The sequence below is a fragment of the Tautonia marina genome (genome assembly GCF_009177065.1).
GTDB lineage: Bacteria > Planctomycetota > Planctomycetia > Isosphaerales > Isosphaeraceae > Tautonia > Tautonia marina.
In genome coordinates this window covers 1-182,063 of record NZ_WEZF01000016.1, presented here as the reverse complement: position 1 = coordinate 182,063, position 182,063 = coordinate 1, and the positions used below count along the sequence as shown (strand labels likewise).

The 182,063-nt window shown below is 64.6% G+C and carries 132 protein-coding genes and 1 pseudogene; 63 read left to right on the top strand and 70 right to left on the bottom strand.

All coding sequences use genetic code 11. From position 1 onward, the window contains the following. Both GA615_RS19170 and GA615_RS19165 read right to left on the bottom strand, forming a co-directional pair. Window positions 1-2,914: protein kinase domain-containing protein (locus GA615_RS19170; protein WP_152052927.1), on the bottom strand; the 2,914-nt coding region annotated here is incomplete at its 3' end. A gap of 62 nt (window positions 2,915-2,976) precedes the next feature. Then, complete coding sequence (locus GA615_RS19165) at window positions 2,977-3,567, bottom strand: ECF-type sigma factor (protein WP_152052926.1); 591 nt, start codon at window positions 3,565-3,567, stop codon at window positions 2,977-2,979. Between the two features lie 809 nt (window positions 3,568-4,376). On the opposite strand from GA615_RS19165, the gene GA615_RS19160 reads away from it, so the two are divergent. From GA615_RS19160 to GA615_RS19135, 6 genes are all read left to right on the top strand, one after another. After that, complete coding sequence (locus tag GA615_RS19160; RefSeq protein ID WP_152052925.1) at window positions 4,377-4,955, top strand: ECF-type sigma factor; 579 nt, start codon at window positions 4,377-4,379, stop codon at window positions 4,953-4,955. Window positions 4,956-5,121: 166 nt separating this feature from the next. Beyond that, a complete protein-coding gene (locus GA615_RS19155; RefSeq protein ID WP_152052924.1) occupies window positions 5,122-9,330 on the top strand; it encodes a WD40 domain-containing protein in 4,209 nt (1,402 codons plus the stop codon). Window positions 9,331-10,561: 1,231 nt separating this feature from the next. After that, window positions 10,562-12,073, top strand: coding sequence for an amidase family protein (locus GA615_RS19150; protein WP_201750242.1), 1,512 nt, complete (start codon window positions 10,562-10,564; stop codon window positions 12,071-12,073). Window positions 12,074-12,323: 250 nt separating this feature from the next. Beyond that, window positions 12,324-13,319 carry a WD40 repeat domain-containing protein gene (locus GA615_RS19145; RefSeq protein ID WP_161602425.1) on the top strand — a complete coding sequence of 332 codons (996 nt, stop codon included), beginning with the start codon at window positions 12,324-12,326 and terminating at the stop codon, window positions 13,317-13,319. Between the two features lie 481 nt (window positions 13,320-13,800). Beyond that, window positions 13,801-14,034, top strand: coding sequence for a hypothetical protein (locus GA615_RS19140; protein WP_161602424.1), 234 nt, complete (start codon window positions 13,801-13,803; stop codon window positions 14,032-14,034). 937 nt (window positions 14,035-14,971) lie between these two features. Continuing rightward, a complete protein-coding gene (locus tag GA615_RS19135; protein ID WP_152052921.1) occupies window positions 14,972-16,225 on the top strand; it encodes a glycosyltransferase in 1,254 nt (417 codons plus the stop codon). 365 nt (window positions 16,226-16,590) lie between these two features. Here the strand turns inward: GA615_RS19135 and GA615_RS19130 are convergent, their stop codons facing one another. Beyond that, on the bottom strand, window positions 16,591-17,688 hold the full coding sequence (locus tag GA615_RS19130; protein WP_152052920.1) for a PA0069 family radical SAM protein: 1,098 nt from the start codon (window positions 17,686-17,688) through the stop codon (window positions 16,591-16,593). Window positions 17,689-17,939: 251 nt separating this feature from the next. Between GA615_RS19130 and GA615_RS19125 the strand changes: the two genes are divergently transcribed. The 4 genes from GA615_RS19125 to GA615_RS19110 all read left to right on the top strand — a co-directional run bounded on the left by GA615_RS19125 (window position 17,940) and on the right by GA615_RS19110 (window position 20,893). After that, the gene (locus tag GA615_RS19125; RefSeq protein ID WP_152052919.1) at window positions 17,940-18,170 is read left to right on the top strand and encodes a hypothetical protein; all 231 of its coding nucleotides are present in this window, start codon (window positions 17,940-17,942) and stop codon (window positions 18,168-18,170) included. 100 nt (window positions 18,171-18,270) lie between these two features. Beyond that, window positions 18,271-19,290 carry a transglutaminase-like domain-containing protein gene (locus tag GA615_RS19120; RefSeq protein WP_152052918.1) on the top strand — a complete coding sequence of 340 codons (1,020 nt, stop codon included), beginning with the start codon at window positions 18,271-18,273 and terminating at the stop codon, window positions 19,288-19,290. After that, window positions 19,287-19,856 carry a nicotinamide riboside transporter PnuC gene (pnuC, locus tag GA615_RS19115; protein ID WP_152052917.1) on the top strand — a complete coding sequence of 190 codons (570 nt, stop codon included), beginning with the start codon at window positions 19,287-19,289 and terminating at the stop codon, window positions 19,854-19,856. The genes GA615_RS19120 and pnuC overlap by 4 nt, the downstream gene beginning before the upstream one ends. An 8-nt stretch (window positions 19,857-19,864) precedes the next feature. Further along, a complete protein-coding gene (locus GA615_RS19110) occupies window positions 19,865-20,893 on the top strand; it encodes an AAA family ATPase (protein WP_152052916.1) in 1,029 nt (342 codons plus the stop codon). Between the two features lie 66 nt (window positions 20,894-20,959). On the opposite strand, the gene GA615_RS19105 is transcribed toward GA615_RS19110, so the two are convergent. From GA615_RS19105 to GA615_RS19085, 5 genes are all read right to left on the bottom strand, one after another. Continuing rightward, complete coding sequence (locus GA615_RS19105) at window positions 20,960-21,397, bottom strand: nuclear transport factor 2 family protein (RefSeq protein WP_161602423.1); 438 nt, start codon at window positions 21,395-21,397, stop codon at window positions 20,960-20,962. Between the two features lie 102 nt (window positions 21,398-21,499). Continuing rightward, window positions 21,500-21,961: a hypothetical protein gene (locus GA615_RS19100; RefSeq protein ID WP_152052914.1), complete on the bottom strand. Its 462-nt coding sequence runs from the start codon at window positions 21,959-21,961 to the stop codon at window positions 21,500-21,502. Window positions 21,962-22,012: 51 nt separating this feature from the next. Beyond that, window positions 22,013-24,319, bottom strand: coding sequence for an exo-alpha-sialidase (locus tag GA615_RS19095; RefSeq protein ID WP_201750241.1), 2,307 nt, complete (start codon window positions 24,317-24,319; stop codon window positions 22,013-22,015). Window positions 24,320-24,369: 50 nt separating this feature from the next. Next, window positions 24,370-25,587 (bottom strand): exo-alpha-sialidase, encoded by a 1,218-nt coding sequence (locus tag GA615_RS19090; RefSeq protein WP_152052913.1) that lies wholly within the window; start codon window positions 25,585-25,587, stop codon window positions 24,370-24,372. Between the two features lie 217 nt (window positions 25,588-25,804). Beyond that, entirely contained in the window at window positions 25,805-26,758 is a 954-nt protein-coding gene (locus GA615_RS19085; RefSeq protein ID WP_235905557.1) for an alpha/beta hydrolase, read from the bottom strand. A 469-nt stretch (window positions 26,759-27,227) separates the two neighbouring features. Between GA615_RS19085 and GA615_RS19080 the strand changes: the two genes are divergently transcribed. Further along, the gene (locus tag GA615_RS19080; RefSeq protein ID WP_152052911.1) at window positions 27,228-27,986 is read left to right on the top strand and encodes a hypothetical protein; all 759 of its coding nucleotides are present in this window, start codon (window positions 27,228-27,230) and stop codon (window positions 27,984-27,986) included. 30 nt (window positions 27,987-28,016) lie between these two features. Here GA615_RS19080 and GA615_RS19075 read toward each other — a convergent pair whose 3' ends face one another. Continuing rightward, a complete protein-coding gene (locus GA615_RS19075) occupies window positions 28,017-28,487 on the bottom strand; it encodes a hypothetical protein (RefSeq protein WP_152052910.1) in 471 nt (156 codons plus the stop codon). A gap of 185 nt (window positions 28,488-28,672) precedes the next feature. Next, the gene (locus GA615_RS19070; protein WP_152052909.1) at window positions 28,673-29,773 is read right to left on the bottom strand and encodes a DUF1559 family PulG-like putative transporter; all 1,101 of its coding nucleotides are present in this window, start codon (window positions 29,771-29,773) and stop codon (window positions 28,673-28,675) included. Window positions 29,774-30,394: 621 nt separating this feature from the next. Between GA615_RS19070 and GA615_RS19065 the strand changes: the two genes are divergently transcribed. After that, window positions 30,395-30,754, top strand: coding sequence for a hypothetical protein (locus GA615_RS19065; protein WP_152052908.1), 360 nt, complete (start codon window positions 30,395-30,397; stop codon window positions 30,752-30,754). Between the two features lie 91 nt (window positions 30,755-30,845). Here GA615_RS19065 and msrA read toward each other — a convergent pair whose 3' ends face one another. Then, window positions 30,846-31,580 (bottom strand): peptide-methionine (S)-S-oxide reductase MsrA, encoded by a 735-nt coding sequence (gene msrA, locus GA615_RS19060; RefSeq protein ID WP_152052907.1) that lies wholly within the window; start codon window positions 31,578-31,580, stop codon window positions 30,846-30,848. A 282-nt stretch (window positions 31,581-31,862) separates the two neighbouring features. Between msrA and GA615_RS19055 the strand changes: the two genes are divergently transcribed. Then, window positions 31,863-33,446, top strand: coding sequence for an ArnT family glycosyltransferase (locus GA615_RS19055; RefSeq protein WP_152052906.1), 1,584 nt, complete (start codon window positions 31,863-31,865; stop codon window positions 33,444-33,446). Here the strand turns inward: GA615_RS19055 and GA615_RS19050 are convergent. Then, the gene (locus GA615_RS19050; RefSeq protein ID WP_235905556.1) at window positions 33,343-37,095 is read right to left on the bottom strand and encodes a HEAT repeat domain-containing protein; all 3,753 of its coding nucleotides are present in this window, start codon (window positions 37,093-37,095) and stop codon (window positions 33,343-33,345) included. The two genes, GA615_RS19055 and GA615_RS19050, sit on opposite strands and share 104 nt — an antisense overlap. Before the next feature lie 232 nt (window positions 37,096-37,327). Between GA615_RS19050 and GA615_RS19045 the strand changes: the two genes are divergently transcribed. Together GA615_RS19045 and GA615_RS19040 are read left to right on the top strand one after the other, a co-directional pair. Beyond that, window positions 37,328-37,678, top strand: a complete 351-nt coding sequence (locus tag GA615_RS19045) for a hypothetical protein (RefSeq protein ID WP_235905555.1) — start codon at window positions 37,328-37,330, stop codon at window positions 37,676-37,678. A 327-nt stretch (window positions 37,679-38,005) separates the two neighbouring features. Beyond that, a complete protein-coding gene (locus tag GA615_RS19040; protein ID WP_152052904.1) occupies window positions 38,006-38,674 on the top strand; it encodes a hypothetical protein in 669 nt (222 codons plus the stop codon). Here the strand turns inward: GA615_RS19040 and GA615_RS19035 are convergent. The 5 genes from GA615_RS19035 to GA615_RS19015 all read right to left on the bottom strand — a co-directional run bounded on the left by GA615_RS19035 (window position 38,667) and on the right by GA615_RS19015 (window position 43,023). After that, entirely contained in the window at window positions 38,667-39,482 is an 816-nt protein-coding gene (locus tag GA615_RS19035) for an MIP/aquaporin family protein (RefSeq protein WP_235905554.1), read from the bottom strand. The two genes, GA615_RS19040 and GA615_RS19035, sit on opposite strands and share 8 nt — an antisense overlap. 79 nt (window positions 39,483-39,561) lie before the next feature. Continuing rightward, a complete protein-coding gene (locus GA615_RS19030) occupies window positions 39,562-40,236 on the bottom strand; it encodes a 3-keto-disaccharide hydrolase (RefSeq protein ID WP_152052902.1) in 675 nt (224 codons plus the stop codon). Window positions 40,237-40,317: 81 nt separating this feature from the next. Next, entirely contained in the window at window positions 40,318-40,641 is a 324-nt protein-coding gene (locus tag GA615_RS19025) for a hypothetical protein (protein ID WP_152052901.1), read from the bottom strand. A gap of 69 nt (window positions 40,642-40,710) precedes the next feature. Then, the gene (locus GA615_RS19020; protein ID WP_152052900.1) at window positions 40,711-41,937 is read right to left on the bottom strand and encodes a hypothetical protein; all 1,227 of its coding nucleotides are present in this window, start codon (window positions 41,935-41,937) and stop codon (window positions 40,711-40,713) included. A gap of 153 nt (window positions 41,938-42,090) precedes the next feature. Next, complete coding sequence (locus GA615_RS19015) at window positions 42,091-43,023, bottom strand: LOG family protein (RefSeq protein ID WP_152052899.1); 933 nt, start codon at window positions 43,021-43,023, stop codon at window positions 42,091-42,093. 433 nt (window positions 43,024-43,456) lie between these two features. On the opposite strand from GA615_RS19015, the gene GA615_RS19010 reads away from it, so the two are divergent. The 4 genes from GA615_RS19010 (at window position 43,457) to GA615_RS18995 (ending at window position 48,554) form a co-directional block, all read left to right on the top strand. Beyond that, window positions 43,457-44,200 carry a 3-keto-disaccharide hydrolase gene (locus GA615_RS19010; RefSeq protein ID WP_201750240.1) on the top strand — a complete coding sequence of 248 codons (744 nt, stop codon included), beginning with the start codon at window positions 43,457-43,459 and terminating at the stop codon, window positions 44,198-44,200. A gap of 376 nt (window positions 44,201-44,576) precedes the next feature. After that, window positions 44,577-45,869, top strand: coding sequence for a Gfo/Idh/MocA family protein (locus GA615_RS19005; protein ID WP_152052898.1), 1,293 nt, complete (start codon window positions 44,577-44,579; stop codon window positions 45,867-45,869). A 525-nt stretch (window positions 45,870-46,394) separates the two neighbouring features. Continuing rightward, entirely contained in the window at window positions 46,395-47,576 is a 1,182-nt protein-coding gene (locus GA615_RS19000; RefSeq protein WP_152052897.1) for an ADP-ribosylglycohydrolase family protein, read from the top strand. A gap of 453 nt (window positions 47,577-48,029) precedes the next feature. Next, on the top strand, window positions 48,030-48,554 hold the full coding sequence (locus GA615_RS18995; protein WP_152052896.1) for a TPR end-of-group domain-containing protein: 525 nt from the start codon (window positions 48,030-48,032) through the stop codon (window positions 48,552-48,554). Between the two features lie 54 nt (window positions 48,555-48,608). On the opposite strand, the gene GA615_RS18990 is transcribed toward GA615_RS18995, so the two are convergent. From GA615_RS18990 to GA615_RS18975, 4 genes are all read right to left on the bottom strand, one after another. Next, window positions 48,609-49,247, bottom strand: a complete 639-nt coding sequence (locus tag GA615_RS18990; protein WP_152052895.1) for a hypothetical protein — start codon at window positions 49,245-49,247, stop codon at window positions 48,609-48,611. Window positions 49,248-49,521: 274 nt separating this feature from the next. Then, the gene (locus GA615_RS27580) at window positions 49,522-50,790 is read right to left on the bottom strand and encodes a hypothetical protein (protein ID WP_161602422.1); all 1,269 of its coding nucleotides are present in this window, start codon (window positions 50,788-50,790) and stop codon (window positions 49,522-49,524) included. Window positions 50,791-50,971: 181 nt separating this feature from the next. Beyond that, complete coding sequence (locus GA615_RS18980; RefSeq protein ID WP_152052894.1) at window positions 50,972-51,796, bottom strand: Ig domain-containing protein; 825 nt, start codon at window positions 51,794-51,796, stop codon at window positions 50,972-50,974. Window positions 51,797-52,191: 395 nt separating this feature from the next. Continuing rightward, entirely contained in the window at window positions 52,192-53,484 is a 1,293-nt protein-coding gene (locus GA615_RS18975) for a MotA/TolQ/ExbB proton channel family protein (protein WP_152052893.1), read from the bottom strand. A gap of 386 nt (window positions 53,485-53,870) precedes the next feature. On the opposite strand from GA615_RS18975, the gene GA615_RS18970 reads away from it, so the two are divergent. After that, window positions 53,871-54,098, top strand: a complete 228-nt coding sequence (locus tag GA615_RS18970; protein ID WP_152052892.1) for a hypothetical protein — start codon at window positions 53,871-53,873, stop codon at window positions 54,096-54,098. Continuing rightward, window positions 54,095-54,505, top strand: a complete 411-nt coding sequence (locus GA615_RS18965) for a type II toxin-antitoxin system VapC family toxin (protein ID WP_152052891.1) — start codon at window positions 54,095-54,097, stop codon at window positions 54,503-54,505. Before GA615_RS18970 ends, GA615_RS18965 begins: the two co-directional genes overlap by 4 nt. A 57-nt stretch (window positions 54,506-54,562) precedes the next feature. On the opposite strand, the gene GA615_RS18960 is transcribed toward GA615_RS18965, so the two are convergent. The 3 genes from GA615_RS18960 to GA615_RS18950 form a co-directional block, all read right to left on the bottom strand. After that, the gene (locus GA615_RS18960; RefSeq protein ID WP_152052890.1) at window positions 54,563-54,988 is read right to left on the bottom strand and encodes a thiol-disulfide oxidoreductase DCC family protein; all 426 of its coding nucleotides are present in this window, start codon (window positions 54,986-54,988) and stop codon (window positions 54,563-54,565) included. Window positions 54,989-55,112: 124 nt separating this feature from the next. Then, the gene (locus GA615_RS18955) at window positions 55,113-58,619 is read right to left on the bottom strand and encodes a serine/threonine-protein kinase (RefSeq protein WP_152052889.1); all 3,507 of its coding nucleotides are present in this window, start codon (window positions 58,617-58,619) and stop codon (window positions 55,113-55,115) included. Between the two features lie 749 nt (window positions 58,620-59,368). Then, window positions 59,369-59,938: a sulfotransferase family protein gene (locus tag GA615_RS18950; protein WP_152052888.1), complete on the bottom strand. Its 570-nt coding sequence runs from the start codon at window positions 59,936-59,938 to the stop codon at window positions 59,369-59,371. 228 nt (window positions 59,939-60,166) lie between these two features. Here GA615_RS18950 and GA615_RS18945 point away from each other — a divergent pair, with 228 nt between their 5' ends. Next, window positions 60,167-61,618 (top strand): neutral/alkaline non-lysosomal ceramidase N-terminal domain-containing protein, encoded by a 1,452-nt coding sequence (locus GA615_RS18945; protein WP_152052887.1) that lies wholly within the window; start codon window positions 60,167-60,169, stop codon window positions 61,616-61,618. A gap of 45 nt (window positions 61,619-61,663) precedes the next feature. Here the strand turns inward: GA615_RS18945 and GA615_RS18940 are convergent, their stop codons facing one another. The 4 genes from GA615_RS18940 to GA615_RS18925 form a co-directional block, all read right to left on the bottom strand. Further along, entirely contained in the window at window positions 61,664-62,860 is a 1,197-nt protein-coding gene (locus tag GA615_RS18940) for an aminotransferase class I/II-fold pyridoxal phosphate-dependent enzyme (RefSeq protein WP_235905553.1), read from the bottom strand. 99 nt (window positions 62,861-62,959) lie between these two features. Continuing rightward, window positions 62,960-63,202 (bottom strand): DUF4926 domain-containing protein, encoded by a 243-nt coding sequence (locus tag GA615_RS18935; protein ID WP_201750239.1) that lies wholly within the window; start codon window positions 63,200-63,202, stop codon window positions 62,960-62,962. Between the two features lie 158 nt (window positions 63,203-63,360). Next, the gene (locus GA615_RS18930) at window positions 63,361-64,080 is read right to left on the bottom strand and encodes a manganese catalase family protein (RefSeq protein ID WP_152052885.1); all 720 of its coding nucleotides are present in this window, start codon (window positions 64,078-64,080) and stop codon (window positions 63,361-63,363) included. Window positions 64,081-64,172: 92 nt separating this feature from the next. Then, window positions 64,173-65,240, bottom strand: coding sequence for an NAD-dependent epimerase/dehydratase family protein (locus GA615_RS18925; RefSeq protein WP_152052884.1), 1,068 nt, complete (start codon window positions 65,238-65,240; stop codon window positions 64,173-64,175). 295 nt (window positions 65,241-65,535) lie between these two features. On the opposite strand from GA615_RS18925, the gene GA615_RS18920 reads away from it, so the two are divergent. Continuing rightward, entirely contained in the window at window positions 65,536-66,711 is a 1,176-nt protein-coding gene (locus GA615_RS18920; RefSeq protein WP_152052883.1) for a glycosyltransferase family 4 protein, read from the top strand. Window positions 66,712-67,066: 355 nt separating this feature from the next. Here GA615_RS18920 and GA615_RS18915 read toward each other — a convergent pair whose 3' ends face one another. After that, window positions 67,067-68,803, bottom strand: coding sequence for a hypothetical protein (locus tag GA615_RS18915; RefSeq protein WP_152052882.1), 1,737 nt, complete (start codon window positions 68,801-68,803; stop codon window positions 67,067-67,069). 168 nt (window positions 68,804-68,971) lie between these two features. After that, complete coding sequence (locus GA615_RS18910; RefSeq protein ID WP_152052881.1) at window positions 68,972-69,505, bottom strand: cyclic nucleotide-binding domain-containing protein; 534 nt, start codon at window positions 69,503-69,505, stop codon at window positions 68,972-68,974. 411 nt (window positions 69,506-69,916) lie between these two features. On the opposite strand from GA615_RS18910, the gene GA615_RS18905 reads away from it, so the two are divergent. Continuing rightward, a complete protein-coding gene (locus GA615_RS18905; protein ID WP_152052880.1) occupies window positions 69,917-71,092 on the top strand; it encodes a hypothetical protein in 1,176 nt (391 codons plus the stop codon). 103 nt (window positions 71,093-71,195) lie between these two features. On the opposite strand, the gene GA615_RS18900 is transcribed toward GA615_RS18905, so the two are convergent. Beyond that, window positions 71,196-72,377: a DegT/DnrJ/EryC1/StrS family aminotransferase gene (locus GA615_RS18900; protein WP_152052879.1), complete on the bottom strand. Its 1,182-nt coding sequence runs from the start codon at window positions 72,375-72,377 to the stop codon at window positions 71,196-71,198. A 235-nt stretch (window positions 72,378-72,612) separates the two neighbouring features. Here GA615_RS18900 and GA615_RS18895 point away from each other — a divergent pair, with 235 nt between their 5' ends. Together GA615_RS18895 and GA615_RS18890 are read left to right on the top strand one after the other, a co-directional pair. Next, window positions 72,613-73,704, top strand: coding sequence for a baeRF10 domain-containing protein (locus GA615_RS18895; RefSeq protein ID WP_152052878.1), 1,092 nt, complete (start codon window positions 72,613-72,615; stop codon window positions 73,702-73,704). Window positions 73,705-73,825: 121 nt separating this feature from the next. Further along, window positions 73,826-75,217, top strand: coding sequence for a Gfo/Idh/MocA family protein (locus GA615_RS18890; protein WP_152052877.1), 1,392 nt, complete (start codon window positions 73,826-73,828; stop codon window positions 75,215-75,217). Between the two features lie 68 nt (window positions 75,218-75,285). Here GA615_RS18890 and glpK read toward each other — a convergent pair whose 3' ends face one another. After that, the gene (gene glpK, locus GA615_RS18885) at window positions 75,286-76,788 is read right to left on the bottom strand and encodes a glycerol kinase GlpK (protein ID WP_152052876.1); all 1,503 of its coding nucleotides are present in this window, start codon (window positions 76,786-76,788) and stop codon (window positions 75,286-75,288) included. A 223-nt stretch (window positions 76,789-77,011) separates the two neighbouring features. On the opposite strand from glpK, the gene GA615_RS18880 reads away from it, so the two are divergent. Further along, window positions 77,012-77,527: a hypothetical protein gene (locus GA615_RS18880; protein ID WP_152052875.1), complete on the top strand. Its 516-nt coding sequence runs from the start codon at window positions 77,012-77,014 to the stop codon at window positions 77,525-77,527. A gap of 116 nt (window positions 77,528-77,643) precedes the next feature. After that, entirely contained in the window at window positions 77,644-78,093 is a 450-nt protein-coding gene (locus GA615_RS18875) for a hypothetical protein (protein ID WP_152052874.1), read from the top strand. A 15-nt stretch (window positions 78,094-78,108) separates the two neighbouring features. Here GA615_RS18875 and GA615_RS18870 read toward each other — a convergent pair whose 3' ends face one another. The 6 genes from GA615_RS18870 to GA615_RS18845 form a co-directional block, all read right to left on the bottom strand. Next, window positions 78,109-78,405, bottom strand: a complete 297-nt coding sequence (locus tag GA615_RS18870; protein WP_152052873.1) for a hypothetical protein — start codon at window positions 78,403-78,405, stop codon at window positions 78,109-78,111. Further along, window positions 78,402-80,894 carry a glycosyltransferase gene (locus tag GA615_RS18865; RefSeq protein ID WP_152052872.1) on the bottom strand — a complete coding sequence of 831 codons (2,493 nt, stop codon included), beginning with the start codon at window positions 80,892-80,894 and terminating at the stop codon, window positions 78,402-78,404. Before GA615_RS18865 ends, GA615_RS18870 begins: the two co-directional genes overlap by 4 nt. Beyond that, entirely contained in the window at window positions 80,894-83,371 is a 2,478-nt protein-coding gene (locus GA615_RS18860; protein WP_152052871.1) for a glycosyltransferase, read from the bottom strand. The genes GA615_RS18865 and GA615_RS18860 overlap by 1 nt, the downstream gene beginning before the upstream one ends. Window positions 83,372-83,438: 67 nt before the next feature. Beyond that, entirely contained in the window at window positions 83,439-84,245 is an 807-nt protein-coding gene (locus GA615_RS18855; protein WP_235905552.1) for an ABC transporter ATP-binding protein, read from the bottom strand. A 31-nt stretch (window positions 84,246-84,276) separates the two neighbouring features. Next, window positions 84,277-85,152 carry an ABC transporter permease gene (locus GA615_RS18850; RefSeq protein WP_152052869.1) on the bottom strand — a complete coding sequence of 292 codons (876 nt, stop codon included), beginning with the start codon at window positions 85,150-85,152 and terminating at the stop codon, window positions 84,277-84,279. A 38-nt stretch (window positions 85,153-85,190) separates the two neighbouring features. Further along, entirely contained in the window at window positions 85,191-86,642 is a 1,452-nt protein-coding gene (locus GA615_RS18845) for an ArnT family glycosyltransferase (RefSeq protein WP_152052868.1), read from the bottom strand. Between the two features lie 188 nt (window positions 86,643-86,830). On the opposite strand from GA615_RS18845, the gene GA615_RS18840 reads away from it, so the two are divergent. Further along, window positions 86,831-87,847 (top strand): SDR family NAD(P)-dependent oxidoreductase, encoded by a 1,017-nt coding sequence (locus GA615_RS18840; RefSeq protein WP_161602421.1) that lies wholly within the window; start codon window positions 86,831-86,833, stop codon window positions 87,845-87,847. Between the two features lie 97 nt (window positions 87,848-87,944). On the opposite strand, the gene GA615_RS18835 is transcribed toward GA615_RS18840, so the two are convergent. From GA615_RS18835 to GA615_RS18820, 4 genes are all read right to left on the bottom strand, one after another. After that, entirely contained in the window at window positions 87,945-89,399 is a 1,455-nt protein-coding gene (locus GA615_RS18835) for a DUF1501 domain-containing protein (protein WP_152052866.1), read from the bottom strand. A 32-nt stretch (window positions 89,400-89,431) separates the two neighbouring features. Then, entirely contained in the window at window positions 89,432-92,533 is a 3,102-nt protein-coding gene (locus GA615_RS18830) for a DUF1553 domain-containing protein (RefSeq protein WP_152052865.1), read from the bottom strand. A gap of 36 nt (window positions 92,534-92,569) precedes the next feature. Next, complete coding sequence (locus GA615_RS18825; protein WP_235905551.1) at window positions 92,570-93,301, bottom strand: GntR family transcriptional regulator; 732 nt, start codon at window positions 93,299-93,301, stop codon at window positions 92,570-92,572. Between the two features lie 273 nt (window positions 93,302-93,574). Beyond that, entirely contained in the window at window positions 93,575-95,074 is a 1,500-nt protein-coding gene (locus tag GA615_RS18820) for a glycosyltransferase (protein WP_161602420.1), read from the bottom strand. Between the two features lie 216 nt (window positions 95,075-95,290). Between GA615_RS18820 and GA615_RS18815 the strand changes: the two genes are divergently transcribed. Both GA615_RS18815 and GA615_RS18810 read left to right on the top strand, forming a co-directional pair. Next, on the top strand, window positions 95,291-97,756 hold the full coding sequence (locus tag GA615_RS18815) for a hypothetical protein (protein WP_152052863.1): 2,466 nt from the start codon (window positions 95,291-95,293) through the stop codon (window positions 97,754-97,756). Next, entirely contained in the window at window positions 97,737-98,051 is a 315-nt protein-coding gene (locus GA615_RS18810) for a hypothetical protein (RefSeq protein WP_152052862.1), read from the top strand. Before GA615_RS18815 ends, GA615_RS18810 begins: the two co-directional genes overlap by 20 nt. A gap of 82 nt (window positions 98,052-98,133) precedes the next feature. On the opposite strand, the gene GA615_RS18805 is transcribed toward GA615_RS18810, so the two are convergent. After that, window positions 98,134-99,582, bottom strand: coding sequence for a serine/threonine-protein kinase (locus tag GA615_RS18805; protein ID WP_152052861.1), 1,449 nt, complete (start codon window positions 99,580-99,582; stop codon window positions 98,134-98,136). Between the two features lie 367 nt (window positions 99,583-99,949). Between GA615_RS18805 and GA615_RS18800 the strand changes: the two genes are divergently transcribed. Then, window positions 99,950-101,065: a 3-isopropylmalate dehydrogenase gene (locus GA615_RS18800; protein ID WP_152052860.1), complete on the top strand. Its 1,116-nt coding sequence runs from the start codon at window positions 99,950-99,952 to the stop codon at window positions 101,063-101,065. Window positions 101,066-101,154: 89 nt separating this feature from the next. Here the strand turns inward: GA615_RS18800 and GA615_RS18795 are convergent, their stop codons facing one another. The 6 genes from GA615_RS18795 to hpf form a co-directional block, all read right to left on the bottom strand. Continuing rightward, entirely contained in the window at window positions 101,155-104,553 is a 3,399-nt protein-coding gene (locus GA615_RS18795) for an Rne/Rng family ribonuclease (protein WP_201750238.1), read from the bottom strand. Window positions 104,554-104,713: 160 nt separating this feature from the next. After that, complete coding sequence (locus tag GA615_RS18785) at window positions 104,714-105,469, bottom strand: TIGR03936 family radical SAM-associated protein (RefSeq protein WP_152052859.1); 756 nt, start codon at window positions 105,467-105,469, stop codon at window positions 104,714-104,716. A 168-nt stretch (window positions 105,470-105,637) separates the two neighbouring features. After that, window positions 105,638-107,560: a phosphoenolpyruvate--protein phosphotransferase gene (gene ptsP, locus GA615_RS18780; protein ID WP_235905550.1), complete on the bottom strand. Its 1,923-nt coding sequence runs from the start codon at window positions 107,558-107,560 to the stop codon at window positions 105,638-105,640. Further along, window positions 107,557-108,084 (bottom strand): HPr family phosphocarrier protein, encoded by a 528-nt coding sequence (locus GA615_RS18775; RefSeq protein ID WP_235905549.1) that lies wholly within the window; start codon window positions 108,082-108,084, stop codon window positions 107,557-107,559. Before GA615_RS18775 ends, ptsP begins: the two co-directional genes overlap by 4 nt. Further along, window positions 108,059-108,529 (bottom strand): PTS sugar transporter subunit IIA, encoded by a 471-nt coding sequence (locus tag GA615_RS18770; protein WP_152052857.1) that lies wholly within the window; start codon window positions 108,527-108,529, stop codon window positions 108,059-108,061. Before GA615_RS18770 ends, GA615_RS18775 begins: the two co-directional genes overlap by 26 nt. Window positions 108,530-108,631: 102 nt before the next feature. Next, the gene (hpf, locus tag GA615_RS18765) at window positions 108,632-109,012 is read right to left on the bottom strand and encodes a ribosome hibernation-promoting factor, HPF/YfiA family (RefSeq protein WP_152052856.1); all 381 of its coding nucleotides are present in this window, start codon (window positions 109,010-109,012) and stop codon (window positions 108,632-108,634) included. A 237-nt stretch (window positions 109,013-109,249) separates the two neighbouring features. On the opposite strand from hpf, the gene GA615_RS18760 reads away from it, so the two are divergent. The 3 genes from GA615_RS18760 to GA615_RS18750 all read left to right on the top strand — a co-directional run bounded on the left by GA615_RS18760 (window position 109,250) and on the right by GA615_RS18750 (window position 113,832). Next, window positions 109,250-111,046, top strand: a complete 1,797-nt coding sequence (locus tag GA615_RS18760) for an L-lactate permease (RefSeq protein WP_152052855.1) — start codon at window positions 109,250-109,252, stop codon at window positions 111,044-111,046. A 618-nt stretch (window positions 111,047-111,664) separates the two neighbouring features. Beyond that, complete coding sequence (locus tag GA615_RS18755) at window positions 111,665-113,041, top strand: TolC family protein (protein ID WP_161602419.1); 1,377 nt, start codon at window positions 111,665-111,667, stop codon at window positions 113,039-113,041. After that, on the top strand, window positions 113,041-113,832 hold the full coding sequence (locus tag GA615_RS18750) for a hypothetical protein (protein ID WP_152052853.1): 792 nt from the start codon (window positions 113,041-113,043) through the stop codon (window positions 113,830-113,832). Before GA615_RS18755 ends, GA615_RS18750 begins: the two co-directional genes overlap by 1 nt. A gap of 75 nt (window positions 113,833-113,907) precedes the next feature. Here the strand turns inward: GA615_RS18750 and GA615_RS18745 are convergent, their stop codons facing one another. After that, window positions 113,908-114,135: a hypothetical protein gene (locus tag GA615_RS18745; protein WP_161602418.1), complete on the bottom strand. Its 228-nt coding sequence runs from the start codon at window positions 114,133-114,135 to the stop codon at window positions 113,908-113,910. 315 nt (window positions 114,136-114,450) lie between these two features. On the opposite strand from GA615_RS18745, the gene GA615_RS18740 reads away from it, so the two are divergent. The 5 genes from GA615_RS18740 to GA615_RS18720 all read left to right on the top strand — a co-directional run bounded on the left by GA615_RS18740 (window position 114,451) and on the right by GA615_RS18720 (window position 118,995). Next, window positions 114,451-114,939, top strand: coding sequence for a YfcE family phosphodiesterase (locus GA615_RS18740; protein ID WP_152052851.1), 489 nt, complete (start codon window positions 114,451-114,453; stop codon window positions 114,937-114,939). A 279-nt stretch (window positions 114,940-115,218) separates the two neighbouring features. Next, complete coding sequence (locus GA615_RS18735) at window positions 115,219-116,535, top strand: putative sugar nucleotidyl transferase (protein WP_152052850.1); 1,317 nt, start codon at window positions 115,219-115,221, stop codon at window positions 116,533-116,535. 107 nt (window positions 116,536-116,642) lie between these two features. After that, entirely contained in the window at window positions 116,643-116,963 is a 321-nt protein-coding gene (locus tag GA615_RS18730) for a DMT family transporter (RefSeq protein ID WP_152052849.1), read from the top strand. Between the two features lie 163 nt (window positions 116,964-117,126). Then, a complete protein-coding gene (locus GA615_RS18725; RefSeq protein ID WP_152052848.1) occupies window positions 117,127-118,173 on the top strand; it encodes a DMT family transporter in 1,047 nt (348 codons plus the stop codon). 165 nt (window positions 118,174-118,338) lie between these two features. Then, window positions 118,339-118,995, top strand: coding sequence for a 3-keto-disaccharide hydrolase (locus tag GA615_RS18720; protein WP_152052847.1), 657 nt, complete (start codon window positions 118,339-118,341; stop codon window positions 118,993-118,995). Window positions 118,996-119,021: 26 nt separating this feature from the next. Here the strand turns inward: GA615_RS18720 and GA615_RS18715 are convergent, their stop codons facing one another. Continuing rightward, complete coding sequence (locus GA615_RS18715) at window positions 119,022-121,214, bottom strand: heavy metal translocating P-type ATPase (protein ID WP_152052846.1); 2,193 nt, start codon at window positions 121,212-121,214, stop codon at window positions 119,022-119,024. A gap of 338 nt (window positions 121,215-121,552) precedes the next feature. Here GA615_RS18715 and GA615_RS18710 point away from each other — a divergent pair, with 338 nt between their 5' ends. Further along, window positions 121,553-121,771: a hypothetical protein gene (locus GA615_RS18710; protein ID WP_152052845.1), complete on the top strand. Its 219-nt coding sequence runs from the start codon at window positions 121,553-121,555 to the stop codon at window positions 121,769-121,771. Between the two features lie 188 nt (window positions 121,772-121,959). Here GA615_RS18710 and GA615_RS18705 read toward each other — a convergent pair whose 3' ends face one another. Further along, window positions 121,960-125,133: a protein kinase domain-containing protein gene (locus tag GA615_RS18705; protein WP_152052844.1), complete on the bottom strand. Its 3,174-nt coding sequence runs from the start codon at window positions 125,131-125,133 to the stop codon at window positions 121,960-121,962. Continuing rightward, entirely contained in the window at window positions 125,124-125,714 is a 591-nt protein-coding gene (locus GA615_RS18700) for an RNA polymerase sigma factor (protein ID WP_152052843.1), read from the bottom strand. Before GA615_RS18700 ends, GA615_RS18705 begins: the two co-directional genes overlap by 10 nt. 540 nt (window positions 125,715-126,254) lie before the next feature. Between GA615_RS18700 and GA615_RS18695 the strand changes: the two genes are divergently transcribed. Then, entirely contained in the window at window positions 126,255-127,205 is a 951-nt protein-coding gene (locus GA615_RS18695; protein ID WP_161602417.1) for a sigma-70 family RNA polymerase sigma factor, read from the top strand. 444 nt (window positions 127,206-127,649) lie between these two features. Then, window positions 127,650-128,924 (top strand): hypothetical protein, encoded by a 1,275-nt coding sequence (locus GA615_RS18690; RefSeq protein ID WP_152052841.1) that lies wholly within the window; start codon window positions 127,650-127,652, stop codon window positions 128,922-128,924. 79 nt (window positions 128,925-129,003) lie between these two features. On the opposite strand, the gene GA615_RS18685 is transcribed toward GA615_RS18690, so the two are convergent. Beyond that, complete coding sequence (locus tag GA615_RS18685; protein WP_152052931.1) at window positions 129,004-129,810, bottom strand: inositol monophosphatase family protein; 807 nt, start codon at window positions 129,808-129,810, stop codon at window positions 129,004-129,006. A gap of 487 nt (window positions 129,811-130,297) precedes the next feature. Between GA615_RS18685 and GA615_RS18680 the strand changes: the two genes are divergently transcribed. Further along, complete coding sequence (locus GA615_RS18680) at window positions 130,298-132,949, top strand: S8 family serine peptidase (RefSeq protein ID WP_152052840.1); 2,652 nt, start codon at window positions 130,298-130,300, stop codon at window positions 132,947-132,949. Between the two features lie 257 nt (window positions 132,950-133,206). Here GA615_RS18680 and GA615_RS18675 read toward each other — a convergent pair whose 3' ends face one another. After that, entirely contained in the window at window positions 133,207-134,658 is a 1,452-nt protein-coding gene (locus GA615_RS18675) for a CAP domain-containing protein (protein WP_161602416.1), read from the bottom strand. A gap of 564 nt (window positions 134,659-135,222) precedes the next feature. Between GA615_RS18675 and GA615_RS18670 the strand changes: the two genes are divergently transcribed. The 9 genes and pseudogenes from GA615_RS18670 to aroA all read left to right on the top strand — a co-directional run bounded on the left by GA615_RS18670 (window position 135,223) and on the right by aroA (window position 145,810). Further along, a complete protein-coding gene (locus GA615_RS18670) occupies window positions 135,223-137,076 on the top strand; it encodes a phospho-sugar mutase (RefSeq protein WP_152052838.1) in 1,854 nt (617 codons plus the stop codon). A 200-nt stretch (window positions 137,077-137,276) separates the two neighbouring features. Further along, the gene (locus GA615_RS18665) at window positions 137,277-138,656 is read left to right on the top strand and encodes an excinuclease ABC subunit UvrC (RefSeq protein WP_152052837.1); all 1,380 of its coding nucleotides are present in this window, start codon (window positions 137,277-137,279) and stop codon (window positions 138,654-138,656) included. Window positions 138,657-138,729: 73 nt separating this feature from the next. Beyond that, a pseudogene (locus tag GA615_RS18660) lies at window positions 138,730-138,921 on the top strand (DUF4058 family protein); the annotation flags it as partial. Next, window positions 138,918-140,855, top strand: a complete 1,938-nt coding sequence (locus GA615_RS18655) for an ABC-F family ATP-binding cassette domain-containing protein (RefSeq protein ID WP_152052835.1) — start codon at window positions 138,918-138,920, stop codon at window positions 140,853-140,855. The pseudogene GA615_RS18660 and the gene GA615_RS18655, both read left to right, overlap by 4 nt. A gap of 326 nt (window positions 140,856-141,181) precedes the next feature. Next, the gene (locus tag GA615_RS18650; protein ID WP_152052834.1) at window positions 141,182-142,051 is read left to right on the top strand and encodes a metallophosphoesterase; all 870 of its coding nucleotides are present in this window, start codon (window positions 141,182-141,184) and stop codon (window positions 142,049-142,051) included. Window positions 142,052-142,732: 681 nt separating this feature from the next. Then, the gene (locus GA615_RS18645; RefSeq protein WP_152052833.1) at window positions 142,733-143,419 is read left to right on the top strand and encodes a YggS family pyridoxal phosphate-dependent enzyme; all 687 of its coding nucleotides are present in this window, start codon (window positions 142,733-142,735) and stop codon (window positions 143,417-143,419) included. Continuing rightward, window positions 143,416-143,733, top strand: coding sequence for a DUF167 domain-containing protein (locus GA615_RS18640; RefSeq protein WP_152052832.1), 318 nt, complete (start codon window positions 143,416-143,418; stop codon window positions 143,731-143,733). Before GA615_RS18645 ends, GA615_RS18640 begins: the two co-directional genes overlap by 4 nt. A gap of 105 nt (window positions 143,734-143,838) precedes the next feature. Next, entirely contained in the window at window positions 143,839-144,297 is a 459-nt protein-coding gene (locus GA615_RS18635; RefSeq protein ID WP_152052831.1) for a DUF2262 domain-containing protein, read from the top strand. A gap of 226 nt (window positions 144,298-144,523) precedes the next feature. Then, window positions 144,524-145,810, top strand: coding sequence for a 3-phosphoshikimate 1-carboxyvinyltransferase (gene aroA / locus GA615_RS18630; RefSeq protein WP_152052830.1), 1,287 nt, complete (start codon window positions 144,524-144,526; stop codon window positions 145,808-145,810). An 11-nt stretch (window positions 145,811-145,821) separates the two neighbouring features. Here the strand turns inward: aroA and GA615_RS18625 are convergent, their stop codons facing one another. Next, window positions 145,822-146,850 carry an SPL family radical SAM protein gene (locus GA615_RS18625; protein ID WP_152052829.1) on the bottom strand — a complete coding sequence of 343 codons (1,029 nt, stop codon included), beginning with the start codon at window positions 146,848-146,850 and terminating at the stop codon, window positions 145,822-145,824. 422 nt (window positions 146,851-147,272) lie between these two features. Here GA615_RS18625 and GA615_RS18620 point away from each other — a divergent pair, with 422 nt between their 5' ends. Genes GA615_RS18620 through GA615_RS18610 form a run of 3 tightly spaced genes read left to right on the top strand, consistent with a single transcriptional unit; the run spans window position 147,273 to window position 151,246 of the window. Continuing rightward, window positions 147,273-148,292 carry a DUF1559 domain-containing protein gene (locus GA615_RS18620; RefSeq protein WP_152052828.1) on the top strand — a complete coding sequence of 340 codons (1,020 nt, stop codon included), beginning with the start codon at window positions 147,273-147,275 and terminating at the stop codon, window positions 148,290-148,292. 42 nt (window positions 148,293-148,334) lie between these two features. Then, complete coding sequence (locus GA615_RS18615; protein ID WP_152052827.1) at window positions 148,335-149,933, top strand: DUF1800 domain-containing protein; 1,599 nt, start codon at window positions 148,335-148,337, stop codon at window positions 149,931-149,933. A gap of 47 nt (window positions 149,934-149,980) precedes the next feature. Continuing rightward, window positions 149,981-151,246 carry a DUF1501 domain-containing protein gene (locus GA615_RS18610; protein ID WP_152052826.1) on the top strand — a complete coding sequence of 422 codons (1,266 nt, stop codon included), beginning with the start codon at window positions 149,981-149,983 and terminating at the stop codon, window positions 151,244-151,246. Between the two features lie 127 nt (window positions 151,247-151,373). Here GA615_RS18610 and GA615_RS18605 read toward each other — a convergent pair whose 3' ends face one another. Further along, window positions 151,374-151,838 (bottom strand): PEGA domain-containing protein, encoded by a 465-nt coding sequence (locus GA615_RS18605; protein ID WP_152052825.1) that lies wholly within the window; start codon window positions 151,836-151,838, stop codon window positions 151,374-151,376. A 322-nt stretch (window positions 151,839-152,160) separates the two neighbouring features. Between GA615_RS18605 and GA615_RS18600 the strand changes: the two genes are divergently transcribed. Continuing rightward, window positions 152,161-153,684, top strand: a complete 1,524-nt coding sequence (locus GA615_RS18600) for a leucyl aminopeptidase (RefSeq protein WP_235905547.1) — start codon at window positions 152,161-152,163, stop codon at window positions 153,682-153,684. Between the two features lie 168 nt (window positions 153,685-153,852). Here GA615_RS18600 and GA615_RS18595 read toward each other — a convergent pair whose 3' ends face one another. From GA615_RS18595 to GA615_RS18560, 8 genes are all read right to left on the bottom strand, one after another. Then, window positions 153,853-154,209, bottom strand: a complete 357-nt coding sequence (locus tag GA615_RS18595; RefSeq protein WP_235905546.1) for a hypothetical protein — start codon at window positions 154,207-154,209, stop codon at window positions 153,853-153,855. A gap of 383 nt (window positions 154,210-154,592) precedes the next feature. Continuing rightward, window positions 154,593-156,626: a hypothetical protein gene (locus tag GA615_RS18590; RefSeq protein ID WP_152052822.1), complete on the bottom strand. Its 2,034-nt coding sequence runs from the start codon at window positions 156,624-156,626 to the stop codon at window positions 154,593-154,595. 60 nt (window positions 156,627-156,686) lie between these two features. Further along, the gene (locus GA615_RS18585) at window positions 156,687-158,402 is read right to left on the bottom strand and encodes a S41 family peptidase (protein WP_152052821.1); all 1,716 of its coding nucleotides are present in this window, start codon (window positions 158,400-158,402) and stop codon (window positions 156,687-156,689) included. A gap of 630 nt (window positions 158,403-159,032) precedes the next feature. Further along, window positions 159,033-159,836, bottom strand: coding sequence for an RNA polymerase sigma factor (locus GA615_RS18580; protein ID WP_235905545.1), 804 nt, complete (start codon window positions 159,834-159,836; stop codon window positions 159,033-159,035). A 599-nt stretch (window positions 159,837-160,435) separates the two neighbouring features. Further along, window positions 160,436-163,063 carry a peptidylprolyl isomerase gene (locus GA615_RS18575; RefSeq protein ID WP_152052820.1) on the bottom strand — a complete coding sequence of 876 codons (2,628 nt, stop codon included), beginning with the start codon at window positions 163,061-163,063 and terminating at the stop codon, window positions 160,436-160,438. A gap of 268 nt (window positions 163,064-163,331) precedes the next feature. After that, window positions 163,332-165,092: a hypothetical protein gene (locus GA615_RS18570; RefSeq protein WP_152052819.1), complete on the bottom strand. Its 1,761-nt coding sequence runs from the start codon at window positions 165,090-165,092 to the stop codon at window positions 163,332-163,334. Window positions 165,093-165,334: 242 nt separating this feature from the next. Then, window positions 165,335-166,369, bottom strand: coding sequence for a S1C family serine protease (locus tag GA615_RS18565; RefSeq protein ID WP_235905544.1), 1,035 nt, complete (start codon window positions 166,367-166,369; stop codon window positions 165,335-165,337). 86 nt (window positions 166,370-166,455) lie between these two features. Next, window positions 166,456-167,523 (bottom strand): FAD:protein FMN transferase, encoded by a 1,068-nt coding sequence (locus GA615_RS18560; protein WP_201750237.1) that lies wholly within the window; start codon window positions 167,521-167,523, stop codon window positions 166,456-166,458. A gap of 128 nt (window positions 167,524-167,651) precedes the next feature. Between GA615_RS18560 and GA615_RS18555 the strand changes: the two genes are divergently transcribed. Beyond that, entirely contained in the window at window positions 167,652-168,713 is a 1,062-nt protein-coding gene (locus tag GA615_RS18555) for a formylglycine-generating enzyme family protein (RefSeq protein ID WP_152052817.1), read from the top strand. A 210-nt stretch (window positions 168,714-168,923) separates the two neighbouring features. Continuing rightward, window positions 168,924-170,207 carry a Gfo/Idh/MocA family protein gene (locus GA615_RS18550; RefSeq protein WP_152052816.1) on the top strand — a complete coding sequence of 428 codons (1,284 nt, stop codon included), beginning with the start codon at window positions 168,924-168,926 and terminating at the stop codon, window positions 170,205-170,207. A gap of 56 nt (window positions 170,208-170,263) precedes the next feature. Here GA615_RS18550 and GA615_RS18545 read toward each other — a convergent pair whose 3' ends face one another. Continuing rightward, window positions 170,264-171,112, bottom strand: a complete 849-nt coding sequence (locus tag GA615_RS18545) for a carbon-nitrogen hydrolase family protein (protein ID WP_152052815.1) — start codon at window positions 171,110-171,112, stop codon at window positions 170,264-170,266. A gap of 502 nt (window positions 171,113-171,614) precedes the next feature. Between GA615_RS18545 and hpnC the strand changes: the two genes are divergently transcribed. The 4 genes from hpnC to GA615_RS18525 all read left to right on the top strand — a co-directional run bounded on the left by hpnC (window position 171,615) and on the right by GA615_RS18525 (window position 175,890). Then, window positions 171,615-172,631, top strand: coding sequence for a squalene synthase HpnC (gene hpnC / locus GA615_RS18540; protein ID WP_152052814.1), 1,017 nt, complete (start codon window positions 171,615-171,617; stop codon window positions 172,629-172,631). Next, window positions 172,628-173,524, top strand: coding sequence for a phytoene/squalene synthase family protein (locus tag GA615_RS18535; RefSeq protein WP_152052813.1), 897 nt, complete (start codon window positions 172,628-172,630; stop codon window positions 173,522-173,524). The genes hpnC and GA615_RS18535 overlap by 4 nt, the downstream gene beginning before the upstream one ends. After that, complete coding sequence (gene hpnE / locus GA615_RS18530; protein WP_235905543.1) at window positions 173,521-175,059, top strand: hydroxysqualene dehydroxylase HpnE; 1,539 nt, start codon at window positions 173,521-173,523, stop codon at window positions 175,057-175,059. The genes GA615_RS18535 and hpnE overlap by 4 nt, the downstream gene beginning before the upstream one ends. A gap of 159 nt (window positions 175,060-175,218) precedes the next feature. Further along, window positions 175,219-175,890: an adenylate kinase family protein gene (locus GA615_RS18525; RefSeq protein ID WP_152052812.1), complete on the top strand. Its 672-nt coding sequence runs from the start codon at window positions 175,219-175,221 to the stop codon at window positions 175,888-175,890. A gap of 210 nt (window positions 175,891-176,100) precedes the next feature. On the opposite strand, the gene GA615_RS18520 is transcribed toward GA615_RS18525, so the two are convergent. The 4 genes from GA615_RS18520 to GA615_RS18505 all read right to left on the bottom strand — a co-directional run bounded on the left by GA615_RS18520 (window position 176,101) and on the right by GA615_RS18505 (window position 181,407). Continuing rightward, on the bottom strand, window positions 176,101-176,778 hold the full coding sequence (locus tag GA615_RS18520) for an NAD(P)-dependent oxidoreductase (RefSeq protein ID WP_152052811.1): 678 nt from the start codon (window positions 176,776-176,778) through the stop codon (window positions 176,101-176,103). 174 nt (window positions 176,779-176,952) lie between these two features. Further along, window positions 176,953-178,383 (bottom strand): sigma-54-dependent transcriptional regulator, encoded by a 1,431-nt coding sequence (locus tag GA615_RS18515; RefSeq protein ID WP_152052810.1) that lies wholly within the window; start codon window positions 178,381-178,383, stop codon window positions 176,953-176,955. Beyond that, window positions 178,380-179,762 (bottom strand): sensor histidine kinase, encoded by a 1,383-nt coding sequence (locus GA615_RS18510; protein WP_161602415.1) that lies wholly within the window; start codon window positions 179,760-179,762, stop codon window positions 178,380-178,382. The genes GA615_RS18515 and GA615_RS18510 overlap by 4 nt, the downstream gene beginning before the upstream one ends. 958 nt (window positions 179,763-180,720) lie before the next feature. Then, window positions 180,721-181,407: a hypothetical protein gene (locus GA615_RS18505; RefSeq protein ID WP_152052808.1), complete on the bottom strand. Its 687-nt coding sequence runs from the start codon at window positions 181,405-181,407 to the stop codon at window positions 180,721-180,723. Window positions 181,408-182,063: the final 656 nt, after the last annotated feature.

The following is a 182,063-nucleotide window of genomic DNA, read 5'->3' as shown; positions in this document are numbered from 1 at the left end:
TGTGAGCGGAAGCGAGGGAAAAACTCAGGTCGGCGGGCTGCTTGGTGGTCCCAGCCCAGATCTCGGGATCGTTTTGGACCTTCTGCATGAGCCGGCCGGGATTCTCCGTGGTGGTGAAGTCCACCTCGATCGCCGGGCCGTATTCGCCTTCTGCGAGGCGGCCGTCTGCCACGGGAGGGACGGCCTTGAGGGGTGCATCGAGGACGAGCGGGACCGTCGGCTCCCCCGAGGGGGATTCCGAGCGGCCGGGGCCAAAGTGATTGCGCCGAATCATCTCGGCGAGTTCGAGCTGGTTCGTGTCCTCGGCGTGCTCGATGACGTCATCGAGCAGGGGGCCGGCCTCATCGGGTCGGCCCTGGTTGAGGAGGACTCCGGCCAGCCGGAGTTTTGCTAGCATGAGGGCGTTGAGATTTGGTTCAGCGATGCGATCATGTCTCGCAACGAGGTCTCGGAGCTGATGTTCCGCCTCGTCCCAGACACCTGCCCGGATCGATTCGACCGCCAGCATCGATATCCATCGCAACATTATGTTGTGCTCAGGCCCCAGCTCCTCTTCAGCACAGGCGATTAGCTCCTTGGCAATGGCAATGACCTGCTCGAACCCTTCTTCCTCGTCCGGAAAGTTGCCCTCTCTCCTTGCGGTCATCAAGTCATGGACAGCGTCGTTCACCCATTGGTGCTCAATGCCAAAAATGCGCAAATTATCATAGAAGTCATCCCGAAACATTCTGGCGACCTCGGCGAGCGGCCGATCACCGAGTTTGACGTAGGTATCTATCAAATTGTCTTTCGCCATGAGGGTAATACCGTCGTCGACCGGCTCATTTGAACCCAGATCGATTAGCTCCTCGAACAAGCCACGGGCCTCGAGAACCCGCCCAGATCTCATGTATCTGATTGCCAAATAATTAGTATATGTTCTTTGGCGTTCATTGTTCTGGCCCGCGATGCGCCGGGCCTCTTCGAGGAGTGCGATGGACTCGTCGCTGTCCGGCAGCACGTAGCCTAGCTTGGCCATGATGTCGACGGTCAACGCGTCCTCCGGGCCTAGGAGGCGGCGGGCGTGTTCGTATTCCGCTTCAAGGACTTCCCGAGCTTCGCCCAGCTTGCGGAGCCGTAGGAGGGCAAATGCGTAGCGCTTGCGTGCCCGGATCGTGTCGGTCTGGTCGTCTCCGAGGTGTTCGGCGTAGAGCGCGACGGCCCGTTCCGCGTGCTCAAGGGCTTTCCCGTACCGACTGAGGTTGTCGTAGGTGCTGCTCAAGGCCAGGCGGATGCTCGCCTCGACCAGCGGCTGATCGGCGAACTTCTCCGCGATCCCCGAGTCAGCCCGCTCTAGCACCTGGTCGACCGTGACCGTCCCTCCGAGGGTCTTGTACGGCGAGGCCGAGCCGATCAGGTCATTGATGAGGAACTCGACCACTGCTTCGGCATGAGTCGCGCGGAGATCAGCCTCACCGCGTGCCTCCTCGGCCTCGGTCCGTGCCCGGGCCGCCTCATCTGCCCTCCGGTCCGCCATAACGCGGGCAACTTGTGCCGCCTCCGCCTCGCCATCAGCCCGCTCGCGCTCAATGGCCTCCGAGCGAGCCAGCCGGAGGTAGTACCGCGCGGCGATCGAGGAGCCGACCGCCAGCACCAGCACGAACGTCGCCACCAGGCCGCCGACCGCCATCGCCACTCGATTCCGACTGACGAACTTCCGCAGCCGATACCCCGTCGACGGCGGGCAGGCCGACACCGGCTCATTGTCCAGGTGATGCCGCAGGTCCGTCGCCAGCCCGTTGGCCGTCTCGTAACGCCGGTTGCGGTCCTTCTCCAGGCACTTCATCACGATCCAGTCCAGCTCTCCGTGCACCGCCTGCGTCAAGCGGCGGGGCTCGGAACTGCGACGGACCGAAACGTCCTCGGACGACTGCTCCTGCGTAGTCAGGCGCGAGCTGGGGGTCGGCGGGTCCTGCTCGCGGATGATCCGCCGGATCTCGTCCAGCGCCGCGGTCCGGAACGTCTGTGCGTCGAACGGGGTCGTGCCGGTGAGCAGCTCATAGAGCAGCACCCCGAGGCTGTAGACGTCGCTGCGGGTGTCCACGTCCAGCCCCGACAGATCGGCCTGCTCCGGGCTCATGTAGAGCGGCGTGCCCAGCATCTGCAGGAAGCCAGTGTAGAGGGTCTTGTCCGTCAGTCGCTGGCCCGTCGCCTTGGCGACGCCGAAGTCGATCACCTTCGGGACGGGCGTCCCGTCGTGCTGGGTGACCAGGACGTTGGTCGGCTTCAAATCGCGGTGGATGACCCCCTTCTGGTGGGCGTGCTGTACCGCCCGGCAGACCAGGATGAACAGCTCAAGCCGCTCGGGGATCGAGAGCCGGGTCCGGTCGCAGTATTCGGTGATCGGGATGCCCTTGACCAACTCCATGACGAAGAAGGGCCGGCCCGCGTCGGTGGTACCGGCGTCGAGCACGCGGGCGATGTTCGGGTGGTCCATCAGGGCCAGCGCCTGCTGCTCGGCCTCGAAGCGGGCAATCACTTGGCGGGAGTCCATCCCCGGCTTGATGACCTTCAGGGCCACGCGGCGGCGGACCGGCTCGACCTGCTCGGCCATGTAGACGGTGCCCATGCCCCCCTCGCCGATCGCCTCGAGCAGCCTGTAGGGACCGATGACCGTTCCGGGCCGGGCCACCTCGTCGTCTGGGCACGTGGCCGCCTCGCCCGATCGATGCCTTTCCGTCTCCACCGAGCCCGGCATCGGCTCCTCCAGGAAGCTGCCCGCCCGGAAGTGGGCGTCGACCAGCTTCGCCACCCGACGATGCAGGTCGGCATCCTCGCCGCAGGCGTCGGCGAGGTAGTCCGCCCGATGCTCGGGCGAAGCGATCTCGATGGCGACACAGAAGATGGTATCGAGGCTCTGGGCCTTGGCGGGCATGCTCGGACCTCCCGTCGATGGACCTGCTCAACCTTCAGTGCGACATCCGCGGCGACTGGGGCTCATGACTCGCCCGATTTATTCCCCGAAGGGCCCTCGTCGCGATCGGTGAGGGCGTCGAAGAGCGAGGCGCGGGCCACAGCCCAGTCGCGCTTGGCTGTGGCCTCGGAGATGCCCAGGCAGGCGGCGGCCTGCTCCAGGGAGAGCCCGGCGAAGGTCCGGAGCTTGACTAACTCGGCCTTGCGCGGCTCTTCTCTGGCGAGTCGGCTCAGGGCCTCATCCAGGTCGAGCAGGTCCAACCGATCGGCCGGCTCAACGGCGAGGTCCACCTGGTCGATACGCCGCTGGTCGCCCCCGTACTTGAGCCGTCGCCTGCGGCGTGCGTTCTCGACGAGGATGCGGCGCATGGCCTCGGCCGCGGCGGCAAAGAAGTGGCCACGGCCGTTCCAGCAGCGATCACCGGCACCGTCGACCAGCCGGAGGTACGCCTCGTGCACCAACGCCGTGGCCTGGAGCGTCTGTCCCGACTTCTCCTGCTCCAGTCGGTTGGCGGCGAGCTTGCGCAGCTCTTCGTAGACCAGCGGCAACAACTGCTCCGCTGACCGGAGGTCACCGTCCTCGATCGCCGAGAGGAGGCGCGTCACGTCGTTCATGGGGAGGGGCCTCGGGGATGGGGCCGACGGTCGCGGCGGCTCCATCGAGACCGCGATCACCTGCTCCCCTGCCGATCGCCGGACGGCCGGATGACGTGTCGCCCCCAATCTATCCCGGCCATCAAGTTGTGTAGAGGATGCGATGGCCTCCGATTGGGGCGATGACCTGTTGACCCGAGGAGATCAGTCACGATCGAAGCCAGACGGCCGCTGCCACCGGCGACTGCGGCCCCGGCGTCCCCTTCCATCGGGTGTTTCGTTGAAAGCCCCGGATCGCCCGTGAGCGGCTTCCAGCCCGCCGCACGGCCTTGGTACGGGCCACTGAGGTGTCCTCGCGGGCCTCCGGGCAATCCTCTGGCCTCCGGCCCCACGCCATCCTACGCCCAGGTCGAAGCAGGGACTGGCGAGGTCCCGGGCCTGGGCCGGGTCCAGTTCCGGGTCGAACTCAACCGCGAGCGCCACGCCGCCCAGAGCAACCCAGGCTGCGACGGCGACCGGATCGGCGGCGTAGACGGCTTGTCGGAGGGCAGCATCCTCGAAAGGAGTCCGTGCCCAAGCCCTTCCGGGGCCCGAGGTCCTCGGCAGCGTAAGAGTCCAGGCCGTAGCCCTCGAAGGCATCGAGTCGAACGTCACCGTTGGCCTTCCGGTGAGAGCCAGTCACTACCACCTGACTACCACCTTGGGGGGCTCTACCACGCGAAAACGCTGGGAATCTTCCTCACCTGACAGACGCTTTTCAGGCTCGGTCGATGCCGGTAGAGTGGCCAGATGGCCCGCGGCGTGGCCTCGGACCGAGGGAGGCCCTCACTATGGCCGACGTTCCCGAACTTCTCTCGTCGATCGATCGCGGCGACCCGTACGCCGCCGACCGCCTGCTGCCCCTGGTCTACGACGAGCTCCGGAGGCTCGCCGCCGCCCGGCTATCGTGCGAGCCGCACGGCCAGTCGCTCCAGGCCACCGAGCTCGTCCACGAAGCGTACCTCCGCCTCGTCGGCCACGACCGCGACCGCCCCTTCAACGGCCGCGGTCACTTCTTCGCCGCCGCGGCGGAGGCGATGCGCCGCATCCTCGTCGACCGCGCCCGCAGGCGGCACCGCCTGAAGCGTGGTGGCGGTCGCAGCCGGATGCGCGTCGACCTCGAGGCCCTGCTCGTCGACCCGCCAGGCGACGAACTGCTCGCCCTCGACGAGGCCCTCGACGCCCTTGCCCGAGAGGATCCCAGGGCCGCCGCCTTGGTCAACCTCCGCGCCTTCGCCGGCCTGGGCCTCGCCGAAGCGGCCGAGGCGATGGGCCTCTCTCGACGCTCCGCCGATCGTGAGTGGGCCTACGCCCGCGCCTGGCTCGCCCACGCGCTCTCCGGGACCGACGTGGATCGCTCAACCGAATAACAAAATACGGCCCACTGGCGCATCTGGGCTTCAGACGGCGCATTGAGAGGCAAGTCCGGATGCGGGTGTGACATGACGGCCCCGTCCCTGAGGCACGCGGGCGGCCCGGGCCGTCGGCGCCGGAGTCGAGCATCCATGTCATGTTCGAGCGAAAGGTAGGTGTCCGATGGGTGGCCGGCCCGACGTCAAGGCCATCTTCAGCGCGGCCCTGGAACAGCCCGCCGGGCACGACCGAGCGGCCTACCTGACCAACGCCTGCGCCGGCGACGATGCGACGCGACGCCGGGTCGAGGAGCTGCTGGAGGCCCTGGAGCGGGCCAGCGAAGTGCTCGGCCCCTCCGAACGCCCCTCGTCCGACACCCCGGCCGGGTTCGACATCCCTACGAGTTCCTTCGAGCCGGCCTGGGCGGCCGGGCCGAAGGTCACTGCGGATGAGACGTCGTCCGCCTCCGCGGCCGACGCCCTGCCGCCCGGGACCGCGGTCCGCTACTTCGGCGACTACGAGATCCTCCGCGAACTGGGCCATGGTGGCATGGGGGTGGTCTATGAGGCCCGCCAGGTCTCCCTCAACCGCCCGGTGGCCCTGAAGATGATCCGCGCCGGCCTGCTGGCCGGCGACCACGAACTGCTCCGCTTCCGGAACGAGGCCGAGGCGGTGGCGTTGCTCGACCACCCGGGGATCGTGCCTGTCTACGAGGTCGGCGAGCACGAGGGGCAGCACTTCTTCAGCATGAAGCTCGTCCCCGGCGGTAGCCTCGTGCCCCTTCTGCCACGTTATCGGGACGACCCGAGGGGGGCGGCGCGCCTGGTGGTCCAGGCGGCCAAGGCGGTGGCGCACGCGCACATGCGCGGCATCCTGCACCGGGACCTCAAGCCGGCCAACCTGCTGGTTGATGCCGAGGGTTACCCGCATGTGACCGACTTCGGCCTGGCCCGTCGGATCGAGGCCGACACCGAGCTGACGGCCTCTGGGATGGTCCTGGGCACGCCGGCCTACATGGCCCCGGAGCAGGCGGCCGGGCGGCGAGGGTCGATTACGACCGCCACCGACGTCTACGGCCTGGGCACGGTGCTCTACGCCCTGCTGACGGGCCAGGCCCCGTTTGGCGGCGCCTCGGTCGTGGAGACGCTGGAGGCGGTGCGCAACGCCTCCCCGGAGTCGCCGCGTCAGCTCAATGCGGTCGTGCCACGCGACCTGGAGGTGATCTGCCTGAAGTGCCTCGAGAAGGATCCGAGGCGGCGGTACCCGACGGCCGCCGCGCTGGCCGAGGACCTGGGTCGGTACCTGGAGGGCCGACCGATCACGGCTCGACCGGTGGGGGCGGCGACTCGGATGTGGATGTGGTCACGCCGCAACCCGCGGCTTGCGGGCCTGGCGGCCTCGCTGGTGCTGGCACTGTTGGCCGGGACGATCACCTCGACCGCCTTCGCGCTTCGGGCACGCGCCGAGGCAAGGCGGGCGAACATTGAGGCGGCGCGGGCGAACGGCGAAAAGACACGGGCCCAGCAGCAGCGAGACAACGCCGAGCGACTCTTCTATGCCGCCGAGATCCAGTTGGCCAGCCGCGACTACGCGGCGTACGACCTCGCTCAGATGCGTTATCACCTCTCGAGCCTGGTGCCGAGCGGCCCCGATGCGGTCGATCACCGCGGCTTCGAGTGGTCTTACCTCCAGGCCGCCTGCCAGCAGGAGATCCGCGTCTTCCGCGGGCACGAGGGTCCGCTCAAGTCCCTGACATTCGCGCCTGACGGCCGCCGCCTTGCCACGTCCGGATATGACGGCACGGTACGGCTCCGGGACACCGCCACCGGTCGTGACCTGGCGGTCCTCCGTGGGCATGAGAGGTTGGTCAGCTCCCTGGCCTTCGCACCCGATGGACGCCGTCTGGCGACGTCGGGAAATGACGGTACGGTACGGTTATGGGATGCCGAGACCGGTGAGGAACTGACAGTCCTCCTCGGGCACGAGGGCATAGTTAACTCCCTGGCCTTCGCGGCCGACGGCCGCCGCCTTGCCACGTCCGGATATGACGGCACAGTACGGCTTTGGAATGCCGAGACCGGCCGTGAGCAGGCGATTCTCCTCGGGCACGAGGGCCCGGTCGGGAATATTGCCTTCGTACTCGACGGCCGCCGTCTGGCGACGTCGGGAAACGACGGTACGGTACGGTTATGGGATGCCGAGACCGGTGAGGAACTGGCAGTCCTCCTCGGGCACCAGGGCCTGGTCACGTGCCTGGCCGTCGCACCCGACGGTCGTCGGCTGGCGTCGGCGAGCAACGACGGAACGATACGCTTATGGGATGCCGAAAGCGGTGTGGAGTTTCCCTCCCTTCGCTATAACGGGAACCTGGTTACGTCCCTGTCCTTCGCACCCGACGGCCTCCGCCTGGCCACGGTGAGTCGAGACGGCAAGGACTGGACGATGGTTCCAGCCTGCACGGTGCGGATCTGGGACTCATGGTCTGGCCGAGAGCTGCTCAACCTCCGCGTCCACGAGGGCATAGTTTACTCCCTGGCCTTCGCGCCCGACGGGCGCCGCCTGGCTACGTCTGGATATGACGGCACGGTACGGCTCTGGGACGCCGAGACTGGCCGTGAGCAGGCCGTCCTCCGCGGGCACGAGGGCGGGGTTACATCCGTGGTATTCTCACCCGACGGCCGCCGCCTGGCGTCGGCAGGCGGCGACGGCACGGCGCGACTCTGGGACGCGGTCGCACCGGATGCATTGACCGTCCTCCGAGGACCAGGCGACCGCCTCCACTCCGTGGCGATTGCACCAGATGGTCAGCGGCTCGCGATGGCTGTCAATGACAACACAACCCGCCTCTGGGACCTCGAGACTGGCGTCGAGTTGGCCGTCCTCCGACATGAGGATACCGCCTGGCCGGTGGCGTTTTCACCTGACGGCAGACGCGTGGCGACGGCGAGCTTCGACGGCACGGCACGGCTCTGGGACGCCGAATCCGGCCGTGAATTGCGAGTCCTCCGTGGGCACGAAGGGAAGGTCGGGGCCGTTGCGTTCGCACCCGATGGCGACCGTCTGGTAACCGGTGGGGATGACGGGACGCTGCGGTTGTGGGAGATCAGTACGGGGCGTCAACTGGCCATTTTCGACGCACCCAAAGCGTTGATCTATTGCATCGCCTTCAGACGCGACGGGCGCCGGCTGGCCACAGCCGCTTCAGACGGGACGGCGCGGCTCTGGGACGCGAACACAGGTCGGCAACTCGCCGTGTTCCGAGGCCATGGGGGGCGTTCGGTCGACTCCGTGGACTTCGCACCGGACAATCGTCGGGTGGCATCCTCGGGCGCTGACGGCACAGTGCGAATCTGGGATGCGGAGACCGGACATGAGCTGGTCGTCCTTCGGGGACACAGGAGGACCTTCGTCAACTGGGTGGCGTTTTCACCTGACGGCAGACGCGTGGCGACGGCGAGCTTCGACGGCACGGCGCGGCTCTGGGACGCCGAGACCGGCCGCGAACTCTTCGTCTTCCATGGCCACGAAGGCGGGGTCGTGCACGTGCGCTTCTCGGCAGACGGGACACGGTTGGCGACGGCGGGCCACGACGGCACGGTGCGGATCTGGGATGCATCCCTAGTGACGGAGGAGGTCCGAGAACGGCGGGACGCTCTGAGCGTGGTCCGCTTCCTGATCGATCAGGCCGCGTCCGAGGACGAACTCCGCGACCTCATCAGCCGCGAGTCGACAATCTCCGAGTCGGTCCGCGCCCGGGCACTCGGCGAAGCAGGACGATTCTGGGAGACTCGGGTGCGGTCGCGGTCCGAAGCCGTGGTCGGTGCGTTGTTCGAAGCGGGATGCCTCCGGGCTGAGGTCCGCGAATCCCTCGGCAACGACCCGTCGCTCGCCCCCGAAGTGAAGGCTGAGGCCCTCTCCCGAGCGGAGGTCTGGAACTATTCCCCCAAGGTCCTCATCACGTCGAGCAGGCAAGTGGCCTGCCATCCTGATCGGGACCGGTCCGCCTACCTCGGTGCCTTTCGCCGGGCCGAGATTGCCTGCCGGCTCGAACCCGGTGACGGGAAGACGCTTAACACATTGGGCATCGCGCAGTTTCGTTGTGGCCTCGATCACGAGGCCCTGGAAACGCTCCAGCGGTCGAACGTGCTCAACGGCGGCGACAAGCCCATGGACCTCGCTTTCCTGGCAATGGCCAACTACCGACTCGGCCACCGCGATCGAGCTCGAGCCCTGCTGACGCAACTGCGCGATGTGATCAGGGATCAGAGCGAGCCTGCGACGAACGAGAACCTGAATTTCCTCCGCGAGGCCGAGTCCCTGATCCTCGGCGACCCCCGCCTGCCCGGGCTTCACGACCTCTTCGCGCCGGGACCACCGGCTCGCACGCCCTGACGATCGACAGGGCTCTCCTCCAACAGGCATCCGGTTGCGCGAATCCAGACGGGTCCGATGAAACAAGTACTTAAAGAAAATATCAATACTTCTGGCGCACCGACCGCGCAGACGGCGCATTGGGGGTGAGCACGGCTCTCGGCACGGGCAAGCGGTGACCCGAGGAGGGTCGTCGTGACGTCCCCCGGGAGACGATGGCTCGCAACGCGTGAGGATGGGTTACACCCTCCCATGCGTTCTCCGTCCCGTGCTCTAGGTGCCTCCGTGAACCCATTGTGTCGAGTCCTGTCACCGAGGAGGATGATTCATGTTCCCTGTCCCTCGCTCTCTGCGAGTCTGTATCGCTCTCGCGACCTTCTGGGCCGCGTCCCTCGTCACGATCTCGACTGCATCCGCCCGCTCGGATGCGAACTCACAGGTCGTCCCGTTCCATGCCCAGTTCCGCGGCCACAGCTACGCGGAGTGGCTCACTCAACAATGGTAGTGGGCGTTCTCGCTTCCGGTGGATCAGCATCCCCTGTTCGGCAACGCGGACTGCAGCGAAGGCCAGTCAGGGAAGGTCTGGTTCCTGAGCGGGACCCTCGAGACGGTCGTCATCGCGCCGGGCGTGATCCTCGGCGAGGTCGATCGCGACTGCGTGATCCCGTCCGACACGGCACTTTTCCGAACCCGCGGACGGGATCGTTCGATTGGCCAGTCTGTTCTCGATCGAGCATTTTTTCGCAGCAATCTGGACGGTAGCCTCTTTTCGGCAAATCTGTGGATTTTTGTGCGATTCCGACGGGGCCCAATAACATCCGTCCTTGGCAGTTCCGCTCGTCAGGACCTCTCGGCGGTGGCCCCTCGAGGACGCGACGTCCAGTCGCCTCGGCTTCGGCTCGCTCGGGTCGCCCGACTCCTATGCTCGCACCGCAGCAGATCCGGCCGCCCGCGGTGCCTCCCGGCATCATCACATCGGCACTCGGTGGGTCGTTGAGCTTTCGCGTCAGGCGGCTCACATTCCTGCGTGAGATATCAGCTGCTCACCATCACACCAATCACACACATCCACATTTGGCCTTGAAAAGATCGGAGGGCTCAAGTGAATCAACGCGTTATTACCCGTCGTGCGTTCCACTGCTTGACGGGCCTATCGGGCGCCGGATTGGTATCCGGCAGGCTGCTTGCCGTAACGGGATCGGACGAGAACCCACCTTGGTTCGAAGCCACAATTCCCCAGTTGCAGACATTGATGTCTTCCGGCCGCCTCTCCAGCCGGGAGCTGACTCGGGCGTATCTGCAAAGGATCGATCGGCTCAACCCACTCCTGGGAGCGGTCATTGAAACCAATCCCAACGCCATCGCCATCGCGGCACAACGCGATGCCGAACGCCGGGCCGGGATAGTCCGCGGCCCGATGCACGGGATTCCGGTCCTGTTGAAGGACAACATCGCCACCGACGACAGCATGCAGACGACGGCAGGATCCGTGGTGTTGCTCAACAGCCGGGTCCCCGCTGACTCGCCGATGGTCGCCCGGCTGCGTGAGGCCGGCGCCGTCATCCTTGGCAAGGCGAATCTGTCGGAATGGGCGAACTTCCGGGGGTTCGGGTCGATCAGCGGATGGAGCGCACGCGGAGGCTTCAGCCGCAACCCCTACCTCCTGAATTATTTTCCGGCAGGATCCAGTTCCGGCTCGGCGATCTCCGCGGCGGCCAATCTTTGCTCGTGCGCGGTCGGGACCGAGACCAGCGGCTCCATCACCACCCCTGCCTCTTACAATCACACCGTCGGCATCAAACCCACAGTCGGCCTGATCTCCCAGTCCGGCATCATCCCCATCTCGAACACTCAGGACACCGCGGGCCCGATGACCAGGACGGTCACCGATGCGGCGATCCTCCTCGGGGCCATGCAATCCCCGTGGGGTTCGGTGGACCCGGATTCCGTTCCGAATGACTACACGGCCTTCCTCGATCCCGACGCCCTCCAGGGAGCTCGCATCGGGATTGATCGGAAGTACTTCAGCCCGGGTTTCGGCGATCCGGCGATTGCCGATGCAGTGGAGACTGCCATCACTGTGATGGGAAGTCTCGGCGCCACGTTCGAAGACACGGACTCCGGCGACATCGATGCGCTGTTCTCAGCGGATGACTTCTTGATCGTTCTTCTCTACGAATTCCGGGTCCAGATGGCCAACTACCTCGGAAGGTTGAAGCATACGGCCGCGAGGAACCTGGCCGACCTGATCCGCCTGAACCAGATTCGCTGCCCGCAGGAGATGAAGTACTTCGGGCAGGAACTGTTCGAATTAGCGATCACCTTCCCGCCCGCCCTGGACAAAGCGGTGTATCAGGCGTCGCGCCAGTTCACCTGGTCTGTCACTCGTACCAACGGCATCGACAAAGCGCTCCAGGAGCAAAATCTCGATGCCATCATTGCCCCCGGCACCGGTCCCGCCGTCATTATGCCTGCCGTAGCCGGCTACCCCAGTCTCGCGCTCCCGCTCAGCATCCTGCCCGACGGCCGGCCCGCCGGCATGTACTTCTATTCGGGATTCCTGCAGGAGCCCAAGCTAATCTCCCTGGCCTACGCCCTGGAGCAGGCTCTCCCGCCCCGTGCAACACCCATGTTCCTCAATTCCATCCCGCCCGAACCGCCGGACGCAGGAATCTGCGCCGGGTTCCCGAAGAACACTCCCGGCCAGGGCTCTGGCATAGGCATGCGCCGCGGCCAAATCCTCAAACAGATGTCCCAACTCTAAGCTCGACAGCTGCCGAATCCGAGGGTCCGCCCTGGCGGTAACCTGAGAGGTTGCTGACGCTCCCCTGGTCACCGCCGAGGACGGGCCCACCATGATCCTTCCACCCGAGGCCCTAACGCCTGGCTCTGGGGAGATGACGATTCTGTTCCCTCAATGAGGTCTATTGCTAATGTTTGAACGCATTCGTGATCTTTGGGAACGCCGCGAATCGGGGTCGCGTGGCCGATCGCGGGCGGGCCGATGCGTCCGCGTGAGCATCCTGACCCCGGGATGGTGTGTGGCCATCCTGGTCGTCATTTTGGCCGTCATCGGGATCGAGGATGGCCTCGATCGGCCGGGCTCGGGACGCCAGGACCGCCAGATCCTCGGGCAGAGTGAACGGCCGATCCGCAAGGTCGCCTTCACGCCGGACGAGACGGAGGTGGCAGCGCTGGAGGTGAACGGCCGGCTGACGTTCTGGGAGGCCGAGGGCGGGGGCTCCTGGACCTCGATCGGTGACGACGGACTGCACATCTGGAGCTTCGCCTTCGACCCTGAGGGAGATACGGTCGCCCTGGGGGCCCTCGACGGCTCGATCCGGTTCAAGGACCTGCGAACTGGCCAGGACTGCGGCCGCATCACGCTGGATCGGGAGATCGTTCAGGTCCTGGCCTTCTCGCCCGACGGCCGCCACATTGCCTCAGGCCACGAGAACGGTCGCCTCACGGTCTGGGAGGTGGGAACTGGTGTGCTGTTGCTGGACCTCGACGCCCACCGAAGTTCGGTCACAGCCCTGGCCTTCTCCCCCAACCGCCGATGGCTCGCCTCGGCCGGGGCCGACGGCAGGGTGAATCTCTGGGACGCAGAGACGGGCGTTCTGGTGGCCTCAACCTCTTGCAAGCCTGGCCGCCTCACGCCATTGGTCTTCTCGGCCGATAGCATGAGCCTCAGTTGGGCGAGCCTGTACGGGAGGGCCGTCCAGAGGTGGGACCTCGGCCCTGGCGGAGGCGTGCGGACCGCGCGTTGCCCGGTCGAGGAGATGGTCCCGACGGCCAATGGCCGATCACTTCTGGTCCGGGTCGATCAGGAACGTGTCTGGCAGCTTGATGCCGAGACGCTCCGCATCGAGCGCCGGCACCGGTTCCCCGGACGCATCCTCTCTGCGATGGCCGTCTCGAACGACGGGACCCACCTCGCCCTGGGAGGATTGCGCACCGTGGAGATGCACCATCTTGAGTCTCTCTCGGGCAGAGCCACCACCGAATGAACCCGCTGAAGCGATGGAGCAACTGGACCGCTGGCCCGCGGAGGACCACCCCTCTTCATCGGGAGTACTGGTCGGTCCGGGGGCTCATAGGGACCGCCCCAACGGCCTGTACCACCGGGTCCGGACGGGCCCTGCACCTCGGGGGGATGAGGCGTGATCTCGCGGAGCCTGCCCGCCAAGGAATCGTACGGCAAGGAAACTCAAGCCACCTGATCGGTACGGAGCCCGGCCAGCAGCTGCTCTCGTCGAGCCCAACTCCAATCGGGTGCGTCTGCCGACTGCAAAGGCGCAGTCCAGCCGACGGAAGTCTCCTCGGGGTGGCGGTTGACGCACCGAATCTCCCGGCAGGCAGGCTGCCGTCCAGCGACGCTGGACGCATCAGGGTTAGCGAGAAAGCGCAAGTAAAGCGCTTTCGGAGTCCAAAGGCACGGGGACACGCGATAGACCGAGGAGGAACGGACACAGCCGAACGTTGGTTTTTATGTTTGCTTTCCCAAGGTCCTCCTCCGCCCCGACCATGCCTGTAATCCCCTGGCCGACCTACAAGGAGGATGGCCCGTCGCATCTCCCCGCCGACGCTTTCAATATCCTCTACGCCTTCACGGCTCAGGACCTGCCTGCCCGGGTCGCTGCCCTCTCTCCCCCGTACCCTGTCCTCGCTGGTCGCCGCGACCCGGCGGACGACTGCATAGACTGGCGGGAGCCGGTTGGCTGATCGTCGGCCCGGACCGTTCCGCGAGCTTCGAGCCGAGCGAGTGAACGGCCCCGATCGCCCTATCCCGACCCGGCCCTCGGCCTCCCGATCCATCGGGAGTCGGGGGCAGTTTCGTTGATGGGCGAGCACTACCACTTCCTACCACTCTGTCCGTTGCATACTGCGGAATAACGGGGAAAAACGCGCTCCGATGATGCGCCTTGCGAAGCAGGGTCGTCCTCGGTAAGGTGTTGCAGGGCCGGGGTTTACCAGCGTCCACCCTGGCCAATCCGGACGGCCTCCGGAGCTAAAGGTTGCAGGTTCAAATCCTGCCGGGCATACTTTTCGTAAGTGTTTTCTGAAAAACAAGTGGTTCTCCTGTTTGCAACGGACGGCATGGTTTCGAGTCTCCCGGAATGCCGGCAATCGACCGGACGGGAGCGAAAGAGCGGCTGTCCGGTTGTTGGGGTTCAATCGCAAGCGGTCGTCAGGTGGGGTGACTGACAACCCGCGATTCCCGCAGTGAAGCTCGGCTCGATGCCGTGGTGGGGGAGGGGTTCAAGAACCGAACCATCGCGTTCGAGGATGCAGAGCGTCGTTCAACGGGACGCGAGGTGTTCGCGACGGTCTGCGTCCGTGCCCAGTCGAAGAAAACCGGCAACTCGGTGGGCCTGTCAAGTTGGGGGATCGGCTCCAACGGCAGCGCTTCCGCGAGTTGGTGGCCGATCGCAACAGAACGACCTCAAGGGAAGGGGCGTTCGCCCACCGTCGCTTGCCGGAGCCTTCGGAGGCTTCCCAAACGGGGCGTGTCGCGGGAACGGCTCGGGGTGCTGATGAGCGGGCGCTTGGGGAAGCACTGCCGTACCATGTGAACCGAATCTTCGCTCGGGCGACTGAGTGTTCCGGGGCGCGATGTTCGCCCGAGGACAATTCACACTCGTCCAGGTGGTTCATGGCCATGACGATCACGATTCTGACGGTCGGCACGATGGGGGATGTGCGGCCGTTTGTGGCGCTGGGGCTTGGCCTGAAGCGGGCCGGCCACACGGTGATCCTGGCCACGGGAACCAATTTTGAAGGGTTCGTCACCAGCCACGGGCTGTCCTTCGCCCCCATGAGGGCCGACTTCCTCGCGCTTGTGCAGTCGGACGAGGGGAAGGAATTGCTCCGGGGGAGCCCCATTGCCGCCTTCCGGGCGCTCCGGACGACCATGCCGCCGCTCGTTCGGCAGATTCTCGACGACTCCTGGGCGGCCGCTCAGGGAGCCGACTGCCTGATCTTTCACCCGAAGGTCCTGGGCGGCTGGGATATCGCCGCCGCGCTCGGCATTCCCGCGTTCGAATCACTGTATTTGCCGATGATCTCGCCTACCCGGCGCTTTCCGTTTCCGATACTGCCGGTCAGGAACCTTGGCGGCGGACTGAACCGACTGAGCTATGATCTGTACGACCTGATGACCCTTCCACTGCGGGGCACGGTCGATCGCTGGCGCGTTGAAGCGCTCGGACAGCCCGCTCGATCCCGATCCGACCCGACTCGTGAGTCACCCAGGCCGGTACTGTATTGCTTCAGCCCAAGTGTGATCGAGCCACCGGATGACTGGCCCGCATCGGTCTCCACCACCGGGTTCTGGTTCCTGGACGAGCCCGAATCCACCCCGTCTCCCGATCTCGTCGCGTTCCTCGAATCCGGTCCCCCGCCCGTTTATGTGGGGTTCGGGAGCATGGCGAGCCATGACCCCGAGGAGGTTTCGCGCGTGGTCGTCGAGGCGATCCGAAGCTCGGGGCATCGAGGACTCCTGGCGACCGGATGGGGAGGGGTTGGTCCCGTCGATGCCTCCGACGACCTTTTCTGCGTGGACGCAGTGCCGCACGACTGGCTCTTTCCCCGGATGGCAGCCGTCGTGCATCACGGAGGGGCCGGAACGACCGCGGCCGGTCTCCGGTCCGGCCGGCCGACGGTCATCTGCCCGTTCACCGCCGATCAGCCTTACTGGGGCCGCGTTGTCGCCGACCTCGGGGTCGGCCCCCGAGCGATTCCTCAACGTCGGCTGACGTCTAAACGTCTTGCTCGGGCGATCGAACAGGCAACCAACGACGATACCATGCGCCGTCGAGCCGAACACCTGGGGGAACGCATCCGGACGGAAGATGGTGTCGCCCGAGCGGTCGAGGTCATCGAATCGACCGTCAGCCGTTCCCGAGCGGGCTGATGGTCCGCTCGAGGGATCGGAATACCCCAAGGCTGTCGGGATCGTCGGTTTCGAATCGTCCGTTCGTTTAAAGAATCAGAATACGCGTGAACGATCATGGTCAGGCTCGACCGCTTCGGCCAGGGATGCCGCTCGGGCTTCGAGACACTTCGGACAGGACCAGGGAGCGGGGGTTTTGACGGGCTTCGGGCTTCGTTTGTGGCACGAGGCGCAGCGATACCGCTTCCCTTTCACCGTCGTTTTCGGACGGTTTCGCTTGCCGGATTGGGGGATGCACTTGGACATCGGAATGCCTCCGCTGACCTGCGATGGGACCACTCCTTATCAGACGTCGTCACCGAGCCGAAGGTTCAGTTGATGATCGATCAGAACAACCATAACTGATCGGACTCCGCGGTCGGACTTCGAAAGCGGGAGGAGTCGTGCGGGGGCAAGCCGCCATCGAGACCATACTTGCGAGCGAAGAGGCGAAAGACGTCGCCGATCCGCCTGGCCATCTCCCCTTCGCCCCGCATGCGCTTGCCGAATTCGACTGAATTGAGTCGCCCATCGCGCATCGTTCGGATCCGCTGCTCGACTTTTGCTTGCCTTCCCGGCTGTTCACGACCAAGCCACTCCTGGAAAATGGGGGCCACCGCCAGGGGCAACCGAAGAATCTGGAATCCTGCATCCGTCGCTCCCGATTCGCGAGCGGATTGGAGGATTGCTGGGATTTCCGAGTCGTTCAGGCCGGGGATCACCGGGGCGATCAGCACCCTCACGGGCACTCCCAACTCCGACAACGCTCGGATCGCCCGGAGCCGGGCCGAGGGGATGCTCGTCCTTGGTTCCATGGACCGACTGAGATCAGCCTGAAGTGTTGTCATGCTTACGTTGACATGAACCAGATTTTCCGAGGCCATCACCTCCAGCAACTCACGATCGCGGAGGATCAGGGCGTTCTTGGTGATGATCGAAACCGGTTGCCTGAACTCGGCCATGACTTCCAGGCAGCGCCGGGTGATCCGAAACCGACGTTCGCCCGGCTGGTAGGGGTCGGTGACCCCGGACATCACAATCGGCTCGGGCACCCAGCCCGGCCTCGACAGAAACGCTCGCAGGAGGTCCGGAGCGTCCTCCTTGACGAGAATCTTCGCTTCGAAATCGAGCCCGGCATCCCATCCCAGGTACTCGTGCGTCGGTCGGGCATAGCAATAAGAGCAACCGTGCTGGCATCCCCGGTAGGGGTTGAGGCTGTACGTAAACGGAATGTCTGGGCTGTCGTTTCTGGAAACCACGCTGCGCGAGTGGTCGGGAAGGTATTCGGTCGGCAGGTTGCGGAGCGCGACAAGGTGTTCGTCCAGCCCCTCGGGATCGGATTCGAGCTGCTCAAAATCATCCTCGTACGACGGGCCTCCAAACCGGTTCGCCGGCCGGATCTGGGAACCTCGCCCTCGGGCCGTCCGATCCGCCTTCCTCGACATGGCAAAGCCTCCGCGGGACGAAATGTGTTCGCCTGTATCGTACCATGGTTCGAGATGGTACGAGAGCATTGCGCCGGAAATCAGGGCTCCTCAGTCCGTCTCGGAGGATCAGCACCAACCCGGTGGGCTCTGGATACCCTCTCGTCCACAGGAGAGACTCATCAGCATGGCAGGAACGCCGAAGAACCGGTCCCGGCTCCCGGACTCATCCGGTGCTCCGGGGCCGATCCCAACGGTTTGACGAGGCAGCCATGGCAACAGACGACGAACGCAAGCGAGCCCTGAAGGCGTTCAAAAAGCGCCTGAAACTGACCCGGCTCGACGACGAATCAGGCCTGAGCCGAGGCGGCGGCAAGCGATCGGGGATCACCGGAATCACACCCCCGCCTGGATATCCAGCCGAGGTCTGGGAAGAGCTTGTCGCCCTGGGTAAGTTGAAGCGAGACATGGGGGGAACCTACGCCCTGAACGAAGGAGCCTGATCGAAACGGCGTCGCTCCTCGATCCACCAGGCATTCGTCGCTCCAGAGAGTTCTTGTCCATTCTGAATCACTTCTGGATTGAATCACCTGAGAGTCCTCGATGACCCCACCACACCAACGTTCTCTGTTCCCGGTGTTGATCCTCCTGTGCTGGGCGTTGCCGTCGTCGGCCTGTGTGGTCGACGATCCCCCTCGATCCCGAACCGTGGTTTTGACCTACCAGGCCACAGTCCGAGGCATTCCTGAAGCAGCCGAGGTTCTGGACCTCTGGCTTCCCGTGCCGCAGGACGACGCGAACCAGACCATCCATCGGTTGACCATCGATGCTCCGGGCGCCGTGAGCCTCTCACGAGAGCGGACGTTCGGCAACCGAATGCTCCACCTGCGACGCGAGCGACCGGAAACCGAAGTCGCCGTGACCCCGACGATCGTCGCGACCCGCCAGGAAGCCCGAGGCAGACCCACCCCTCCAGGCCGAGCGGAACGATCGCGTCTCCTGGCCCCCGAACCCCTGGTGCCCGTCGACGGTCTGATTCGACAACGTGCCATCGCGGCAACCAGGGGGCTTAAGGATGACACCACCAAAGCCCGAGCGATCTATGACTCGGTCCTCAGCTCCATGACCTATGACAAATCCGGCTCGGGCTGGGGGCGGGGCGATGCACGCTTCGCGTGCGAGGTGGGGAAGGGGAATTGCACCGATTTTCATGCACTGCTCATTGGAATGGCTCGTTCCTCGGGCATCCCGGCGCAATTTGCCATCGGTCTCTCGATCCCCGAAGCGACCACAGAAGGCTCGATCTCCGGTTACCATTGCTGGGCGGAGCTCTATGTCGAAAGTTCGGGTTGGGTGCCGGTCGATGCCAGTGAGGCTGAGAAGAATCCCTCAAAACGCGACTATTTCTTTGGACATCACGACCAGCACCGACTGGAATTCAGTCGAGGCCGAAACCTGACGCTCGCTCCTTCTCAGCAAGGACCACCCTTGAACTTCTTCATCCATCCATACGCTGAGCTTGACAGCACGCCGTATCCGAAGGTCGACCTGAACGTGACGTTTCAGAACGTAGAAGAGGGCGAACATCCCTCGGTCATCCCTTCCGAGACGGGACGACCATGACCACGATCGAAGCCGTTGCGGTCGTGTTTGGGCTGCTGAGCGTCGGGTTCACGATCCGTCAGAGCATCTGGTGTTGGCCCACGGGATTAATTCAAGTCTTTCTGTACCTTTTGATTTTCTATGAGGTTAAACTCTACTCGGATCTGATTCTTCACGTCATTTACGTGATGCTTCAGGGGTATGGCTGGTATCATTGGCTTCATGGTGGCACCGATTCCGGGAGGTTGGCGGTCTCTCGATTGAGCCATTACGGGTTGGTTGGCTGGATCGTGGTTGTGATCGCAGGGACGGGCGTGTGGGGCTTTGTCATGGCCTCGTATACCGATGCCAGCCTTCCATTCTGGGACGCCTTCACCACCGTGGCGAGCCTCGTCGCTCAATGGTTGATGACAAGAAAACGGCTTGAGTCCTGGCTCGTTTGGATCGCTGTGGATGTCGTTGCAATCGGTGTTTACCTCAGCAAGGCGCTTGTCCTCACCTCGGTGCTCTACGCGGTCTTTTTGGTCATGGCGGTGATGGGGTTGCTCGCCTGGAAGAACTCGATGGCCGTCCGATCAAAGGGATGAGAGCCCTGATGAAGACCGGATTAACCCTGGGAAAATTTGCTCCCCTTCACCTGGGACATCAACGGGTGATTGATCGGGCGCTCGCTCAAACCGATCACCTGATCGTGATTGTCTACGACGCTCCCGAGACGACAACCGTTCCCCTCCCCGTGCGCGCCGGATGGATTCGAACCCTCTATCCTACCGTCGAAGTGCTTGAGGCGTGGGATGGGCCAACGATCGTCGGCAGCACGCCCGAGATCATGGAGAGGCACGACGACTACCTCCGCAAGATTCTCGACGGACGGACGATTACCCATTTCTTTTCAAGTGAATTCTACGGAGAGCATGTCAGCAAGGCGCTGGGCGCCGTGGACTGTCGCGTGGACGAAACCCGAACCGGAGTGCCAATCTCCGGAACGGCCATCCGAACGAATCCGTTCACGCACCGGCAGTTCCTCTCCCCCGAGGTCTACCGTGACCTCGTGACCAGGGTGGCCTTCCTCGGCGCACCGTCCACGGGGAAGACTACGATCGCCAAGGCGCTTGCGCATACGTTCAAAACCTGTTGGATGCCCGAGTACGGGCGATCGTACTGGGAAACCCATCAGCAGGATCGGCGGCTCTCTCCTGAGCAACTGGTAGAGATTGCCGAGGGACACCTTCTGCGTGAGGAGACACTCATCCTTGACGCCAACCGATTCCTCTTCGTCGACACCAACGTGACGACTACGTTCATGTTCGCTCGCTGGTATCACGGAAGGGTTCACCCCCGATTGGCCCAAATGGCCGACGAAAGCACAAGGCGATACGACCTCGTATTCCTCTGTGACGATGACATCCCTTATGACGACACCTGGGATCGGTCTGGGTTTGCGAACAGGACGATCTTCCAGAAACAAACCCGAGCAGACCTCCTGAGCCGGCACATTCCCTTCCTCACCCTGAGTGGCACGCTCGACGCTCGGATCGAGAAGGTCTCTCGAATCCTGGAAGGGTTCGACAAATACGCATCCCTCGGAGATCTCCTCAGAGGCCCAGAGGCACCGAGGACGTGAGGAAAGGGCGTTTCTGCCCCGTCCTTCCCGTCGGGGTCACGAGTCCATCCCACAAGGAAGAACTCTTTATCGCACAAACCAGACGTGTTGAATCTTCCCGCCCTTGACCTCATAAATCGCCACGGCGCTGAATTCACGTCCCTGAGCCGTACCCTGTTCGTGATCAATGACGTAATCACCCTGCACGATCCGTTGTGTGATCTCCGCGTGCAGATCAGGCGTTCGGTCAAATAACGCTCCGTACCGAGTCCGCATCGCATCAATGCCGGTTGAGAGTAGTTCATCAGGAAAATTTGAGAGAATGACCGTCTCGGCATAGGTTGCGAGAAAGTCGTTGAGGTCGCGTCGATTGTAGGCCTCAAGCTGTTGCTGAACGATCCGCTCCGCATCGTTTGGCGCATGAGACGGTTCATCCCGTGCCGCCCAGCCATTGACCGAAACCAAGGCGATCGCCGTGATGATCACTCCACAGCACAGAAGTACTTCCCGATAACGGCGACGCATCACCACCTCCTCTCCGAAATGGATCGCTCGAAACTCCACCACGGTTTTCTCACCAGCCCCGACGGCTTGCCGGAGCCGACCTCGCCGACACTTTGTGCCAGGTCAAGGGCCCAGGACCGCTTTTGATGACGTGGCCGCGAGAAGACCCCCTGAGATGATCAGGAGACTCGCGAGAAGGAGACGCCCCCAATGCACCTCACGCCACTCTGCCAGGACAATCAGTCCGATGAACACCGCAATGAGCGTGTTCATATTATAGAGAGGGACCAGTTGGCTGATCTGCCCTCCAAACCGCTGCAAGGCAATGGCAATGCACCCAACCCCCGCCGCCCAAAACACACCAAAGACGGCAGTATAGGCCGCACTTCTTCGACTAATGGCGATCTCCTGATCAACGAGTGTCAGGAATCCTCCAATCGTCAGTACCGCCAGGCCCGTGATGACGAGATACGGCCCGGTGCCGATGCCGGTCCGGGCGCACGCCTTCTGCATCACCCCAGAGACACCGAACAGTACGGCGGGCAGAAGACCACCGATCAGCAACGCCAGCGTCGAGTGTTTCAACAACCTTGTCCTTGATCAGTGAAAGATAATCTGTCAGGGTCGAGGAGACCGTCATTCGTTTGAATTGTTCGAAGATGCCTTGTTCACGAGAATTCGCAGATCGAATTGCTGAGAAATCTCCTCTCCTTCTCGAACATCATCCTCAGTGAATCGGGCCATCAGAATTTCTCGTTCCTTTTGGCGCGAGAAATCATAAATAAGATAAACCGTTCCGTCCTCTCCCTCGACGCCATCGGGATACGAAACTCCGGTCCGCTCGTCGAGCAGCAGCCCTGCCGACCAGGTCTTGCCTTCGTCCTCGGAAAGAAAGGCGGTCAGGTGGGATCGCCTGGTTGGCTCGTCGATTGGGCCGTGCTTGACCAGCAACAGATTCCCTGAGTCAAGCCGTCGAACAAAGAACCGAGCGGAGGGATGAGCAATACCCGACGGCTCAAGATCGGTCCAGGTCCGCCCCCGATCGGTCGAGACACTCTCACCGATTCCGTAGTTGGTGCGGGCGAGCATCCAGAGCGAACCGTCCGCACGTTCCACAATCATGTGCTCATCAAATGACCTCACCTTCTGGGGAACATTGCAACCGCCTCGGACAGACCAGGTCTTCCCCCGATCGGTGGAAACAACCATTCGGGCGCTGTGATCCGTCTCCCTCCAGGTCGACGCAGGAAGGCACCATTCGCCAGTCGAGAGGACGGTCGGCTTCCCCATCATCACGCCGTCGGTCAAACGTTGGGGAACGGACCAGTGGGCATCTTCGTCGTCTGGATTCTCACTGACCATCGCCCAGACTCCCCCAAGGCTCGCCGCGTGCCCTATGGCCTGGGCCCAGAAGACCCACATCCGGCCCTCGGGATCACGCCACATCTGAGGGTCGAATGCCCGAACAGGACCATCGCCATCGGGATCAACAATCATCTGCTCTTGAGACCACGTGATTCCATCATCATCACTGGTGACTAGAATGACATAGTTATTCTGATCCTCCCCAGGAGTTGGTCCCCCGTACCAGGTTGCCCAGAGCCTTCCGCCCCGGCTTCGGGCGAGACTCGGAATTCCTTGAAACTGTCGCGTCGCGCCCGAGTATTCCGGTCCCGGATCAGTGATGACCTTTGGTGGTTGAAGGAATGCCTGGGCATCCTCGTCGTCGAGCCAGGCAGGCAACTCGCCATCTCCCGTACGTTCTCCTTCGAGAATCCATGAGAGGTTAAACCGCGCAAGCGTTCCTCCCACATATTGAGCGGTCTCGGTTCCGTGCTCGTAGAGCAGGTATAACCAGCCTTCACTCGGTGTTCCAGGGCGACCGGCGGCGAGCGACGAGTAGGCACTCTGAGCGTCATGAACACGCCGCTTGACGGGCCAGGTCGTCCCGCCATCGAAACTGGCCCACACCGTCAGACGGACCCGTTCATGCCCGTCGTGATCGGCGTTACTATAAATGAGGATATCCCGATCATGAACCGGAAGCCGTGTGAATCCGGACATCATGCCGAAATGGGCGTTGTAGTTGGCCCCTCGACGCTCTTCGCCTCGGTATCGAGGGCCATCAGGGACGACGGGGGAGGAGAACGGCTCGGACCAGGTTTGCCCACCGTCATCGCTTCGTGCAAAGACCCGATCGGCCTGGAACGGTTCATCGCTTGGAAAAAAACTCCGGCGAGCGCTATAGATTAACTGACCGTCAGAGCGTTCCAGTAAGGCTCCCTCGCCTGTCCCTCTCAGGGGAAACGACTCGCTGGCATGCCAGGTCCGACCGCCATCATCGCTGTAGATCGCTGTGGCGTAACGCTCGGGGGAAGGCTGATAGACCCTGGCCGGCCGGATCAATCGGCCCGCGTTAGGACCATGGACGAGAGTTATTCCATGTTCGCACATGTGAAGTGAAGGCACATAGCCCTGGCTGTCCTTCAGGAAGGTTGCCTCGCTCGCGATCCACGACACTCCCTGGTCATCGCTTCGGTAAACGGTGCGAGGGGCGGTGGAGCCATCTCTCGCAGGGTGTTCTGGATGAACGAACAGCAGCATGTCTCCGGTCCGCTCATCGACCAGGGCTCCCCCACCGTGGATCCCTTCCGCCACGTCTATTTCCGGCCCCCACGAAAGTCCCCCATCCTCACTCCGACGCACTCGGATCTGCCGACTCCCCCAGGTTGCCACAACGGTTCCATCACGACCCACAATCAGATTCGGGAAGCGCTCGTTGTCGAATAGGATCTGTCGATCGAATCGAGACGCACCAAGCAATGGCTCTAGTGCCCCGTCGTACCCCAGATCCTCGGCCCCCTCCATCTGACCAGAAAATCCAAGCATCAACACAAAACAAACCCAAAGGGCTTGGCGGTTTCGAGGCAAATAGCTCGGCATCGGAGCGCTCCTGAGACGAGTCTGAATCCTGGGAGGGATCTGCATTGGGTTCACTGATCGGATTTGTGCAAAGGCTCATGAATGTTGGAAACACGATCCAGGTCTTCGAGGCGAACCTCCAACAGTTCGACGCTCTGTTTTCCACCCGAGAATGCGATCAGAAGCCGGCCATCATGCTCAAGCACGTACGGATAATCCACCTGCCGACCGCCGATCAGCCGGCCGAGCTTTGTGAACACCATGCCATCCTCGCTGATGGCCAGAGTCAGCGGATCTCGTTGCTTCGGGTTTGCGTTGGAGACGAGCACATAGCGGCCGTCGCTCAATCGAATTCCATGAAGTTTGGAGGTCGCGTCGGGAAAATTGGTCCGAACCGGACGGCTCCAGGTCGTTCCGTTGTCGGTCGAGAAGGCGCGGTAAAGGAAACCACCCCGGCGATTGTCGCGGAACAACGCCATCACGTTCTGATCCGGCAAGACCCACCAAAGCGGTTCCTCGGCGGCAAGTTCGCTGCTTGATCCGAGGACCGGAAACGTCTCCCAGTCGTTCAGTCCAACGACGCCGCCTCTCAGGAAAAAGACTCCCGTCTCACGGTAGTTGTGCGGACGTCGCGACATCAACCATTCCCCCGTCGGTAATTGCTTGGGTGGAAAGTTGTTGATCGTATCGTCGGCAATGATCCCGACATGCTCCCAGCGATCATCCTCCGGGACCAGTCGAAAGGCATGAAGTGCGAGGCTCGGTCCGAAGAATCCGGCCGCTTCATCCAGCGAGGCAAGCGCGTACAACTCGTCGCCTCGTGGCCAGAACCCTCGCGCGATCCATCGATAACCCTCAGCGCTTCGGGTTCCATAATGGGGCGACGAGGGACCAGACTCCGGCGGCTCCGGCGTGAGATCTCGCGGCGCACTCCAGGACCGACCGTCACAACTCGTGGCAAATTTCACCCGCTGACCCACGCGATCCTCGACCCCTGGGCCATCACTCCACATCAGCCAGAACTGGCCCTGATGGAGTGCTAGATAATTATGTTGATTCACCCCATTATTGGCGCGAACGTCGCTCACAACCACGTAATTGCTCGGAATCAGAGGCAACCCGTTAAAATCAATCGTGTGAGGATCGTCCGGAACCCAGTCGCCGGCGAGCATCACCGGAGATGTCGGGTTCGAGGCCGGGTGAGGGGGAGGCAATTGCCGTTCGTCCCCCCCGATGACCAACCACACCCATCCGGCAGCGATCCCAAGACTCAATAAACCGTGCGACATGACTCGTTCGATCCACGTTTGATTCCAGAAGGAGATGGCCCTGCGTCGATGGAACCCGAAGCCCCGGGTTGACCGAGTTCCCGATCCGATCACGACCGCTGCCACCCTCTCGGAAAATCACTTTCCAATCCAGGTTCCGGCTGATCGGCGAACTCATCCCGTGCGTCCATCACGGCTCTCTGGCCGCGATTGGGAAATTCCTGGCATCATCCGGTCGTCAATCCGACCCTGAGGAATCGGAGGAGGAGGCTCCCAGAAGATGCTGATCGAACCAATCGACCAGGCTGGTCAAATCTTTGGGAAGATCGGGCCACCCGTGGCCGGCATCGGCCTTCACCACAAGTTCCGTCTCGACCCCCTGCTCGCCGAGCGCTTCAAGAAACCGTTGGGCCTGCTGAATGGGCACCAGCGTATCGGCGTCGCCGTGAAGAATCAGGGTCGGCGGGTCGTCCGGGCTCACATGAGAAATGGGGGAGATGTCGCGTCCGATCTCAAAGATCCGCTCCTCATCGCTGATCGGTACGTATACGTTGCGTGTCGTGTCCAGTTCGTGAAAGTTGAACGGAGCCTTGAAGTTTTCCAGAATGCCCCGACCCAGCGCATTCTCTCCCGGTTTGCCGTAGTTCAGGAAGTCGGTCGGTGGGAACAGGCAGGCCACGGCCTGCACCCGGCTCGACGTCTGCTCGACCGGGTCCTTTGCCTCAGGGTTTCCCGGGGTTCCGGCGGTCCCTTGCATCAGCGAAAGGTGTCCTCCGGCCGATCCTCCGTAAATCCCGATCCGATCGGGGTCGATGCCGTAGTCTTCGGCATGGTAGCGAATGAACCGCACCGCGCGGTGCAAGTCGCTGAGGATCTCGGGGATCGTGAACTTCGGCTGGCTCCCATGCACCACCGCGAACACGGTGTATCCCCGATCGAGAAACGGCTCGATCAATGGCAGCGAGATCGCCTCGTGCGCGGAAAACCAACCGCCACTCACCACCAGAATCAACCCCACCCCCGAACCGGGTCCGTCTTGGGTGGGCTGGAAGACGTCGAAGGTCAGGGCCGTGCCATGCTTTCGGCCGTAGATCACGTCCGACGTTCGTTCGAACGTGACCTCCGTGATCGCCCGAGCCGGTTCCACCAGCATGCCGATCATGACGACCAGTCCGAGAACAATCGAGACCACGGAATGACTCGCCTTCGCGCGCATGTTCGATCCCTTTCGATCAAGAGAACTCGGTGACCCGCTGCAATTGCTCGATCACTCGGCGGGTGCAATGCCGCGCCTGGGGATGATCGATGGCCGCCATCAGACGCCCTGGACCGGGTCCGAGTCAACCGCCTCGTGGTCGATTGTGTTCGAGTGTCGAGCGTCTCGGGCGGCTGACCGCTCGACACGGATCGAATCACCGCGACACCACGAGCCGGTCGTGCCATCGAGGATCGTCGCGGTGGCAATCCGTGAACCGCACCCTCACCAATCACCCGACCCGAGTGTCTGGTCCTGGAAGCTCGACCGCCCGTTGCCGGCTGTGCTAAGATGATGATACGATCGGTTGTTGCGTCCGATTCGCCTGGCCGGTCCGGGCCGATCGTCACCGCCCGATCCCGAACACATGCCAGCCGGTTCGCCCGCACCAGTTCGAGGATGCGCCATGCCATTCGGCGACCCCGACCCCTTGATGCCCGACCCCTTCGGCCCGAGCAACGGTCGAGCCCTCGCCGACCCCGAGATTCCCGATCCGTCCGTCTCGGGTCAGGTGATTGAAACGACCGTCAGCCCGTTTCACTGCCTCTATCAAGACGCCCTCTGGCTGCACACGCAAAGCCATCTCCGGTTGCCTCGATCGGAGAGCGAGGCAAGCCGGCTCGCCCGCGCCTCGTTCCTCCTCTATCTTCAGGCGGCCGAGGCGCTCGTTCATCAGGCCGCTGCCGAGCTGGCCCGACCCGAGTTGGTCCACCTCCTGACCGACCCGTCTCGCCCCATCCCGTTGGCCGAAGCCTGGGCCCTGCTTCCGGCCCTCGCCGCCGAGGAACGTCCCCCGGCCCTTGAGGCCGACCGCCCTCCCTGGCCTCAGTTCGCCGAACTCCTGGCCTTGCGCGATGCCTGGACCTACCCCGGTCCTCCTGCCTCCCGGCGGGCCTATTACACGGCGTCGGCCGATGGTTCCGGCTTCGAGCCGATCGACCCCCGCCACCTTCCCGCCGACCTCCCGCTTGCACCCGATCAGCTTCGATCCCCTCGTATCGGCCTGCCGAGAGATCCGTACGCCCTGCGTCCTCACCATCTCGACACCGCTCGGGCCGTGCTCGATCAGGCCATTACCGCGCTCGATCGGCGACTCGACGGTGCCCTGACCCAGGACGGCCGTCACCGCAAGGAACCCTGCCGGGTCCTCCCCCCTCGGTCGTGAGCAGAGGACCGGGCGGTGTTCGATTGAGCCTCAATCCGTCAATTCGAAGTCGAACGTGTTCGATCCTTCCTCGACCGTGGCGGTCAAGCCCGAGGTCGTTTCGAGTTCGTACTTGGCCGGGATGAGTTTCTGGGCGGCCTGAGTGGCGGCAATCACATCGTCCTGACGCCCCGAACCCCCTTGCATGTTCGCCTCCACCTGAGAGTTATCCACCTCAAGCGCCATGATCCGAATCTTGTAAGAGCCGGGGAAAGCGCCGTCGTTGGTTCCTGCGGTCGAGAGACGGTACCGCCCTTCGCTGATGCTTCCCGATGCGGCTCTCCCCGTGTTCGGATCGTCGGGCACGAAGAAGATGTTCCCATGAGGAACCGGCTCGCCCTTGTACGTGATGGTTCCGGACACCGGGTAGCGTTTCCCCAGCCCGTCGCCACCACACCCCGAGGCGGTCAGAAGTAAGATCAATCCTCCCAGCAACGCAAGCGATCGAGTCAAGCCATTCATCTGCGAGATTCCTTGGATTCGTCTCTGGTCTTCCCTGGTGGTCGCCTCTGGCCTCCGGTTGAGCAACGGGGTAGGGCAGAGGTCACACCGAAATCCGCCCGGCCCGGTGGCGAGAGTATCTCTGTTGGCGGATCATCTCCCCGCCGGGCCGGAGCGCCGAAGTCACACCGGAATGGATTGGTCCATCAGTACTGATCTGCCGAAATGACTTCTCCACCGTTCCTGCTTCCCAGGGCGCAGTAGGTGACGATGTTGATGCTATCCTTGAGGAACTTCACCGAGCCGTCGGCAAAGAGGAAATTGGCTCCGCCGGGATGTTCGCTTGCGAATCCCTTGGCGGCGGCTCCGAATCGACAGCCCAGCGGAGCACTTGCCGACTGCCACCGATTCAGGCACGACGGATCGTTCCCCGGCACCGTGTTCGAATTCCAGTTCAAGGGAACGGTTGTGCCGGCACTCGATCCGTTGAAGTGCCAGAAGTTGCTGTCGGCCGCGCGGTATGGCAAGGTTTCACCCACCATGATGGTGTTGCTCGTGCCATCGCGCACGCCGGCCATGTTGGTCGTTTGCAGTTCGCGATAGTCCGAGAACCCGCGCATCTGTCCCCCGCTATTTCGAGTTCCCCAGAACCCGTGATAGCCGATCCGAGGCTGACCCGGCGGCAGCGTGGTGACACTCGGGGGCGTTTCCCAGGGGAGCCCGCCGTTGAGGATGCCTCCGGCGTAGTTGTCCCCAAAGCTCAACGCATAGTTCGAAACGGGAACACGATCGACCGGGGTGGTTGTTCCCGGGCGGAACGGCGGGTTCCCCGCGGGGTACTGGCCGAGGCCATTGCCCTGCCACGTCCGCAGGCCCCCCTCAAGTTCCCCGTCGGAAGGGCAGAGGAACGTATTGTTCACGGTCATCCAGGCGGTGAACATCGCCCCCGGATCCGGACCAGCGCCAAGGGTATTGATATTCAGATTGATGGCGTCGTACGTATTTCGTCCTTCAATCTGCGGAAGGATCAGCGCCCGCCAGCACAGTAGATTCGCGTTCCCCGCCCAAACATTCCCCTGCGCAAACCCGGTAATCCCTCCCGTTGGGAACGCACCGAACTGGTCGTGGTAATTGTGCATCGCGATGCCGATTTGCTTCAAATTGTTCGTGCACTGCGCCCGTCGCGCCGCTTCCCGAGCGCTCTGCACCGCCGGCAGCAACAGGGCAATCAGGACGCCAATGATCGCGATGACCACGAGCAATTCGATCAGCGTAAACCCAACCCGTGAACGAGCCTTGACATGCATAAGGGTGCTCCCGCGCGCCAGGCGCAGTTGAAGAACGTGACGACGCCCCAGAACAAGCCATCGTCACGTGATCTCGGAAGTGAGAGTCCGAACGGGAACCGCACGCCGCGCACGCGGGCACGGCAACAGACGTCATCAGTCTCGGGTGAGAGGCCATCCTTGTGAGAATTGGAACCCCTGATGTCCGAACCTTCGGTGGCGTTGCCTTCGCCGAAGTCGTTGTGACATCGAGGGTCAATTCTGGAATATCAGGCCGATCGATTCTGGTCAAGAAACAAATCGGGATTTTCTGAATATCCACATCTTCCTAAAATCTTAGGGTCACCAGTGCGTTTGAGTTTGGACGCCAAATCGCTTCGACAATGGTCCCCCCGACCCAACACCAGCGAACGCGGCTTCGGGTGTTCTTGCCCATCGGTCAACCCGCGGTGTGGCCGCCCTCCCTTGCCCGGGCTTTGAGGTCTTTCGAAGTGTGAACGCCGCTCCTACAGGCTGGCGGTCTGCCTCTTGCTCCGCGACGATGGAAGCGAGTCGGCACACGTCCCTGCGGAGCTCCGGAGCGGGTCCGGGGCAGGCGTCGCTCGGGTGCCGATTCCTTCAAATCGTTCTGAGGATTCACCCATGAAGCTTCATCTTGCCGCGTTTGTGGTCGCCGCCGTGGCGACCCTGGCCGCTCCAGGCTCGAACCGTGCCGACGCCCAGGGCCTCACCGCCTTCGGCGCTCCGGTCGTCGTGTCGTCTCCGGTCATGCCGATCTCCACCTTCGGCAGTGCGATCACCGTCGATCAGGGAGTGACATATCCCTACAGCTATTACGCGGCCTTTCCCAACCGGGCCCGGCAGTATGTGCCTTACGGGCCGAACGATGTCTTTCCCTTCTATGGAAGTCCTTACGGTCAGCCCTACGATCGCTGGACCTGGGATTCGATGAGCGGCCCGCCCAATGCCTTGCAGCGCTACTACTATCCGCCGGTGCGCTGAGCGACCTGTCTCATGAACAACCCCGAGGAGGCCGGCGAACCGTCTTCGCCAACCTCCTCGGGGTTTCGGTGTCGAACGGAACGTTCAACGATCATCGCATCTTGTCGCGAAACGTCTGAGAGAATTTCTTGAGCTTCGGAATGATCATCATCTGGCAGTAGCCGGCGTTCGGATGCTTGCGGAAATAATCCTGATGGTACGGCTCGGCCGGGTAGAAGACCTGGTACGGAACCACCTGGGTGACGACCGGCCGCTTGAACACCTTGTTCTCGTTCAGCTTGGCCTTCAACCCCTCGGCGATTTCCCGTTGCTCGTCGTCGTGCCAGAGAATGATCGATCGGTATTGCGTGCCGATGTCCGGACCCTGGCGGTTCATGGTGGTCGGGTCGTGGGTCCGCCAGAAGATCTCCAGCAGCTCAGGATAGCTGATGACCGACGGATCGTAGGTCACCTGCACCACTTCGGCGTGCCCGGTCCTGCCGGTGCAAACCGCGTCGTACGAGGGGAAGGGGATCTGTCCCCCCGAATATCCCGAAACCACGTCCTGAACCCCCTTGACCAGTTCGAAGACCGCTTCGGTGCACCAGAAGCAGCCATTGCCGAAGGTCGCCAGCTTCGGTTCCGACGAGACGGGAGGGGCAGTCTCAGGGTCGGGTTCTTGCGGCGTCTCCACGGCCGGTTTCTCCTGAGATCGATCTGCTGCGGGGCGGTCGCTCTGCGATCGCTGGGCCTGGGCCGCGATACCGCGAGGGGTGGGTTCCTGCACCGGAGCGGAACTCTCCCCTCCCACCACCAGAAGCGTGGCGGAGACAAGTGCGAGGATCATCGTCAACGGGCTCCCGGGGTCCTGGCCACCCTTATGTGATGTCTCGAGCCGCACAGCCCGAGCCGGGTGGGCCTTTGATTGCCGGCATTCGCCCTTATTGTATGCACTGGCAAGACGATTCCCAGCCAATCCCGGCCACTTCCCGAGGAATCGCCGCTTCGATCCGTCGGATCGGCCGCAAAATTCTGGCATAATCGTCCAGCACTGACCGGATCGAAACATTGACAGCGGGCAGAGGGACGAAGCCCTCGGACTCGGGCGTTCCCCCGAAGGACCTTGGCAATGGCGAACGCCAGGACGACGCGGTTTCGAGCCCCACGCCGATGGGGGACCGCCTTGCTGATCGCCCTTGTCGCGGCGGTGGGGGTGATCACCAGCACGAGCCTCAACGAACCCCCTCGATTCGACGGCGCGGGCTATGCCATGCTTGGCCGGTCGATTCTCGGGGGCCACGGCTACCGCGACATCGACCACCCCGACACCCCTCCTCACGGGCACTTCCCCCCCGGTTACCCCGTCTTGCTCTCCGCGACCTGGGCCGTGACCGGACGCTCGATCGCCGTGGCTCACCTGGTTTCGATCGCCTGTACGGTTGGAGCCGTGGTTGTCTCCTGGGCCTGGTTCCGCCGAATCTATCCGGCTCGGGTCGCCTTGCTTCTTGGTTTTGCCCTGGCGATGAACTGGACCTGGCACCGCGCCGGCGGTTCGATTCGATCGGAACCCCCGTATCTCCTGCTTCAGCAGCTTGTCTTCCTGGCGACCCTGGCAGCCTCCCGAGGCGGGGCAGGGGGGGGGCTCCGCCTCGGCCTCCTCCTGGGAGGGCTGAGTCTGACCCGCCACGTCGGCGCCGCCGTGAACGCGGCCGTCGCACTCGAACTGGCGATCCGACGCCGATGGACCGCGCTGGCGTCGGCCCTCGCCGTGGCGGCCCTGATCGTTCTTCCCTGGGCCTGGTGGCTTGTCCGCACCCCGAGGCCGACCCAGCTCGACCTCTTGCCGGGACGCTCGATGCCCGAGGTCATCGCCGGGAACGCCTGGTTCTACGTCCTTCGCATCCCCGACTCCCTCAGCGCTCCCGTGATCGAGGTCGGCACGGTCTTCGTCCCCCGAGCGGCACCGATCGCCTCGGCCGTCGCCATCGTAGCGGCATTCGTCTTGCTGATGGGCCTGGCTCAGACCCTTCGGGCGGATCGGCGACGGCTCGCCGGGCTGGTTGTCGTCTGCAATCTCGGTCTGTTACTCGTCTGGCCGTTCACCGAAGCCGGGCGATTCCTCATCCCACTCGTGCCGCCGATGCTCGTGGTCGCCACCGAAGGCATCGCGGCAATCGTCCGCCGGATCGGTCTGAAACGTCCGATTCCTTCCTCTCGAGTACTCGCCGCCTGGCTTCTTCTGGCGGCGGCGACTCCCTACAGCCTTTACGCAGCGCTTTCCGGGCGAGCCGAGGCCGAACGGCGGGCTCAAGGCGTGGTTGATCCCGCCTTCCACTGGATTGCCCGGTTCGGTGATCGCCCCGGCCCCCTCATGACCGCCTACCCGGCCGAGGCCTTCTGGTTCACCGACCGCCCCGGCCTGGTCCCCCCGGCCGATCCCGCCGCGATCGCCGACCAGATCGACCAAGATCGGGTCGCCTACCTCATCGTCACCGAGGCGCGCTTTGCCCGGGCGACCGATGACCCGCTCTCCCGGTTCGTCGCCGACCATCCCGATCGGGTGATCCTGCGATGGAGCAGCGACGAGGGGACCATCCGGGTCTTCGAGGTCATTCCACCCGCGCCGGTGTCGGAGCCTTCAGACTCATCAGGTACGCGACCAGATCCGCAAACTCCTGCGGGGAGAGGGAATCGACCAGCCCCTCGGGCATGATCGACACCTGCCCAAGCCGTCGCTCCTCGATCTGATCCTTCACCACTCGAACGATCTGGGCCTCGGCATCGGCCAGCACCAGCTCGCTCGCCGACTCCTCCCGGACCAGCCCCGCCAGCACCCTGCCGTCGTCGGTGGCCACCAGCACCGGCTGATACCCCGTGGCGATCCGGTTCGACGGCTCCAGAATCGACCGGATAACCTCCGCCCGATCATATTTCGCCGCCAGGCCCGTCAGGTCCGGCCCGAGGTCCGAGTCTCCTTTCCCGCCGGCGGCGTGGCATTTCACACAGCCGATGCCGTCGCCGGCGAAGAACAAGGCTTCCCCCCGCTCGGCGTCGCCGTCGTGCTCCATCGCGAACGCTCGCAGGGCCTCGACACCCGATCCAGCCTCTGACTGCGCCAGCAACGCCTGACCGGGGTCGGACACCTGAACGCCAAAGGCCCAGGTGCCGATCCCCTGCCGAACCCGCATGACCAGGCGGTTCGACCCCTTCTTGAGCCTCACCCGCACCCGGTCGCTGTCGGGCTCATAGGGACGGCCTGCGTACTCGCTGACCTCCAGAATCGGCTCCCCGTTCAGCTCGACGATCATCGAGCCGCTGGAGCCGAACAACAGAAGCGCCTCGCGTTCCTCGTCAGATCGGATCTCGGCCGTGGCAAAGGCGGCCAGGTCGGGGGATCCCGTCGCGTCGTAGCCGAAGCCGCCGACATCCCCTTGCCCCCCCTTCAGGTCGTCGATCACCACCCGGCCGGTCTGCGCGTCCCCCTGTCTCGGGTGCCAGGCGATCGTCCGCCCCTCGACCCCGGAATGCGTTTCCGAGAAGTCGATCTCGGTCGATCCCAGGAACACCCGAGCCGTCGTTCGGGCAAATGGCCCGATCACCTGCCAGTCAACCACCGGCTGGAAGGTCGTCAACACCCGTTCCAGGGCCGCCGCGGCCGGGCTGGTCCGGTCCACCGAGCGAGCATGCTCCTCCAGTCGCGGGCGGACCCGATCCCGGATCACCAGCAAGGCCGCCTCGGCCGATCGCCTCAGGTCGGGGTCGCGGTCACCGATCGCATCGAGAAAGACCGGCAACGCCTCGGGCTCGGGCATGACCGAAAGGGCTCGGACAAGCGTCGATCGGAGCGTCGGATCGATCTGCTGCGCATCAAACATTGCCACCAGCTTCGGCACCGCCGGGCGAGCTCCGAGCGCCGCCACCGCGGCCACCGCCGCCACGGTGGCCGTCGGGTCCGGATCGTCGAGGCGACCGACAACGCGATCGGTCAGATGATCCGGCAACCCTTCGACCGCCGCCAGGGCCCCGATCGCCGCGATCCGAACCGACGCGTCCTCATGGTCGAGGAAGCTCGCCAGGTCGTTCGGCGGCAAGGCTCCCGAGCGGCTCAGTTTCGGCAGAGCTCTGGCGACGAGATCGGCCGGGGCCTTCGGATCAAAGGTCACCGTGAACAGCGCCCGCAACGCCTCCGGACCCTGCAAATGCCCCAGTGCATCGACCGCCGCCTCACGTGCCGGCGACGGAGCGAGGGGATCGACCACGATCCTCGCCAGCATCGGCACCGATTCCCGATCGGCCAGGTCTCCCAGAATCAACGCCAACGCTCGCAGGTTCTCCCCGTCCGATTCCCTGCCGAGCCTCGCCCTCAGATACGGCACGGCCGACGGGCCAACCTTACGCAAACCGACGATCGCCCGTCCTCGAACCGTTGCGTCCGGATCGTCCAGCGCCCGGATCAGGCCCATCGCCGCCAGCCGCATCCCGTCTCGATCCCACGCCGCTGTCTTTTGCGGGATCGTTCCGGCGAGCGGATTGGTCCCGAACCAAGCGCCATCCCATTCGGGAACTTTGAGGAGGATCTCCGAGAGATTGGTCACGATCGCCGCTCTGGCCGGCGCATCGGTCACTTCCGTCAGCGCCTTCCCCAGCGCTTCGGCCACGGGAACCGCGTAGGCCTCGTCCGTCAGCCGGATCGCCGCCTCCCGACGTTCCGGATCGCGCAGAGCCGTCAAAATCGCCTCAACGTCCCAGGCCCCAAGCTCCCGAATCGCCCGGCGAATGGCCCACGAGACGAACGGATCGTCCTCGCCGAGCCTCGCCATCAAGGCCGGGCCGGCCGACGGATCGCCCAGCTTACCCAGGGCGATCGCCGCCTCGCGCCGAACGACCGCGTCCGGATCGTCGAGCAATCCTTCGAGCATGGGCTTCGCGTCTCGATCCTTGCGAATCCCGGCCCGCCTGGCCGCCTGAGAGCGCACCACCGGGTTCTCGGCTCCCATCGCCTCGCAGATCGCCGCCGCCGCGTCGGGTGATCCGATCGCATCGAGCGCCCAGATCGCATGCAATCGCCCCTGCGTTCCTTGCCCTTCGATTCCCAGGCGATTGGCCAGCGAGGCGACCGCTTCCGCTCCTTGGCTTGCCAGGGTGCGCTGAGCCCGGAGGCGGACGGCGTGATTCGGATGATCGAGCGCGTCGAGGTCCAGCGTTTCCGGTGCCGCGACTGTCTCGGCAGAAGGCTCGGCCGGAGTCACGCGGTACAAACGCCCCGTCTCGGCATCCGGCAGCAGCCAGTTGCCGATCCCCCAGTCGACCACGTAGAGCGAGCGGCCATCGGCCGCTTCTCGGATCGAGAAGGGCCGAAAATCGGACACCGGTCCCGCCGTGATGAACGGTTCTCGGCGCGTCAGGCGAAAGGTTCCGCCGCTCGGAACCACCTCGATCCGGAAGACGCTTTGCAACCCCCAGTCGCAGACCAGCAGGTTCCCTTGAATCTCCTCCGGTAACCCGCCCCCCTTGACCACGATGCCCTGCGTTCCCGATCCGCCCAGTTGCCCCCCGACAATCGGCAGGGCACGCTCGGGCCTGAGCAAGAACTCGTACGGATACCCGTAATGACCGCCGACGATGTGATGCGTCAGGCTGTTCGGCCACTTCTTGCTGTCGTCGTCGTTGCCGTAGGTGAAGATCTCGTCATGCGTCGTCAACATTGCCGAGAGCGGGTTTCGCTCGCCGGTCGAAACGACTTCGAGATCGCTCCCGTCGGGACGGACCCGCACCACGCCCCCCCCTTTGAGCTGGATCGTCGAGCCGTCCGATCCGACCGCCTTCGGAATCCCCTTGTCTCCCACGGCAACATAGAGAAAGCCGTCCATCCCCAGCTCCATCCCGCCGGGAACGTGGTCGTTCAGGCCGCTGAAGCCGGGACGATCGGGGCCGAGGCCGGTGACGAGATCCACCCGTTCGTCCGCCTTGCCGTCGCCATTCGTATCCTTGAAGGCCGACAGAAAGGGGGCATGGACGACGTAAAGCGTGTCGTCGATCCATTCCAGGCCCATCACCGCCCACAAGCCGTCGGCAAAGGTGCTGATCGAGCCGTCGGGACGGATGGCGACGACCGAGTCGATCGGCTCGGTTGGCGGGCCGGGCATGTCCATCGGGTCTTGCCCAAGGTAAACCGTGCCGTCCGGAGCGGTCACGATCGCCGTCGGGTACAGAATCGCCGGCGCCTCGGCGATCAGCTCGATCGACCAGCCCTCCGGCACTTCCGGCAAGGCTTGGGCAGGTTCCTGGGCGAGCGATCGCCCGATCGGCAGGATCATTCCCAGCAACGCAACCGCAAGCGAAACACAGACCGATCGGCGCATGGCAAAAACCCCCGGGCCGGAAGGAGTTCGGAAGCATGGGCAAAGCTCGGGCGGGAGACGGGTCGGGATTCTATCCGCAACCGTGCCGACCGACAACGCGATCCGATCCGCGCACCGAGGCGTGAGCGGATCTTCGCGCCCCGCCCTTCCGGACATACAATCAGAGCCTTCCTGGCGTTGTGCCCTTCCCGTTTCAAAGGGTTCGATGGCGAACCGAGTTCTGGAGCCTCCCGTGTCCAGTCGTTACGACATCCTACCGGCTCAACCGCCCCGCCCGGTGGTCCCGAAGAATCCGTCCTACCCCCAGCGGGTTCACCTCAAGGAACGCGCCAAGCTGGAAGAAATCCTCCAGCAATGGGATCAGCGCATCGCCGAGGCCCGCCGCAAGCTCGACGTGCTCGGCCAGTCACCCGATCGTGCCTCGTACGACCGGATGTACGCCCAGATGCTCGGCTCGCGCGATCAGATCGCGCACTGCGTCTCCCGAATGCCCATGGAAACCGGCGACCTCTACGCCGAGGACGAGCACCGCCTGCACGAAGCCGTTGCTGCCCTGGAGCGCCTCTTTCAGCGCTGGAAGTAAGGCGTCGGATCGAGCCTTGACCCTTCGACGAGGTCGTCGGCCCGTGATTTCTCGGGCCGACGCTCCGGCGGGGATCGTGTGGTACGCTTAACCTGGCCATCGGCGGATCGGCACCCATCGAGGAGCCTCGGCTCGGCAAACCGCCGATCCGAAGGCTTTGCCGATCGCCGTCTGTCGGGCCTTGCGGAACGACCCCGTCCGAGGAAGGTCAAGGCACCCGATCTCATGCATCACTTCCGATCAGGCCGCTCGCGACGGCGAGCGACCCCAACACCGACCGTCGAATCGCTCGAAGGACGCGTGTTGCTGAGCCGAAGCGCCCGCCCGATGCTCCGACTGCCTGCGGCCCTGGTTCACGAGCCTCGATCCATCCCGCAAATCTCGCCGGTCAGGCCCTTCGCCGAGGCCCTCGCCCAGCGCCAGCAAGCCTTGCTCGCCGCGAGGCAAACGCAAGAGGCGGCGCCCCGGACGCACCAACCGCCGATCGGCTCGCGCTGGTCCTGGCTGGCCGACACCTACTGGTACGTGCCACCGGTCAACCTGCCTGCCGTCGTCTACGACCCGACGAGCGAGGTCATCCTTCCCGTCTCCGACCAGACCGTCTTCCACATTACCGGCTTTCGGGGCGGCTACTTCTGGGGAGTAACCGTCTCTCAGCTCCAGAACGCCGAACCAACCTGTTCCACGATGGTCGGATCGGTGACGCCGGAAGGCCGTGTCCTGATCAATTTCACACTCTCCGCCGACTCGACCAGCCCAACCATCACCCAGGGAATCGGCCAGATGCGGCCCAGGTTCGGCCAGTGGACGATGGAGAACCAGATGTTCTCCAACCCGAGCGGCCAGCCGCAGGTCGGCCACTGGGCCTACATGGTCCAGACCCGGCCCGGCTTGCCAAGCTGGGAATCGTTGCCCGGCGTGGGAGTCTCGGTCCCCGAGTTCCTGAGCCACTGCCCAGACCCCGGACCCCAGCCGATCGGCCCGCCGATCAACTGACGATCGTGCCCGGTGGGGTCGGTTCGTCTCGGCTCGGCAGGTTCGGATGAATCAGCAGATCGTACACGAACACGCCGATGATCCCCCCGACGAACGGGCCGACAATCGGCACCCAGAAGTACCAGTCGTGGGTCTGGAAGGCCGCCGGTCCCCATCCCAGAAGCGCGGCGGCGAGCCTCGGGCCGAGGTCGCGGGCCGGGTTGATCGCGTATCCGGTCAACCCGCCCAGCGACAGCCCGATTGCAAAGACGAGCAAGCCAACCAGCATCGGCTCGAAGTACTCGCGGAAGTGGGTATTGCGACGATCCGACAGCGCTCGAACCCCCACCAGCAGCACGGCCGTTCCCAGCACCTCGCTGAACAGCGATCGCCAGGTCACGTCAAAGGCCGGCGCGGTGAAGAATACTCCCGCTCCTCCGGCAGCCGGATCGGGCAAGCGGCCTTCGACCAGCTGTCCTCTCGTGAGGCCGTTGGCCGCCTCAAACGCCCGAAACGCTTCGGCGTAATCGACATAGACGAGCATCGCCCCGGCAAACGCCCCCGCCACCTGCGCGGCCCAGTAGACCGGCACGCGAGGCCAGGGCAATTGCCCTCGAACCGCCAGCGCCAGCGTGACCGCCGGGTTGATGTGCCCACCGCTGAGCCGACCGCTGAGGTAGATCCCCAGCATCACCGCCAGGCCCCAGCCGGTCGTGATGACGATCCAGTCCGCCTGCTTGTCCAGCAGGACGACTGACGCCACCACCCCGTTGCCGAGCAAAATCAGCAACGCTGTGCCCAGAAACTCGCCAACGATCGCCGATTTCAACGGTGGTTCGTTCATGATCGGAGCAAGCGTAGACGGCGCGTCGGTCTCTCGCAAGAGGGCAGGGGCCTTTCCGTTCGAATCACTCGCTCGACAGGTCCTCGACCCGAATGTCACGGAACTCGACCCGCCCGTTGTGGCACTGAAGGCCAATCCGCCCAGCCTCGCGCTTCAATCCCGGATGCTCCTCGTCCAGGTCCGGATGCTGGTCGATCTGATCATCCACGATCGTCTCGCCGTTCAACCGAATCACCACATGAGGGCCTTCGGCCCGAACTTCCATCGTGTTCCATTCCCCGGTCGGCTTCAGGTGGCCCGGTTCGGCCGCCGCCACGTGGTAAATCGACCCGGTCCGCTGCCACGGCTGGATCGTCGCGTAGCGCGGGTGGTCGTCGTCGAGGATCTGAATCTCCATCCCCGTCCGGGAAATGTGCGACGTGTCGGCCGGTGCCCGCAAATACACTCCCGAGTTGCTCCCCGGCGTGGCGATCCGAAACTCCAGCCGCAACACGAAATCGGCGTAATCGCGGGGCGTCCCGATCCAACCGCCGCGCTCGCCATCGACGACGATGCACCCGTCTTCGACCTTCCAGGCCCCTTCGTTCTGGCCGCCGAACCGCTCCCAGCCGTCGAGCGACTGCCCGTCAAACAGTTCCCGGCCGGGTTCGGCCTGGGGCCGTGATGCCTTGTCTTCGGCTCCCAGCAGGGCCAGGGTGATCAGCCAGGCGAATCCCATCGAGGGGGCAATGGAGGTCATCGGGGAAAGTCTCTCAAGAAAAAAATAAGGAGTCGAGGTGATTCCAGGGAACAGCAACGCATCGTGCCCAGACCGTGCCGATCAGGTCGATCCCCACGGTCGGACGATGGCCGCGGCTTCAAGGCTCGGGTCGTCCAGGTCCGTGATGCGGAAGCGAAGGCCGGGCTCGACCGGCACCGGAAGATCCAGCAGGAGCCGCACGCAGGTGCAATCTCGCTCGCTGATCGACGCCAGCGGATGACGGCGAATCACCTTCGCCTCCACGTCGGCCGTTCGAATGTGGGCCATCCAGCGCGAGCCTTCCACGCAACGCTCCAGAAACTCGTCGATTCGTGCCGAATCGGCACTCGTCAGCAGCGCATCGACCCGGTCGACTTCGCGGGCATCGGGATCTTTCCCGGACATCAAAGCCCTTCCTCCCTTGCTGGGGGTGTGGTTCCAGGACGTTCCGTTCCGGGAATGGTCTTCTTTCCGTTACCGAGACGATGCCGAGGAATCGGCCGGGGGGCTCGATGCCGAAACCCTGGCCGCGAGGTACGAGACGAGATCGCCGCCCGACCTCGCATGCTCGGCCAGCAGGTCCGGCCGTCCGCTCGCCTGGCAAAGCTGAAGCAGGCCGGGGCACAGGAGCAGGCCCTCGGGAACCCCGTGAAGGTACTCCGCCGCCAGCGGGATCGCCTCCTCCTGCCGACCGAGACGGTCGAGCAGGCGAATGAGAATTTGCGCCGGCAGGGTCGAGGCCAGGTCGTCGCCGTCGGGATCGGGCGGTTCCAGCTTCGCTCGGAAGTGGGCGATCGCCTCATCGACCCCTTCGCCCAGCAAGGCGCGAAGGTAAATCCCGTGGTCCTCGTAAAGCTGTTCGAAGGGCGGATCTCCCTCGTAGCGGTGCCGGTCGCTGAGCCGACGGCCGTACTCGGTCAGGCCAACCGCTTGCCGGATCGCCTCGGGGTCCTGGAGCAACGGACTCATGCGGACGACGGCCGCCAGGTGCGAGGTGTCGATGTGGTAGGCGTCCTCCTCGAACAGCCAAGGGTTCGCCTCCACCAGCTCGGCGATCGACGCATCCTCGGCCGGCTTCGGCCGTCCCGATCGCTCGATCTCGGCCTTGAGCGTGGCGCGCAACTGCTCGTGCAGGTACCGCACGAGCCGATCGGCGCACGGTTGCCGGGTCGCCTCGTCGGGCGGCAAATGCTCGAAGGCCGTGATCGCCGAGCAGGGGCCGTAGGTTTCCAGCACCAGCTCGAACCCCCGTCTCGGGTGAACGCCGTGCTGAAGGGCCAGCTCCATGATCTGCCCGAGCACCTGGCCGTCGGTCGAGGCCGGATCGACCGCCTCGATTGCCTCGGCCACCGGCTCCTTCTCGCCGATCGTGCGGAAGTAAGGCCAGGCTCCGATCAGGTCGCCGGCCTCCAACCGTTTCCGACCGACCGTGCGCAGGGCCTCGATGTAGCGGTCCTCGTACTGGGTCCGGGTCGGCTCGGGCAAGCTCGACAGCATTCCGGAATAGACCGCGGGCAATCCCAGATCGAGCCGAGCCTTCAGGAGCAGGGCGTCGAGCAGGGCGCGGGGCTCCTCACCGTGATCGAGCCGCGTGATCAGCCGGTCGATCGCCGCGGTCGCTCCTTCGTCGGTCAGGGCGTGGTCGAGTTCCTCAAACGCCGAGTCATCGACGGCGCGATCCGAACCGTTCGCGTCGATCATCGTTCCTCAAGGGGCTTGATGGCGGGGCTTTCGGGATCGAACCCGGCTCGGGCGGCGCGGCCGATCCCGAGCCCTGGGCGACATTCTGCGTATTCTCTCCCCTGGTCCGGGGTCATGGCAAGCGGCGATTGTCCTTGGCCGACACGATCCACCTTACTGGCCATCCGCCTTGCTCGACGCCTGAGCCGTCGTCGGGGATTCCGAGGACTCGGCGTCGAGCCTGGCCCCCTCCGCTCGCTTTTTGCTTTCCCCGCAGCGTTTGCTGTAGCAATCGACCAGCGTGGCGCAGACCTCGTCGAGCGAGTCGGTCACGATCAAGAGCTTCAGGTCTTCGGGAGAGATCATTCCCGCCGGAAGCATCGTTTGCTCAACCCAGTCGAGCATCCCTCGCCAGTAGTTCGAATCGTACAGAATGATCGGGAATCGGTTGATTTTCGTCGTCTGCACCAGCGTCAGGGCTTCAAACAGCTCGTCGAGCGTGCCGAATCCGCCGGGGAAGATCACAAACCCCTCGGTGTACTTCACGAACATCGTCTTGCGGACGAAGAAGTACCGGAAGTTGATCGAGAGGTTGGAATAGGGGTTGCCCATCTGTTCGAATGGCAACTCGATGTTGCATCCGATCGACAGGCCCTCGGCCTCCGACGCCCCCCGGTTGGCCGCTTCCATCAGGCCGGGGCCGCCGCCGGTGATCACGGCAAAGCCGGTCTCGGCCAGCTTCCGGCCCAGCGATCGGGCCGCATCGTACCAGGGGTGCCCCTCCTTGATCCGCGCCGATCCGAAGACCGCGACCGCCGCCCCCACCTCGGCCAGGGCGTTGAATCCCATGACGAACTCCCCCTGAATCCGCAGCACGCGCCAGGGGTCGGTATGCGTGAATTGCCCTTGCTCGGGGGCCAGCGGGACGGGAGCCTCTGGCCTGGGATGATTCAGCAGCTCCTCGTCCTCGGTCGGCTGCCGATAGGCCCGCGATCCTTGCCGAGCGTGTCGGCGGCGCAGGGTGTCCAGGTCTTGCAGGCGAGCCCCCTTGCCGAGTCCCGAATCCTGAGACTCGGGGGTCGCTCCGTTCGGGTCGCGTCGATTCATGATGGCTGCTCTCGTGCTGGGCCGTTTGCGTCGCAACAGTCGGGAAGCAAACGATTTCTTGCGGGATCGGTTTCCTCGGGCGAACGAGCCGCCGTGGCCTCACCCATCGCCTTTCCTCTCATCATACCGACACCGCCGATGCCGCGTCCCTGCCACGCAGAGTCCATACCAGAATTGAAATCGCCAGGTAAAAAAATCTTGAATCGTTGTGATTATTCCGGTTCGGTCGATTTCGAGGGCCAGGCCGGAAAATCCATTCCGAGCCCGAAACGGCGTTCGTGGAACAAGTTGAGGAACTTGCTCGGTCTTCCGGACGACCAGCCGCTTGACGCCGCCGACCTGCGCCGACACCATGATCCCGAACGCTGGCCATCATGCCTCCGGGGTGTGATCGGCCAGAACCTTTTCCGACGACTCCGTGGAGCCCCAGACCATGCGGTCGACGATCGGGATGGGAGCCCTGGCCGTCTCTCTGGCCTGCGCCGCGCCAGGATTCGCCCAGTACGCTGACCTCGGCGATCTTAAGATCGCCCGCCCCGAAGACCTTCAGCACGTCGAGTCGACTCCCCCTCCCGAGGGGGCAATCATCCTCTTCGACGGCTCAAACCTCGATCAGTGGGTCCAGATTGACGGGCAGCCGCCTGCCTGGCTTCTGGTCGAAGGCGGCGCCATGCAGGCCCCGGCCCGCGGCGGCGACTTCGGCCTCAAGACCCGCCGGACCTTCGATGGCCACTACCGCCTGCACGTCGAGTTCCGCGTTCCCTACCAGCCCGAGCTGGCCGGCCAGGCCCGCGGCAACAGCGGCGTTTACAACCAGGGACGCTACGAGGTGCAGGTGCTCGACAGCTACGGCATTGCCGAGCCCCGCTCGAACGACTGCGGCGCCATCTACGAGGTTGCCCCTCCCCTGGTCAACGTTTGCAAGGCACCAACCATCTGGCAGTCGTACGACATTGACTTCCGTGCCCCGGTGTTTCGAGACGGCCAGAAGGTCGAACCCGCTCGGATGACCGTTTACCAGAACGGCGTCTTGATTCACGACAATGTCCCGATTCCCGTGGACAACACCCGGTCCGGACTCGGTGGCGACCCCAGTACCCCGGGGCCTCTTCACCTCCAGGACCATTCCGATCCCGTCCAGTTCCGCAACATTTGGCTCGTTCCCCTCGACGATTGATCTGACCGAACGGAACGATCGGGGACCCGTACGCTGAACATGAGTCTGGACCCACTCGTCCCGACTCGTGTCGGTCCCTTCGGACATTCCCGGAGAACTCCGGTTCAACCGCTCGGTTTCTCATTGGTTTCGCAGGCTGCCTCGAAGTTCGCTGACTGAGTTCCCTTCGCCGTGTTCTTGATTCGTGCTCAAATGTCCTGACCAGCCCCGTTGACACCCTTGAGCCAACCTCTGGTGACGCCTGACGAAAGGCACCGGGCTCGCCCGGTGTGCCTGGGATTGATCGGTGGATCGCGCTCCGGATCCCATCGCCCGCAGCATTCTTTGTGCGCCGCGTTCTGTTGCGAGCCTTCCGCTTTGTTGGAGACGACTTGAGATGAGAAACCGGGAACACTTTGCTCCGAATCGTCGCCAATTTCTGGGAGGTCTTGCCGGCCTCGGCCTCGCGTCCGCCTTTCCGAGTGTTGTCCCGGCGCGGGCCTTCGGCGCCGCCGACCGGGTTCGGGTCGGCTTCATCGGCGTCCGCAATCAAGGGTCGAATAATCTGAAAGCCTTGCTCGGCCGCGCCGACGCCGAGGTCGCCGCCCTCTGCGATGTCGATTCCGAGGTCCTTGCCAGAGCGTCGGCCCTGGTGGCTGAGCGGGCCGGTTCGACCGTCCCCACCTTCTCCGACTATCGAGAACTGCTCGATCGACCCGACATCGACGCCGTCCTGATCACCACCCCCGACCACTGGCACGCCCTGCCGACCATCGACGCCTGCAAGGCCGGCAAGGATGTCTACTGCGAAAAGCCCCTCTCGCTCACCGTCGCCGAGGGTCGAGCCATGACCTCGGCCGCCCGGTCGCACGATCGCGTTGTTCAGACCGGCAGCCAGCAACGCTCCAGCTCCGAGTTCCGCCGCGCGGCCGAAGCCGTTCGCAACGGTCGAATCGGCACCATCCGCCAGATCGTCGTCGGGCTTCCCGGGGTCAATTTCGAAGGCCCCCCCGTGCCCGACACCAAACCCCCGGCCGAACTGGATTACGACTTCTGGCTCGGCCCCGCGCCGTTCCGTCCGTTCAATCCGAAGCAGGTCCATTACAACTTCCGCTTCTTCTGGCCCTATTCCGGCGGTCAGATGACCAACTGGGGAGCCCACCACCTCGACATCGTCCAGTGGGCCCTCGGACGAGACGAGTCCGGCCCGGTCCGGGTCGATCCCGTCTCGGTGTCGTATCATCCCGAGGCCTGGTACGAGGTGCCGACCACCAGCGAGGTCGTCTACACCTACGATGACGGTGTTCAGGTTCGCTGCCGGCAAGGGCTCGGCGACCCGAACGGCATCCGGTTCGAAGGCTCCGACGGGTCGATTTTCGTGGCCCGAGGCAAACTGGAAGCCGATCCCCAGGAAATCCTCGACGAGCCTGCCGGCTCCGACGCGATCCGCCTGGAAGTCAGCCGCAACCACTTCGAAAACTGGATCACCTGCATCAAGGACCGCAATCGGCCGATCTGCGATGTCGAGATCGGCCACCGCTCGGCGACCGTCTGCCACCTGGGCAACATCGCCGCTCGACTCGGCCGACCGATCCCCTGGGACCCGGTCCGCGAGACGATCGACGACGACGACGAGGCCGCCGCCATGCTCTCCCGCCCCTATCGAGCCCCCTGGGCCTTGACGGGGTAGCGGACGCAACGCCACTTTTGCCAAAACCAGTCGCGGGCCGCTCTCGATCCGGCCCGCGTCCTGGCTCGATTCGGGGATCGAAACGTTCAGGACCCGCAAACGGCCGCCATCGGCCCGACCGGGTCCGGAGGGAAGGGAGATCGTCCGTGGTGTGGTTCGTTCGACAAGGGTCCGGAACGCTCGGATTGCCCGGACCAGTCGGATCTAATCGGTCGCGACAACCCGGTTGGACCTCGTTCCGCTTCCTCGGAACCCGGGCTCACCGTCGCCGTTGGCGCAGGCCGATGGAAAGTTACACGCCACGAGGCGAGGGCCGCGATCGCGAGGCATATCATGTCTGAACCGCGAGGCCGTCACGGCTCGGATCCGGGCCGTTCATCGAGCCGAAAGAACCATCACGGGGCGGCGCCGACCGACGCTCAGGACGACCAGCCTCCCCCGGTTCCTTCGGGCCAACCCGTTGACCCTCATGCCGATTCGAACCCCGAGCGCTCGTCGTCGGGGGATCGCAAGGAGCCGATTCGTATGCCGCTGTCGACCTTTCTGGACCGGGCCCGAGGAACCTTGCTCGGCCTGGCCGTCGGCGACGCCCTGGGGGCACCGCTTGAGGGGCTCAGCCCCCAGCAGATCCGCGCCCACTACGGCACGGTCGTCGATTACGTCGATGGCGCCCAGGCCTGGAAACGCAAGCCCTTCCGTTGGCGCCTTCCGGGCCTCTACACCGACGACACCCAGCAGGCCCTCGCCCTGACCGAAACCCTGCTCGCCCGACGCGCGGTCGATCCTGACATGCTCGCGGCCCTCTACCTCGACCTGGCCAACCCCCGCAACGGCTACGCCGGGGCCCACCGAGGCGTCGGCCGCAGCTTCCGCTTCGTCCTCGAACAGCTCGATCAGGGACGCCCCCCGCTCGAATGCGGCCAGGACTCCGCCGGCATCGGCGCGGCCATGCGGATCGCTCCTGCCGCCATCGCCTTCCCCGACGATCCCGACGGCCTCTTTGACGCCGTCATGACCGCCAGCCTCATCACCCACCGCGACATCCGAAGCCTCTCCGGCGCCATCGCCGTCGCTTCGGCCGTTCGCCGCCTGCTCACCCTCGAACCCCGATCCGCCAGCCTCCTGTTCCGCGTTGCCGGCGACGTGGCCGCCGCCGAAACCCGAATCGCCCAGCAATTCGGTCACGTCGTCGCCTCGATCAACGACCACGGCCGCAGCCTCTCCCGGGCCATCGCCAACGTCGAGTCCTTGCTCGACTTGCCCCGCCCCGAGGCCCTTGCCGCGCTGGTCGAGGAGGCCAATGCCCACGGCGCCCGCCCCGTCTGCAAACGGCCGACGATGGGCTTTCCCCCGGCCTGCATCCCCACCTGCTTCTACCTCCTGCTCACCACCGAGTCTCTGGAAGAAGCCCTGATCGACGTGGTGAACCTCGGTGGCGATGCCGACTCGGCCGGAGCCATCCTCGGCGCTCTGGCCGGCGCCTCCTATGGCCTCGACGCCATTCCCGACCGTTGGCTTCACGGTCTCCGCAATCGCAACGGGATCGACCTCCGCGCCCAGGCCCTTGCACTCGGCTCGACCGAAGGTCTCGACATCCCCGACCTCGTCTCCACCGAACGGCACCTCAGCGACGAGGAAAGCCTCAGCCGCGATAAGCTCATGCCGCCCAACCAGCACGGAGGCATGAACATTCGCCCCCCTCGCTGAGTCGTTCGTCGGGAACTTCCATTGGCAGTTGTCGTTCTCCCTCTCCCCCGAGTCGGGGGAGAGGCCCGGGGAGATGGGAGGCTCGGCCAGGGCGCTGCGCCTGGCCTCAAACGTTCGGCCTCCTCAACTCCAACCCTCTCCCTCGGCACCGACGAGAGGGTTGCCGCAGGTCGAGCGAGGGGAGCAATCCACCCTCCCCAACGTCGGCGGATCGGGTGGCCCCATCACCCGTCCCAGGGTGCTGCCTCCCCTGGCCTCGACCCCACCCCCCAAGGGCGGCAGGCCGACGGACGCTCACCGAGACCCGTTCGAGCCCGTCCGACAGACTGGGCCGGTGGGTGGTTTGCCTCGCCCGGGTCCGACCGGATCGGACGATTGCTTTCCTGGGCGGATCACGTGAGATAGAATACTCACGGAAATCCTTGCGGATCAGGCGAAAGAGGGCGGCGTGTGATGTCTGGCGTGAAACTCGACCCGACCATCCGTCGGCTCCGTGAGGCCGAGGGCTTCCTCGAACTCGGCATGCCTTCCCATGCGCTTGAGATCCTCCAGTCGAGGCCCGACTGGGCGACCATGCAGTTTGAGGCCAGCTATCTGACCGGCGAGGCCCTCCGAGAGCTGGGACGCTACCGAGACGCCCTCGATCCCCTCGAAACCGCTGCCCGCCTTCGGCCCGGCAACCTGATGGTGGCCGTTGCCCTTGGCTGGTGCTACAAACGCACCCACCGCCTGGCCCAGGCGATCGACGCCCTGACCCTCGCTCGTCGATCGAATCCCGACGAGCCGTTGCTCCCCTATAACCTCGCCTGCTACTGGAGCCTTGCCGGCAACCTGGAGCGTTGTCTCCAGGAACTGGAGGCCGCCCTGAAACTCCAGCCTGCGCTCCGGTCCCTGATCGCCGACGAATCCGACTTCGACTCGGTCCGAGACAACCCGGCCTTCCGTTGCCTGGCCGAGGGCCTCTCAACCAATCGGTGAACCAACTTGCCCCGGCAAGAACGCAGGGCAGGGCGGCCCTGCCGACTCATCCTCTCATCGCGTCACGCGACCCTCTGACGCTGCGCGTTGCTCGACCACATCGAAGGGGGAGCCGATCATCGCCAGCCACCGCAACCGCTGATCCTCGCTCAGCACGCTCACGGCATCGCGGTGCATCCGATGGTGAGCCTGCAACGGATCTTCACCGGCCGCTCGGCCTTGCGTCAGGGTCTGGACAATCCGGCGCTGCTGGTCTTCGGTCAATTCCAGGCTCGCGGCAATCGTCGGCCGCGAAACCAGGGCCGAGGCTCCTTGCCATTGCAGGTCGATCTGGGCCAGCCGTGCTTGTTGATCCGCCGACAGGTTTCCTTCGATCCACTGCTGCGCCGCCTCGTCCACGGCTCGGCGAGCCGCCACGGCATCCGGGCCGGAGCGTCCCCGCAGACTGCTCGCCTGGGCCAGCAACTCGGCGATCGCCCGTTCCACGGCCGCCGCCTGTTCGGCGGTGATGGTCAGCTCCGCCTGAACATCCTGCCGACTCAGAAGCAAGACCGGCGAGAGCCGGGCACCGATCGCCTCGTCCGGAAGCTGCCAGAACGCTGAAGCCGAACCAGGGTCTTCCCCCGTGCCGGTGGCCGAGAGTGCCATGCCCATCGCCACCGCCGCCGCGATTGAGAGCGCTCCGAACCGCATGGGGCCGACTCCTTCGAGAGTTCCCGTCCATCGGCAGAAGGGTTCCGTCCCTTCGCCCCCCGTTGTGTCTCCGATTGCCCCTCGATCCCATCGCATGCGGTCGTTCGAACCGGTCAACAGGGCGGACTCGTTATACGAGGGATCGCCCTGCCAGAGAACCCCAGCCTTGCCGAGGCTCCCCAACGAGCAAACGCCGAGAAGGCGGGAACCCTTGTCCCGCCTCCTCGGCGTTGGAAGGCATCGACCCAAATTCAGCCGTTCGGAACCGAAGCGATCAGCGGCCTCCCCGGCCTCCTCGACCACCCCGATCACCGCCGAAGCCGCCGAAGCCGCCCCGACCGGCCGAACGCATGTCGAGCGTCGAGAAGTCGAACTTCGAACCGAGCAAGCGGTTGTACTGCTTGATCTGCGAGGCACTCAGCACCTTGCCGATCTTCTGCAGCGCTTCCTTTTCGTACGATTCGCTCTGGGTCTCCAGGGCGTCGAGCTTCGCCTGGGTCTCGGGGTCAATCTGCGGACGACCGCGTCTCCGGTTGTTGTCCTCATCATCGTCATCGTTATTGGTGTCTTGCCCGGCGCCGGGACGCCCTCCGGCCGCTCCAGGCTGCCCCTGCTGACCACCTCGGCCCGGCTGGCCCGGTTGACCCGGCTGGCCGGGTTGCCCCTCCCGATTGGGCTGGAAGACCCCCATGAATAACTGCCGACGAGCGTTGCCCGCCTGCTGCTGCTTCATCTCCATTTCCTGCTTGATCATGGCGATCTGCTCGCGCTGGTACGGCAGCAGTTGCAGGGCGTTCTGAACCTCGTTCTCGGTCACGGCCATCGGCCCCTTGGCCTGGAGAATGATCTCCTGCAGACGCTTCTGCTGTCCCTTGCTCAGGGCCGCCGCGACGGCCTGTTCGGTCTGTTGCTGCATCTGCGTCATCATGGTTCGGAAGGCGTCACCCCCTGGGAATCCGCCACCCGGCCCGCCGAAACCACCGGGGCCACCGAATCCCCCCGGCCCGCCGAAGCCGCCAGGACCGGCAAAACCGCCCGGCCCTCCCGGACGACCACCACCCGGAACGTTGCCGCCTTGCTGCGGACGGCCTCCTTGCTGGCGGCCTCCCTGGTTGCGCATCTGCTCGCGCATCTGGGTGAAGGCTTCCCGTCGCGTTTCCTGCATCTGGGTATCAACCGACTTGAGCCGTTCGAGCTGCGCGTCGGAGATTTTCAGCTCCTTGCGAACCGGCTCCTGTTCCAGCAGCCACATCGGACCGCGCATCTGGACGATTCGGGCGACCATCTCCGGGTCGACCGGCCGTTGCTGGCCTTCCCCCTCTTCGCCTTCCGCCGGAGGCCGGACCACACCGGGGATATTCGGCGTTTCCGGCTCGGCCGGGGTCTCCTGAGTCGGTTCGGCCGAGGGTGTTCCCGTCGGCGTTACGCCGGTGTTGCCTCCCAGATTGCGCCGGACCTGGGCCGAGGCCGAAGGGGCCAGGGCAAGAAATCCCGCCGCCAGAAGCGCCGCGGTCAAGGGATACCGTCGGTCGATCACTCTCATCCCCGATGTCCTCCGTCTCGTGAGGGAATCGCAAAGGCGGGTCCGGCGGCGTGCCGGGTCCGAATCGCTTGGATTGCCTTGGCTCCCGACGTTCCGGGATCAAGGCATCCAACTCATTCTCATTCTAAGCGTTGCGCAGTCACGATTGGACCCGGAAAACTTCAATTTGAACGGATCGAACTTATCGGGACACCTGGGGTCGATCATCCGGGGCCGTCGCCACGGCCATCGTCGCCTGCGGATTGGGGCGATCCTCCGCCATTCCTCGGTGCATCCAGAGCCAACCGGCCAGTGCCACAACCGCCGAGACGGTCGCCAGCCGAATGATGCCTCGATACCACGCGAACCGCCCCGATCCCGACCCTTCCGGAGCCCTTGCCAGGGCCTGCCGCTGCATCGCGGCCACACCGTTCATCGCCACCAGATGCACCAGGGCCAGCACCAGGAAGCCAAACCCCAGCTCTCCCCAGGCCCGCCACGGCAATCGAGGAAGCCCCAGCGTCGCCTCCAGCGGGGTCGGCAAGCTCAACGGGCCGTCGGGCTGATAGACCACCATCGAAAGCGCTCGCCCATCTGAGCGCCGACCGTCAGTGACCCGAACACGCACCGAAACTGGCCCGGGCGTTCCCGATTCCGGCGTCCCCCGAATCAGGCCCTGTTCCGGATCGAACGTCAAGCCCTCGGGAATCGGGCCATCGATCATCCATCGCAAGGTCCCGCTGCCCCCGGTCGCCGCAAGGGCCAGCTCGTAAGGCCGGCCTACGATCGCCTCGGGAAGCCGCTCGGGTGTCACGATCGCCAGCGGTTCCGGCTCCTTTCCGCTCGATCCCGCTGTCGCCCCGGTCGAATCCACAGCCCTGGGGATCAAGGCCATGATGACCATTGACAGGAGTAGAATAAACAGGAGTGCGCCGGTCAATTTCGTGACCACTACGGCCACGAACGAATCTTCGCCCGAGCCGCCGAACTCCAGAACCCCGTGACCGCCTCGACGTCCGCGACGCATGGTCGTGCGATCTCCTTCTCGATCCTTGGTCCGAGGCTCGTTCGACCCATCGAACGACGCACTCGGCCACAAAGTCGGGCTCGGCCACTCCGACCGAGGCCCGTCGGGTTCTCGTCACGCAAAGGGGCGGGGTAGGGGGGGACTGCGCCTGCGGGTCTGACGCTCGATCAAAGCTACCACCCCTGGATCGATTGCCCCCCCCACCCTGACCCTTTGCGTGACCGTTGATCCCTTCCGGTCGAGGGAACCCTGCCGACCGCCTCGGCCCGCTTCGGTTCGGTTCCCTCGACGATCGTCACTCTGGGTTTCGGCCGATGGTACCGAAAACTCCAGTTCCTCCGGCCGCGGCCGGCCGATGCGTTGCCCCCGGCCGCGGTGTCATGCCACCCAGGAAATCAGGCCGCCTTCGAGGCATCCTGGCCGCCACCGATCCCCCCCGCACGTTCCTCGAACATCTTGCGGACGATGTTCCGGTACAGGGCGTTCCCCTGTTCCATGCTCACGTGCAGGAGATCGAGCGCTTCCTTCAGGCTTGCCAGGGTCCGGGCCAGTTGCTCCTGCGTCGATCGACTCGACCGCTCGAACGCCGCCGTCCACTGGTCCGAGAGCGATTCGACGGCTACCGTTGCCCGGTCCACCCCGCGCCGGATCGGTTCGAGCTGACTTTCGACCGACGGTTGATCGCTGAGTGCCGCCTCGATCCGAGCCATCGCCGCCAGGACCCTGCGGATCGACTCGTTCGCCTCACCGACGGCCCCCAGATCATCCCCAAGCCGACCGATTGCCTCGGCTCCTCGCCTCAGCTCACCGAGCGCGGCCGGGAGCGTGTTGACCGATTCGGCGAACCGATCGACCGACGGCCCGAACCCCTCGCCGAGCCGATCGGTCAGCGCGGCGATCAACTCCTCCCGCATCCGGTCCAGATGCGGCGCAAGGGCTTCATCCGGCCCTTCCGCTCGGCCCAGGCTCGGCAAGGCATGCTCGACGACCCAGGCATCGACCCTCGCCAGATGATCCTCGGCCAGGCGATAAATCACCGTTTGCACGAACATCAACGCCGCGCTCAGGAACAAGGCGAGTAACGTACTGTCAAACGCCACCTGCAAGGCCGACGTCACCCCCGTCAGGTTCCCGAGGAAGCCGTCCAGCTCCTTGACCATCGGCAAGACGATGCTGATATTCCCGAGCGCCTGGCTGATCCCCTCGACTGTACCGATAAAACCGATGACCGGCAGCAAGTACAGGATGTACCGCGTCAAGGTGAACCGCGCGGCGGTCCGCTCCTGGTCCAGCCCCGAGACTTCTCGGTTCAGCTCCATCAACTGGCCAACGGTGGGTGCCGACTGCCCTCGAGCGTGGCCGTCGAGCTGCCGCAATCGGCTCGGGAGCAAGCGAGCATCGGTTGCGGCAATCGCCTCGCCACCGCGGACACGATCGAGCAACGCTGGAGCGTCGGCAAAGGCCCGTTCGTCGCTGCGCAAGCGGTTCCATTCCCGGACGAGCATCAGGACGGCCCAGGCATAGATCGCCGTCCCGGCATATTGATGCCAGCCCCGCTCGAACATCAAGGTTGGGTTGAACACCATCAACCCCACCGGGAACGCCAGGGCCACCGCCAGCAGGGCCAGGGCGCCTCCGTACGACGCCGACGATCCCCCTTGGGCCAGGTCGTTCGTTTTGCGGGACATGCAGCATCCCTCCTCTTGGTCCGCACGCAGTCCAACCCACCGCCGCCGACCCTCCGGGCCAGCCTCACAACCCGTTCCATCGGCCCGAACGGCCCCGCGACTTCAACGACGGCCCCCGACATTTCTCGTCCGAGCCTTGCTATCGGGGTTTCGATGGATGCCCCTCGGCCGGAGTCCCTCGCTGGCTGATTGAAGATCAGGACCAATCGCATGGGAGGCCCTCAGGTCGGACCTGTTGGCCCTTCTGCAACCTCGTGCTCCCGACAAGGAGGCTACGCCCCCGAAGGCCCGGACCGGGATGCGGCCGAGAAGGCCTCTCTGACCCGATGAGATCGCCGGCCGCCTCCGCTCCCGGTATACTTCTTTGTCAAAGGAGGGATGAATTCATGGCCCAGACGTATACCGGCGAAGTCCGAGGCGGGGTGGTTGTTCTCGATGAAGGGGTGCCGCCCCCTCCCGAGGGGACGAAGGTGCACATCCAGCCGATCGAGATGGACGAGGCGCTCCGCGACCTGTCGCAGGCTTTGATGGAGTTCGCCGGGAAAGCCCAGGGACTCCCGCCCGACATGGCCGAGCAGCACGACCATTACCTCCACGGCACCCCGAAGCGATGACGACTCGCTTTGCCGACACGTTCTTCTTCCTGGCGATCGGGAACCCCAGGGATGCGGCCCATGAGCGCTCCCTGGCAATCCTCGCGAACGAACCCGGACCACTCCTCACGACCGCGTGGGTTCTGACCGAACTTGCCGACGCACTGGCCGCGCCGGGAAACCGACAGGCGTTTCTCCGCTTGATGGAACGTATCCGGAAGAATCCGTCTGTCGAAATCGTCCCACCCAGCCCCGAACTCTTCGACCGCGGCCTCGACCTCTACGCCCGTCGCCCCGACAAATCCTGGAGCCTGACTGACTGCATTTCCTTCGTCGTCATGGCCGATCGCGGCCTGACCGAGGCCCTCACCGGCGACCACCACTTCGAGCAGGCCGGCTTCCGGGCGATCTTCCGATCCCCGACCTGATCCCACCGCACGGGCCATCCTCGCGGATCGCGCTGGCGACCAGCCCCCCCAGGCCGTTTAGGGCAAGAGCCGCGCCCGCTCGGCCGGCGAGGGCAATCGGCACGCCTCGGCCGCGCCGAACCAGCGATAGCGCCGGGCCGCGACCCGATCGTACCCCCAATCCCGCACCGGACGGGGGATGAGCAAACCCAGTCTCCCCAGCCACGGCCACGGCCATCGGAGCCGACGCAGCACGCGCAAGGCCGCTCCCGATCGGTCGTACAGCCGACCCCCTTCCAGCAGCAAGACCGTCGAGAGGTCCGGCCTCCCCTGATCCGGGCAGCGCTCGCGGAACGTCTCCCCTTGCAAGGGCGCAAGGCAGACGCGTCCCCGAGTGTCCTGATCGAGCACGAACTGCACGAACCGATTGCAGAGGCCGCATTCCCCGTCGTAAAAGACGATCGGCTCCTGAACCTCGGCCCGCGATTCCGAGCAAGCGGCCATTTGCCCCTCGATCTCGACGCCTCCTCCCCACGCGACCGGTGCGCGATCCCCCGATCGGATCGGACCTCGTCGTAATTCTTGCACGTCCGTCAACGGAATGCGGGACGAAGCACGCGGAATCGGATCATTCCGGCCCGGCCGCCTTCCCTTCCGCCTCCTCCCGCAACCGCGTCACGTCTTGCCAGAGCCGCTCGAACGCCTGCCGCTCCGGCTCCGGAACCTGCTGCAAAGCATTTGCGTCTCGAATCGACTCCAGATCCGGGTCGATCTGCCAGTACTCCAGCGTCTCGACGATTTCCCTCGCCTGAATGTCATCGGCCTGCTCGACCAGGGCCGACCACCTCTCCAACTCGTCCTGAAGCCAGCCGAGGGCCTTCGACCGCAGCTTGGCCCGAGTGTCCGCGACTTCCGGAGCATCGACACCCTGGCCGTCGGCCGCCAGCGCAGCGGCACAGGAGGCATTGTAGGCATGCTGGTCCTCTCGGGAATCGGCCAGCGAGGGGTCCAATTCCAGCCCTTCTCCCCAGAGGCGAGCCGCCGCGGCGAATCGTTCGGTCTCGTACGCATGATCGGCCAGGGCGAGGCGGACGTCGTTGTCCTCGGGCTCCTCTCCCTCCAGCACCGTGAGAAGCAGGGCTTCCAGCAGCGGGAACATCGGGTCGTTGACCTCAAGTTCCTCCAGAAGCCGCTCGGCCTGGGCAACCAAAGCCTCGTCGCCGAGTTCCTCCGCCACGTCCAGCAAGCTCACGCACGAAAAGACCTGAAGCTCTCGCAGATCCGCGTCCTCCGGGGCCAATTCCAACGCCTTCCCTTGCCATTCGATCGCCCGGAGAAGCCGGTCTCGGGCGTCGGCAAACCGCCCCTCGTCCACATCGAGCAGCGCCAGGTCGTCCAGCACGCTGCCAAGCCTCCGCTGAAACAAGGGGATCTCCGGCTCCTCCCGCAGGAGTCGCTCTCCAACCTCAATCGACCGCTCATACGACCGCCGCGCCTCGGACGGATCGCCAAGGTCTTTCAGCAACCGGCCCAGCGTCGTAAGACTCTCCGCGAGAAGAACCTTGAAATCGACGATCGTCGGGAATTCACTCACCAGCGCGGTCCGCACCGCCACGGCCGCCTCGTGCTCCCGACGCGCTCCCTCCAGGTCTCCCATCTCGGCCCGGAGCAAGCCGAGGTTGGTGTGATTCCTCGCCAGCCCGATCCCGAACTGGGTCACGGTCGGATTGGCGTCGACCAGCTTCTGTTGAATCTCCTGCGACGCCTCGAACGCCTCGAGTGCCCCGGCCAGGTCGTTCTGCGATCGTCGCACGATTCCCAGATTGTTCAAACTGGCCGCCAGCGCGTTCCGCACCTCGATGCCCGTCGGGTCCGAGGCGATCAGGCTGTTCTGGATCGCCACGGCGGCTTCCAGCTCCCGGCTCGCTCCCTCCAGATCCCCCAGCATCTGAAGCAGGTTCCCGAAGTTACTATGGGTTCTGGCCAGGCCATTTTGAAACGCCACGGCGGTCGGGTCAGCCGCTACCAGCCCCTTCTGAATGGCGACCGCAGTCTCAAATGCGCCCCGCGCCGCCTCCAGGTCCCCTTGCTGACTGAGCAAGATCCCCCGATTATTCTCACTGTCGGCCAGGCCGTTCTGGTACTTGGCGACCGAAGGATTTTCCAACACCAGTGCGTTCTGGAGGGCCACCGCCTCCTCATGCTCCCGAAGGGCCCCGTTCAGGTCCCCAACCGCTCTCAGCAGCAGCGCGAGGTTGTTGTGGCTGGTCGCAAGATCGTTTTGGTAATCGTTCACCTCTGGATGATCGGCCGCAAGCTGCTTCCAGAGGGCCAGGGCGTCTCTCATGACCACGATCGCGTCGCGCGGGTCGCCGATCTGATTGGTGATCTCGCTCAGTTCATACGCCGCGTTCGCCAACCGTTCCAGCGCCTCGGGCCGGGTGTCGCCGTCGGCCTGGAGCTGGTCGCGCAGCGTCTTGAAAAACGCCATCGGCTCCTGCAGCAAGGTCTTGCGCAGCTCGTCCAGCTCGGGAGCATTCTTCAGGATCGGGTTCTCGGCCACGGCGTCTCGAAAGCGCTTCACGGCGTCGATGGCCTGTTGCTCGCGGTCCTCGGCTCGGGAGCGTTGCTGATCGAGGGCTAGGTTCGCCTCAACCAGTTCCAGATTCGTCTCCGCCAGGGCGGCTCGTGCTCGCGTCTGGACCACCGCGACGGCAGCCAGACCGATCAGGCCCACCAGCACCGCCGCCGCCGCGCCGGTCACGGCCGATCGGTGCCGAGACAGCCAGCGGGCCAGGCTCCTCGTCCACGGTTCCGGGTACGCCTCCACCCGTTCGTCGGCCAGCCAGCGGTCGAGGTCATCCGCCAAGGCTCGGGCCGACTCGTAGCGATCGCTCGGGTCGAGCGCCATCGCCTTCAGACAAATCGCCTCCAGCGCCGGATCAATCGCCTGGTCGATCGTCCTCGGATGCGGGAACAAACCTTGCCGGACCCTTTGCAGGACCTCGGCCAGGTCGCCCCCTTCGATCGGCGCCCGAGCCGTCAACAGGGCATACAGCGTGGCCCCGAGGCTATACACGTCCGACGCCGGGCCGAGCGCCTCCAAATCGCCCCTCGCTTGCTCCGGGCTCATGAACGCCGGCGTCCCAACCGCCGATCCCGGCAAGGTTTCGGCCGAGCCACTGGCCGAGCTGGGGATGAGCGGGCGTTCCTCGAACGATTCGATCCCCTCGGTCCTCCCTTGCGCCTTGGCCAGGCCCCAGTCGACCACCAACGTCTCGCCGTGCTTCCCCACGATCACGTTGCCCGGCTTGATGTCCCGGTGCAAAACACCTCGTGCATGAGCATATTCGATCGCGTTGCAGATGTCGGTGAACCGTCTCAAGAGCTTCCGCAATTCCAGGGATCGACGACTGGGGTCGGTCCTCAACGATCGATCGTCATGGAATCGCGTGATCGCGTCCTTCAGCGAGTCTCCCCGAATGAACCGCATCGCGTAGTACGGCCGTCCATCCTCGAAGACGCCCAGTCCGTAGACCGGCACGATGCCGGGATGCTCCAGCCCTCCCGTGATCTCGGCCTCGATCAAAAACCGCTGTCGGCTGGCCGGGTCATCGGCGTGATGGTCGAGGATCTGCTTCAACGCGACTTCGCGGTTCAGTTCCCCATCCACCGCCACGAAGACCGCTCCCAGCCCCCCCCTCGCATGCGGCCGAAGCACCCGGAACCGGAGCCCCTCCGCCGTGCTCGACCCGATGGCAAAGCCCCCCCCGCTCACATGGCTCGCCGTCGCCTCCGGATCGCTCGATTCCGAGGGCACATGGTCGATCGTGGCGTTCAGGTCCGGATCGTTCAGCTCCCGGAGCCGGTCGCGCGTCGAGCCCCCCACGCGCATCGCCGCCAGGCTCGCGGTCGCATCCCCGTCGTGCTGCTTCAGAATCAGCTCGGCGAGCGCATCGACTGCCGCCCGGCCCTCGGCGTCGAGATGTCGTTGCTCAATCAGGTGCTCGGCCAGGCTTCTCGTCGCGTCTCGGCACCATGCCCGAAACGCGCCCACCAGTTGATCCTGGTTGATCAGACCATTCTGCAAGGCGAGCAAACCAAACAACAGATTCCGGTCAGCATCACCGGTCATCGCGGCATCTCCCGGTCGTTGACATGCCCGAGCCTCTCCGGCTGCTCCGTCGCAACCGAACTGGACCCTGGAGGGTGCTTGCGTGATGTTCCCGGATTCTCGGCGCAGAACCGGGCGGAAACAACCCCCTCAGGGGGCCGCTGCGGGATACGTTCGGGGGACGGGGTTCGTGTCTCAGATCGACCCCAGGCAGCATCACCAGGCAATCGGTCTCGACCGTTGCGATTCGGTGACTAAGACCGCGTCATTTCCCGATAGTTTCAGTGTCCCTCGACCCCACGCGCCTCACCTTCCGATCGGTCCTCCCTCGGGTCTCGTCTTCCGTGAATCACCTTCGACCGCACCACGCTTCGATGTTCGGCACGTTCCGCGAGCGGCCTTGGTGCGCGCCTCGATGCGCAGCGCCCCTCGGCCCGAGTCCTCGATCCCCCCAGGCCGAAGCGGACGTGCCCCATTGCCGAAACAAACCGAGGCCGATCCGAGCAACCTGCGTTTCATTCAGCGGTTACGTCGATCGCCTTCACTCCGCAAGAGCGCACCCGAGGCGCACCGGGCGGCGCACCCGAGCGTTCCTCCCCCGTTGCGTCACACAAAACCAAACAAAGCCACTTGCCAGAATGGCAGCGCGACGGGGCCAGACACTCGGAACCGAACAAAGCCACTCGCCAGAATGGCGGTCACACGAGGGGACGCTCGCCGAACCAAACAAAGCCACTTGCCATTCTGGCAGCCGCCGGAACGGGTTCCGATCAGCCTCGGTTGCGGTAGAGGTCCGGCTCGACGACCGCCGCCATCTTCGCTTCGTCGAGGATGCCGCCGAGGAACTGGTTAATCTGGCTCGCCAGGGGAACGGGGTCGGAGACCATCTGGTTGTAGTCGACTTCCAGAATCGCCAGGTGCGGTTGCTGGGCCGCCCAGGCTTCGAACTTGGCAAGCTGCGATTGGAACAGGGCGGCCATCTTCTCGTCGGAGATGCCGCCGTCGTCTCGACCGAGGCGGGCGAGCATCTTCTTCTGCGAGGCCAGCACCTCGGGCATGCTCCGCCTCATGAACAGAACCCGGTAGTGCCGGTCGCCCGGCAGGTCGTAGAGCAACTGGTAGACCATCTTGACCGCCTTGCCGTGGGCGGCGTCGAGCCACGAGGGGTCGTCCTTGGTCTTCTTCGCCGGCTCGAACTCGTAGTACCCGCGCGGGTTATCAACGTCGGCCTCTCGGATGGCATCGGTGACGACCGGCATGCCGCCGGCTTCGAGCATCCGCATCATCATCGACGTGCCGGAGCGGGGCAATCCCGAGACGATCGTCACAAACGGGTTCATCGCGTGCCATCCTCCTTGGCTTCAATCTCGACCTCGGCCCGTCGACCCCGGGGCCGTCACCGGACAATAGCTTCAAGTGTGGCCTCCCGTGACGGTTCTGGGAAGGGCAACCGCCGGGGAGCCCTCGCCACAGCTCATCGACCGCTGGCGTCTCGACGACCGCTCAGGCATGATCGTCTGGATGGATTGGCTCGGGTCCGATCGGCATCATTCCGGGAAACGACGCCCATGACGCTTGCTTGCATTCGCTGGAGGGGCCTGGCCCCGATCGCCCCACTGATCGTCCTGCTGGCGGTTGATCCCACAACCCCCGGCGCCGTCGCTCGGGCTAATGGGCTTCAGGTCGGTTTCGGCAAGGCCGACATCACCCCCGAGGTCGGCGACGACGCCCGGCCCGTCTTCATCGCCGGCTACGGTCAGGATCGCCGGGCGACCGGCGTCCACGACCCGATCTGGTCCCGCGCTGTCGTCCTCCGCCACGGCGATCAGACCATCGCCCTGGTCTCGGTCGACCTGATCGGCGTGCAGATGGAACTGACCGAAGCGGCCCGAACCCGCCTTGAAGACATGACGTATGTCCTCGTCAGCTCCACCCACAACCACGAAGGCCCCGACGTGATCGGCCTCTGGGGTCCCTCGCCGGTCGAGTCGGGCGTGGACCGCGCGTACCTGAAGCAGGTCGAGGACGGCATCGTCGCCTCGGTTCGAGCAGCGGAAGCGGCCCTCGTGCCCGCCGTCGCCTCGTACGGGACGGCCAAGGACGAGTCGCTCCTGGCCGATAGCCGAGAGCCGGTCGTCAAGGACGGCGTCCTCCGCGTCCTCCGCTTCGATCCTCCCGAAGGTGGCCGGCCGATCGGCCTGCTTGTGCAGTGGAACTGCCACCCGGAGAACCTCGGCAGCCAAAACACCCTGATCACGGCCGACTTTCCCGAGGCGACCGTCCGGACCCTGGAACAGCGGCACCAGGCCCCGGTCGCCTACTTCACCGGGGCGATCGGCGGCCTGATGAGTGCCGCCGAGGATGTTCTGACCCGGCCCGACGGCACCTTCTACGAGGAGGGGGAGTTCGCCTTCGCCGATGCCTACGGCGTGGCCGTCGCCGACCTGACCGACCAGGCACTCGCGGGGGCCTCGCCGATCCGCGTGACTCCCTTCGCCGTCTCATCCGTCCCGGTCTGGCTCCCCCTGGAAAACCCCCTCTACCGCCTGGCGAGGGTCGCCGGGGTCCTCGACCGCCTCGGCGACCGCTGGACGGGCGCCCCGTACTCGCCCGGCGCATCGCTCGGACGCCGCAACATCTTCGGCCCCCTGGCAGTTCAGACCGAGGTGGCTGCCGTGCGCCTCGGCGCCTTGCACGTGGCCGCGATTCCAGGGGAACTTTACCCCGAACTGGTCGCCGGTCAGGTCGAGGATCCCGCCGATCCGAACGCCGACTTTCCCGACGCCCCGATCGAGCCGAGCGTCCTGGACACCTTGCCCGACGGCCCAATCCTCATCTTCGGCCTGGCCAACGATGAGGTCGGCTACATCATCCCCCGCCGCCAGTGGGACCGCGAACCCCCGTTCGCCTACGACCGAGAGAAGGCCCAGTACGGCGAGATCAACAGCATCGGCCCCCAGGCCGCCCCGATCCTCATGCACGCCCTGCAACGCGCCGTCGAGCACCTGGACCAGGACTGACGGCGCTGGCGGGAGTCGCTCTTTGACAATTCAATCGCTCGGAACTCAAGCGTCTTTCGATTCGTTCCGCAGGCATCGGGTGATTTGCCGGACGGCCTGGCGAAGGCGCTGGTCGTTCTCGACCAGGGCGAGCCGGAGGAAGCCTTCCCCGGCATCGCCGAAGCCTCGGCCGGGACTGACGGCAACGTCGGCCTCCTCGATGAGCTTCATGGCGAAGTCGATCGAGCCCATCCGCGACCGCCACGGCTCAGGAATGGGAGCCCAGACGAACATCCCCGCCTTCGGCCGGGGGACGTTCCACCCCTGGCGGTTCAACCCTTCGACCAGCACGTCGCGCCGCTTCTGGTATTCGAGCACCTGAGCCCTGCGGGCCTCCTCGCCGTGCCGCAGGGCCACGATGGCGGCGATCTGCACGGCCTGGAACAGCCCGTAATCATAATAGCCTTTGATGGATTTGAGCGCGTTGATCATCGCCCGGTTCCCCGCGGCGAATCCCACACGCCAGCCGGCCATGTTGTACCCCTTGGACATCGTCGTGAACTCGCAGCCGACATCCTTGGCCCCCTTCGCCGCCAGGAAGCTGGGCGGCTCGTAGCCGTCGAAGCCGATGTCGCCGTAGGCGAAGTCGTGGATCACCGCGAAGTGGAAGCGGCGGGCCAGCGAGACGATCTCCTCGAAGAAGGCAGGCTCGACGACCGTGGCCGTCGGGTTGTGCGGATAGTTCAGGATCAGGACCTTCGGCCTCGGGTACAGATGCGTGCACATCTCGGCCACGTTGGCCAGGAACCGCTGCGGGTCGGTAATGTCCAGCGCAATCACATTCGCATTGGCCAGCGCGACGGCGTGGGCGTGAATCGGAAAGGTCGGGGCCGGGGCCAGGGCCGTGTCGCCGGGGCCGAGCAGGGCCAGGCACATGTGGCTGAACCCTTCCTTCGAGCCGATCGTGGTGACGATCTCCTCGTCCGGGTCGAGGGACACGCCGAAGCGCGACTCGTACCGCTTGGCCACCTCGCGCCGGAGGTTGTCGATCCCCTGGGCGACGCTGTAGCGGTGGTTCCGCGCGTCTCGGGCGGCCTCGCAGAGCTTGTCGACGACCCACGATTCGGGAGGGTCGGTCGGATTACCCATCCCCAGGTCGATCACGTCGTCTCCGGCCCTTCGCTTCTGGGCCTTCAAGGCGTTGATCTTCCCGAACAGGTACGGCGGCAGGTTCTTCACCCGCGCCGACACCTCGATCGGCATCGGCCCAAGGGCCTCGGACGTCTGGGACGGGTCGGGGGTATCGTTGAGCATGGGGGTCGGGACCGGGGTCGGGAGACGAACTGCAGGGCAGATCGAAGGTCAGGAAACGATCGCCGGACGGTACTTCAGGACCAGCAACTGATCGGCTCGTAGCGGGAGCATGACGAAGGGCTGCCCGCCATTGTCGCTGAATTCGACTTCAACGACATCAGGAGCCAGGAATTCGACCACCGTGCCGACCTCTCCCCGTTCCAGTCCCTGTTCGGGCAGGTCATCGACCAGGGCGACGACGTCAAGGAGTTTGATCTGGTGGCTCATGGTGACCCAATGGGTTGGCAGCAAGCTCTAGTATATCCTTGCCCGTTCTCGGCGCATGCGCCCGGTTTCGCTTCTTTGAGGTCGAGTATCGCTCTGGAAACGAACCAAGGGCGGCGAACCATGACAGGTCCGCCGCCCTCGGCGTGGCGTATCGGCAGCAATGAAGGAATGCCGGAACGGGCTCAGCCCTTCGGGCCTTCGACCTTGGAGTGGAGCGCCTCGTCGGGGTTGTCGAGGTACTGCCACTCGCCTTCGTTCCAGGGGCCGCGTTCGTCGGTGCCGAGGCCGACATCCCCCTGGCCGTCGTTGGAAAGGTTGTAGTAGGTGTTCAGCTCGGTCTCAGGTTCAAGTTCCCCCTCAAACTCCTTGCCGAGGCTCGCAAGGGCCGTCTGAAACATCTTCTGGTGCGAAATCTCGCGGGCCATCAGGTACGAGAGGGTTTCCTTGCAGCCGGGGTCGTCGGTCAGGTTGATGAGCCGTTCGTAGGCCATCTTCGCGCCGGCCTCGGCCGAGATGTTGTGCTTCAGGTCGGCCACGGGATCGCCCGAGGCGCGGATCCAGTCGCTCGTCCAGGCGTTGCCCATCGAGTCGAGGAAGTGGGGACTCTTGCCCATGACCGAGAACAAGGTGTCCTCGTAGGCTTCCTCACGCTCGGCCCCTCGGGTGAGCTGCTCGATCATCAGGCCGACCATCTCCAGGTGGCCGATTTCCTCGGTCGCGACATCCATCAGCATGTCGCGGATTCCCTTGTGATCGCAGCCGAAGCTCTGGACGAAGTACTCGGTCATGGCCGTGAACTCGCCCGATCGGCCGCCGAACTGCTCCAGCAGTTTCTGGGCGAACTTCGGGTTGACCTCTCCGACCTTGACCGGGAACAGCGGGCGCTTGCGGTGCAGAAACATGCGGATCTCCTCGGCGTTGCAGGATCAAGAACCGGTTACTCTCGGGAGAACCAAGAGCAACCGGCGTGCCGAGAACACACCCCCGATCCGCCTTACCCCGCCTTGGCGGCAACCGGGCGGAGCCGGTGCAAGGTCTGAAAGACGTCGTCGACGATGTCGTCGAGGCTGAAGGTCAGCTCCCAGTCGGGGTAGTGAGCGCGGAACTTGCGGAGGTCGGTCATGTAGCAGATGTGGTCGCCGACCCGGTTCGTTTCCTCGTAGGTCTGCGGGATGGTCCGCCCGGCGAGCTGGCCGAAGCGGTCGAGCAGCTCCAACAGGCTCGCCGCGTTGCCCCGACCGCCGCCGAGGTTGTAGACCTCGCCGGGCCTTGGGTCACGGTAAAAGGCCTCGAAGGCTCGGGCGACGTCCTCGCTGTGGATCTGGTCGCGGACCTGCTTCCCCTTGTAGCCAATGACGTTGTAGGTCCCGCCGCTGAGGGCCACGCGGGCCATGTAGGCGAGGAAGCCGTGCAACGGGACGGCGCTATGGAAGGGGCCGGTCAGGCAGCCGCCGCGGAAGACGCCGGTCTTCAGGCCGAAGTAGCGGCCGTATTCCTGCGTCATGATGTCGCCGGCCAGCTTGCTGCAGCCGAACAAGCTGTGGGTGCTGCGGTCGGTCCGGCAGTCCTCGGCCACCCCTTCGTAGTCCTCGGGCCGGGCGTAGTCGTATCGGGTCGGCAGCTCGACCAGGGGAAGCTCGTTCGGGGCGTCGCCGTAGACCTTGTTCGTGCTCATGAGGATGAACACGGCCTCGGGGGCATGCAGGCGAGTGGCTTCGAGCAGGTTCAGGGTGCCAACGGCGTTGACGTCGAAGTCGTCGAACGGCCGGAACTTGGCCAGGTCGTGCGAGGGTTGGGCGGCGCAGTGGAGGATGAGGTCGGGCTGGGTGTCCTCGATCACCTTGAGCATCGCGCCTCGGTCTCGGATGTCGAGGTTCCGATGCTCGAAGTTGTCGCAGGTGTCTCGAAGGTTTCGGAGGGTCCAGGAGGTATCGCCGTCGGGCCCGAAGAAGTCGGCCCGCATGTTGTTGTCGATGCCGTAGACGGCGTCGGCCTTGGCGTCGAAGTAACGAACGGCCTCCGAGCCGATCAAGCCGCTGCTGCCGGTCACGAGTACTTTCATGATGTCTTTTGCCCTCGTGGCAACGTGCCGCCGGCGCTGCGGGTGAGGGCCGGCGTCGATCCTTCGTGGTCGTCCCTAGGTGTCGGGCCGGGCGATTCGATGTGATGTCGAGGCGCCCGGTTGCGTCGAGGATGGTAGCCCGATCGGCCGGGGCTGGCAAGGGCATTCGGTTCGGAGCCGTCTTCGATTGGCCTTCCCCCCCGGGCGGGCGGTTCCTATCATCAACGGCACGTCCCGGCGTTGGCCGGGGCGACTCACGGACGAATCGACACCCGGGCAAGGAGGTTCCCGAACGATGCGCATCTTGATGGTCACCTCGTTCCCGATCGTCGGGCAGACCGACGGCACGGCCATGCTGGCAATTCAGGTCTTCCGGGCCTTGAAGCGCCGGGGGCTGGATGTGGCCCACGCATATTTGAAGCTCCGAAGACCCTGGGACGTGCCGTTCGAGGGGGAGTTCGAAGGCTCGCCCTCGTTCACCCTGACCCCGTCGCGCTGGATCAGCGGGATGGCCGAGATCCGCAAGCGGTTCCCGTTCGACCTCGTCCACGCCGAGCATTACGGCGGCGCAACGCGGGCGCTAGCGGCCTGCGAGCTGAACAAGTGGCCGATGATCTACTCGATTCACTCGCTACTGGGCGAGGAGGTCGAGCGCGATCGCCTGGGCCGGGGCCTGGTCTTCCGGACCTACCGGACCCTGGAGCGTCGGGTCTGCCGGTATGCGAGCGGGGTGGTCGTGCTCGGCCACGGCGTCAAGAAGATCGTGGTCGAGGAGAAGGGGGTCCCGAGCGATCGGGTGGCGGTGATCCATCCGGGTGTGAACCTGGCCGATTACACTCCCGGCCCGGCGGCGGAGATTCCCGGGATCGCCCCTGAGCACAAGGTGGTGATGTACGTCGGCAACATCCGCGACCCGAACCAGGGGGTGCCGATTCTCATCGACAGCTTCCCCCGAGTGGCCGAGGCCGTGCCCGAGGCCCGTTGTGTGCTCGTCGGCGGGCCGAGCGAGGTGGGCGAGGCGTATCGGCAGCAGCTCGGCCGCTTTGGCGATCGCCTGATCGTGTTGACGGGCAAGACACCCGACGAGATCACCGCCCTGACCCGCCGGGCCGATGTCCTGGTGCATTCCCGGCTCGCCTGCCGCGAGAATGACTCGGTCCAGACGAAGATGGCCGTTTACCTCGCTTCCGGTCGGCCGATCGTGGCGACGAACTACGGTGACTATCAGCATATCCTGGGTGATACCGGCGCGGGCCTGCTGACGCCGGTTGATTCGGAGGCATTGGCCGATGGGATCATCGAGGTCATCACCGACGCGAACCTCGCCTCCCGCCTCGCCGCCGCGACCCGACCGGCCGCGGAGGAATACATCTGCATGGATCGGAACGTCGATCGTTATCTGGCCCTCTATGAGACGGCCCTGCGGCTTGGGCCGCGACGGCGGACGAGCAAGGCCGAGGCAATGGCCTGACGGTCCCTCGGAAAATCGCCGGAAGCGGCTGTCCTTTGTCGAAGGGTCGTTTGACAGGGGGTGGTACCGCTTCCACTTTCACATGATGCGTCGCCCTTGCCCTGGGTGGCCCCGGTTGCTCGCCAACCGGGGCGGCGCAGCCGCAAGAGGTTACCGCAGGGGACACCGAAACCGCGTGTCGCTCCGCGACCCCGGTTGGCGAGCAACCGGGGCCACCCAGGAAAACCCCACCATGATTGAGTGGAAGGTCGAGTACGGTGGTGTCGAGCGCAGCGAAGACCCTCCTTCCGGCCGTGATCCGGTGGGTCTTCGCTGCGTTCGACACCACCCTACGGCATCCCTCTCGTACACTCGATCAAAACTCCGGCCGGGAACCGGAGCGGCCTTGCTCGGTCAGGAGACGGTCGGCCATCCGGGCGATGAGCCGTTCGCGGCCGAGGGAGAGTTCGAAGGTTTCGGCAGGCCGCGTCGATCGTTCGATGAGGCGATCGGGGATCGGCGCGGGGAGCCCCTTCGGCCCGTCGGCGGAGCGGCGGAGCGGGGGGGGATCGGTCGTGCCGAGGTGATCGAAGCGGTCGAGCGTTTCGGGGCGAATCTGATCCCATCCTGGCCGAACCGCCAGGCGGCCGAGCGGTAAGAGGGGGTAGAGGTTTCGCCAGGGGCCTCGACCGGCCGGAACGATCCCTCGGGCGATCATCCGGTAGTGCCCTCGGGGAAGCTCGTCGGTGGTGATGGACCAGGAACCGTCTTCGGCCACGGTCGTCTCACCGAGCGCATGAAAGTCGCCGCCGGGGACCATCTGGGTCAACAGGCGGATGGTGCCTCCGGGAGCGGCCGTGCCGGAGTAGGTGGGGGTGGCGAGGCTCGATCGGGTCAGGTCTCCGTGGGTGCGATCGGTCGGGGTCGCCAGGAGTCGGCCGGTCAGGGCGGTTGGATTGACGAAGGTGCCCCCCTCGGCGAGCGTGGGGACGACGTTCAGGTAGTACCAGGTCTGGACGCCGGTAACTCCGGTGTGCGCCATGCCGGGGCCGGTCAGGTCGCTGTACTGTGCGTTCCCGACAACCGGAGCCTGCCCCCAGAGGTTGCTGCTCCAGGACTGGCCGTCGAACTCGACGGGGGTGTGCTGGTAGTAGACCTCGGCCTCGGCGACGTACTCGGGGATGGTGACGAAGGGGTCGCCCGCCAGCCATTGATAGGCCGAGGTGCCGTGCTTGGTGAGCCAGCCTTCGAGGTCCCGGGTGTAGCTTCCCTGGCCCGGGGCACCGTTGCTGGCGGCGTGGGGGTCGAGCATCGTCGCCCGGGTAAACCCGGCCGAGAGCTGCGGCGTGATGATCTTCTCCAGGGTCAGCAAGGCCGCGCTGTTGACCACGGTCCCCTGGCTATGGCCGATCAGGTGCAGATCGACTGGCTCGTCCGAGGGGAAGAGGGTCGAGGCGTGCAGGACGATGTTGGCAAGCCTGGCCCCTTGCTTCGGGGCCGCTCCGGGGGTGCGGCTCTCGCCGGCCCAGGTGAAGGTGACGACCGCATCGTAGCCGGTCTCTCGGAGGGCATCGCTGAGCTGAGCCGCCCAGGCAGGTGGATAAGAGGACGTCTGCACGCCCCCATGCGTCACGACGCCGAGCACCCGCTTGCGGAACCCGGTGACGTTGTTGGAGGTGTCGGCCTCGACGCGCCACCCGGAAGGATCGGCCACCGCCAAGACGAAGGGCCGGGCCGGGGTCGGTCGCAGTCCTCCGGGGATGGTGACGCGCTCGGTTGCGGAGACAATCTCCGAGCCGTCGCCCTCGACCGTGACCCGGGTCGAGCCGACCCGGGGATCTCGGGTGGAATCGAAGCGTTCATCGGCCGATCGGAAGATGCCGACGTCGATGGTCTGCCGCTCACCGTCGGCCAGTCCTCGGACCTCGAACTGGAGATCGACGGTCTGAGAATCGGTGGTCGAAACCGACAGCACCGCCACATCGAACGGTTTGGCGGTGAGAAGCTCCCGAGGTTCCAGCCGGTCGAGGGCGGGGGAACTGACCATTCGGGGGCGAGCGGCGTGGCCTCGAAGCGGGGCGCCCCAGCTTCCGATCCATCGAGCGAGGCTCATGTCTGACTCCTTCGGCACCCGAAGACCGACCCGAAGGTGGGACGAGTCCGATGATTCCGTCCGTAAGGAATCGAGCGGTTCGCCGGGTGACAACGAGTCCAATTGCCTCGATCTGCCGGGAGCCTTCCGGGCAATCGCTTTGACCGGCAAAGTCGGGCGCCGCGAGCTTCAGAGCGTCGACTCGCCAAAGAGGCGGGCCCGGAAGCTTTCCCACTCGGTCGCCTCGCGCTGGGGGTCGGGCTGGCGGGCGACCAATTCGGCGATCCGCTGGTCGATCAGGTCGAAGTGCCCTGCCAGAACCCGGATGGCGGCGGCGGCCAGTTGCTCGGAGGTCCGGGGGTCGTCTCGGCGGAGGCGTTCGTGGGCCTGGCGCTCGAGTACCAGATAGTGTACGTCGGTCGCGGCGACGACCGTCACAAGCTGTGGCTTTCGCTGAAAGTACGAGATCTCGCCGAACGAGGTCGGGGCGTGCAGGTCGATCAGGCGTTCCTGATGCCCGTTGGACATGACCCGCGAGACAGCCACCGATCCTTCGATGAGGAAGTGGATGCAGTCGTTCGGCTCGCCCTGTTTGAGCAGGACCGTGCCCGAGGCGGCGTGGTGCTCCTCCAGAACCTGGAGCAAGCTTCGGCGCGCCATCGGATCAAGATCCGAGAGAAACGAGGCGTGGAGGAATCGTTCGGCGGCGTCCTGAGAGACCATCCGACTTGCTCTCCTCAATGCCTGCGTGGGGGAGTGGGAATCCTGACCAATCGAGACACGTCCCCTCGGGGCCGTCCTCGGTTCGATCACGACGCACGATCAAACGTCATCGTAACCGGAGTGTGCCGGAAAGGGGAACGCGAGGTTTGCCAGGACCGACCACCTGGCCCGACTCAAGCGAGGGGAAGCACCGACTCAGGTCGTCGGCGGAGCGGGGAACCCAAGGAGGGACACGGGGTCCGGTCCTGACGACGGTGGCGGTCGTAGTCGATCGGGGCGGGATCGCCCTCCTGGTTCGGGCAACCGGAGGGTCCGCCGAGGCCGATGATGGAGGGTGTTCCGAATCGGGCGAGAAGGAGTCCGTCCGGGTCTGTCTTGACTTGAAGTGCGGCAACGGCGGAGGGAGTCGCCATGCGTCTCGGCCCATCGTATGCCTGGTGGGGGGTCTGCTTGATTCTGATGGCGTCCGGCTGTGCCGGCCCGGCGCGTCGGGAAGGGCTGGCCACCCCCGGGGCAGGGAGTTTTCCGGCCCGGCTCTTGCGGCCGGCCGATCCGATTGCCCGCCTGAGCCCGGCCCCGCTCTCGGTGGGTCCGGTGGGTGATCCGGGATCATACACCGCGGCAGGAGTGTCGGAGATGGCACGCCCGGGACCGGCCGGTGGTGGGCCGTTGACGGTCGGGGGCGGTCAGCTCGCGAGTCGAGGCAATTCCCCTGCTGCCACCCCGCGCGACCGAACCGTGAGTGATCGTTCCTCGCCGCGACTGGCCCGGACGAGCCCGCCTCAAGAGGCTCCCACTGCGCGACCTTCTCCCGCCGGGAATGAGGAATCTTCGGCGTCGGGCGAGGGCTTGCTCGCCCGGTTGAGTGGTCGGGCCGAGCGTTCCTTGATCCGATCGGAGCGGTTTGAGGAACGTCCCAGGAAGGAGGCGACGGGGCCCCTGACTGCCGGTTCGGAACCGGCGGTTGAGGTGAAACCGTCGCCGTTGATCACCACAGAACCGGTGGAGGCGTCGCCGATTCTGGAAGCGGGGATTGATCTGGAAACCTATGCGGCTCCTCCGTCGGTGGCGGCCGATCCGGATGCCCAGCTTGCCTCGACCCGTCGGCCGGTGCCGGCCCTCAGTCATGCTCGGGAGTCGATCCGTTCCAATTCGATCGCGGAGACGCAGGAGGAGGACGCACCAACCGCGCCTTCGGCGAAGCCGATCGAGGCCGGAATTCCAAGCCTCCCCGACGTTTTCCCGGAAGACCCGTTTGCGACGGAATCGCCCGACCCGTTCCAGGGGCTCGAATCGTCGAAATCGGCTCGGAATGACGACGATGTTCGTCCGACCTCGGTCCTGCCGGAGGAGCGGGCGACCGACCGATCGCCGGATCGGGTCGAGTCGAGCCAGGCCGGCGAGGCTCTCTCGCCGTTCGGACCGAGCCGCTTGACGGATCGACTCGGCATGCGAATGCAGCGGCTCCGCGATCGTTTGACACCGAAGCGGCTTCGTGAGGATCGGTCGACCGAAATGGAAGCCTCTGAGGCGACGAAAGGGTTCCCTCGTCTCTTTCGGCGTTCACGGAACGACGAGGGGCATTGATTCGGTGATTCGAGAGCGTTGATCCCTTGCAGGTACTGAATCCTGGGTCGAGCGTCCGGCGTCCCGACGCACGGGGCCGGACGCTCGATCGAGGAAGGATGGCTCAGGCGGCGTGTTCCCGACGGGTCGGGAGCAGCCGGGCATCCCGGTAGACGTCGGTGATGACCCCGACGACATGGCGGAGGGCCTCGCGAGACAACTCGGGGTAAATGGGCAGGGCGATCGTTTCGTGGGCGGCGGCTTCGGAGATGGGGAAGTCTCCCGGACGACCACCGAGCGAGGCGAAGCACTCCTGCAAGTGCAAGGGGATCGGGTAGTAGATCTCGGTCCCGACCCGAGCCTCGGCCAGGGTGGCGCGGATGCGGTCGCGGAGCGAGGCATCGACCCGAATGACGAACTGATTGTAAACGTGAATTCGCCTGGATTGCTCGACCGGAAGGGTGATGAGCCCGCTCAAGCCGGCCTCGTCGAACAGGTCGCGGTAGGTTTCGGCCACGGCCCGACGGCCGGCGGTCCAGGCGTCGAGGTGACGGAGCTTGACGCGAATGACGGCGGCCTGAAAGGCATCAAGCCGGGAGTTGAGGCCGACCTCGGCGTGGTAGTACTTTGGCTCCATGCCGTGGACCCGGAGCCTGGCCATCCGCGAGGCAAGGTCGGGGTCATCCGTGGTGATCATACCGCCGTCGCCGAAGCCGCCGAGGTTCTTCGACGGGTAGAAGCTGAAGGCCGAGGCATGGCCGAGCACGCCGGCCCGCTTCCCCTTGTAGCCGGCGCCGATGGCCTGGGCGGCGTCTTCGAGAACCATCAACCCATGCTCGGCGGCGATGGCGTTGATCGGGTCCATGTCGGCCGCCTGACCGTAAAGGTGGACCGGGATGATGGCCCTGGTCTTCGGCGTGATCGCCGCGGCGAGGCGATCGGGATCGAGGTTGTAGGTGACCGGGTCGATGTCCACGAAGACCGGCTTCGCCCCCAGCCGCCAGATAACCCCAGCGGTGGCGAAGAAGGTGAACGGGGTGGTAATCACCTCGTCTCCCGGCCCGATGCCCCAGGCCATCAGGGGCAAGAGCAGGGCATCGGTTCCCGAGGCGCAGCCGACCGCGTGGGACGCCCCGCAGTAGGCAGCCAGCTCGGCTTCGAGGGCTGCGACGTTCGGCCCGAGGACGAACATCTGACTTTCCAGGAGTTCCTGGACGATGGGTTCGACCTCGTCTCGGATGGTCCGGTACTGGGCCTTGAGGTCGAGGGCCGGCACGCTTAAGGGCTCGGCGGCGGGACGGTTCATCGGCGTTCCACTCCTTCGGCGTTCCCGGGCGCTCCGGCCCGGGACCCCCTTCCTTTGGGGAATCGCTCGCCTGGGGAAAGTAGTCGGGACCGTCATGCTCGTCAAGGCAACTCGTCGGCAGGTTCGGCCGATTGAGGGCTCGGACACCGTGAGGCAGTCGGCACCGGGATTGCGGAGAGTCGATCGCTGATCTCGTGGCTTCTCCCGCTCCCCATCCCCAACAGGAACGTGCAACGTGTTTCAGCAGATCGACCTCCGCGAGCTGGCCCAGCGTCGAGGGGCTGAACGTGCCTATGTGTCCCTCTATTGCTCGGGGCAAGGGGGGCTTGGCTTCCTCGACCGCCGCGAGCGGCAGCTTCGATCACTCCTGGAGGACGAACCGGCCGAGCTGGAGCACTTCGACGAGACGATGGCGATGGTCCGATCGGCGCTCGCCGACCAGCCGCCGAAGTCGGAGGGAACCTGTCTGTTTGCCTGCTGGGCCGACGACTTCCTCCGCCGGTACGACCTGCCGGTGGCCGTTCCGGAATTGCTCCGGGTCGATGCGGCTCCGTACATCCGGCCGTTGGCCGAGCTGCAGGACGAGCACGAGGACTTCCTCGTCGTGCTGGCCGACAACACCGCAACGCGGGTACTTCAGGTCAGTTCCGCCGAGGTGGACGACGCCGACCGCATCAAGGGGAAGGTCAAGAACCGTGTGAAGGTGGGCGGCTGGTCGCAGCAGCGCTATGCAAGACGCCGGGATAAGCAGCTCCATCACTACGCGCACGAGGTGGCCGTATCGCTGGACGAAATCGTCCGCAACGGCTCGTTCACTCGGGTCGTCCTGCTCGGTTCCGAGGAGACGATGCGGGCAATCGAGGAGGCCCTGACCCCTCCGGTCGCCGAGAAGGTTGTCGGGGCGCAGGCGATCGACCTGCACGACGATGACCGCGAGCTCATCAACGCGGCCTATGCCTTGCACGACGATGCCGAGCGGGCGTCGGAGGTCCGGCTCTGGGAACAGATCCGCGCCGAGCTGTTCTCGGGCGGCTTGGCGGTTGCCGGTCCAGAGGAGGTGCTGGCAGCGGCCCTGGTCGGCCGGGTCGATTCGGTCATCGTCACCCGAGATGCCCGATTGACCGGTGTCCGATGCCGCGACTGCACGAACCTCTCGGCCGGGGAGCCCGCAACCTGCCCGGTTTGCGGCTCCGCGTCGGTCTTCGCGGTCGACCTGATCGACGCTCTGACTCGTCAGCTCGAACTGACCAGCGCGACGATGGAGTTCACCGACTCGATCCCCGGCCTTGCGAAACTCGGGGACCTGGCGGCGTTGCTCCGGTACTGAGGCCGACCGCTGGCCCAAGGGAGCGAGGACTTGCGAACGCCCTCCGATTCGGCAAGATTCGAGGACCGCGGAGCCTGTGAGGCTTTGGTCTGATCGTCCCCTGGTCGAGTGAGCGTCCCCGATGAACCGAACCGATTCCGCATCGTCTTCCTCATCCCGCCGGGGGTTTCTTCGCACGATCGGCCGCGCCGCGGCGGCGGGAGTGGCCGCGCCGATGATTGTTCCGGCCTCGGCCCTGGGCAGGGGAGGGGCGGTCGCGCCGAGCGATCGGATCACCCTGGCCATGATCGGCACCGGGAACCAGGGGTTCAACGACCTCCGCAGCTTCCTCCGCGACGATCGCGTGCAGATCGTCGCCGTCTGTGACGTGAACCGCGAGAGCCTCGGCTACTGGAACGGCAAGCTCGGCGGTCGGGAACCGGCGAAGCGGCTGGTGGAGGAGCATTACGCCGAGCGGGCGGGCTCCGGGGCGTACCACGGCTGCGACGCGATCGTGGATTACCGGGAGATCCTCGGCCGAGACGACATCGATGCCGTCGAGATCTGCACCCCGGACCACTGGCACGCGATTCCGGTGATCGAGGCATGCAAGGCAGGCAAGGACATCTACTGCCAGAAGCCTCTCTCGCTGACCATTGCCGAGGGGCGTGCGATGAGCGACGCGGTGGCGAAGACCGGCGTCGTCTTCCAGACCGGCAGCCAGCAGCGCTCCGATCCGAAGTTTCGAAGGGCGTGCGAGCTGGTTCGTAACGGTCGGATTGGCGACTTGAAGCGCGTGCTCGTGGGACTTCCCGGCGGTCGGCCGAACCTGGCGGGCGAGCACGGCGAGGACAAGGAGGTTTGCCCCGTCCCCGAGGGGTTCGACTACGATTTCTGGCTCGGCCCGGCCCCCGAGGCACCCTATGCCCCGGCCCGCTGCCACGTCAATTATCGGTGGATTCTCGACTATTCCGGCGGCCAGATCACCGACTGGGGCGGCCATCATCCCGACTGTGCCCAGTGGGGCATGGGGACCGACGACACCGGTCCGATCGAGCTCCGCAACGTCCGAGGGTCGTTCGACCCGCCCGACCCGCTCTGGGACACCGCGACCGCCTTCGGCTTCGAGGCGGTTTACGAGAACGGCGTCGTCATGTCCATCTCCAACGAGCACCGAATGGGCGTAACCTTTCAAGGGAGCGAAGGATCGATCTACGCCAACCGAGGGCAGATCGACGCCGACCCGAAAGGCGTGCTCGACTCGGAACTCGGACCCGACGCGATCCGCCTCTACGCCAGCGACGACCACTTTCGCAACTTCATCGACTGCGTGATGAGCCGGGGGGAAACGGCCGCGCCGGTCGAGGTCGCGCACCGATCAATCACGATCTGCCACCTGGGCAACATCGCGCTGCGGCTCGGCCGCGACCGGCTGCGATGGGACCCGAAGGCCGAGCAGATTCTCGGCGACGACGAGGCGGCGGCCATGCTCTCGCGGCCGTACCGCGATCCGTGGGTCTTGCCGACCGTCTGACAAGGCGTCTCGACCCGACGACTCCGGATCATCGAACCGGGGGCGTCGGGTCGATCGCCTTCGGAAGGTTACCGGGTCCGATAATGTCGGACAACCGTTTCGACGGCGTGCCGCCAGCGTTTCATGGCCTTGCGACGCCAGAAGACGTCATGCTCGGGCTGGAAGTCGTCGCCGCCGGATTCGAGCAGGTCGGCGATGGCGTCGAGGTCGGTCAGGAGCCCAACCCCCAGCGCGGCCAATGCAGCGGCGCCGAGGGCGGTGGCCTCGGTCTGCGGGCTGCGGTGGATCGGCAGGCCCATCAGGTCGGCCTGGAATTTGAGGAAGGGGTCGGATCGGGCCATACCGCCATCGGCCCGGAGCGAGGCGAGCGGAGTCGGGAGATCGGCGTTCATCGCCTCGACAAGGTCGGCGATCTGATAGGCAACCCCCTCAATGACGGCTCGGGCCAGATCGGGGACGGTCGTGCCTCGGGTGATCCCGAAGATGGTGCCGCGCGCCTCCGGTTGCCAGTGAGGGGCACCAAGGCCGGTCAGAGCAGGGACGAACAGCAGCTCGCTCTCCGGGTCGGCCCCTTCGGAGATCGGGTTGATTTCCGGGGCCGCGCCGATCGCTTTCAAGCCGTCCCGGAACCACTGCACGGCGGCCCCGGCGATGAAGACGCTGCCTTCGAGCGCGTATTGCTGGGCCTGGCCAGGAGGCGTGGCGGCGGGAGTCGTCACGAGTCCGGCCGTCGATCGCACCACCTCAGCACCGGTGTTGACCAGCAGGAAGGCCCCGGTGCCGTAGGTGCACTTGGCCTCACCGACGTGGAAACAGCCGTTGCCAAAGAGGGAGGCTTGCTGGTCTCCGGCGATTCCGGTGATCGGCAAGCCGTCGGGCAAATAGCCCAGACCGCGTGTTTGACCGATTTCTCCGGAACTGGGGACGATCTCGGGCAATATTGCGGTGGGAATTCCGAAGTACTCGCAAAGCTCGTCGGCCCAGCGCGCTTCGCGGAGGTCCATCAAGAGAGTCCGTGAGGCGTTGGTCACGTCGGTCGCGTGCAACCGGCCGCCGGTCAGATGGCGGAGGACGAGGCTATCGACGGTGCCGAACGCCAGGTCGCCGGCCTCGGCCCGGGCTCGGGCGTTCGGCAGGTGATCGAGCATCCAGGAGAGCTTCGTGGCCGAGAAGTACGAGTCGATCAACAGCCCGGTGCGCTCGGCGATCCAGTCGGCGCGGCTGGAAAGCTGCCGGCAGAGGTCGGCCGTGCGGCGATCCTGCCAGACGATGGCCGGGCCGATTGCCTCGCCCGTCGATCGGTCCCAGAGGAGGGTTGTCTCGCGCTGGTTGGTCAGACCGATGGCGGCGATCCGGTCGGGACCGATCGAGGCATCGGCAAGGGCCTGGGTGACGGTGGCGCCGATCGAATCGATGATGGCTTTCGGGTCGTGCTCGACCCATCCCTGTTTGGGATACGTGGGCGGAACCTCCCGTTGTCCCTGGCCAACCGGTTGCAGCCTGGTATCGTAAACGACGGCCCGGGTGCTCGTGGTTCCCTGGTCGATTACCAAGATGCGGTCGCGGGCCATGACGTGAATCTCCGATCAGAACAGGCCTGGAACGGGCAAGAGGAGGAATGACCGAAGCAACGATCCCGAATGGAGCCTCCTGAGTGGGGAGGACATCCCGGGTCGAACCGAGCGTTTCGAACTGAAGATCATTCCGCTGACCCCGCAAAACGGTCAGCATCGGCCAGCGCGGGCCGCGACGCAAGACGGCCGCGACAAATACCTCTCAATTCGGAGGGATCGCATGACGGGATCATTGCTGGGAACGTGGCCGGTGCTGTTCGGACAGATGGCGGAGGGAGTCAGACTCGAACCGGCGGGGCCAACCCTTCTCATGTGGCTGATCGCACTGGCGGGATGTGTGGCGGTGATTCTCGTGATCGGCGTGCCGATTGTCCTGGGAATCCGCCTGGATGCCCGCCGCAGGGAAATGGAGCACCAGGAGCGAATGCGGGCGATTGAGCTGGGCCGTCCCCTTCCGGACGAGACGGGATGGTGGACTCCCGCTCGATTGGCGGTTGGCATTGGTATAGGGGTGCCGATCGGCGTCTTCGCGATCGGAGTCAAGGCGGCCGAGTTGTCTGGAGCCGCGCCGTTCATCTGGCCGTCGGCTGGGGCGGTCGGCGTGGCGGCGGTCATTTGCGGCACGGTGCTCGCCGCTCGGGCGACCATGAACCCTCCGAACACCTCGGCCAACTCACACGCTAAACCCTACGTCCATCCCGACGTGTACGACGCTGCCGAACATCAGCATTCGTAACGAGTTTCTTCGCGTACGCCCCTGGGCCCTCCTGGCTCTCGAATTCAGCCAGACCCACCTTGCGGTCCTGGCAACACGCCCCGAAGATTGCTCCCCTCGAACACGAAAGGCTCGTCATGAGCGATGATAATCTTGTCATCCTGATTCCCATAGTGGCGATCTTGATGCCGCTGGTTCTGGTGCCCACCGTGATCGTACTCCGTCAGCGGGCTCGGCGACGCGAGTGGGAATACCGGGAACGAATGAAAGCGATGGAGATGGGACTCCCGGTTCCGGGCTCCGAGGTTTGGGCCGCTCGGGTGGCGATTGCGCTCGGCGCGGTTATGCCCGTGGGAGTGTTCACGATTGCCTGGATCGCCAGCCTGACCACGACGGTGGACGAGGTCTGGATTGCGGCAGCCATCGTGGGAGTTGTCGGGGTCATTCAGGGATCGAGACTGGCGAAGCAGGCCATTACGGGAACCCGCCCGAATGGACGGGATCGCGACGGGCTCGACCTAACGCAGAATCATGCAAAACCGAAGTTCGACCCCGACGCTTACGAGGCCATTGTGCGCCACGGCTGAGTTGAGTCGTCGGTCTCAACGGGCCTCGGAGGTTGCCTCGAACAGGCTGGCATCGCGGTCACGAGCCAGTTCCAGCCGCAATTCCTCAACCTGCATTTCCAGCCGAGCGATCTCCCGAATACAACTGTTCAAGGCAATGTTCATTTCGTGTTGAGACACGTTGGACAGGTGCAGGTGATGGGCGATCGGGTCGCGGACACACTCGCCGAGCATTCGTTCCAGCTTCTGATCGAATTTACGTACGATCGGACGACGAACGACCACCGTCCATCCCCAGACCGGTCTGACGAGCGATTTGAGCAGGCGTTTCATCTGTGAAAGACTCCGTTCTCGTGAGGATCGGCATGATCGAGGGGTGAGCATTGGGACGCATCGCCACAGCGGGCCACGAGGTCGGCATAGGCCCGCGCGGCGATCGACCAGTCGTGATGTGTTTTCACATGATTAAGTGCTGCCTCGCCAATGGCTCGGCGCATCGAGGGATTGCGTGCGAGTTCAAGCATCCGATCCGCGAGCCCGTTTTCACCGTCACGGTCAGGATTCCAGGTGACGACCGTCTCAGCCGGATAGTCACGGAAGCTGGCGACCTCGGTGACGATCGAGGCGACGCCTGACCGGCGAAAGTCCAGCAACGAGGCGGACGTTTCGCCATAGGTGGGCGGGCGTCGCAGGCCAAGCCCGACATCAACCGCGCCCACGAGCCGCTCGTAATCCATCTTCAATGCTTGCCCCAGGAACAGGACGCGGTCGTCCAGGCCCTCGTCCTGAACGAGTTGCCGGGCTCGGCCCTGTTCCCAGTCCTTTCCCACGAACAGAAGGATGGCCCGGTCTACCTGGCGACGAATCTTCGCAAAGGCCCGGATGGATTCTTCGTACATCTTCATGGATGTGAGATTGCCGAAACATCCAAAAACAACCGCATCGGTTGGGATGCCGAAGTGTTGACGAGTGGCGTTGACCTGGGCGAGACTCTGAGGGTTGGGTGATGCCCCCATCGGGATGACCACGGTTCGGTCCACGAATTCGGGCATCGTCTGCCGGACAAGTTCTCGGCAGTAGGGGGAATGGACGACCACGAAGCGGGACCGCTCGAAGATCTCGCGGTTCAAGGCAACGCCGCGTCGCATGGCGGCGGCCTGGACACCACCAGGTTCAGAATGCCAGGTGTCCACACGCTCCTCAGGGTCAATCTGACCGGCGGCTCGTTCCTGAGCGATGATTCGCTCGAAATGCCCCGAAGGAACATCGGGTTGATTGGCGTACCAGAAGTGGAAGCCCGCCAAATAATAGTCATGCAGGACCGTGATGCCGGGATGCTGCCGCAAGCACTCGTAAACGGATCTATGATACCATGAGTTACCCATTTGATAAATGATTGCCCGAGGGGGGAGTACCGCGAGCCTTCGGGCAAACGAGGCGCGATCAAAGCAGCGGAATCGGCGATCGGAGAGGCCCAGTTCGGGCACGTAGTCGCCATCGTGAAACAGATCGACGTTCACCTGCTCATGGAGCGCCAGCGCCAAGCGGTGTGCATAATCCGCAATACCGGTTGCCTTGGGAGGGTAGGGGGAAATCATGGCAACGCGTTGTCGATCGGGACGAAGTCGGAAATGGGGCCGGGGGACCTTCGACTCCAGGCATTTCACAATCGACGCTCGGGCCACTGCTCCGAGATTGGATCGGCAAAGCGCATCGGTCCGCTCGATGGCGGCCTGAGCCAGTACCTGGGCGCCGGAACGATCTTCGAGCAGCCGAGCCATGCCCTGGGCGATGGCCTCGGTGTCGGACGGATCCACGAGAATCCCCGCCTCGCCGACGAGGTCGATTTGCGACGAGTTGCGCCCAGCGATGACTGGGGCTCCGCTCCGCATGGCTTCAAGAATTGGGAGCCCAAGCCCTTCGTAGTGCGAGGGAAAGACAAAGGCCGAGCAACTGCGGTAGAGTGCTTCAAGCGTGGAATCATCGACATCACGCGGAACGATCACATGATCGCCGATCGAATGGTTCAAGGCATACGCAAGAATTTTATCTCGATAGATGGCGTCGTAGGCCCCAGCGACGACCAGCTGGGTGCCGGCTCGGAGCACCGGATCAAGCATGGAGAACGCATCAAGCACCCCCCAGGCGTTTTTGCGGTCATCTCGCCCACCAAGGTGAAACAGGAACGGCTTGGATACCCCGAGGCGGCTCAGCCGGTGGGAGTCGGGATCGGAGCCATCGGCATCAGCAGGCCGGAACCGTGGATCGACGGCCAAGGGGAGGGAAACGACCCGATCCGCTCGAATCCCGAGCCGCTGCACGGCATCGCGGCGAGTTGCGTCCGAGATCGCCAGAAAACGATTATAATGACGTAACGTATCGATTCGGTGATGATACCGTCGTCGAACGCCGGGATCACTGAGGTAGGCCTCAGGAAAGAGCAAGGGAATCAGGTCGTACAGAACTGCGATGAGCGGCAATCCCCCCGGGGTCGGCGCGGGAGGCTCGAAGCCCGGCGCAAGCTCAAACGGGTTTAACATGAGCAGCGCATCGAGGCGGTCTGAGTTCTGAGTGGCGATGGTCTGCCAGCGTCCCTGAATGGTCTCGTCGCCTTCATCGAGACCCACGGAAACGGTCTGAACCGTCGGCCCGTGAATCTCTGGAATCCGGTCGATAGGCAACGCTCGATACGAATAAAGCACCCATTCATCCGTCAAACTGGACTCGGCCAGCGAACGGAGTAAGGCCGCGGCGTAGCGACCGACACCTCGGTCTCGGCTTCCTTCGGACTGAAGCGGCAAGAGGTCAATTCCGAGACGCATCAGGCCACCCCTCTCCGAAGCATCGTCGTGTGATCAGCCGGGCGATCGGGGAAGCAGAGCCGGCGGTATACATCGAGAAGTTGTGCCCAGGTGTGTGAACGGCGAACATGATCGTTTGCCGATTGACCGATCTTCTGTCTCAGGTCGGTGTCGAGCACGAGTGACCTGAGAACGGCGCCGAGTTGAGCGACTCCTGAATGCTCGTCCGTCCACGAAATTTTGCGAACGACCGCGTCGGGATATTCGGCGAAGGTACCAACATCGCAAACGACGGTCGGGAGCCCTCGTCGAAGCAGGTCGAGCAGGGCGGCGGACGACTCACCATTGGTCGGTGGTCGCCGCAGACTAAGCCCAACATCGAATGCGTCGATCGCGCGTTCGAAGTCGTCATCCGAGAGATGGCCGAGGAATCGGACCCGATCCCGGACGCCAAGACGAGCGGCCTCGCAGCGAGCCTCTCCGTTGCCCAGATCGCGGCCAACGAACAATAGAACCGCTTGAGGAAGATCGGAAAGCGCGTTGGCAAACGCCCGGATCGTCTCCCGGTTCAGCTTGGTCGGATGAAGAATGCCGACGGCGCCGAGGACAACTGCGTGGTCATCTAATCCGAGCGACCGACGCGCCTTGCGTTTCCGATTGAGGTCGATCGGGTCAGGATCGCAGCCGATTGGCGCAACGTGGACCTTCTTTGAGAGCCAGGGGAACGTCGCGGCAATTTGATCTCGGCTGGTTTGCGAATGCACGAGGATCGCGGTTGCACGCTCCAGGATTCGGCGGTTCATGGTCACACCACGACGGACCATTTCGTCCTGGATGTCCCAGGTTCCGGGCTTCCAACCGGTGACCAGTTCGGCCAAACCGGAATCGTGGGCGTGACCGGAATAGTTGAGCTCGTCGATCAAGTGCGCATTCATGCGACCCGTCATCAGGCCGTAGCTTGCATGAAAACCGGCGAGTGCTTGGTCGTGCAGAACCACGATGCCCGGATGATTGAGAAACGGTTCGTAGAGATACGTATGAAACGACGAATTCCCAAATTGATAAATGGTCGCTTCGTAACGGACCAGATTCCGACGGCGATCGAACATGGAAGCGTCAAACGTTGCATACCGGCTGGAGGAGTCGGTCAACGCGGGGCGATCGCTCGGGGCGTGGTAGAGATCGATCAACGTCTCATCGCGGAGGGACGTGCAAATACGTTCTGTATATCGGGCGATTCCTGATGGAGTCGGAGGCAGAGGAGAGAAGATGGCGATCCGAGGAGGCGAAGGATCGCGTGTAAGAGTTCGTCGGCCTCGCGGGGACGTCTGCTGTGGGCGTGGCGCTTCAAGGACGCGAAGGGTCCGATCGGCCACCTCGGACCAGCGAAACTGTTCGGATCGGTCTTGCCCTTGCCATCCGAGTTGCTGTCGTAGAGAAGGGTTTTCCAGCAATCGCACCATCGCCGTGGCCAGATCAGAGGGTTCCGCGGCATTGGTGAGAAGTCCGGCATTACCCAGAACCTCGGGTTGTGAAGAATTGTTCGCGGCAATGACCGGAGCACCCAGTTGCATGGCTTCAAGAATCGGCAGACCAAACCCTTCGTAGAGCGACGGAAAAACAAAGGCAACGCAGGACCGATAAAGCGTGATCAAGGTCTCCTGATCAACGGCGTTGGTAAGCACAAGTTGATCGGAGATCCCTGCGGCTTCCGCGTGGCGGCGAAGCTGCTGGACCTCAGCTTCGATCAGGGAACAGGTCACCACCAGTTGAGTTCGATCGCGATGATGGGCTGGAAGCAGGGCAAAGGCATCAATTAGCCCTTGAAGATTTTTGCGTGGATCACTGCTGCCGAGGCAGAACAGGAACGGGCGGTCGATCCCGAGACGATCCAGAACGGCGGCGTTTATGCTGGAATCGTAACGATCGTGCGTTGATGGCTCACTGGCCGTGCCGATGGTTTGAACTCGCGAGGGTGGTAGGCCGAGCAATTGAAGCGTGTCCTGCCGGGTCGCCTCGGAGATTGCCAGGAGGCGGTCGTAACGGCAGAGTCGTCTGAGATGCCCATAAAACCAACGGCCGACATTTTCGTTGACCAGATATGTTTCTTGAAAAAGAAACGGAATCAGGTCGTAGACAACCGCCGCGGTTTGGATGCCACTGACCGGTCGGTGCGGAAGCCCGTAGAATTCCCAGGTTTCGAAGGGGCTGAGGAGGAGGAACCAGTCCAGAGCGCCGACATCTTCAACCAGGGAGCGTTCAATGGCATGTTGAAGGGTGTGTTCACCCTGGTGATGGTTGCGGCGAACCTCCCGAATGCGGGTGCGGGAGGATGTCGGGAGGGACTCTCGAGAGAGATCTTCGTAAGTGTAGAGAATGTACTCGTGCTCGTCTTCACGTTCGAGCATGGCTGCGAGGAGACTTCTCGCGTAGCGGCCGATACCTCGCCCGCGGCTGTAGGGGGATTGAATGGCGAGTACGTCGACCCCGATCCGCACGATGACCTCCCTGCCGCTGCGTCACGAAGTTGAGTCGGGGAGCCTTCAGTCGTTTCCCCGCGAATCATCAGGCTGCGTCGGCCGTGGCTCGATCAGGTTCCTGGGTGGTGGCCGCTTCGGATGCGGGTGTGCCGACATGACGAATGTACGAGTCGATCACCTGATCAATGGGGCCGTCGGCCTGAAGGACTCCTCGGTCGAGCCAGAGACCCCTGGTGCAAATCTTGGAGAGCGCGTCCATATCGTGGGAGACGATCACCACCACGTTTGAGCGATCAATCACCTGATGAATGCGCTCTCGAGCCCTGCTCTGAAACGAGGCATCGCCCACGCTGAGGGTTTCATCGAGCAGCAAAATGTCGGGATCGACCTCGGTGGCGACTGCAAACGAGAGCCGGGAGAGCATGCCGGTCGAGTAGTATTTCAAGGGCAGCGATGCGAACTCATGAAGACCGGAGAAATCCCAGATCCGGTTGATCCGAGCCTTCATCTGTTTCCGATCGAACCCGAGCAACGCGCCGTTGAGATAGACATTCTCCTCGCCGGAAAGTTCAAAGTTGAACCCAGCGCCCAGCTCAATCAAGGGGGCGACACGACCATTGACCACGATCCGGCCGGAGGTCGGGGAGTAGATCCCGGCAATAATACGGAGTAACGTGCTTTTGCCCGCGCCGTTGGCTCCAAGAATTCCGATGCGTTCACCACGACGAATGTTCAGATCGATCCCGCTAATTGCCCAGAACGACGACTGATTGCTCTGCTCGCGACGGAGGAATAGATCCATGCAGGCGCGTTTGAGCGAATAGTATTTGTCGCTGTAGGTGGTGAACCGCAGCGAAACGCGCTGCAGGTCGATGACCGTCTCGTGACTCACCTCTGCCTCTCCTTGACCTCGCGGCCTCGATTCAGAGCCGGAAGACCAGTTTGTCCTCATACGACTTGAACGTGACATAGCCGATTCCCAGGGCCACCGCCGCGATGCCGGCAGTCGAGAGGAAGAGCATCCAGGAAGGCCAATGACCTTCATAGATGGTGACGTGAAACATGCGGATAAACGGGTATGCGGGGTTGAGCCAGAATCGCCAGGCAATTTCCTCAGGAAGGGCGTTGATCGGATAGACGATTGGGGTGGCAAAATACCAGGCCTGAAGAAAGACCGTGAGCAGATGACCAAAATCTCGGTAGAACGTGTTCACCGTCGCGGCGATGAGTCCGAGGCCCAGCGTGAAGATCGCGTAGATGAAGATCGCGATCGGGACCATCAGGAGCGACGGAGTAAACCGGGCTCCGAGCGGGACCATCAGGAGAAACAGAGCCGTCATCGAGAGAGTCAACATGGTGGTGTTGAGCACTAGCCTTGAGAGCGGGAAAATCATTTTTGGGATGTAGATTTTCCGAATCAAGCCTTCGTTGGAAATGATGCAGGTGGACGACTCGGTGACTGTTCCGACCAGCAGTCCCCAGGGGACCATGCCTGAGAACAAATAAAGTGCGTAATCGGTTCCCCCTTTGCCGAACTTGAACAGATGCGTGAAAACCAGCGAAAGGGTGACCATCATCAAGATGGGATTCAGGAGCGTCCACAAGAATCCCAGCAACGACCGTTGATACCTCGTTCGAAGGTCCTGGGCCACCAGGTTTTTCAGGACCGCCCGGAAGCGATAGAGTTCCTGGGCGTCACGGACGAGGATGGTCAATCCGTTCAGGCCAGGCAGTGTGTCACGACCAGGTGGGAACACCTGCGGGATTGGCGTCGTCGGAGACGAGACCTGTGTGGCCATAACGGTTCACTTCCGTGTGAATGAAGGCGGGATCGGAATCAGGTCCGATCTCGGTCGGAGAGGCCCGAGAGTGCTTGGCCTGACCATGAGGTCTCGACCAACTGTCGGCCTTCCTCCCTGCGGCTCGACTGTCGTTCGATGCGATTCGGTGCAAATGATACGGTTTCGCGCGCTCTTGTGAAGCCCAAGTCAGCTCGGCCGCCTGATCGAGCGGTGGCGACCACTCCCGAAGCCCAGACCGCCATCAGCGGTTCAATGGGCACGTGAAACCGTGCCGAGACAATGGTCAGGGCGTGGAACACGGCAATCAAGGTCGCCGCCAGTAGCGTGGGTGCGATCCGACGACGGAGGTTGGGGCCGAGCCCAATCAAGCCAACAATTGCAAGTAGTGACAGCCCAAGGTGTCCGGTACGATAGATCAGGCTTCGGGTCTTGGGGTTGGTATCATCCCAGAGAATGAACGAACGAAGCCGTTTCGCGCAGAGACGGGGATAGCGAAGCGGATCGGCCTGCAGATCGTCGAGTGCTCGACGAAGGAGCCATCGCGATCGGCCCGGTTCGTTGAGCGTTGCGAGGGTTTGCCGGTCGTCCGCGGTCAGGGCGATATCGTCGATGTAGCCGGCCTCGTGACGAGCGTCCCACAAGGCTCGGTTCCGATCGGCCAGGCCTGGGCCGCTATTCGCAAGGATCGTCTCGACCGAAGCTCGAACAACCTTATCGGTTCCTTCGCTCAGTGAGCAGTTCCCCTGCCAGAAGGCGTACCCGAAGGTGCTCTTGACCGGTACGAACTCTCCGTGAACACGAGCGTTGCGGACAATCCAGGGGGCGACCGTCAGGGACGAGATGAGTGCAACAACCGTGAGCGGCCCGATCGCGCGACGAAATCCCTGGCCTTGCACCGCGACCCAGGCAATGGCGGGAGCAATCAACCCGAGAATCGGATCGCAGAGCACCAGAAGGCCGAGGATTCCTCCCACGGCCAAGGCATCGAGCCGATGGGCTGAGCGGGCCATCCGATACGCTCCGACAAAGGCAAGTGTCACCAGCGTCGCCGCAAGCCCAGCCACCTGAACATGAGTCGCGACGTAGATAAGTGTCGGATGCACGGCGGTTAACAGCCCGGCAACGATCGCCATGCGAGGTCGATCGGGAACAATCTGATAGACCAGCGCCATCACCGCCAGTGTCATCGCTCCTCCCAGCGCCGCCTGTCCGAGCTGGAGGAGCAGAAGGGCCTCGGGCGTTTCGATGCCTCCCACCGCGAAGGCTGCCGCAACCAGGAGCGGATAGAGCGGGGCCTGCTGTGAGGTGGGACCATCAACACCGAGAAAGCGAATCGAGAACCCCCGGCCTTCGAGCAAGTTCGAGGCAATCTCGCCGTGCTCGTAGGTACTCCGGGGAACGGTGTGGCTTTGGAGTACAACAATCGCCGAAACCCTCACCGTGACGGCGAGGGCGACGATGGCAAGAATCCAGCGAAGTTGAGGCATCCAGGCCGACTCCCCGGGGCCTGTTCGCGACGGAACCTCGTCGCCCCATTCCTGTGGCCCGCAACACTCTGACGCCGATGGGCCGGTCGGTCAAGGCGGGTTCGAGGAGCAAACGGCACGCCGAGTGCAGAAAACATCAGGAAAGCGACCACCACGGAGATCAACCACACCCGGGAGCCGTTCACACCATGAAGACTCGTACGAAACTGGCCCTTGGACTGATGGCCGGAGCCGGTCTCTCCTTCGCGGCCCGATCGTGGCTCAGACGCCAACGTCACATCGAGCTGCGTGGGAGGGTGGTGGTCATTACCGGGGCATCCAGTGGGCTGGGCTTAATCCTGGCTCGCAAGGCTGCTCGACGCGGAGCGATTGTGGTTCTCGTGGCGAGAAATGCCGAGGCGATCGAACAGGCCGCACGAGAACTGATCGCCGAAGGAGCCCTGGCAACACTGGCCATCCCGACCGACATCGCCGATCGAACCGCCGTCGAAGCGATGATGGATCGGGTGATTCAGCAGTTCGGACGCATCGACGTCTTGATCAACAACGCGGCGCTGATGATGGTCGGACCGCTGGAGGCAATGACCCTCGATGACCTCCGTCACCTTCACGAGGTCAATTTCTGGGGAGGCGTCTATTGCTCGTTCGCCGCCTTGCCCCACATGAGGGCGGCCGGAGGCGGCCGGATCGGCAACGTCGTCTCGATCGGCGGCCGCATCGCCGTGCCGCATCTGCTGCCGTACACGGCGAGCAAGTTCGCCTTCTCGGGGTTCACAAGGGGGCTCTATCCAGAACTTGTAAAGGATCGTATCTACGTCACCGGATTTTATCCGGCCATGATTCGCACCGGAGGGCATACCAACGCGCTGATGAAAGGGGATCGCCACGCCGAGTACGCCTGGTTCGCGGCCGGGGATGTGAACCCGATCACGGCGACCTCGGCCCACACCAGCGCCGAACGGTTTCTCGAAGCGATTTGCAACGGCGATCCCGAGGCCCCCGTCACCTGGCCCGCCCGGCTGGGGCCGATCGTCGATGCCATTGCTCCGGCCTGGTTTGCGGAGCTGAATGCTCTGGTCGAACACTCCATGCCCGAACCGTCAGCCGACGAACAGAACGATCCGCCGATCCCTGGGGAACGGCTGCGAGGAACGGTCGCGGCCGTTCTCAGTCGACTTGTCCCGGATCAAGCTCAACCGGGATGAGCATGCGGCAACGATGGGTGCTGGGAGAGCATCGCACCCCGGCGTGGTCAAGGTGTCTGGGAAAGACACCGGCTGCCGGGGGCGATTCGTTCGATGTTCAGGCGAGCAACTCGGGGATCACTCGGGCCGGTTCGACGCCGGTGAGCCGCTGGTCGAGCCCCTGGTAGCGATAGGTAAAGCGCTCGTGATCGAATCCCATGAGCTTCAGGACGGTGGCATGGAAGTCTCGAATGTGGACGGGATTGTCGACGATGTTATAGGAGAAGTCGTCGGTTTCTCCATAAATCGCCCCGCCGCGAGCACCACCACCGGCCATCCACATGGTGAAGCACCGTGGGTGGTGGTCGCGCCCGTAATTCTCACGGGTCAAATTCCCCTGACAGTAAATTGTCCGGCCGAACTCACCTCCCCAGATGACCAGCGTCTCATCGAGCAGGCCACGGGATTTGAGGTCCTGAATCAGGCCCCAACACGGTTGATCGACGTCCTTGCACTGATCAGGGAGGCGGCCGGAGACGTTGGCGTGCGTGTCCCAGTTGTTGTGGTAAATCTGCACGAACCGAACACCCCGCTCGACCATCCGACGAGCAAGCAACGCGGTGTTGGCGAACGTGCCAGGGTTCGAGACGTCGGGACCGTAGAGTTCGAGGGTCGCTTCCGACTCGCTCGCCAGGTCGGTCAACTCGGGAACGCTTGACTGCATGCGGAAGGCCAGCTCGTATTGCTGGATCCGGGTGTTGATTTCCGGGTCGCCAAGCTGGGCGTACGTCCGTTCGTTCAGGGCGTTCAGCCCGTCGAGCGTGGTTCGGCGCACGGCGGCCGGAACGCCCTCAGGGTTGTTGATGTAAAGAATCGGGTCGCCCGCGGTCCGGAACGAGACCCCCGCATGTTCGCCCGGCAGGTAACCGGACGACCAGAGCCGCCCCGAAATGGCCTGGATCTGCTCGGTGTTCGACGGACGAGCCACCAGGACCACGAAGGTCGGCAAATCGTGGTTGTCCGATCCCAGGCCATACGACGCCCACGAACCAAGGCAAGGGCGGCCGGTCACCATGTTCCCGGTTTGCATGTAGCTGATCGCCGGCTCGTGGTTGATCGCCTCGGTATGCATGCTTCGGATGAAGCAGAGGTCATCCACCATCTTGGCCGTCTGCGGCAGGAGTTCCGACACCCACATGCCGCTCTCGCCGTGCTGGGCGAACGCATATTTGGACGGAGCAATGGGAAACCGAGCCTGCCCGCTCGTCATCGTCGTGAGACGCTGACCCATTCGGATCGACTCGGGAAGGTCGGTATCGAACAGGTCTCCCATGGCCGGCTTGTAGTCGAACAGGTCCATCTGCGAAGGACCGCCCACCATGTGCAGATAAATGACGTGCTTAGCCTTGGGCGCGAAGTGCGGCCCGACGGGCAAGCCCTGGGAGTCGGCACTGGCCGACGCCGATCGCTCGCCAAGTAACGAGGCGAGGGCGGCCATGCCGACGGCATTGGCCCCCCGACCGAAGAAGTGGCGGCGCGTCTCGTTCTGGACGAATTGGCGGAGAGGATCCATGATTGCTCCTCAAGGAAGAAAAGGGTGTGAACTCACTTCGTCAGCACTTCGTCCAGATTCATCAACTGATTGGCAAGCATGGTCCAGGCAGCCAGGGTCTCCGGGTCAAGCTCGGTGTTTGCCGGAGAGGTCCCCAGGGCGATCAGAGCCGAGGCATCTTCCGGGTGCCCCTGATAGTGCGCGAGCAACTCACCGAGCGATGCGCGGACAATCTCCAACTCCTCCGAATCCAAGGGGCGGGCGACCAGTCGAAGGGCCATCGCCTGCACACGATCGTCGTCCGATTCGCAGGTCGAGATGAGGGTGCGTTCCGCCAGGTGACGAGCCGCCTCCACGTACTGGACATCGTTCAGGGTTGCCAGAGCCTGCAAGGGCGTGTTGGTCCGCTCGCGACGAACGGTGCAGTATTCCCGGCTCGGAGCGTTGAAGACTTCCATCGAGGCCGGCGGCGCGGCCCGCTTCCAGAAGGTGTAAAGGCTGCGGCGATAGAGGCCGGTCCCTTTGTCTTCTTCATAAAAGCGGGTGTTGCTGCCGGGCATGGCGACGGCTTCCCAGACCCCCTCGGGCTGGTACGGCTTGACACTCGGCCCGCCGATGGTTTCGGCGAGCAACCCGCTGGCCGAGAGGGCGTAATCGCGAATCATCTCGGCATCCATGCGGAAGCGAGGTCCGCGGGAAATCAGGCGATTTTGCGGGTCGCGCTCCAGAGCCCCGGCAGAGACGGCGGCCGACTGCCGGTATGCCGCCGAGGTGACCATCAAGCGATAGAGATGCTTGAGATCCCAGCCCGATTCGCGGAACTCGAGGGCCAGCCAGTCGAGCAACTCGGGATGGCTGGGCAGCTCTCCGCTGATCCCGAAATCGCCGGTCGTCGCAACCAGGCCGGTCCCGAACAGTTCTTGCCAGGCGCGATTCACTGTAACTCGGGCCGTCAATGGATGATCGTCGCTTAAGAGCCATTGAGCGAAGCCGAGCCGGTTTCGGGGGGCTCCCTCGTCCATCGGTGGCAGGATGGCAGGGGTCGCGGCGGAGACCTCCTCCCGGCGCTGATCGTATTCACCTCGATGCAGGACGAAGGCCGTTGCCGGTTGATCGCGTTCAGCGGTCACATGAGCAATCGTCCCTCGGGCCTTGATCTCAGCCTCCTCGGCTTCCAGAGCGGCCAGGGTTGCTTGCAGGTCTCGATTCGTCTCATCAACGTATGCGAGCCACCAGTCGAAGGCCGCGTTGACCTCCTCCTCCGGTCGCGAATCGGCGTTCGTGGCGACGAGCCGGAGCGTGCGATCGCCTCCGGCTAGGGCGGCCATTTCGGTGGTGGAGAGCGATCGGTGGTAGAGCCGAACATCCCGAATCGTCGCGCCGTCGAGTCGGCTCGATCCGTTTCGCTGGCCAACCTTCAAGGGAACTTCGGTTCGAATCGTTCCCTTGAGCTGGTCCGAAACCACATCGACGCCTTGCGGCTGACCGTTCAAAGCGATTGAGACACCAGCCGCCTTGCCCGATCCGTCGTAAGAAACGCTGATATGAGTCCATCGGTTGCGCTCGATCTCAGATTTCGAGACCACCTTGATCGCATCGCCTGGCCAGGTGTGGACGATGTGAGTTCCAACGCGGTTCCCCTCGATCCAGAGGTCCCAGCCGCGGTGCTCACTCGCCTCGTCCATCCGGGCAACCACGGCGCCGGCCATCCCTCGGCGAGGGAGTTTGACCCACGCGGACACCGTGAAGTCGTCACTCGTGTCGAAATCGCCGACCCCGGCCAGTTCGAGGGCCCCGACTGGACCGGGACTGATTCCTTCGCCAAGTTGGGCGAGCAGGGTCTGGCCTTCAGAGGGAATTTCGGACGTCACACGGTCGGCGGTCGCCTCGGCCAACCAACGGTCAAACGCCGATCGGGACTCGATCTTGTGGGCGTCGCTGGCGGCGCGGGCTTCGGCCAGGACCCTGGAAAGTTCCGTCCAACGATCTCGATCCTGGTCGGCCGGAACGTGAATGATCGGCGGGGTGTCGCGGATGTTGCCGTCCATCGCCCCCTGCGTCGTGTTATTGAAGAAGGCGGCCAACTGGTAGAATTCGCGCTGACTCAGCGGATCATATTTGTGATCGTGGCACGTGGCACAGTTTGCGGTCAGTCCGAGGAAGATGGTTGCGACCGTCTCCGTCCGGTCTCGGGTGTAGCCGACGAGGTTCTCCTCGGGAATCGTGCCGCCTTCGTTCGTGGTGATATTGCAGCGGTTGAAGCCCGTGGCGATGAGCTGGTCGAGATCGTGGTCGGGCAAGAGGTCGCCGGCAAGTTGTTCAAGGGTGAACTGGTCGAACGGCATATTTTGATTGAATGCCTTGATCACCCAGTCTCGATACGACCACATGGTTCGCTCGTTGTCGAAATGCAGCCCGTGGGTGTCGGCGTAGCGGGCCGCGTCGAGCCAGGTCCGGGCGCGATGCTCTCCCCAATGAGGAGAGGCAAGCAGGCGATCGACGTAGGATTCATAAGCCTCAGGAGTCGGGTCATTGACGAATGCCTCGACTGCCTCGGGAGCAGGGGGAAGGCCGGTCAGATCGAGACTCGCGCGTCGGGCAATCGTACGGCGGTCGGCCTCGGGCATCGGCGACAGCCCGGCCTGTTCGAGTCGATCGAGAATGAATGCGTCGATCTCGTTGCGGACCCACGACGGCTCGGAAATCTCCGGCAGTTCGGGTCGTTGAGGAGGGATGAACGACCAGTGCGGCTCGTATTCGGCTCCCGCCTCGACCCAGCGACGGAGCGTGGCTTTTTGCTCCGCCGTCAGCGTTTTATGCGACGAGGGAGGTGGCATGATCTCGAACTCATCGTCCGATTCGACGCGGTAGATCAGCTCGCTCAGTTCCGGATCACCCGGAACGATCGACTCGGCCTCGATGGCGGCATCGCGCTGGTCGAGCCTCAAATCCGCTTTTCGGGCGGCACTGTCCGGCCCGTGGCAGGAAAAACAATTCTCCATCAGAATCGGCCGGATGTCCCGGTTGTATCGCGGAACCTCGTTGGTCTCGGCTGCGGACGAGTCGGCGGCCACCATCCCCACGAGCAGGACGGCCATGCCGACTCGACACGCAGAACGTGGGTGGTCACGATGATCGAAGCGGCGATGGCTCATGCAAGTTCTCCCTCAGTCCGAGGCCACTCGGGCCGATCAAGGATGGTTTGATTGCGACGATGCTGATGATTGCGGAAGGGCTCGGCTCCAGTACTTGACGCCCGACCGGATGTGGCGGCTCATAGCCCGCACGGCACCGACCCGGTCGCCCTGGAGCAAGGCATCGACGATCGCCAGGTGTTCGTGAGCTTCCAGTTCCAGGCGACGGTAATCATTCCGAGACTGATCGCGGGCCCACCCGGCATCGCGAAAGGCGCGAAAGAGCAAGGTCAAGCGTCCCAGTTCCTCGGCCAGAAAGGCGTTACCGCTCGACCCGGCGATCAGGTCGTGCAAGCGGCTATCCAGTTCCCGGGCGCGAAGGACGAACCGGGGCCGATCGCCCGACCGCACTCCGACCATCGCTTCCAGCTCGTTCCGCAAGGCGGCTAGTTCATCCGGGTCAATCCGACCACAGGCACTCCGAACCGCCTCGCATTCGAGCGCCCGGCGGACCTGGCAGATCTCCCGGACCTCGGTCGCGGTGAAGCGGCGGACGATCGCCCCTCGGTTCGGCAAAACGTCCAGAACCCCCATGCCGGCGAGCGCAATCAGAGCCTCTCGAACCGGCGTGTGGCTGACGCCGAACCGGTCAGCGAGCGTCTGCGTGACGAGGTGCTGACCCGGCGCGAGACGACCCCGGATGACATCTTCGAGCAACGTCTCCACGATCGTTTGACGACGCAGGCCATGATCACATTTCAACGCGGCAGGTCGGGCGGGGCTCGTCACTGAGGTCGATCCGAAAGCGGCAGGACGCTGCGACGCGCATCGATCCAACAGAACCAATCGACCCCCGCAACGCGATGGCCGATGTTCGTTCCGTGGTTGGGATGAGTTCGCCAGCAGCACTGAAAGGGGAGGGAACGCGTGGCTCGTATCGAGAGCCATTCATGACCCTCCCACCTTACCGATCTCGGAACCCGTCTCGCAAGCAGTTTTTCGACAGAATCACGCAACGATTCTGTAGAATGAGGGGGCTGCAGGGGATTGCAAGGGATTAGCTCAGGCTGGCCAGGCGAGGGTCCGTTGGTGGGCCGACTCAGGGATTTGAGCGATCGCCTCGGCCAGTGCACGGGCGGCGGCCTGTCGAGAGGCGAGCCTGGACATCCGACGGCGGCCGGCATCGGCCATGCGTCGGTAGCGGTCGGGATCGCGGTCGGCAACTCGAGCCGCTTCGAGAAGCTGGTCGTGCAGGTCTTGCCAGTTCAGGCGATGCCAGAAGGTTTCGAACCGGGGTTCGGGATCGTGCGGAATGAAGGTTGGCTCGGGAGCGCTTCGGACGACGAACGCGACCTGATCGTCAATGTAATCCTCCATCGCCGTATGACGAGGGGCCACCGCTGGCCGTCCCGCGGCGAGCGACTCCTGCAAAGGAAGGCACGCCCCCTCGGCTTTACTCGTGTTCAGGTAGAAGGTGGTGGCTCGGTTTAGCGAGGCAAGATCCTCGTCGCTCAGATAGTCGGTGATCACGACCACCCGGCAGGCGTGCGGCAGATTCAGATGATGATATCGAGCACGCAGTTCCTTGAGCTCGAAGTATTCACGGTCGGGGTTTGTGGCGAGCTTGAGCACGAGTGTTGCATCAGGGCGATCCTTGAACGCGACCAGGAACGCGCTGAGCAGGTCGTCGATGTTTTTTCGACGATCGCCCAGGTTGAAGATGCTCGTGAAGACCAGGCCGCTCAGGTGCAGAGGGGCCACCGGGGGCCGAGCAATGCGCAGCGTGGGGGTACGGCCGAGCAATCGGTTCTTCGTCTGAAAGAGCCGTTCGGCCGCTTCCTCACTCAGATAACGCATGATGTGCTGTTTGTAGAACGCCCGGCCCCGGCGATAGGCTCCTGCCGCCGCCCGATGCCAGGCGGGGCGATCCGGGGCCGAATCGGCCGGAGCAGGGGACGGGGGAGGCTCGGATTCGATCGCCGCATCGCTCCAGCCCTCGAACACGATGTGCCGGCATTCCAACTCCACCGACTCGTTCAAGGTCCGATCGGGCACGGCAAAGGCCGACTCGGACAGTGGAACCGGCACGACCGCCACGGGTGGCCGAACTCCCTCGCGCTGAAAGACCGAGGCGGTGAATCGGCAAGCGGTCACGACCAGATCAGCTCGATCAAGAATCCGTTTCCAGTTCTGCCGGGTGTCGAGCCCCATGTCACGGTCGGGGAGCGAGGGAAACTCCCAGAACGGAAAGGCGATGGTCGGCACGTCGGGCGTCAGAAAGGCGTTGTGCGGTGGATGAAGACAGAGGTGAATCGGTGTGAATCCGTCGCGCCGGGCCTGATCGGCCTGATACGAGAGGCTGCTCTCGGGCTGTTCGACCACCTGCCACGACCCCAGTTGATCAAGCACCGGCGCCAGGGCCTTGAGCACAAACGCATACGAGTAATCGGCATTCCCCATGAATCGGCGGACGTCCTTGGCACAGGCGGTGGTGCTGACGAGGATGCGGTAGGGGCCTCGGCGCGTCTGAGGCCGGGGGTGACTACTCATCGCTGCGGTCATCTTCATGCGCTCCTGCATCTTGCAACCGACGACGCCGATCCCTGGGGTCGTGGCGTCAGCATAACGGAGCGATCCCTGGCGTCAATGTCCGATGTCGAGGGCAGGGGGGACGGTGGTCAAAGTCGCCTTGATCGATTGGGAGAAGTGTCCTAGGCTCACATTGACGCGGCTCAAGGGATTGGCACCTTCGACGCTCCGAGCATGGAGGCTCGGTTGATGACGGCCCGGCTCGAATTCGTGGCCTTTGGGGTGGCTCTGGCCGCGGTGATCGCCGTTCCGCTGGGGCCAGCCCTGATAGGCGATCGGGTGCTCAGTCCGTCCGATCTTGCGTTCGTTCAGCGCAGCTTCGACCGCGAAGGGCAACCATCCGGCTTTGCCTTCGAGCCGTCCAACCGGCTTTTGACCGACCCGATGCTTCAGTTTGAGCCCTGGATCACCTTCAACCGGGAGATGATCCGCTCGGGACGGCTGCCGCTCTGGAACGATCGGGCCGGCTGTGGGGTTCCTCATCTGGCGAACGGCCAGAGTGCGGTCTTCGACCCGATTGCCGCCATCGCTTACATCGGCACGATGCCCGACGCCCTGGCCTGGATCGCCGCGGCCCGTCTCTGGATTGCGGGTCTAGGCATGTTTGGACTGGCTCATCTCTGGGGTCTCGGACCCTGGGGACGATGGTTTGCCGGCCTCGTCTACCCGCTTTGCGGATTCATGACGCTCTGGTTGCTCTACCCGCTCGCCAGTGTCGCCGCCTGGCTTCCGTGGCTCATCGCCTCGACCGAGTGGCTCATCCGACGTGGCGGACCGAGGCCGATTGCCGCCGTCGCGGCCTCGGCGGCGCTGGTTCTGCTGGGCGGTCATATTCAGACGGGCGCTCACTGCTTCATGCTCGCGTTCCTTTATCTCATTGTCCGAAGTCTTCCCGGATGGGATTGGAATGCCGCGGCCCCTCGCGCCGGGAAGACCGTGCTTGCCTGGGGGGCGGCCATGCTCCTCGGCATCACGACCGCCGCGGTAACGATCCTCCCCCTGGGGTTCTACCTGGCTCGAAGTCCTGCCTGGGAAGACCGGACGCTGGAGAAGGGCTCTCCCTGGACCGTGGCGGCTCCGAGGCTGCTGGAAGCGGCCAACACCGCCCTGCCAAACCTCTACGGCAGCCAGCGCAGAGGTCAGCCAAACCTGGCCCGGGCCCTCGGTGTGAACAATCAGAACGAAGCCGCGGCCGGATTTGCAGGTCTGGGAACCGTGATCTGGCTCGCTCCGGTCGGGATCGCCTTCGGCAGCGGTCGGGTTCGAACGTTCCTGATCGCCTCGCTGGCACTGGGGGCCTGCGCCAGCTTCCGGCTCCCACCGATCGACAACCTGCTGCGAGCCTTGCCGGTGCTCGACGTGACCGACCACCGACGAATGACCCTCTGGATCGCCTTCGGCCTGGTTGGGCTGGGAGCAATCGGGCTCGATCGGCTCGCCAGTTGGAAAACATCGAAGTCCTGGCGGATCTGGATGTGGCTGTGGGTCTCCGGGGCGCTGGTCCTCGCTGCCGGAGCCGTGGTGCTGCCTCATTGGGAATCTTCGATCCGCGATCGAGTCATCGCTCACTACACTCAGGCCGCGGTGCAATCGGCCGACCTCGACCCGGACGATGCCCAGATTCTGGCCGATCGTCAGGTCCGGAACCTGATGACCGGCTATCGGTTCTCGCTCGGGATGAGTGCCGCGCTGCTGGCCTCGCTGGCGGTGGCGGCCGCCTTACCCGTCGGAACACGCGGCAGACAGGCGGTCGTCCTGGCAATCATTCTGTTCGATCTGATCGTATCGCTGTGGGGGGCAAACCCGACCATCGCCCGGACTGATTACCTCCCCGATAGCCCAGTCATCGCGCATCTGAAACGCGAAGCCGCTCCGCCTGCTCGGGTCTTGAGTGTCGGGATGGAGCTTCCTCCAAACATGCTCATGCGTTATGGACTTGCCGACATTCGGTGCTACGACGCGATCGAACTGGCCTCGATCACCGATTGGCTCGCACCGCTGTACGAGTCGGCAGCGAGCCGGGTCGAAGCACGATCCAGTCGCCGGACGATCACCTGGGAGGGCGTCGCTCGGGCCCGAGACCGTCTGCTTGCGTGCCAGGTGGTCGCGGTCGTCGGCGCCACCCCACCGCCAGAGGGTTTGTTTGACCGGGTCGTTCCGATCGGCCGGGTCTGGGTTGGCCACTGGGATCTGCCGCAATCGTCCTCAGCCATCGTGAGCCAGAACGGCGGGCGGATCATAGTTGACCGTCTCGATCTCGTCAGAACAAATTCTCATATCCAACAAACAGACGATCCAGAAATTCAGATTCCTGTGGTCCATGTTCCCGGCTGGCGAGCCTGGTGTGATCAAGGATCGCTCCCGGTTCGGCGTGGGCGAGGGCCATTTCTTGAGGTCACGGTGCCGCCCGGTGTCGGGCGGATCGAACTGGAGTACGACCCGCCTGAAGTCCGTTGGGCCATCGGAGGATCATTGCTCGGTTTGACGGGGATCGTGCTGCTGGCGGGTCTTGAGTCTGTGAAAAACCGGACAAAGCCACTTGGACCCGCTCCGCGCTTGGCGTTAGAATCGAATCCGTTGGTTACTGGGGACAGGTTGTCCGGCTCGTCCCCTCAGTTCGAAGGATACAACGCTGATGGTCCACTACACGTGTGATCTGTGCGGCAAGGATCTCTGCGCAGGCGAACCACGCTTTGTGATCAGAATCGAGGCCTACCCCGGGCACGATCCTGATCAGATCACCGATGCCGATCTCGACGATGATCACATGGAGGCCGTTGCCGAAGCCCTTCGGAACGAGGAGTATCAGGCCTCGGACACCCATCAGGAACAAGGCTACAAGGGGTTTCGCTACGACCTTTGCCCCTCTTGCCATCAGAAATTCTTGAAAGACCCACTCGGCCGCGACCTCATTCGAGCGCTCGACCTGAGCAATTTCAGCGAGAATTGAACACAAGATCACTCCTGACGAGCGGGTGGACCTGGATTGGTCCGCCCCGCTGCGTCCTGGCCGACTGCTTGGTTCGTCGTGGTCAGCGGGCGATCAACACGATGATGTTCGACACCAGCGACAGACCGAGCAGGATGGCGAGTACCGCGATGATATTGTTCCGGGCGTTGACGATTCCGGCGAGTTCCACCCGCTCCGAATCCGTCATGCCGGGCCCGTGCTCGTCATCGTAGAAGGCTTCGTCCTCGTCGGCGTCCCCTTCGGCCAGCTTGGCGAGGGTGTCGGCCTTTTGCTCGGCGATGACCGGGCGATTGCCTTCGATCAGGGCTTTCAGGTCAATGATCACATCGCCGGGATCGCGGTAGCGGTTCTCCCGGTTGCGGGCCATCATCGTCTCGACCACCTCGCCAAGGCCGCTGGAGAGGCGGGTATTGAGATGGTCGGGCGGGGTCAGGGTGATCGACTTGTCGACGTGTTTCTTCATCACCTCGGTCGGGTCGTCGCCGGGGAACGGCGGGCGGCCGGTGACCATGTGGTAGAGCGTCGCGCCGAGGTTGTAGATATCGCTCCGAATATCGACATCCGTGGCTCCCCGAACCTGTTCGGGGCTGATGTAGTACGGCGTGCCGATGGCCATGCCCGCCTCGGCCACGGCCTGTTTTTCGTCGGCGGTCAGGCGAGCCAGACCCAGGTCGGCCAGTTTGACGTTGCCGTCCTTGGTCAGGATGATGTTCTCGGGCTTGATGTCGCGATGGATCAACCCACGCTCGTGGGCGTGCTTCATGGCTTCGGCCACCGCCAGAACGATCCGAAGCGCCTCGGGTTCGTCGTAGATGTGGCCACCTTCGATCACATCCTTGATCGTCGTTCCTTCGACGAACTCCATCACGAAGAAATGCAGTCCGTTGACCTCACCCGCGTCGATCGCGTTGACAATGTTCGGATGATTCAAGCGGGCGGCGATGGTCGCCTCGCGCTGGAAACGGCGGATGAATTCCTTGTTCCGGGCCAGCACGTCGAGCAGGACCTTCACGGCCACCACCCGATCGACGCTCGTTTGCTTGGCCTTGTAAACGATCCCCATCGACCCTTTGCCGAGCTTTTCGAGAAGCTGGTAGCCGGGGATCTCGTGCTTCTTCTGCGCCTCGCGTCCCAGATCGCGGAGCAACCGCTGGGCCTGGGTCGGAGTCAGGGCCTTGGCGGCAACCATCACCTCCAGCAAGCCCTTCCCTTCGCCCTGGCCCGACTCGGCAAGCCGGGCTCGGTGGGCCTTGCAGGTCTGAAGCTCTTGCTCAGTCACAAGGCCCCGCCGGATGACCGTTTGCTCAAGATTCGCTTCCGACAAGGCCGAAAGCCCTGGTCCCGCTGATTTCGAAGCTGCGGGGGCCTGCTTCGGAAGGCTGGAAGCCCGAGCAGCTGGTGGGGCACCGGCGGTCGGCTTCGATCCACCACTCGGGGCGGGAGCGGCGGTCGGCTTCGGCGCAGCGGCTTCGGGCGGGCCCGGAGTCTTTCCTTCGGCGGAGGTGCCCATAAGCGTCATTCCGTTGGCGTGGTCGATCGGTCGAATGGATGATGAAGCGCGGCGCGATGTGTTCGAACCTGTGAAGCGAACCGAGGAAACCGATCGAAGATCGTCCTGAGCGAGGCGTCGATCGGAGCCCGGTTTTTTCGTAGTATGAAGCGCCGCTTGAGATTGTCAACGGGCCTCCCGATCCTGGAGAGCCTGACGGGACCCCGCGCGATGGTCCATGGACCAAACGGCTCCGGCGGCAGCATCGAATCGAAGGGTGGATCAGTTTCGAGATGCACCCTTCATTCTACGGGTGCCCGGCAAGCCGGGTGACCCTTCGAGTTTCCGAACTTTTCCACGCACATTGAACCAAGAGCGAGGAGACGCAGTGGCCACGATCGGAGTGATCCCCGGTGATGGTGTGGGTCCTGAGGTGATTGGCGAGGCACTCGCCATCCTTCAAGACCTGGGATCGGCCCACAAGCTCGGGCTGTCGTTCCAGTCGTTTGACCTGGGGAGCGACCGCTACCTCCGATCCGGAGAGGTCCTGCCCGACTCGGTGCTTCAGGAACTCGCCGGGTGCGACGCCATTCTGCTGGGAGCGATCGGCGATCCTCGCGTCCCTCCCGGAGTCCTGGAAAAAGGGCTCCTGCTCCGCATCCGATTCGAGTTCCAGCAATACATCAACCTTCGACCCGTGCAGCTCATGCCCGGCGTCGAGACGCCGATCAAGGGTAAGGGGCCTGGCGAGATCGACATGGTCGTCGTTCGAGAGAACAACGAAGACCTGTACGTCGGCGCCGGTGGCTTCACCCGCAAGGGAACACCCGAAGAGGTCGCCATCCAGACCTCCATCAATACCCGGGCTGGCGTCGAGCGTTGCCTCCGTTACGCCTTCGCCCTGGCGGAGAAACGGGCCAAAGACCGCGTCTTCCCCGGCCTCAGCCCGGCCGCCCGAGACGCCGGCAAGCGAGGGCTCGTCTCCCTGGTCGCCAAGACCAACGTCCTGACCTTCGCTCACGACCTCTGGAATCGGGCCTTCGAGGAAGTCGCCCCCGATTATCCCTCGCTCGCGACCGACTACCACCACGTCGACGCCTGCTGCATGCGCATGGTGGTCGCTCCCGAGCGGTACGACGTGATCGTCACCACGAACATGTTCGGCGACATCATCACCGACCTGGGAGCTGTCTTGCAGGGAGGCATGGGGGTCGCCTCCTCGGGCAATTTGAACCCCGAGCGAACCTTCCCGAGCATGTTCGAGCCGGTCCACGGGTCGGCCCCCGACATCGCCGGAACCGGCAAGGCGAACCCGATCGCGGCGATTCTCTCGATCGGAATGTTGCTCGACCACCTCGGCGCGGCCGAGGCCGCCGGATCGGTCCGATCGGCCGTGGCCCAGGTCCTGGCCGATCCGAACGGCCCGAAGACCCCCGATCTGGGCGGTTCCAGCTCGACCTCCGAGGTGGGCCGCGCGATCCGAGAGGCCATCAGCCGCTCCTGAACGACAATACGCCCCGGTGATCGGTCGTCCAAGACGCGTCGATCACCGGGGCGTTGGCTTCAGTTCGAGAATCACTCAGGAGTGAGTGATCAGCGTCGGCGGCGGTTCGGCGGGCCCAACGACGAGGAATTCTGAGGCGACAGGAACGGCACCTCGTTGCCGTGGGCGTCGACAATCTGCACAACGAGGTGTTCCCGAACGGCCCGATCGACCGGGCAGATCTGGATCGAGATCGACGAGCCGGATTCGATGGCCGCCAGTTCCTGACGTTTGCGGTTGTTCAGGAACGTGGCCACGTCTTCACACACGTCCACCCGGATGCTTCGGACCCCTTCGCGGTGAATGGCGAAGGCAATCAGCCGCATGGCATCGATGGCCATGCTCTCGACCGTCTTGACCAGGCCGCCGCCGCCACAGTGCTCGCACTCGTGGTAGACGGAGCGCTTCAGGCTGGGCCGAATGCGCTGGCGGGTCATTTCAATCAGGCCGAACTGGCTCATCCGAAGAATCTTCGTGCGGGCCCGGTCGCGTTTGACCGCGTCTCGGAGGGCTCGCTCGACGCCTCGGCGGTGCCGCTCGTCCCTCATATCGATGAAGTCGTTGACGATCACGCCCCCGAGGTCTCGCAGGCGAAGCTGGCGGGCAATCTCCTTGGCGGCCTTGAGGTTCATCTCATAGGCGGTTCGCTCGGCGTCGTCCTCGACCCGGAAGTTGCCGCTGTTGACGTCGATCGCCACCAGCGCCTCGGTCTGGTCGATGACGATCGAGCCGCCGTCGGGCAGGTGGACCTGCCGGCGCTGGATCTTGTTGATCTCTTCTTCGAGGCCGTACTTCTGGAACAAGGGGACCTTCCCCTCGTACAGTTTCAGGCGATCGACGAACCGAGGCATGACGACTTGCAGGAACTCCCTGGCCCGTTCAAACGCCTGGGGTTCGTCGATCCAGATGGTATCGATCTCGGAATTGAAGATGTCCCGGATTGTCCGGATGATCATGTCCGATTCTTGATAAATCGGAGCCGGGGTCCGGGCCTTCTTGATCCGTCGCAGGATGACCTTCCAGAGGCGAAGCAAGTAGGCCAGGTCGCGGGCCAGGTCGCGCTTCGAACGATCGAGCCCGGCGGTCCGGACGATGAAGCCGAGCCCCTTGGGTGGGTTCAGCTCGTGCATGATCTGCCGAAGCTTGCGGCGCTGGCCTTCGTCGGCGATCTTCCGGGAGACGCCCACGCGGTTCAGGCCGGGCATCAAGACCAGGTAGCGGCCGGGGATGCTGATGTAGGTCGAGAGGGTCGGCCCCTTGGTGCCGATCGACTCCTTGATGACCTGCACCAGGACCTCGTCACCGCGCTTGAAGACCTCCTGGATCGGCGGCTTGACGGTGACGCGACGACCGCCCCGGACGACGGTGGTTTCCCGAGCCTCATCGTCCTCGTCGGCGGAGTCTCGCGAGCGGCCCTCGGCCCCTCGGCCTCGGAAGCCGACCTCGCGTTCCAGGACCCGGATTTCCTCGATCTCCCGGGCGATCTCCTCAAGCAATTCCGGCTCGATGTCCTCGGAAACGACTTCCTGTTCATCGGCGTCGGAGTCGTCTTCGCTCTCGAAGTCCTCCTGATCGTCGTGATCAACGAAGTCGAATTCGTTGGCCAGGGCCGATTCATCGATCAAGGCCGGGGGCTTGCCCAGGGTGGACTGAGCCACGGCCGAGTCGGGCGACTCGTCACGATCCGCCTCAAAACTCGGCTCGCGATCACGATCGCCGCGCCCTCGACGCCGACGGCGTCGGCGACGGCGGCGGTTCTCATCGTCGTCGCCTTCAGCCTCGCCTCGAGAGTCGGCGTCGAGCGTGGGCAGCTCCGGTTCCTCAAGGTCGGACGACCGATCGAGCAGCTTGGCCCGTTCACGACGAGGAATATAGCCAGGCTCTCCGGCACGATCGATGCGACGAGGGCGACCGGGGCCTGACGATTCTCCCGGCTCGGTTTCCCGGGTGTCGGATGCTTCCCCTTCGACGGAAGGTCCGCGAGGCAGCCCTCGACCGGGCCGGTCCCGATCACCCCGACCTCGGATGGAATCACGCCCCGATCGGGGACGCCGCTCCGTGCTTTGGTCGTCGGAATCATCGTCTCGACTGGGCAGCTCCGGAGCCGGTCCGAACAGGTCGTCCGCCTCGGTCGGAGCCGGGGCGTCCCATTCGCCTCGACCTCGGCGGCGAGACGGGCCTCGCCCCGATCGGGGAGGGGGCCCCGATCGGCCGGCCGCGTCCTCGTCGGTGTCTCGCAGAGCGGCCGGTCGATCTTCGGTCGGTTCGGGACGAACCGGGGGCCGAGTACGCTGGGTCTTGCTCGGGGGAAGGTCGGGCTCGTAGTCCTCGGGCTCCGGCTTCCGTTCGACCGACCAGCGATAGGAGAACGAGGTCTCCTCGGCTTCCGGTTCGGACGATCGCCCGCGCCGGGGGGCCGGGGGTTCCTTGGTCGATTCGCTTTCCGGGACGAGTCCTCGGCCGAACTCACGAGGGCCTTCAAAGGAGGACCGGGAAGAGGGGCTGGAGGGCCGCTCGAAGCGAGGACGAGCGGGGGCGGGCCGATCTTCCGGTTCGGTCTCGGGCTCGGGCTCGGGAGGCAAGCCGACCTCGGGAGCATCGAGCGGCTCGTCGGTCAGTCCTTCGCCGAAGCGTCGGGGACGGGAACGGTCTCGCCGACCTTTTTCGGAGAGGTCGGGGCGATCCCGGTCCCGATCGCGCATCCGACGTTCGCGGATCTTGTCTCGTCCTCGACTGCGACCGCGAGGGGCGCGAGGGCCCTGGTCATCGGCCTGGTCGTCGTCGTCGGATTCCGCGTCGGCCGAATCGGGCAGGTTGCGATCGAGGTCGAGATCGTCCTGCTCGTTGAAGTCGTCGTCCAGGCGATCGCGTGACCGGACGTCATCGCGGCCTCGATCCCGGTCGCGGTCCCGGCGCCGATCGGGCAACGGGCGGCGCTCGCTGAGGGGTTCCTCGGCCTCGAAGGGCAGGGGCTCGGCAGCCTCGTCACGGACCGGTTCGACGAGGTCGCGTCCGCGACCTCGGGGGCGATCGGAGGGCAGCTCTCGGCTGCGTTCCGGTCGTGAAGATCGCGATCGAGCGCGGCGATCGTCGTCGGACTCGGCACCGGCACCGGGGCCGCGCGCCGACTCGGGGGGGAGCTTTGGCCTCGGATCGCGTCCGCGATCCCGGGCGCCGAGGACCGCGTCGTCGTCAAGCTGTTCGCGGTAGTAGCGGGGCTCGACGTCGGAGACGTGCAGGAAGCCGTTACGACCAACGGAGAAGTCGACAAAGGCGGCCTGGATGGCCGGCTCGATGTTGACGATCCGGCCCTTGTAGATGTTGCCGGTGTAGTTCTCCAGGCTGGTGCGTTCGACGTAAAGCTCCTCGAGGATGCCATCTTCGACGATGGCAATGCGGCACTCCTCGGGCTGGAGCACGTTGATCAGCATTTCTTTGGATTTGCTCATGCCTCGGTCAATCTCCGGGCGATGGGGTTGTGGCCAGCCGGATGAGCCCGAGAGGCCCGAGCCGGCCGATCGCCCTTCGCCTCGACGCCGTTAAACATCGGCGGAGGCTCGGAGGGAGCGGATGGGGCTGGGCGGCAGACGTCGGGCTGGGCTCGGCTGGTCATGGGCTCTGGCCAGATCGCGACACCGAGGGTTTGGGATCCGTGGTGTCGCGAGGGGCTGGGGGTGAAGGGGGTGATCCCGAATGATCGGGCACGGTAGAGGTCACGGGTGACTCGGTTGTGAGAACCACCTCGGTCCGGGAAAGGACGGTGCCGGCGGCCATCAGGTCTCGAAGGCCGAGGACGTCGAGCACTTCCTCAGGTCGGGCGGACACCCCGGCGTCGATCTTCAGCCGCAGTCGCAGGGCGCCGTCGGCCGGGTCAACTCGCGCATCGAGCACTGAGGACCGCAGGTCGAGGGGCACATCGCGGCCGGGCTTCCGGCGAACGTAGGGGCACGTCTGGCGGTCGAGCAAGGCGGCAACAGCGTCCACCGTCGGTCCTCGACGCTCGTCAGGTAGCGGGAACAGGTACTCCACGAACGCGACACGGCCGGAACGGCCCGGGGCCGGAATCGCTTCCAGGAAATCCAGGCCGGGGGGAGCGACGTCGCAAAGGCGTCGCAGCACCTCGCTGGGTCGAAGGGGTTCGGCCAGTTCCAGCTCCAGAACCTCGCGCCGCCCCTCGATACCGAGGGCTAGGGCCAGCGGGAACGAGAGCTTCGGCCGGGGGTTGAACCCCTGACTGTGGGCGACAGGAAGGGCCGCTCGGCGCAACACTCGTTCCAGACAGCGCATCAGGTCGTGATGGCTGACAAGGCGGAGGTCGCCGCGTTTGGCGAATCGGATTCGAAGCCGCGAAGTGGCGTCGTCCATGAGACCTGGGGTGACAGCGGTCGGTCGCTCGAGGACGGATCGAGGAGATGGGGGTTCCGGTCGGCACGGGCCTGGAGCCGGAGGTTCCGGACCCGGCGACGAGCCGGAACCGGAGAGGATGACGAGGCCGGCCGCTTCGAAGCTCGAAGGGGCGGCGGGGAGGGGCCGTTACTGACGGGCCAGGTCAGGCTCGCTCGGATCATCGGGCAGAGCGTGGTGAAGGGCTCGGGTCAGCAGGGCGAGCACATCGTCCGCGGTGTCGCACTGGAGCGCCTCTCGGGCCACGGCCCGGGCCTCGTCCAGTCGAATGGCGCGGATGACACGCTTGACCTCCGGGAGCTGGTGCGGTGGGGTGCTCAGTTGGCGAATCCCCAGGCCCAGCAGCAGCATCGTATAAAGGGGCTCGCCGGCGATCGACCCACATACGGTCAGTTCGATTCCGGTGGCCTCGGCGGCCCGAGCGACCATGTCGATCAGGCGGAGCACGGCCGGATCGGCCGACGTGTAAAGGTCGGCCACGGTCTCGTTGGTTCGGTCGGCGGCAAGGATATACTGGGTCAGGTCATTGGTGCCGATGGAGAAAAAGTCCACCTCCTTTGCCAGCTGGTCACTCATAATGGCTGCGGCCGGCACCTCGATCATCGCCCCGACGGGCAGGTCGGAGCGGGCCGGGATTCCCTCGGTCGTCAGTTCGGCGGCCACTTCGTGAAGGATCGCACGGGCCTGCCGGAACTCCGTCAGGGTGGTTACCAGAGGGAACATGACGCGCACATCGCCGCCGACGACCGCGGCGGCTCGGAGGATCGCTCGGAGTTGGGTCCGGAACGGTCCCAGATCGCGGAGCGATCGGCGGAGGCTGCGCAGGCCAAGCGCCGGGTTCGGCTCAACATGCTGAGGTCGTCCAGGTTCGACCTTGTCGGAACCCAGGTCAAGGGTCCGGATGGTCACGGGACGACCGGCGGCGGCCTGAATCACCTCGGCATAGGCGGCCGTTTGCTCGTCCTCACCCGGAGGACCGTCGGCGCCGAGGTAGAAGAACTCGGTTCGGAACAGGCCGATCCCCTCGGCTCCCCGCTCTCGGCAGGCCTCGACCTCGGCGGGAAACTCGATATTGCCGAGCAGGTGGATGCCGACCCCGTCGGCCGTTTCGGCCGGAAGGTCGGACAGTTGGGCCAGCTCGGCGAATCGGGTGGCCTGCTCGACGGCCCGAACGCGGTAACGGCCAAGGGTCGGCTCATCGGGGTCGAGCACCACCAGCCCGGCATCACCGTCGATGATGGCCATCTGGCTGTCTCGGACCTGATCGAGAACGCGGCCGAGGCCGACGACGGCCGGGATTTCCAGCGCCGCGGCGATGATGGCCGTATGGCTGGTCCGTCCCCCCGATTCGGTGGCGAAGCCGAGGACCCGAGTGGGGTCGAGGGCGGCCGCCTCACTCGGGGTCAGATCCTCGGCCAGCAGCAAGAGGGGCTCGACGGCCGAATCGGCCGGAGACGGGGCGGGCGGGTGATCGGTCAGTTGGTCGAGAATGCGGTGCTGGATGTCGCGGACGTCGGCGGCCCGGGCCGCGAGATGGGCGGCACCGAGCCGCTCCAGCTGTCGGGCGTAACCGTCGAGGACCTCGAAGATGGCGTGCTCGGCGGTGACCAAGTCGCGGCTGATCCGGGCGGCGGCTTCCTCGCGGAGCGTCGGATCGGCGATCATCCGGACGTGGGCCGAGAGGATGTCGGCATACTGCGGGCCGAGCCGCTGACGGGCGTCGCGTTCGGCGGCTTCGGCGTCGATTCGGGCCGATTCGACGGCCTGCTCCAGACGGAGCAGTTCAAGATCGACCGCCGAGGCGGGGATCGAGCGTCGGGTCAGCCGAGGCCCTCGAGGGGCCAGAACGAGCAAGGGACCGATGGCAACGCCGGGGCTGACGGCGATTCCCCGGAGAACCCTCATCGTCCTGGGTGGGGTGGCGGGGGATGACACGGCGAGATCCCTGAGCGTCGGGGGGACAAATGACGTCGCGTCGGTGGCCGAAACGATCGGATCGAGGGTCGGCGGCGGCACGGCGTCGGCCGGCGCGGGACGCGCGCCGGGAGTCATGGGTGCAGCCCTTCGGGCGGGCTGGCATCGGCCTCGGGGGGCTGGACCGGGGAATCCTCAGAGCTGGTTTTCTCGCCGAAATGCGTGGCGACCAGCTCAACCAGGGCAGAGACAGCCGCTTCGGCGTCGGGCCCCTGGGCTTCGAGTTCGAGCCAGGAACCGCACTCGGCGGCCAGGGTCATCAGGTCGAGGATGCTCTTGCCGTTGCAATCGCGGCCTTCGTAACGTACCCGGACATCGGCGCGGAACTGCCCGGCCAGGCCGACGAATTTCTCGGCGGGTCGGAGGTGCAAGCCGTACGGGTTGGTAATTTCCACCCGACGACGAACTCGGTGAAGGTCCTGACTCATCAGCGATCCGGTCCGGCGAGGGCCGCCATCAGCCGCGGCCATCTGCCTGGGGTCACGAAGATCTGGGGGCATCACAGCGACCGTCCCTTCGACGTCCGCAAGCTTCAAGAAAAAGGCTGATGCTCCGGCCACAAGGGCCGAGGCGGTCTTAAGGGCTTGACTGGTCGGCCTCATCGAGCACATCGAGGATTTGTTCCCGACTCCTCGCCTGACGCAGGAACCGGACAAACTGCTCGTCTTTCAGGTGTCGGGAGATGTTTTCGAGCGCCCGGAGGTGATCTCCCGGCTGATTGGGTGGAGAAACGAGGAGGAACAGGATGTCCACCGGTTCACCATCAAGGGCGGCGAATTCGACCCCCTTGCTCGACAGCGCGACGGTCCCGATGAGGCGATCGACCATGGGGTGTCGGGTGTGGGGGACGGCAACGCCCTGGCCGATGCCCGTCGAGCCCAGTTCCTCTCGATTGAGAATGGCACGGGTGACACTTTCCAGGTCCGACTCGCTCAGCCGGCCGGCATCGCGGAGGCCCGAGACGATTTCACGGATCGCCTCTTCCTTGGTCGTTGCCTGGAGGTCGACAATGACCGCATCGCGAACGACGAAATCCGAAAGTTTCATGCGGTTCTCCATCCATCGAGGCGAAGCCGGCCCCGAGGGATCGTGCGGCTCATCGCCTCAGAGGTACCCCGAAGGTCGCCGGACGGGACAGCCGGTCCCGGTTCAGTCAACCTGGGGGGCCTCAGACGATTCGGGCGGCTCGGGAAGGTCCGGCCGCGTCGGAGAGGTACCACCGTGGGGAACCTCGTCTTTATGGTCCTGAATCCGATCCTTGTAACGGCGAATCTGCTGCTCAATCATGTGGACGACCTGGTCGGTGGCCGTCTCAAGCCCCGGGGCATCGCTCCGGGCCACGAAATCGTGCTTGTGCTCGGCGGAAACGACCATTTCCATCGACCATCCATTCTTGGGATGGTCGATCACGACGTCGATCTCCATGAGGCGGTTAAAGTATTTTAGCAGCTTTTCGGCCTTTTGTTGCACGTACTGCTGCTGCTTTGGTTCGAGAATGAGGCCATGACGGGTTGAAATTTCAATATGCACCCGAAAACTCCTTACCGCACGGTGCCCGTCTCTTGCGTGTTTTGCTGAACCAGTCGGGCGCGCATTGAGATTAACTTTTGGGGACCATCGGGGTCAAGGGTCCTGCGTCGCCTGCCTCGGCGATCGGGAGGAGCGGGTGAGACGGCGGGCGGGGCTATGACCGGCCCGACCGATCTCGTATGCTCCGGAAGCCTTTGCGAACCGCCGCGACCTGCCTTGGAGGAGGGGCCGACGCCGATGGCCGATGTCTGGACACAAGTGTACGATCCGTTCGACGCCTGGCCGCTTTCGACTCTGGCGGCCTCGGTGCCGGTTCTGGTGTTGCTGGGGTTGCTGGGTTCCGGGAGAGCCTCGGCCTGGCAGGCCGCACTGGCAGGGCTGGTCTCGGCGATGGCCATGGCCATCGGGGCGTTCGGGATGCCGATCGACCTGGTGGTCGCTGGCGCCGGGGTGGGAATGGTCTTTGCCTTCTTCCGGATTGTCTGGCTGATCACGGCGGCGGTCTTTCTCTATAACATCGCGGTCGAAACCGGGCAGTTCGAGGTGATGAAGGCGTCGATTGCCCGGCTGTCGGAGGATCGTCGCATTCAGGCGATTCTGGTGGCCTTCAGTTTTGGGGCGTTCATCGAGGGGGCCGCGGGATTCGGGGCGCCGGTGGCCATCTCGGCGGCGTTCCTGGTGGGCCTCGGGTTCCGACCGCTTCAGGCGGCGATTCTCTGCCTGGTGGCCAATACGGCCCCGGTGGCCTGGGGGGCGATCGGCACACCGATTCGGGCGTTGGGAGAGGTGACGAGCCTCGATACGGAGCTGCTCAGCGCGACGGCCGGGCGCATCTTGCCCTTGCTCTCGGTGATCGTCCCGTGGTGGCTGGTCCGGATGATGGTCAGTTGGCGAGAGACGGTGGCGGTCTGGCCGGCCCTGGTGGTCATTGGCGGATCGTTTGCCACGGCGCAGTTCGTCTGGTCGAACTACGTCGGTTACGAGCTGGTGGACATTGTCTCGTCGATTGCCAGTTTGGCGGCGGGAATGCTTCTGTTGCGGTTCTGGAAGCCGAAGCAGGTCTGGCATTTTCCCGAGGAGCGGGCCGAGGCGGCCGAGGGGCCGGTCGAGACGGCGTATGACACCATCGGCGACCTGAACCCGGCTCGGGTGGCCCGCGCCTGGATGCCGTTCGGCCTGCTGACGATCATGGTGATCCTCTGGGGGATTCCGGCGATTAAGGGAACGTTGGAGTCCTCGACTTCCTGGAACCCGCCGATGCCCTGGCTCAGCGTGCCCCTGTCGGACGCAGGTCCGGCGATGGGGTGGCCGAGGCCGGTGCTGGACCAGGCGGCGGAGAAGGGGCAACAGCTCGTCTCTCGGGTGGCCAAGGGAGTGGCGATCACCGGCCGGGCCGAGCCCGCAGCGGCCGACTTCGAGAAGGTGACGCTTGACATCGCTCCCCTTGCCTCGACCGGAACGGCCATTCTGATCGCGGCGATTGCCAGCGGGTTCCTGCTGGGGCTGGGTCCGAAGGGGCTGCTGCGAGTCTTTGGGGTGTCGGTCTATCGCCTGCGGTGGGCGGCGGTGGCGATTCTGTGCATGCTGGGTCTGGGGTTCGTGACAAAACTGGCGGGCATGGATGCGGTGCTGGGCCTGGCCTTCACCCGAACCGGGCCGATGCTGTATCCGATCTTCGGCACCTTGCTCGGCTGGTTGGGGGTAGCCTTGACCGGCTCGGACACGGCCAGCAACGTGCTGTTCGGCAACCTGCAGCGGATCACGGCCGAGAAGCTCGGGCTGGACCCGATCTTGATGGCCTCGGCCAATACGACCGGCGGCGTGATGGGCAAGATGGTCGATGCGCAGTCGATCGTGGTCGCCGCCGCGGCGACGGGCGAAGGGGGACGCGAGGGAACGATTCTTCGGGCGGTCTTGATCCACAGTCTTGCTCTGGCGTTGATCGTGGGAGGGATCGTCTGGCTCTACGCCCATGTCGTCCCGGGGATCGTGCCGAGTGCCGCCGACGTCCCGATGGTGTCGGCAACGGAATGACCGAATTGCCCCAGGTGCGCCCGTCGGTGCGCGGTCGGGTGCGCCCGTCGGTGCGCCAAGAGTTGGCAGTGAACGCATAGCATAACCCCTTGACTGGAAAAGGGGTTGCTTCGAAGGTGGGTCGGTTCGATTCGTCGGGGGGAATGAGCTGAAACAGGGCATGGGAAGGGCTTCGTTACGTCAGGAGGTTGGCGTTGTTTGGTGGTGCGGATGGCTTCGTTTCGTCACGCCAGGAACGTTCGTTCAAAACGAGAACATTTCGTTGGATTCGGAGACGGCTGTTCAACATCGGTGCGGACAGGGTCGAGGGGGAAGCGGGGCACAGATGAGGATCTGCTCGGTGTTATTGTCGAGAAATTGAGGGGCGGCAGTCACTTTTTGATCGGATAGTGACCGGAATGCGTGTGGCGATGGGAACCGCGTTCGGGAATGCGGGGCGGTAGTCGCGACCGGCAGGAGGTTGGACGCGAAGGAGGGGGAGGAGAGCCGGTTTCGTTCAGACTCACGCGACGAGCGACCGATACAACCCGACGAATCGACATCATCGAACGCGTCTCTCGGCCGGGTGCTGAGAGAGCGCGTTCGATGAATCGTGTGAACCCACGGTGGAGCGGACGTGTGACGATCCTCTGGCTCGCGATGGTCGTTGTGCAAGTCGGGCCGCCGATCGATCTGCCGCCGTTGCCCAATGCTCGGCCGATGGAAGTGAGGACCGGCCCCGCGGTGCCGGCCGAGCGGCACGTGTTGACGGTCGCGGACCTGGAACAGATCGCGCTGCAGTCGAATCCGACCCTTGCGCAGGCGGCCGAGCGAATCGGCCAGGCCCAGGGCAACGCCGATCAGGCCGGGAGGTATCCGAACCCGATTGCCGTCTGGAACTCGCAGAGTCTCGGGGCAGGGGGGACGATGGGGACGCAGGGCGGGTTCGTCCAGCAACCGATCGTCACCGGAGGGAAGCTGCGGATCAACCGGTCGCGCTACGAGGTGGACGTGGAGATTGCTCGGTGGGGGCTGGTGGAACAGCAATACCGGGTCCGGAACGGCGTGCGGCTCCGGAGCTGGCAGATCCTGGCGCAGCAGCGATTGCTGGAGGCCCGCGCCGGGTTGATCCGGATGGCGGACGAGGTGGTGGCGTTGACCCGGGCGAAGGTCGACAGCGGTCACGCCTCAAAGGCCGATCTGCTGCTGGCGGAAAACGACGCCACTGCAATGCGGTTGGACCGCGAGCAGTTGGAGGATCGTTACCAAAACTCGTGGAGAGAACTGGCCGCCTATCTCGGAGTTCCAGGAATGGAGCCGGTTCCGCTGGCGGGCGATCTGGAACGGCAGGCGGCGCCGGTGTCGTGGGAGGAGAGTCTGGCGTACCTGCTGGAAGGGAGCCCGGAGGTCAAGATTGCTGAGCTTCGCGTGTTGCGAACCCAGCGGGATCTGAGACGCGAGGAGGTTGAGCCCATTCCCGATCTGATCCTTCGGGGAGGAGCCGCCCACGACCTTTCGAATGACGACACGATCGGGATCGTTCGGGTGTACGTCGATCTGCCCCTCTGGGACCGCAATCAGGGGAACATTGCCAGAGCGCATCATGCCTTGACCGACGCTCGACAGAACCTGGCCCGGGTTCGATTGTCGATCGAGCAACGCCTGGCTCGGCGATACAACCAGTATCTGACCAGCAATGCCAATGTGAAGCGCTATCAGGAGGAGATCCTGCCCCGATCGCTGCAGGCGTTCGAGATTTACGGCGACGAGTTTCGGAACGAGGAGGCAAGCTATTCTCGGGTTCAGTCGGCGCTGGGGGCCTACACCGATGGGCTTCAGAAATTGTTCCTGGAATACGAGGAACTTCGAAACGCCGAGACTGCGATCGAGGGAATGTTGCTGGTCGAGGACATTGTCGAGTCCACGACCCCCCGGCCCCCGAGTGGCGGGCTGCCCCAGGCCCCTTCGGGAGGGGGAGTCCCGGTCGGGGGACGGCCGTCGAGGGACCCGAACTGATGGCCGATCCGCTTGGGAGAACGATGAGGCGAGGGTTGAGGCTTCGGGAGCACGGCTTCATCGTGGGGCTGATGCTGGCGGTGCTGATCGGTGGTTGCGCGCATCAGCAGTTGAGCATCAGCACCGTGCTGACGGCCAATAGCTTTCAGACGATCATCTATCAGATTGTGCTGAACAACATCGCCATGTTCGCCGACGAACCGACGACCTTGCCCTGGCATGTTCGTGTTCGGGATGGAACGGTGCAGATTCAGGACCGGATCGGCATCGGCCAGCAAGGGGGCGGGTTCTCGACGTTTGAAGGGGGAGGGCTGGGGATCGAGACATATGGTCCGCAGGGCTCTCGGCAAGTGGCGTTGCAGTGGGGAACAGACGCGGTGGGGGATCCGATCCAGCTTTACGCGTTGCAAACGGTCTATCGGCGCGTGCTGGGGCTTCCGCCGTTGCCGGAACCGAACTTCATTGCCGAGGCCAGAAGGATCAGGCCCACGGGTGAGGATTCGGACAATGAGAATTCCTTCGGAGACACCGATCGGGAAACGCGATCGTTGTTGAGCTCGGTCGAGGTGAGTCAGTACGGGGAGGTTCCCCAGGGCTGGTTCTTCATCGGGCGGAAGAAGGACGTGCCGAAAGCGGCCCGTTACGTGGGGCGTCACGGAGACTGTTACGTCTGGGTCATGCCCGAGGGGGTGGGCGGCCTGGCGCGGTTTACCTTGCTGGTGCTGTCGATCGTGAAGTTTGACGCGGCCGAGCAGCAAGGGGGCGGGGGCCTGATGTTCACGCCCGATTGATCGGATCGCCGCCGGACCGGTCGAGGCGGGAGAAGGTCCGGCGGCGAACCGAGCGGGTTGTGCATCAGATTCGGATCAGGTCATGCTGCGTCCGTGCGTGTACTCTTGCTCGATCTGGTCGGCCCGGGAGTCGCCGGCGTCGGGGGCCTCGGCATGGCGGATGATGGCGTCTTCGAGCGGTTCGGCGAGGTCTTCGCCGCGGTCGGGAGCCTCGACGGCCGGTTCGGGGGCGCGGACGAGATGGGGATCGACGGTTGTCTCGTGCGGTCGGTCGGTGGTTCGGTCGTTCTGGGTCGTGAACATGGGACACCTCCCCGCTCAAAGCGGGTAGAGCCAGGGACGATCGGCGCAGCATGAGGCGACGGCCGTTCGGGAGTCCGTCGGTCGAGTCACCTGTGAGGCATGGCCCGATCCCCCGCGATTGGCCGTTTCCGGTCGGCCGATCGAGCGACGCCCCGACAAGGGGCGTCGTCGGACACCAGCAAAGATCGGCCCTCGACGGGAAGACGGGAAACGATCGCGAAGCGATTCGGGGCCGACAGGCTGGAAGTCCGCGGGTATTCTACGATCCGTTTGTGATGTCGCCAAGGGAATCCGCCTCGGGTCGAGGGGTCAGCCATGCGAATCGGAATTCTGTCCGACTCTCACGATCAGATCGGGCGGACGGCCGCGGCGGTGGCCTTGCTGGCGGCCGAGGGGGCCGAGGTCTTGATCCACTGCGGCGACCTGACCGAGCCGGCGGTCGTGCACACGGTGGCCGGGGCGGGGATCGCCTGCCATTACGTGCTCGGAAATAACGACTTCGATCTCGAAGGGATCGAGCGGGCGGTGGTGGCAACGGGGGGGACGATGCTCGGCTGGGCGGCGGAGATCGAACTGGCAGGGCGTCGGATCGGGGTGACGCACGGCCATCTTACGAGCGAATTCCGTCGCTTACTCAAGGCCAGGCCCGATTACCTGCTCTTTGGCCACTCGCATCAATGGCTGAACGAGCGGGACGGTCCGATCCGCCAGATCAATCCGGGAGCCTTGCACCGGGCGAGGGAGTGGACCGTGGCAACGCTCGACCTGGACCGGGATGAGGTGCAGTTTCATCGGGTCCGGTAAGGAGGAGGGACCGGTGGCCGCTCCGTGGAGGACCGTCAAAATGCGGAAATCGGGGTAGGCGGGGGGTGCCTGGTCGCTATAATCCGCGCCAGCGACGCCTGGTCGCTCGCGAATCGGACACGGAAGGAATCGCGAGCGCATGAGGGTTCGAGCAGCCTGACCGGCGAGACGTGGGTCGGTCCTCGATCACCGGAGCGAGTCGTCACGCGATCGATCCGCGTTCTCGAAAGTACGCTCCGAGGGCTCAGAATCAACCCGGCATCATGGAAGGAGCCTCCAATGCGTCTCTGCTTCGTCGAAGACCTGGCCGTGGCCGGCCTGGAGCCGTTGACGCTGACTCGTCCGGCGTATGCCTTGCGACTGGGAGCGGTGACCCTGGGGGAGCGGACCGCTCGGGCCTTTGGGGTCGGTCCGGGACCGGCGCGGAGGGCGGCGATCGTGCGGTCGGTGCTGGAACCGATCGCCCGTGAGCGCGACCCTCACACGATGCTCAACGACGCCGACTGGCTCGCCCAGGGGCCGGTGATCGTGGCCAATGCCCGCTGGGTGCCGCCGAAGAACTTCGAGCCCTCGACAACGGCGGCTCCCTGGCTGGGGCTTTGCAACGGTCGGCCGGCCTGCGCGGTGGTGGGTCCGGAGCGGGCCGTAGCGCTGACGAGTCACCGGGTGGACGAGTGGTTCGACGATCTTTTGGCGAAGGTCGATGGCGAGGAGATCGGCGGGCAGTGGATTGATCGCCCCTGGGATCTCGTGTCCCTGAACGAGCAGGCGATTCGGGAGGATTTCGAGGCGCTCGGCGGTGATTCGGTGACGAACCGGCACTTGCAGTCGATGGCGCTGGTCGGGCCTTCGGATCAGTTGCGGATTCATGAAACCGCGCGGATCGATCCGTACACGGTCTTCGACACGACGAACGGGCCGATCATCGTGGAGCGAGATGTTTGGGTGCAGCCGTTCACGAGGATCGAGGGGCCGTGCGTCATCGGCGCGGGGACGCAGTTGTTCCGGGCGAATGTTCGGGGGGCGGTGACGATCGGCCCAGTCTGCCGAGTTGGCGGCGAGGTGGAGGCGTCGATCATCCAGGGGTACTCGAACAAGTATCACGAGGGGTTCCTGGGGCACTCGTACGTGGGAGAATGGGTCAACCTGGGGGCGATCACCTCGAACAGCGACCTGCGGAACGATTACGGTGAGGTTGAAGTGCCGTTGCAAGGGGACCCGGTGCCAACCGGCCAGGCCAAGGTCGGTTGCTTCATCGGCGACCACACGCGGACGGGGCTCGGCAGCATGCTGAACACCGGAACCTCGATCGGCGTGATGTGCAACGTCTTGCCGGCCGGCTGGCTCCTGCCGAAGCACGTGCCGAGCTTTTCGAGTGTCCTCTGGGGCAAGGTGGCCAAGGGTTTCGAGCTGGAGCAGATGTTCGAGACGGCCAGGATCGTCAAGGGGCGGCGCGGCCTGGAATTCACCGAGGCCGAGGAATCCTTCTATCGCTCGCTGTACGATCAAACGCGACTGGAACGGCAGCGGGCGTTTCAGAAGGCGCAAAGCCATCGAACCGAGCCGCTCCGTTCGGCGTCGATCGCGGCCCGATGAGCCGGGGAGGGCGGGGCGAGCAATTGCAATCGCATGGGGGCCGGGCAATCGCGTAGAATGATCATTGATTTTCCCTCCCCAGTGACCCCTCCCTCTCCGAAACATTCATGGCCTGGATCATTTTGGTGATTGCCGGTCTCGCCGAGGTCGGCTTTACCACCTGTTTAAAGCTGAGCGAGAACTTTACCCGGCCGATCCCCTCGGCCGGGTTTTTGGTGTTGAGCATCCTGAGCTTTGTGCTGTTGACGAGGGCGATTCAGACGATTCCGCTCGGCACGGCGTATGCGGTCTGGACGGGGATCGGCGCGTGCGGCACGGCAATCGTCGGCATCGCGCTGTTCAAGGACCCGCTGACGGGGGGCCGGGTGGCGCTCTTGATGATCCTGATCGGCTCGGTGATTGGGCTGAAGGTGATTTCGGGCGATTGACCAGCGGGGCGGCGCGGGGATGGTCGGCCGGCGCCGAGGAATTGGATCGCGAGGCTCGAACCTGTTGGCCTTGTCGAGCCTCTTAGGATAAGTGGAGAGACGCGCAGCCGGGATGGCTCAGGCTGCTTGAAATCCAGGCATTTTCACCATTGGGGTTCTTTCGATGGCAGGTCAGGATGACGGTGGCAGTTCGCATCATGGGACGGGCGGACGGGACTGGGCGGCATACGTCTTCCTGATCTTGATGGTCTTGATCGGATCCACCACGGCCCTCTCGGCCAAGCTGGCGGTGCGGGAGTTGCCCTTGCCGTTGGTGCCGCTGGTGCGGTTCGGAGTGGCGGGGCTGTGCCTCTTGCCGTTTGCGATGAAGGGCGGAGCGCTGCTGCGGCTTCTTCGAGAAGATCGCGGGCGGGTGCTGGCGTCGGGCCTCTTTTGCGTGGGATTGAATCAACTGTTCTTCCTGACGGGTGCTCGGCTGGCACCAACGACGCATGTTGGCCTGATTTACGCGACGAACCCGTTGTTTGTGCTGTTGATCGCCAGCGCGATCGGCCAGGAACGGCTGAGAGGGGACCGGCTGGTGGGGATTGTCGCCAGCGTACTGGGCGTGGCGGTGATTGGCCTGGGGAGCCTGAGGGGAGACACGTCGGTCGAGGCGTCTCGGGCGATCCTGGGCGATATCTTGCTCGTCGGCGCGGTGGTGACCTGGGGAGCGTACATGATTGTCAGCCGGCCTTTGATCCGTCGGCATGGGGCGATTCCGGCGCTGGCGGGAACGTTCGTGGTTGGCTCGTTGATGGATCTGCCGGTGTCGTTGTTCTTCCTGGACTGGGACGGATCGATCTTGCCGCTGGGCCTGGGGGCGATCGGGAACGCTTCGGCGGTGGCCTGGATCGGCCTGGCGCACCTGACGTTGATTGTCACGGTCTTCGCGCTGGCGTTTCAGAATCTGGCGATGACACGGCTCGATGCGAGCGAGGTGGCCACCTTCGGCAACGCGGCGCCGATCTTGACGGTGGTGTGGGGGTATCTGTTCCTGGGCGAGGCAGTCACGCCCTTCTTGATCGTCGGGGGAGCGTTGACGATCGGCGGGATCCTCTGGACGATCCGCCCGAGACGAGCTCGGGCGGTGGTGCCGGAAGCGGTGGTTGAGGCTCCTCGACCTGTTGAGCTGCCAAGGCCGACGGTAGCCGTACCCTGCGCCGATTGAAGACGCGGGAGATACTGCAGGAGCCTCGGGAATCGCGTCGGAAATCCTGGTACGATCGAATCATCGCCCGGCGGGCAGACGCTCGTCGGGCAAGGGTGGATCGCGCCGGGCCGGCCGCAGCGCCGGCGAGTTCGCGATCGTTGATTCGAGACGGATGCCGGGAGAATGGCAATGCTTCTTCAATCGCTGACGGTTTCTTTGGTGATGCTGGCCTCGCCAGCGATGGTCGAGGAGGACGGGTTCCGGGTGATCTTCGACGGCAAGACGCTCGACGGCTGGAAGCAGGTCGGCCCCGGATCGTTCGAGAAGGTGGAAGACGGGGACGGGTTCAAGACCGTCGGCGGCATGGGGCTGCTCTACTATGAGAAGGAGACGTTCGGCGACTGCGTGATTCGGGTCGTGTACAAGGTGGGAGACGACCGGGATAACGCGGGAGTCTACATCCGGATCGCCGAGGAGCCGGATGACCCGTGGTACGCCGTGCACAACGGCTACGAGGTGCAGATCGTCGATCGAGGAAGCCCGCTGAGCCAGACGGGGGCGATCTATTCGTTTGCCGAGGCGAAGAAAATCGAGTCGAGGCCCGGCGAGTGGAACACGATGAAAATCACGCTCGACGGCGAGGTGATTGCCGTTTCGGTCAACGGCGAGCCGGTTTCGCGGTTCGACCCGACGAGCGACCCGATTCCGCCGCCTCGGAACGACATCGACCCCAAACGTCAGCCGAGGAAGACCCGAGGCTACATTGGCCTTCAGAACCACGGCGACGACGATCTGGTGTACTTCAAGGAAGTGAGCGTCAAGCCGCTCAAGGCCGACTGATGGATCACGGTTGAACCTGAGCCGCGTCAGTCTCGATCACCGGGATGGAGGAGCCGCATGGCGTTGGCTACGACGACAAGGGTCGTGCCAACGTCGGCGGCAATGGCCATCCAGAGGTCGGCCAGGCCGACGGCGGCGAGGAAGAGGACGAGCACCTTGATGCCGATGGCCAGGGCGATGTTCTGACGGATGATCGCCAGGGTTCGTCGGCTGTGGCGGACGAGCCAGGGGAGGCCGCGCAGGTCGTCGGCCATCAGGACGATGTCGGCGACTTCCAGGGCCGAAGCACTGGCAATGCCGCCGAGCGAGACGCTGACGCGGGCCTCGGCCAGGGCGGGGGCGTCGTTCACACCATCGCCGACCATTCCGGTCGGGCCGTGCTGGGCGTCGAGATCCTGAACGGCCTGGGCCTTATCGGCGGGAAGCAGATTGGCGCGATGGTCGGTCAGGCCAAGCTCTCGGGCAATGGCGGCGGCGGTCGCTGAGTTATCGCCCGTGAGCATGACGGAATGAATGCCGAGGCGAGAGAGATCGGCGAGCACGGCGGCGGCCTCGGGCCGGGGGCGATCGGCCAGGCGAATCCAGCCGAGCGGGCCGTCGGTCGTGGAGAGGACGACGGCGGTTCCCGGCTCCTGGGCGGCGTTGTCGATCGAGGCGTGAAACGACGCCTCGCAGAGCCCGGCCTGATCGACATAGCGATGGCTGCCGATGTGATACCGAGATGCCTCGACCATGCCGCTGGCACCTAGCCCGGCCTCGGCCCGGTAGTCGGTGGCCGAGGGGACGGTCAGGTGCTGGTCGCGGGCGTGCCTGGCGATGGCCCGGCCGAGGACGTGGCCGCCGTGATCGCCGAGCGCCGCGGCGATGCGGAGCATCCGGTCGGCCCCCTCGGGGGCCTTGGGAACGACCTCAACGACGCTCGGATCACCCAGGGTCAAGGTCCCTGTCTTGTCGAACGCCAGGACCCGGAGCCGCCCGATCGCTTCGAGGAACTGCCCTCCTTTGACCAGCACCCCCTTCCGCGCCGCACTCGCCAGGGCACTGACGACGGCCACCGGCGTGCCGATGACCAGGGCGCACGGGCAGGCGACGACCAGGACAACCAGGCCCCTCATAATCCATTCCCGCCAGTCGGCCGACTGGCCGGTGGCTTGCAGGAGGAGCGGCGGAACGAGCATCAAGGCCACGGCCAGGCCGACCGCAATCGGGGTGTAGACGGCAGAGAAGCGTTCGATGCTCCGTTCGAGGGGCATGCGACGGGACTGAGCCTCTCGGACGAGGGTCATCGTTCGAGAGAGGACCGAATCGCGCAGGGGTTTGGTCGCCTCGACCTCCAGCGCGCCGTCGCCGTTGACGGTGCCGGCGAAGACCTCGTCACCGATTTCCTTGTCGACAGGGACGGATTCCCCGGTGATCGACTTCTGGTCGATGGCCGAGCGACCAGCGAGAACCCGGCCGTCGATCGGCACGCGCTCTCCGGCCCGGACGCGGACCCGGCGGCCTGGCGTAACCTGCTCGGCGGGAATGACTCGGGTCGATCCATCGGGGTCGATCAGCTCGGCGGTATCGGGCGCGACGGCGAGCAACGATCGCACGGCGCGGCGGGCTCGGGAGAGGCTCTGGGCTTCGAGCGCCTCGGCCAGGCCGAACAGAAAGGCAACGGTGGCGGCCTCTCCCCATTCTCCCAGCAAGACCGCGCCGCCGATGGCCAGCGTCATCAACAGGTGGATGCCGAGGTGGAGGCGTCGCAAGGCCCGCCAGGCTTTCGGGAGCAGTTCGACGATGCCTGCCAGGATGGCGACGGCGTAGCCGACCATCGCCACGACGAGAAGCGTGCCGGTTCGATCCGACATCCACCCGAGCCATGCGGCCCAGTCAGCCGAGGCTCCGACAAGAAGCGAGAGGCCGGAAACGGTGGTCCACCCCCAGTGACCGAACCAGGGACGGGCGGCCTCGTCTGGGTCGTCGCTCGACGGGGTGATCGCCAGCGCCTCGTTCAGGGGTTCGGTCGCCATGCCGGCGATCCGGGAGACGCGCCCGGCCAGTTCGCTCGGGTTGGTCACGGCCGGGTCGAAGTCGACGGCGACGGTTCCCTCGGGCGGGTTGATGTCGAGGGAGGAGACGCCTGGGGCTCCATCCAGGGCAGACCGGATCGGTGGCACCTCGCTGGGGCAATCGAGCCCCTTGACCTTCAAGGTGCAGCGAGCCTGCCGCTCCATGCTCGAACGCCTCCGAGTCGAGGTTCGAGGCTCGGGCGCTCCCTCCCGACCGTTCGGGACGATGCGAGCCTTGGGGCCTTCGGACCTCCGAATTATAGACGGAGACGAAAGTTGGGGAAATGCGTCGTTACGACCGGACGGTCACTTCGACATTCTTGCCACGAATCTTGAGGAAAAAGTGACTAAGGCCCCGCATTTTTCCGATGTTATTTCCGTACGACACGCGATCGTTGGAAGAGCCAGCGATCACGGTGACCGGTTCCGATTCCGATCGATCTTGTAGGAGACACCCCCATGTACCAATTTCAAAATTGCACGCATCAAAAGAGTTTACTGACATGTCTCGCATTCGAAATCCCCGCTATGCCCCCGAATTCCTGGAACGACGACTGAGCCCCTCATCCTTCGGCCTGGTTCCGACGGCGGAGGTCTCAACCTTCTCGAACGTGGCCATGGAAGCCAGGATCACGGAGGAACCCCTGCCGCGAGATCAAAACGGCGATCCGATTCCGGATCTCCCGACGGACGATGGACCTGGCCAACCGGCTCCGATTTGACCTCTAATCTCCAGAATTGATTCGATAGATTTACAAGTAACAGCATGGCCCTGCGTCCCTGGCGCGGGGCCATGCTGCTTGATTGCGCTTTAAAGTTCAGACAAGCAAGTTTATCAAAAAAGCGATTTTGCCTTCATTTGAACGATTTTGATATTAGTAAGTCTAATAGCCGATTGAGAGAAAATGCATCAGAATTCGATTCCGCCGATTCGCCCGGCGAGTTCAGCCCGTTTCCCATCGAATGCCGTGTCTGAATAGAAGATTCTCTCGATGAAGCCGGGACTATAAGTTCTGGCCAAGGCAAGTTCGTCGGCTGCTTTACTGAGATAGGTCAGGTCATCGTCGGCTGCGGCAGCGAACGCTCTGGCACGAGCATAATGCCCTTCTCCCCGATAATGGCCGAACTCCCCTGCATAATCTGAAGCGATTGTTGCCAGTCGAATGGCCTCTTCTGAATGACCCTGACGAAATTGCTCGGCCGAGAGAAGAACGTAGGCGATCAACGCTGTCGGCTGTTGCTGAAGGAAGGAATCAAAATTCGGGTCATCAACTGCAATTCGGTAATCTTCAATTGCTTCAGCGGAGCGCCAGGCTCGTTGAAGCCCGATCGCCCGACAAAATCGAGAATAGACGTGAGCGGGTTCAACCGCGAGGATCCGGGAGAACTGGTCGATCGCGTCCTGGGTTCTGCCTTCATTAAGTAGGCTTCGAGCGACGCTTGCTCGGAGGCCGATTTCGGTCAAGTCATCGTCGGCTTCGCGGGCAAGAATGACTGGAAGGGTGTCGGGGTCGATTCCAGTCGTATTTGCAACTGCCCCGTCGGTAATCACCGAAAGGTCGAGTCGGAGGCGTCTCCAGGGCTCTCGTGCCCCGCGCACCGATCCAAGGCGGACCTGTTGAACAGATTCTTCCACGAGGTCCCATCGCTTCAGTCGGGCGCCAAGGGTCGCAAGAGCCTGCCAGCCGGTCTGCCATCGAGGCTCAATTTCAACGGCTTGACGACTGTGTGTGACCGATTCGTCTTCGGAGCCGAGATGGTACTCGCTCGATCCCAGACCCAGCCAGAGCAAGGCGGATTCAGGATGGAGGTCGAGGCAGCGTTGGTACGAATGGCGGGCGGTTGCGAAGTTGCCGATCTGATAGGCCGAGGCGGCGAGTCGGACGCGGGGCCAGTAAAGGTCGTCGCGGTCGAGCAGGGCGTTGGAGTAGTGGGTGATGGCGACAGCGAAGCCGATCTGATCGGTCGAGATTCCCATGGCCGAGGCCTCGTCGGGGCGAAGAGCTTCGGCGCGGACGCCCTGGAGGTAGCTGAGAAGCCAGCGGGGAGGAACGCTCGTGGGCGATGGGCGGGGAGGATTGGTCGGAAGTCCAAGTTGAGAACGAAGGAGTCGGGCCGTCGTCTCCAGGGGTTCGAGTGAATGATGTCGGAGGATTCGGTCAAGGACCTCGACCGCGCGACGGCGATCGTCGGGGAAGGGGGCGTAGCGAGATCGGGAAAGCTCGATTCCGTAGCGAAGCGCCTGTTCAAGAATGAGAGCGCGGGCGTCTGAGCGGTGCGGTTCGTCGAGCCGGAGAATCGGTTCGGAGTTCCAGAAATCGTGGTCGTTGCTAGCGCCCATGAGCCCGTATGCGTCGAGCAACCGTTCCGCGAAATCAATGCGACCTTCCGGAGGAGTCATCCCGGAAGATCGATACGTGTAGATCGAATGGGCACTGGACTCGGGATCGGACACAAATCGGAAATAGGCTTGACGCTCGGCCTCGTTCAGGGCGTTCTGCGTGGTGGTCAGTTGCCGTTTCGACTCGGTCTGGTCTTCCTGAACCTTGGCCGCGGCGACGGAGGCGATCAGGCCGAGACAGATGCAGCAGGCCGCGGCGAGGAAGGGGCGTTGGTGGTAGTGGAGCCAGCGAGAGAGTTCGACCCAGAGTGGAGGGGTGGTGTGGAGCAGGGGGAGGCCCGATCGCCAGCAATCGAGGTCGGCGGCGAGCTGAGAGGCCAGGCGGTATCGGCGCGTCGGGTCGGGTTCGAGGCAGCGGCGGAGGATGGCCCGAAGGCCAGGGGGGATCGAGACAAGCTGGCGGCGGGCGGAGGGGTCGCCGGCGGCGCGATCGGCGGCGAGCAATGCAGCCAGCGCGCGGCCCGATCGAGGAGATTCGTCGGGCAAGGGGACCGACGGAGGGACGCCCGTGAGCGCCTCGCGGAGGATCAGGCCAAGGGCATAAACGTCGGCCTGGTGGCAGGCGGAGGGGCAGGGGGGGGAGGCGGTTTCGGGGCTGGCCAGCGCTCGGAGACGCTCGGGAGCCATGTAGGCGAGGGTCCCGCCCATCTCTCCCGAGGATCGAGAATGAGCGGCCGGTTGCCAGTCGGTCGAGAGGTTGAAGTCAAAGAGCATCGGCTGGCCGTCGCCCCCGATCAGGATGTTCGAGGGCTTCAGGTCACCGTGGATCACGCCGCGCTGGTAAGCGTGGTCGAGCGCCTCAGCCAGGCGAGCGATCACCCAGGCGACGGCTCCAGCATAACTGAGCGAGGCGAGCAATTCTCGGGCGGGTCGGACAGGAGTGGCCGCGGTGTATTCGGGGGCCGAGCAGAGGTCGAGATCGGCCAGGAGGTCGAGGCCACGTTCCGGCCTTCGACTGCGTCGACGGCTTTCCTGGAGAACCTCGCCGAGAGTTGCCCCACCGACAAAGGGCATGAAGATCAGTTGCAAGCCGTCGTCGGTGATCCGTTCCCGGAGAATCGGAACAATGTGAGGGTGCGGGGCTCGGGCGAGGTATCGGTGTTCGGCCGACGGGCGGTCGGTGACCTTCAGGACAAGCAAGCGGTCTTCCAGCTCGGCATCGGCGGCCAGGTAGACGTGAGCAAAGCCGCCGCGGCCCATCTCGCGCAGAAGGCGATACGGGCCGACCTCATCGCCGGGCTTCAAGGGGCTGGTGGCCTGGCCCTGACCGAACGAGATCGTTGGCAGCACATCGTGCAGCGCGATCAGTCGGAGCAACCGATCGCGGTACTCGGGGAATCGGCCGACGAAGTCCTCGACCGATGGTTGGTGCCCGGACGACGCTTGCAGGCAGAACTCGTGGTAGATCAGCTCCAGGCGTGTTTCGGGATCACCAGGAGGAAGGCGGTCGAAGAACTGCTCGGCGCGGGGGTGTTCGCCCTGCTCCCAGCGTCGGGTGAAGTCTTCGAGCAGCGTTTCGAGCGCATGGCTGACGGTCGAGACGGCCCCAGACACGGCGTTGGAGGCCGAAGGAGCGGCCCAGACACGCAGGCGGTCGAGTTCTCGCCTGGCTTCGGAGGAAAGCAGGTCGGAATTCGAGTCGAGCGGTCGGGGAGGGCGGCCGGGGGTCGGCATCATCGCCATTGCCGTTGCTCCATGCGCTGCCGGGCATCGTCAATGAGCCGACGCACCGAGCGTTCATTGACACCGACACGCTGGGCGATTTCGTCGAAGGTCAGCCCCTCGCTGCGCAGGCGGAGGGCTTCGGTTTCCCAGCCCGACCGTCCGGCGGTGAGCTGGTCCATGCACTCCTGTTCCTGAAGGTTCTGGCTGGGGGTCGGGTCGGCCGAGGGAACGTCTCGGGGTTCGTCGCGATTGCCGCGGCGGATGTAGAGCGGCTCTTCGCGTCGAAGGTTGTATTTCTGAGTCCGGGTGCGGCGCCGGTACTCCTCGTGAACCTTGTTCCAGGCCACCCCGCTGAGGTAGGCCCGCAGATGCTGCTGGTTTTCGAACCGGGACGGATCGACCCCGTCTCCCGCGAAGACACTGGCCCAGACCAGTTGCACGAAGTCCATGGAATCGAACTGAGCGCGCAGGAGGCGAGGTAACTGCCGACGGACGGCGAGCCGGACATCGGGCTCGAACTCGTTCAGCAAGGTGTTGAGGGCTTGCTCGTCGCCGGCTTTGGCCTGGGCGATGAGGTCGGCGAAGGTGGTCTCGTTCATCGTGCCACTCGCCCCGAGATTGAAGATCGGACGTCCGAGTCAACTCCTTGGCCCGACAGCGCCGTCGGGCCGATCCGATCGGGGAGCTTCGGGGGTCGAGATTCGATCGGAACCTCTCCGACCCAAGGGCTCGATCACCGAATGACGCTCGGGAGGCGTCATTTCTTAGTTTACGTGCTCCACCGGGCAAAGACACCTCAAAATAGCACAATTTCTTCGAGGCGTGGGCCGAGACCTCCGGCCTGATGTCGAAATTCCTCGATCGGACGCCCCAAGGCGGGCACAACGCAATTTCGCGGAAATCTTCGGACAGGATTTTCCAGAATCGTGTCCGGTTCCGTTCTTTGATTGCAACACGAGAGTTAAGGCCTTGATCACGAGAACGCCCCGATCCGGCACAATTCGCCACCTGAGCATGACTTTGTTAGGCCGAATTGGGGTGTCCGTCGCGACGACAGGCAAGGAATGAACGCTCTCGGCGGATTCGAGGTGACTCCAAGGCCCGGACCACCTCAGGGACGCAGGGAGATGAAGGCCGAGATGATCGGTCGAACTCCTGAGACCACCAGCGAGGAGCAGCCACCGATGGGACGATGCTGCACCAGGGAACAGACCTACGCGACGCCGCTCGGGGATTATCTTCGTGAAATCCGCGATCACGACCTGCTGTCCGCCGACGAGGAAATCGAACTCGCCGAGGCGATTCGAACGGGGGACGAAGCCGCTCGGACGCGCCTGATCGGAGCCAACCTGCGCCTGGTCGTCAAAATCGCCCGCGACTTCGAAGGCCGAGGACTTGCCCTCGAAGACCTGGTTGGTGAAGGGAATCTCGGTTTGATCCGAGCCACCGAAGCCTTTGACCCACGGTTCGGGACACGATTCAGCACCTACGCGAGCCACTGGATCAAGCAGGCGATTCGTCATGCCCTGATCACGACGACGGCCACCATCCGTTTGCCGGCGCACATGGTCGGTCTCTTGACCAAATGGCGCCGAGCCGAGCGTCATCATCTGAGAGAGTTCGGCCAGCCGGCCAGTTTCGAAGAGCTGGTGGTGACGCTTGGGCTTTCGGACGCAAAGTGCCGGATGGTCGAGAAAGCGCTGATCGCCTGCCGCCTGATGCCGGTTGGCGGCGATCGGGATGACGGGGACACCCTGAACGAGACGGCCGACCTTCGGGATGCCCCGGATGCATCGCTCGAATTCGACGACGATCGTCGCGACCTGATGCGACGGTTCAAGCGGCTCGATGACCGGGAGCGAACCATCCTGACGCTTCGCTACGGACTCGGCGATCACGACGCGATGACGCTGAAACAGATCGGCCTCCATCTCGGCGTGACCCGCGAATGGGTCCGAAAGATCGAGGTTCGCGCCGTCCGCAAACTTCATGACGACTGGACTCCCCGGCCCTCGCGCCCCAAGCGGCGAGGCCGGGCCTCGCGATCGCGGAGCAGACGCTCTCCCGCTCCATTGCTCCAGTTGGTCTGAGCCCTCCCGGCAGGACCAGGAGCCCCCCGGCGACGACCGACGCACTCGATGATGAGTCGTCAACTGGCGGCGGGCGGGTCCCCGGGATTCTCGGCCGACTCCTTCAACATCGAAGGGGTCGGCCGTGTTTGTTGGCTCCCCGACGTGCAGGGATCGCGGTCAAGAGTTTGGTTGAAAAACGTCCACAGAGAGGCCGAAGGATCCGCAGAGGCGGTTCGAACGGCATCTCCCGCGATCGGATCGAGCGGGAATTGCCAGGTTCGCCTTGCCCATGTGGGACAATTCTGGTGTAGTGCGTCCGTTTCCCCTCCGAGGGCGTCCTGCTCTTGCGCCGACATCTCATCCCTCAGGCGGGATACGCCCGGGAGATGACCTTTGATTGCCCCCGACCGAGGTGTGACGAGCGACGACCCGACTCGGTCCTCGAACCGCCGGTAGGGCCTCATGTCCCGACTTCCCATCGTTCCCCTGCTCCTGTTCGGACTGGTTCTCGTCACCGGAACCGGTTGCCGATCCTCGTTTCAGGGGAATTTCCTGAGACGCGATCTGGCCCAGGCTCCCGTGGCGCAGGCCGACCAGCCCGATCCCGATGAACTGGTTCGTCGGGTCGCCCTGGAACACGATCGGCGCTCGCAACTGGTCCAGGCGCTCAAGGTCTCGGATCTGAACATCAAGATCGATACCTTCCGCGACCAGAACGGCAACGAGCGCTCTCCCTTGCTGGGAGGCACGGCCAGCGGCGTGATGGTGATGGAGCGGGCGAGGAATCTTCGGGTCACGCTCCGAAAGCCTCCCGGGATGGCGGTGGCCGACATCGGCTCGAATGACCGGGAGTTCTGGTTTGCCAACGACCTATCGAACGAGATGGTGATCGGGTCGTATGCCCAGACCGAAGGGTTTGCCGACCCGATGCTCGCCTCGGTTCGTCCCGACTGGATCTTCGAGGTCCTGGGCCTGGAGCCGTTGCCGGCCGATCTGGAAATTGCTCCGGGAGAGTCGGACGCAACCTTGACCCTGATCGAACAGCGACGGCTCCCGAACGGCTCGACAATGGTCAAGGAGTCGATCCTGAGCATTGCCGAACAGCGGATCATCGAGCACCGCCTGTTTACCGAAGGGCGAGGCGAGCTGATCGCCCGAGCCCGGGTCGAGCGACCGGAAACAATCCGGCTGCCGGCGACCGGCGGAGCCGAGCCTCCAGAGACAATCCAACTGCCGCGAGTCGTCCGGTTGACCGTTCCCGAGATGGCCGAGCTGACCATGTATCTTGGGAGCATCAAGCCGAACCCCACCGATGATTTCGCGGCCAATACCACCTTCGATCGGCCGGTGAAGGAAGGCTATCTGGTCGTCGACGTGCTGGAGCTGGCCCGATCGCAGGGGATGGTGCTGGCCGATCAGTCGTCGTCGTCTCCGATCCCACCGCCGGCAACCGCTCGTGATCGATCACCCACCTTCTCATCGTCTCCGGGGTCGCTCTCCTTGCCGAGAAGTGATCGTGAGGTCGCTCGGACCGAGGATGTCTCGCTCGGTGCCCGAGGGCAGGGGGGCAATTCGGGATTCCAGTCGATCTCGGAGCGATCTCCCGTGTCGCTCGACCTGCCGTCTCCGTCTCGATCGGCCGCGGGTAGGGGAGCAGGGGCGGTGGAAATCCGCCGGCAATCGTGGGAGTCGGTCGAAGGGAACCGGTTCCGGCGGGGAGCCCTCGGGCGCGAGTGAGATCGGGATTGATCGTTCGAGGGCTCGGGGCAGGGGGCTTTCGACGGTTACGGCGCTCGCCGTCGCCTGCACCGGGCGCTCATGAGGCAGGCTCGGATGACGGGTGATTGTCCCGGACAATGGCGAGGACCGCCTCGTGCAATCGTCCATTGGAGGCGAGCACGCTGGACACGGTCAGGTCCAGGGGGGCTCCCAGGCAGTTCGTGACCCGACCACCGGCCTCCTCAACGAACAGTCGACCGGCGGCGAAGTCCCACGGGGCGAGCTGGTACTCGAAAAAGGCGCCGAACTGCCCGCAGCCGACCATGCAGAGATCGAGCGCGGCGGTGCCGAATCGTCGAATCCCGTGAATGTTCTGCCGGAACAGGCCGGAGATGGAGCGCAGGGTCGCCTCCATCATCGCCCCACGATCATAATAGAATCCGACGCCGATCATGGATTGATCCAGGCGTTCATGATCTGCAACCCGGACCGGTCGGCCATTCTGAAACGCCCCTGCCCCCCGGATCGCGGTGAACCGATCGCCGCTGACCGGACTGAGCACGATGCCGCACTGCGCCGCTCCCTCGCGGTAGTAGGCGATCGAGACGGCGAAATGGGGCAACTGATGGGCAAAGTTATTGGTGCCGTCGAGCGGGTCGACCACCCAGAGGTGCTCGGCATCGAGGTCGCCGTGCTTCGCTTCTTCCTCTCCGAGGATGGCGTGCTCGGGGAAGGCGCGGTGCAGGACATCGACGATGGCGCGCTCGGCCTCAAGGTCGGCATCGGTGATCAGGTTGCCGATGTCCTTCGAGCGGTGAGAGACTCCTTCACGCCGATAGCGCAGCAAGACCTCTCCGGCAGCCTGCGCGGCCTGTTCGGCGACCACAAGTTCAGGTGTTGGCATTCGTGTGTCTTGAGGGAACAGTGTCGAGTATCGGGCCATTCCGGCAGTCCAGGCCCATCATTATGGCGAGGATTGCCGTGGGAGGGAAGCAGGAGGATGCAGGAGTCACTCCTGGCACTTGCGTGGTCGGAGGAACGCCATCGGACCCAACGAAGAGTGCACGCATGATCTTTTGGGGTTATGTCGTGCTGGTTGCTTAACCGTTCCAGGTGGCGCGGTGAGAACGACTCGGGCGCGCGGTCCGAGGGGGTTGATGACATCCTGCAACATGAGACGCGATTTTCGACTGGAATGCGCGCGGGGGATTGGGTAAGTTTCCGGATACTTTCTCAAAGCTTCTCAGAACGATCAACGAATCCAAGCTCGTTCTGAGCAACACGACGACGACCGCCTTGGATGTGTCAACCAGACACACGAAATCGCATTCCCAGTCGTCCCTCCCCTTCGTCTCTTGATTCACCTGTTCCAATCACGGCATTCTGCAACCATGCACCGCTTCACGCGACGCACACGATGCTCTGCGCTCAAGTTCCTTCCACTCGACGCGCTCGAATCACGAACCCTGCTCAGTCTCGGCGCCGCCTTGCCGGTCGCCGAGGCACCACCTGCGCAACAGGAGTTGTACAGCAGTGAGCATATTATCGTTCGCTATCGCCCCGATGCGATCGAGGCAGCCTCAGGTCATGATCTCGCAGGCGCCCTGGTGCCCGGCATGCGAACCGTTCCGGTCCGTGAAGGAAGCTCGGTTGAGGAGGCGCTTGCCTTTGCTCGAAGCGACCCTCGGGTGCTTTACGCTCAACCGGATTATGTTGTTTCGATCACGGCGTCTCCCGACGATCCGCGGTTCGGTTCTCTCTGGGGGTTGAATAACACGGGGCAGAGCGTGGGCGGATTGCCAGGGGCCGACATCAGCGCGCTTGAGGCCTGGTCGGTCACGACGGGCAGTCCCGACGTGATTGTCGCGGTAATTGACACCGGAATCGACCTGACCCACGCCGATCTCGTGCCGAATCTTTGGGTGAATTCCGGTGAAGTCGGCAGTAACGGACAGGATAGTGACGGCAACGGCTACATTGATGATCTTCATGGTTGGAACTTTGTGAATGACTCTCCGAATGTTCAAGATGACCATAATCACGGAACCCACGTCTCGGGAACCATCGGCGCGGTCGGCAATAATGCGCTGGGTGTCGTTGGGGTGAACTGGAATGTGAAGTTGATGCCATTGAAGTTTCTTGACTCATCTGGCCGAGGCTACACGAGTAATGCCATTAAAGCGTTGAATTATGCAGTCGAGATGGGGGCACACGTTTCGAATCATAGCTATGGCGGCGGCGGATACAGCACTGCGTTTGTCGATGCGATTGCCGAAGCGAGGGCGCGGGGGCACATTGTTGTGACCGCGGCCGGGAACAACGGCTCCAATAATGACCTGAACCCGACCTATCCTGCCAATTATGAGGGCGACAACCTGATCTCGGTGGCCGCCACGAATGCGTATGACCAGATCGCGGGTTTTTCGAATTACGGTGTCAATACCGTCCATCTTGGAGCGCCGGGTGTCTCGATCCTGAGCAGCGTCCGCCATGGCTCATATGGCTACATGTCTGGAACATCGATGGCGGCGCCGCACGTCACGGGGGCCGTTGCCTTGATCCGTGGCCTCCATCCGGACTGGTCTTACGACCAGGTGATCGCCAAGGTGCTGGCGACCGTCGACCCGCTGTCCGAGCTTGACGGAGTGGTCATCACAGGCGGACGCTTAAATCTTGGTCGCGCGGTAACGAGCGAGACGAATGGACCTCAGATCGAGTCTGCAATGGCTCTTGCCGGCGCCGAGAATCGGATTCGCCTGCGATTCAGCGAGGCCATCCGTCCCGATTCGTTCACGATCGAGGACGTGCTTTCACTGACGGGTCCGGAAGGGCAGGGGGTGTCGATCGGCTCGGTCTCGGTGGTCCCGGGATCGGCCGACCGCGAGTTCGACGTGGTGTTCTCCTCGGCCGGGGTTGGCACCTACCAGATTGTCGTCGGCCCGAAAATCCTGGACCTGGCCGGAAACTTCGTCGACCAGGATCGGGATGGTCTCAACGGGACGGTCCCCTCCGATCAGTTCGAGGCATCCGTCACGGTGACTGCCCCTCCCACCGCGACGGTCCAGATTCTCGACGATACGCAATCCGGCTATGCGGAGGTGGGTTACTGGCGGTACTCCGTGCTGGGCGGTTTCGATCAAACGAGTCGCTACGCGGCGGCCGGCGACGGCGCGGCGACGGCGACCTGGAGCTTTGCCGTGACGCCGGGGGCCAGCTATCGGGTCTCGGCGACCTGGTCGGCGTCCCCGAACCGGGCGAGCAACGCGCCGTTCCGGCTGCTCGATGACGGGCAGGTGCAGGAGACAATTCTCGTCGATCAGCGTCAGACCCCCGGTGCGTTCACCGAGCAAGGCGCGGGCTGGGAAGACCTGGGGGTGGTGACTGTTTCCTCAGGCGTGCTCCAGGTGCAGTTGAGCAACCGGGCCGACGGGTTCGTCATCGCCGACGCCATCCGCATCGAAGAAGTACCAGCCCCCCCTCCGCCCCTGGTTCAGGTGCTCGACGATACGCAATCCGGCTATGCGGAGGTGGGTTACTGGCGGTACTCGGTGCTGGGGGGCTTTGATCAGACGAGTCGCTACGCGGGTGCTGGCGACGGATCGGCGACGGCGACCTGGAGCTTTGCCGTGACGCCGGGGGTCAGCTATCGGGTCTCGGCGACCTGGTCGGCGTCCCCGAACCGGGCGAGCAACGCGCCGTTCCGGCTGCTCGATGACGGGCAGGTGCAACGGACAATTCTCGTCGATCAGCGTCAGACCCCCGGCGCGTTCACCGAGCAAGGGACGGGCTGGGCGGACCTGGGGGTGGTGACTGTTTCCTCGGGCGTGCTCCAGGTGCAGTTGAGCAACCGGGCCGACGGGTTCGTCATCGCCGACGCCATCCGCATCGAAGAAGTACCAGCCCCGTCGTCTTGGTCGTCCTCGTTGATCGAACTCGCGTTGTTCGACGAGAACCTCTCGAAGGCTTCCCGACGGTCTCCGGTTCTGACCGGGGTCGATGGCAGTCTGTTGGACGAGCTTGCTCAGGACTTCCTGCGCGGTTGACGCTCCTGCCAGGGATTCTCGGGGCGGATCGCCTGATCGCCTCAATGGGACGATCCGCCCCGAAGATGCCGCCCGCAATGGGTCTGATAATGGACCTTATGCTCGTTTCGGCGGGGTGTGACCTCGGAATGATGTCATTCCGTCTCGGCAGACAGTTTTCCGCAGCAACAGCGACGTGGAGCGGCCCCGGTCTCGAACATCCGTGTCCGGGACCGGGGCCGCTGCTCACCGTGCATCAATCACCCGGAAGGCGGAACTTATCGGCTCGACGCGGACAGGGTGGAGTCGGATGCCGAACCCTCGGCGATTCGCCAGGATCGGACGCTGCCGCCGCTGAGGCTCGACTTCAGAAGCGTGAGCGCCGAGGAGTTTTCGGTCGGTTCGGGAGGATTGGGTCGAGCGTTGGTGAACGTGCGGGTTTCCCGAGCGACGGGCCGGGCATCAACGCGGGAGGCGGAGATCACGTTGACGTTGCTCGGCGTCGGGTCGAGGCTCGCCGGAGAGAGGGTCGGTGGCGCGGCCGGAGCTTGCTCCGAAGCCCGAGTTCGGGTGGCCACATTCGGCGAGGTGAACTGGGAGCGAGACGGAATTTGGGTCGGGGTTGGGGCTGAACTTGGGGCTGGGGTCGGAGCAGGGGCCGGAGCCGGAGTCGAGGCTGGTGTGAATGTTACGGTTCGCTGAGCGACGGGAGCGACCGAGGGCCGGACGGTGCTGGTTGCGGTCGATCGGGGGGTGCTGGACACCGGCATCTGCAAGACGGTTCTGGGGGCGTCGTTGACTCGGAAATCAATCTTGGTGTTTTCCCGACCGACAACCACGTCTCGGCGGCCGACCAGGCGGTCGTTCACGCGGACCTCGACCTGGTGAACACCGGGAGTCACCTCGGCCTGGTAGCCGCCGGACGACCAGGTGGTCACGCGAGACGACTGGCCGGTGCCCGAGTTGGTGATCGTGACCTCGGCGTTGGAAACCCCTTCGCCCAGATCATAGAACTGGTCGTTGTTCGAGTCGTCGAAGACCACGCCGAGAATCTTCGGGGCGGCCTCCTCCTTGCGGGCGAAGACCTGGGTAACGACCAGCTTCGTCTCGGTCGAGGGCGTGGGAGAGCCGAAGGGGGTGGATCGATCCACCGAGACTTCCACCGGCAAGATGGCCACGCCGACGTCCTGATGGCTCTCGTTGCGGTCGGAGGAGGTTTGCAGGATGTTCTCTCGGTGCGGGTCCTGGGAGTTGCCAGGCCCGTAGTCGGCCAGGAAGGCCCGCATGGCGTGTTCAGAAGAATCGACGCCGTAGATGATATTCTCGGCAACGGTATCGGGATTGCCGTATCCGGCGGCAATCACTCGATCGGTGGCGGTTTCCAGCCCCTTGGGGCCGTCGTGGGTCTGACCGCCGAGGCGAATCTGGTATTCGGTGTGCCGCTTGGCCGCGTCGGCGAGCGAAGCGTCCCAGGCGACCGGAGGTCGGGAGTCGGAGGACGCAATGTCGGAGATGACGGACTCAACCGAATCGCCGTCCCGGGTAATTGCGGTGATGGCCCCCCGGGTCAACCCTTGCTCCACCCGCTCAGCGGCCGACTCGGGATTGATCAGTGCCTCGTTGATCAGTTCCAGCATCAGTTGCTGTTCGCCGGTCACGTCGGCAGACAGGAGCTTGCGGGCTTCCAGAGTCTCCAACCGAGGCGATCGTCGCGTCGTGGGGCGAGCCATCAAGACCTCCCTGTCTTGGTTGAGCCCTGTCCCTGCCATAGGGAAGGGCACGGAATAGAAGAATTATTGGCGATTCGATCGTCCGTCTTGAGCGGCATTGGCGGTTGAAAATCGCCGTTGCCAGATGTCAAGAGCAATCGCAATGGCTGTGCCAGAAATCTTTCGAGTCGTGACAGATCTCTGGCGATCGTTCCGTAACTTACTGCCATTCATCATGATACAGGCCCGGAGTTTCCTGGTTTCACACCAGGAAATCGCCGCCGCCCAGCACGCATTTTCCCCCGGTCGGGACCGCCTTTTTACAAGAGTGGAGGTAGGAACTCCAAACGCAAGTTTCGTTAAAGATTGAAGTTGCGCCGGACGACCTGTGAAGGTGTTCCGGTTGTCGGGATCATGCCGAGCCCTGCCGAGCGACGCAATCGACCGACGCCGTGGTCTTGAAGGCCCTTTGGCTGCGCGGATAGCCTGTGGGCGGTCGGTCTTCCTCCGGCCCGCCCATCCGGCCCGGCGATCGTGCCGAGCATTCGTGGTTGCAATGAGTTCGCATCGAGGGAAAAGGGTCTCATGTCTACGGCTCAGGACGACTCCGTGGCTCGTGTCGCTCAGGCGGTGGCCGAGGGAAAGCTCTCCGAGTCGGCGGCGAAGAACATTCGCCGCTGGTTGATCGAGTCGCCGTTCGTCCCCTACCGCGATCGGCTCCGAGCCGACATTGAGCAGCAGCGCTGGCGAGAGCTGGACGACGCCTTTTTCGCCGTTCTCGAATTTGGGACCGGCGGACGCCGAGGCCGGATGTACCCGATCGGCACGAACGTCCTGAACGAGCGCACCATCGCCGAGAGCGCCCGAGGCTTGGCCGATTACGTCACCTCTCGCAAAGGATCAGACGCGAAGCGGTCGTGTGTGATCGCCCGAGACGCCCGGCGCAACTCGAAGGAGTTCGCCGAGTGCTGCGCCCGAGTCCTGGCCGGGGCCGGATTCACGGTCTACCTCTTTCCCGAGCCGCGATCGACCCCCCTGCTCTCCTTTGCCGTCCGACATCTGGGGTGTGACGGCGGAATCATGATCACCGCCTCGCACAATCCGCCATCGGACAACGGCTTCAAGTGCTACGCGAGCACCGGGGGCCAGGTCATCCCCCCCGACGACTCGGGGATCATTGCCTGCGTCGAGGCCGTCTCCGAGCGTGAAATTCCCGAAGTCTCGATGGACGAAGGGCTCAAGGACGGGTCGATCCAGCTTGTCGGCGAGGAGATTGATCGGTCCTTCATCGCCGCCGTCGTCTCGCAGTCGGTTTCCGACGCGAGGAACGCCTCGATCGTCTACACGCCGATGCACGGGGTCGGCGATTCGGCCTGCGGCGAGGCGCTTCGGGCGGCCGGATTTGCGAAGGTCAACGTCCTCGAATCGCAGCGTCAGCCGGACCCCGACTTTTCGAACGTCCCCGGTCACGTGGCCAATCCCGAGGTCCCCCGGACGCTCGAACCGGCAATCGAGGAGGCTCGCCGCACCGGGGCCGATCTGGTGATCGCCAGCGACCCCGACGCCGACCGGATCGGCGTGGCCCTGCCCGTCGGCCCCTCGTCGGCCGGAGCCTGGACGACGTTGACCGGCAACCAGATTGGTGCCTTGCTGGCGGCCTTCGTGGTGGAACAATGCCAGAAGGCCGGGAGCCTCCGCCCCGATCATTACATGGTCACCACCCTCGTCAGCACGCCGATGACCCGCTCGATTGCCGAGCAGGCCGGGATCGGCATGGAAGACAACCTGCTCGTCGGGTTTAAGTGGATCGGCCAGCGGATCGACCGCGCCGGGCCGTCGAACTTCCTGTTCGGGTTTGAGGAGTCGCACGGCTACCTCCGCGGCACCCATGTCCGCGACAAGGACGCTGCCGTCGCTGCGTTGCTCTTTGCCGAGCTGGTCGCAACCCTCAAGGAGCGCGGCCAGACCGTCCTCGACTACCTCGATGAGCTGTACCGCAAGCACGGCCACTACGGCGAGGCGTTGATCAACAAGGTCTACGAAGGTCGCACGGGCCTCGAAAAGATCCGGTCGCTCATGGCCGCGCTCCGCGAAGATCCTCCGCACCAGATCGGCGGCCTGGCGGTGACGCGAGTCGACGACTACGGCCGCCACGAATCGCGTCGCCCGGGTTCAAGCGCTCCGCCAACCCCCCTGCCCGAGCCGTCCGGCGACCTGCTCATCTTCACGCTCGACGCCCCCGGCACCCGATTTGCCGCTCGACCCTCCGGGACCGAGCCGAAGATCAAGTTCTATCTGTTTGCCCGGACCGACACCTCGGGCCTTGCCGACGGCGCGAGTGTCGACACCGCCAAGGCCGAAACCGCCCAGCGGCTGGAACAGATGGCCGAGGACATCCACCGTTACATCGCCTCGAAGGTGCCCGAGGAGTCTGCCTGAGCCGCCCTGGCCCCTTCCGATCGAGCCGGCCGGGTTCCTTCAAGCGACCTGCTGGAGGAACTCCGCCGAGGCCCGATTCTCGCATGCGTGATGCTTCGGGAGTTGCCTCCCGACGAACAATAACGAGGAGCCCCCCTGCCCTTCATCGCCGCCCATGTTCAGGAGTTGCGAGGGGGAACACGTCGCGGAGCGACCTTGCCATGCCCGACCCCTCGCCGACAACCGACGCCAACTCCTCCTCGAAGAAGACCGCTCCTGCCGAGGAGGGAACCTCTGCGCTGCGCGCCAAAATCCGAGCCCTGCCGAAAACGCCCGGCGTCTATCTGATGAAGGACGCGCAGGGGCGCGTCATTTACATCGGCAAGGCCAAGAATCTGCGCAGCCGGGTCGGCTCCTACTTCGTCAAGGGGGCCGAGACCGACCCTCGGATCCGCGACTGGATCGGCGAGGTGGTGGATCTCGACCACCTCGACGCCGACAGCGAGGTCGATGCCCTGCTCATGGAAGCCCGGTTGATCAAGGACATCCAGCCGAGGCACAACGCCGACCTGAAGGACGACAAGAGCTTCCCCTACCTCCAGATCACCACCGGCGAGGACTTTCCCCGCGTCAACTTCACCCGAGAACCCCGCGACCGCGGCGTGAAGCTCTACGGACCCTTCCCCCGCGCCAAAGGGCTTCGCGGGGCCATTCAGGTGCTTCAACGCATTTTCAAATTCCGCACCTGCTCGCTCGACATTGATGAAGATGATCCAAGGTGGCGATGGTTCCGTCCCTGCCTCCTGCACTCGATCAACCAGTGCACCGCCCCCTGCAACCTCCGAATCGACAAGGAAACCTATAAAAAAGACATCCGCCGCCTCCGCCTCTTTCTCGAAGGCAAGAAGGACGTCGTCCTCCGCGAGATGGAAGACGAGATGAAGGAGGCCAGCAAGGCCCTCCAGTTCGAGAAGGCCGCCCGATTGCGCGATGAGCTGAAAGCCCTGCAGAACCTCAACCTCCGCGGGAATCTCGAAGACCACGCCCAACCCGAGGTCTTCTACCAGGATCCAAAGAAGGGGCTCCGCGGCTTGCAGAAGGTCCTGAACCTCCCGACCACCCCCCGCACGATTCACGGCGTCGACATCGCCCACCTCGGCGGCACCGAGACGGTCGGCTCGCTCGTCACCTTCATCGACGGCCTCCCCTTCAAGCCCGGCTATCGGCGCTACAAGATCAAGAGCGTCAAGGGAGTCGATGACTACGCCTCGATCCGCGAGGTCGTCTCCCGCCGCATCCAGGGGCTTCAGGAACGGGACGAGCCTTTCCCCGACATCTTCCTCATCGACGGCGGCAAGGGGCAGCTCAACGCCGCGCTCGACGCCTTCAAGGCCCTCGGCGTCGAGGTCCCCACGCTCATCTCCCTCGCCAAGCAGGCGGAAGAAATCTACGTCCCCGGCCGGCCCGACCCCATCGTCCTCTCCCGCCGATCGTTCGCACTCCGCCTGCTGCAATATGTCCGCGACGAGTCGCACCGCTTCGCCCAGCATTATCATCACATGTTGCGATCGAAGCGAACCCTCGGCGATGATGTGACTTGAGGTCCCTTGCCCTGCGGACTCAACACCTAGGGCCAATCTGCTCGACTTGACCGTTTGATCGCGGCCCCCTGATCCCGACGCCCGGCTCGACCTCCAGCGAATCTTGCATCGCATTTATGACGCGGCCGGATACCATTACGACATCTACGACGGCCGCCCCGAGCCCCCCCTCGGCCCCGAAGACGCCGCCTGGGCCGCCGCGATCGTCCCCCAGCCGACAGCCGAACCGACCCCAAACGCTCCTGCCCCCCCGGACCACTCATGATCCTCGCTTCCGCCTCCGGACTCGGCCGCCAGTACACCGGCGACCCGATCTTCACCGATCTTGCGTTCGAAATCCGGGCCGGAGAGCGGATCGGCCTGGTCGGGCCGAACGGCGCGGGCAAGACCACCCTCATGCGCCTGCTCGCCGGCATTGATCAGCCCGACATGGGCCGTTTGAACATCAGGCAAGGCATCCGTGTCAGCCTTCTGAAGCAACAGCCCGACTTCGACCCGAACAAAACCCTGTTCGAGGTGGCCCGATCCGGCCTTGCCTCCTTGCTCGAACTGCAGGACGAACTCGAAGAAGCCGCCCGAGAGATGGCCGAGGCTGACGACGACGCCGACCGCGAACGTGCGTCCCGACGCTACACCGATTTGCAGGACCAGCTCGAACACCAGGACGCCTACGCCATCGAGCACCGGGTCGAGGAGATCGTCTCCGGCCTTGGATTCAAAACAGAGGAGTTCCATCGCCCCGCCGGCACCTTCTCCGGGGGGCAGCAATCGCGATTGATGCTGGCCCGGCTCCTGCTCGAAAGCCCCGATTTGATGCTTCTGGACGAGCCGACGAACCACCTCGACGTGGCCACCGTCTCCTGGCTCGAAGCCTACCTGTCGAGGCAGCCGACCGGCATGGTGATCGTCAGCCACGACCGCTACTTCCTCGACGCGACCGTGACGAAGATCTGGGAACTGTTCCAGGGGCGGGTCGACGCCTATCCCGGCAATTATTCCCAGTACTGGAAACTCCGCGAGGAACGGGCCAAGATCCTTGAACGACGCGCCGAGAAGCAGGCCGAGCAGGCCGCCCACCTCCAGAAATTCATCGACAAGTTCTCCGCCGGCACCCGGGCCACCCAGGCCAAGGACAAGGCGAAGAAGCTCGAACGGGTCATGTCGGAAGATATCGAGCTGATGCGGAACATCACCGGCCCACCGATGGGCTTCGATGAGGTCGTCCGCTCCGGAGACGTGGTGATCGAGGCCAAGGACCTGGGTAAGTCATACGACAAACCCTTGTTCAGCCACTTGAACCTCCAGGTCCAGCGCGGCCAGTGTGTCGCCATCATGGGGCCGAACGGCGCGGGCAAGTCCACGCTCATCAAGACCCTCATCGGCCGCATCAAGCCCGACGAAGGGGAGGTCAAGCTCGGCCACAAGGTCACGGTCGGCTACTACGACCAGGGGCTCGAATCCCTTCCGGCCGACACCCCCGTCCTCCGCGCTGTCTGGCCCGATGATGACCCATCCTGGGTCATGCAGGATGTCCGCGACCTGCTCGGCAAGTTCGGCCTCTCAGGAGACCTGGCCTTGCAAACCGTCGGCAAGCTCTCCGGCGGCGAGAAGGGCAAGGCCGCCCTGGCCCGACTGGCGGCCACGGGGGCGAACCTGCTGGTGATGGACGAGCCGACAAACCACCTCGACATCTGGTCGTGCGACGCCCTGGAGCGGACGATCCGGGAGTTCGAAGGAACTGTCCTCGTCGTCAGCCACGACCGCTATTTTCTCAACCAGGTGGCCGACCGGCTCATCGTGGTCGATGGCGGCCGCGCCCGGGTGGTCGAGGGGGATTACGAGGTCTACCGCCGGATGCTCGATCAGGAGGCCGAGACCCTCGCCGCCCGTCAGCGCGCCGCCGACGACCGCAATGGCTCAGCCAAAGGGGGCGGCTCCTCCACGGCGACTCGATCGGCCGACACCCCTCCGAAGGGAAAGAAAAAGAAAAAGTACCCCTATCGCAAGGCCGCCGACATCGAGCGCGAGATCGCCGAGGTCGAGGCCGAGATGGGCGAACTCGAACACGCCCTCGGCCTTTCCGAAACCTGGAAAGACGCCGATCGCGCTCGGGCCGCTCAGGAACGTTACGACGAGCTGGCCGAATCGATCAAGGCCCTTTACGAGCACTGGGAAGAGGCCCTGGAGTATAATAGCTAGAACGGTTTCCGCTTGTTCGTCTTGGTTCGATCACGCCTCGGCCCCCCTCATCCGGCCTTCGACCACCTTCTCCCCCGCTTGCGGGGGCAAGGGTTGAATCTGCCTCCCTCTCCCCGCTCGCGGGGAGAGGGCCGGGGTGAGGGGTCTTCGGCCAGATCGCAAGGCGTGGCGTTCGTTCAGGAACCTTCTTCATCCGGCCTTTGGCCACCGGCTCCCGCGTGTGCGGGGGAGGGGGCTCAGGGACCTTTCGCCATCGATGGCCGACGAACGGCCCTTCCCCTTCGCACCGAACCCTCACCCCCCACCGGCACGACCGAGTCGATCTGATGCCCGACCCGCAACGCGTTCTTCCCTTGATCCGCCGCGCGGCAATGCTCTCTCGGGCCACTCCCGGCAGGGTCGGGAGCGTGGTGGCGATCCCTCCCGAGTCGGTCGATGACGTCATGGTCGTCGGCGATCTGCACGGCAACCTGATCGCCTTCCGCAAGGTCCTGGCCGTCGCCGATCTGAAGACCCACCCGAAGCGCCATCTCGTCCTGCAAGAACTCGTGCACGGCGACAGCTTCTACCCGGACGAGGGGGGAGACCGGTCGCATCAACTGGTCGATCTGGTCGCGGCCCTCAAGTGCCAGTTTCCTGAGCGCGTGCACCTGATTTTGGGCAATCACGAACTCTCGGAACTGACCAACCGACCGATTGCCAAGAACGGCGTGGCGCTCAATGCCCTGTTCCGGGCCGGGGTCGAGACGGCCTACGGCCCGATGGCCGACACCATCATCGAGGCCTACCACGACCTCTTTCGCTCCCTCCCGCTGGCCGTCCGATGCCCGAACCGGGTGATGCTCTGCCACACCCTGCCCGACGGCAAGATGCTCGACGATCTCGACCTCGAACCCTTGCATACGGGCGTCTGGCCCCCCTCCTCCATGCAGCGCGGCGGGGCCGTGTATGCAATGACCTGGGGACGCGACGACCGCCCCGAGACGGCCGACCGCTTCGCCGCCTTGGTCGATGCCGACTGCTTCATCACCGGGCACCAGCCCTGCGACGACAGCTTCCGCGTGGCCAACCACCGCCAGCTCATCATCGACGGCACCGGCCCCTATCCGGCCTACTGCCTCTTTCCTGCGACCGAGCCGGTCACGGTCGATTCCCTCAAGGACGGCGTCCGGCTGATCGACCTGGCCTCGGGATGATCCGCCTGGGTGTTGAGCCGGGGAACCAGGGCGGAAACGAATCGCCCCCTGAACAATCAAAAACGGCCCGATCGAAAGGACCGAAGTCCGATCAATCGGGCCGTTTTGAATAAGCCGGCCGGGGTTCGCCTCCTCGAACCACCTCTCCCATAGCTCAAGGAGGGAGACCCCGACCAGCTCAGGTTGGTGACTCTCCCCGAGCGTTTCATGCGCTTCCAGGGAAGAATCGGTGTAAGACAGGGCGAGCGGGGGGGTCGTGCGAGGCAACCCGCTCGCCCTTTGGCGGTTGACCGATCGAAGCCGGTCGTCGCCAAGGGGTGGGGTGATTGCTTGTCAATGAGAAGGACTCACAAGCCCGATGCATTCCGCGTTGGCTCGTGCCTTTGATGTGGAAAAGAGAAAGCAACCTGAGTGCCAAAGCGGCGCGCGTGACCCGCCATCGCATTGGGCTTCCCCGCTCCGTGATGCGCTAAGCTCGTTGGCTCAACCACTTGCGATCGGAAAAAAATTCGACCGAGAGTTGCCCTCGGTTCCTCCATCCTTCGGGGCTCTCCTTGGCTTGTGCTCCGAAATGCACGCTTCGCGCGCAGTCTTGCCTCTGGATTCGGCGGCCGTTTCCTGTGGGGAGGCACCACCGGATTGACCGCTTGTCGGACGACGTCCCCTCGGTACACTGGGAGCATGATTGAGGATCGCATTCGAGAGAACCTGGACCGCGTCCGCGGTCGGATCGCCGAGGCCGCCCGCCGATCGGGCCGCGCCCCCGATGCCGTCCGGCTGGTCGCGGTCACGAAGAAGAACCCGCCCGAGCGGATCCTGCCGCTCATCGCCCACGGGCAGCTCGACCTGGGCGAGAACTTCCCCCAGGAGCTCTGGAAGAAGGTCGAGGCGCTGGCCGATCAGCCCGTCCGCTGGCACCTGATCGGCCACCTGCAAACGAACAAGGCCAAGCGCACCGCGGCGATGGTCCACCTGATCCACAGCGTCGACTCGCTCAAGCTGCTCCGCCTGATCGACGCCCTAGAGTCTCCCCCCGCCGTCCTGCTCCAGGCCAATTGCTCGGGCGAGGAGGCCAAGCACGGCTGGTCTCCCGAGGCGATGCTCGCCGAGGCCGAGGCCATCGCCTCCTGTGCTCGCGTCCCGATCGTCGGCCTGATGACGATGGCCGGCTACGACACGACCAACGAGGAGGCCCGCCCCACCTTCGCCCTGCTCCGCGACCTGCGCGACCAGATGCGCTCACGCACCGGCCTCGACCTCCCCGAGCTTTCGATGGGCATGTCCGGCGACTTCGAGGCCGGCATCGAGGAAGGGGCCACGCTCGTCCGCGTCGGCTCGGCCCTGTTCGAGGGGCTCGACGCGCCGTGATCACCCTGACGGCCCACGCCGATGGCACCGTCATCCCCGTCGTCGCCCAGCCCGGCGCGAAGCGTCCCGGCGTCCTCGGCGAGCGCAACGGTGCCCTCCGCCTCGCCGTCTCCGCCCCTCCGGATAAGGGCAAGGCGAATGCTGCCCTGGCGACCTTGCTGGCCGAGGTGGTTGGTTGCAAGCCGTCCGCAATTGTCCTTCTGTCCGGCCCGACGAGCCGCCAGAAGCGGTTCTTGATCTCCGGATTGACGCCGGACGAGGTTCGCAATCGCCTGGCGGCTACTCTGCCTTCCACCTCTTCGACGAAGCGCTAATGACGCAAAGGTTTCAGCCAAAGGCAAGCCGTGCTCGGCAATTGATGACTTTCGGTCCGCACCCGATCTGACCTTCGACACCTCTTAAATCAGAGAGGGCATCCGATGTCCGAGCACGAGGCTATCGATGATCCTGTCCTGGGGAGGCTGAGATGGGATGCCGTCCGTGGAGAATGGGTCTTTGCGTTCACCGTTCCGAGCGGAAAGTCAGTCCGAGTTGGCATTACCCCTGAGGACAGCCGTCTACCTTTGGAACATCAGGGCTTAACGGAAATCCGGGATTGTGTCAGTTGGATTGTGATCAACGAACCTTCCATTCGAGCCTTTATTGCAGATCATATGTTCGAGGGCTGGAAAAGTGGTTGGTACGACGAGGAAATCGACGAAGTGATCACAAAAGAGGGATTTCAAGAAGCCATTAGCATGTCAGGGGTCAGCATTCTGGAAGATCGAGTTGCTACGCTCTACTACAACGACGCTGGGCTTTTCGGCGGTCACGCGATCGTATTGTCCGTGAGAGGAAGGGGCGAGCATTTCATTGATGAACCTCAACTCTGGGGCTGACCACACGCCGAAAACCTCTGATGACGGGACAGGAGAGACATGATTAACGCCATATGGACTGGGTCGCCTCTGAGGAACTCAATTATCCTTCTCAAGAACAGGGGCAGGTCTCCGGAGCAGGCGCCGCGGTGGGGGCGGGTCTGAGGTATGATGGGGAGGAAGCCGGTAGCCCGCCGGCATCGTCACGACCCGATCGCAAGAGCACCGACCGCCCGAGCCCCCTCCCATGCCGGACTACCCCGCCGAAGTGACCGTCACCCCCCTGCCCTCCCCCCCGAAGGCAACCGTCCGGGTGCCGGGGTCGAAAAGCCTGACGAATCGGGCGCTCGTGGTCGCCGGGCTGGCCCGAGGCCGGAGCACCCTGACCGGCGCCCTCGACAGCGACGACACGCGGGTGATGATCGAGAGCCTTCGCCGACTGGGCCTGAGCGTCGAGCACGATCCCGCCTCGGCCACGATCGTCATCGAAGGCCGGGGGCGGCACCTGCCGGCCGAATCGGCCGATCTGTTCGTCGGGAACTCGGGGACGACCTTGCGGTTCCTGACGGCAATGGTCTGCGTGACCCGGGGGACGTACCGGCTCGATGGCGTCCCCCGGATGCGCGAGCGTCCGGTGGCCGATTTGCTGCTGGCGCTCAACCGCCTCGGGGCCGATGCCCGGAGCGAGTTCGACAACGGTTGCCCGCCCGTGATCGTCCAGGCCGACGGGCTCGACGGCGGCTATGCCGAGGTCCGGGGGGACGTGTCGAGCCAGTTCCTCAGCGGCCTGCTGATGGCCCTGCCCTGCGCCAAGGGGCCGACGACGGTGGAGGTGATGGGCACGCTCGTCTCGAAGCCGTACATCGCCATGACGATGGAGGTGATGGCCGCATTCGGTCGTCGGATCAGCAACCGCGACTTCAAGCGGTTCAACGTCGAGCCGGCCCCCTACTCGGCCCGATCCTACGCGATCGAGCCCGACGCCTCGGCCGCCAGCTACTTCTTCGCCGCGGCGGCGATCACCGGCGGGTCGATCACCGTCGAGGGGCTCGGGACCGAGAGCATCCAGGGGGACGTCGGCTTCGTCGACCTCCTGGAGCACATGGGCTGCACCGTCGAGCGGTCGAAGTCGTCGATCACCGTCACCGGCAACGCGCCGCTCGTCGGGATCGACGTGGACATGAACGCCATCAGCGACACGGTGATGACCCTCGCCGCCGTCGCCCTCTTCGCCGACGGGCCGACCCGGATCCGCAACATCGCCCACATCCGGCACAAGGAAACCGACCGCATCGCCGCCCTCGCCGCCGAACTGCGCAAGCTCGGTGCCGAGGTGGACGAGCAGCCCGACGGCCTGATGATCTTCCCACCGTCAACCATCACCCCCGCCCGCATCCAGACCTACGACGACCACCGGATGGCCATGTCCTTCGCCCTCGTCGGCCTGAAGGCCAAGGGGGTGACGATCCTCGACCCCGGTTGCGTGGCCAAGACCTACCCAGGCTTCTGGGATGATCTGGCCCGCCTCGGCTGACCGGCCGCGCGTTATACCGTGGCCGGTTCTCGGATGGGTTTCTTGCGTTCAGGTGATCGAGGATTCGGTCCAGAATCCTCTCCCCTGGGCGTTGCGGCATCCAGCCGGGGCAGGTCCGGATTCTGGGCAGAGCCCGTCGTCACGATCAATCCGAACTCGGCCCCCCAGGCAATGACCCGCGCCAAGCCTTCCCGACGCGCATCGAGCGGCACGTGCTTCGTCGCTCCGGCCTCGCCGACCGAAAACACCGGCCCCCCTTCGTAAAGGTCCACCAGACGCTCGGCATGACCAAGCGGCGTCAGTGCCTCCCGAAGTGAGGGGATCACCGCCGGTTGCAAGAAGGCGTAGTGCGCCATCGCCTCGCGGACGCCGATTTTCCCCAGTTCCCGGAGCAACGGCCGGAGATTCTCCCTCGTTTCGGTCAGGCCGGGGATCAACGGCTCAATCCGGGCCTCAACCGGAACCCCGGCCTCGATCAGGCATTCGATCCCCTTCAGCCGGCGAGGCCCCAGGGGGGCCATCGGCTCCAGCGCCCGGCTCAGGGATCGGCCGAGCGTCGTCACACCCACCGCCACCCGCACCCGATCCGGAGCCGACCCGAGCAACCGCGCCAGGTCCCGCGTCACACGCCCTCGGGTCATCAAAACGACCTCGATCCCCCGCTCAAGCAATTGCTCGATGATCCGGAGCGTTGCCGACCGAATCTCCCGGATCGGCGGCAGCGGATCACTACTCGGGCTCAACACCACCCGTTTCGGCGGCACGTCGAGCGCCTCAATCGCCGGGCCGATCGCCTCAACCACCCCCGGATCGAACAGCAACCGCCCCGGCCCTGGATCGCGCACCGTCCCCTTCACGAAGCAGAACGCGCACCCCATCGCGCACCCGGCCGTCAGGTCGAATCCATAAAGCCCCGACTCCTGCACCCCTCCCCGAGCCGGTCGCAACAAGGGCCCCCGCCGTCGGACCTGCCGCACGCTCGGCATCGGCACCGATCGACCGAGCATCCCCTGCTCCGGTTCCGCGATCGCAAGCTCCATCGTCGCTCCCTCCGTCACAGAGGAGTCGGCCGGACTCGTCCCGGTCCCTCGTACCTGAGCCCCAAGTGTACGGACGAATTTTACTGCCGTTCTGTACAGAAGGCAACCGAGCCAGCGAACAATCGCCAACGCTCGGATCGCTCACACCGCTCCCGAACCCTTCTCACCCCTCCCGCACTCCCCCCTTGACAACGAAGCAGTTCGGCTTCATTTTGATAACGAGAATTCATTCTCGATTCTGCGCGGTCGGTCTTCCCGAGCGATGGAACGGGAGACCGGGGGGAGAGTTCCCCTCGGAGGTGATCCCCCGCGCGTTGCTGGCCGTGGTGCGCCCGAGGTTCCGGGTCCCGATCATCGTGCGCGCTGCGAGCCAAAAGGTTTGAAGACGCCAAGATATCTTCAAAGGACGACTGATGCACCTCATGAAACGATCCCGCGGCTTCACGCTCATCGAGTTACTGGTGGTCATTGCCATCATCGGCATTCTGATCGCCCTGGTGCTGCCGGCGGTGCAGTCGGCCCGCGAGGCGGCCAATCGGATGAGCAGTCAGAACAACCTGAAGCAGATGGGCCTGGCGCTGCACAACTACGAGTCGAGTGTCGGGGCCTTGCCCGGCTTCGGCGAATCGACGGCGTTTGGCTACTCGGTCCACGCCCGCATCTTGCCGTTCATGGAGCAAGAGAACCTCCGAACACTGATCAACTTCGAGTTGCCGCTTTATGTCGGCTCTGGCCCCTGGATCAGCCTGAACCCCTCGCAGGCGACGGCATCACAAACGATCGTCCGCGGTTTTCTCTGCCCGAGCGATGCCCACGAACCGATGTTTGACCAGTATTTCGGCGGTCGGATGGCGGGCACGAACTACGTCGTCAACGTGGGGTCAGGGACAGGCACCTCGTACGACATCAACCACCGAACCGACGGCCTGTTCTGGAATGGATCGGCCGTTCGCCTGGCCGACCTTCGAGACGGTCTCTCGAGCACCATGGCGGCCTCCCAGTGCTTGCTCGGCCTCGGGTTTGACTCCGAAGGCCCGATGCCTGCCGAGGCAAACCGACAGACGGCCAACCTGGGAGCCCTTCTGCGGACCAACGGCGGCAATCCCGGGCTGGTGATGAACGGGCAACCGGTCGTCAACCCGGACCTGGCCACCTTGACCGCCACCACGACCCGATGGCGAGGCGATCGCGGCTACTCCTGGATCTCGGGCCGACAGGTTCCGGTGGCCTTCGACGCCTACCTGGCCCCCAACAGCCAGATCCCTGATGTCACGGCCCACGGCCGCGGCTGGATGGCCGCGCGAAGCAACCATTCCGGCGGCGTCAACGTCCTGATGGCCGACGGCAGCGTCCGGTTCGTCAAGGAAACCATCAACCTGTCCACCTGGCGAGCCCTCGCCACTCGTGCCGGTGGCGAGGTCCTCTCCGCCGATCAGTTCTAACCACCACGCACAATCACCAAGGGAATCATGAGGTCCACGAACATGAAACGGTTGCAAACGGTTCAGGCCGTCGAGCCTCGTCGCCTCGACGCCGCCTCGGCGGCTCATCTTCTGAGTCGAGCCGGCTTCGGTGCGACTCCTGAGGAACTCGACGCGCTGCTCGACCTACCGGTCGATCAGGCCGTCGCATCCCTGCTCGATACGGCCCAGGCCGCAGAGCCTCCCCGTCCCCCCGACTGGGTTCGCATTCCCTGGGTCAACACCGAGCGCCGCTTTGCCGACACCCCTCGCGAGGAATCGGCCGAAAACCACCGCCAAACCCGTCGCCGATACGCCTCGGAGATGAACGACCTCCGCTCCTGGTGGCTGGGCCGAATGATCACCACCGACGCTCCCTTGCGGGAGGTCATGACCCTGTTCTGGCACGGCCATTTCACCAGTGCCAACGACAAGGTCGGCATCTCGCAGGCCATGTACGAGCAGAACGCCACCCTGCGGCAATTCGCCCTGGGAAACTTCCGCGAACTGCTTGGCGCCATCTCCCGAGATGCCGCCATGATGATGTACCTCGATCTGGAAGACAGCGATGCCCGTCAACCCAACGAGAATTACGCCCGAGAACTCTTTGAACTGTTCACCCTCGGCATCGGCCACTACACCGAGCGTGACATCCAGGAAACCGCCAGGGCACTGACCGGCTGGACCCTTGACGTTCCTCCTGGTGTCTCAAAGCCCGATCGGCCCACCGCACCCGACACCCCGCGCAACTTCTCACGAGACGGCTTGCACGCCACCTTCGTCCCCGATCGTCACGACGACGCTGAGAAAACCGTCTTCGGCCGATCGGGACGCTTCGGCCTCGACGAGGTGCTTGATCTGATCGTCTCACGAGAGGAGACGGGCCTGCACCTGGCGTCCCGGCTCATCGACTTCTTCGGCGCGGCCGATCCTGCGGGAACCCTCCGCAATCGCCTGGCCTCCGCCTTCCGGGGTTCCGGGTTTGAGATGCGGCCGGTTTTGCACGAACTATTCACTGCCCCGGAGTTTTACGAGGAATCGTCCCAGGGGACCTTGATCAAGAGTCCGGTTCGACTGCTCGTCGGCGCCTGCCGACAGCTTCGCCTGGAGGTCGAACCCACCCCGAGTCTTGCGGATCTGACCGCCTCGATGGGCCAGGCACTGTTCGATCCGCCGAACGTCAAGGGATGGCCCGGCGGCCGGGCCTGGATCGGCTCGGGCACCCTGGCCGTGCGCTACCAGATGGCCGATGCCCTGTTGCAGAGCCGCATCCCCAACGGCCTGGAGCCGATCGGGTTCGACCGGTTCCTCCTCGTTCCGCGCGACCCTTCGCAGATGCAGGAACGGATGGAACGGATGGAACAGGCCATGACCGACCGCGGCGCCGAGCGAACCCGGGACGGCATCAAAACGCGATTCCATGCCGAAACGCTTTTCCCGGACGGACTCCCCGAGTCTCCGGTCGCGCTAGTCGATGCAATGCTCGACCGTCTGATCGTCACCCCGGTCCGTCCCACTGCCCGCAAGGCGTTGATTCGGGTCTGCCAGGCTGCTCCGATCGCCGATCGACCGGCCCTGGTTGTCCGCCTGATTCTCGCCTCTCCCGAATTTCAGATGGCCTGAACCGATTCGCTTCCCGAACCTCCTCAACAAGACAGGAGCATCCTCTTATGTTAATTCAGATGGGACGACGGGCCTTTCTTCGCCGGGCGACGGGGCTCGCCTCCTTCTCCGGAACGGTCCCGGCCTTTCTTCAGAAGACGAGCCTGGCCTTCGACGGCGATCCGAGCCGAGACGTGCCGCCAATCCCCGGCCTGAGGGACAACCGTGTGCTGGTCGTGGTCCAGCTTGCGGGCGGCAACGACGCCCTGAACACGGTCGTCCCGTATCGAGACGACTCCTATTACCGGGCCCGGCCGAATCTGGCGATCCCGTCGGCCGACGTCCTTCGCATCGATGATGAACTCGGTTTTCATCCCGAGCTGGTCGAGCTGCGCGAGTTGCTCGACGACGGAAACCTCGCCGTCGTCCAGGGGGTTGGGTACCCGAATCCCGACCGCTCGCACTTCCGATCGACCGAGATTTGGGAAACCGCTTCCCCTCCCGATGCCGTCTGGACCGAGGGTTGGCTCGGCCGCTACTTCGACAACGAGTGCAGCGGTGTCGATTCGCCCATGATCGGCCTGCAACTCGGTGAACGACCGGCGCAGACCTTCGCCCACCCGAGACCCCGCGCCGTCTCGATGGCCAATCCCGCCATCTTCGACTGGCCCGAGGAGGGGCCAGCGGGGCTCGGCTTCGAGCAGATCAATCAGATCGAGCCGACCGGCCTGGACACCTTCGATTACGTCCAGCGGGCGGCCAACGCCACCCTTGCCGCCTCTCGACGCATTCAGGAAGCTGTCCGAGACGACGCGACCGAGGCACCTTATGCCCCCTTCGCCTTCTCGCAATCGTTGAAGCTCGTCGCCCAGATGATCACGGCCGAGGTGCCAACGCGGGTCTACTACGTCTCGCTCGGTGGCTTCGACACCCACGCCCGACAAGACCGGCGCCACGCCAGCCTGCTTCAGGAGCTGAGCCAGGGGCTGGCCGCGTTCCGCGACGATCTGGACCGCCGAGGCCACCTTGACCGGACCCTCGTGATGACCTTCTCGGAGTTTGGCCGCCGGGTCGCCGAAAACCAGTCGGGAGGCACCGACCACGGAACGGCCGGGTCCATGCTTCTGATGGGCGACGGCATCCGTCCCGGATTGCTTGGCGACCGTCCCGACCTTTCGCAACTCGACGACGAGGGCGACCCCCGGTTCACCGTCGATTTCCGATCCGTCTATGCCGCGGTTCTCTCTGACTGGTTCGGCGCGGATGCCGAGGCCATTCTCAAGGCCCGCTTCCAACCCTTCCCGATCCTCGCTCCGGCTCGAACCCGCGCGTAACGCCTGGCTCGACCGCATCGCGCGTCGAACACCAGGGGGACCGCACTCCAATCCGAAGCATGCTTCGTGGCAGTGCGGTCCCCGTTTTCTTGAGTGTGAATTCCCAACTTCAACGGGCCTTGCACGCTCACAGCGCAAAGAACCGGAAGAACCCACCCGGCCGTTCCGGAGGGGGGGCCTGGGCTTGCTGGCGCAGTTGTTGGCCGCGACCGACGAGGTCGCCCGTTTCAGGAGAGACGGCCGGGGCCATCGTGAACCGGAACTCTCGTTCGTCTCGGAGGGTGAACGGGATCAGGTTCTCGGTGAAAAACCCGGTGAAGGCGTTGTTCCACCACGGGGCCGGGATCGGCAATTCGGTCTGAATCGTCTCGTACCCCTCGGCCTGGATCGTCACGCGACGGTCGCCGTAGTATTCGTAGCTGACCGAGACGGGGCTGATCCCTGATTCCTCGCCATTGACGAACACCAGGGCCCCCGGCGGATCGGTCCGGATCGTGTAGCGCCGTTCGACACAGCCGACCGCGGTCAGACTGAGCAGGAACAGGGCCAGGCAGATGGCCCGTCGTGTCTTGCAATTCGGGCGGGTCAGCATCGGTCGACCTCCGCGTTCTCCCGATCCCTCCCAAGGTTCGATTCGACCGGCGAGCGAGCGCTTGCCATCGTCGAAGGCACCTCAAAGGGCCGGGTCCGATCGATCGGTTCCAGATCAGATCACCGGGCGGCGGGGGAGCAGTCGCATCGCGGTAGGATCGGACGACCCGGGGCGAGCCAGCGACCGAAAAGGGATCGAGGAAGGTCCCCAGATCCTTACGGGTCGAGACGTGCGCCGCGGAGTCTAGCCGGATTCGAGCCGTCCGACAAGCCGGCTTGGCGCACGAGACAGGGGTGAGGAAGATGAGGACCCCTTCTCCTGAATGCTCTGGCCCCGGAAGGAACGCGTCTCGATGAAGATCCGGATCGTCTCCGAAGACCCCGCCCAGCTTGAGGTGGGCTGGCTCGTTGTTGGCATGTTCGAAGATCAGCCCGATCCCCCCTCCTGGCTCTCAGAGACGCCCGGTGCCGACACCATCCGCCGACTAATCGCGTCCCGAGATCTCTCGGGGGGGCTTGGAGAGGCGTCGGCGCTTCACGCCATGCTGGGTCCGTCGAGCGGGTCGATGCTGGTCGTCGGGCTCGGCCCGTCCGACCGCTTCGGCATGGGGGAAGCCTTCGACTCCGGCGTGCTCGTCGGCAAGCGGCTCGGCGGTCGATCACGGGAGTCGGTCGGCTTGGTCGTGCCCGAGGTGGGGGCACGGGCTCCTGAGCTTGCCTCGGCGATGCTTCAGGGAGTGTTGGTGGGCACCAGTGGTCCCGGCCTGGCGAAGTCGGAACCCGCTCGCTTCCCCTTCCAGGAACTCCGGGTGTGTGTGCCTCCCGGCTCATCGAGCGAACTGGGCCAGATCGAGCAGACCCTCGGCCGCGCCGAGATCCTCGGCCGAGCCATCAACCTGGCCCGAGAGTTGGTCAACCTTCCTCCAGGGCGGAAAACCCCCTCGCTGCTCGCTGACCGGATCCGGACCGAGGCCGGCCTGGCCGATCTGACGGTGACGATCTGGGACCAGGACCGCATCCGTCGCGAGCGCTTCGGCGGCCTGCTTGGCGTGTCGGCCGGTTCGGACGAGCCGCCGGCCTTCGTCATCCTGGACTGGCTCGGCGCGGCCGATCCGCAGGCGCCGGCCCTGGCCCTGGTGGGCAAAGGAATCACGTTCGACTCAGGTGGCCTCTCGCTGAAACCGTCGGCCTCGATGGAGGACATGAAGGCCGACATGAGCGGCGCGGCCATTGTGACGGCCGCGATGACGGCCATTGCTCGGCTCGAACTGCCGGTCAACGTCCGGGCCTTCCTCCCCCTGGCGGAGAACATGACTGGCGGTCGCGCGATGAAGCTTGGCGACGTGCTCACCATGCGAAACGGCAAGACCGTCGAGGTCATGAACACCGACGCCGAAGGACGCCTGATCCTCGCCGACGCCCTGAGCTACGCCGCCGAACAGGCCCCGTCACGGATCATCGACCTGGCCACCCTGACCGGCTCGTGCATGGTCGCGCTGGGACCGAAGGTCGCCGGCCTGTTCAGCAACGACGAGACGACCGCGCAGGCGGTTCAATCGGCCGCCGAGGCGGTTGGCGAACGTCTCTGGCCGTTGCCGATGGATGTCGACTTCCGCGAGTCGCTCAAGAGCCCCGTGGCCGACCTGAAAAACGTCGGTTCGAAGTGGGGAGGCGCCAGTATTGCCGGGAAGTTCCTGGAAGAGTTCGTCGCTGGTCGCCCCTGGGCTCACCTCGACATCGCCGGCCCCGCCTGGGCCGATTCCGACTCCTCCACCCGAGATGCCGGCGGCACCGGCTGCTTCGTCCGGACCCTCGTCCGACTGGCTGAGGAGGGCGTCACGCCCTGATCCTCCGCCGCTCGCTCAGGCGGGTTGCCGAGCGTAACTCAACCAGCGTTGCCCACCTTCGGCAACGGGACGAAGCCTCCTCCCTCGGCAATCAAGAGGGGTGGGGCTTCCGTTCCTTCCCTCTTGAAGACGACCGGCTTGCACCGGAGCGTCCCGATTCCCAGAGGATCAGTGTGCCTGGGACAGACGGATCGCGAACTTGCATTCGATCCGGCGGCTGTTGATGTCGATCGCTTCGAGGATGTCGATCACGTCGTCCGTACCGATGCCTTCGTCGATCGCCCAGTTGAGGATGTCGAGGTTCTCATCACCGCGCTTGATCCGACGGAAGATCTCGTCGAACAAGGGGCAAGAATCCCGAAACTCGCGCTGAAGGAGGCCGTAATCTTCCCGGTCCAGTTCGATCCAGAACGCTCGGCCTTGAAGATGTTCGAGCCACCGCTCGCGAAGAAATCCGTTCCAGTGTTCGCGGACCCAGCAGCGAATGGCCCAGTCGCCCAGATCGCGACCGGCTTTCTCACTCATGATCCACTTGAATCGGCGGGCCTCTTCCTCACCTTCGGCGAGGAGACTCAGTGGCGTGGGGGCTCGATGTATATCCACGGAGGGGCTGCTACACAACGCCATCATGACCTCCAGGCCATCCTGGCCCACTGCCTCATTGGGGAATGATAACTGGGTGATTTCCGCTCGCCAAGGCTCCCACGATGATGGTTCGGCAACCTGACAGCATGGTCAGGTGGTTAAGGATTGAAGATCGTTATGATTGCACGCACCTGAAAAGGAGGGTTTGGGTCACTATATCTCTGATTCTCACAGGCGCCAACCATCTTTCTCGGAAAACCAGAACGCCCCTTCCTCCGACGGCTCGAATGATGCCTCAGACCCACACGACCAAGCAGGCCAACTTACGAAGGACTCGCGTTGGGGGTAGAGGGAAGGTGGGGAAACCAGGCCAGGTTCCGACCGATCAAGGTGGCGACTCCCGATCGTCCGGCCGCCAGGGGGCCTCGGATCGAGTGGGTCAGGGCTCGCCATCGGACCCGACCGGACAGATCGTCGCAAATCAGGTGAGGGCCTCGGCGAGCGATCCGAAGCACCTCTCCCTCGGGGCCGATGCTGAAGATTCCGGGGGCGACCGCGTCTCGGCTCTGCGCCAGGGATCGGCCGGTCCCATCGTAGGCGATCACCCGCCCATCAGGGGCCGAGACGACCACCGCCGGCCCGACACACTCAAGTTGCCACGATTCCCACGGCACCGGCGATTCCCAGAGCACCCAGCCCCGTTCATCGTGCCCTCGCAGAATCTGGTGATGGCGGGCCAGGGTCAGCAAGGCCAGCTCGGAAGGCGCCCCCTCGGGGGCCGGTGCCAGGCCGAGGGGTTCCTCATAATTCGTCTGAGGCCCCGACACCACCGGGTTGCCGGCCGGATCGAACAGGAGCAGGCGGCCGTCATCGGTCGTCACCGCGGTCAAGCCGTCCGGACCGATTGCCAGTTCCTCCACGGCCGAAGGCAGTTCGCGGCGCCAGATCCAACGCCCGGCCGTGGTCGCTCGACCGACTCGATCCCGCTCCTGCACCGCGGCCAGCCCAAAATCGTCGGGCCGAATTTGCAGATGGGTCAACTGCACCAGGTTCAGGTCTTCCAGGCGTCTCCCGGCGTTCCGGCGCGCATCGAACAGCAACAGCTCGCGGTCGGTGGCCGCGGCAATCCAGCCCGGAGCCGTGCGCAACAACCGACCATTTCCCCCGATCGGCGGGGTTTTGCCCAGGCTCTTGCCCGCCGTCGTGAACAACTCCAGCCGGTCGCTGCTCGTCATCAAGCCGATTCGAGGCGGATCATCCAGCACAGCCAGGACGGCCGTTTCGGCCCGATCCTCGGTTTCGGTCGCCGTCAGCGACCAGGCCGGCTCCCGCATCGGGCTGGCGGCGGCCGGAGCCTGTCGAACCCCCGACCGAGCCGCCGACGCGGCCGGAGCCGGTCGAACCGCCGACCGAGCTGCCGGCCCTTGGCTTCCCTGACCGGACCGGGCCGACTCGTCCAGGTCGATCCGAGAGACTTCTCCCGTGGCTTGCCCATAGACGAGCCAGCGTCCGAGCGCGTCGATTTCGAGCGCCACGGCGGGCCTGGGCAAGGCGGTCTTCCACCGGACATTGCCGGCCCGATTCAGGAGAAACAGTTCCCCTTCCTGGGTCGCGGCCGCCATCGTTCGGCCAATGAAGTCGGGAACGGCGTTCACCGCCGTCCCGCCGAGGTGATAGGCTCCTTCGCTCCTCCCCTGAGCATCAAAGCGTTGGATTCCGTGAATGTAGCAACTGGCGATGATCGTGCCGCCGTCTCCGGTCACCGTCAACCGGCCGACATTCGAGAGCAACGACTCGCGCCAGGCGACCTCGGCAAACAGTTTTCCCCGGCCGCTCGGGTACAGATCGACCCCAAACAGCGAGCCATGCCCGGCCGCTCCCAGCAGTTTGGGCTGGCTGGGAACGAACACCAGATGAGCCAGCGGTTGCATCGTCTCGAACTCGCCGGCCTTGCGTCCGTACCGGGTGTAAAGGTGAGTCTGATCCATCCGGGAGGAGACAGCGACGAACCGGCCGTGCGGATCGACGGCGATCGCCAGGGGATCGGCCACCGTTTCACGATCGGCGATCAATTCCAGCTCGGGCCCGAACAACCAGAGCCTGCGCGATTCTCCCAGCAAGGCCACGAGCGAGCCGTCGTCACTGACCGCTCCTCCTTGAATGGCTCCCGGAGCGCGAACGGCCCAGATCCGTTCGCCGTTCAGGTCCGACATCACCAGGCCGTCCACCTCGTCCCAGGTGATGATCCGACCGGCCTCCCGCATCAGGCCCAGCCCTTTCAGGGGAGCGTCGGTCACGACGGTCCAGGCCAGGCTCGGTTGTAACTGGACGCCGGTCGAAGCATCGGACACGGACATGGTCGAACGTCCCTCCCTGAGCCGGCTCGAAGAACCGGCAACGGTCACCGTCCGTTGATTCTAGCGAGCGTTTCCGGCCAGGTCTTCGGCCTGCACCCTCCGGATGGCGATTCGAAGCGCCGGGTCTCGCTCCGGATCACCGAACGGAATCGGTTCGATGGCCTCCTCACTCCGATCCGACGCCGGTCGGGCCGACGAGGCGACCTCGATATCGGGCGACACGCCGTACTCGCTATACGGCCGGTCGTTCGGCGAGTAGAACTTGGCCGTGGTGAGCTTCAGCGCCGCGTCGGCCGCCCGAAGCGGATAGATGCTCTGCACCGATCCCTTGCCGAAGGTCCGCTCGCCGATGACCACCGCCCGACGATGTTCCTTCAAGGCTCCGGCCAGAATCTCGCTCGCGCTGGCGCTGTCGCCATCGACCAGGAGCGTGACCGGCATTTGCCAGGGGGTCGCCTGCGAGGCGAGATAATCAAACGTCTGGCCGGGGGCCCTGCCCCTCGTGGCGACAATTCGGCCGCGATCGAGGAACCGATCCGCCAGTTCGACCGCCACATTCAACAAGCCACCGGGATTCCCGCGAAGGTCCAGCACCAGATGGTGCATCCCCTTGGCCTGAAGGTCGGCCACCGCCCGATCCATCTCCGCCAGGGTGGTCTTCTGGAAACTGATCAACCGGATGAAGCCGATGCCGCCGGGAAGCAAGGCCGACGATTCCACGCTCCAGACTTCCACCGGACGCCGCACCAGATCCACCGTCCTTGTCTGGCCATCCCGCCCCAGCACTTCGACCGCGAACCCGGAATTCTCGACTCCCTGAAGCATGCCGGCCGCCGCGTCGAGGCTCAGCCCGTCGAGCGGTTGGCCGTCGACCACCACGATCTGCTCGCCGGGCTTCAACCCGGCCTCCCAGGCCGGACCATCCCGGATGACGTTGACCAGCAAGAGCCCCCGCTCCGAGCGTTTCAGCTCGACACCGATCCCAACGAAGTTCCCGTCAATCTCGGCGTACAGATCCGACAGCTTGTCCGGCGTGAGACAGCCGGTGTAATCGTCGAGCGCGTCGCAAGCTCCATACACGAATTCAAGCGCGATGGCGGCCTCGGGTAATCCCAGAGCCCGCTGGCCGAGGTCGCATGCCGACTCGACCTGGGCGTTCGCGTCCCCCCGGGACTGCACTGAAAGCTTCGCTCGCTGCGATCGATAGGCGTCTCGAAGCCACCGAACCCGATCGGCCCGCTCCGACGCATCAATGCGGTGGGCTTCGAGGAAGACCGGGTCACGCAGGGCGACCTCCAGATTATCGTAACCGTGTCTCAAGAGAGGTTCGAAGCGGACCGGATCAACATAGCCGATTTCGATTCGTTCCAGCAATTCCTCATAAAGCGCCATCACATCCGACCGGGGAAGTCGAAGCAGGACGCTCCGGAAGCTCCGGTCCTCGTAGCGACGACCGAGCCGGTAGTGGGTCTGGCAGAGCCGCAGGCGGTGGCGAAAGTCCGTCCGACTCGGCCAGCGTTCCAGCGCCTGCTCGTAAAGGTCCATCGCGCCGGACCAGTCCCGGGCACGCTCCCGCTCCAGGGCCTCGGTCAGAGCGTCTTCGGGCGTCCTCGGCTCGACCGTGCTCGACGCCTCGGATCGAGGGATCGATTGCCGGACGATCGAGCCCACGCCTTCGGTCTCGACCGCCGAGTTCGCCGCCATGGGCGAGGCGGGCAGGAATGCCAACGCCAGGATGAAAAGTCCCGTCAAGGGACCTCGAAGCAGGGCGAGCATCGGCCACGATCCTCCCGCTTTGGATCGATTGCGGGACAGACCTCAAAAGCCCTGGCCGAAAGGATTGCCGCTGGTTCAGCTCGCCGTGGACTCGTGCCGGGAAGGGAACGATCGGGGTCGAGGATCGCAAGCGGTGACCACAGACCAGGTCTTCCGTGATCCATCCGCGCACCGATCCGTGGCTGCACGTCTTTGAGGAAGTCAATCACCGAGTGAGGAAACGCTTCGAAGGTGCCTTCGCAAGCACAATGCACGCCCCATGCCGAGGACCACTCAGGCAAACCCGATCAGGGAAGGCGGCAGGCGGCGATGATCGGCGCTCCGATCACGATCAGGGCAATCACTCGTTCGCGAACGCCCGTCACAATTCAATCTATCATATCGACCTGGCTCGAACAGGCTCGATTCCACCGATCGGGACCGCCTCTGACCGACACGACCGGCACGGTCCGGAGAACCCTCCTGAGGCCCTTCAAGATTTGCTGAAGTTCGATCCCTCGGATTGTACGAACAACCAAAGGTTCGCCACCAGGCGTGTAAGATTGTCGCCTTCGAGCGTCCGGGATTCCTCTCCACCCCTCAGCTCGTCGCGTGGTCTGAAGGACAAGGGCGGGCTCGGCTCCAGTCCACTCAGGCCACCGGCTCCAGCGTGCTCAGGAACGATCGGAGCTTCTGGAAGGCCCGCGATTTCTCGTTGCTGACGGTCTTGGGAGCGACTCCCCAGCGCTCGGCGATCTCGGCCGGCGTTTCTCCCTGGAGGGTCGCCCGAATCAGGTCCGCCTCCCGGGGATTGAGGCTCCGTTCGATCGCCTCGCCCAGATCCTCCACCCAGTCCCGTTCCCGGAACGGGGCCGAAGGGTCATCCGGACCATCGTCGAGCGATCGGAGCTTGCGCTCGCGTTGGGCTCGTTTCTTGGTTGCGTCGATGGCGCGGAAGAAGGTGGTCCCCTCGTCTCGCTCTCGGCTGAAGACCTCCCGGATCCCCAGCACCCCGACGGCGACCATCAGCTCATCGAAGCCCGGACGGCCCAGTTGCTTCAGGAGGCTGACGTACACCGCTTGCGTGCAGTCGTCGTGCTTCTGAGGAGGCAAGCCGGCCCGCATCCAGGTGCGCGCCAGGTACCGATCGAGCTGCGAGAGCCCCCCTCGAATTGCTTCCGAATCCGACCGCTCGTGCTCCTCGACCGCCTCGGTTTGCGAAGGGGTGAAGAACTCGGCCGAAAAGGCCTGGTCGATCGCCGCGTCCCAGGCGTCCGAATCGACGGTCGGCTCGAACACCGGCGGCGGGTCGGAGACCGCGACGGACAACGCCCCATGCTCGGCCGGGACCGCCGGAGGCGAGGTCATCAGGCCGCTCAGCAGCCGCAACGCCTCCAGCCCCTCGACTCCCGGGCGATAGGACCGTCGCGCCTTTCGCTGGACCTCATCGCTCACCGTTCCGTCCCCCGTTTCGATTCGGAGCCATCGCCGGCATCCTCTTTCCGGCCATGCCTGCCGATCCCTTCACCTCGCCATCGAGATTCAGGCGGAGTCCTCCACCTCGCCCGATCATCCTAGCGAAACCGCAATTCTCGACGAGGCCAATTCCTCCCCCCGTTCGAAAGTTCCAGGACGACACAATTCATGCATCCAATCAAATGCTAGCGGGGACACCCCGTGAGGTCAAGATTGCCGCATCGAGCCTAAGTTCACCCTAAGACATGGGGCTCCGCCAGGGTAGCGATTTCTCATCGCTCACGGTTTGCCAGGTGTTCGATGCAAGACTTTCAGGGCCTCAGGAGCGCACGTCACAAGCGGCCCGCGAACAACGGATCCAGGGCGATCCGCTCAGGGTGCGGATCAAGGAAACCGTGCCTGGCAAAGGCGATCCGGTCGGCCAGCTACCACCGAACGGACGGATGATCGAATCAGAGGAGGTGTCAGGATGCCGTACGCAACGGTCAACGACCGAACGCGGCCGAATCGCCCGAGGGAATTCGGGTGACCCGGCCGCGGTTCAGTTGAATTGATCGTAAGTCATTGTCAGGACGCGATCAAGAGACTTGATTGTCCTGGTTCTGCCGCGCGGCGAGTCGTTCGGCCCGGCGCTGCTGGGCGGCGAGGATCGCCGGCGATTGCGCGGCGGTCTGTCCCCCTCCCGGCGCTTCGGGAAGGTTGAACTGGGGAATGGTGACGTTCGTCCGACGGGGATGCAGGACGATTCGGCCCTGGGCCTGCGGGGGAGGAGTCGGCACCGGCACCAGGCGATCCCGGACGAACCGGAAGAACTGGCCGGTGGGGGGAATCCCTTGATCTCTCGCGTGTTTGTCGACCTGCGGGAACAGGTTCGGATCACCAGCAAAGACCAGATCGTCTCCGGGGCTCGGCAGGAATCGCACCCGTCCCATCCGGCCGATCAGGGCGTCGCGGGCGGCTCCTCCCCGGAGCGTATTGTGGCCGAACCAGCCGTGCAGCCGAGTCGGCAGGTCGCCGGCCTGAAGCTGGTTGCGCCCGCCGAGGCCGCCGTCGAGCGTTGCCAGCAAGGGAACATCCGGGGCAATCGTGATCGTGTCGCTGGCCTTGGTGCCGTAAACGACCACCCGTTCCAGCTCGCTGACCAGCGGCTGCATCGTGTCGATCAGGCCGTTGATCGATACCGAAACCCGGCCGCCGATCACACTGACCTCAATCGTGTTCGGGTCTGGGTTGACCAAACGGCCCGGGGGTGGGGTGACGAGCAAGACGTTCCCGATCTGGCGAACGGCGCCGGTGGTCACCGCTCCGGTCACCGTGAAGGTGACCGACGCCGAATCGCTTTCGAGGCCCGACCCCGGCTCACCGATCTGACGGACCGAGAAGGTCAGGCTGTCCGTCCCGGCAAACCCGGTCGGCGGCGTGTAAATCAATGTGCCGGTGTCGGCGTCGAAGTTGGAAACCGTTCCCAGCGTGCTGGTTGTGTCGATCTCATACGTGAGGGTCTGCCCGGCATCGGCCGTCCCGGGATACCCCTGGAGCTGGACCGGGACCGGAGCGTTCGGCGGAATGGTCAGCAACTGCGACGAGGCCGTGGGGGGAACGGCGATCGGGTCGCCCCCCTGAACCAGAATCGACACCTCGGCCGGTTCACTCGTCAGGTTCGGTGTCGGATCACCGACGTCTCGGACCCGGAATCCGAAGGAGTCGTTCCCCTGGAAGTTGGTGAACGGTGTGTAGACGAGCGTTCCGGTCTGGGCGTTAAACTGGGAGATCAAGCCATGAACCGGAGGTCCGGTCAGCTCGTAGGTCAGGGTCTGCTGCGATCCCGGGTTCCCGGTTTGCCCGGCCAGCTGGATGGTCACCGCATCGTTCTGCTCGGTCTGGACGGAGACGGGGGTGGCCGTCGGCTGGGTATTGGTCGTGACCGTCAGCGTGATCCGATCGGTGTCGAAGTTGCTGACCGCATTGAGATTGGTGGTGCGGTTGACCTGATCGCGGACCCCGACGAGCAGGTCGATCACCCCCTCAAATCCCGCATTAGGCGTGACGGTCACCAGCCCGTTGGCATCGACCGTGGCCGTGGCATTCTGGACCGGAGCGAAGGTTCCACTCGGAGAAACCCCACCGCCGACGGCGAAGGTCAGCTCGGCTCCCGGGTTCGTGCTGACGGCGTTCAGCTGGAACTGAACCGGCTGGTTCGGCAGGGTGATCTGATCGCTCACCGGCCGGAGGAAGGGCCGCTGGCTCTCGGCGTTGGCGACCACCGCCACCTGGAACGTCTCGACATCCGTCGAGCCATCCGACGGCGTCGAGGCCGTGACCGTGATCGTTGCCGACTCTCCTGCCGCAGCCGATGTGGTGTTGATCAGCAACGTGCCGTTCGGGTTGGCCTCACTGACTCGCGTGGCGGTAATCAGGATGGGAGAGACGGGGGCATCGTTCGCGTCTCGCGAAACCTGCGTCATCCGTTCGAGGACGTCGGCTCCCTCGACCAGTTGCCCGAAGATCGTGTGATTGAAGTCGAGGAACCGGGGAGACCCCGTGGTCACGAAGAACTGCGAGCTGTTCGTGTCGTCTCCCGCGTTGGCCATCGCCAGTTGACCCTGGCCGTTGAACACCAGGGGAGCGAGGAACTCGTCGGCGAACGGGAAGCCTGGCTGGTTGATTTCGCCCGTTCCGTTCCCATTGGCCGAGCCACCCTGCACGATGAACGCATCGCCGGGGAAGCCCTCCGCGATCCGATGGAAATTCTTGCTCGGGAGGTTCGTGAAATCCGGGTTGGGGTTGGTCGTCGGCGAGGTATAGAACCCCTGGTTCACCAGCGCCAGAATCCGATCAACGGTCGTGGGTGTCAGCTCGTCAAAGAGCTGAAACGTCATCGTTCCCGAGAAGGCCGGATCGCCCGAGCCGCTTGACGTGTGCGAGACATCCACGGACAGGAACGACCCCTCCACGACCGAGACACCGATATTCGGATTGCTGGACGTGACCGAAAACTGCTGAGCCTCGGTCCCCCCCTCCAGCGGAACCACCCGGCCCAGGTCGGCCGCGACCGAGAGGTTCGGAATCGGATTGAGCGAGGCGACGAGCATCTGGCGAGGCTCAAGCCCTTCGAGCCGAGGGCGACGCGCCCGCCGTCGTTCGACAGCCGAGCTGCCCGCCCCGAGCCATCGTCGGATCGACCCGCTACCATTGCGATCCCGCATCGGACTCCTCCCGACCTTTGGCCATTCCCTCCACGCGGGCAGGCCATTGGTGCCACCGCGCGATCGGATCACCCACTCGATCGGTCAATCCGGTCGCACGGCTTGAGCCGAAGCTGCGCAAAGTAACGGCGGCAGACCCCAGGTCCCCAGAGGAACCCACGATCCGCCGCCGTCACGTCGATCGGGTCGGAGAGAACGGTCCCCGCCTCGCCCCGGGTCGGGGGCGAGGCGGAGAGAAATCCCCGTCGTCTTGCCTACCTTCGGGAGATCAGTTTCCCTTCGGCAGCGAGAACTGGATGATCATCAAGCCGTCATCCTCCATCACGCTGTAGCTCCCCCCCTGGGTGAGGTACTTGGCGAAGACGGAGAACTCGGGAATCTTCTCAACGTCGATCAGCTCCGACAGGTCGGGCACATCGGCGCCTCCGGCGTTGCCGGCGAGGTCGAGGGCTTCCTGGAACTGGCCGCTGGTGACCGTGTTGTACACGGCTCGGGCCTGTTCCTCGGGTCGGTTGTAGGCGAAGGTCGAAACCTGATCCGGGAACTTCGAGGCGACGCTCTGGAACTGAGCATCGTCGGCCAGGCTGCTGCCGCCACCGCGAAGGATCTGTTCGAGCAGCGGAGCGCGGCCGGTGGCGAAGAGGTAGCCCTTGGCAATGGCAATGCTCACGTTGCCGGAGAGCTGCATCTGCGGAGCACCCGGAGCGGCCGGCAGTTCCGGAAGCTCGACGTCGTAGATCGTCGTGCCCTGGAAGTCTCGCGTCTTCGGATTCGCGCCGGTGATGGCGAAAATCTTGTTCAGCGTCGTCTGGAAGGCTTGCTCGTCGTCCAGTTCAACTGCGAACAGGGCGCGCTGGCTTTCCGCGTCGATCTCGGCTCCTTCCCCTTCGAAGTCGGAGAGGATGGTGATCCGATCGCCGAGCGGCGTGAAAATGTCTTGCTGGAAGCGAATGGTTTCGCCGCCAGGCCCTTGCAGGCCGCGCTCGACGTTTTCAATCGCTCCGGGCAGGAACATGTTCACCAGGTCACCCAGCGCGGTGTAGGCCGCGTCCAGATCCCAGCTAATGGTCTGATAGCTGCTGACGTCGGCCGGCACCCAGGCTTCCGGAGTCGCGGCGATCGGCGGCATCTGCACGAGCCGGAGAATGCCCGCACGGGGGCCGGGAGCATACACGAACGTCTTCGAGATCGAGTCGTAGTCTCCGGTGGCCAGGTCAACCGTGCCACCGACGGCCTTGAGCTGATCGACCCCCAGCGTGCGCAAGAGAGCCTCGGCCTGACCGGCCTCTCCGCCTTGCTCGGCGGCGGCCTGGATCACCAGTTGTAGCGCCTGCTGAATATCGATGTACCAGCAGATCTGGCTGTCGCTGCCGAGCTTCGCGCCGATGGCCTGGTAGTTGGCGCTGGCGGCCAGCGAATCTTCCCGGCCGTCGGCATTGGCCAGCAGGTCCTTGACCCCTTCGACCCCGACGCCGATGAAGTAGACGCTGCCCTCATTGGTCCAGACGAGCGGCGGGCTGTCTTCGGCCGGCGGCTGGATGATCGTCAGGGTCTTGCCCTGGAACTCCTCGGTCCGGGACTGACCGTTGGCTTCCTTGACGAGCTGATCCGTTCCCCGGGTCATGATGTCGTTCATCCGATCGGCGTTCTGGCCGGCGTCGGCGACCAGCAAGACGGCGATCGGCAGCACGTCGTCGCGGCGGGTGACCGCCAGCCAGGCCGGACCCTGAGGGGTTTCGAGCAACTCCTCAAGGCTCACGCCGAGCCGCTGTTGCAGCTCATTTTCCAGCTCCCCCAACCTGGCCCGAACGTCGTCCTTCAGCGGCTCCATGGCCGGATCGGCCAGCAACTGACCGATCTGACTACGGCCGAGGGCCTCTCGCAGGTCGCTGGCACTCTTGGCCTTGACGATGGCGAGCGTCGAGTTGGGCAGCGCGTTCTCGTCGGGGACTTGCGCCGCCACCGGAACCGCCGCTGTCAGGACGCCGAGCAATGCCGAGCCGGCGAGCACCCGAATCGGGAATCGCATTGAGCTTTTCTCCTTCTTCAAACGTGGAGGAATTCCAACCAACGAGGCCCTCTCGCGAGCCAATCATGGAATCGCGAAACCAAAAAGCGAGGGCCAGGGGGAACAGTCGAGCCTGAGATCCTCCGAGAGTCATCAAGCTCCGCCCCTTCTCACGACGGAAGGCCGACCCGAAAGAGGCCGACTTCGGTGACCGTTGTTCGTAGCAAGTTCGATGCCGGAGACTGGATGGCCCAACCCCTGGGTCACTCACTCGAAGTTCGAGCGGGTGATTCGGCCCCCGAGGCCGCCTGCTGCGCCGCGGCAGGAGGTTCGGCTCGGCGACGGCGGGGCGGGTCCAGATAGCGGTAGCCGCTGTTGGGGTTGTCCTTGTCGTACGCGAAGGCGTCTCGATTCCTCAAGAAGTCCTTGACGTAATTAATCGGAATGGCGAACCCGAGGTTGTCCCCTTGCGAGGCCTTCATGTTCGTCACCCCGATCACCTCTCCTCGCAAATTAAACAGCGGGCCTCCGGAGTTCCCCGGATTGATTGCCGCATCGGTCTGAAGATAGACCAGACCGTCGAAATTGCGATTCAAGGTGCTGAGGATCCCTTGCGACACGCTGCGCTCCAGCCCTAGCGGGTTTCCCACCGCGAAGGTGCCGTCTCCGGCATCCAGGTCATCGAGCGTACCCAGCACAACGTGTTCGAGTTTCAATCCGTCCTGCGCCGGCAATTTCAAGAGGGCCAGATCGAGGAACGGATTCACCGCGACAATCCGCACGTCGTCAATCTTCCGACGACGCCAACCGCTCGACGTTCGCTGGTACAGAATCGCCGAAATGCGCGTTTCGCCCTCGATCACGTGATGATTGGTAACGGCGAAGCCGTCCGGGTTGATGATGAACCCGGAACCGATTCCCGAAGGGGTCTCGATCGAGATCACCGCCTCGCCGTACTGATTGACCAGCTCGTTGACCGGCCGAGGCCGCAGCGTGCGGATCTCGAAAAATCCGTCGCTCGGTGAGGTCGCATTGGCCGCGACGTTCACCGATTCCGGCGCGGTCTCTTCGGGAGCCCCTCGCCGGAGGATCTGATCCCGAGGAACCTTGATCACGTCGTAGCCGACATCGAGAAAGATCGCATCAGGTTTCTCGGCCAGCACCTTCCCCACAATCTGATAGCCGTCGTTCAGCACGACTCGCTCCACCTCTTGTGCAGGACTTCCGATCGCCGGAAGTTCAAGCACAAGCACCAGCCAGCTCACCGCCATCATCGCGGGCAGGGTTCGGGGCAGCATAAACAATCCGTTTCTGCGAATGCGTTTGCGCATATCGACCTTCCTGATGCGAATGTCCCGCCATTGTAGAACGACGGTGGCACGATTCAAGACTCCGGCGGTCCCAGGCTCGTCACCGGCTCCTCCTGCTCAAGCGGTCTTGCGAGCAAGGCCTCGAATCCCGAGGTCTGATCCACCCGATACCGATTCTGGCCATCCCCAACCGTCACGATCAACGCCTCAACCCCCTCGGTCTGCTCGGCCAGCTCCAGGCCCGTTTCCGGGCCGAGCACCGAAATCGCCGTCGCCAGGCTGTCCGAGGTCGTCCCGTCCGGTGCCACCACCGTGACACTGCTACGGTCGGTCAAGCCCAGCCCCGTCCTCGGGTCGACGATGTGAGAGTACCGTACGCCATCAATCTCGACGAAGCGCTCGGTATCTCCCGAGGTCGAGACCGCCTGGCAACGCAACGAGAGAAACCGCGTTGCCCCCTCCTCGGCATCGAGCGACGCAATCCCCACGATCCATCCCGAACGCCCCGGAGGCGGTTCACTCGCCACAATGTCCCCTGCCCCGGCCACCAGCGCCCGAGAAATGCCCGCCTCTCGCAGCACTTCCAGCGCGGCGTCGCTCGCGTACCCCTTGGCAATCCCGCCGACATCCAGCCGCATCCCCGGCCTCGCCAAACGCACCGTCTGGGCCTCGGCGTTCAGTACCAGATCCCGCCAGCCAACCCGCTCGAGCGCCTCCTTCAGTTGCGATGGCCTCGGCAGTTCTCGGTTCCGCCTCGCGCGACGCCAAAGCTTCACTACCGGGTTGATTGTCGGCTCGAACGCCCCGTCCGTTCGTTCCGACAGCGATCGAGCCCGCGCCAGCACCTCGAACAGCTCCGGGCTGACCGGCACCGCGGGCCCCCCGGCCTGATCGCTCAGACGCATCAGCTCGCTGTCGGGCTTGTAATCACTCAGAGTCGCGTCAAGAAAGGCGATCCGAGCAAACGCTGAACGAGCCGCGCTGCTGGCGAGTTCGCGGTCGGTGCAGTAGATTAGAAGTTTGAACTCGCTCCCCATGTGGGTTTCTCGGAACTCGAACCGTTCGAGGTTCCCGGCCCCTTGGTCCTCGACCGCCGGGCTCGTCCCCACAACCAGGAGCATCGCGAGCAGTCCCACGCTCATCCACCAACCTCCCCGCGGCCCGAGTGCCATCGCTCCGATCGCCCCGAGCCCTTTTTATTGTGTGTTTGGATGGGTTGCGTTCTCGCCGCCTTCGACCGTTCCCGTCCGCCCGAGGAGTCCATCCTACGATGATCATCCCGCTGTCGCACGGCAGGACTGGCTTCGTTGCCGTCGCATGCGCCTTGCTGGTCCTTCCCGCCTCGTCCTCCTGGGGGCAGGACGCCCAGACCCCGGAGGAGATGAAGCCCTACACCGAGACGATCCCCGGCACCGACATCAGCTTCGAAATGGTCCCGATTCCCGGCGGCACCTTCATGATGGGCAGCCCCGACGACGAGGCCGACCGCTCCAAGCACGAAGGCCCCCAGCACCCCGTCACCATCGCCCCCTTCTGGATGGGCAAGCACGAGGTCACCTGGGACGAGTACGACGAGTTCGCCTTCAGCTTCGATCTGCGCCGCAAGGAACGCGAAGGCGTTGAGCGCGACTCCCAGCCCGAAGGGGAGCAACAGGCCGACGCCATCACTCGCCCCACCCCTCCCTACGCCGACGAAACCTTCGGCCTCGGCCGCGAAGGCCAGCCGGTGATCTGCATCACCTTGCACGCGGCCATGGAATACTGCCGATGGCTCTCGGCCAAGACCGGCCACACCTACCGCCTCCCCACCGAGGCCGAATGGGAGTACGCCGCCCGAGCCGGCACCACCACCGCCTACCACTTCGGCGACGACCCCGCCGACCTCGAAGAGTACGACTGGTTCTTCGAGAACTGCGAAGGCCCCCAGCCCGTCGGCCAACTCAAGCCGAACCCCTGGGGCCTCTACGACATGCACGGCAACGTCGCCGAGTGGGTGCTGGACCACTACGTCGAAGACCTCTATAGTCGGAGGTCGCAAGACACTCCAACCGTCCGACCGGTGGTCGTGCCGGACGAGTTCGAGTACCCCTACCTCGCTCGGGGAGGCTCGTGGGACTTCGACGCCTACGACTGCCGCAGCGCCTCGCGCCACGTCTCCAATCCCGATTGGAGCGTTCAGGACCCCCAGCGCCCTCAGAGCATCTGGTGGCACACCGACGCCACCTTCGTCGGCTTCCGGATCGTCCGTGCCTTCGAGGAACAGCCCGAGCTGATCGACTTCAAGTCGCCGATCATCAAGGGCAAAGGCCCGAAGCCCGACGACGCCGAGTAACCCAACCCTGGCAGCGACTCGGAGACACCGCTCGCGTTGCTCCCAACGCACCGTGTCTCCGAGCCCCGGCCCGATCGGATCCGCCTGCGCGCTGTTGAACCCAACGTGTTCGACCTCCTTCGCGGTGTCGATTCCACGGTGCGGACCCATCCCCATTTGAGTGCGTCTTTCTTCTGGTTTCTCAGTCCCCCGTCTCGGGAGCTTCGAGCCATGACCGGACCCCAGCCCTCTCGCCGCAACTTCCTCCGGAACTCGGCCGTCGCCGCCGTCGGCACCGCCTCGCTCGCCGCCGTTCCCAATGCCTTCGCCGCGGGGACCGACTCGATCCGGGTCGGCGTCATCGGCTGCGGCGGTCGCGGCACCGGCGCGGCGGAAAACATCTGTGAAGCCGCAGGCCAGGACCACAACGTCACCATCCACGCCCTGGGCGACGTCTTCGAAGGTCAGGCGAACCTCGCCGCCGACCGCCTCTCGAAAAACTCCAAGGTCGGCGAGAAGTTCGACGTCAGCCCCGACCGCGTCTTTGCCGGCTTCGACGCCTACAAGGACGTGATCGAGGCCTGCGACCTGGTCATCCTCGCCACCCCCCCCGGCTTCCGCCCCTTGCACATCGAGGCCGCCGTCAAGGCCGGCAAGAACATCTTCACCGAGAAGCCCGTCGCCGTCGACGGCACCGGCATTCGCAAGGTCCTCGCCGCCGCCGAGGAGGCCAAGAAGAAGGGCCTGGCCATCGTCGCCGGCACCCAGCGCCGCCACCAGACCGGCTACATCGAGTCGATGGAGAAGATCCGCTCCGGCGAGGCCATCGGCGACGTCATCACCGCCCGCGTCTTCTGGAACCAGGGGAACATCTGGGTCCGCCCCCGCCAGCCCGGCATGGACGACATGGCCTACCAGCTCCACAACTGGTACCACTTCCTCTGGCTCTGCGGCGACCACATCGTCGAGCAGCACGTCCACAACCTCGACGTCGCCCGCTGGGCCTTCGGCGACATGGTCCCCTCCTCCTGCGTCGGCATGGGCGGCCAGCAGGTCAACACCGACCCCGGCTTCGGCCAGTCGTACGACCACTTCGCCGTTGACTACGCCTTCGAGGACGGCCGCCACGTCATGAGCATGTGCCGCCAGATCGACGGCTGCGCCAAGGACGTCTCCGAGTACATCGTCGGCCACAAGGGGACCGCCCACCTCATGCCCGGCAACTACAACCTCGCCGGCCAGCGCCTCCGCGCCCGAGGAGAGGTCAACCCCTACGTCAACGAGCATATCAACCTGCTCAAGTCCATCGCCGAAGGACAGCCCCTCAACGAGCTTGAGCGCGTCGCCCACAGCACCCTCATGGCCATCATGGGCCGCGACTCCGCCTACACCGGCAAGGAACTGACCTGGGACGAGGCCCTCAACTCCCCGCTCGACACCTTCCCCACCAACCTCGAATGGGGCCCCCGCCCCGAGATCATCGTCCCCAAGCCGGGCATCACCAACTACGCCTGATTCTGAACGATGTCCCATCGTCCCGCGGCCGGATGACCTCCGGTCGCGGGATTCGCTCATCGCGGCTCAGGTTGAGCCGACTCGATGATTGGCCCGTAAACCTCCGGCCTTCGATCGGCGATCCGGTCAATCTCATGCAGGCCCGGCACGCGGACAATCCGCTTCGTCCGCGCCAGCGTTGGGTCAATCTCAGCCATCAAGAGTTGCTCGCACTGCTCATCCCCTCGGGCCAGCACCTGCCCGTTCGGATCGACGATTGAACTTCGGCCGATGAACGGAAATCCTCGCTCGGTCCCCACCCGGTTCGCGGCCATCACATAGACTGCGTTCTCCATCGCCCGGACGATCGGGAAATGCTCGGCGGTCGGCTCGGCTCGCGTCGGCCAGTTCGTGGGCCAGACGAGCACGTCGGCCCCGAGCAAGGTCATCACTCTCCCCGATTCCGGGAATGAGCCGTCGTAACAAATGTGCATGCCCAGCCGAAGCCCCGCCGCCTCGACCACTTCGAACGGCCGATCTCCCGGATCGACGAAGCGATCGACCCCCAAAAACGGCAGGTGAATTTTCCGGTACGACGCCACCAGCCCGTCCGGCCCGACCAGGGCACACGCATTGAACAACCGATCGCCGTCCCGCTCCAGCATCCCCACCACCGCAAACACCCCCCGCTCGGCGCACCGCGAGGCAATTGCCCCCAGGCTCGGCCCGTCGATCGCCTCGGCCGCCATCATTGCCTCGTCGCGCGACTCGAACACATAGCCGCTCAGGGCACATTCGGGGAAGACGACCAGCCGCGCCCCTGCCCCGGTGGCCGAGGCGATCTGGTCGAGGATCGCCCGGAGATTCCCCTCCCGATTCCCCAGTTTCACATCCATCTGCACCGCGGCCACGCGCACGGTTTCCATGCCCCGCCTCCCCTTTCTCACGGCCCATCCCCCCCGCCGATCATCTCAACTCCCGCCGCTCGGGACACTACCACGCCTTCCCCCGCTCGGCCACCGGTCAGCGGCGACTCTTCCGGGGCGTTTGCGACTCCGCCCGTAGGAGACCGTCCATCCGAAAATGATGCGTCGCCGCGTTGTCCTGGGTGACCCCGGTGGCTCGCCAACCGGGGCGGCGCAGCCGCGAGAGGCTCCGGGCGGCCGCACCGAGGCCGCTCGTCGCTCTGCGACCCCGGTTGACGAGCCGCCAGGGCCACCCGGCGCAGAGCCGCAGAGTCGCAGAGAAGAGAAAGCCAAAGGGCATCGGACAAAGACTCCGCTCTCCTCCCCTCCTCTCTCGCGTCGTTGCGTCTCTGCACGCGATTCCCCTCCCCCCTTCCCGCCGGGAGAACTGGTCCCCCGACCGACACTCCGCTAAGATGAAGCACTCCCCGATCACCCCCACTCGTCGATTCCGAGCGCGCCGATGCCGTCTTTCGCCGACGATCTCCGCCGGTTCGGGCCCGATGCCCCCGTCCGCGTCTCGCGCGACGAGGCTCTGGCCTACTGCGCCGCGCTCACGAGTTCGCACTACGAAAACTTCAGCGTCGTCACCTGGCTCACCCCCCCGCACCTCGTCCCCGCCTTCCAGGCCATTTACGCCTTCTGCCGCTGGTCCGACGACCTGGGAGACGAGGTCGGCGACCGGGCCCGAGCCACTGAGTTGCTCTCCTGGTGGCGCGGCGAGCTGCTCGCCATGCAGGACGGAGCACCGCGCCACCCGGTCATGATCGCCCTCCGCGACGTGGTCGAGGAGTTCGCCATTCCCATCACCCCCTTCGAGGCCCTCATCTCCGCCTTCGAGCAAGATCAGGTCATCACCGATTATGACTCGTATGACCAACTGCTCGACTACTGCACCCGATCAGCCAACCCCGTCGGCCACCTGATCCTTTACCTCGGCCGAGTCCACACTCCCGAAAATGTTCAACGGGCCGACGCCACCTGCACCGCCCTGCAACTGGCCAACTTCTGGCAAGACGTTTCCCGAGACCTCGACATCGGCCGCGTCTACCTCCCCCGCGAGGACCGCGAGCGCTTCGGCTACTCCGACGACGACCTGCACGCCCGCCGCTTCACCCCCGCCTTCGCCCGCTTGCTCGCCTTCGAGGTCGAGCGGACCCGCGATCTGTTCCGAATCGGCGCTCCCCTGGCCGACGCCCTTCCCGGCCGCCTGGCCGTCGATGTCGAACTGTTTACCCGGGGCGGGCTGGCCATTCTCGACCGCATCGAGGCTCAGAGGTTCGACGTCTTCCGCCGTCGCCCGACCGTCGGCAAGCTCGCCAAGCTCGGCCTCCTGCTTCGCGCGGTCCTCGCTCGCTCGCTTCGTTCCGGAAAATCACCCAGGAACGGACTACCGACCCGCGCTCAGGCTCCCCACGCCGACGCCGACGCCGTTTCCAGCCTCAATTCCTCCGCCGACCGATCCGAGGCCCGCCCATGACCGACGCACTCGACGCGAGCTACCGATTCTGTGGCGATCTCTCCCGGCGCGAGGCCAAGAATTTCTATTATAGTTTCCTGTTGCTCCCTCCCCGCCTCCGCCGCTCGATGTGCGCGCTCTACGCCTTCCTCCGCCACACCGACGACCTGGCCGACGAGCCTGGCACGATCGACGCCAAGCGATCGAGCCTCCTCTCCTGGCGGTCCTCCCTCGACCGCGCGCTCGACGGCGACCCGATCGCCTGGCCCGGCTTCCCCGCCCTGGCCGACGCGGTTCGGCTACACGGCATCCCGCCCAGGTTCCTCCACGCGGTCATCGACGGCGTCGAGATGGACCTGGAACCCCGCCCCTTCTCCACCTTTCAAGACTTGCACGGCTATTGCTACCGGGTCGCCTCGGCCGTCGGACTCTGCTGCATTCACATCTGGGGATACCAGTCCGAAGGCGGCCGCGCCGAGAAGCTCGCCGAAGCCTGCGGCATCGCCCTGCAACTGACCAATATCCTCCGCGACGTCCGCGAAGACGCCGAACTGGGCCGTGTTTATCTGCCGATGGAAGACCTCGACCGCTTCGGCGTCTCTCCCGACGAACTCAAGGCCCCCGTTCCGAGCGACCGCCTCCGGCAACTCCTGGCCTTCGAAGGCCGCCGCGCCTACGACTATTACCGTGAGGCCAGCCCCTTGATTCGCCTCGTCGCCCCGGTCGGCCGTCCCGTCCTCGCCGCCATCGTCAACATCTACCGCGCCCTGCTCGACGAGATCGCCCGCCGCGATTACGACGTCCTCGCCGCTCGGGTTGCCCTCCCCCCCTGGCGCAAGGCGGCCATCACCGTCGGCGCACTCACCGGACGCCTCGCCCGACCCGTCCCCAGCCCGGAGGGTCTGCTCCCGTGATCGAGACCCAGAACCCCGACGCTCCCCCCAACGGTCCCGACTGGCGGCCCACTCCCCCGCGCGTCGTCATCGTCGGCGGCGGTCTGGCCGGCCTGGCCGCTGCCTCGGCCCTGGTCCGATGCGGCCTGAACCTCACGTTGCTCGAAAGCCGCCCCCGCCTCGGCGGCCGCGCCAGCTCCTTTGTCGATCCCACCACCACCGAACAGGTCGACAATTGCCAGCATGTCAGTATGGCCTGCTGCACCAATCTTGCCGACTTCTGCAAGCGAGTCGGCACGGCCGATCTGTTCCGCCGCGTCCCCGAGGTCGTCTTCCTCGACGAGCAAGGGCGCACCTCTCCCCTCCGTGCCGGACTCTTGCCCGCCCCCCTGCACCTGACCGAGAGCTTCCTCCGCGCCCGCTATCTCACCTTCTCCGAGAAGCTCCGCGTCGGCCTCGGCATGGCCTGCCTCCGCCTGTCCCAACGCGACCGCCCCGGCGAATCGTTCGACGCCTGGCTCCGCCGCCACGGTCAGACCGACCGCACCATCGAACGCTTCTGGGGCACCGTGCTTGTCTCGGCCCTCAACGAGCGGCTCGACCAGATGGACGTTGGCCATGCTCGCAAGGTCTTCCTGGATGGGTTCCTCCGCAATCGAACCGGATTCCAGATGGAGATCCCGACCGTCCCCCTCGGCGAACTGTACGGCCTTCGGCTCCAGCAGTGGCTCGACGCCGAAGGGGTTTCCATCCGCTTGAAAACCGGCGTCCGATCGCTCACCTTTGACGATGACGGCGCGGCCTCGGGCGTCCTGCTTCGATCGGGCGAGCATCTTCCCGCCGATTTCGTCGTCCTGGCCGTCCCGTACGACCGGGTCAATGCACTCGTGCCCGAAGGGGCCTCGGCGACGATTCCCGGCCTCGACGCCGTTTCCCGGATGGAGTCATCCCCCATCACCGGTGTTCACTTCTGGTTCGACCGACCCGTCTGCCCCCCCGAGCTTGAACACGTCGTCACGGTCGGCCGCCTGATTCAGTGGGTGTTTAATCACTCGGCCATTCAGGGCCGCGAACCCGAAGGCGGCGGCCAGTATTTGCAACTGGTCATCAGTGCCGCCTACGACCTCCTCCCGCTCGATAAGAACGCCATCCGAGACGCCGTGCTCGCCGACCTCGCCTCCATCTGGCCCGACGCCCGAGAGGCAACCCTCACCCGCTGGTGGGTCGTCACCGAGCACGGCGCGACCTTCTCCGTCCGACCCGGCATCGAGGCCCTCCGCCCCCCCCAGCGGACCACCGTCGATGGCCTGTTCCTGGCCGGCGACTGGACCGATACCGGCTGGCCCGCCACCATGGAAGGGGCTGTCCGCAGCGGCTACCGCGCCGCCGAGGGCATTCTCGCCGATCTCGGCCGACCGAAGCGCCTGGTCCGTCCCGAACTCCCGATGGCCCCGCTGGCTCGCCTGCTGCTGGGCTCGGCTCCCACCCTGACCCGCCCCTCCCCTCCTCCTCCAACGATGACGACGACGGCTCCCGCTCGTTCTCCGATGCGCTGAGATCCGCGTTCAACGAATTCAACCCTCCGAATTGCCCGATCGCAACATCCGGCGACTCAGGGACCCTCTCTCGGTTAGAATGGATTGTTTCCCCCGATGCCTGGGCCTTATGCCCGGTCGGGACCGATCGTCTCCTGGTTTCCTTCCCCTTGAGGTCCGATGGCCACTGATTTCCCCCTCCACGTTGTCGCCTTTGGCCGTCCCGGCAGCGGCAAGAGCAGCGTTGCCGAGCGTCTCGGCGAGGCCCACGGCTTCGCCATGGTCCGCACCGGAGCGCTGCTCCGCGACGCCGTCCGCAAGGGGGACTCGCTCGGCCGGCAGGTCGAATCGCTCCTGAAAGCCGGCCAGCTCGTGCCCGACGATCTCGCCTACGAGGTCCTCGCCCGCGACCTCTCCACCCTCCGGCACGATCGCCTCCTGTTCGACGGCTTCCCCCGAACCCTCGGCCAGGTTCCCTTGCTCGATCGCCTGCAAGAGGCCGTCGGCTTCACCATCGACCGTTACGTCGAGATCGCCGTCTCTGCCGACGAGGCCCTCCGTCGCATGTCCGGGCGTCGCGTCTGCCCGACCTGCGGCGCCACCTATCACATCACCAACAATCCTCCCAAGGCCGACGGCGTCTGCGACCACGACGGCACCCCCCTCACCCGCCGCTCCGACGACACCCCCGAGGTCCTCCGCGTCCGCCAATCCGTCTACGACGAACGCACCGGCCCGGTCGTCGACCACTACCGCCGCACCGCCCCCGACCGCTTCCTTCTTATCAACGGCGAGCAATCCTTCGACGCCGTCTCCTCCGATCTCGAACGCGCCCTCGGCCTCGCCCCCTGACCGTCACCTCCCCGTACCCCCCGCCCTCGTCTCGATGGGGTGGTACGGGCAGACGACCTCGTGCTCGATCCTCCGCGCCTCGCCTCGCCTCCTCTCGAACCCTGTCAGGCCCCTCGGCTCCTGGCACGGCCCGTCGATCGTGCGCCTGTGACATCCGAGCCCACGCGAGCACTGAAGCGGCCGCTGCCATGCGACGTCGGCTTCGGCCGCTCAGGCATTTGCCAGGGCCGAGGGGGATTTGCAACTGACAATGGCCGGTGCTTCGTGGATCAGTTCGTCGTTCGAGAGCGCGGCGACCATGAACAACGCAAAATCGACGCGCCGCGTGATGTTGCTCTGGAGCACCGGATCGCCCACGTGGCGACTCCAGACCGGCAAGCCCTCGCTCTCCCCTTCTTCAAGGTCGCTTCCGCGGACCACCGTCCAGCGCGTTTCGCTTGCAAAGATGCGGCGGCAGGCCTCAACTTGATCGTTCAGGTCCGCAAATCGCGTCAGGCGGGCAATCCATCCAAAGAGTTTCAGAAGTGTCTTGAATCTCCACGAGTACACGTCACGACCATCGCGTGTGATGTGCCATCCGCACGAGAAGACCAGGCGGGCTCCGGGGCGTGCGTAGTCCAAAACCGCCTGAGCGGTTCCCGTTGCGTACTGCTGCACCCCCCAGGGAACCAGAACCGCAAGCACTCCATCACATTCTGAAACCGCCTTCCTGATCACCTCGCGATCATTCGTTGCTCCAGGCACCACGGTGATTCGGTCCTTGAAGGCATCGAGTTTTCCCACACTCTCCGCGCGGCACACGCCAACAACCTCATCGCCGCGGTCCAACGCATGCTGAATCATGTACTGGCCAAGTTTTCCCGAAGCACCAACAATACAAATTTTCATTAGTTCAATCTTTTCGTGACATCCGAAACGATCAGCGCGGTGCGACGATCTTACCACCGATCGGCCCACGAGACGACCTCTCCGGTCTCCTTCCACCGCAGTGCCGGCCCCGGGCGGCCGTCATCTTCGCCCGATCGACAAGCGGGCCGAATCGCGGAGACCTTTGCCGTTCAATCAAGCATCGCGTTCGCGGTCGGTCGAGATGGCGTACCTGTTCAGCTTCTGGCGAAGCGTCGCCCGGTGGATGCCGAGCACCTGGGCGGCTCGAGCCCGATTGCCCTGGCAGGCCCGCAGCACGGCCTGAAGCACGGCCGGCTCGGACAGTTCCAGAAAGCGATCATACAGGGCCGCCTCACCCGGATGATCGCGAAGTCGCGTTGCCTCCTGAGCCGCCCATTCGGCCAGGTGCCGCGGCACCAGCTCATCAACCGGCGCCGGGGCGGTCTGCCCCGACCCGGTCATGGCCGGGGGCAGATGCTCGGGCCGGATCGGCTGGCCCCGCGAGACGATGGCCGCGTGTTCGACGGCGTTGCGCAGCTCTCGGATGTTCCCCACCCAGGGCCGCGCGCGGAGTTCGGCCAGAACCTCCTCGGTGAAGCGGAGGTCGGCGGTGGTCGAGGTGCGGGCCATCCTGAGAAAGTGTTCCGCCAGGGCCGGAATATCTTCGCGACGGTCGCGGAGCGGCGGCAAGTGCAGGTGAAAGACACTGAGCCGGAAGAACAGGTCCTCCCGGAACTGGCCGGCCGCCATGAGATCGCCGAGCGGCCGATTCGTCGCGGCCAGTACCCGCAGATTCGTCGGTCGGGGTCTTGCATCGCCGACGGGCGTCACCTCGCGCTGTTCGATCGCCCGGAGCAGCTTCACCTGAAGGCCCATCGGCACGTCGCCGATCTCGTCCAGCAGCACGGTTCCCCCCGAGCCAAGTTCGAACAGCCCCTTGCGGTCCTGATCCGCACCGGTAAACGACCCCTTCAGGTGTCCAAACAGCTCCCGCTCGACCAGCCCCGGGCTCAGGGCCGCCAGGCAGATCGGCAGGAACGGGCCGGCTCGTCGCGCGCTGTGCCGGTGGATGGCCCGAGCCACCAGCTCCTTGCCGGTCCCGCTTTCTCCTGTAATCAAGACCGGAACCTCGGTCGGAGCAACGAGCGCAATCCGCTTGAACAGATCCTGCATCACCGGAGACGACCCGATCAACGCCTCCGATCCCCCTCCCGGCGCCTCCTCGACGGGCCGATCCTCGCCGCGCTCCCAGCTCAGGGCGCGCCGGATCACCTCCCCCGCCTGGTCGAGGTCGAACGGCTTGACCAGGTACTCGAAGGCCCCCCCTTCCATCGCCCGAACGGCCGTGTCGAGGTCTCCGAAGGCGGTGATGACCACCACCGGCGCCGGTCCAATGCGTTTCCGGAACTCCGCGAGGGCCGTCAGGCCGTCGATTCCCGGCAATCGAACGTCGAGCACGACCGCATCGGGCGGGGTGTCCTCGGCGATCGTCAAACCTTCCTCGGCCGAGGCGGCCACGTCCACCCGATGCCCCTCGTCGACGAGGAACTCGCGGAACGCGAAACAGATGCTCGCCTCGTCATCGACGATCAGGACCCGGCTCATGCGTCCTCCTCTCCAGCCACACCCACCCGAGGCATCGCCAGGCGGAAGCGTGTTTCGCCGCCGACCCGGTCCCACGCGAGCGTCCCACCGTACCGATCAGCAACGTGCCGAGCGAGCGCAAGCCCCAGGCCGACCCCCTCGGGCTTGCTCGTGGCGAAGGGCTCGAAGATCACGCCAGCCAGATCCGGCGGCGGACCCGGCCCGGTGTCAACAACCTCAACGACCGCCATCCCACCGTCCCGAACGGTCTCCAGACGCACGCTCCCGCCTCCTCCCGCGGCCTCAATCGCATTCAAGGCCAGGTTCAGCACCGCCGCCCGAAGCGCCGATTCCTCCGCCATCACCTGAAGCTCACCCCGATCGATCCGAACCTCAACGGCCACCTTCGCGTGTTCCCCCGCCGAGCCAACCAGCAGCGCGACCTCTCCGAGAACCTGCCCGACGTCGCACGCCGATGGAGGTCGATCCTCGACCCGGCCGAGCGAAAGGAGCCCCTTGACCTGTTCCTCGATCATCGTCAGTTGCTTCAGGGCAACATCCAGGCTCCGATCCCCCGGCGGGCCGGGGCAGCGCCGGGCGTGGAGCTGAACGCTCATCCGGGTTCCGGTCAGCGCATTTCTCATCTGATGAGCCAGCCCCGCCCCGAGCTGGGCCAGCAGGCGAGCCCGTTCGGACTGCCGAATCGTCCACCTCATGTTCGCCAGTTGCAGGCACATCGCGTCGATCGAGCGCTCAAGGTCGCCGATCTCGTCCTGCTCGTCTCCCGGATCGAGCCGCTCGAAGTCCCCTTCGGCGATCCGGGCGACCCGCCGCTCGACCCCTTGAATCCGATCGGTGATGCGGTGGACGATCCATCCGGAAACCCCGACCATGATCGCCAGTGCCCCGCCCCCGAGCAACAGCGGCGGCGTCGCTGCCTCCCGCCTGGCCTGCCTCCAACTGGTCTCGGGATAAAGCACCAGAAGCGACTCCGACGGCGGTCGTCCCGAGGCCGGCAGCACCACCGCGAAGTAGCGAACCCCTCCCAGGAGGACCGTCGGCGCCTCGCCAAGCGATTTCAAGCGCGCCGTCCCATCAAAGTCACTCAGCGGCGGGGGAGTCCTGCCCAGTCCCGCCAGGCTCGATGCCGCGGCCTGCCCATCGGCCCCGTAGGCGATGAACTCCGCCCCGGACAGCCCCCTCATCCGGGCCAGCACCCCCTCCGTATAGGGAAAGTTCGCCCTCCCGAGCGCCTCCACCACCCCGTCGAGCCGGTCGATCACCTGCCGTTCGCTTCGCCTCGCCGCCAGGGCCGCGGTCGCCAGCGTCGTGGCACAGGTCGCCAGCGCCTGGATCACCACCAGCGGAATCAAAATCTGACTTCGAATGGACCGTCGCAACCACCAGGCCCTCAACTGCTCCAGGAAAGCCCCCTTCCCCCTGCCACGGGTGCGCTCTTGATCACAGAGGGGATGAGAGCTGTTAGACGGTGTGCGACGACGCGAGCGCCCGCGACCGAGCAACAAGGATTTGCCGTCCACCTCGGAATTCCGCGAGACATCGCACCTCGCTCCCGGGCGGGAACTCCCACTCCTCAACATCGGGGTCGTAGTCGTTGGTGGCTTCGACGCGGATGATATCCGGCCCCACGAAGCGACCCGTGGTGGGCCTCAAGACATCCGTCCCCTCATTCAGCAAGGGAACATCGATTGGGATTGAGTTAGGAGACAAAGCCATCTTCTCCGACGGGGATCACTTCGCCGGTCGTGTCGTCGAGGACGACGGACCGGCCTGTGGTCGGGTGAACGGAGCGGGTCGCCCCGTTGGCAGGGTTGAGATGATTCGCCACCGCGAACCCTTGCCTGGACCGGATGGCCTCCTCGATTTGCTCGTGAGTCCAACCCCGATGCCGCATCCTGTTCTGCCACTGCTCGGCCGAGTGATTCGCCCCCAGCCTCCAGTTCGGCGTACCGCGTATGCCACCCACGATCGCACTCGACCTCCGATCATCCTCCGTCGCCGAACAACCATCCTCGGTGGTCCGGCCCGCCGAGACAAGCCTTGATGTTCACTGAAGACGCCGCGGCGGGCCGCGCAGGAATGCCTCGGGCGTGGATGTTCGCCGGGACGATCTCCCTCCGCCCCCCCTCCCGAGCCGACGCCGCCGATCCGCCCTCCTTCGCGCCGACCCCCGAGCGCGGTGTGCGAGCCGATGCCTTCGAGAGGGGACCTGACCCCTTCGGATCGCGACTCATCCCTCCGGCTGTCCCCGCGCTGCGTGCGTCCCGACCCAATCCGTCGCGCCGCGCTTCATCCCGAACCCGGTCAGGAACCTCCTCGCTCTGAGATGAGGCCCGATCAGGAGAACGAGTAGCCGATCTCCGACACGAGTTCGGGCGAGATCGACCGACGCAAGCTCGCAATCGCCTTGCTGCTCTCCAGCTCCTCGGTGGCCCAGACCAGCGCCGGGCAATAAACCCAGGGTTCGACGATGCTCAACTTGCGGAGTTCGAGGCCGATCCCGTCGGGGGTCGGGCAAGGACACGGCATCAGCTCTCCTCCCTCGGGATCGTCCACGTACGGCGTCGGACCATCTGGAATCGGGTAGCGCCCCAACCGGAGCCGTTCCAGGCCCATGATCCTCGTCACGAACGGGTTCTCTGCCCGCCAGGCCTCCAGTTCTTGGCCGAGCATCCGGAGGGATTCCTGCGACGCATGCTCCCTGGGCCAGACAAAGGCAACGATCCAATCCTTCACCCGGCCCTCGTCGGGTTCCGGGAACGATTCCCAGGTGTGCCCCTCGCCCGAGTCAACGCTCGCGATCCCTCCCACAATCCCACCGAAGACGGCTCCCATGCCCGCGGCGACGAGCGCGGTTTCCCAGACGGTCAACGCATCCGAACCCGGCGGTATTGGGGAGGACCAGATCGAGAAGCCACCCAGCAGGAGCCCACAGCCCAGCCCCGCGAGCCCCCCGACCAGGGATTGCTCCCATCGGTTGCACCGCCCTTGCAGCAGACGCGAGAACAACGACGAACGTGCCATACGCCTCGCCCCTTTCGCGGGCCTCCAGGAACAATCTCCGAGCTTCAAGCGAGGGCCCTGGGTGACCCCGGTTGCTCGCCAACCGGGGCGGCGCAGCCGCAAGAGGCCGCACCGAGACCGCCCCCTCCGTGTTTCATCCGTGGCTCAAGACTCTCCTCGACCTTCCCGTAAAAAATGATGCGTCGCCCCTTTGCCCTGGGTGGCCCCGGTTGCTCGTCAACCGGGGCGGCGCAGCCGCAAGAGGCGACGGAAGGCCGTACCGAGACCGCTCGTCGCTCCGCGACCCCGGTTGGTGAGCCACCGGGGCCACCCAGGAAACACCCACCCGTTTTGAGTGGAAAGTCGACGATCCATGATTTTTCACGGAATTTGTGCTTAATTCCACCCTTCGCCCCGATGATTTCAGGATGAGCTTGCGCTCGATCGCCCCGCGTCCCCTCGCGCCGAGCACTGCACCAGAGAGCCCGCACCACCCCCATCGAGGCGAACCGACTCCCATGAGCCACCCCACCCACGATCGCCACCCCGACCCGTCCGCCAACGCCCTCACCCACGGCCTGACCGCCCGGCGTCCTCTCTGCGACGAGGAACGCCAGCGCATGGAAGTGCTCGTCGCCTCCTGGACCAGCAAGGACATGCCCGAAACCCCTCCCGAG

Bases quoted from the DNA above. Each gene is read 5' to 3' on its own strand.
- GA615_RS19165 (WP_152052926.1), bottom strand. From the start codon at position 3,567: ATGAACGACGTGACGCGCCTCCTCTCGGCGATCGAGGACGGTGACCTC.
- GA615_RS19160 (WP_152052925.1), top strand. From the start codon at position 4,377: ATGGCCGACGTTCCCGAACTTCTCTCGTCGATCGATCGCGGCGACCCG.
- GA615_RS19155 (WP_152052924.1), top strand. From the start codon at position 5,122: ATGGGTGGCCGGCCCGACGTCAAGGCCATCTTCAGCGCGGCCCTGGAA.
- GA615_RS19150 (WP_201750242.1), top strand. From the start codon at position 10,562: ATGTCTTCCGGCCGCCTCTCCAGCCGGGAGCTGACTCGGGCGTATCTG.
- GA615_RS19140 (WP_161602424.1), top strand. From the start codon at position 13,801: ATGTTTGCTTTCCCAAGGTCCTCCTCCGCCCCGACCATGCCTGTAATC.
- GA615_RS19135 (WP_152052921.1), top strand. From the start codon at position 14,972: ATGACGATCACGATTCTGACGGTCGGCACGATGGGGGATGTGCGGCCG.
- GA615_RS19130 (WP_152052920.1), bottom strand. From the start codon at position 17,688: ATGTCGAGGAAGGCGGATCGGACGGCCCGAGGGCGAGGTTCCCAGATC.
- GA615_RS19125 (WP_152052919.1), top strand. From the start codon at position 17,940: ATGGCAACAGACGACGAACGCAAGCGAGCCCTGAAGGCGTTCAAAAAG.
- GA615_RS19120 (WP_152052918.1), top strand. From the start codon at position 18,271: ATGACCCCACCACACCAACGTTCTCTGTTCCCGGTGTTGATCCTCCTG.
- pnuC (WP_152052917.1), top strand. From the start codon at position 19,287: ATGACCACGATCGAAGCCGTTGCGGTCGTGTTTGGGCTGCTGAGCGTC.
- GA615_RS19110 (WP_152052916.1), top strand. From the start codon at position 19,865: ATGAAGACCGGATTAACCCTGGGAAAATTTGCTCCCCTTCACCTGGGA.
- GA615_RS19105 (WP_161602423.1), bottom strand. From the start codon at position 21,397: ATGCGTCGCCGTTATCGGGAAGTACTTCTGTGCTGTGGAGTGATCATC.
- GA615_RS19095 (WP_201750241.1), bottom strand. From the start codon at position 24,319: ATGCCGAGCTATTTGCCTCGAAACCGCCAAGCCCTTTGGGTTTGTTTT.
- GA615_RS19090 (WP_152052913.1), bottom strand. From the start codon at position 25,587: ATGTCGCACGGTTTATTGAGTCTTGGGATCGCTGCCGGATGGGTGTGG.
- GA615_RS19080 (WP_152052911.1), top strand. From the start codon at position 27,228: ATGCCATTCGGCGACCCCGACCCCTTGATGCCCGACCCCTTCGGCCCG.
- GA615_RS19075 (WP_152052910.1), bottom strand. From the start codon at position 28,487: ATGAATGGCTTGACTCGATCGCTTGCGTTGCTGGGAGGATTGATCTTA.
- GA615_RS19070 (WP_152052909.1), bottom strand. From the start codon at position 29,773: ATGCATGTCAAGGCTCGTTCACGGGTTGGGTTTACGCTGATCGAATTG.
- GA615_RS19065 (WP_152052908.1), top strand. From the start codon at position 30,395: ATGAAGCTTCATCTTGCCGCGTTTGTGGTCGCCGCCGTGGCGACCCTG.
- msrA (WP_152052907.1), bottom strand. From the start codon at position 31,580: ATGATCCTCGCACTTGTCTCCGCCACGCTTCTGGTGGTGGGAGGGGAG.
- GA615_RS19055 (WP_152052906.1), top strand. From the start codon at position 31,863: ATGGCGAACGCCAGGACGACGCGGTTTCGAGCCCCACGCCGATGGGGG.
- GA615_RS19050 (WP_235905556.1), bottom strand. From the start codon at position 37,095: ATGCGCCGATCGGTCTGTGTTTCGCTTGCGGTTGCGTTGCTGGGAATG.
- GA615_RS19040 (WP_152052904.1), top strand. From the start codon at position 38,006: ATGCTCCGACTGCCTGCGGCCCTGGTTCACGAGCCTCGATCCATCCCG.
- GA615_RS19030 (WP_152052902.1), bottom strand. From the start codon at position 40,236: ATGACCTCCATTGCCCCCTCGATGGGATTCGCCTGGCTGATCACCCTG.
- GA615_RS19025 (WP_152052901.1), bottom strand. From the start codon at position 40,641: ATGTCCGGGAAAGATCCCGATGCCCGCGAAGTCGACCGGGTCGATGCG.
- GA615_RS19020 (WP_152052900.1), bottom strand. From the start codon at position 41,937: ATGATCGACGCGAACGGTTCGGATCGCGCCGTCGATGACTCGGCGTTT.
- GA615_RS19015 (WP_152052899.1), bottom strand. From the start codon at position 43,023: ATGAATCGACGCGACCCGAACGGAGCGACCCCCGAGTCTCAGGATTCG.
- GA615_RS19010 (WP_201750240.1), top strand. From the start codon at position 43,457: ATGCGGTCGACGATCGGGATGGGAGCCCTGGCCGTCTCTCTGGCCTGC.
- GA615_RS19005 (WP_152052898.1), top strand. From the start codon at position 44,577: ATGAGAAACCGGGAACACTTTGCTCCGAATCGTCGCCAATTTCTGGGA.
- GA615_RS19000 (WP_152052897.1), top strand. From the start codon at position 46,395: ATGCCGCTGTCGACCTTTCTGGACCGGGCCCGAGGAACCTTGCTCGGC.
- GA615_RS18995 (WP_152052896.1), top strand. From the start codon at position 48,030: ATGTCTGGCGTGAAACTCGACCCGACCATCCGTCGGCTCCGTGAGGCC.
- GA615_RS18990 (WP_152052895.1), bottom strand. From the start codon at position 49,247: ATGCGGTTCGGAGCGCTCTCAATCGCGGCGGCGGTGGCGATGGGCATG.
- GA615_RS27580 (WP_161602422.1), bottom strand. From the start codon at position 50,790: ATGAGAGTGATCGACCGACGGTATCCCTTGACCGCGGCGCTTCTGGCG.
- GA615_RS18980 (WP_152052894.1), bottom strand. From the start codon at position 51,796: ATGCGTCGCGGACGTCGAGGCGGTCACGGGGTTCTGGAGTTCGGCGGC.
- GA615_RS18975 (WP_152052893.1), bottom strand. From the start codon at position 53,484: ATGTCCCGCAAAACGAACGACCTGGCCCAAGGGGGATCGTCGGCGTCG.
- GA615_RS18970 (WP_152052892.1), top strand. From the start codon at position 53,871: ATGGCCCAGACGTATACCGGCGAAGTCCGAGGCGGGGTGGTTGTTCTC.
- GA615_RS18965 (WP_152052891.1), top strand. From the start codon at position 54,095: ATGACGACTCGCTTTGCCGACACGTTCTTCTTCCTGGCGATCGGGAAC.
- GA615_RS18960 (WP_152052890.1), bottom strand. From the start codon at position 54,988: ATGGCCGCTTGCTCGGAATCGCGGGCCGAGGTTCAGGAGCCGATCGTC.
- GA615_RS18955 (WP_152052889.1), bottom strand. From the start codon at position 58,619: ATGACCGGTGATGCTGACCGGAATCTGTTGTTTGGTTTGCTCGCCTTG.
- GA615_RS18950 (WP_152052888.1), bottom strand. From the start codon at position 59,938: ATGAACCCGTTTGTGACGATCGTCTCGGGATTGCCCCGCTCCGGCACG.
- GA615_RS18945 (WP_152052887.1), top strand. From the start codon at position 60,167: ATGACGCTTGCTTGCATTCGCTGGAGGGGCCTGGCCCCGATCGCCCCA.
- GA615_RS18940 (WP_235905553.1), bottom strand. From the start codon at position 62,860: ATGCCGATCGAGGTGTCGGCGCGGGTGAAGAACCTGCCGCCGTACCTG.
- GA615_RS18930 (WP_152052885.1), bottom strand. From the start codon at position 64,080: ATGTTTCTGCACCGCAAGCGCCCGCTGTTCCCGGTCAAGGTCGGAGAG.
- GA615_RS18925 (WP_152052884.1), bottom strand. From the start codon at position 65,240: ATGAAAGTACTCGTGACCGGCAGCAGCGGCTTGATCGGCTCGGAGGCC.
- GA615_RS18920 (WP_152052883.1), top strand. From the start codon at position 65,536: ATGCGCATCTTGATGGTCACCTCGTTCCCGATCGTCGGGCAGACCGAC.
- GA615_RS18915 (WP_152052882.1), bottom strand. From the start codon at position 68,803: ATGAGCCTCGCTCGATGGATCGGAAGCTGGGGCGCCCCGCTTCGAGGC.
- GA615_RS18910 (WP_152052881.1), bottom strand. From the start codon at position 69,505: ATGGTCTCTCAGGACGCCGCCGAACGATTCCTCCACGCCTCGTTTCTC.
- GA615_RS18905 (WP_152052880.1), top strand. From the start codon at position 69,917: ATGCGTCTCGGCCCATCGTATGCCTGGTGGGGGGTCTGCTTGATTCTG.
- GA615_RS18900 (WP_152052879.1), bottom strand. From the start codon at position 72,377: ATGAACCGTCCCGCCGCCGAGCCCTTAAGCGTGCCGGCCCTCGACCTC.
- GA615_RS18890 (WP_152052877.1), top strand. From the start codon at position 73,826: ATGAACCGAACCGATTCCGCATCGTCTTCCTCATCCCGCCGGGGGTTT.
- glpK (WP_152052876.1), bottom strand. From the start codon at position 76,788: ATGGCCCGCGACCGCATCTTGGTAATCGACCAGGGAACCACGAGCACC.
- GA615_RS18880 (WP_152052875.1), top strand. From the start codon at position 77,012: ATGACGGGATCATTGCTGGGAACGTGGCCGGTGCTGTTCGGACAGATG.
- GA615_RS18875 (WP_152052874.1), top strand. From the start codon at position 77,644: ATGAGCGATGATAATCTTGTCATCCTGATTCCCATAGTGGCGATCTTG.
- GA615_RS18870 (WP_152052873.1), bottom strand. From the start codon at position 78,405: ATGAAACGCCTGCTCAAATCGCTCGTCAGACCGGTCTGGGGATGGACG.
- GA615_RS18865 (WP_152052872.1), bottom strand. From the start codon at position 80,894: ATGCGTCTCGGAATTGACCTCTTGCCGCTTCAGTCCGAAGGAAGCCGA.
- GA615_RS18850 (WP_152052869.1), bottom strand. From the start codon at position 85,152: ATGGCCACACAGGTCTCGTCTCCGACGACGCCAATCCCGCAGGTGTTC.
- GA615_RS18845 (WP_152052868.1), bottom strand. From the start codon at position 86,642: ATGCCTCAACTTCGCTGGATTCTTGCCATCGTCGCCCTCGCCGTCACG.
- GA615_RS18840 (WP_161602421.1), top strand. From the start codon at position 86,831: ATGAAGACTCGTACGAAACTGGCCCTTGGACTGATGGCCGGAGCCGGT.
- GA615_RS18835 (WP_152052866.1), bottom strand. From the start codon at position 89,399: ATGGATCCTCTCCGCCAATTCGTCCAGAACGAGACGCGCCGCCACTTC.
- GA615_RS18830 (WP_152052865.1), bottom strand. From the start codon at position 92,533: ATGAGCCATCGCCGCTTCGATCATCGTGACCACCCACGTTCTGCGTGT.
- GA615_RS18820 (WP_161602420.1), bottom strand. From the start codon at position 95,074: ATGACCGCAGCGATGAGTAGTCACCCCCGGCCTCAGACGCGCCGAGGC.
- GA615_RS18815 (WP_152052863.1), top strand. From the start codon at position 95,291: ATGACGGCCCGGCTCGAATTCGTGGCCTTTGGGGTGGCTCTGGCCGCG.
- GA615_RS18810 (WP_152052862.1), top strand. From the start codon at position 97,737: ATGGTCCACTACACGTGTGATCTGTGCGGCAAGGATCTCTGCGCAGGC.
- GA615_RS18805 (WP_152052861.1), bottom strand. From the start codon at position 99,582: ATGGGCACCTCCGCCGAAGGAAAGACTCCGGGCCCGCCCGAAGCCGCT.
- GA615_RS18795 (WP_201750238.1), bottom strand. From the start codon at position 104,553: ATGAGCAAATCCAAAGAAATGCTGATCAACGTGCTCCAGCCCGAGGAG.
- GA615_RS18785 (WP_152052859.1), bottom strand. From the start codon at position 105,469: ATGGACGACGCCACTTCGCGGCTTCGAATCCGATTCGCCAAACGCGGC.
- ptsP (WP_235905550.1), bottom strand. From the start codon at position 107,560: ATGACTCCCGGCGCGCGTCCCGCGCCGGCCGACGCCGTGCCGCCGCCG.
- GA615_RS18775 (WP_235905549.1), bottom strand. From the start codon at position 108,084: ATGAGGCCGACCAGTCAAGCCCTTAAGACCGCCTCGGCCCTTGTGGCC.
- GA615_RS18770 (WP_152052857.1), bottom strand. From the start codon at position 108,529: ATGAAACTTTCGGATTTCGTCGTTCGCGATGCGGTCATTGTCGACCTC.
- GA615_RS18760 (WP_152052855.1), top strand. From the start codon at position 109,250: ATGGCCGATGTCTGGACACAAGTGTACGATCCGTTCGACGCCTGGCCG.
- GA615_RS18750 (WP_152052853.1), top strand. From the start codon at position 113,041: ATGGCCGATCCGCTTGGGAGAACGATGAGGCGAGGGTTGAGGCTTCGG.
- GA615_RS18745 (WP_161602418.1), bottom strand. From the start codon at position 114,135: ATGTTCACGACCCAGAACGACCGAACCACCGACCGACCGCACGAGACA.
- GA615_RS18740 (WP_152052851.1), top strand. From the start codon at position 114,451: ATGCGAATCGGAATTCTGTCCGACTCTCACGATCAGATCGGGCGGACG.
- GA615_RS18735 (WP_152052850.1), top strand. From the start codon at position 115,219: ATGCGTCTCTGCTTCGTCGAAGACCTGGCCGTGGCCGGCCTGGAGCCG.
- GA615_RS18730 (WP_152052849.1), top strand. From the start codon at position 116,643: ATGGCCTGGATCATTTTGGTGATTGCCGGTCTCGCCGAGGTCGGCTTT.
- GA615_RS18725 (WP_152052848.1), top strand. From the start codon at position 117,127: ATGGCAGGTCAGGATGACGGTGGCAGTTCGCATCATGGGACGGGCGGA.
- GA615_RS18720 (WP_152052847.1), top strand. From the start codon at position 118,339: ATGGCAATGCTTCTTCAATCGCTGACGGTTTCTTTGGTGATGCTGGCC.
- GA615_RS18715 (WP_152052846.1), bottom strand. From the start codon at position 121,214: ATGGAGCGGCAGGCTCGCTGCACCTTGAAGGTCAAGGGGCTCGATTGC.
- GA615_RS18710 (WP_152052845.1), top strand. From the start codon at position 121,553: ATGTCTCGCATTCGAAATCCCCGCTATGCCCCCGAATTCCTGGAACGA.
- GA615_RS18705 (WP_152052844.1), bottom strand. From the start codon at position 125,133: ATGGCGATGATGCCGACCCCCGGCCGCCCTCCCCGACCGCTCGACTCG.
- GA615_RS18700 (WP_152052843.1), bottom strand. From the start codon at position 125,714: ATGAACGAGACCACCTTCGCCGACCTCATCGCCCAGGCCAAAGCCGGC.
- GA615_RS18695 (WP_161602417.1), top strand. From the start codon at position 126,255: ATGATCGGTCGAACTCCTGAGACCACCAGCGAGGAGCAGCCACCGATG.
- GA615_RS18690 (WP_152052841.1), top strand. From the start codon at position 127,650: ATGTCCCGACTTCCCATCGTTCCCCTGCTCCTGTTCGGACTGGTTCTC.
- GA615_RS18685 (WP_152052931.1), bottom strand. From the start codon at position 129,810: ATGCCAACACCTGAACTTGTGGTCGCCGAACAGGCCGCGCAGGCTGCC.
- GA615_RS18680 (WP_152052840.1), top strand. From the start codon at position 130,298: ATGCACCGCTTCACGCGACGCACACGATGCTCTGCGCTCAAGTTCCTT.
- GA615_RS18675 (WP_161602416.1), bottom strand. From the start codon at position 134,658: ATGGCTCGCCCCACGACGCGACGATCGCCTCGGTTGGAGACTCTGGAA.
- GA615_RS18670 (WP_152052838.1), top strand. From the start codon at position 135,223: ATGTCTACGGCTCAGGACGACTCCGTGGCTCGTGTCGCTCAGGCGGTG.
- GA615_RS18665 (WP_152052837.1), top strand. From the start codon at position 137,277: ATGCCCGACCCCTCGCCGACAACCGACGCCAACTCCTCCTCGAAGAAG.
- GA615_RS18655 (WP_152052835.1), top strand. From the start codon at position 138,918: ATGATCCTCGCTTCCGCCTCCGGACTCGGCCGCCAGTACACCGGCGAC.
- GA615_RS18650 (WP_152052834.1), top strand. From the start codon at position 141,182: ATGCCCGACCCGCAACGCGTTCTTCCCTTGATCCGCCGCGCGGCAATG.
- GA615_RS18645 (WP_152052833.1), top strand. From the start codon at position 142,733: ATGATTGAGGATCGCATTCGAGAGAACCTGGACCGCGTCCGCGGTCGG.
- GA615_RS18635 (WP_152052831.1), top strand. From the start codon at position 143,839: ATGTCCGAGCACGAGGCTATCGATGATCCTGTCCTGGGGAGGCTGAGA.
- aroA (WP_152052830.1), top strand. From the start codon at position 144,524: ATGCCGGACTACCCCGCCGAAGTGACCGTCACCCCCCTGCCCTCCCCC.
- GA615_RS18625 (WP_152052829.1), bottom strand. From the start codon at position 146,850: ATGGAGCTTGCGATCGCGGAACCGGAGCAGGGGATGCTCGGTCGATCG.
- GA615_RS18620 (WP_152052828.1), top strand. From the start codon at position 147,273: ATGAAACGATCCCGCGGCTTCACGCTCATCGAGTTACTGGTGGTCATT.
- GA615_RS18615 (WP_152052827.1), top strand. From the start codon at position 148,335: ATGAAACGGTTGCAAACGGTTCAGGCCGTCGAGCCTCGTCGCCTCGAC.
- GA615_RS18610 (WP_152052826.1), top strand. From the start codon at position 149,981: ATGTTAATTCAGATGGGACGACGGGCCTTTCTTCGCCGGGCGACGGGG.
- GA615_RS18605 (WP_152052825.1), bottom strand. From the start codon at position 151,838: ATGCTGACCCGCCCGAATTGCAAGACACGACGGGCCATCTGCCTGGCC.
- GA615_RS18600 (WP_235905547.1), top strand. From the start codon at position 152,161: ATGCTCTGGCCCCGGAAGGAACGCGTCTCGATGAAGATCCGGATCGTC.
- GA615_RS18595 (WP_235905546.1), bottom strand. From the start codon at position 154,209: ATGAGTGAGAAAGCCGGTCGCGATCTGGGCGACTGGGCCATTCGCTGC.
- GA615_RS18590 (WP_152052822.1), bottom strand. From the start codon at position 156,626: ATGTCCGTGTCCGATGCTTCGACCGGCGTCCAGTTACAACCGAGCCTG.
- GA615_RS18585 (WP_152052821.1), bottom strand. From the start codon at position 158,402: ATGCTCGCCCTGCTTCGAGGTCCCTTGACGGGACTTTTCATCCTGGCG.
- GA615_RS18575 (WP_152052820.1), bottom strand. From the start codon at position 163,063: ATGCGGGATCGCAATGGTAGCGGGTCGATCCGACGATGGCTCGGGGCG.
- GA615_RS18570 (WP_152052819.1), bottom strand. From the start codon at position 165,092: ATGCGATTCCCGATTCGGGTGCTCGCCGGCTCGGCATTGCTCGGCGTC.
- GA615_RS18565 (WP_235905544.1), bottom strand. From the start codon at position 166,369: ATGCTGCCCCGAACCCTGCCCGCGATGATGGCGGTGAGCTGGCTGGTG.
- GA615_RS18560 (WP_201750237.1), bottom strand. From the start codon at position 167,523: ATGAGCGTGGGACTGCTCGCGATGCTCCTGGTTGTGGGGACGAGCCCG.
- GA615_RS18555 (WP_152052817.1), top strand. From the start codon at position 167,652: ATGATCATCCCGCTGTCGCACGGCAGGACTGGCTTCGTTGCCGTCGCA.
- GA615_RS18550 (WP_152052816.1), top strand. From the start codon at position 168,924: ATGACCGGACCCCAGCCCTCTCGCCGCAACTTCCTCCGGAACTCGGCC.
- GA615_RS18545 (WP_152052815.1), bottom strand. From the start codon at position 171,112: ATGGAAACCGTGCGCGTGGCCGCGGTGCAGATGGATGTGAAACTGGGG.
- hpnC (WP_152052814.1), top strand. From the start codon at position 171,615: ATGCCGTCTTTCGCCGACGATCTCCGCCGGTTCGGGCCCGATGCCCCC.
- GA615_RS18535 (WP_152052813.1), top strand. From the start codon at position 172,628: ATGACCGACGCACTCGACGCGAGCTACCGATTCTGTGGCGATCTCTCC.
- GA615_RS18525 (WP_152052812.1), top strand. From the start codon at position 175,219: ATGGCCACTGATTTCCCCCTCCACGTTGTCGCCTTTGGCCGTCCCGGC.
- GA615_RS18520 (WP_152052811.1), bottom strand. From the start codon at position 176,778: ATGAAAATTTGTATTGTTGGTGCTTCGGGAAAACTTGGCCAGTACATG.
- GA615_RS18515 (WP_152052810.1), bottom strand. From the start codon at position 178,383: ATGAGCCGGGTCCTGATCGTCGATGACGAGGCGAGCATCTGTTTCGCG.
- GA615_RS18505 (WP_152052808.1), bottom strand. From the start codon at position 181,407: ATGGCACGTTCGTCGTTGTTCTCGCGTCTGCTGCAAGGGCGGTGCAAC.